We start from the raw sequence: 217,146 nt of genomic DNA, 5'->3' as shown, positions 1-217,146 counted from the left end.
GGCTCGCCGCCCCGCGTGTCCCGGTGTCCGCCCCCCGCACCCCCCCCCCGGCGGCCCGCCCCCGGGGGGGGGGAGGCGGCCGTCCGGTCGTTCACCGGCAGGGTCTCAGCCCGCCGCGCGGCGGTACTTGCGCACCGACAGCCAGGAGAACAGCGCCATGATGACCAGCGACCAGCCGATCGACACCAGCACGGCGTGCTGCATCGGCCAGGCGTCGGGCGTCGGGCCGAGCTGGTTGCCGAACAGGCTGCGGCAGGCCTGCACGGTGGCGGAGAACGGGTTCCAGTAGGCGATCGGCTGCAGCCAGCCCGGCATCGAGCTGACCGGCACGAACGCGTTGGAGATGAAGGTCAGCGGGAACAGCCAGATCAGACCGGCCGAGGTGGCCGCCTCGGGGCTGCGCACCGACAGGCCGATCAGCGCGCCGATCCAGGAGAACGCGTAGCCGAGCAGCAGCAGCAGGCCGAACGCGGCGAGCGCCTTCAGGAAGCCGTCGTGGATCCGCCAGCCGACCAGCAGCGCGACCAGGGCGAGCACCACCACGGTGAACGCGGTCTGCACCAGATCGGCGAGGGTGCGGCCGGTGAGCACCGCGGCGCGGGACATCGGCAGCGAGCGGAACCGGTCGACCAGGCCCTTGGTCATGTCCTCCGCGATGCCGGCCGAGGCGCCGGCCACCGCGAAGGTGACGGTCTGGGCGAAGATGCCGGCCATCAGGTACTCGATGTACACCTCGTGGCTGGGCGTGGCGCCGGGGATGGCGATCGCGCCGCCCATCACGTACGAGAACAGCAGCACGAACATCACCGGCTGCATAAGCCCGAAAACCACAATTTCGGGAATTCTGGTCATTCGACGCAAATTCCTCTTCGCGACCACCCAGGAGTCGTGCAGGGTGGCGGCGACGCCCCGGCGGGGGGCGACGGGGACGGGGCCGATCGCCGCGTCCGGCAGTGCGGTGGTCATCTCAGGCGTCCTTCCCGTGGCCGCGACGGCCCTTCTTCGCCGGCTGCTCACCCTCGCCCGCGGCTCCGTCGCCCTCGGCGGACTCGGTGACATGGCCGGTGAGGGAGAGGAAGACGTCGTCGAGGGTGGGGCGGCGCAGGCCGATGTCGTCGATCTCGATGGAACGGGCGTCCAGTTCGCGGATGGCGTCGGCGAGGACCTTGGCGCCGCCGCTGACCGGGACGGTGATCCGGCGGGTGTTCTTCTCCACCGCCGGGTCGCCCTTGGCGAACGGGGTGAGTGCGGCGACCGCCTCGGGGACCAGCTCGGGCCGGTGCACGACGACCTCGATGCGCTCGCCGCCGATCTGGGCCTTCAGCTGATCGGCGGTGCCGCGGGCGATCACCTTGCCGTGGTCGACCACCGCGATGTCGTGGGCGAGGCGGTCGGCCTCCTCCAGGTACTGGGTGGTCAGCAGCAGGGTGGTGCCCTGCTCGACCAGGGTCTCGATGACCTCCCACAGCGCAAGCCGGTTGCGCGGATCGAGGCCGGTGGTGGGCTCGTCGAGGAACATCACCGGCGGGCGGACCACCAGCGCGGCGGCCAGGTCGAGGCGGCGGCGCATGCCGCCGGAGTAGGTCTTGGCGGTGCGGTCCATCGCATCCGCGAGGTTGAACCACTCCAGCAGCTCCACGGCCCGCTTCTTCGCGTCGCGGGCGCTCATCTGGTAGAGCTCGCCGACCATCTGAAGGTTCTCGCGGCCGGTGAGGTACTCGTCCACGGCGGCGTACTGGCCGGACAGGCCGATCAGACTGCGCACCCGGTTGGGGTGCTTGAGGACGTCGACGCCGGCCACGGTGGCCCGGCCGGAGTCGGGTTGGAGCAGCGTGGTCAGCACGCGCACGGTGGTGGTCTTGCCGGCGCCGTTGGGGCCGAGCAGTCCGAGCACGGTGCCTTCGGGGACGTCCAGGCTCACGCCGTCGAGGGCGTGTACGTCACCGAAGGTCTTGACCAGGTTCTCGGCTTCGATGGCTGACGCCATGGTCCTGCCTCATCTCCCTGAGGTCGGAGGTCCTGAGATCGGGGGGTGCGGAGTCGGTGGACGAGTCCGTTTTGGGCGCAGATCACCCACTCTGTTACCTGAGCCCGCCGACGGCAAGCTCGCGATACATCGCAAGATGCTGCCACTCGCGATATATCGCGTCAACTCGCGCAGGTGAGCCAGGCCTCAGTGCCGGGTCTCAGTGCCGGGTCTCAGTGCGAGACCACGTAGCCGTCCTCGCGCAGCTCCCCGATCACCGCCGCGCAGTGCTCCGGGCCCTTGGTCTCCAGGTGCAGGTCCACCTCGACCTCGGTCAGGCCCAGCTGCGGGTCGATCCGCACGTGCGCGACGTCCAGCACGTTGGCGTCCACCCGGGTCAGCACGCCCAGCAGGTCCGCCAGCGCGCCCGGCTTGTCGGTCAGCCGGACCCGTAGCGACAGGTAGCGGCCGGCCGCGGCCAGGCCGTGCCGCAGCACCCGCTGCATCAGTTGCGGGTCGATGTTGCCGCCGGACAGCACCCCCACCACCGGGCCCTCGAACCGGCCCGGCTCGGCCAGCAGCGCGGCGATCGGTGCCGCCCCGGCGGGCTCGACCACCAGCTTGAGCCGCTCCAGGCCGACCAGCAGGGCCCGGGACAGCTCGTCCTCGGAGACCGTCCGCATCCCGTCCGCAAGGGAGTTGATCACCTCGAACGGGATGTCGCCCGGGCGGCCGACCATGATCCCGTCGGCCATGGTGGCGAACCGCTCCAGCGAGACCGGGCGGCCCGCGGCCAGCGACAGCGGGTACGCCGCCGCGGTGGCCGCCTGCACGCCGATCACCCGGACGTCCGGGCGCAGCGCCTTGATCGCGATCGCCACGCCGGCCAGCAGCCCGCCGCCGCCGGTGCCGACCAGCACGGTGCGCACCTCGGGGCACTGTTCCAGGATCTCCAGGCCGACGGTGGCCTGGCCGGTGATCACGTCCCAGTGGTCGAAGGGGTGGATGAAGACCGCGCCGGTGGCGTCGGCGTACTCGCGCGCCGCCTGCAGCGCCTGGTCGACGTTGGCGCCGTGCAGTCGCACCTCGGCGCCGTACTCGCGGGTGGCGGCGACCTTCGGCAGCGGCGCGGCGAGCGGCATGAAGACGGTGGAGCGCACGCCGAGCAGCGCGGCGGCCAGCGCCACGCCCTGCGCGTGGTTGCCGGCGCTGGCGGCGACCACCCCGGCGGCCCGTTCCACCGGCAGCAGGCCGGCGATCCGCAGGTACGCGCCGCGCAGCTTGAACGAGCCGGTGCGCTGAAGGTTCTCGCACTTCAGGTGGACGGGGGTGCCGGCCACCCCGGACAGGTGGCGGCTGCTCTGCATCGGGGTGACCCGGGCCACCCCGGCAAGCATTTTCTGTGCGCCACGGACGTCGTCCAGCGTGATCGGCCAGTTCTGCATGAAGATCAGCGTAGGACGGGACGGTTCCGGTGCCCGCCCGGCGCGCGTACGCTGCTGGGCACGAGTCGCCCGCACCCCCGTGAGTCGCGATGAGCCCTCCACTGCCCGACGTCCCCGACTCCGACTGTCAACTCCCCTACCAGGTCGCGGTGTTCGCCCGACGGATCAGTGCCGCCGGGGAGCTCGACCGGGCCGCGTTCCTGCTGCTGGACCAGCTCGCCGCCGGCGGGCCGGCCAATGTGAAGACGCTGGCGGCCGCGCTGGGTGTGGACTCCTCCACGGTGACCCGGCAGGCCGCGCCGCTGCTGCGCGAACGCCTGCTGGCCCGGGTGCCGTACCCGGCCGACCGGCGGGCGGTGCGGCTCGCCCTGACCCCGCTCGGAGCCGGACGTCTGGCGCAGGTGCGCGAGCAGCGGCAGCGGCTGATCGCCGAGCTGACGGCCGGCTGGACGCCGGACGAGCGGACGGTGTTCTGCGCGCTGCTGGAGCGCTTCAACGCCGGCCTGCGCAATCGGCGTTGACACCCGCACGCTTCGCCGACGGCCCGTGCGACCGGCGTTGAGCACCGCACGCTTCAACGACGGTCCGCGCAAGCGGCGTTGATCACCGAGCGGTTCAACGGCTCCCGCGCAAGCGCCGTTGATCCCGGGCCGGCTCAACGGCGGTCCGCACGGCCGCCGTTGAACCGACCGGGAACGCGTCAGCCGAGCGCCTGCTCCAGGTCGGCCAGCAGGTCGGCGGCGGACTCGATGCCGACCGAGATGCGCACCAGGTCGGCGGGCACCTCCAGCGGGGAGCCGGCCGCGGAGGCGTGGGTCATCCGGCCGGGGTGCTCGATCAGCGACTCGACGCCGCCCAGCGACTCGCCGAGGGTGAACAGCTGCGCGCGGTTGCACACCTCGACGGCGGCCTGCTCGCCACCGGCGACCCGGAACGAGACCATGCCGCCGAACGCCTTCATCTGCTTGGCGGCGATGTCGTGGCCCGGGTGGGTGGGCAGGCCCGGGTACAGCACCTGCGTCACCTTCGGGTGCGCGGAGAGCAGTTCGGCGATCCGGGCGGCGTTGTCGGAGTGCCGGTCCATCCGGACGCCGAGGGTCTTGATGCCGCGCAGCACCAGCCAGGCGTCGAACGGCCCGGCGACGGCGCCCATCGCGTTCTGGTGGTAGGCGACCTCCTCGGCGAGGCCGGCGTCGGCGACCACCAGGGCGCCGCCGACCACGTCGGAGTGGCCGCCCATGTACTTGGTGGTGGAGTGCACGACGACGTCCGCGCCGAGCGACAGCGGCTGCTGCAGGTAGGGGCTGGCGAAGGTGTTGTCGACGATCAGCAGGGCGCCGGCGGCGTGCGCGATCTCGGCGACAGCGGTCAGGTCGGTGATGCCGAGCAGCGGGTTGGAGGGGGTCTCCACCCACACCGCGCGGGTGTTGGGGCGGATCGCCTCGCGCACCTTCTCGGGGTGGTGGGTGTCGGCGACGGAGAAATCGACGCCCCAGCGGGTCAGCACCTTGGCGAACAGCCGGAAGGTGCCGCCGTAGGCGTCGTTGGGGATGACGATGTGGTCGCCGGGCTTGAGGACGGTCCGCAGCAGGGTGTCCTCGGCGGCCAGGCCGGAGGCGAAGGCAAGGCCGCGGGAGCCGCCCTCGATCGCGGCCAGGCACTCCTCCAGGGCGGTGCGGGTGGGGTTCGCGGAGCGGCTGTACTCGTAGCCCTCGCGCAGTCCGCCGACGCCGTCCTGCTTGTAAGTGGACACCTGGTAGATCGGCGTCACGACTGCCCCGGTCCGGGGGTCCGCTTCCTGGCCCGCGTGGATGGCGAGGGTTTCGAAGCCGTGGGAAAGCTGGTGCTCGGTCATGCGGTCGAGCCTAGTGCGGCGGACGGATCACCGGAGGGGGTTGGGCCGCTCCGCCGTGGCGGCGCGTCAGGTGGCCGCGGGCTCGCCGCAATCGCGTCGCGAAAGGTCAGGTCGTACCGCTACGATCTGCCAGCCGCACACATGATCGACACTTGGGGGCGCGGAATGTCCACCGAGCGCACCGGCATGCGCACATCCACCCGGGCCCTGCTGGCAGTCGCACTGCTCGCCGGGTTCTACCTGCTGGCGGCGGCCATCGTGGCCGTCCTGGTCTGGCTGAACGTCGAACTGGTCGTCAACACGGGCTTCCACGCCGCCATGGTGAAGCTCTGGCTGCTCAGCATCGCCATCGCCTACCCGGTGCTGCGGGTGGTGTTCCTGACCCGCCGCAAGCGCGACGACAGCCACGAGGGCCTGCCGCTGACCCGCGAGGAGCAGCCCGAGCTGTGGGCCCGGGTGGACCGGATCGCCGAGGCCACCGGCGTGCGCGGCCCGGCCGAGATCCGCCTGGTGCCGCAGGTCAACGCCGGTGTGTACGAGGAGACCAAGCTGCTCGGCCTGATACCGGGCCGCCGCCACCTGGTGATCGGCGCCCCGCTGCTGATCGGCCTGACCGAGGCCGAGCTGGACTCGGTGCTCGCCCACGAGTTCGGCCACTACGCCAACAACGACGTCCGCCTGGCGGCCGTCACGGTGGCCGGCCGCACCGCCATCGGCCACACCGTCGCCACCCTGCACCACCACGCCGACCAGCACGTCGCCGAGCGGGCCGCCGAGATCGCCGAGGACAACGCCAAGCGCGAGGCCCGCGGCCGCCGGGCCAGCGGCAAGGACGCCGGCAACGGCGGCGCCGAGCGCTACCTCGCCATGCTGTTCACCCAGTACGCCAAGCTGTACTTCCGGGTCTCCGAGTCGATCAGCCGCAGCCAGGAGTACGCCGCCGACCGGCACGCCGCCCGGATCGCCGGCCGCGACGCCACCGCCTCCGCGCTGAGCCGCATCCCCGTGCTGGACGCCGCGCAGAGCTTCTACCTGAACAGCTACGCCACCATGGGCGTCGGCGCCGGAATGCTCCCGCTGCCCGGCCAGTTCTTCGGCGGCCTGGGCCGCCTGCTGGCCGACCCCGAGCGCCGCGAGGAGCTCGCCGAGATGGGCATGGAGCTCCCCGACGAGCAGGCCGACCCGTACGACTCGCACCCGCCGATCAAGCAGCGGGTCGCCGCCGTCCAGGCCCTGCCGGACACCCCGGGGCTGCCCGGCCTCGGCGAGGACCGGCCCGCGCTCGACCTGCTGCGCGACCCGCAGCAGCGGCTGACCGAGCTGGAGACGCTGGCGCTGATCCCGGAGGCCCTGGCGATGCGCCGCCTGGACTGGCCCGAGCTGGTGCACGAGGCGATGTACGCGTACGCCCGCGAGAACGCCCAGCCGGTGCTGCGCGCCCTCACCGACAGCGGCCTGCCCGGCACCGCCGAGGCGATGCTGGACGCGCTGGACGCCGGGCGCGCGGCGGAGCTCGCCGGGCGGCTGCCGCAGAGCGAGGAGTCCGCGCAGGCCACCGGCCGGGCCGCCCGCGAGTTCCACCGGCCGCTGCTGCGCAACGCGCTGCGGTCGCTGACCGTGCTCGCCCTGGCCTCGCAGAAGGCGGCCCGCTGGGAGCTGTCCTGGAGCCGCCCGGCCGCCCTGGTACTGCCCGGCGACGCCGAGGACCGGCTGCCCGGGGCGCTGGACGCCGCGGTCGCCGACGTGCCCGACACCGCCCCGCTGCGCGCCCTGCTGGCCGAGCTGACCGACCGGTCCTGACGCCCCCGCCCCCTGGAGTTGAACCGCCCGATGGCCGTCCTGATCGTCCTCCTTCCGCTGCTCCTGATCGCCGGCATCAAGCTGGCCACCTGGCTGATGCAGCGCCGCGTCGCCACCCTGAACGCCCGCACCGAGGCCGCCCAGGCCACCATCGCCCGCTACGAGGAGGCGAACCGTCCGACCATCTACCCGGCCGACCACGGCCTGGTTCCCAAGGCCGAGCTGATCGAGGACCCGGGCCTGACCGGCCCGGACCTGGACGCCGCGCTGGCCGCGCTCCGGGGCGGCGTCTGGCGCCCGGCCGCCGACCTGCTCGCCGCCGCGGCGGGCGACCACGACCGGCGCCGGGGCCTGATGCGCCGCTTCGCGGAGCCGGCCGCCGAGGACGACGCCTGGCTGCTGGCCTGGCGCGCCGAGCAGCCGGACAACGCGGACGCCGCGATCCTCGCCCAGGACGCGCTGATCGTCCTGGCCTGGAACGTGCGCACCAGCCGGCGCGCCCACCAGGTCACCGCGGAGCGCTGGGCCGCCTTCCGCAAGGTGCTGGCCGACGCCGAGGCGGCCGCCGCCGAGGCCGTCCGGCTCGCCGACCCGGCCGACCCGCTGCCGTTCGTCGCGCAGATCCCGCTGGCGATGGGCCAGAGCTGGGACAACGAGCGCTTCCGGGCCCTGTGGCAGGAGATCGTCTCCCGCGACCCGCACAACTTCTCCGCCCACACCGGCGCCCTGCAGTACTGGTGCGCCAAGTGGAAGGGCAGCCACGAGCAGATGCACGCTTTCGTGGACGCCGCGATCGCCACCGCCCCGAAGGGCAGCCTGCTGTCCGCGCTCAAGCTGGAGGCGTACTTCGAGCACTTCGAGGGCAACGAGGAGCCGTACGCCGCCCCCGAGGTGCAGGCCGCGGTGGCCGCGGTGATCGCCGACCTGGAACTGGCCGACCCCGACGACCGCCACCGCAGCTACGCGCACGGCTGGCTGGTCTGGGTGCTGGCCCAGGCCGGCCGCCCCGCCGACGCGATGCCGCACCTGCGGGCGCTCGGCCCGATCGTCCCCGAGCCGTGGACGTACTGGGCGAACCCGATCGACCGGTTCGTCTCCCGGCGCATCGACATCGTGCTGGCGGCCACCGCGAACTGACCGCCGTGCCTGGCGCGATCCACGCCGGGTACCGAGGATGGGAGACGTCAGCCGTGCCCCCGTCGCCGAGCCCGGCGGCGGGGGCACGGGGCGTTGTCGGCCGGAGGTGAGCAGTGATGGCCGGGTTGGTGCGGATGAATCTGGACTCCCCCGAGGAGGTCCGCCCGTTCGAAGGCGGCAAGGGACAGGTGGCGCTGGTGAATCTGAAGGCCGGCGGGGTCGGCCGGGGCGTGTTCGAGCCGGGCTGGCAGTGGTCGAAGCACGTGAAACCGATCGCCGGCACCGACAGCTGCCAGGCCTCGCACGCCGGTTACGTCATCTCGGGCCGGATGCGGATCGAGATGGACGACGGCCAGGCCGAGGAGTTCGGCGCGGGCGATGTGATGATCTGCCCGCCCGGCCACGACGCCTGGGTGCTGGGCGACGTGCCCTGCGTGGTCCTCGACTGGCAGGGTTTCACCGACTATGCGAAGCGCACCTGAGGGTCGTTCAGCCGGCCCGCCGCACCTCGTGCATGAAGCAGCCGAACTCGACGGCCCGCACGTGCACCACGGCGATCTCCGGGTCGGCCAGCAACTCGGCGGCCAGCTTGGGTAGTTCGTCCGGCTCGCCGACCCGGCCTTCGAGGATCCGCCCGTCCGGGGAGTAGGCCCGCAGCACCCGCTGCCCGCCGTGGAAGCCGTCCGGCCAGCCGCCCGCGAAGCCCTCGCACGGGTCGGCGTGCACGAACACCGGCCCGGTCTCCAGGTACGCGCCCGGGTCGCAGCCCGTCTCCTCGGCCCAGCGGCGCAGCGGCGCGTACGACAGCAGCACGATCCGGTCGCCGGGGCGGGCCCGGGTGAGGCAGCACCGCAGCGGCGAGCCGCCGTCCTCGGTGACGGTGACGGGGTGACAGCGCCCGCTGTCGTCGAGCCGGCGCAGTTCGGCGAGCGTCTGCGCGGGGACGGCCCGCACATCGATGGTGTTCATGGGCCCAGCCTGCGCCCACCGGACGCCCCGGTCCGGCGGGTTCCGGACGTCGCGTTTCGCGCCAGGGCGGGACGGCGACGGCCCGCCGCAGCCAGAGCTGCGACGGGCCGTCGGACCGGCGGGAGTTGACTGGTGGTCAGCCCTTGATGGCGTCCGCGAAGTCCTTGATGTCCTGGAACGACAGGCCGGCCTCGTTCAGGTTCTTGGCCTTGTCGTGGTCGATGCCGGCGGCGGCCAGCTCGGCGTACTGGGCGTCGGTCAGCGGGGTGGCCGGGCCGTCCGAGGTGGAGCCGCTGTCCTTGTCGCCGTCGGCGGTGGCCATGGCCATGAAGACGTCCTGAAGCTTGGCCAGGTCGAGTTCGGTGGCGCCGGTGGGGGCGGCGACGGCCGGCGCGTCGGCGTTGAAGCCGAGCCGCAGCGGGAAGTGCGCCGACGCGTCGGGCTTGTCGGCGAACTGCATCAGGTCGAAGGTGACGGCCTGCGCCTTGCCGTTCTTGATCATCACGTCGGCGGTGATCTTGCGGTCCGGGATGTCCTCGAAGTCACTGCTCGGCAGCGACGGGAGGGCGGACGAACCTTCGGCGAGCTTCTCGAACGCCTTCATCAGGCCCTCGACCACCGGACGCGCCTGGGCGGAGACCTGGATGACGTCGGCGTCGCCGGACTTGCCCTTCTCCTCCACGCTGATGTTCTTGGAGATCACGGCCTTCGCCGTCTTGATGAAGCGCTTCCGCTCCGCCGGGTCCATGCCGGGCATCGCGTCGAACGGCGAGCCCGCCTCGGCACCCGTGCCGGCGCCGGTGCCCTTCGTCTTCTTGATCTCCTCCTGCATCTTCTTCAGGTCCAGGGAGACCCACTTGCCGTCCACCACGTCCTTGATCGGACCGGCTCCGGCGGGCAGCGCGGCGACGAACTCGTCGACCTGCTTGGTGTCCTCGCCGCCGAGCTCGGCGATGCCGCGGACGTCCGCCTTCAGGTACATCCGCTCGCCGATCTGGCGGATGTCCGCGTAGGTCTTGCCGGACTTCTTGGTGCTCAGCGAGTAGGCGAGCGCCACACCGTTGAGGTCGTACGAGTCGTTCACGGTGTCGGAACCGCTGAACTTGAACGCCTCGGTGTCCTTGAGCGGCTTGTCGGCGCTGATCGACACGTTCAGCACCAGGTCGGACAGCAGGTCCGCGTTCTTCTGCTCGATCGGGTCGTCAACTGCCTTGCCGAAGGCGACGAACTGCTCCGGGGTGGCGTCGAAGGAGAGCTGGAAGCTCATCGACTTGGCGTCGCCGAGCTTGTTGAACGCCCCGGAGAGCTTCTCACCGGCGGTCAGCTGCTTGGCGGCGCCGCAGGCGGTGACGCCGCCGGCGATCAGGACGGCTCCGGTGGTGACGGCTATACCGGCGCGGACGGACCGGCGAATGGCGGTGTTGATGGCTGAACTCCTGTGCCTGAAGGCGGAACTCGGGCCCGATCGGCCCTGCCGCGGAGGCAAGCTCAACACATCGACATGCCCCCCCGCATGCGAATATTTTTACCATTCGTTTAGGACACGCTCACGGCACCCCCATGTCGCCGTGAGACAGCGCCCCGCCCGACCGGGCGTCAGAGTGCGCTGCCGGCCTTCCAGTCCGCCCAGGACATGTTCCAGCCGTTCAGCCCGTTCGACGGATTCACCGTGCGGTCACCGGAGTTGACCACCTCGACCACGTCGCCCACCATCGAGCTCGCGAAGAACCGGGCGCCGCTGGTGTTCGGGTTGTTGCCGCCCTGCACGTCCTGCAACGCGATGCAGCCGTGGCTGGTGTTGGCGTTGCCGAACTGGGACGCCGCCGACCAGTAGTTGCCGTGGATGAAGGTGCCGGAGGTGGTGAGCCGCTGCGCGTGCGGCACGTCCGGGATGTCGTACTCGCTGCCGAGGCCGACGGTGGCGGAGTTCATCCGGGTCTGCTGGAAGCGCTCGGAGATCACCATCCTGCCGCCCCAGGTGCGGTGGTCGGGCGAGCCGCCGATCACCGGGTAGGTGGCGGTGACCTTGCCGTCCGTGGTGACGGTGAGGGTGCCGGCCTTCAGGTCGGCGACCGAGAGCTGGCTGCGGCCGACCGTGAAGGTGACGTTCTTGGACTGGGTGCCGTAGACGCCCTTGGCGCCGGCCACGTCCTTCAGCCGCAGCTTCAGGGTGACGGTGGTGCCCTTGGCCCAGTACTCCCGGGGGCGGAACTCCAGCCGGGTCGAGTCGTACCAGTGGCCGACGATCTCCACCGGCGGGTCGGAGACCACGGTGATCGCCTCCTGGACGGCCTTGCGGTCGGTGATCGCCTTGTTGAAGTTGATCGACACCGGCATGCCGACGCCGACCGTGGAGCCGTCCTCGGGGGTGAAGTAGCCGACGAAGGTGTTGGCCGGGGAGGCGGTGGAGAAACTCGCGTTGGCGTCCGCGGGGCGCTTGTCCTTGTCCTCGGCGGCAGCGGCGACGGTGTACGTGCTGCCACTGGCGAGCGTCGCGGTGGAGGTCCAGCTGGCGCCGTCGGCGGCCAGCTGCCCGGCTATCTGCTTGCCCGTGCCGTCGGTGACGGTGACCGAGGTGAGCGTGCCGCCCTGCACGGTGACGGTGACCGGCGCGGTGAACGGAGCGGCGGTCGCGCCGTCGGCCGGGGTGATGGTGATCTGCGCGACCGAGGCCTTCGGGCTGACCGACGGGCTCTCGCCACCCGCGCTCGCAGCGCCGGCCGGAGTGGAGGACTTGCCGCCGCCGCCCTGGCACGCGGCCAGCAGCAGCACGGGGGCGCCGAGCAGCCCGGCGAGCACGCCGCGCCGGCTCCAGCTGCCGCCGAGCGGCCCGTCCTGCTTCTCGGCTGCGGTCACGTCCACGCTCCTCGGTCCCGGATCACTCAAGATCACTCAAAAATGTGCAGATCATTCGAGAGTACTCAAGTGCCCCGAAGAACGGACAAAAAGGCCCGGTCCGGGGCTGTCCGGACCGGGCCTGAGCGCGAGAGCGCCGGGACTCACTGCACCTCGTACTCGTCCCAGCCCTCGTCGTCCGGGTCGTAGTCGGTGGTGGCGGACTCCCAGGTGGCGGAGGCGAGCTCCACGCCGGGAACGTCGCCGAGCAGCGCCACCGGGTCGACGAAGTGGGCGAGCGAACCCGTCGGGTCCACCTCGATCGCCTCGACAGCCTGGGCGCGCTCCTCGTCGTCCAGGTACTCGTCGTCGGCGACCTGGGTCAGGGCGGCGGCCTTCAGGGCCCGCTCGTCGGTGATCTCGGCGATCAGCTCGATGCTGAGGCGAACGTAGCGGGGAGCGTCCTGCTCGGGCAGGTCAGTGCTGGTCATGACACCGAGCGTAGGGGGTCGCACGGCCCATTCGGAAACGGCCCTCGTGGCCCCGGACGCGGCGAGGGCCGGCCCGGGCAACCGCCCAGGACCGGCCCTGCCGCCTCCGCGCGCACTCCCCCACCCGGGAGTGCGCGGAAGCCGCGCCGTACGGCGCGTGACTCGCCACGGGAGCCGTCACACCCTGCACCTGCCAGGGGCGGGACGACGGCGGTCCCGCGGACCGGGCCCGGCGGCCGGGTCAGGCCGACCGTCGGAACCCCTGGTGGTGACCGCGGAGGCCGGAGAGCCGCTCCCGCCCCCCGCCGTCACCGTTTTCCCGGCTTTTTCTTGCCGTGTCCACCACCATGCCCGAGCCGTGTTAACCGGATGATGCGCGCTTGTGACGTCCACGTACCGGGCGGGGCAGGGCCCCTGAGGGAGTGTCAGTGGCCGGCCCGGGCGGTGAGGAAGGCCAGCAGGTCCTGGCGGGTGACGATGCCCTGCGGCTTGCCTTCCACCAGCACCACCACCGCGTCGGCCTTCTCCAGCACCGTCATCAGGTTGGTCACCGACTCGCCGGAGCCGACCACCGGCAGCGGCTTGGACATCGCGTTGTCCAGCGTGTCGGTCAGCTCGATCCGCCCGTTGAACAGGCCGTCCAGCAGCTCGCGCTCGACCACCGAACCGATCACCTCGCCGGCCATGACATCCGGGTGCCCGGCCCCCGGCGAGACCACCGGCATCTGCGAGACACCGAAGTCGCGCAGCACCCGCACCGCCTCGGCAACCGTCTCGCCCGGGTGCATGTGCACGAACTGCGGGATGCCCTCGTGCTCCAGCGCGTCCTTGCGGGCCAGCACCTCGCCGATGTGCGCCTCGTCGGTGGCGGTCGGCAGGAAGCCGTAGTCGGCCATCCAGTCGTCGTTGAAGATCTTCGACAGGTAACCGCGGCCGCCGTCCGGCAGCAGCACCACCACGACGTCGTCCGGCCCCAGCTCGCGGGCCACCTCCAGCGCGGCCACCACGGCCATGCCGCAGGAACCGCCGACCAGCAGGCCCTCCTCCTTGGCCAGGCGGCGGGTCATCTGGAACGAGTCCTTGTCCGAGACCGCGACGATCCGGTCCGCGACCTCGCGGTCGTAGGCGGTCGGCCAGAAGTCCTCGCCAACACCCTCCACCAGGTACGGGCGGCCGGTGCCGCCCGAGTACACCGAACCCTCCGGGTCCGCGCCGACCACCTGGACCTTCCCGCCGGACGCCTCCTTCAGGTACCGGCCGGTGCCGGAGATGGTGCCGCCGGTGCCCACGCCCGCCACGAAGTGGGTGATCCTGCCGTCCGTCTGCTCCCACAGCTCCGGGCCGGTGGAGTAGTAGTGCGACGCCGGGTTCTCCGGGTTCGAGTACTGGTCCGGCTTCCAGGCGTTCGGGGTCTCACGGACCAGCCGGTCCGAGACGTTGTAGTACGAGTCCGGGTGCTCCGGCGCGACCGCGGTCGGGCAGACCACGACCTCGGCGCCGTACGCCCGCAGCGTGTTGATCTTGTCCGTGGACACCTTGTCCGGGCACACGAAAATGCACTTGTAGCCCTTCTGCTGGGCCACGATCGCCAGCCCCACGCCGGTGTTTCCGCTGGTGGGCTCGACGATGGTGCCACCCGGCTTGAGTGCGCCGGAGGCTTCGGCCGCCTCGATCATCCGCATCGCGATCCGGTCCTTCACCGAACCACCGGGATTGAAGTACTCGACCTTCGCCAGCACGGTGGCGCTGATGCCCTCGGTGACCTTGTTGAGCTTCACCAACGGGGTGTCGCCGACCAGCTCGATGATCGAATTGTGGTACCGCACGGGGGTCCTCCCGGTAAATGGCAGCCCTGATTGCCGAAACCCCCAGCCTAGGGCCCGACTTCCCCCCACCGCGCCCAACCACCCCATGTCCCACCGGACTCCCACCCCACCAGGGCCTCCGCCACCCATCGCCTCCGGCAGGAACTTCACCGCGCTCCAAGTCGCACCGCACCCACCCCGGGCCCTCGGCCGGCGCCTGGCGACGCCCGCCCCACCAGGAACCCTGACCCGCCCCACCCATCCCAGCCCCGAGGTCGCGGCGGTGGGCCTTGAAGCACCGCGCGCCTGTCCCCTCACCGCCCACCCACCGCCCCCGGCGGAGCATCACCGCACTCAACGTCGCACCGCCTGCCCACCCCGGGCCCTCAGCCGCCGGGCGACGCCCGCCCCCGGCGACGGCCCCACCGCTCACCAACCCACCCGCCCCCCACCAGAAACCCTGACCCGCCCCACACCCGCGCCACCCCCGGCGGCTCCCCTCCCCCGGGCCAGGCCGAGACCTTCGCCGCACTCGAAACCGCCCCCACCCCGGGCCCGGGGGGTCGCGCCGGCGGGCGTGCGCGCCGTGCGCCTGCGGCGCCCTCGGCCGGGGCTCCGGGTGGGTGGTTGGTCGGGGTGGGCGGGTACAGGGGTGGGGTGGGCGGGTACGAGTGTGGGTGAAAGGGAGAGGGGGTGGCCGGATGGCCGGCTCGCAGGCGTCGAGGGTGCGGGTGGCACGGCGGATCGCCACCGCGGCAGCGTATGGCGGTGGTGGGCTGGGGCTGCTCGGGGTGGGGCTGGCGGGGGTGCTGCTGACCGAGAGCCGGCTGGCGATCCGGGCGATCGGGATCCTGGGCGGCGATCCGCCGCGCGCGGACGGCCTGCACGGCGAGGCGTTCGCCGATCCGGTGGATCCGCGTCCGCCGTTGGTGATGGCGTTCCTGGGCGATTCGACGGCCGCGGGCCTGGGTGTGCAGCGCGCGCAGGAGACGCCGGGCGCGCTGCTCTCCTCGGGGCTGGCGTCCGTCGCCGAGCGCCGGGTGCGGCTGGTGAACGTGGCGAAGTCGGGGGCCCGCTCGGGCGATCTCGCGGGGCAGGTGGAGCGGGCGCTGCCGCACAGCCCGGACATCGCGGTGCTGATGATCGGCGCCAATGACGTGACCAGGCACGCCCCGGCCGCCCGCAGTGTGCGGGAGCTGGGCGAGGCCGTGGGCCGGCTGGTCACGGCGGGCTGCGAGGTGGTGGTGGGCACCTGCCCGGATCTGGGCACCATCAAGCCGGTGCGGCCGCCGCTGCGCTGGGTGGCGCGCCGGTTGAGTCGGCAGCTCGCGGCGGCGCAGACCATCGCGGTGGTGGAGGCCGGCGGCCGGACGGTCTCGCTGGGGTCGCTGCTGGGCCCGGAGTTCGCGACCCGTCCGGAGCTGTTCGCCGCGGACCGCTACCACCCGTCCGCGCAGGGGTACGCGACGGCGTCGATGGCGTTGCTGCCCTCGGTGTGCGCGGCGCTCGACCTGTGGCCGCAGGACACGCCGTCGGCGGTGGGCGGTCCGCTGGAGCCGCAGGCGGTGCTGCCGGTGGCGGTGGCGGCCGCGGCGGCGGCGGGGCGGTCGGGCACGGAGGTGACGGCGGCGGGTCCGTCGAACGGCACCTGGCGGTGGGCGACGCTCAAGCAGCGATTCCGGCTGGCACTCCCCGGCGGCGACCCGAGCGACCCGGACGAGCCGGGCGACCCGGCGGACCAGGGGGACCAGGGGCCGGAGGCGGTCGCGGACGGCGGGCCGCTGCGGGCGATCGCGTCGGCCAACTCACATCCGGAGGCGGATGACGCCGGAGCTACCAAGCGGTAACTTTCCCCGGGAGATCCACCGGATCGCATCCCGAGGTCACTCAGCGAGGAGCCCGCCATGCCCGAAGCCGTCATCGTCAGCGCCGCCCGTTCGCCGATCGGCCGGGCCTTCAAGGGTTCGCTGAAGGACGTCCGCCCGGACGACCTGACCGCGCAGATCATCGGTGCCGCGCTGGCCAAGGTCCCGCAGCTGGACCCGCGCCAGATCGACGACCTGATGCTGGGCTGCGGCCTGCCGGGCGGCGAGCAGGGCCACAACCTGGCCCGGATCGTGGCCGTGCAGATGGGCATGGACTACCTGCCGGGCGCCACCATCACCCGCTACTGCTCGTCCTCGCTGCAGACCACGCGGATGGCGCTGCACGCGATCAAGGCCGGCGAGGGCGACATCTTCATCTCCGCCGGCGTGGAGACCGTCTCGCGGTCGATCAACGGCACCTCGGACGGCATGCCGGGCACCACGAACCCGCTGTTCGACGAGGCGCAGGCGCGCACCAAGCACCGCGCGGAGACCGGCGGCGGGGAGTGGCACGACCCGCGCGAGGACGGCCTGCTGCCGGACGCGTACATCGCGATGGGCCAGACCGCGGAGAACCTGGCCGCGCTGAAGGGCATCACCCGGGCCGAGCAGGACGAGTTCGGCGTCCGTTCGCAGAACCTGGCCGAGGCCGCGATCAAGGCGGGCTTCTGGCAGCGCGAGATCACCCCGGTGACGCTCCCGGACGGCACCGTGGTGAGCGCGGACGACGGCCCGCGCGCGGGCGTGACGCTGGAGGGCGTGTCCGGTCTGAAGCCGGTGTTCCGCCCGGACGGCACCGTGACGGCCGGTAACTGCTGCCCGCTGAACGACGGTGCGGCCGCGCTGGTGATCATGTCGGACACCAAGGCGCGCGAGCTGGGCATCACCCCGCTGGCCCGGGTGGTCTCCACCGGCGTCTCGGCGCTGTCGCCGGAGATCATGGGCTACGGCCCGGTGGAGGCGTCCAAGCAGGCGCTGAAGCGGGCCGGTCTGTCGATCGGCGACATCGACCTGGTGGAGATCAACGAGGCGTTCGCCGCGCAGGTCATCCCGTCCTACCGGGACCTGGGCATCGACCTGGACCGGCTGAACGTCAACGGCGGCGCGATCGCGGTGGGCCACCCGTTCGGCATGACCGGCGCGCGGATCACCACCACGCTGATCAACTCCCTCCAGTGGCACGACAAGCAGTTCGGCCTGGAGACCATGTGCGTGGGTGGCGGCCAGGGCATGGCGATGGTCATCGAGCGGCTGAGCTGACCGCCGCGGTGACGCCGTGACGGATGTCTCACCCGTCCGGAGTCACCGTAGGTAATTGAGGGCCGGATCACACCTCAGGTGCGATCCGGCCCGATTTTTTGCCTTCCGGGACCGAAATTGCGACGCACCGGATTGGATCAACTCCGCTGCGTGGAACGGTATTACCCAACAATTTAAGGACAAGTCGGAAAGTCACTGGCAAATCGGACATCAGCCTCTGCAGTAACGGGCGCGAATACGGCAGTGTGGAGCCGTAACCCCGTTCCGCTCCTCGTTGGGAGTACGTTCCGTGAGCGTCGTCTACACCTCCCTGCTGCTGGCTCTGATCGCCCTGACCGCCGCCGTCCTGCTCCACCTCCGCGCGTTGGGGCGGAAGTTGGACGCCGCGCAGCCCACCGCGCAGCCTGCCCCGCAGCTCGACGAGGCGCTGATACGCCGCGCCGTCACCGAGGCGCTCGCCGCCGACCGGGAGCGGGAGATCACCGAGGCCCGCGCGTTCTGGGCCGAGCAGGAGGCGCGCGCTGCCGAGGACGCGCCGCTGTTCGAGACCCCGTTCACGGCTGCCGGCGAGGACTGGCCGATCTTCTTCCCGCGCCCGACCGGACCGCAGGAGGCCGCCGACAACCAGGGGGTGATGGACCCGGAGTTCGGCGAGGCGCTGCGCCACGCGCTGGAGGACCTGGCCAAGGACGGCGCCGCGGACGGCGGTTCGGCGGACGGCGGCATCCGGGGCGGCGGTTTCCCGGCCCCGGCCGACAACAGCGACGTGAAGGCCCGCCGCGAGGCCGACCTGCTGGCCACCGGCCTGGAGTCCGGGCTGCTGGACGCCGAGAGCGAGCCCGCCGCCGCGCCCGACCCGCGCCGGCACCCCTCGCACCCGGACTTCGTGCCCAGCCCCACCCCGTCCCGGGAGTGGACCGACGACCGGCTCACCGCGCTCGCCGACGAGAAGATCGCCCTCACCGACGTGCGCCCGGGCCCGCTCGGCACGCTGGACGTGTACGCGTTCGCCGACGGCACCACGCTGTGCGTGGCCCCCGGCGACCGGGAGGCGGCGTACCGGCTGATCGACGCCGTCCGGGCCGGGGAGGACGTCCGGCTGTTGGGCGGCTCCCGGTTCTCCGGCTCGTACTCGCTGACCTTCGCCACCGACGGCGACACCGTCTACGTACTCGCCGACCGGGTGGTCGCCTCCATCTGAACCGGGCGACCAGGGGCGTCGATCCGCGCGGCAAGGGGTTGCCCGGGCGGAGCGGCGCCCCTTCGGCGTTTTCCGACCGCCCGTCAGACGGTCAGCCGGTCGGTGTCCTCGACCTCGGCGAGCGCGGCGGCCAGCGCCTCGGGGTGTTCGGCGGCCGCGGCGGCCAGGTCGTGGCCGGTGACGGCGAGTTGGTCGCCGACCGCGAACGCCCCGCAGTCGGGGACGGGCAGCGGCGGCAGGCCCTCCAGCGTGCGGGCGGCGTCGGCCAGCCTGCCGGCCAGGGCGAGCACCGCGGCGGCCCGCGAGGGGTGGCCGGGGACGGCGCCCAGCAGGCGGCTCTGCGGCATCGCCCGGAAGCGGTCGGCCAGCCGCTCCACGGCGGCGGTCAACTGGGCGGGGGTGACGGGGTGGTGCTCGGACATGGCCCCGAGGGTAGCCAAGCCGGGGCCGGACGGAACGCGGCGGGCCCCGGAGGAATCCTCCGGGGCCCGCCGCGTCGTCAGCCGTGCGATCAGTCGTCGCCGCGCAGGATGGCGATCAGGCGCAGCATCTCCAGGTAGATCCACACCAGCGACAGCGTCAGGCCGAAGGCGGCCCGCCAGGCCTCCCGCTCGGGGGCGCCGTACCGGACGCCCTCCTCGACCTCGTGGAAGTCGAGGGTCAGGAAGAACGCGCCGAGCGCGATGCCGACCAGGCCGACCACGATGCCGAGCGGGCCGGAACGGAAGCCGAAGTCGGCGCCGAGCATGGTGGCGATGACGTTGACGAACATCAGGATCACGAAGCCGATCGCGATCGAGATGCCGATCCGGGTGTACCGGGGGGTGACCCGGATCTTGCCGCTCTTGTAGGCGATCAGGGTGGCCGCGAACACCGCGGCGGTGCCCAGCACGGCCTGGATGGCGATGCCCTGCAGCAGGGTGTTGAGGGCCTTGCTGATCGCGCCGAGGAAGAAGCCCTCCAGGCCGGCGTAGGTCAGGATCAGCGCCGGGTTGACGCTCTGCTTGAAGCTGATCACCAGGCCGATGATCGCCGCGGCGAACGCGGCGACGCCGGCCAGCGCGTAGTTCTCGACCGGAACCACGAACCAGGCCACCGCGCCGGCGGCGACCAGCATGAGCAGCGTCATCGCGGTGCGGGCGACCACGTCGTCCAGCGTCATCCGGCCGGTCTCGGCCGGACCCGCGGCGGGGGCGCCGTACATCTCGGCGAGCTGCTGGTCGGTCAGCGACTGACCGCCGGGCTGCGCGTAGACGTTGTTGGCGTACGGGTTGCCGTACGCCTGGTGCCCGGTCGGCTGCGTGCCGAACCCCGCGTACTGGTTGTCGCGGGTGAAGGACCCCTCCCGCGAGAAGACCGGGTTTCTGCTTCTCATCACATTCCCTCCGGGGTGGCACAGCACCACCCATACAGAGCATAAGGGTAATGGTTTGGCAAAGTATTCCGCGTCAGCCGTGAGGAGGATCCCGTGTCGGCTGCGCGGGGGGCCCTTGAGAGGGCAGGGTGGGGGACGCAACTGACACGCGATCAGAAAGGCGGCCCCCGGATGGCCGAGGAACTGTACGCCACCCTGAAGACCAACAAGGGCGACATCGTGATCCGGCTGCTGCCGAACCACGCCCCCAAGACGGTGAAGAACTTCGTCGAGTTGGCCACGGGCGAGCGCCAGTGGATCGACCCGAAGACCGGGCAGCCCAGCAACGCGCCGCTGTACGACGGCACGATCTTCCACCGGGTCATCGAAGGCTTCATGATCCAGGGCGGTGACCCGCTGGGCAACGGCACCGGCGGCCCGGGCTACAAGTTCGCCGACGAGTTCCACCCGGACCTGGCGTTCACCAAGCCGTACCTGCTGGCGATGGCCAACGCGGGCCCGGGCACCAACGGTTCGCAGTTCTTCGTCACGGTCGGCCCGACCACCTGGCTGACCGGCAAGCACACCATCTTCGGCGAGGTCGCGGACGAGGCGAGCCAGAAGGTGGTGGACGCGATCGCCACCACCGAGACCAACCCGCGCAACGACCGCCCGGTGCAGGACGTGGTGATCGAGAAGGTCGTGATCGAGACCCGCTGACCCGGGCCGCCACGACAGACACCGCGCCGCCCGCCCCCGGTTGTTCCGGGGACGGGCGGCGCGGTGTTTCGCCGACCGGACGTCAGTCGGTCTTGATGCTGGCGAGGATGTCCATCCGGGAGGCCCGGCGGGCCGGCCAGAGGGCGGCGACGATACCGACCACCGCGGCCAGGCCGAGGAAGATCACCACGCTGCCGTAGGGGACCGCGGTGGTCAGCCCGTTCAGGTCGGCGGCGAGCACCCGGACGGCAGCCCAGGCCAGGAAGCAGCCGAGCCCCACGCCGATCAGGCCACCGAAGAGCGAGATCACCACCGACTCGACGCGGACCATCCGCTTGATGCCGCGCCGGTCCAGGCCGATCGCCCGCAGCATGCCGATCTCACGCTTGCGCTCGAACACCGACATGGCCAGCGTGTTGATCACACCGAGGACCGCGACCAGCACCGCCATGCCGAGCAGGCCGTACATGATGTTCAGCATCGTCGTGATGATCCGGCTGAACTCCTCGACCTTGTCCTTCTCGGTGAGCACCTCGATCACCGGGTTGCTGCCGGTGGCCTCCTTGACGGACTGCTTGAGCCCGGCGGTCGCGCCGTCCTTGCCCTTGACCAGGATCTCGGTGATGAAGGAGTCGGAGTCGTACTGATCGATCAGCGCGTTGGACGCGATGACGGTCGACAGGGCGTCGTTGCGCTCGAACACGCCGCCGACGGTGAGGTCCAGCGTCTTGCCCTCGGTCACCTCGACCTTGACGGTGGAGCCCGGGGTGAGGTTGTGCTTCCCGGCGAAGTCGTCGTTGACCAGGAGCTGGCCCTGCTTCAGCGCACCGGTCGAGCCGGACGTCAGGTGCACCGTCACCAACTGGTCGAAGGCGGCGGCGTCGAAGCCCTCGATCGCCTTGCTGTCCCCGTCGACCGTCCACATCACGTTGCCGACCGGGCTGGCCGCGGCCACCCCGTTCGCCTTGGCGACCAGCGGCGCCAGGTCGTGCGACAGCGAGTGGCGGTTGGCCATCGAGATCGTGTAGTCGGCCTTCATCGAGCCGCTGACCAGCCGGGTGACCGTGCTGGTGACCGAGTTGCCGATCACCGTGATCGCCGTGACCAGGGTCAGGCCGATGGTCAGCGCGGCCGCGGTGCTGGCGGTGCGGCGCGGGTTGCGGACGGCGTTGCGCCGGGCCAGCTTGCCGGGGGTGCCGAACACCTTGCCCAGCAGCGGGCCGACCAGGGCGACCACCGGCCGCGACAGCAGCGGCAGCAGGACGAACACGCCGATCAGGGTGAGCGGGGCGCCGAGCTCCAGATAGACCCGGCCGCCGCTGCCCTTGGAGAACGCGCCGAGCAGGATCAGGGCGATGCCGCCGCCGGCCACCAGCGTGCCGATCGAGTTGCGGATCACCATGCCGCGCTGGGTGCTGGGCATGTCACCGCTGCTCATCGCCGCCACCGGGGGGATCCGGGAGGCGCGGATCGCGGGGATCAGCGCGGACAGCACCGTCACCACGATGCCGGTCACCAGGGTGCCGATCACGGTGGCCGGGGCGATCACCAGCGAACCGGTGGGCATGCCCTCGTTCATGCCGGCCAGCAGGGACTGCATGCCGGCGCCGATGCCGATGCCGAGCAGCAGACCGGCCACGGAGGCGATCACACCGATCAGCAGCGCCTCGACCAGCACCGAGTTGGTGACCTGACGGCGGCTGGCGCCGACCGCGCGCAGCAGCGCCAGTTCCTTCAGGCGCTGCGCGATCAGCATGGTGAAGGTGTTGACGATGATGAAGATGCCGACGAACAGCGAGATGCCGGCGAACACCAGCAGCATGCTCTTCATGCCGGTGACCGACTGCTCCACCTGCTTGGCCTGCTCGTCCTTGAGCTGCTGGCCGGTGTCCAGGACGAAGATGTCGCCGGGCAGCTTGGCCTTGGCCGCGTCCAGCAGCGCGCTCTCCGCGACGCCGGACTTGGCGGTCAGCGCGATCGAGCTGTAGTGGCCGGGCTCCAGCAGTCGCTGCTGGGCGGTGGCGGTGTCCATCAGCACGAGCGAGCCGCCGGAGGTGACCTGCGGGTCGTCGGAGGTGAACACGCCGGTGAGCGTGGTGTCCTCGGCGGCGCCGTTGCCGGCCACCCGGACCTTGTCGCCGACCTTGTAGCCGGCCTTGTCGGCGGCCTGCTTGTTCAGCGCGATCTCGCCGGCCGCCTTCGGGCCGCGGCCCTCCGCCATCGGGTAGCGCGGGTCCTGGCCGGAGGCGTCCGGGGAGAAGTTGGAGCCCTGGGCGCTCCACGCCTCGCCGATCAGGTTGCCCTTCTTGTCGGCGACGGCGGTGAAGCCGCTGACCATGCCGCGGGCCCGCTCGACGCCCGGCAGGGCGGCGAGGTCCTTCACGGTGGCGTCGGTCAGCGCGTCGTGCTTCTTCTGCTCGGACTCCTTGGGGCCCTGGCTGGTGCTGCGGGCCCACCTGTCGGAGACCAGCACCGAGACGTCGGAGTAGCTCTTGGAGTAGCTGTTGCGGACGGCCTGGCCCATGGTGTCCGAGAACACCAGGGTGCCGGCCACGAAGGCGGTGCCCAGCATGACGGCGAGTGCCGTCATCAGCAGTCGGCCCTTGTGGGCCAGCACATTGCGCAGTGCGGTGCGATACATGGGGTCAGTCCTGGGGTGGTGTGGTCGGTCGGCTGCTGAGAGGCCGTCAGCTGGTGCGGCCCTTGGCGTCGAAACGACGCATCCGGTCGAGGACCGAGTCGGCGGTGGGGTTGGTCAGCTCGTCGACGATCCGGCCGTCGGCGAGGAACACCACGCGGTCCGCGTAGGAGGCGGCCACCGGGTCGTGCGTCACCATCACCACGGTCTGGCCGAGTTCGCGCACCGAGTTGCGCAGGAAGGAGAGGATCTCGGCGCCGGAGCGGGAGTCCAGGTTGCCGGTGGGCTCGTCGGCGAAGATGATCTCCGGCTTGGAGGCCAGCGCGCGGGCACACGCGACGCGCTGCTGCTGGCCGCCGGACAGCTGGGCCGGGCGGTGCGAGAGGCGGCCGGACAGGCCGACCGTCTCCACCACGCGGTCCAGCCAGGCCTTGTCGACCTTGCGGCCGGCGATGTCCATCGGCAGCGTGATGTTCTCCAGCGCGGTCAGCGTCGGCAGCAGGTTGAACGCCTGGAAGACGAAGCCGATCTTGTCGCGGCGCAGCTTGGTCAGCTGCTTGTCCTTCAGCCCGACCAGTTCGGTGTCGCCGATGGTCGCCGAACCGGAGCTGACGGTGTCCAGCCCGGCCATGCAGTGCATCAGGGTGGACTTGCCGGAGCCGGACGGGCCCATGATCGCGGTGAATTCGCCCTGGCCGAAGGAGACCGAGACGTTGTCGAGCGCGACGACGCGGGTGTCGCCTTCGCCGTAGACCTTGTTGAGACCGGTGGCGCGGGCCGCCGCCAGACCGGTGTGGGCTGCGTACGCGGTCGAGGTGCTCACGAAGGGGACTCCTGTCGGGGAGGTGCTGGCTCGTCACTGGCTGGCGGCCGGGACGTGCCTGCGACCGCTATCCCATCCTCTCCTCGATGATCATGGAATTCGTCGCTCCGCCGAACGGTTGCCGCCCCGCCCCGAGATGTACGACCACCGCCGCGCTCTCCTCCTTCGGTATGACCCGCACCCCGAGGAAGAGGTGGTGGCCGAGAACCGCCGGACGGTGGCCGAAATGACAGACGCTTCGTCAGATCGCATGGAAGCATGACAACTTCCGTCCCAAGAAATATGCGAAACCCTCGCCCGGCCGACTAGGCTCAGTAACCGAGTTCACGCGCTCCCAGGCCCAGATGGTGGAACGCAGACACGGGCAGCTTAAAACTGCCTGGCCGGAAGGTCGTGCCGGTTCGAGTCCGGCTCTGGGCACCAGCATGCCCACCTGTCGTGACCTGCGGTAATGGCCCGGTCACGGCCGATGCGCCGACCCGCCCTTGCGGATGTAGTGGGTCAGGGTGTCGTGGTTGCCCAGCCAGCGCAGGGTCAGGGGGCAGCGGGCGGCGGGGTACCAGTGCGCGGCGAGTTCGGCGAAGAAGGCGTCGTCGGCGCAGAGGCCGCCGGGGCGGTCGCCGAGGTAGAGCAGGTGGTCGCCGCGGTAGGCGCGCAGGGCGTCGGCGGCCATCGGGTCGCGGTGCGGGGGCCAGATCAGGGCGAGGGCCCGGTCGGGGTGGGCGGCGGCGTCCTCGGCGGCCTGCCCGGGGCGGACGTCGGTCCAGCGGAAACGGTCGGTCCAGCCGTTGAGTTCGGTGCGGGCCTCGGCGTCGGTGGCCAGCACGTCGAGGCCGCGGGCGCGCAGCCGCGCGGCCCAGTAGCCGCTGCCGGCGCCGACTTCCAGCAGGCCGCGGCCGGCCAGCCGGTCGGCGGTCCAGTCGAGGGCGGTGCGGGTGACGGGCGCCCAGCTGTAGATCCGGGACAGTTCCTGTCGGCGTGGCAGCGGCGGTCCGGCGTCCGCCGGGAGGTGGTCGAACACCTCGACGACGGTGCCGTGCGGGCCCTCGCGGCGCAGTGCCGGGTACCAGAGCAGCGGCACCATCTGCGGGTTGTGGACGGCGAATTCGACGTCCGGTGCGGGCAGCAGCTCGGCGAGCTGGCGGAACGGCCGACCCCAGCCGGGGTGGTGGAGCTCGCCGCGCTCGGCCCAGAGCCGGATCAGGCGCTCGGCGGTCTGCGCGACCAGGCTCGCCGCCGGGTCGTCGGCTGCTGCCCGCACGGTGGGATCAGAGCCCCATGTGGTCGGTGACCGTGAGCGCCATGTGGTCGGGCGTGACCAGCGCCATGTGGTCGGTGACCGAGAGCGCCATGTGGTCGGGCGTCACGATCTCGCCGGCGGCCCGGTCGGCGGGGCGCTCGGCGGCGGTGGCGGTGGCGGCGGTGCCCACGACGGCCGCGGCGGCCAGCGCGGTGGTGGCGGCGGCGATCAGGGCGGTTTGACGAAGGGTCAGTTCCATTGCGGCTCCCCCAGGTTGAGCGTCGGTGATGATCGACATGCTAGGCGGCCGGATTCGCGTGATCAATCCACTTCCCGAGAGGGTATGAACACTTCGTTCAACGAATCCCGTTGACGCCGCATCGTTCACCAGAGCATGCTGACCACATGACCGACACCCCGCAGCAACAGCCCGCCGACCCGTTCTCCCCGCCGGACCCGGAGGCCGCCCGGGCGCAGCGCGTCTACGCCTCGCTGTTCCGGATCGCCGAGCGCCACGCCGCCACCGACGAGCAGCGCCGCCGCCAGACCAACCCGGCGATGCCCGCCCCGCACGAGGCGGTCCGGCTGGTGGCCTTCCTGCTCAGCGGCGCCGCCCTCGCCGAGGAGGGCGAGCCCGAGGTGGACCGCGCCGACCTGACCGCCGCACTGACCCTGCTCCCCCTGGTCCGCGCCGAACTCGACGAACTGGAAGCCGGGTTGCTCACCATGGCCCGCGGCCGCGGCATGACCTGGCAGGAGATCGCCTTCGGCCTCGGCCTCGGCACCCCCCAGGCCGCCCGCCAGCGCCACGAGCGCCTGAGCGACCGCACCGCCCCCGCCGACCAGGACTGACGGCGGGGGCGGCGCGGCCCGACGATCACCCGGTGTAGGTGATGTCCCAGTGCTCGCCCTTCTTGCCGTGCTTCTCCAGGACGTATTCGGCGGAGCCGGCCGTCCACTTCGGGTCCTTGGCCTCGCCCCGGGTGCCGGCCCGGTGGAAGTGGTCGGTGACGAAGGCGCCGACGCAGGAGTTGGGCCGGACGTCGATCTTGTAGCCGTTGCCGTGGGTCCGGGTGCCCGTCGTCCTGTGCGGGTGGACCTCGGCGGCGCCGGTGATCATCACCTCGCAGTGGCTGCGCTTCTTGAGGTCGATGGCGAGGTCGAGCGTTGCCGCGAGGATGCCGTCGAAGCTGGTGCAGCCGTTTCCGTTCTTGTCCGAGCAGCCCTTGCTGGAGGACCACTCCACATCGGCGGCACGCAGTCGCGCGGTGGCCTCGGCGTGCGTGAGCCGCGCCTGCGAGGCGTGGGCGGTGTCCGCGCCGGTGATCAGGCCGACGAGGGCCGCCAGGGCGAGGGCCGCCTCGGCGGCACGGGTCCCGGCGGTGACACCGAGGGTACGGACGTTGATGCGACGCATTGTCACTCCTTCGTGTTCGCCCCTGTGTTCGGGCATGGCGTGGCAGGCCCGGCATGGAGGGGAGGGGATCGCCGGGAGTGCCTCACCGGCTGCACCACAGCTTTGCGCGACCGGACGCCCGACTTCTACGCTGTGCGGTCCGTCGGCCCATACCGGAATATCCACGCCCTATACATGGGCCGCGACCTGGGATTATGCGCAGGCCGAGGCGAAGGGGTAGCACACGAATGCCGCACAGCCGACCCGGCGAACCCGCCGAGGAACCCGGTCCGTCGAGCACGCCGGCCCGCCCCGAGCTGGCTCGCCTGCTGCGCCAGTGGCGGAGGGACGCCGGCGACTGGTCGCAGTCCACCGCGGCCAGGAAGGCCGGGCTCGCCCAGGGGACGCTGTCCCGCTACGAGACCGGTGCCCAGTTGGCCCCGGACCGGGTGGTCCGGCTCCTGGCCCGGCACTACCGGCGACCGGAGAGCGATCTCGTCCACGCGCTCGCCCTGTGCACCCGCGCCGAGCAGGAGGGGCGCGGCCCGGTCGGCGCCGAACCCGCGACGGCGGTCGCCGGTGGCGAGGCCGATGCGAGCGCGCAGCCGAATGCGGCGCCCGGCCCGGAGACCGGCCGGGCGCCCGCGGGATCCCGACGGCGGCTCCGGGCCCTGGCCGGTGTCCTGGCCGCCGCGTTGATCGGCGGCGGCCTCACCCTCGCCCTCCGGGACGGGCCTCCGACCGCCGGCCGCCCGGGCCCGTCCGCCGCGCTGCCACCCGCCCCGGAGGCCTCCGCGCCGTCCGCCGGGGCGATCGCCTCCTGCGCCGGCGAGAGCTGCGTCCATGTCGAGCCGACGACCACGGTGTGCCAGAACGACGCCGTCACCACCGACCGGGGCCGCGAGTTCGGTGTGCTCGTCGAGCTCCGTTACAGCGCCGGCTGCCGCGCCGTCTGGGCCAGGATGGACGGCGGTTCCCCCGGCGACCGCATCCAGGTCTTCGGCACCGAGGGGGACCCGCCCGAGCAGGAGGAGTACCGGCAGCAGAGCGGGCACACCGCGCACACCAAGATGGTGCGGGCCGGCACGTCCGGCGGCGCCCGGGCCTGCGCGATGATCGACGCCCGCGGCACCTTCTGCGCCACCCCGCTCCCCGAGCCCGACCGCGCCGGGTCCGTCCGAACAGTCGGCTGACGGGACGCCAGGACCGACGGCGGCCCGGGAAAGCCCGAAGGCCCCCACCCGGCGGGGGTGGGGGCCTTCGTCAACTGAGTGCTGTACTCCGCCCGGCAGCAAGGCCGGCTGAGCACCACGGAGGACGTGGTCCGGCGGCGTTGCCGGGCGGAGGGCCTCCGACTCGTAACCCGAAGTGGCGGGTCTGGTCGCTTACTTGCTCGCGGCAAGCTCCTTCTTCGGCTCGGCCGCGGCGGCGGGCTTCGGCGGGGCGGAGGCCTCCTGGAAGGCGTCGAACGGCTTCTCCATCTCGGAGAGACCGACCGTCTCGCGCTTGAGGAACATCGCCAGCGTCCAGTCGGTGAAGACCCGGATCTTGCGGTTCATGGTGGGGACCATCGCGCCGTGGTAGAGGCGGTGGAAGTACCAGGCGAGGCGGCCCTTGAGCTTGACCTTGCCGAACAGGATCGCCACACCCTTGTGCAGGCCGAGGCCGGCCACCGCACCGAGGTTCTTGTGCTTGTACTCGGCCTGCGGGAAGCCGCGCATGCCGGCCACCACGTTGTCGCCGAGGACGGCGGCCTGACGGACGGCGTGCTGCGCGTTCGGCGGGCACCAGGCGCCCTCACCGGCGGCCAGGTCGGGGACCTGGGCGTTGTCGCCGGCCGCCCACACGTAGTCGAAGCCCTGGACCTGCAGGGTCGGCGCGGTGTCGACGTGGCCACGCGGGCCGAGCGGCAGACCGAAGCGGTTGACGACCGGGTTCGGCTTCACGCCGGCGGTCCACACGATGGTGGAGGCGTCGAACTCCATGCCGTTCTTCAGCACCACGTGCTGGTCGACGCAGGAGTCCATCGAGGTCTCGATGTAGACCTCGATGTTGCGCTCCTCCAGGCGGCCCTTGGTCCACAGACCCAGGTCGGGGCCCATCTCGGGGAGGATGCGGTTGGCCGCCTCCACCACGATGAAGCGCATGTCGTCGCGGCTGACGGTCTTGTAGATCTTGGCGGCGTCGCGCGCCATGTCCTCGATCTCGGCGACCGTCTCGATGCCGGCGAAGCCGCCACCGATGACGACGAAGGTCAGCGCCTTGCGGCGGACGTCCTCGTCGGTGGTGGACTCGGCCTTGTCCAGCTGCGCCATGACGTGGTTGCGGAGGCTGATCGCCTCTTCCACCGTCTTCATGCCGATGCCGTGCTCCGCCAGGCCCGGGATCGGGAAGGTGCGGGAGACCGAGCCGGTCGCCACGACCAGGTACTCGAAGGGCAGTTCGTAGGCGTCGCCGGCCGCGGGCTGGATGGTGGCGACCTTGCGGGCGTGGTCCACCTCGGTCACGTGACCGGTGAGCACCTCCGCCTTCTTCAGGGCGCTGCGCAGGGGCGCGACGAGGTTGCGGGGGGCGACGTTGCCGCCGGCCGCCTCCGGGAGGAAGGGCAGGTACGTCATGTACGACCGCGGGTCGACGACCGTGACGGTCGCTTCGCCGTAGCGCATCTTCTTGAGGATGCGCATCGCGGCATACAGGCCGACGTAACCACCGCCGACAATGAGGATGCGAGGACGCTCCGTGGTGCTCATGTCCGAAAGTATCCACCCCCGCCTGACGGACCATTCGTGAGGCCCATCACAAGCTCCTGGACACTGGGTGCTACACTGCGCGCCCGCATTTCCGGCCCGGGGCGGCCCCGCCGCCTCCACCGCCCGCCCACCATGATCGCCGTGGCACTCGGTGCCGCGCTGAGCAGCAACGATCCTTGCGGCGTACGGGTTCCCGAGTGCGCTTTCGATTTCTTCGGCGCGAGCGGCGGGTTGCCTGCGATCCCACGAACCACCCGCCCCGGACGCCTTCGGTCCCACATATCGGACGGACCGGACACCGCGCTGGGCCGAAAGACCCGATCGCCATGTGAAGAAATTCACGAAGCTTCTTGCCGAGACGTGCCAGGAGGCCCTCCCAGGGCCTCCCGGCGCGCCCGGATCAAGCGATCGACCAGGCGATCCCGTCGAGGATGTCGTGCTCGGAGACCAGCAGTTCGGCGGCCCCGGTGCGCTCCATGATCTCCAGCAGGACCAGCGCGCCGGCCGCGATCACATCGACCCGGCCGGGGTGCATCACCGGGACGGCGGCCCGCTCGGCATGCGAGGAGTGCAGCAGCCACTCGGCGGTCTCCCGCACCTGCTGGACGGTCAGCACCGCGTGGTGGATCAGCTCGGAGTCGTAGCCGGGCAGTTCCAGCGCGATCCCGGCGACCGTGGTGACGGTGCCGGCCAAGCCGACCAGGGTGGCGCCGTCCTTCAGCGGGACGCTCGCCTCGACGGTGTCCAGCGCGGCCCGGATGTCGGCCCGGGCGGCGGCGATCTGCGCCTCGGTGGGCTGCCCGCCCGCGAAGTGGCGCTCCGTCATCCGCACGCAGCCGATGTCCATCGAGTGCGCGGCCCGCACGTCCTGCTCGCCGAGCACGAACTCGGTGGAGCCGCCGCCCAGGTCGAACACCAGGTAGGGCGGGCGGTGCGGGCCTCCGAGCAGCTCGCGGGTGGCGCCGGTGAAGGAGAGCCGGGCCTCCTCGTCGCCGCTGACCACGCTCGGGGTGATACCGAGGATCTCCCGGACACCGGCGGTGAACTCGGCGGCGTTCTCGGCGTCCCGGGAGGCCGAGGTGGCGACCATCCGGATCCGCTCCGGGCCGACCCCGTGCGCGGCGATGATCTCCGCGTACTCGCGGCAGGCCGCGAAGGTGCGGTCCAGCGCCTCGGGGTGCAGCCGGCCGGTCCGGTCGACGCCCTGGCCGAGCCGGACGATCAGCATCCGCCGGTCCAGATCGACGATCTCCCCGGTCTCCGGATCCAGGTCGGCGATCAGCAGGCGGATCGAGTTCGTGCCGCAGTCGATCGCGGCGACCCGGACGGTGCTCACGACTCGCCGCCCTCCTCCGCCTTGCGCGCCGCGCGCTCGGCCCGCTCGGCGGTCAGCGCCTCCTTGGCGGCGATCACCGCGGCGTGGTCCTCGGCCTTGGCCTTGTTGCGGGCGACCCGCTCACCGGCGGCCTCGACCTCGGCGGGGCTGACGCACGGGCCCTTGGCCCACCACTCCTCCAGCATGCCGATCGCCTCGTCGCCCAGCGGGTTGACGCCCTCGCCGGCCGCCAGCGAGTGGCCGACCAGCACGTGCAGGCACTTCACCCGGTCGGGCATGCCGCCGGCGCTGGGGAAGCCCTCCAGCACCTCGATGGCGTCCCGGCGGGCGATGTAGTCCTCGTGCGCGGCCTGGTAGGCGGCGGCGAGCTCGGGGTCCTCGGCGAGCCGGGCGGTCTGCTCCTTCATCACGCCGTCCGCCTCCAGGGTGCCGATCAGCGAGGCGGCCTTGGGGCAGGTCAGGTAGTAGAGCGTCGGGAACGGCGTGCCGTCGGGCAGCCGGGGCGCGGTCTCCACCACGTCCGGGTTGCCGCACGGGCAGCGGTGGGCGACGGCGCGCAGCCCGCGCGGCACCCGGCCGAGCTGGGCGGCGATGGCGGCGACGTCGTGGTCGGAGACGGGAGGGTTCTGGTTGCTCATCAGGAGTCTGTTCGTCAGGTGGAGGACGGGGTGTCAGGGTGCTGCGGGTGGTGCGGCGAGTGCGGTGTCGGCGGCGTCCACCGAGTCCCAGAAGGTGGAGTACCACGGGCGGGCGGCCTTGGGCCGGCCGGCGCTGTCCGAGGCGGACTGCTTCTCGCCCGGCGCGGGCGGCGGGGCGACCGAGACGAACGGGGTCTCGCCCGGCAGCGCGTAGTGCAGCCGCTCCCGGGCCTGGGCCTTGACGAACTCCGGGTCCTGCCAGCGGGCCTTGGCCCGGCGCAGCTCGTCGACCTGCTGGCGGGCGTGGTCGGCCTTGGCCCGCTGATCGGCGATCTCGCCGCGCTGCGCGATGTACTGCCGGGTCGGGTACGCGAGTATCGCCACCAGCGAGCACAGGACGAGGACCAGCACGGTGGCCCGGCTGGTGAAGCGCGGGCGCGCCGCCAGTCCGGGAATTCTCCACTTGGCCATCTGGTCGCCCCTCCTGCGCATGCCGGTGCCCCGGCCCCACCCTACGCGGTGGAAGCCGGGGCACCGGTCACAACAGGCTCGGCAAGCAGCCCTTGCTGTGCTCACTTGTCCGCAGAGCGGCTGTGCTTACTTGTCCGCGGAGCGGCTGTGCTCACTTGTCCGCAGAGCGGAAGCGCGGGAAGGCGCCACGGCCCGCGTACTCCGCCGCGTCGTCGAGGATCTCCTCGATGCGCAGCAGCTGGTTGTACTTGGCGACGCGCTCGGAGCGGGCCGGGGCGCCGGTCTTGATCTGGCCGCAGTTGGTGGCGACGGCGAGGTCGGCGATGGTGACGTCCTCGGTCTCGCCGGAGCGGTGCGACATCATGCAGCGGTAGCCGTTGCGCTGGGCCAGTTCGACGGCGTCCAGGGTCTCGGTGAGCGAGCCGATCTGGTTGACCTTCACCAGCAGCGCGTTGGCGGTGCCGGTCTCGATGCCCTTGCGCAGGCGCTCCGGGTTGGTGACGAACAGGTCGTCGCCGACCAGCTGGACCTTGTCGCCCAGCTTGTCGGTGATGGCCTTCCAGCCGTCCCAGTCGGACTCGTCCAGCGGGTCCTCGATGGAGACCAGCGGGTAGGCGGCGACCAGCTCGGCGTAGTACTCGATCAGCTCGGTGGCCGACAGGGCCTTGCCCTCGAACTGGTAGGCGCCGTCCTTGTAGAACTCGGAGGCGGCGACGTCCAGGGCGAGCGCGACGTCCTTGCCCGGGGTGTAGCCGGCCTTCTTGATGGCCTCGGTGATGAGGTCGAGGGCCTCGCGGTTGGAGTCCAGGTTCGGGGCGAAGCCGCCCTCGTCGCCCAGGCCGGTGGACAGCCCGCGCTCCTTCAGCACGCCCTTGAGGGTGTGGTAGACCTCGACGCCCCAGCGGACGGCCTCGGAGAAGGACTCCGCGCCGATCGGGGCGATCATGAACTCCTGGATGTCCACGTTGGAGTCCGCGTGCGAGCCACCGTTGAGGATGTTCATCATCGGGACGGGCAGCACGTGGGCGTTCGGGCCGCCCAGGTAGCGGAACAGCGGCAGGTCACTGGCCTCGGAGGCGGCGTGCGCGACGGCGAGCGAGACGCCGAGGATGGCGTTGGCGCCGAGCGAGGACTTGTCCGGGGTGGCGTCCAGGTCGAGCATGGCCTGGTCGATCAGGCGCTGCTCGGTGGCGTCGTAGCCGACCAGCTCCGGGCCGATCTGCTCGATGACGGCGAGGACGGCCTTCTCGACGCCCTTGCCGAAGTAGCGGTTCTTGTCGCCGTCGCGGAGCTCCAGCGCCTCGAAGGCGCCGGTGGAGGCACCCGACGGGACAGCCGCACGACCGGTGCTGCCGTCGTCGAGACCGACCTCGACCTCGACCGTGGGGTTGCCGCGGGAGTCGAGGATCTCACGGGCTACGACGACATCAATGGACGGCACGAGGCATCTCCTAGCGGAAGCGGATGTGTGGTCGTTACGCCCAGAGCCTAGCCGCAGACATGCCTGCGGCCACGCGCGGCCGGGCGTCGTCTCACCGTGTGGCCCGGCTACTCACTGGTAGTTCACCTGTTTGCCCGTCGGCGGTGCGCCCCGGGCGGCGCGAACTGCTGTGCGCACGCCCGGAGCGGACGGATCGTCAGGCGAACCGGGGGACCGTTCGACCGCCGGGCCGGAGTCGGCCGACCCGCGCCGTCACAGCGCCAGCACCTGCCCGGGCATGATCACATCGGGGTCGGCGCCGATCACCGCGCGGTTCGCCGTGAACAGCTGCTCCCAGCCGCCGGAGACGTTCCGTGCGGCGGCGATCCCGGAGAGCGTGTCGCCCTCCTGCACGGTGTACTTCCCGGCGCCGGTCTGCGCCGGCGCGGCGGCCGGGGCACCCTGCTTCGGAGCCTTGGACTGCTGCTGCGTCTTCGACTGCTTCTGCTTGGGCGCGGACGAGCGCGGCTGCGAACGAGAGGCGGTGTCCTCGGAGCTGTCGCCGCCCCGGGACAGGCCGGCCTTGATCGAGCAGGACGGCCAGGCGCCGGGCCCCTGGGAGGCGAGCACCCGCTCGGCCACCGCGATCTGCTCGGTGCGGGTGGCCTGGTCGGCGCGGGGGGCGTACTCGGCGCCGCCGTAGGCGCGCCAGGTGGAGGAGGAGAACTGCAGGCCGCCGTAGTACCCGTTTCCGGTGTTGATGCTCCAGTCCCCGCCGCTCTCGCACTGGGCCACCTGGTCCCAGGTGTCGGCGGGTGCGGCTGCCGCTCCGGTGGCGGACAGCAGGGGCAGGGCCAGGCCCACGGAGGCGATGCCTGCGGCGGCGACGACCTTCTCGGCCTTGGTGCTACGGCGGTGACGTCCAGTACCGGCGAACAGCATGGGACTTCCTCTCCGCACGCCTACGAGGTGAGCTGTCGGGTTCGGACCGGGAGGCTGGCCCGGCCGCCTGGGACTCCGGACGCGGTTGCGTCCGTTCCCCGGCGGCTTCACCCCAAGCCGTTGGGACTACGGCGTTCACACCTGGTTCCCCCGCTCCTGTCCGATTCCTGGTCGGTGTCCCGAGAGCGCGGCGGACAGGACTCGGCGTGCCGCGTTCGGGGCCCGCAGCTGCGGGCAAATCGGAGAGTAAGCAGAGCTGACGAGCAATCACAAGCTCATATCACCGGTATCACGTCGAAATTACGGACCTTCACTTCTCGTGCACAAACCGTCCATATATGTCCGATTCGCCCGGGGTGGGGGCGCATCACGCGCCCCCGCCGGGTCCACGGAGGGTCACGTGCGGGGGCTGGGCGGCGGCGGTCGAAACCGGGTCAGCGGGGCGTGAAGGAGACCGGGAGTTCACGCAGCCCGCGCATGATCAGCCCACCCCGCCAACGGAGTTCGGCCGGATCGGCGGCCAGCTGGAGATCCGGCAGCCGGGTCAGCAGTGTGCCGATCGCGCGCTGCCCTTCGAGCCGGGCCAGCGGCGCGCCGATGCAGTAGTGGATGCCGTGACCGAAACCGAGGTGCGGATTGTCCGAGCGGGCCAGATCCAGGGTGTTCTCCTCGGAGAACCGGGCCGGGTCGCGGTCCGCCGCCGCCAGCACCACCAGCACCGGGTCGCCCACCGGGATGTCCACCCCGCCGATGCTCAGCGGCCGGGTGGCGAACCGCCAGGTCGCCAGCTCCACCGGCCCGTCGTAGCGCAGGAGTTCCTCGATGCCGGTCTCCAGCAGGCCCGACTCGCCGCGCGCCAGCGACTCCTGGAGCAGGGTGCGCTGAACAGGGTTGCGAAGTAGGGCAAATGCCCCATTACCGATCAGATTGATGGTGGTTTCGAAGCCGGCGAACAGCAGGATGAAGGCCATCGCCGCGGCCTCGTTCTCGGTCAGGTGCTCGCCGTGGTCGCCGGCCCGGATCAGGCCGGAGATCAGGTCGTCGCCGAGGTCGGCGCGCTTGCGGTGGATCAGGTCGGCGAGGTACCCGCGGATCTGCTTGACCGCGCGGCCCACTCCCCCGCGCTTTCCCCCCGTGTGCCGGATCATCATGCCCGCCCAGTCGCGCAGGTCGTCCTGGTCCTCGGGCGGGACGCCCAGCAGGTCGCAGATCGCGTAGATCGGCAGCGGGAAGGCGAATTCGTGGATCAGGTCGGCCTCGCCGCGCTCCGCGAAGGAGTCGATCAGGCGGTCGGTGAGCTGCTGCACCCGCGGTTCGAACGCGGCGACCCGGCGCGGCGTGAACGCCTTCGACACCAGGCGGCGCAGCCGGGTGTGGTCCGGCGGGTCGATGTTCAGCAGGTGGGTCATCAGGTCGGCCTGCCGCTCGCCCGGGATGCCCACCCGGCCGGTGCGGTGCGCCTGTTCGCTGTGGTGCGCCGGGTTCTTGGAGAGCCGGGAGTCGGCCAGCGCCTGCCTGGCGTCCGCGTACCGGGTGACCAGCCAGGCCTCCACCCCGCTCGGCAGTGTGGTGCGGTGCACCGGGGCGTGCTCCCGCAGCCAGGCGTACGCCGGATACGGGTCGGCCGCGAACTCCCAGGTGAAGAGTTGCGGGTGGGCGGCGTGGGGCTGATCTGGCATGTCTTGACCGTATCTGGAACCGCCGTCGCGTGAGTCTGGTCACCTGGCGGGTAATTGCTGTTGCGGAGAGTCGGGGCGAGCCTACGATCCTCCGCAAGAACCCCAGTGGGCGGCGTGCGGACCGCCCGCGGTTCGCTCTGAAAGGGGAGCAGGCCATGCGAGTAGCCGGTGCAGTGGTGGTCATCGCGGTGCTCGACGGAGGCGAGGGGGCCGACCTGGCCCGCCGGTTCTCCGCCGCCGGCGCCGCCGGCCTGCTCATCGCCGATCTTCGCCCCAACGTCGCCGAGGACCTGGCCGCCGAACTCGACCGTCCCGGCTGCCCGGTGGTCGGTGTGTCCGGTGACGTCCACCACCCGGCGGACATCGCCGCGCTGGTCGAAACCGCCGCCAAGCACCTCGGACCGATCGACCTGTTCGCGGTCGCCGGCCCGGACGGCGAGCGGATCGTCCAGCTCGCCGAGCTGCCGGGCCACCTCGACCCGCTGGCCGAGCTGCTGGCCCTGGTCGGCGAGGCGATCGGCGAGGTCGTGCCGGCCCAGCGCCGCCGCCCGGTCACGGACGTCCCGCTGGCGAGCTAGGGTCTGACGGCCGGTCAGTCGCCCTCGGACAGTCCTTCGGCGGCGCGTACCGCCCGGCGGTAGCGCCGGGCCGCCGCCCGCAGTGCGGCGTCCACGTCCACGCCCTGGTCGTAGGCGCGCTGCGCGACCGCCAGCAGCAGCTCCCCCGCCGACTCGGCGGTGAGTTCGGCGGGCAGTTCGTACGGCGCGTCCGGCACTGCGGTGAACTGCGCCCGGCGCACCCGGGAGACCAGCTTCGCCGCGTACGCCAGCGCGGGCAGGCCCGCGGGGACGCCGTCCAGCACCGATTCGCGCTGCTTCTCCGCGGCCTTCAGCTGCTCCCAGTTGGCCTCCGTCTCGGCGGAGTCCCGGACGCTGACGTCGCCGAACACGTGCGGGTGGCGGTACATCAGCTTCTCGACGATGTCGCCCGCCACGTCGTCGATGGAGAACGGGTCCTCGGCGTCCTCCTCGGCGATCCGGGAGTGGAAGAACACCTGCAGCAGCACGTCCCCGAGTTCCTCGCGGAGGGTCGGCCGGTCGTCCTCCTCGATCGCCTCGACCAGCTCGTACGCCTCCTCGACCAGGTACTTCACCAGGCTCCGGTGGGTCTGCTCGGCGTCCCACGGGCAGCCGCCGGGCGAGCGCAGCCGGTCCATCACCGAGACCAGGTCCAGCAGCCGGGCGCCCGGCAGGTCGTACGAGCCCGGCAGCACCTCGATCTCCGGGTGCTCGCCGGCCTCCTCCACCGCGATCCGGGCCAGCGCGTCAGTCAGCCCCGGATCGCCGTCCGGGCTCTCCAGCCACACTGCGGGGGCCAGGGCGAGCAGCTGCCGGGCCAGCGCCGGGGCGGAGCCCCGTTCGATCAGCCGGGGCTCGACGCCGGCGGCGCGCAGCGCGGGCAGCTGCGGGTGGTCGGCGACGCCGGCCAGCACCACGGGCGCCGAACGGAGGGCCTCCCAGGCCGGCCAGCCGAGCAGGCCCGGGGCGACACGGTGGGTGGTGGTGAGCAGGATCAGCTTCGGAGTGTCCACGGCACCGAACCTACAACGACGGCGCGCGGGGCGGACCAGCCCTTTTCCCGCGACGGGAACGCTCACGCCGCGGGTTGCAGCATCAGCTGGCGGGTGACGGACAGCAGGTCGGCGGGCGTCAGCTCGGCCAGCAGCGAGCCGGCGTGCTCGATCAGCGCGGCAGCCGCGTCGGTGAGCGCGGCGTCGTCCAGCGGGCGGCCCGGCAGCGGGAGGCTGTCGGCCAGTAGGGTCTGCGCGACGGTGTACAGGTTGGCGCTGGCCGCCTCGCGGATCGTCAGCGACAGGTGCGTGGAGGGCGCGCCGTCCTCGGCGCGGGCGCGGTGCGCGAACCCGCGCGGCACGTACAGCACTTCACCCGGCTGCAGGACGGTCTCCAGCAGCACCTCGCCCGGGTCGCCGTCCTCCCGGTCGGGCACCCAGTTGCCGTCGGCGGGACCGCCGTGCACCCACCAGCGCTTGGCCCCCGAGATCTGCACCACCAGCACGTCCGCGTCGTCGCGGTGCACCGGGCGGCCCTGGGAGCCGGGCGGCGTGAGGAACCAGAACGCCTCGACCTGCCGGCCGATCTCGGCGGCCAGGCCGCGGGCCAGCTCGCGCACCCCGTCGTGCCACTGGTCCACGTAGCGCAGCAGCAGCGTCGCCTGCTCGTCCCGGATCAGCGCCCGCACGGCCGCGCCGTCGGCGTACCCCCCGACCACCTCGCCGAGCACCACCCGCGGCGGGCAGAACCGCTCGACGGGCAGATGGGCGTCGCGCTGCACCAGGCCCAGGTACGGCACCTTCAGCAGGCCGTGGTCGAGCAACCGGTCGAGTTCGGCGGCGGGCAGCACGTCCACCGGCGGGCGCTCGGGGCGCAGCACGGCCGGGGTGGTGCGCCACAGCTCGGTGCGGAACTGCTCCTCGTCCGCGACGAAGCGGCTCAGCCAGGTCTCGGTCATGGTCAGGTCTCCTCTGGTGCGGTCTGCTCGGGCGGTCTGCTGGACGGTCTGCTTGGGCGGTGGTTCGGGGCGGTGGGTTCAGGCGGTGGGGCGGCTGCTGTACGCGGCGCGGCGGGCGGCGGACACCAGCTCGGCGGGGTTGGCGGTGGCGAGCCGGGTACGCAGGTGGTCGAGCAACTGCGAGCCGGCCTCCAGCAGGTCGTCCTCGTCGCGGGGGCGGGCAGGCAGTTCGAGGCCCTCGGTGAGCAGGGCGCGCAGCTGGGTGCGCAGGTGCACGCTGCAGGCCTCGCGCAGAGCGATGGTGAGGTGCAGGGACGGCCCGTCCTCGGTGGCGCGGGCGGTGTGGGCGTAGCCGTTGGGCACGTACAGCACCTCGCCCGGGTGGATCACGGTGTCCAGCAGGCACGGGCCCGGGTTGTCCTCGCGGACCGGCTGCCAGTTCGGGTCGGTCGGCCCGCCGTACACCTGCCAGTGCTTGTTGCCGCTGAGCTGGATGACCAGGATGTCGCCCTCGTCGCGGTGCACCGGCCCGTGCCGACCGGGCTGCGAGTAGAACATGAACGCCTCGGTGAGCCGGCCCAGGCTCTCGGACAGGCCGGTGGTCAGCGCCCGCACCCCCGGGTGCCAGTGGTTGAGGTAGCGCAGCTGGAGCGTGGCATTGCGGTCCCGGATCAGCGCCCGCACCCGCTCCGGGTCGAGACACCCCTCCAACGTCTTGCCGGCGATCACCCGCGGCGGGCAGTACTCCTCCTGCGGCACGGTGCCCTCGACGGTGAACAGCCCCGCGTACGGGTCGCGCAGCGTGCCCTCGTCGATCAGGTCGAACAGGCTCTCCACGGTGAGCACTTCGGTGGGCGGGTCGGCGGGACGGAGCACCACCGGCCCCTGGCGCCAGTGCCTGCGCAGAAAGGTCTCGGTGTCGTCGACGCAGCGGTCCAGCCAGTCCATGGCGGTGTTCCTCTCCGATTTCCGGGCGGATCAAGGGGATTGAGAATTGGGGCGGGGTGGACGCGGGGCGCCGGCGGCGGCGATGCCGCCGGCGACCCCGGGCGTGGATCGGTGGATCAGATGACGTCCGGGTAGCACTCGCCGCAGCCGTCGGTGGTCGCGTGGCCAGCGCTCACGGACGGGGCCGTGGCGGCCTGGGCGGAGACGGCCGGCGCGAACACCGCGCCACCCACAGCGGCGGCGACGGCCACCGACAGCGCGGCCTGACGGGCCAGCGCGGCGAACTTCGACGCGGACTCGGTGTTCTGAACACCCATGACAGGACTCCTTCTTGGTTGGTGAGAGAGGACGAGCGGGAGGTGGATCAGATGACGTCCGGGTAGCACTCGCCACAGCCGTCGGTCGTCGCGTGACCCGCGCTCACCGACGGCGCGGTCGCGGCCTGGGCCGAGACGGCCGGCGCGAACACCGCGCCACCCACAGCGGCGGCCACGGCCACCGACAACGCCGCCTGACGGGCCAGCGCGGCGAACTTCGACGCGGACTCGGTGCTCTGAACACCCATGACAGGACTCCTTCTTGGTTGGTGAGAGAGGACGAGCGGGAGGTGGATCAGATGACGTCGGGGTAGCACTCGCCACAGCCGTCGGTCGTCGCGTGACCCGCGCTCACCGACGGCGCGGTCGCGGCCTGAGCGGAGACGGCCGGCGCGAACACGGCGCCACCCACAGCGGCGGCGACGGCCACCGACAGCGCGGCCTGACGGGCCAGCGCAGCGAACTTCGACACGGACTCGGTGTTCTGAACACCCATGACAGGACTCCTTCGAGAGGGGGATGAATCGGGAGGTTTCGGGCAGCGCGGGGCATGGTCGTCCCGGGGTGCGGCCCGAGAGTGGGATCAGGTGGTCGGGATCCGTAGGGCCAGGGGTTCGGCGCCGGGGCGGCACTGGAGGTCGCAGCCGCAGCCGGGGGGCAGCAGCAGCCAGTGGCCGGGGAGGAGCCGGACGCCCTGGTGGGTTCCGGTGCCGGCGGGGTGGACCCGGCTTCCGCCGTGGTGCTGGAAGAGCAGCAGGCTGCTGTCCTCCGGGGCGGCGAGCCGCCGGACGGGCCAGCTCGGGGCGGGTTCGACGGGGCGGCCGAGGTGGTGACGCAGGGTGTCGGCCCAGCGGGCCGCGCCGCGGGTCGGGGAAGCGTCCGGCGGGGTGCCGCCGGGAGCTTCGCTCTCGGTCCACAGGAGTGCCGGGCCGGTGCCGAGGCGGCGGTTCAGGAAGGCGACGACCTCGCGTTCCGGGTCGGTCGGACGGTCTTCGTCCTGTCCCCACTGCATGTCGTCACCTCCGTTTCCGCTGTCCGGCGGGGCCCGGTGTGCCCCGCTGACATCAATGGTGCGGCGTGGCGGCATTGACGGACAGTCACGGCTTGGCGGTCCCGGGCGGCCGGTAACGGGGCCACGTGACACCCGGGGGCAGTTGTCGGGTCAGTCGTCGAGCAGCCCGGCCCGGGCGGCGGCGACGCCGGCCTGGAAGCGGCTTTCGGCGCCCAACTCGTCCATGATGTCGGCGATGTGGCGGCGCGCGGTGCGCAGTGACATGCCGAGGCGGCGGGCGATGGCCTCGTCCTTGAGGCCGGCGGCGAGCATCCGGACGATGGTGCGGTCGAGTTCCTGGGAGACCTGTTCGAGGCCGTCCTCGGCGGCGGCGGCGAACGGGCGGGCGAGCGACCAGGCCTGTTCGAAGATGCCGCAGAGGTAGGCGAGAAGGGCTTCCTGGCGGACCACCAGTGCGCCCCAGGTGCCGTCGCTGAGGGGCAGGAAGGCGAGTTCGCGGTCGAAGACGATGAGCCGCCCGAACAGCTCGTGCGCGGTGCGGTATTCGGCGCCGAGGGCGGTGGCGGCCTCCACGTAGGCCTGGCTGGGGCCGTTGAAGCGGGCGGTGTGGTGGTAGAGGGTGCGCATCCGGACGCCGCGGCCGAGCAGGGCGCGGTCGCGGCGCAGGGCCTCCTCCATCGCGGCGGGGACGCGGGAGCCGCCGCCGGGCTGGCTGGTGAGCACCTCGCTGCGGCAGTCGGCGGAGGCCCGGTCGAGGGCGGCGCGGACGTCCTGGAGGTCGGCGATCACCTCGATCTCGCCGGCGCCGCCGGTCTCCCTGACCTGCCGGTGGTAGGCCAGGAAGCCGGCCACCTGGGCCTGGCGATGGGCGAGTTCGGCGCGGCTGCGCTGGATCTCTGCCTCGACGGGGGCGGCGAGTGCGGCGATCGCGGTCTGCGGGGGCAGGGCCCGGCAGCGCCCGGGGTCGGCCGGGTCGGGCTGGAGCAGTTGCCAGGCCGTCAGGCGGTCCAGGGCGGTGGCGGCGGCGGCCGGGTCGAGCCCTTGGCGGGCGAGGTGCCCGGCCAGCGCGTCGGGGTCGAGGCGGCCGTGTTCCAGTACCCAGGAGTAGGCCGCCGCGTCGGCCGGATCGGGCGCGAACTCGGCTCCGGTGAACGGAGCTTGGGCCGATAGGTCCATTTTCGTCCCCCGGTCATCTTGCTGCCAGAGCAGTTGGTGAGGTGGCCGCGCGATGGTTCGGGCACCCGGCGCTCGCCATGCTAGTTCCCAGGCGCCGGACCCCGGTTCGGGGCCCGGACACCAAGATCCCCCGTCTCTTCCCGTCCTCAGGAGGACTCTGCCATGAAGCGGTTCGCTCGCACCGTCGCGTTCGCCGGTCTGCTGCTCGCGCTGGCCGGCGCGGCCCCGGCCGTGGTCGCGGCGACGCAGTCCGGGCCGACGGCGGCGGTGCGGGCCGGCGGCGCCGAACTGGACGGCGACACCTCCTGGGGCGGAAGCTGCGAACTGCCGCTGTGCCAGCCCGAGTTGTACTGAGCGGGAGCGGAGGCGACCCGGATCAGAGCGGGCGGACGTTCATCGGCAGCCAGTCGTCGGTGGTGTCGGTGAGTCCGATCCGGGCGGTGTCCCACGTCCCGTAGCGCGGGTTGACCTGGATGTGCAGCGCGGTGCCCGCGTCCACCAGGGCCTTGCGGATCGCGGCGTCGCCGGCGGCGCTGGTCGGGTCCTGTCCGCCGGCCAGCTTGGTGAGGCCCACTTGCTGGCGGTAGAAGTCGTCGATCCCCTCGGCCGGGACACCCCGCTTGACCCGCAGCAGCTCGGCCAGCTTGGCGTCACCGCCCGCGGAGCGGCTGTCCGCGGACCGGGCGGCGCCGATCTCGGCGGCGTCGACCTTCAGCCGGCGGTCCGCCAGGGCCCGGCCGATGACCTTGTCGAAAATCAGGTCGTTGACGGCGTGCCGGGCCAGCCCGGACTGTTCGTTCGCCGCCGGGGCGCCTGCCTGCACGGTGCCGCCCGCGCGAACCGCCGACATCCGCGCCTGCACCTGCGCGATGGTGATCCGCTCGTCGCCGACCACGGCGGCGGCCCCTTGGTGCGCCGGTGCCCCGCCGCAGGCGGAGAGCGCGGCGGCGGCGACCGTCACGCCCAGGGCGGCGCGAAGTCGGCGGACGGAGCTGGTGCGGGTCACTGGGGCCTCCTGGTCGATGGAGCGCGTTCCGGTGGTGCTTCGCGTACGTGGCTGGGACGAACAATAGGGAGCCCCGACCCCGGGTGCCAGACCCCGCGCGCACGGTCCCCCGTCCGAGATCGTCCGCTTCCCCCGCGCGTGGACGAACGTTCGCCCAGGATCTGCCGCGATTCGTCCTACTCGCCTGGAGGGAAAGGGACATGACGACACGACGGAACCTGCTGCGGGCGGCCGCCGCGAGGGCGGGAATCGGCGCGGCGACCGTGGCGGGCACCGGGACCTGCCGAACGGCAACTACCGGATCGCGAAGCCGCTGTTGGTGCCGACCGGCGTACGGATCCAGGGCAGCGGCTCCTCCTGGTACTCGGGCGGCGGCAACGGCACCACCGGCCCCGGGTTCGGCGCAGGGCGCAGGCCGCAGGGCGCAGGTCGCAGTTCGGCAACGAGGAACGGGATTGACGGCGGGCGGGGTGTCGGGGGCCTGGCAGGCTTGGGATTCTTGACTAGCTGTCATGTCAGGCCGAGTCATGGGGGAAGCATGATGTGGGGACCGGGCACGGTACTGGGCGGGCGCTACACGCTGGGCGAGCGGCTGGGCAGTGGCGGCATGGGCGAGGTCTGGCGGGCCGAGGACGGGGTGCTGGGCCGGGCGGTCGCGATCAAGGTGATGCATCCGGGGCTGGGTGACGAGCAGGACTTCATCGAGCGGTTCCGGCGCGAGGCCCGGATCCTGGCGACGGTGCGGCATCCGGGCGTCGTCCAGGTGATCGACTACTGCGAGCCGGCCGAGACCGCGGACGTCCGGGCGACGTACATCGTGATGGAGCTGATCGAGGGCCGCCCGCTGCACCTGGTGCTGGCGCAGGACGGCCCGATGGTGCCGGCCCGGGCGCTGGGGCTGGTCGCGGAGGCACTGGACGCCTTGCACGCCGCACACGCGCGGGACATCGTGCACCGGGACCTGAAGCCGTCGAACCTGATGGTGCGGGACGACGGCGGCGTGGTGGTCACGGACTTCGGGATCGCCCGGGCGTTGGCGGGCACCAGGCTGACGACCACCCACTCGGTACTGGGCACGGCGCTGTACGCGGCGCCGGAGCAGGCCGGCGGCCAAGCCGTCACGCCCCGCTCCGACCTGTACTCGATCGGTGTGGTCTGCTTCGAACTGCTCACGGGACAACCGCCGTTCACGGGTGAAACGGTGCTGGAGGTGGTGGTCAAGCACCTCCAGCAGCCGCCGCCGGGACTGGCCGAGGCGTTCCCGGCGCCGGTGCGGGAGTTCGTCGCGCGGGCGCTCGCCAAGGACCCGGCGGACCGCTTCCCGGACGCGGCGGCGATGGCCGCGGCAGCGCGCGCGGCGGCCGAACTCCCCGCCTCGGCAAGGGCGGTGGCGGCGGACACGCTGCTGGCCACGGTGCCGGACACTCCGCCGCCGAGCACCGTCCCGGCCACCCCTCCGGCGGACACCGGCGGGCGGACCGAGGAGACCCCGCGCCCGGAAAGCCGGCGGCGCCGACTGCTGCTGCCGATCGTCGTACCGGTGGTGATCTCGCTGGGCACGGGCGGCGTGTTCCTGGTCCAGGCCGCGCCGTGGAAGTCCGACACCTCGCAGACGGGTTCCGGCCCGATCTCGGGACCCGGCGACGGATCGCCCCTCCCGGTGGCGTCGGCGTCGAGCAGCTCGCCCGGGTCCGCCTCACCGTCCGCTTCCGACTCCGCCTCGGCCCCGGCCTCCGACTCGCCCTCCCCCGGCCCGCAGCAGCCCTCGCCCGAGCAGCCGGGCACCACCGGCACGCACCCGTCCCAGGGTGGCGGTGGCGGAGGCGGCACCAGTGGCGGCAGCGGCGGTGGCAGTGGCGGCAGCAACGGCGGTGGCAGCAACGGTGGTGGCAATCAGCAGCCCGGCGGCACCACCACCCCGCCGAACACGCCACCCGCCGGCGGCGGCACCGGCGGCACGACCTCCGGGCCCCCGGCAGGCTGCGGGGGCGCCGGCTGGGGATACCTGACCTCGGTGGGCAGCGGGCAGCGCCTCGGCCTGGCGACGAACACTCTGGCGGGCGGCACGGCGGCGGTGATGGACCGCAACACCTCGTTCGGCTGGTACCGCTCCGGCCCGGACCCGGGCGGCTGGTACGCGCTGTACCCCTGCAACATGAGCAAACCGATCCTGGTCCAGAACGACACCGGGACACCGGTCACCCTGCGCTCGGGATTCAACGTCCTGACCAGTTGGTCGGTGGTCCAGGCGCCCACGCAGGGCGCGTACTACCTCAAGGACTACATGGCCAGCCTCTGCCTGACCGACAACGGCTCCGGCAACGCGGCCACCATGGAGAAGTGCACCCCGGGCAACACCGCCCAGCAGTGGCGCATCCCCCCGGCGGGCTGACAGCCCCCGCCACGGCGACGGCGGATCGTCGTGGATCGACTGTCAGACCTGTCCGGCAGGCTCCGGGCATGGAGATGACCGTGCAGCTGACCATCGACTGCTCCGATCCGCAGAGGATGGTGGCCTTCTGGGCCCCGGCCTTGGGCTATGTGCCCGAGCCCGCGCCCGACGGGTACGCCACCTGGCGCGCCTATTGGGAGGCGATAGGGGTGCCTGCGGAGGAGTTGCCGGCCGGGGCCGGCGACATTCCGGAGTCGGTCGTCGATCCGACGGGTCGTGGACCGCGCGTGTGGTTCCAGCAGGTTCCGGAGCCGAAGACCGCCAAGAACCGGTGGCACTTCGACCTCACGGTCGGCGGCGGTCGTGACGTCCCGCTGGACGTCCGCGCGCAGCGGGTCAGGGCCGCGGTGGAGCAACTGGTCGAGGCCGGCGCCACCGTGCTGAAGATCAAGGACGAGCCGAGCATGGGGCTGTACGCCGCGGCCATGCAGGACCCCGAGGGCAACGAGTTCGACGTCGTCTGACGGCTGTGAGATCCCCCGACCCGGGACCGCCGCTCGGTCAGGTCGCGTACGGGTTGGTGGTGGTGCGGTGGCTGCCGAGCTGCTCCAGGTGGCTGCGCAGGCGGCGGACGTCCGGATGGTGGGGGCCGTGGCGGCGCTCGGTCTCCAGCAGGAGTTCCAGCAGGCTCTGCCAGGCGGCCTCGACGTGGCCGGTGGCGGCGAGCAGGAGACCGATGCGTTCGCGCAGGTCGGTGGCGTGGGCGGAGCCGGGCGGGAGGGCCGCGAGGACGGCCTGGTATTCGGCGAGGGCCTCGCGGGTGAGGCCCAGTTGTTCCAGGCAGCGGGCCGCGTGGCGGCGGTGGTCGAGGGCGGCCGGGTCGTGCGGGCCGCGTTCGGCGGCCGTGGTGGCGGCCAGTAGGCGCAGTTCGGGCAGCGCTTCGCCCCACTGCCGTTCGGCGAGCAGGGTGCGGGCCCGGATCGCGCGCACCGTGTGCACCAGCGGCGCGGCCTCGCCCTGCTCGGCGACGGCCCGGGGCAGCAGGCGGGCGGACAGGTCGAGCACCTCGGCGTGCCGGCCGGCCGCGACCAGGTCGGAGAGCCGGGCGCAGGCCCCGGCCAGGGTCTCCTGCTCGGGCCTGACGGGGGCGGGGGCATGGACGGGCGGCGCGAACACGGGCGGCGGTGCCGGTGTGTCGGCGGCGCCGGTCGGCTCCGGGTGGTGCGGGTAGCGGTACGGGTCCGCCGGGTCGGGGACGGCGGGCAGCCGGGTGCGCGGACGGCCGGCCGGGGCGGGCAGAAGCGGCAGCAACAGGGCGTGCACCTCGGCCGCGTCGGCGGGCCGCCGGTCGGGTTGCTTGGCGAGCAGCCGCAGCACCAACTCCTCCAGCATGGGCGGCACTTCGGCCCGCAGCGCGCGCAGCGGCTGGGGCGGGTCGTCGACCTGGCGGCGCAGCACGCCGAGCGCGGTGGGCGCGGGGAACGGCGGGCCGCCGGCCAGCATCTCGTGCAGCATGCAGCCGAGCGCGTACAGGTCGCTGCGCCGGTCGGTGTCGGTCGCCATGGCCTGCTCGGGGGCCATGTACGCGGGGCTGCCGATCGGGCTGCCGGTGAGGGTGAGGCGGGTGGCGGTGGGGTCGATGGCGGCGGCGATGCCGAGGTCGAGCAGGATCACCCGCCCGTCCGGACGGACCATCACATTGCTCGGCTTCAGGTCGCGGTGGACCACCCCCGCCCCGTGCACGGCGGCCAGCGCGGCGCACAACTGCCCGGCGACCGCGACGGCCCGATCGACGCCGAGCGGGCCCTCCTCGGCGATCAGGTCGGCCAGGCTCAGGCCGGGAACCCGCTGCATCACCAGGTAGAGCTCGTCCCCGTCGGCTCCCGCGTCGTACACGGTGACCAGACCGGGGTGGTCGAGGGAGGCGCCTATTCGGCACTCGCGCAGGAACCGCTGCCGCAGCAGGTCGCCCTGACTGTCACCGCGACCGGCCGGGTACGGCACCGCGTCGGTGCGCAGCAGCTTCACCGCGACCGGCCGCCCCAGCTGCTGGTCCCGGGCGGCCCAGACCTGTCCCATCCCGCCGTGCCCGATCTTCTCGTCGAGCGCGTACCGTCCGCCGACGGTGCGGCTCACGGCTTCCCGTCCCCGGCCTGACGGCGCAGCAGCTCACCGAGCTCGCGCAGCTCGGCGGCGCCGGTCACACCACCCGGTGCGGCGGCGGGCGGCGGGGTGGTGACGGCGGGCGGTGCGACCGGGGGCGGGTACGGGGCGCCGGTGGGGTACGTGGTGGCCGAGGCCGGGTACCCGGGGTACGCCGGGTACGGGTACGGCGGCGGGGCGGCAACGGCGTCCGGCCAGAACCGGCGCTGGTTCATCAGCAGGAAGTGCACCGGCGTGCCGATCCACAGCGGGAGCAGCACCAGCACACCCACCAGGGTGTTGATCTTCCCGCCCGACGGGGTCAGCCCGGCGGCCACGTAGAGCCCCAGCTGCATCAGCCCGATGACGATCGCGCCGACGATGTCGGCCCGGCGCCGCCGCCCGACCGCCAGCACCAGCGAGGGCACCATGCCGAGGATCCCGAGGGTCAGCACCGGCACCGCGGCGCACAGCAGCGTCACCCAGATCCGGTACGGGCCGGACACGGCGCGGGCGGGCATGGAAGCTCCTCGGCGACGGGAATGTGCTGCGCACACGCTACCCCCACCCCCCGCGCCTTGGTCCGACGGTGCGTCAAGCCGGTCCGGAACTCCCGGCGGCGAGGGCGTCGGTGAGGGCCCGGGTCAGGGTGCGGGCCTCGGTGGTGGCGCGGGTCAGGGCTGCCTCGTACTCGGCGAGCCGGCGGAACGCGGCACCCAGGGCCCGCTGTTGCTCGACGGGGACGCGCGGCACCTCGACCCGGCGGATGTCCAGGCGGCTGGTGGTGGACGCGTAGCTGCTGGCCCGCCGGCCGGCGCCGGTGGCGCGCAGTTGGCCGGCCAGGAAGTCGGGGTCGAGCAGGGCCGGGTCGGGTCGCAGCAGGTGCAGCCGGGCCCCGAGGGCGGCGTCCGCGTACGGACTGCCGGGGTGCACCGCCTGTGCGCCCTCGCCGCCCAACGCGGGTACCAGGACGTCTCCGTGGCGGATCGTCAGCGCGTCGGGGGCGTCGGTGGCGGCGCTCGGCGGGGCGGCGGACTGGAGGTCCTGGTCGGTGAGCAGCGGGGTGCGGCCGCCGGGGCGGGCGGGGGCGCCCTGCCCGGAGGAGTGCACCTCCAGTGCGCCGGAGCGGGCGAGTTCGCCGATGCTGACCTGCGGGGGTGCGGCCGCGCCGGTGGCGGCGAGGGTGGGCAGGGCGGCGTCCAGGTCGGCCAGCCGGGCGAGTTCGGCGGCCAGGTGCTCGCGCAGGGCGGTGAGTGCGTCGGGGGCGGCCTCGGCGGGCAGTGCGGGCAGGTGGCGGGCCGGGGTGAGGTCGGTCTCCTCGTCCAGCAGGTCGAGCGCGGGCACCGCCCGGGAGCGGCCGGGCCGGTCGGCGGGCAGCGGGCCACCGGTGCGGGCGGCCGTGTCGAACGCCTGCCAGGCCGTCAGGACGTCCTGCTGGAGCGCGGCACGGTCGATCCGTTCGCGGCCGCCGTCGGTGGCGGCGTCCAGCAGCAGCAGGTGCCGGAAGTCGTCGCCGGGCTCCGGGCCGCGCAGTACCCACACATGCAGCGGCACCCCGTACGGCGGGGCGACGCCGGCGGGCAGTGCGATCACGGCGCGCAGCGTGCCCGAGCGGACCAGTTCGGCCCGTACCCGGCGGCCGGCCCGGCGGGACGCGACGGTCGGCGGCAGCAGCAGGACGGCCGTCCCGCCGGGGCGGGTGTGCGCCAGGCAGTGCAGCACCCACGCCAGTTCGGACTCGCCGCGCGGCGGCACCACCCCGCCGGGCCAGCGGCTGTCGTACTGCAACTGGTCGTGGCCCCAGTCGCGTTCGTTGTACGGCGGCCGGCACAGCACCGCGTCGGCGGCCAGGCCCGGGAAGGCGTCGGCGCGCAGCGCGTCCCCGGCCCGGACGTCCACCGGCAGCGGGCCGGGCCGGTCGGCGGGGGCGGCCAGCGCGAGGCGCAGCAGCGCGACGCCGGCCAGGCCCGGGTCGGCGTCCTGCCCGCGGCGGGCGGCGGGCGCGGCGGCCAGCAGCACCCCGCCGGTGCCGCACGCCGGGTCCAACACGGTCCGGTCGCCGCCCGGCGTTCCGGCGAGCGCGGCCAGCAGGGCGGCGGTCTGGGCCGGAATCGGCGGCTGGAGGCGGGGGTTGGCCTCGGTGTACCTGGTCAGCAGTTGCTCGTACGCGGCGGCCGGGGCGCTCTCCGCGGTCAGTCGGGCCAGCAGTCGGGCCAGGTCCAGGTGGGTGGCGCCGGCGATCAGCGGCAGGTCGAGCGTCGTCGTCGCGTCCGGCCCGAGCAGGGCGCCGACGGTGCGGCGCAGTGCCTTGGGCAGCGCGGTGGCCAGCCGGGTGTCCGGCTGCTCGGCGAGTTCGGCCCACGCGGACGGAGCGCGATGCAGCAGGAGCAGCAGCGAACCGGCCGTCACCAGCGGGGCGACGGCCGGGCCGGACGGGTCACGGAGCAACTCCAGCTGCTGCCAGACCCGTTCCAGCAGCGGCAGTTCGGCGAGCTTCCCCTGCGCGCGCAGCCACTGTTCGACCTGGTCCAGCCGGAACGTCGGACTGGTCTCGGTGCCGCCGGCGGGCCGCGGAAAGTCGGTGTGGCGACGGCGCCAGTTGGACACGGCGGCCCTGCCGACCCCGGCGAGCCGGGCGATCTCGGCGGCCGTGACCTCGGGACTTTCCGACATGCGCGGGCTCCTCAGCAGCGGGGTGTGGCCACACAGCATAGCCAGGCGGTCCTCCCCGCGTGTTCACACGTGAACAGAGAGGTTTCGTGGACTGGCATTGACACTGTTCACACCCGAGGCTTTACTGGAGTCATCGCCGGAACCCCGGCCCACCGCAGAATCCCTGGGGGAGAGCCCGTCATGTCTGTCCGCATCAGCACCCGCCGCACCGCCGCCGTCCTCCTCGGCGCCTGCCTGCTCGCCGCCGCGACGGCCTGCGGCCCCGACAAGAGCTCCGTCTCCACCAGCCCCAAGGCCGCCGACTCCGCCCCCGCCGCAAGCGCCTCCGGCGGCAGCGGCGACCAGGGCAAGGCGGCCGGCTCCTCCACCGCCAAGCTCGGCGACACCATCGGGCTGAAGGGCACGGAGAAGTCCAACACCGCGGACGTCACGCTGGTGAAGGTCGTCGACAACGCGGAGGGCGCGGACGAGTTCACCAAGCCCGCCGACGGCAAGCGCTTCGTCTCGGTCCAGTTCCGGATCAAGGCCACCGGCAGCGCGGCCTACGCCGACGCCCCGGCCAACAGCGCGAAGGTCCTCGACGACAAGGGCCAGGGCTACAGCTCCTCCCTCGACGAGACGAAGGCCGGCCCCGAGTTCCCCGTCCCCGCGAACATCGCCCCCGGCGAGAGCGCCCTCGGCTTCATCACCTTCGAGGTCCCGTCGGACGCCAAGCTCGACAAGATCCAGTTCGCCATGGACAGCGGCTTCGCCCAGCAGACGGGCCAGTGGAAGCTGTAAAGGTACGCAGGCGTCGCGAAACGCGGGTGGGTGCGAGCACAGGGGCGCGGGGAGAGCTGCGCGAACGCAGGTGGGCGCGAAGACAGGGGCGCGGGGAACTGCGCGACAAGCGCACACCACGTCCGCAAGGTCGCGATCAAGTGCAAGTCACTGCCCTGCATCGCGATCTTGCGGTCGGGTCCTTCCGCTGCGCGCAGTTCCCCGCGCCCCTGGTTGCGCTCTACCGCTTCAGGTCGTCGAACATGGTGCTCAGGAACTCCGTGGACCAGGACAACAGCTCCCGCCCCACCAGCGGCTTGCCGCCAATGCGTCCGCCCGAGCTGGGCCGGGGCACCAGCAGTTGCTGGGCGGCGGACTTGATCTGGGTACGGGGGTAGAGCCGGTTCAGCCGGAGTTGCTGGGACTCCCGCAGATCGACCGGGCCGAAGCGGACGAAGTTGCCCTGCAGGGTGATGTCCCCGATGCCGCAGCGCCGCGCGAACAGTCGCAGGCCGGCCACCAGCAGGAGGTTCTCGACCGGCTCGGGGAGCTTGCCGTAGCGGTCGGTCAGTTCCTCGCGGACCTGCGCGATGTCCGCCTCCGAGTTGACGGCGGCGATCGACCGGTACGCCTGGAGTCGCAGCCGCTCGCCGGGGGCGTAGTCGTGCGGGACGTGCGCGTCGACCGGCAGCTCGATCTTGACTTCGAGCGGCTCCTCCTCCGGCTCGGCGCCCCCGGCCTCCAGGGACTGGCGGAAGTCGGCGACGGCCTCGCCGACCATCCGCATGTAGAGGTCGAAGCCGACGCCCGCGATGTGGCCGGACTGTTCGCCGCCGAGCAGGTTGCCCGCACCGCGGATCTCCAGGTCCTTCATGGCGACGTACATGCCGGCGCCCATCTCGGTGTGCTGGGCGATGGTGGCGAGGCGCTCGTGCGCGGTCTCGGTGAGCGGCTTCTCCGGCGGGTACAGCATGTACGCGTAGCCGCGTTCGCGTCCTCGGCCCACTCGTCCCCGGAGCTGGTGGAGCTGCGAGAGCCCGAAGGTGTCGCCGCGTTCGACGATCAGGGTGTTGGCGTTGGAGATGTCGATGCCGGATTCGACGATGGTGGTGGAGACCAGGACGTCGAACTCCTTCTCCCAGAAGTCGACGACGACCTTTTCGAGCTGCGTCTCCCCCATCTGCCCGTGCGCGGTGGCGACCCGCGCCTCGGGCACCAGGTCCTTCAGTCGCGCCGCCGCCTTGTCGATCGACTCGACCCGGTTGTGGATGTAGAACACCTGGCCCTCGCGCAGCAGTTCGCGCCGGATGGCGGCGGAGATCTGCTTCTCGTCGTAGGGGCCGACGAAGGTGAGGACGGGGTGGCGCTCCTCCGGCGGGGTGGTGATGGTGGACATCTCGCGGATGCCGGTGACCGCCATCTCCAGGGTGCGCGGGATCGGGGTGGCGGACATGGTGAGCACGTCCACGTTGGCCCGCAGCTTCTTCAGCTGTTCCTTGTGCTCGACGCCGAAGCGCTGTTCCTCGTCCACGATGACCAGGCCGAGGTCCTTGAAGCGGGTCTCCGAGGAGAACAGCCGGTGCGTGCCGATGACGACGTCCACCGAGCCCTCGAACAGGCCCTCCAGCACGGTCTTCGCCTCGGTGTCGGTCTGGAAGCGGGACAGCGCCTTCACGTTGACCGGGAAGTTCGCGTACCGCTCGGCGAAGGTCGAGAAGTGCTGCTGCACCAGCAGCGTGGTCGGCACCAGGACCGCTACCTGCTTGCCGTCCTGCACAGCCTTGAAGGCCGCCCGGACGGCGATCTCGGTCTTGCCGTAGCCGACGTCGCCGCAGATCAACCGGTCCATCGGGACGGACTTCTCCATGTCCGTCTTGACCTCGGCGATGGTGGTCAGCTGGTCGGGGGTCTCGGCGTACGGGAAGGCGTCCTCCAGCTCCCGCTGCCAGGGGGTGTCCTGGCCGAAGGCGTGGCCGGGGGCGGCCATCCGGGCCGAGTACAGCTTGATCAGGTCGGCGGCGATCTCCTTGACGGCCTTCTTGGCGCGCTGCTTGGTCTTGGCCCAGTCGGCGCCGCCGAGGCGGTGCAGGGTCGGGGCCTCGCCGCCGACGTACTTGGTGACCTGGTCGAGCTGGTCGGTGGGCACGAACAGCCGGTCGCCGGGGTGGCCGCGCTTGGCGGGCGCGTACTCCAGCACCAGGTACTCGCGGGTGGCGCCCTGCACGGTGCGCTGCACCATCTCCACGTACCGGCCGACGCCGTGCTGCTCGTGCACCACGTAGTCGCCGGCGGCCAGCGCCAGCGGGTCGATGGCGTTGCGGCGGCGGGACGGCATCCGGCGCATGTCCTTGGTGGAGGACTTCTGGCCGGACAGGTCGGTCTCGGTGACGACGGTGAGCTTGAGGGTCTCGTCGACGAAGCCGTGCTCGATCGAGCCGCAGGAGACGTACACGACGTCCCGGGTCGGGGCCTCGCCGAGGTCGGCGACCAACCGGGCCGGGATGCCCTCGTTGCCGAGCACCTCCGCCAGCCGGGCGGCCGGGCCGTGGCCCTCCGTCACCAGCACCACGCGCCAGTCGGCGGCCAGCCGCTCCCGGGCGTCGGTGATCGCCCGCGCGGTGTCGCCCCGGTACGCCTCCACGGCGTGCATCCCGAGCATCAACGTGTCGGCGTCACCGTGCCAATCAGCGGCTCCGCCGCGGGCGAGGATCTCCGACACCGTGGAGTCACTGGTCGCGAACGGGCTGACCGACCACCAGGGCAGCCCGATCCCGGCGGCGTGCTCGCGCACGTCGGCCAGCGACCGGAGCGACGCGGCGGAGACGTCGATCGCCTCCAGGTCGATCGGCCGGTCGGCGCCCGCGGCGGCGGCCACCCAGGACGCGGCCAGGAACTCCTGACTGGTGGCGACCAGGTCCGCGGCCCGGGTGCGGACCCGCTCGGGGTCGCAGACCACCGCGATCGAGCCGGCCGGCAGCACGTCGAGCAGCAGCTCCATGTCGTCGACCAGCACGGGGGCCAGCGACTCCATGCCCTCGACCGCGACGCCCTGCGCGATCTTGTCCAGGATCTCGCCCAACTCGGGGTGCCGGGCGGCCAGTTCGGCGGCCTTGGCGCGCACCTCGTCGGTCAGCAGCAGCTCGCGGCAGGGCGGCGCCCACAGGCCGTGCTCGGCGATCTCCAGCGACCGCTGGTCGGCGATCTTGAAGTAGCGGACCTCCTCGACGTCGTCGCCCCAGAACTCCACCCGCAGGGGGTGCTCCTCGGTCGGCGGGAAGACGTCCAGGATGCCGCCGCGGACGGCGAACTCGCCGCGCTTCTCGACCAGTTCGACCCGGGCGTAGGCGGCGGCCGCGAGCTTGCGGACGACCTCCTCCAGGTCGTGCTGCTCACCGCGCTGCAGGGCCACCGGCTCCAGTTCGGCCAGGCCCTTCACCTGCGGCTGGAGCACGCTGCGCACCGGGGCGACCACCACCTGCACCGGCCCGGCGGCCGGGTCGTCGGCACGCGGGTGGACGATCCGGCGCAGCACGGCGAGGCGGCGGCCGACGGTGTCCGAGCGCGGGGAGAGCCGCTCGTGCGGCAGGGTCTCCCAGGCCGGGAACTCGGCGACCGCGTCGGGCGGCAGCAGCGAACGCAGCGAAGCGGCGAGGTCCTCGGCCTCCCGGCCGGTGGCGGTGACCGCCAGCACCGGGCGGCCGCTCTCACCGGCCCGGGCGGCCAGCGAGCGGGCCAGCGCCGCGATCGCGAACGGCCGGGCGGCGGGCGGGCCGACCAGGTCGAGGTGCTGCCTGTGCCCCGTGGCCGCCGCCTCGATCGCCTCGGCGAGGGCGGCGTCCCGTACGACGACATCGAGCAGTCCGGACAGGCTCATACGTCAAGTTCTCCACGACGGGGACTTGGCCCGGCAACAGACGGCCGCCGGGCAGCGCGACAGTCCCGGAACGCGGTGCGCCCGGGGGGTGTCCAGCCTACGCCGCGCGGGGGCCCCGCACGTGGCGTGGCGTCCCCGGCCGGCGGCGGCGGGCGACTTACCGGTATTCGTACGGGCTCGTCCAGAGATCATGCAGCCGACACACTCCTGTCACTGTCTGTCCATGGTGGACGCGCAGGATGGTGTGCAGCGCAGGCCGCATCCAACCGTGGGGGATGGCTGCGGAAGCGCGATCGCACCCCGATGGGGGTCGGGAGTGCGAAGGCCGGGCGGCCCTGGGTGGGGGCGCCCGCGCCACTCACGCCGGGACTCGCGGCGCCTGCCTGGGGCTGGCGCCGCGAGATCTCGGCGTCGGCGCCTTCCCTGCCTCCACCAGCCTTGTGCGGTGGCCGAGTTCGGCCACCCGCCCGTCACCGGCCAGTTCCCGCGAAGCCGCCCGCGCGGCGGTCGGGGCTCCGTACCCTCTTGTGAAGAAGGTGTGGGGACACCGGGGGATTTCCAGGGGGTTGGGTTCGCCATGCGCGTTGTCATCGCAGGTCAGGGCTACGTCGGTCTCCCGCTCGCGGTTCGCGCCGCCGAGGTGGGCCATCAGGTGGTCGGGTACGACGTGGACGAGCGCCGGATCAAGCGGCTCGCGGTCGGCGAGTCGTACGTCGAGGACATCCCCGGCGACCGGCTGCGCCCGCTGCTGGACTCCGGCCGCTATCTGCCGTCCGCCGATCCGGCCGACGTGGCGGGGTTCGACGTCGCGGTGATCACCGTCCCGACGCCGCTGCGCGACGGCGTCCCCGACCTCTCCTACATCGAGGCGTCCGCGAAACTGCTGGGCCGGCACCTGAAGCGCGGTGCGACGGTCGTACTGGAGTCCACCACCTACCCGGGCACCACCGAGGAGCTGCTCGCACCCTTGCTGGAGGCGGGCAGCGGGCTGCGGGCGGGCGCGGACTTCCACCTCGGCTACAGCCCCGAGCGGATCGACCCGGGCAACCCGGTGTGGAGGCTGGAGAACACTCCGAAGGTGGTCTCCGGCACCACGCCGGACGGGCTGGCGGCCGTCGCGGGCTTCTACGGGCAGCTGGTGGAACGGACGGTGCCGGTCTCCTCCTGCAAGGAGGCCGAGCTGACCAAGCTGCTGGAGAACACCTTCCGGCACGTCAACATCGCGCTGGTCAACGAGCTGGCGATGTTCGCGCACGACCTCGGCATCGACGTCTGGGAGGCCATCGACGCGGCCTCCACCAAACCGTTCGGCTTCCTCCGCTTCACGCCCGGCCCGGGCGTCGGCGGGCACTGCCTGCCGATCGACCCCTCGTACCTGTCCTGGCGGGTGGAGCGGGCGCTCGGCCAGTCGTTCCGGTTCGTCGAGCTCGCCAACGACGTCAACAGCCACATGCCGGACTACGTGGTCCGCCGCCTCGCCGACGCGCTCAACCGGCGCCGCCGCAGCGTCAACGGCTCCCGGGTGCTGCTGCTCGGCCTGGCCTACAAGAAGAACACCGGCGACGCCCGCGAGACCCCGGCGGCCCGGATCGTCGAACTCCTCACCCGCCAGGGCGCCGAAGTCCGCGCCGCCGACCCGCACGTCGTCGCGGGCGTCCACGTCGCCGAACCCCAACTGCCGGGCCGACCCACCCCCGACCACGACGCGGGCCCGCTCGCCACCGTCCACCGCGTCGAGGCCACCGCGGCCGAGCTCGCCGCCGCCGACGCGGTCGTCCTCCTCGCCGACCACGACGAGTTCGACTTCGACGCCGTCACCACCCACGCCCAGTACGTCCTGGACTGCCGCCACCGCCTGACGGGGGCGTCGGTCGAGGTGCTGTGAGCGTCGCCGGGCCGAGTCACTTACGGGCGGCGGGCCGGCGCACCAGCACGGCCACCACGGCCACCGCCACGACCGACAGTCCGCCGGCCGCCGCCCACCACTGCCAGTCGGCGCTGTCCTCGGCCTTGGCAGGGGGCGCTGCGGACGGCACCCCGGAAGCGGACGCCGACGCGGACGCCGACGGTCGTGGCGGCGGCTGGGTGGGGGCGGCCTGGTCGTCGTTGGTGAAGCTGAAGCGCCCCTGGAGCGGCGCCCCGTCGGCCGCGACGGCCCGCCAGGTCACCTGGATGAGGCCCCTCGGCAGGCGGCCGACCTTCTGCTGCACCGTGCGGTCGGTCGCGGTCGGCGCGCCGTCGGTGAAGGGCGTCCCGTCGGTGCCGACGACGGCGATCGTGGTGTAGCCGGCCTGCACCGGGCTGTCGAAGGTCAGCGTGATCGAGGTCGGCGATTCGGTCACCACGGAGTCCGCGGCCGGGTTGGAGTCGAGCAGCTGCGCGTGCGCCGCCGCCCGGGGCGCGGAGACCAGGACGGACAGCGTGGCCAGCAGCAGTGCCGTGAGGAGCGGCACCACCGCCGGGCGGGAGGGGACTCGGGGCTTCACGTGTCAGTCGTCGTCGCCGGCCTCCGGGAAGTTCCCGGCACTTCGTGGGAACTTCCCGCCCACCCGGTCCGACCACTGCGGTAACTGCGGCACGCAAGCACGCCCGCACCCGAGTCGAAAGCCGATGCTCCCCCATGCCGATCACCACCGCCCCGGCCCGTTCCCCCCGTCTGCGCCGCCTCGTCGCCGCCACGGCGGTCGGGGCGATATCCCTCACCGCCCTCGTCGCCTGTGGCAGCAGCGACTCGTCCTCCTCGGCCAAGAGTCCGGCGGCCAGCACCTCGCCCAGCGCCACCGCGAAGGCCGATTCGGCACCGGTCACCGTCAAGGACCCGTGGGTGAAGGCGTCCGACACCGAGATGACCGGCGTGTTCGCCACCCTGGTCAACACCACCGGCGCCAAGGTCACCGTCGTGTCCGGCACCTCGACCGTCTCGGCGAAGACCGAACTGCACGAGGTCGCGGACGTGGACGGCAAGCCCACCATGCGCCCGAAGGCAGGCGGCTTCGTCATCGAGGCGAACGCCAGCCACGAGCTCAAGCCGGGCGCCGACCACGTGATGCTGATGGGCCTGTCCAAGCCCGTGAAGCCGGGCGACGAGGTCACCGTGACGCTGACCCTCGACGACGGCCGGACGCTGAAGTTCACCGCCGTCGCCAAGGCGTTCGCGGGCGGCAAGGAGGACTACAACTCCGGCATGACGAAGGGCTGAGCTCCCGATGGACACCAGCCCCACCGAACCCGCTGCACCCGCCACCGCTGCGGTCGGCCGCCGCCGGCTGCTGACCGGCGGCGCGCTCGCCCTCGGCGGGGCGCTGGCCGGCGGCGGTATCGGTGCCGCCGTGGCCCACAGCCCGCACCGCTCCGGGGAGGACCGGCCGCAGCCGCCCGCGTACGGCACCCAGAAGGTCCCCTTCCACGGGCCGCACCAGGCGGGCATCGACACCCCCGCCCAGGCCCACGGCGTGTTCCTCGGGTTCGACCTGGACGCCGGATCGGACCGCGCCGCCCTGGGCCGCATGATGCGGCTGCTCACCGACGACGCCGTACGGCTCACCCAGGGCGAACCGGCCCTGGCCGACACCGAGGCCCAACTCGCCGCACTACCGGCCCGGTTGACGGTCACCTTCGGGTTCGGCCCGGGCTTCTTCAAGGCCGCCGGGCTGGACGACCGGCGGCCCGCCTCGCTCGAACAGCTGCCGGTGTTCTCCATCGACCGGCTCCAGGACCACTGGTGCGGCGGCGACCTGCTGATCCAGATCTGCGCCGACGACCCGCTCACCGTGGCGCACGCCCAGCGGATGCTCGTCAAGGACGCCCGCACCTTCGCCCGGCTTCGCTGGGCGCAGCGCGGGTTCCGCCGGGGCCGTGGCGTCCAGGACGACGGCGTCACCCAGCGCAACCTGATGGGTCAGATCGACGGCACCGTCAACCCGGCGCCCGGCAGCGACATCTTCACCCAGGCGGTGTGGACCGGCGACGGCCCGGACTGGCTGCGCGGCGGCACCACCATGGTGCTGCGGCGGATCCGGATGGAACTGGAGACCTGGGACGCCGCCGACACCAAGGCCAAGGAGTTCTCGATCGGCCGGACCCTCGACACCGGTGCCCCGCTCACCGGCACCGCCGAGCTGGACCCGCCCGACTTCGACGCCAAGGACAAGTTCGGCTTCCCGGTCATCTCCGAGTTCGCCCACGCCCGGCGCGCCCACGTGAGCGACCCCCGGCAGCGCATCTTCCGCCGCCCGTTCAACTACGACGACGCCCCGGCCGCCGATGGCACCCCTGACACCGGCCTGCTGTTCGCGTCCTTCCAGCGGGACATCGCCGGACAGTTCCTGCCCATCCAGCGCGCCCTCGCCACGTCCGACCTGCTCAACCAGTGGACCACCCCGATCGGGTCCGCCGTCTTCGCCATTCCCCCGGGCTGCGCACCCGGCGGCTGGATCGGCGAGACCCTGCTGGGCTGACTGCCGCGCCACCGCACTACCGCGCGAAACACCTCCGCCCCGTCCGACAGCTGCCTGCTGCCGGACGTGGCGGAGGTGTTTCGGGGCTCCGGCGCTCAGCCCCTGCGCTGGATGCGGTCGCGGCCCGGGCGGGTGTCGTGGTTCAGGCCGTCGTCCACGATGACGATCTTGGGCACGATCTTGGTCTCCGCCTCCGGAGCGGTCGCGGCCACGGCCTGAGCGGCGGGCACGGCGGGCGCGGCCTGAGCGGGCGCGGCCGCAGCGGTCGCGGCGGGCGGGGTCGTGGGCTTGGGCGGCAGCGGGTCCTTGGCGAAGCTGGCGGGCTTGACGGGCGGCGCCGGGGGCTCGGCCACGGTCGGGGTGTAGGGCTTGCGGGGGTCGGCGGCCGCGGGCTTGGCGGCCGGCTCGCCCTTGACGGGGCCCAGGACGACGGCTGCGGGCTTGGCCGCCGGCTCGCCCTTGACGGGGGCCAGCACGGCGGTCGGCCGGTCGGCCGCGGACTGGGCGGCGACCGGCTTCTCGACGACCGGCTTGGCGGCGGCGGCCGTGGCGACGGGGCCCTTGGCGAGGTCGGCCTTCTTCGCGGGAGCGATCGGCGCCCCGTCCTCGGGGTCCTCGATCGCGCCGACGGCGGCGCCGGTGAGGGAGGCCAGGGTGCCCTTGATGTGGTCGAGGTGGGTCTGGACCTTGTCGAGGCGCTTGGTGAAGTCGGCCTGCTCGCGCTCGCTGGCGAGCTTGATCCGGGCGGCCTTCTCCTTGGCGGCGGCGATCTCCGCGTCGGCCTTGACCTGGGCCTGGGTGTCGAGGCGGCGGGCCTCGGCGAGCATCGCCTCGCGGTGCTGCTCGGCCTCCTTGACCTTGGCCTCGGCGGCGGCGGTGATCTTGGCGACGGCGGCGTCCGCGTCGGCCTCGGCGGTGGCGAACTCCTCGTCGGCCTTGCGGCGGCGCTCGGCGAGGGTGACCTCGGACTGCTCGGAGGCGCCGGCGGCGGAGACCCGGATCCGGGCGGCGTGGCCGGTCGCGGCGTGGATGACGGCGCGGGCCTCGGCGTCGGCCTGGGCGCGGATCCGCTCGGCCTCGGCGCGGCTGCGCTCGTCGGTGCTGCGGGCGAAACGGTCGGTGTCCTCGCGCTGCTTGGCGGCGTACTCCTTGGCGGACTTGGCGGCGGCCTCGCCGGCCTCGTGCGCGGCGTCGCGGGCGTCCTCGCCGGAGCGCTTGGCCTTGCTGTGGATCGCTTCGGCCTCGTTCTGCGCGATCTTCAGCAGGGCGGCGGCCTGCTCGCTGAGTTCGCCGAAGTCGGGGTCGGGGGCGTCCTCGGCGGCGTGCTGGATGTCGGCGAGGCGCTTCTCCATCTCGCGCAGTCCGGAGCCGAGCACGCTGAGACGTTCCCAGGCCTCGTCCCGTTCGCGGCTGAGCGCGGTGACGGCCGCGTCGACCTGGTCGGGCGCGTAACCGCGCCGGGAGACGGTGAAGCCGTACTGGGACACGGCGTCGCTCATTCGGCTGTTCTCCTCGTGCTCGCGGGCTGCGCAGCCCCGCCGGGTGCGCGGTTCGGTGGGCGGAAGTGTCCGTCCCATTGACCTATTTTGCGCAGATACGAACGCAAACCAAACAGGCCGCTGCCGCGCGGCCGGGGGAACCGGCCGCGCGGGAGGGGCTACAGCAGTCCGTCCCAGAGCTGTTCCACCAGGACGGCCCACCAGCTCTCGGGCGTGTGCACGGCGGCCGGATCGGCCGCCAGCAGCTGGGCCTGGAAGTCGGTGGTCCAGCGGCCGGCCTGCTCGGGCGTCAGGCCGTGACGCAGGTGCCACATCCGGGCCAGCACGGTCAGGCAGCGGACGAACTCGGGGACACCGGTGTTGACGAACCGCGGCGGCTCGGCCGGGTTCTCGATGTCCACCGCGACCACCGCGGCGGTGCCGTACTGGACGCACAACTGGCGGCCGTAGTCGTTGCCGAGCACCAGGTAGCCGCCGAAGTCCGGGCCGGGCGGCAGTCCGCGCTCGGCGGCCAGCTCGGCCAGCGTCGGGATCGGTCGGCCCTCCTGGGCCTGCGCCCAGAAGAACGGCGGGAACTCGCGCGGCAGACCGACCCACATCAGGGTCTGGGCGACCGCGTCCGGCACGCCCTGCCGGGCCACCGCGCGCTGCTCGAAGCGGAACACGCCCGGACCGAACAGCTGGCCGAGCTCGGCGGCCAGCTGCTGCGGAACCATCGGCGGCAGCGGCGGCACCGAGCCGGGCGGCGGCAGCGGCACCCGCTGGGTGCGGGGGCGCGGCGGCGCGGACACCAGCTGGTGCAGCTGCTCGACGTGCTCGCTCAGCACCGCCATGCCGGCCTGCCGGGCGGCGGTGTCCCGGCCGTACGGGGCGGTGTGGCTGATCCGCGCGTTCGGCCAGGACGCCTTCACCATCCGGGCGCAGTAGCCGCCGGGCAGGTCGCACAGCTCCAGGTCGGTGTGCACCTCCAGCACCTGGTCGGCGGGCACGCCGATCCGGCGCAGCTCCTGCAGCGCCTTCCACTCCGGGTGCGGGGTGCCGAGTTCGGACATCATCACCAGGCTCCGCTCGGAGCCGTCCGGCGCCCGGTAGTTGACCACCGCGGTGGTGCCGGGACCGGTGGTCGGCACACCGGGCGGCGGCACCGGGGCGGCCGGGACGGGGCCGGGGCCGGCGGCCGGGAAGCCCGGGCCCGGCTGCGGCGGGGGCACGGGGGCACCCGGGAACGGCTGTGGCGGCACCCCCTGCGGCGGGCCGGGGAACGGCGGCGGGGCCTGGAACGGGGCACCCTGCTGCGGCCCGGGCACGGGCGGGAACGGCGGCGTCGCCGGGCCGCCCGTCGGCGGCAGCTCGATCGCCGGGGCCAGCTGGGTCGCCTGGTACGCGACGGCGGCGGCCTCGGGCGCCGCGGCGGCCGGCGGCACGGCGGGCGCACCGGCGTCGCCGCGCAGCTCGGCGGGCGCGGGCGGCGGCGGGGCACCCGGGCCGGTACGGCCGCCGGGGCCCTGCGCGGGGCCGCCGGTCGGTGGCAGCAGGTCGTTCGGCGGGGGCGGCGGCGGGACGGTCGGGCCGGTGCGGCCGAGGCCGACGGGCGCGGGGCCGGCGGTCGGCGGCAGCAGGTCGTTCGGCGGGGGCGGCGGCGGAGCCGTCGGGCCGGTGCGGCCGAGCGGCACCCCCTGGGCGGGCGTACCGGGCGCACCCGGCGCACCGGGCAGGCCCATCAGCCCGGGCGGGCCGTCGGTGGCCAGCATGGTCGGGGCGTAGTCGATCGACGGTGCGGGCGGAACGGGCGTACCGGGCACGGGAGTTGAGGGCCCCCCGAGCGGGAACGGCGGCGTCGCGCCGACCGGCGCGGGCACACCCGGCACCGGCGTCCCGTGAACGGGCGTCCCGGGCACCGGAGTCGGCGGACCGCCGACCGGGAACGGCGGGGCCGAGGCGAGCACGGTCGCGGCCTCCGAGCCCGGCGGGGGCGGGACGGGCGGGCCGGGGAGGGGCGCCCCGGACGCGTCGAAGTAGCTGGGGCCCTCCTCGCCCGGCACACCGGGCACACCTGGCACGGGCGGCACCGGCGGCGCGGCAGCCGCCACCGGCGCGGGCGGCACCGGCGCGGCAGGCGGCGTCACCCCAGGCACCGGCGTCGCGGGCGGCGTCACCCCAGGCACGGGCGCGGCAGGCGGCGTCACGCCAGGCACCGACGCGGCCGGCGCGGCCAGCTGCGCGGCCTCCGCGGCCACCGCCGCGGCACCGGCGTCCTGCAGCCACTGCGGGGGGCTGAGCAGGAAGGAGGTGGCCTCGACCGCCCCGCGCACCGGCTTGGCGGCGCCGGCCGGGTTCGGCTCGGCGGGGGTCCCGTACAGCTCCTCGTACTGCCGGACCACCTCGTTGACCGGCAGCGGCGGCCAGAGCACGCTGGCGCCGCTGTCGCGGGCGATCACCAGCCGCGGCGAGGTGCCGGTCCCGCCACCGTGCTCGCTGCCGTCCACCGCCCAGCAGACGTAGCCGAGGTCGAACTCCCGGACCCGCACCTCGCGTTGGAGCGAGCGCGGCACGCCGGCGTTGATCCAGTCCTCGGCGGTCTCCTGCGCCTGCGCGTACGTGGTCACCACGTCTCGTCCCACCCCTGTCGTTCGGTCAGTTCACCGGGACGGCGCGCGCGAAGCCGCCGTCCACCATGAGTTCGGCGACGGTCTCCAGCTCCGGGGGGCTGCCCGCGAGCCGCAGCAGGAAGGCGTCGAAGCTGTCGCCGCAGGGCAGCAGCAGCCGGGCCAGCCGCTGCTCCGGCGGCTCGTCCGCGCCCTGGTCGCGGGCGTCGTCGTAGGGCAGGAACCAGACCGAACCGGTCTGCTCGCCACGGACCTTGAGGGCGAGCAGACCGCCCTGCTGGTAGGCGATGGCCAGATAGTCCTTGGTCAGGTGGTCGCGCAGGCACTTGTTGGCGTACACCAGGTCCTGGGTGCCGTACTCCTCGGTGAGGGTGAGGAACGGCTGGTCGACCAGCAGGCCGAGGTCGACGTCCAGCGCGGCTGCGGCCGGGGCGCGGCCGCCGGCCAGCTTCAGGAAGTCGCGGTAGACGGGCGGCAGCGGGTGGCCCAGGCGCTGCTCGGCGCGCTGCACCAGGTCCTCGGTGACGGCCAGCGGGTCGCCGCCGTCCTTCGCCAGCGGGAGGTGCACGGGGCGGCGCTCCTGGAGCGGGCGGGTGCCGCGCCGGGCGTGGTCGGCGGTGGAGACCGCCAAGCCGCCGTGGTGCCGCAGCAGGGCCTTCACCTCGACCGGGATCAGCTCCATCCGCCGCCAGCCCGCCGGGGCACGGCCGGCCACGTGGTGCCAGGTCCAGCCGTGCGGGGTGGCGACGGCGGTCTCCAGGTCGGCCCACAGTTCGTGGCCCTGGGTGTAGAGCGCGGCGTTCGCCGACACGTAGTCGGTGAGCCGCAGTTCGTCCACGCCGAAGCCCTCCGGCGGGTCGGCGACCTCGGCGGCGGCGACCGCGTACGGCGAGAAGTCCGGGTACCCGTGCTCGTCGATGCGAACGCCCTGGGGGTGCCGCTCGGCCCGGACCGGGTCCGGGAACTGCACCACCTGGCCCGCGTACGCCGCGTTGGGCACGGCAGCGGTGCCGGGCCGACCTGTCGTCATCTGGGGTCCCCCACAGCAGAAGCCGAAATCCTCGGGGACCAGCGTAGGGCAACGACCGGCCGCGTTCAGGGTCACGGGGGTACCCGACCGGGTATCGCCCGGCCGGGTACCGACACCGCGTCAGCTCCGGCGCACCGCCGCCGCCAGGGTCTCCGCCACCCGCACCTGCTGGCCCTCGGTGAGCTGCGGGAACAACGGCAGCGTGAGCAATTGCCCGGCGGCCCGCTCGGTGACCGGGAACGCGCCTTCCGCATGGCCCAGTTCACGGAACGCCGGCTGGAGGTGCACCGGCACCGGGTAGTGCACGCCCACCCCGACACCCGCCTGCTGCAACTCCGCGAGCACCCGGTCCCGGTCCCGCTCCACCCGGACCGCGTACAGGTGCCACACATGCTCGTTGCCGGGCAGCGTCCGGGGCAGCGTGACCCCCTCCAACCCGCCCAACAGCTTGTCGTACCGCTCGGCCGCCGCCCGCCGGGCCTCGTTCCACGCCGGGAGCCTTCGCAGCTTGGCGCGCAGCACCACCGCCTGCAGGGTGTCCATCCGCGAGTTGAACCCGAACCGCTCGTGCACGTACTTGCGCGCCGACCCGTGATCCCCGATCAGCCGCACCGCCTCGGCGAGCTCCGCGTCGTCCGTCACCACCGCGCCCGCGTCCCCGTACGCGCCCAGGTTCTTCCCCGGATAGAAACTGGTCGCCGAGATCCGCCCCCAACTCCCCGACACCCGCCCGTGCCGCGCCGCCCCCTGCGACTGCGCCCCGTCCTCCACCACCGGCAGCCCGCCCGCCGCCTCCAACACCGCTTCCATCGGCGCGAGTTGACCGTTCAGATGCACGGGCATCACCGCAACGGCATCCCCGACCCGCTCGGCCACCTGTTCCACGTCGATCAGCAGGCACTCCTCGTCCACATCCACCAACACCGGCCTGAGCCCGGCCCGCACCACGGCCTCCGCCGTCGCCACAAACGTGTTCGCCGGCAGCACCACCCCACCGCCGGGCTCCAACTCCAGCGCCCGCAACGCAAGTTCGAGCGCATCGGTCCCATTCGCCGTTCCCACGGCGTGCCCGACCCCGCAGAACGCCGCGAACTCCCGCTCGAACGCGGCAACCTCGGGGCCCTTGATGTACGCCCCACTCGCCAGCACCGCCTCGAAGCCCGCCCGGACCTCATCGGCAATCTCGGCGTGCGCAGCGTGCAGATCGACCAGCGGAATATCAGTCACAGAGGATCACCAACCAGGGGAACTGCGCAGACGTGCACCCAGGGGCGCGGGGAACTGCGCGAAGCGGAAGGAACTCGTCGGAAAGATCGCGTCAGAGTGAATGACCTGCACGTGCGGGCGCAACGCGCACTCAGAGCGCTCCCTTCAACGCCGCCACCACCCGCTCCTGCTGCTCCCCGCTCAGCGAGTGGTAGAGCGGCAGAATCAACGTCCTCGAAGTCAGCAACTCCGTCACCGGCAGCGGCACCCTCGCAGACCCCTTGTACGGCGCCTCCAGATGCGCGGCCATGATTCCGCGCCGCGCCGAAACGCCCTCCGCCGCCAACGCAGCGAGCACGTCACTCCGCTCCGGCGCACCCTCCGGCAGCAGCAGCCACAGCGACTGGAAGTTCGACGTCCCGTGCGCCGGATCGCCCACCAGCCGCCCGCCGAGCTCCTCCCCCAGCAACTCCCGGTACCGCCCAGCGAGTTCGCGCCGCCGCGCGACCATCGCCGGAAGCTTCCCGAGCTGCACCAGCCCGATCGCCGCCTGGACGTCCGTCATCCGGTGGTTGAACCCGATCTCGTCGTACGTCTCGAGAACGGCCGCCCCACCCGCCCCGGCGTGCCGGTCGGCGGCCGAGACACTCATGCCGTGCTCCCGCAACCGCCGCAGCCTGGCGGCGAGTTCACCGTCCCGGCAGGTGACCATGCCGCCCTCGCCGGTAGTGAGCAGCTTGCGCGGGTGGAAGGAGAACGCGGCGAGGTCCGCACCCGCGCCGGCGGGGCGCCCCCGGTAGACGGAGCCGGCGGCGCACGCGGCGTCCTCGACGACAGCGATGCCTCGCGGCCGGACCAACTCCTCGATCGCGTCCAGGTCCACGGGGACGCCCCCCTGATCGACGGCGATCACCGCCCGGGTCCGGTCGGTGAGCAGCGGCGCGACGGTCTCGGGCGTGAGGTTGCCGGTGGCCGGATCGACGTCCGCGAAGACGGGAGTCGCGCCGACGTAGGTGACGGCGTTGGCGGTGGCGATGAACGAGAACGACGGCACGACGACCTCGTCACCGGGACCGACGCCCGCCCCCACCAGCGCCAGGTGCAGCGCGGTGGTGCACGAGGAGACCGCGACGGCGTGCGGCACCCCCACGGCCTGGGCGAACGCCCGCTCGAACTCGGCGACGCGCGGGCCTTGGGCGACCCACCCGGAGCGGACGGCTGCCGCCGCGGCCTGAGCTTCTTCCTCGCCGAGCCACGGGATCATGACGGGGATGGTGGACATCGGGTTCTCCTCCGCTGGGTCGCACCCACGTGCAAGTCGTTGTCCCTGAGGCGATCTCCGGGGGTTCCCTCCGGTTCGCGCGGTTCTCCCCCGGACCCGGCGGGCCGGGAGGTGTCCGCACGCGCCCCCGGTTTCGCGCCGTCCGCTAAACCTGCTCCCGCCACCAGGCGACGAGCCTGCGCAGCCCGTCCGCCAGCCCCAGCTCGGGCTTCCACCCGAGGTCGCGTTCGGCGGCCGTGATGTCGGCGAGGCGCCGGACCACGCCGCCGGCGGTGTCACGCGCGGGCCCGTGTTCGACGTCGAGGTCCGACTCCATGGCTTCCAGCAGCGCGTCGGCGAGGCCGCGCAGCGACACCTCGGTGCCGGAGGCGATGTTGTAGACCCGGTCGGTGACGGGGGCGGTGGCGGCGAGCAGGTTGGCCCGGGCGATGTCCTCGGTGTAGACGAAGTCCATGGTCTGGGCGCCGTCGCCGAAGATCAGTGGTGGCTGTCCGGCGGTGATGCGTTCCATCCAGCGGATGAACACCTCGGTGTAGCGGCCGTGCACGTCCATCCGGGGGCCGTAAACGTTGAAGTACCGCAGGGCGACGTAGTCCAGGCCGTACATGGCGTGGAAGCTGCGCAGCAGGCCCTCGTTGAAGACCTTCGCGGCCCCGTACAGGGTGTCGTTGTGGTAGGGGTGCTGGCTCTCCGGCGTCGGGAACACGTCCGCCAGCCCGTACACGGAGGCGGTCGAGGAGGCGATCACCTTCCCCACTCCGGTCTCCGCCGCGGCCTCCACCACGTCGAAGGTGCCGTCGACCATGACTTCCAGGGCGAGCCGGGGTTCGGCGGCGCACTGGGTGATGCGGATCGCGGCGAGGTGGAACAGCGCGTCGGTGCCGGGGGCGAGGAGTTCGCGCAGCAGCGCGCGGTCGCGGATGTCGCCGTCCACCACGGTCAGTTGGCCGGGGGCGGCGAGTTCGCGGGCGCGGGCCAGGTTCTCGGTGCGGCCGCGGACGAAGTTGTCGAGCACGACGACCTCGCGGGCGCCGGCCTCGATCAGTTGGTCGACGACGGTGGAGCCGATGGTTCCGGCGCCGCCGGTGACCACACAGCGGGAGCCTTCCAACACGACGGCGGCGTTCATCGGACGGTGGCCCTCTCCAACAAGGACGGCTGACGGGTGGTCTCCACGGGCACGGTCGCGCCGCCGAGTTCGAGGCTGCGGGAGGCGGCGTGCAACAGGCGCAGCACCCGAAGGCCGGCCCGGCCGTCGGTGAGCGGGGCGCGGCCTTCGCCGATCGCGGCGGCGAATTCGGCCATCACGTTGCGCAGGGCTTCCTGTTCGACCAGGGCGGGGGCGACCATGTCGCCGACCCGGTAGGAGATCAGGGCGCGGTGCCGGATGGCGTCGGTGAGTTCGTCGGGCGGGGTGAGGTCGACGCCGCGGTCGTGGATCGCGAGCCGGGCCTGCGGGTTGAGGTCGTCCCAGACCAGGGTGCGGCGGGAGCCGCCGATCAGGGTGGTGCGGACCTTGGTCGGGGAGAGCCAGTTGACGTGGCAGTGGGCGAGCGCGCCGTTGGACAGGCGCAGCGTCAGGTAGGCGACGCAGGCGCGGCCGGCGCCGATCGGGTCGGCGGCCTGGGCGCTGACGCCGACGGGTTCGACGCCGGGCGGCAGGACGAAGTCGAGGATGGACAGGTCGTGCGGGGCGAGGTCCCACAGCACGTCCACGTCGGGCTGGACGAGTCCGAGGTTGATCCGGACCGAGTCGAAGAACTGGATGTCGCCGATCTCGCCGCCGTGCACCAGCTCGCGGATGCGGCGCACCACGGGGGTGTAGCAGAAGGTGTGGTCGCACATCAGGACCAGGCCGCGCTCCTCGGCGAGGGCGACCAGGTCGGCGGCTTCCTCGGCGGTGGTGGTGATCGGCTTCTCGACCAGGACGTGTTTGCCGGCCTCCAGGGCGGCCCGGGCCAGGCGGTGGTGGGCGGCGGCGGGGGTGGCGATGGCGACGGCCTGCACCCGCTCGTCGGCGAGCACCTGGTCGTAGGAGGTGGTGGCGGTGACGGTGGAGTACTCGCCGAGGACCTTGCGGGAGCGCTGTTCGTCCAGGTCGCACAGCCAGTGCAGGTGCAGTGCGGCGGTCTGTTGGGCGTTGCGGACCAGGTTCGGACCCCAGTAGCCGGCGCCGACGACGGCCAGTCCGATGCGCCGGTCGGGTTCTCGTTCGGTACTGCCCGGTGTGGGCACGTGTTCCCCAGGCGCCTCGTGCGCCACGACGTTCGACCCCATCGCAAGACCCCCCTTGCCGCCGCGTCGCTCGAACGGTACCGGCCCGGCCGGGCCGGTCGAGGCACAATCGGAAAACCCGGTGAACGCCACCGGGGGCGCGCGGTACGGGAGTTGGTCCCTCCGTACACCTCTGTGCGCCCCCGTGTCGCACCCCGGCGCGGCGGAAGTCGGATCCGTTTGGCAGGCTGGACACATCGGGGTGAGGATTCACCGTCCGTCAGCAGACCCCCGGCAGCGGAGAACTGCCGGTGCGCCGTACAACGTCGAGGAGCAGTCATGGACCAGTCGGGCCCGCCGCCCGTGTTGCGGCACCAGCGCGACAGCCTGCTGCCCGCGGTGGCGGCGGCGCTGATGCTGCGCGGCGGCGAGGTGCACACGCTGGCCGGGGAGAAGTCCGATCTGTCGCCGATGCTGCACCCGCTGGTCGGCGAGTTCCTGGCGGCGCTGCCGGTCGACAAGCGCGAGCGCTTCCTCGGCCGCTGCCCGGAGCCGGCGCTGCTGTCGCAGTTCCTGGGGCAGGTCGACGCGTCCCGCTCGAAGCGGGCCTCGCGCAAGCCGATGACGGTGCAGGAGGCCCGCAAGGCGCTGAAGGGCGCCCGGATGACCACGGTGCGGATCCGCGAGGAGGGCGATCCGGCGCACGGCACGCACGCGCCGCCGTGCCGTTCCTGCGCTCCGCTGCTGGATCATCTGAACGTGGCCAGCGTCGCGGTCGGGCCGCCCGGCCGCCGCTGACCCTCCATTCCCCGTCCCCGAACCACCGGAGCACGTCCTGAACGCCAGCACCGTCCGTACCCAGCCCCGCTTCCCGGCCGACGTGGCCGCCGCCCTCAAGCAGGCTGGCTGGCACCCGGGCCGGTGGGAGATCCGCCAGGCCGAACAGTGGGCCGATGCGATGGTCGCGTACGGCGGTCCGCTGGATCCGCAGCACTCGGTGTTCCCCGCCGCGATCGAGGCCTGGGCCGAGTTCGGCGGCCTGGCCTTCGACGTCCCCGGCCCCGGGCGGACGATGGCCCGCACTCCGTTCCTGCTCGACCCGCGCTGCGGCCTGCACGCCCCGCGCACCCTCACCGACCTCGGCCGCGCCCTGGACACCCGGCTCGCCCCGCTCGGCGAAGAACTGCACGGGCAGGCGCTGCTGGCCATCGACGAGCAGGGCCGGGTCTACAGCCTCGACCACACCGGCGAGTGGTTCCTCGGCCACAGCGTCGACCAGGCGCTGGCCACCCTGGTCCTCGGCCTGACCCCGCACCGGCTGCGCACGGCCACCGGGAGCTGACGCGTCAGGCCAGCGGTTCGACGGCCAGCCGCAGCCGGGACGGCAGCACCGCCTCGACCCGGAAGCCGCCGTTCTCCGGCCCGGCGTGGAACATCCCGCCCAGCGCCATCACCCGCTCGCGCATCCCGACCAGGCCGTTGCCGCCGCTCGGCAGCGCCACCGGCATGGCCGCACCGCCGGGGCAGTCGTTGACCACCGACACCCGCACCCCGTTCGGCACGTACGCCAGCAGCACCGTCACCCGCGCCCCGCCGGCGTGCTTGTGGGCGTTCGTCAGGCCCTCCTGCACCACCCGGAACGCGGTCTGCTCGGCCTCCGCGACGTACGCCAGGTGCTCGCCGCTGACGGTCAGCGAGACGGCCATGCCGGCCGCCCGGGACTGCTCCACCAGCTCCGCCAGCTCCCCGAGGCCGCCGACCGGCGCCTCCACCTGGTCCTGCGGCTCGGTCATCCGCAGCACGCCGAGGATCTCCCGCAGTTCGTCCAGCGCCTGCCGGCCGACCTCGCCGATCAGTGCCGCCGACTGCTGGGCCTTCGCCGGGTCCTTGGGGATGATCCGCTCCACCGCCGCCGCGTGCACCACCATCAGGCTGACCCGGTGCGCGACCACGTCGTGCATCTCCCGGGCGATCCGGGTGCGTTCCTCGGCGCGGGCCCGCCAGGCCCGCTCCCTGGCCTGTTCGGCGAGCAGCGTCAGCTCGGTGGCCAGGCCCTCCGCCCGGTCCTTCAGCGACTCCACCAGGCGGCGCCGCGCCCCGATGTACAGGCCGGTCACCACCGGGGCGGTCGCCGTACCGACCGCGACGGCCGCGGCCACCAGCACCAGCGCCCAGCTGGGCGGCACCACATCCCGGGGCGGCGGCGGCTGGCTCGGCGCGAACATCGCGAGCATCGCCATGCCGAAGGTCTCCAGCATCGCGACGCCCGACAGCACGATCACCCGGGCCCGCCGGGTCGGCCACTCCCAGGTCGCCGTCAGCGTGTACAGCGACACCACCAGCAGCGTCACGCCGAACAGGCCCGGCACGAACACCAGCGCCACCACCACCGGCAGCGCGGGCCACCTGCGCCGCACCAGCAGCGAACCGCCGGCCAGCGCTCCCAGGACCACCCCGACCACCACGACCGGCGTGTCCAGCTGCATCCGGCCCCGCAGCAAGGAGAACGCCCCGACGGCGCACTCCAGCCCGGCCGCCAGCGCCAGAGCCACGTCCAGCGCCGCACTGCGCCTTCGCGTCCACCACCACACGCCGTCCCCCGCCGGCTGTTCACTCATAACGGACACCTTACGCAGTGCCCTCCGCCCGCCCCGGCACCCGTCCCTCCCCAGGTGTCCGCCATCCGGCCACCTCTCCGATCTGGCACCGGGTGCCACCTATGCTGTTGCCCGTCGGACAGCGCGGTCCGCACCCGTCACCCGCACTGCGGTGATGGCAGAGCCGTTGCCGAACACCCCCACCACCACAGGGAGCCAGCCGTGACCGCTCCGATCCCCACGCCCACCGAGCACGCGGACAACGCCGCGCTGCGGGCGGACATCCGCCGCCTCGGCGACCTCCTCGGCGAGACCCTCGTGCGTCAGGAGGGCCCGGAACTGCTGGGCCTGGTCGAGCAGGTGCGCCTGCTGAGCCGTACCGACGGCGAGGCGACGGCCCAGTTGCTGGCGTCGATCGATCTGGAGACCGCCGCGAAGCTGGTACGCGCCTTCTCCACCTACTTCCATCTCGCGAACGTCACCGAACAGGTGCACCGCGGACGGGAGTTCGCCTCCCGCCGGGCCCGCGAGGGCTCGGTGCTGGCGCAGACCGCCGACCAGCTGAAGGAGGCGGACCCGAAGCACCTGGCCGACACGCTGGCCCACCTCGCGGTGCGTCCGGTGTTCACCGCGCACCCGACCGAGGCGGCCCGCCGCAGCGTGCTGAACAAGCTGCGCCGGGTCGGTGAGCTGCTGGAGCGGATCCACCGCGAGCAGGCGGCGACCGGCCAGGCCGACTCCGCCCGGCAGACCTCCGCGCGGAGGCAGGCCGACCGCCGCCTCGCCGAGGTGATCGACCTGCTGTGGCAGACCGACGAGTTGCGGATCGCCCGCCCGGAGCCGACCGACGAGGCCCGCAACGCCGTCTACTACCTGGACGAGCTGTACCGCGAGGCGGTGCCCGCGGTGCTGGAGGAGCTGCACGAGGAACTCGCCCGGGTCGGCCTGACCCTGCCGGAGGGGGTGCGCCCGCTGACCTTCGGCACCTGGATCGGCGGCGACCGCGACGGCAACCCGAACGTCACCCCGCAGGTCACCTGGGACGTGCTCAACCTCCAGCACGAGTACGGCATCAAGGACGCGCTGGCGGCGATCGACGACCTGCGCGCCTCGCTGTCCACCTCGGTGCGCCTGGCGGGCGCCTCCGAGGAGCTGCTGACCTCGCTGGACGCCGACCTGACGCACCTTCCGGAGCTGAGCCCGCGCTACAAGCGGATGAACGCCGAGGAGCCGTACCGGCTGAAGGCCACCTGCATCCGGATCAAGCTCGACAACACCCGCGACCGGCTGGCCGCGGGCACCCCGCACGTCCCCGGCCGCGACTACGTCGGCACCCGGGACCTGATCGCCGACCTGAAGCTGATCCAGGACTCGCTGCGCGCCCACCGCGGCGGCCTGATCGCCGACGGCCGGCTCGCCCGGGCGATCCGCACCATCGAGGCGTTCGGCCTCCAGCTCGCCACCATGGACGTCCGCGAGCACGCCGAGGCGCACCACCACGCGCTGGGCCAGCTGTTCGACCGGCTCGGCGAGGAGGCATGGCGCTACACCGACATGCCGCGCGAGTACCGCCAGCGCCTGCTGTCGAAGGAGATGCGCTCGCGCCGCCCGCTGGCCCCGACCCCGGCCCCGCTGGACCCGGCGGGCGCCAAGACGCTCGGCGTGTTCAGGACCATCCGGCAGGGCTTCGAGCGGTTCGGCGACGAGATCGTCGAGTCGTACATCATCTCGATGTGCCAGGGCGCCGACGACGTCTTCGCGGCCGTGGTGCTGGCCCGCGAGGCGGGGCTGATCGACCTGCACGCGGGCATCGCCAAGATCGGCATCGTGCCGCTGCTGGAGACCACCGACGAACTCCAGCAGGCCGACCGGATCCTGGAGGACATGCTCGCCGACCCCTCGTACCGGCTGCTGGTGTCGCTGCGCGGCGACATCCAGGAGGTCATGCTCGGCTACTCGGACTCCTCGAAGTTCGGCGGCATCACCACCTCGCAGTGGGAGATCCACCGCGCCCAGCGCCGACTGCGCGACGTGGCGCACCGGTACGGGATCCGGCTGCGGCTGTTCCACGGCCGCGGCGGCACCGTGGGCCGCGGCGGCGGCCCCTCGCACGAGGCGATCCTCGCCCAGCCCTGGGGCACCCTGGAGGGCGAGATCAAGGTCACCGAGCAGGGCGAGGTGATCTCCGACAAGTACCTGCTGCCGTCGCTGGCCCGGGAGAACCTGGAGCTGACCCTCTCCGCCACGCTGGCCGCGTCCGCGCTGCACACCGCCCCGCGTCAGGCCCCGGAGGAGCTGGCCCGCTGGGACGCCGCGATGGACCGGGTCTCGGAGGCCGCGCACACCTCCTACCGGGCGCTGGTGGAGCAGGAGGACCTGCCGAAGTACTTCTTCGCCTCCACCCCGGTCGACCAGCTGGCCTCACTGCACCTGGGCTCCCGCCCGTCCCGCCGCCCCGACAGCGGCGCCGGCCTGGACGGCCTGCGGGCCATCCCGTGGGTGTTCGGCTGGACGCAGTCCCGGCAGATCGTCCCGGGCTGGTACGGCGTCGGCTCCGGCCTGGCGGCGGCCCGCGCGGCCGGCCTGTCGGACGTGCTCGACGAGATGTACGGGAACTGGCACTTCTTCCGCAACTTCCTGTCCAACGTCGCCATGACGCTGGCCAAGACCGACCTGCGGATCGCCCGCCACTACGTCGAGCAGCTGGTGCCCGCCGAACTGCGGCACGTCTTCGACCAGATCACCGCCGAGCACGAACTGACGCTGCGCGAGGTGCTGCGGCTGACCGGCGAGTCCGAGCTGCTGGAGCACAACGAGGTCCTGAAGCAGACCTTCACCGTCCGCGACGCCTACCTCGACCCGATCTCCTACCTCCAGGTGGCGCTGCTGCGCCGCCAGCGCGAGGAGGTCGCGCTCGGCCGCCCCGAGGACCCGCTGCGGGCCCGCGCCCTGCTGCTGACCGTCAACGGCATCGCGGCCGGCCTGCGCAACACCGGCTGACCGGACGCGACGAGGTCCGCTCCCCGGGGAGCGGACCTCGTTCGTCTGCCTAGGCCTTCTTGCGCTTGCGCAGCCAGGTCGCCGCACCGCCGGCCACCACCACCAGGCCGCCGCCGACGGCGTACACGCCGGCCGAGCCGACGGAGCCGGTGGGCGGGGCGAGCTTGGCCGCGGCCGGCTCGGGGGTGACGGTGCTGACGGGTTCGGCGGCCAGCGCGGGCGTGCCGGCCCATCCTCCGGCGGCCAGGCACAGCACGGTGCCACCGACGACCTTGCCCACACGCTTCGAGCGGATCACGCTCCATACCCCCAGTGACGGCACTTCAATCCTTGCACCGGGTCCGACGGTATCCGATTCCTGGCGTGTTCTGACCACCAGTCAGCTTCCACGAGGCAAGCGTTGCATGAATGTTGTGTACGGAGGGTGGTCGGCGCCGGTCAGGAGTTGTAGTTCTGCTGTGCGCGTTCCAGGCCGTCGGCGAGCAGTGCCTCGACGGCGTCCGCGGAGCGGTCGACGAACCAGTCGAGGTCCTTGCGCTCGGTGGACGAGAAGTCCTTGAGCACGAAGTCGGCGACCTCCATCCGGCCGGGCGGGCGGCCGATGCCGCAGCGCACCCGGTGGTAGTCGGGGCCGAGCGACTTGGTGATCGACTTCAGGCCGTTGTGGCCGTTGTCGCCGCCGCCGAGCTTGATCCGCAGGCCCGCGTAGTCGAGGTCGAGTTCGTCGTGGACGGCGATGATCGCCGAGGCGGGCACCTTGTAGAAGTCGCGCAGCGCGGTGACCGGACCGCCCGAGAGGTTCATGAAGCTCATCGGCTTGGCGAGGATCGCCCGCTTGCCCGACAGGCGCCCTTCGGCGACCTGGGCGCGGCTCTTGTGGGCCTTGAACCTGGCGCCCATCCGCTGGGCCAGCAGGTCGACCACCATGAAGCCGATGTTGTGCCGGTTGCGGGCGTAGCCCTCGCCGGGGTTGCCGAGGCCCACCACCAGCCAGGGGCCGTCGTACTCGCTCATGCCGCTCCTCACGCGGGTGTCGTTGCGTCGTCCATCATCCCGGACATGCCGCTGCCCCGGCCGCCCCCGCGGAAGCGGGACGGCCGGGGCAGCGGTGGAAAAGATCGCGAGGATCAGGCCTCGACAGCGGCCTCTTCGCCCTCGGCGGCCTCGGCGGCCTCGGCCTCTTCTTCCTCGGTGGCCTCGGGGGCCTGGGCGCCGATGACCTGCAGGACGACGGCGTCGGCCTCGACGGCCAGCGCGACGCCGGCCGGCAGGGCGATGTCGCCGGCGGTGATGGAGGCGCCGGCCTCCAGGCCCTCGATCGAGACGGTGACGGACTCGGGCAGGTGGGTGGCCTCGGCCTCGATCGGGAGGGCGTTCAGCACGTGCTCGATCAGGTTGCCGCCGGGGGCCAGCTCGCCCTCGGTGTGGACCGGGATCTCGACGGTGACCTTCTCGCCGCGCTTGACCAGCAGCAGGTCGACGTGCTCGATGGAGCGCTTGATGGCCTCGCGCTGCACGGCCTTCGGCAGCACGTACTCGTCCTTGCCGTCGATCGGGACGACCAGCAGGGCGTTCGGGGTCTTCAGGGCCATCATCAGGTCGTGGCCGGGCAGGTTCAGGTGAACCGGGGCGTGGCCGTGGCCGTAGACGACACCGGGGACGAAGCCGGCGCGGCGGGCGCGACGGGCGGCACCCTTGCCGAACTCGGTGCGGGACTCAGCGGCGATGCGGATCTCGGACACGACTGCACTCCTCGGAAATGCGAAGGGGTGCAGGAACGACAGAACCGCCGGGCCACACCCTCAGTTGCGTTTGGGGGGACACTCGGCGGTTCGATCAAAGCGCATCGTTCTCGCGCGTCGATCACGGAGCACCGAAATGGGCATCCCTCGCCGAGCAGTCTCCCCAGACTAACCGGGGGGTGGCGCGGACGTGAAATCGGCCCCCGGTTCCAGACGGAACCGGGGGCCGAATCAAGGGTCCGACGGGGGGTCAGCTCCCGTGAGGGATCAGTGCACGCCCTCGAACAGGCTGGTGACCGAGCCGTCCTCGAACACCTCGCGCACGGCGGCGGCGATCGACGGGGCGATCGACAGCGTGGTGATCTTGTCCAGCTGGAGCTGGGCCGGGGTCGGCAGGGTGTTGGTGAACACGAACTCGCTGACCCGGGAGTTCTTCAGCCGGTCCGCGGCGGGGCCGGAGAGCACGCCGTGGGTGGCGGCCACGATGACGTCGGCGGCGCCGGCGTCGAACAGCGCGTCAGCGGCGGCGCAGATGGTGCCGGCGGTGTCGATCATGTCGTCGACCAGGACGCAGGTGCGGCCCCTGACGTCACCGACCACCTCGGCGGAGAGGATGGTGTTGGCCTGCGTCATGTCGCGGCGCTTGTGGATGATCGCCAGCGGGGCGTCCAGGCGGTCGCACCACTGGTCGGCGACCTTCACCCGGCCGGCGTCCGGCGAGACGATGGTCAGCTTGGACCGGTCGGCGACCCGGTCACCGACGTAGTCGGCGAGCATCGGCAGCGCGAACAGGTGGTCGACCGGGCCGTCGAAGAAGCCCTGGATCTGCGCGGTGTGCAGGTCCACGGCCATCAGGCGGTCGGCACCGGCCTGGCGCAGCAGGTCGGCGATCAGGCGGGCCGAGATGGGCTCGCGGCCGAGGTGCTTCTTGTCCTGCCGGGCGTAGCCGTAGAACGGGAGGATCGCGGTGATGCTGCGGGCCGACGCGCGCTTCAGCGCGTCGATCATGATCAGCTGCTCCATGATCCACTGGTTGATCGGAGCCGTGTGGCTCTGGATCACGAAGCAGTCGGCGCCGCGCGCGGAGTCCAGGAATCGGACGTAGATCTCGCCGTTGGCGAAGTCCAGGGCCTTGGTCGGGACGAGTTCGGTGCCCAGTACGCGGGCGACCTCCTCGGCAAGTTCCGGGTGGGCTCGACCGGAGAAGAGTTTGAGCTTCTTCTCGCCGGAGGTCGTGATCCCGCTCACTGCACCGTCTCCTCGTGTTATTGCCACTCAGGGTGAGTACGCCGAGGCACGGCCCAGCAGGCCCGATGGCGCACGTATGTACTTCAGGTTACGCGCCCCGGACCGCGGCCGACGGCCGGGGACCTGTCCTCAGGATTCCCCGGCCGCCGCGTCCGGCTACTCCGCGGAGGATGCCGCGGCGGCCGCGCGGGCGGACGCCGAACCGGGCCGCTTCCGCTCAACCCAGCCCGCGATGTTGCGCTGCTGGGCCCGCGCGACGCCCAGCGAACCGGCCGGAACGTCGTTGGTGATCACGGATCCGGCGGCGGTGTACGCGCCGTCACCGACCGTGACCGGGGCGATGAACATGTTGTCGGAACCCGTGCGGCAGTGGGCCCCGATGACCGTGCGGTGCTTGTTCACGCCGTCGTAGTTCACTGTGACCGACGCCGCACCCACATTGGTGCCCTCACCGATCGAGGCGTCCCCGATGTACGACAGGTGCGGCACCTTCGCGCCCTCGCCCAGCTCGGAGTTCTTGATCTCCACGTAGGTGCCGGCCTTCGCCTTCCGGGCCAGCTTGGTGCCCGGCCGCAGGTACGCGTACGGGCCGACCGAGGCCTCCGGGCCGATCTCGGCGCGCTCCGCCGTGGTGTTGCTCACACGGGCGCCCGCACCGACCGAGGTGTCGGTCAGCGTGGTGTGCGGGCCGACCTCGCAGCCCTCGCCCAGGTGGGTCGCGCCGAGCAGCTGGGTGCCGGGATGCACCAGGGCGTCCGGCTCGTAGGTGACCTGGACGTCCAGCCAGGTGGAGGCCGGGTCGACCACCGTCACGCCGGCCCGCATCGCCCGCTCCAGCAGCCGGTCGTTGAGCAGGCGGCGGGCCTCGGCCAGCTGCACCCGGTCGTTGATGCCGACGATCTCCCGGTGGTCGGCGGCCACCACCGCGCCCACCCGGTGGCCCCCGCGGCGCAGGATCTCCAAGGTGTCGGTCAGGTACTCCTCGCCCTGCGAGTTGTCGGTGCCGACCAGCGACAGCGCGTGCGCCAGCAGCTTGGCGTCGAACGCGAACACCCCGGAGTTGATCTCGTTGACCGCCAGCTGCTCGGGGCTCGCGTCCTTGTGCTCGACGATCGCGGCGACGGCGCCGTCCGCCTCGCGCAGGATCCGCCCGTAGCCGGTGGCGTCGGGGACCAGGGCGGTCAGCACGGTGACGCCGTTGCCCTGCTCGGCGTGCGCGGCGGCCAGCGCGGACAGCGTGCCGCCGGTCAGCAGCGGGGCGTCGCCGGTGGTGACCAGCACGGTGCCGTCCAGCTCCACGCCGTCGGCGGTCAGCGCCCGCAGGGCGGTGCGCACCGCGTGGCCGGTGCCGAGCTGCTCGGTCTGCACGACGGGGCGGGCCGCCGGGTAGTGCTCGGCCAGGTGCGCCTGCACCAGCTCGCGCAGGTGGCCGACCACCACCAGCAGCTGACTGGGCGTCAACTCCTGGGCGGCGGACACGGCGTGGCCCACCAGGGAACGGCCGCAGATCTCGTGCAGCACCTTCGGCAGGGCCTTGGACTTCATCCGCGTACCGCCCCCGGCGGCGAGCACGATCACGGCAGCGGGCTGGTTGGCACTCACGCGGGAAGACTCCTCGGTCGATGCGGGGTGAGGGTGCACCGAGAATACCGAGACGAGACGGACGGAAAACGACCGAAACAGTCGCAAAGGGCTCCGCCGCTAGGATTCGAACCCAGACAAAGGCCTCCAAAGGGCCCTGTGCTGCCATTACACCACGGCGGAAAAGCGCGGTTACCGCGCCCCGCACAGCCTACGGGTTGACGGCCCGTAGCTCCACCACCTTCCGCCAAGCACACGAACGACGCACCCGCCACGGACCGGCGTCCGGCACGAATCCCGCCGACGAACACCGCGACACGCCCGCGCGCGAGCCTTCCGCTTACCGCCGTCCGATACCTACGATGCCGTAGGTTACGGAAACGTAGGTATCCGCTGGCACCACCCTCCTCCCCGGGACGCGCCATGACCATCCAGGCCGGGCAGGCGCCGCCGAGCGCCGCCGAGGACCTTCTCCCCCGCATGTCCGCCACCAGGGGCGGCGAGAAACAGGGCCCCCTGGAACGAGCCACCCTCGCCCTGTTCATCGCCGTGCCGTTCCTGGCCCTGCTGGCCGCCGTCCCGGTCGCCTGGGGCTGGGGGCTGTCCTGGCTGGACGCCGGCATCGCCGTCGCCATGTACTTCCTCACCTGCCACGGCATCACCGTCGGCTACCACCGCTACTTCACCCACAGCGCGTTCAAGGCCAAGCGGCCGCTGCGCATCGGCCTCGCCGTGCTCGGCTCGTTCGCCGTCGAGGGCCCGCTGGTGCGCTGGGTCGCCGACCACCGCAGACACCACCGCTTCTCCGACAAGGAGGGCGACCCGCACTCCCCGTGGCGCTACGGCGAGAGCGTGCCCGCCCTGCTGAAGGGCCTGTGGTGGGCGCACATGGGCTGGATGTTCGACGAGGAGCAGACCCCGCAGCTCAAGTACGCGCCCGACCTGGTCCGCGACCCGGCCATGCGGCGCATCTCCCGGCTGTTCTGGCTGTGGACGACGCTCTCGCTGGCGCTGCCCGCGGTGATCGGCGGCCTGGCCACCTGGAGCTGGCAGGGCGCGCTGTCCGCCTTCTTCTGGGGCTCGCTGGTCCGGGTCGCACTGCTGCACCACGTCACCTGGTCGATCAACTCGATCTGCCACGCGGTCGGTTCACGCCCCTTCAGGTCCCGCGACAAGTCCGGCAACGTGTGGTGGCTGGCCGTGCTGTCCTGCGGCGAGTCCTGGCACAACCTGCACCACGCCGACCCGACCTCGGCCCGGCACGGCGTGCTCCGCGGCCAGGTCGACTCCTCGGCGCGGGTCATCCGCTGGTTCGAGAAGGCGGGCTGGGCCGCCGACGTCCGCTGGCCGGGTGCGGAGCGGATCGCCGCCCGCCGCGCCGCATGAGGCAGCGCCTGCAGCATGATGGAGGGGTGAACGGGACCAACGGAGACAGCGCCGGCCATCAGCAGCCTTCGCGGCGCGGCGGGGCCCGCGGCGCCGCCGCGAAGACAGGCGGCCGGGTGCGGATGACCGGCAAGCAGCGCCGCGAGCAGCTGCTGGAGATCGGCCGGACGGTCTTCGCCGAGCGCGGCTACGACGGCACCTCGGTGGAGGAGATCGCCGAACGCGCCGGGGTCTCCAAGCCGGTCGTCTACGAGCACTTCGGCGGCAAGGAGGGCCTGTACGCGGTGGTCGTCGACCGCGAGATGCAGCTCCTGCTGGACATGGTCACCGGCGCGCTCACCGGCGGACACTCCCGGGAGCTGCTCGAACAGGCCGCGTTCGCGTTGATGGACTACATCGACACCTCCACCGACGGCTTCAAGATCCTGGTCCGGGACTCGCCGGTGGCCCAGTCCACCGGCTCGTTCGCCTCGCTGATCAGCGACATCGCCACCCAGGTCGAGGACATCCTCGGCCTGGAGTTCAAGTCCCGGGGTTTCGACGCCAGGCTGGCACCGATGTACTCGCAGATGCTGGTCGGCATGGTGGCGCTGACCGGCCAGTGGTGGCTGGAAGTGCGCAAGCCCGCCAAGGCGGAGGTCGCCGCCCACCTGGTCAACCTGGCCTGGCACGGCCTGGAGGGCCTGGAACGGCACCCCAAGCTGGTAGGGGACCGCAAGAACTGACCGGCCCGGCCCCGCCACCGGGGCCACCGGGCCGACCCGCACGACAGGAGAACCCGTTGGCGGTCTTCCTGCTGGCCCTCGGCGCGGCCTGCTGCCTCGGACTCGGCTTCGTCCTGCAGCAGCACGCCGCCCAGCGCGCCCCCAGCGGCGACCTGCTGCGCTGGCGGCTGCTGCTCGACCTGATGAGGATGCCCGACTGGCTGCTCGGCATCGGCTTCATGATCGCCGGCCAGGTGCTGTCCGCGCTGGCGCTCAGCCAGGGCGAGGTCACCCTGGTCGAGCCGCTGCTGGCCACCAACCTGGTCTGGGCGATGCTGCTGGCCCGCCGGATCACCGGCACCCGGCTGGGCCGCTCCGGGTGGATCGGCGTGGCGCTGATCGCACTCGGCGTCACTGCGTTCATCGCCGCCGGCCAGCCCCAGGGCGGCGGCCCCGGCGTCGGGCCGCTGCGGCAGTGGCTGGTCATCGGCACCGTCTCCGGCCTCGCCGTGCTGCTGGTCTCGGTGGCCCGCCACCTCCCGCTGTTCGAGGAGGCCACCCTGCTCGCACTGGCCGCCGGCCTGCTCTACGGCCTCCAGGACGCGCTCACCCGGGCCACCTTCGACCTGATCGACCGGCACGGCGTCACCGCCGCGTTCGCCTCCTGGCAGCCGTACAGCGTGGTCTGCATCGGCGTGGTCGGCCTGCTGCTGGTGCAGTCCGCGTTCGAGGCCGCACCGCTGCGGATGTCCCTGCCCGCGCTCACCGCCGCCCAGCCGCTGGCCGGCATCGCCTGCGCGGTCGGCTTCCTCGGCGACCGGGTCCGGATCACTCCCGCCGCGCTGGCCTGGCAGAGCGCCGGGATGGCCGCGATCGTGGTCGGCGTGGTGGTGCTGGGCCGCCACCCGGCGCTGCCCAGCGCGAAGCGATGATCAGTCAATTCACCTGCGCGGCCGACTGGTTCTTCACGGCCACCGCGAACACCCGGCGGAACGGGAACACCGTGCCGTGGTCGGTCGCCGGGTAGGCCTCGCGCAGCAGCGACCCGTACTCCGCCAGGAACTCCTGCCGCTCGGCCGGGTCGGGCAGCCGCTCCAGCACCGGGCGCAGCGTGGTGCCCTTGACCCACTCCAGCACCGGGTCCGGCCCCTGGAGCACCGTCAGGTACGTGGTTTCCCAGACGTCGGCCGTGCAGCCCGCGGCCAGCAGCGCCTCCAGGTAGCGCGCCGGGGCGTGGCAGGACGCGTCCGGGCGGACGGTGCCCAGCCGCTCGCGCCAGCGGGCGCTGCCGCGCAGCTCGGCGAGCAGGGTGTGGCTGGGGGCGGCGAAGTTGCCGGGCAGCTGGAAGGCGATCACCCCGCCAGGGCGCAGCGCGGCCGCCCAGCGGGGCAGCAGGGTGAGGTGGTCGGCGGTCGGGGTGTCCATCCAGTGCAGGGCGGCGTTGGACGCGATCAGGTCGGGCCGCTCGGGCGCCGGGTCGTACGCGGTGACGTCCTGCAGCCGGTACTCGGCACTGGGCTCGCCGGTGGTGCGGGCGGCCTCCAGCAGGGCGGGCGAGGTGTCCAGGCCGAGCAGGCGGGCCCCGGGCCAGCGGCGGCGCAGCACGGCGGTGGAGTTGCCGGGGCCGCAGCCGAGGTCCAGCACGGTGGGGCGGGGCGGGAGTTCGGGGACCCGGGCGAGCAGTTCGCCCAGCGGCCGGATGCGTTCCTCCGCGTAGCGCAGGTACTGGTGGGCGTCCCAGTCGGCGGGCACGGCGAACCTCCAGAAGTATCTCGACGTCAAGATATCTTTCGAGCGCCGAGCGTTCCTTTGTTATCTCTTGATGTCAAGAGACTTCACATCGACACATCCGCCGATACACTGATCCTCATGGAGGACGAGGTCGACCGCCTGGTCGCAGCATGGCGCCGAGAGCGCCCCGACCTCGACGTGGAACCCCTTGAGGTCCTCAGTCGGGTGAGCCGACTCGCCCGCCACCTGGACCGCGCCCGCCGCACCGCCTTCGCCGAGCACGGCCTCGAACCCTGGGAATTCGACGTCCTCACCGCGCTGCGCCGGGCCGGCGACCCCTACCAGCTCTCCCCCGGCCAGCTCCTCACCCAGACCCTGGTCACCTCCGGCACCATGACCAACCGGATCGACCGCCTCACCACCAAGGGCCTGGTCGTCCGCCTCCCCGACCCCGACGACCGCCGCGGCGTCCTGGTCCGCCTCACCGACGCCGGCCGCGACAAGGCCGACCAGGCCCTGGCCGGCCTCCTCACCCACGAACGCGAGATCCTGGCCCGGCTGGCACCCACCCAGCGCGCCGAACTCGCCTCCCTGCTGCGCCAGTTGGTCATCCCCTTCGACCGCGCAGGTTAGGGCTCCTCAGGAGGCCCCGCAGGGGCCCGGGGAACGGCGGGGCCGAGTCTGCGGTTGATCAACAGGGCGCTGAGCGTGCATACGTTTTTGGTCTCCCGGTACCTCAAGACACCCGAAGCAGCACGACCGCATCGCAGGGTTCGACCATCCGCAGTCCCGGCCTCGCCGTTCCCCGAGCCCCCAAAAACTAAAACCCGTCCGGGTACAGGGCCGAAAGCGCCGGAGGCTTGTCCGGGGCACTCTTGTAGCCGGGGAGCAGCGCCGCCAGGCAGTCGCGGACCACAGGGTCCTCGTTGCCCGTCGCGGCCCCGTACAACGCCGTGAGACCCCCGGCCAGATCCTCGACGCCAGTCGCATTCGCCGCCGTCGCGAAGATCCGCGGGTGCGCGGTGGGAAGCCGCTCCTCGGTGTCCGAGAACAGTGCCTCGTTGAGCTTCTCCCCCGCCCGCAGCCCGGTGTAGCGGATCTCGACCTCGTCCGCGTCCAGCTGGACCTGTTCCGCGAAGTTGTGGACCAGATCCACAATCCGCACCGGCTCGCCCATGTCGAGCACGAAGACCTCGCCGCCTTCGGCCATCCGTCCGGCTTCCAGCACCAGGCCGACGGCCTCCTCGATGGTCATGAAGAACCGGGTGACGTCGGGGTGGGTGACCGTCACGGGCCCGCCGCTGCGCAGTTGTTCCTCCAGGACGGACAGCAGCGAGCCCCGCGAGCCGAGCACGTTGCCGAAGCGGACGGCGGCGAACACGCCGGTGCCGAGGTTGCGGGCGTCCCGCGCGTTGGCCTGGACGATCAGCTCGGCGAGGCGCTTGCTCGCGCCGAGGACGGACGTCGGGTCGGCGGCCTTGTCGGTGGAGATCAGGACGAAACGTTCGACGCCGGTGGCGAGCGCGGCCTCGACCAGGTGGTCGGTGCCGAGCACATTGGACTTGACGGCCTCGCTGGGGTGGCGCTCCAGCAGCGGCAGGTGTTTGTGCGCGGCGGCGTGGAAGACCACCTCGGGGCGCAGGTCGCGGAAGATCTGCTGGATCCGCGGGCGGTCCCGGATGTCGGCGATCACCAGGGATTCGTCGGTGAGCAGCGCCTCGCCCCAGATGTCGAGCTGGAGCCGGTGCAGGTTGGATTCGTCGTGGTCGAGCATGTAGAGCGCGGCCGGGCCGAACGCCTGGACCTGGCGGCAGAGTTCGCTGCCGATGGAGCCGCCCGCGCCGGTCACCAGGACCCGGCGGCCCTCGATGACGGTGCGCACGTCGGGCGAGACCACGTGCACCTCGTGGCGGCCGATCAGCCGGTTGACGTCCAGGGTGCGCAGGTCGGAGCCGACCACGGCGCGGCGCAGCGCGGACAGGAAGGACGGCAGGTAGCGGACGGCCGCGCCGGCCGCGGCCGCGGCGGTGGCGAGTTCGCGGACGCGCTGGTGCGGCAGGCCGGGGATGGCGAGGACGACCACCTGGGCGCGATGGGCGAGGGCGTGGCGGGTGAGGTCGGCGAGCGGGCCGAGGACGGGGCGGCCGCAGACGTGCCGGCCGGCCTTGGCGGGGTCGTCGTCCAGTACCCCGACGGGGGTGAGGCCGAACTCCGGGGTCCGGTCCAGGTCGCGGACCAGTGCCGTGCCGGCCGCGCCGGCCCCGACGACCAGGGTGCGCAGGCCGGCCGCGCCGAAGCGCTGCTCGGGACTGCGGGTGCGGGTGCGGGCTGCGTGCGGGCGTGCGGAAGCGCGGTGCGGCAACATCTGACCTCCGGTCTCGCTGATCACGGAGTGGAACCTGCTCGGAAGGCGGGGCTCGTTCAGCCCGCGCCGGGGCCTGCGGTCGAGGCGACGGTCGGCGGTGGGACGGGGGCTGGCGCGGCGGGCGGCGAGGGCGGCTCGGAGGGGGCGATCCCGGCGCGGCGGGCGACGGCGACCGCCGCGAGCGTGGAGTGCACCCCCAGCTTGCCCAGGACGTTCTGCATGTGGGTGCGGACGGTGTGCGGGGACAGGAACAGCCGCTCGGCCACCGCCTGTCTGCCCAGGCCCGCCACCATGCAGCGCAGCACCTCCTCCTCGCGGGGGGTGAGCGCGGCGACCAGGCGTTCGCTCTCGGAGCGGTCCCGCCGGGCGGAGGTGAGTTCGCGGACCACCCCGGTCAGCAGGGCGGGCGGCAGGTGGGTCTCCTCGCGCAGCACGCCGCGGATCACCGCCATCAGCGCGCCCAGCGAGCTTTCTCGCGCCACCCAGCCGTTGGCCCCGGCCTGCAGGGCGCGGACGGCCCGCTGCGGGTCGTCGGTGACGGCCAGCATCACGGCCCGCAGCGCCGGGTGGGCCCGGCAGGCCCGGCCGACCAGGGCGATCCCGTCGCCCGGCGGCCGCGCCCCGTCGGCGGGCGGCCGCGCGGCGGCCGGTGGGCGCGTCAACTGCCCGGCAACGGGCCGGTGTTGGGGCGCTCCCGGGAGGTGGCGGGGCTGCGGCACGGAGCCGCGCTGCGGTGGTGGCGCGACGGCGCCGAGGTCGGCGTCGACCAGCAACACGTCGTACGGGCGGCGTTCGACCGCTGCCCGTTCCAGCGCGCGTTCGGCCGCGGCGGCACTGCCGGCCGCCCCGACGTCCACGTCGGGCTCGGCGGCGAGTGCCGTGGCGAGTGCCTCGGCGAAAATGCGGTGGCCGTCGACCACCAGGACGCGAATCCGCCCCATCGTCCTGCCCCCCTGCTCCTGGCCCGACCCCCACCGGTGCCTGAATCAGCGTACGGGCGGCCACCCGTACGGCGTGGGGATTTGGTGAAGTTCCGGTACGCAGGGACTTCGGGGGTCGGAGTCGGGCCGGGAGCGGGGCTGGTCAGGCGCGGTGGGCCAGGGTGAACTCCCAGGCGTCGGCGACGATCCGGTCGAGTTCGGAGTGCTTCGGCGTCCAGCCGAGGGCCTCCCGGGCCCGGTCCGCGGCGGCCACCAGCACCGCCGGGTCGCCCGGACGGCGGTCGGCGAACTGCACCGGGATCTCCCGGCCGGTGACCCGCTTGACCGACTCGATCACCTCGCGCACCGAGAAGCCGGTGCCGTTGCCGAGGTTGCAGATCAGGTGCTCGCCGGACTTGGCGGCGTCCAGCGCCAGCAGGTGCGCCTCGGCCAGGTCGGCGATGTGGATGTAGTCGCGGATGCAGGTGCCGTCCGGGGTCGGGTAGTCCTCGCCGAACACCGCGATGTGCGGGCGCTGCCCGAGCGCGGCCTGGAACACCAGCGGGATCAGGTGCGACTCCGGCTCGTGCCGCTCGCCGTAACGGCCGTACGCCCCGGCCACGTTGAAGTACCGCAGGCTGACGGCGGCGAGGCCGTGGGCGATCGCCTCGGAGGTGATCAGGTGGTCCACGGCGAGCTTGGTGGCGCCGTAGGCGTTGGTCGGCGAGGTGCGCGCGGTCTCCTTGATCGGCACCTCCTCCGGCTCGCCGTACACCGCCGCGGTGGAGGAGAACACCAGCTTGCCGACGCCGGCCTTGCGCATCGCCGACACCAGCTCCAGCGAGCCGGCCACGTTGTTGCGCCAGTACTTCTCCGGGTCCGCCACCGACTCGCCGACCTGCGAGGACGCGGCGAAGTGCAGCACCCCGTCGAAGGACGGGTCGAGCACCTCGGCGGCGTCCTGGATCCGGCCGCGGACGAACTCCGCACCGTCCGGCACGGCCTCCGCGAAACCGGTCGACAGGTCGTCCAGCACCGTCACCCGGTGCCCCGCCTCCAGCAGGTGCGCCCCCACCACGCTGCCCACGTAGCCGGCTCCGCCCGTGACCAGGTACTTGCTCATGCCCTCGACCTCCGCAACACTCGGTGTTCCTCGCTCGGAGCATATGGCACTTGACCAAACGGCCGGTCCGACCGCCCAGTGGGGGTCGCGCCCGCTGAGCCCCCAGCAGCGCCTCGAACGCGTCGTCACCGGCGTAGCCGACCGGCTCCGGTGCCCCGGACTGGTCCCGGCTCGCCGCCGAGCTCGGCCACCGCGACCACGCGCACCCGACCCGCGAGTTCACCCGCACCGCCGGCGTCCCGCCCTCCGCCTTCGCGCGCCGCGCTGAACACCCTTGGGTTTCAAGTCAGTTGATCCAGCATCCCGGTGCGGGCGGCCAGCGCGGCGGCCTCCAGCCGGGAGCGGGCGCCGAGCTTGGTCAGCACCCGCTGGACGTGCGTGCGCGCCGTGGACGGGGCGATCCGCATCGCGGCGGCGATCGCCGCGGTGTCCTCGCCGTCGGCGATCCTGGCCAGCACCTGCACCTCGCGGCGGGTCAGCAGGCGCAGCAGCCGCACCGCCTCGTCGTCGGGTTCGACGACCGGCCACAGCAGGTGCTCGAACGCGGCGCGCAGCACCTCGACGGCGACGGCCGCCTCCCCCGCCCGCACCCGGGCGATCGCCCGGTCCACCACGTCGATCCGCTCGTCGCTGCGCACATAGCCCGCCGCACCGGCGGCGAACGCGGCGGCGACCCGGCCGGGCGCGCTCAGCGGCCCCAGCACCACCACGGCGATCTCCGGACGGTCGCGGCGCAGCCGGCGCAGCGCGTCGAACGGGTCGTCGGGGCCGGCGGCCGTGCCCAATAAGCAGACCTCGGGGCGCCGCCCGACGACCAGGTCCAGCACCGCACCGCACGGCGAGCCCACCCCGAGCACCCGGTGGCCGCGCTGTTGCAGGGCGGTGCCCAGGGCTTCGGCCATCAGTCGGTGATCGTCCGCCACCACGAGCCGCACGCTCATGCCGCCCCCTCCCCGGTTCGGCAAGACAGACGCACCATCACAGCGCATTCGTGCGCGGGCCGCCAGGGGACGTACCGGGCAGGGCCCGTGGTTTGGCGAAGACTTGAGGGAGCGCGGAAACGCGCAAACGCCAAAGGCCCCGCCGAACGGCGGGGCCTTTGTCTGCTGAGCCCCCATGCGGAATCGAACCGCAGACCTTCTCCTTACCATGGAGACGCTCTACCGACTGAGCTATAGGGGCTTGTTGCTCCGGGTTCCTCGCGGTTCCCCTTGCGACGAGGAAGACATTACATGGTCGGCGGACCGGTTGGGAAATCCGCTTCGACCAGGTGGGCGGGCTAAACTGCCCGAGAAGACCCGATCTGCCGTGCAATGTCGCCCAGCAGCCGCGAACTCCCGTTCGGCGAAAGCGCGTGATCCTGTGTCAGCCCCCGGCCGCAGTCGTCCTTCCCCCGACCGTTCCGCCTGGTGGGCGCTGGCGTTGCGGCCGGCCCGGCCGCCGGTGCCGTGGCGGCCGATGGTGCGGGCGGCGCTCGGGATGGCGGTGCCGCTGCTGGCGGGCCTGCTGTTCGGCCGGCTGGATCTCGGGGTCTTCGCGGGGCTGGGCGCGATGCACGCCACCATGAACGACCGGGTGGAGCCGCTGCGGCTGCGCGCCCCGCGGATCGCGCTGGCGCTGACCGCCTCCACCACCGGCATGCTGATCGGCGCGGCGCTCCAGCACCACGGCGCGAGCGGGCTGCCGGTCGGCCTCGCCCTGACCCTGATCGGCTTCGCCGGCGGCGCCCTGTCCGCGACCGGCCCGCGCGGCTCGGCGGCCGGGATGCTGCTGCTGGTGTCGGCCTCCCTCGGCGGCGGCATGGCGCTGCCGCACCCGTGGTGGGCGGCGCCCGCGATGATGCCGTGCGGCGCGGCGCTGGTGCTGCTACTGGGCGTGCGCTACCGCACCGACGTACGGACCGACCCGCGCACCGTCGCGCTGGCGGACGTCTACCGGGCGCTCGGCGGCCTGCTGGCCGCGCTCGGCACCCCGGACGGGGCGGCGGCCCGCCGGGTGCTGACCGGGCGCCTCAACCAGATGCAGGACCTGCTGCCACCGTCCCGCCCGGGCCGCCAGGAGTCGGAGCGGCTGCGCCGGCTGCGCCGCTCGTACGAGGCCGCGCTGGGCGCCACCGAGGCCGCCGCCGGGCTGCTCTGGGCGTGGCGGCCGGTGCCGCCGGAGCTGGCCCGGTTCCCGGCGGCGCTGGCCCGGCAGATCACCGGCGGCCCCGAGCCCGCGTACCCCGACTGGCTGCCGGACACCCCGTCCAGGACGGCGTTCGACACCGCGCTGCGGGCCGCTGCCGACACCGTCGCGGGCCGCTGGGCCCCGCTGGACACCGCTGCCCCGCCGCCGCCCGACCCGTGGCGGCTGCGCGCCCGCCTGCTCTCGCGCGGCTCGGTGCGGTACGGCCTGCGGGTCGCGCTGTGCGTGGCGGTCGCCGAGGCGGCCGTCAACGCGCTGACGCTGAGCCGCAGTTACTGGGTGCCGCTGACGGTGGCGTTCGTCCTGAAGCCGGATCTGGGCTCGGTGTTCCAGCGGGCCGTCAGCCGGGTGCTGGGCACCGTGCTCGGCATCGCGGCGACGGCGGCGTTGCTGGCGCTGACCACCGACGAGTGGGCGCTGGGCGTCGCGGTGTCGCTGTGCGTGGCGCTGCTGCCGTACTCGACGGCCGCGCACTACGGGCTGAACACCGCCGTGATGACGCCGGTGGCGCTGATCCTGGTGCAGCTCGGCGGGGAGAGCGGCGCCGCCGAGTTCTGGCCGCGGGTGCTGGACACCACGCTCGCCAGCGCGATCGTGCTGGTCTTCGGCTACCTGTTGTGGCCCGAACGCACCCCGCACCGGATCGAGCCCGGCATCGTCACGGCCGCCGCCACCGTCCGCGAATACCTGGCCGCCGTGGCCCGGGGCGAGCCCGTCGCCGAGGTGTGGCTGCGCCGCACCGTCTACCGGGCCCTGGCCGACGCCCGTCGGCAGGTCGACCTGGGCCTGGCCGAACCCCCGCCCGCCGGACGCCTCGCCGAACAGTGGCTGCCCGCCACCGCCGCGCTGGAGCGGCTGTCCGGCGCGGTCGCCGCGTACGCCGCCCAACTCCGGTACGGCGGACGGGAACCCGAGCCGGAGGTGATCGAGCGGGTGCTGCACTCGCTCGACCGCCTCACCGACGCCGCCCGCGCCCACCACCCGCCGTCCGGCCGCGCCGCCCGCCCGACCGGGCCGCACGACCCGACGCGCAGCGCGCTGGCCCGCGCCGCGGACGAACTGGACCAGCTGCTGGTCGGCTGACGGCCCGCACGAGCTTCGGCGGATCAGACCTGCTCGGCCAGCTCCAGCCAGCCCATCTCCAGCTCCTCCTTCTCCTCGCGGACCTTGCGCAGCTGCGCGTCCAGCTCGGCGACCTTGGAGAAGTCGGCGGCGTGCTCGGCCAGTTGGGCGTGCAGCTTGGACTCCTGCTGGTCCAGCTTGGCGATCTGCCGCTCCAGCTTCTGCATCTCCTTCTTCGCCGCCCGCAGGTCGCCCGCCGACAGGCCGGAGCTCTCCGCGCCGACGGCCGGGACCTGCGCGGCCGCGGCCGCGGCGGCGGCCTCCGCCATCGCGGTGCGGCGCTCCAGGTACTCGTCCACGCCGTTCGGCAGCATCCGCATCCGGCGGTCGCCGAGCAGCGCGTACGAGGTGTCGGTGGTCCGCTCGATGAAGAACCGGTCGTGGCTGATCACGATCATCGAGCCGGGCCAGCCGTCGAGCAGGTCCTCCAGCTGGTTGAGGGTCTCGATGTCCAGGTCGTTGGTCGGCTCGTCCAGGAACAGCACGTTCGGCTCGTCCATCAGCAGCCGCAGCAGCTGGAGCCGGCGGCGCTCACCACCGGACAGGTCGCCGACCGGCGTCCACTGCTTGTCCTTGCCGAAACCGAACTGCTCGCACAGCTGCCCGGCGCTCATCTCCCGGCCCTTGCCGAGATCCACCCGGCCACGGACCTGCTCGACCGCCTGCAGCACCCGGGTCTCCGGGTCCAGCTCGGCCACCTCCTGCGAGAGGTACGCCAGGCGGACGGTCTTGCCGACCTTGATCACGCCACCGGCCGGCTGCACGTCCCCGTCGGTCGCGTACGCGGCCTGCATCGCCCGCAGCAGCGAGGTCTTGCCGGCGCCGTTCACACCCAGCAGACCGATCCGGTCGCCCGGGCCGAGCTGCCAGGTCAGCCGCTCCAGCAGCAGCTTCTCGCCCGCCTTGACGGTCACGTCCTCCAGATCGAAGACCGTCCGGCCCAGGCGCGCGTTGGCGAACTTCATCAGCTCGGACTTGTCGCGGGGTTCCGGCACGTCCGCGATCAGCGCGTTCGCCGCCTCGATCCGGTAGCGCGGCTTGGACGTCCGGGCCGGGGCGCCGCGACGCAGCCACGCCAGCTCCTTGCGGGCCAGGTTCTGCCGCTTCTGCTCCTCCGTCGCCTCGATCCGGGAGCGCTCGGCACGGGCGAACACATAATCCGAGTAGCCGCCCTCGTACTCGCGGACCTCACCGCGCTGAACGTCCCACATCCGGGTGCAGACCTGGTCCAGGAACCACCGGTCGTGGGTGACGCAGACCAGCGCGGAACGGCGGTTCTGCAAGTGCTTCGCCAGCCAGGCGATGCCCTCGACGTCCAGGTGGTTGGTCGGCTCGTCCAGCACGATCAGGTCCGGCTCGCCGAGCAGCAGCTTCGCCAGCGCGATGCGCCTGCGCTCACCACCCGACAGCGGCCCGATCACGGTGTCCAGGCCGTTCGCGAACCCCGGCAGGTCCAGCCCACCGAACAGCCCCTGGATGATGTCCCGGATCCGGGCATCGCCCAGCCACTCGTGGTCGGCCCGGTCCGCGATCACCTCGTGCCGGATCGTCGCCTTCGGGTCCAGCGAGTCGTGCTGCGTCAGCACCGCCATCTGCAGACCGCCCGAGTGGGTGATCCGCCCGCCGTCCGGCTCCTCCAGCTTCGCCAGCATCCGGATCAGCGTCGTCTTGCCGTCCCCGTTCCGGCCCACCACCCCGATCCGGTCGCCCTCACTGACGCCAAGACTCACCCCGTCCAGCAGGGCCCTGGTGCCGTACACCTTGGTGACGGACTCGATGGTGGCGAGGTTGACGGCCACGAAGCTGCACTCCTGTGAGGAAGGGGGGTGGAACGAACCCCAGCCTAGTGCGCAGCGGGAGCGAAATCGGGGGCGCGGGGGGAGCTGCGAACGCAGGTGGGCGCGAAACAGGGGCGCGGGGAACTGCGCGAAGCGGAAGGCCCCAACCGCAAGATCGCGACGCGGGCCAATGACTTGCACTTGATCGCGACTTTGCGGTGGGGGCCTTGCGCTTGTCGCGCAGTTCCCCACACCCCTCAACTACCTGGCCCCGTCCAGCAAGTCCCGCTGCTCGCCCGTCAGTTCCAGGTCCAGCGCCCCCAGGCTCTCCTCCAGCTGCGCCACCGAGGACGCCCCCACCAGCGGAATCACCGGCAGCTCGCCGCCCAGCAGCCAGGCCAGCACCACCTGGTTGCGGGTCGCCCCGCTCTCGCGGGCCACCGCGTCGAGCGCCGCGAGGCGGGCCGGCGTTCCCGCGTGGTCGAAGGACGGGCCGAGCGGCTTGTCCTCGCGGACGTAGCCGCCGCCGAGCAGCGGGGAGTACGCGACCAGGGTGAGTTCGGGGCTCTCCTTGAGGTAACTGATCAGGTCGCCCTGGACGGCGGCCTGGTCGCCGTCCTGGCTGAGCAGGCCGGGCCAGTCGCCGCGCCGGCGCAGGTAGGTGTGGCCGTACTGGAGCACCTCGTACCCGGGCAGCCCGGCCCGCGCAGCGAGGTTGCGGGCCCGCTCGACCCGCCAGGACCAGTGGTTGGAGACGCCGAGCAGCCCGACCGTCCCCTCGTTCACCAGCTCCCCGAAGGCGTGCACGGTCTCGGCGAGCGGCACCCGGGTGTCCTCGACGTGCGCGTACAGCAGGTCGAGCTTCTCCACCCCGAGACGCTTCCTACTGGCCTCGGCGGACGCCCGGATCACCTCGGCGGACAGCCCCTCGCCGTTCTCGACGAACCCGGTGCCGGGGGCCTTCGGACGGGCTCCGAGCTTGGTCGCGATCACCACCTCGTCGGTGATGCCGCGGCTGGCCCGCCACCGGCCCAGCACCTCTTCGCTGATGCCGCCCTGGCTGCCGTCCTGCCAGTACGCGTAGTTGTTCGAGGTGTCGATGAACGTGCCGCCCGCCTCGACGTACCGGTCCAGCAGGGCGAAGGAGGTGGCCTCGTCGGTGAGCGTGCCGAACAGCATCGCGCCGAGGCTGAGCACACTGACCTCACGACGGGTGTGCGGGTCGGATCCGATGGTGCGCTTGCGCATCCGGGTTCCCCTCGTCTCCGCAGCCCGCCCGGTGCGGGCCGCGACGACGAGTCTCGAACCCGGAGCGCGCTCCAGGTCAAGCAGACGCCCGAACCACCTGCGCGCCCGGCACCGGGCCGTAGCGGGCGCACGAGGCTCAGCACGCGCCGGTGGTCGCCCGGCCCGCTCCCGCTGCGCGGTACCGTGCGAAGAGCACAACATCGAGCCGGAGAGCGGGAGGTGTGCGATGACGGCAGTGGAGGACCGGCCGCAGATGTTGGTCGAGGAATTCGAACGCATCGCCCTGGCAGCTGAACGCGAGGATGTGCGGATGGAATTCATCCACGGGCGGATCGGGGTCAAGGCAGTGCCCGACGGCGACCACGACGAGATCATCCGCTGGGTGATGAAGCAGTGCATGCAGCAGCGCCCCGATCTGTGGCTCTACCCCGAGCGCGGACTGCGGGTGGAGACCTACCGCAAGGGCAATGCCAGGCCGGACGGCGTGCTCGCCCCGGAGGGCAGCTTCGCCGGCCAGGGCGAGTGGGCCGACGCCGACCAGGTCGTCATGGTGGTCGAGGTGACCTCGTACGACACCGACACCGACACCGACCGCCGTGACCGGGACCAGAAGCCGCGGGCCTACGCGGAGACCGGCATCCCGGTCTATCTCCTCATCGACCGGGACGGCTGCGAGGTCCTGGTCCACAGCGAGCCCGAGGACGGCCAGTACGTGAGCCTGGTGCGGCGGCCCTTCGGCAAGGCCGCGATACTGCCCGATCCGGTCGGGATCAGGCTGGACACCGAGCCGTTCAAGGCCTGGGTGCGCTGACCACCTGCGCACCCGGCACCGGCCCGTGGGTGGCGTGGGCGGTGCGGCAGGTGCCGGAGGCGCGCAGGGCGGTGGCGATGTGGGCGGCGGCGTCGGCGTCCTTGGCGAGGAAGGCGCAGGTGGGGCCGGAGCCGGAGACCAGGGCGGCCAGGGCGCCGGCCTCGGTGCCGGCGTGCAGGGTGTCGGCGAGCGAGGGGCGCAGCGAGATCGCGGCGGCCTGCAGGTCGTTGCTGAGGGCGGCGGCCAGCGCGACGGGGTCGCCGTCGGCGAGGGCGGCGAGCAGCGCGGGGTCGGCGTCGGGGGTGGGGACGTCCTCGATGCCGGCGCCGGTGCCGGACTCCTCGCGGATCCGGTCGCACTCGCGGAACACCGCCGGGGTGGAGAGTCCGCCGTCGGCGACCGCGAACACCCAGTGGAAGGTGCCGGAGACCGGCAGCGCCTCCAGGATCTCGCCGCGGCCGCGGCCCAGGGCGACGCCGCCGAGCAGCGCGAACGGGACGTCGGAGCCCAGCTCGGCGGCGAGCTCCAGCAAGGTCTCCAGCGGGGTGTCCAGGCCCCACAGCGCGTCGCAGGCGACCAGCGCGGCCGCACCGTCGGCGCTGCCACCGGCCATGCCGCCGGCCACCGGAATGGCCTTGGCGATGTGCAGGTGGACGCCGGGGTCGGCGAGGCCGTGGTGCGCGGCGAGCAGGCGCGCGGCGCGGGCGGCCAGGTTGGTGCCGTCCAGCGGGACGGCGTCCGCGCCGGGGCCGGTGCAGCTCAGGGTGACGCCGTCGCCGGGGGTGGCGGTGACCTCGTCGCCGAGGGCGACCGCGAAGAACACGTTGGCCAGGTCGTGGTAGCCGTCGGGCCGGACGCCGCCGACGCCGAGCTGGACGTTGACCTTGGCGGGTACGCGGACGGTGACCATCACTGCTCCGGAGTCTTCGGCTTGTGCTCGGCGATCGCCGCGAACTGCTCCACCGTCAGCATCTCGCCGCGCAGCGTGTGGTCGATGCCCGCTCCCCGCAGCGCCTCCTCGGCGGCGGCGGGCGAGCCGGCCCACCCGGCCAGCGCGGCCCGCAGGGTCTTGCGGCGCTGTGCGAACGCGGCGTCCACCACGGCGAACACCTCGCGGCGGGAGGCGGTGGTGGACGGCGGGTCGCGGCGGATCAGCGAGACCAGGCCGGAGTCGACGTTCGGCGCGGGCCAGAACACGTTCCGCCCGATCGCGCCGGCCCGCTTCACGTCCGCGTACCAGTTGGCCTTCACGGACGGCACGCCGTACACCTTGTTGCCGGGCTTGGCGGCGAGCCGGTCGGCGACCTCGCTCTGCACCATCACCAGCGTGCGCTCGATGCTGGGGAAGGTCTCCAGCATGTGCAGCAGCACCGGCACGGCCACGTTGTACGGCAGGTTCGCCACCAGCGCGGTCGGCTCGGGGCCGGGCAGCTCGGTGACGTCCATCGCGTCGCTCAGCACCAGGTCGAAGTTGTCGGCCTTGCCCGGCATCCGGCCCTTGACGGTGTCCGGCAGGTGCCGCGCCAGCAGCGGGTCGATCTCCACCGCCGTCACATGCCGCGCCACCTCCAGCAGCGCCAGCGTCAACGACCCGAGCCCCGGCCCGACCTCGACCACCGCGTCCTGCTCCGTCACCTCCGCCGCCCGCACGATCCGCCGCACGGTGTTCCCGTCGATCACGAAGTTCTGCCCGCGCTGCTTGGTCGGCTTCACGCCGAACGCCTCGGCCAGCGCACGAATGTCGGCAGCCCCCAGCAGGTGGCCGTCAGAGGTGGGTTCGGTGGTGCTCACCCGCCAAGGATACGGCTCAACGTAGGACGAGCCGCTTGAGATCGATCTCGACGGGGAACGGCAGGTCGGTGCGCAGCAGTCCTTCGTGCACAGCGACCGGGAGGTAGACGCCCTGCTCCTGGTCGAGCCGGAACTCGTGGACCACAGGGATGTCGTCCACGCCCCGTTCGATGCGCCAGTAGGACGAAACGCCGGCCTCGGCGTACAGACCGGGCTTGGTGAACCGGTCGGCCGCCTTCGAACCGGGAGAGACCACCTCGACCGCCAGAACCACCGAGTGCACCGGGATGCACGCCAGCTCCGAGATCTCCAGGCCTGTCTCGTCGAACACCATGACGTCGGGCAGGACGACGTTGTGCTCGTCAAGCAGGACGGCCTGCTCCACGATCGCGTCGAAGGGCTCACTGATCACTGTGAGCAGTTGATGGAGCAGACGGTTCAGCACCCGGTTGTGCCACCACACTGCTTGTCCTCGGACCACGATCGCCCCATCCACCAGTTCCCACTTGAACGGCAGATCGAGCTCATTGGCCTGATCAAACGTCCAGCCGTTCGCCGGCGGATACACCCAGTCAATCGGTTCGGCGCTCATCACGGCCTCCTCACTGCCTCCATGCTAACGAGCGCGGGCGCATCAGAATGCGGTCAGTAACCGAACGCCCGTGCCGTGTTGGCCGCGATCGCCGTCGCCAACTCGTCCTCCGCCAAAGCCAGATGGGCCGCCATCGCGCGCAGCGTGACCGGGATCAGGTAGGGGGCGTTGGGGCGGCCGCGGTACGGGTGGGGGGTGAGGAAGGGGGCGTCGGTCTCGATCAGGATGCGGTCGAGGGGGGTGGCGGTGAGGGCCTCGCGCAGGGGGTGGTTGGCCTTGTAGGTGACGGGGCCGGCGAAGGACAGGTACCAGCCGTGTTCGGCGCAGGTCTTGGCCATGGTGGCGTCGCCGGAGTAGCAGTGGAAGACCGTCCGCTCGGGGGCGCCTTCTTCGAGCAGGACGGCGATGACGTCCTCGTGGGCGTCGCGGTCGTGGATGACGAGTGCCTTGCCGTGGCGCTTGGCGATCTCGATGTGGCGGCGGAAGGACTCCTTCTGCAGGTCGACGCCCTCGGGGCCGGTGCGGAAGTAGTCGAGGCCGGTCTCGCCGACGGCGAGCACGTGCGGGAGCGCGGCGAGGCGGTCGATCTCGGCGAGGGCCTCGTCCAGGGCGGCCTGGCCGCCGGCCTTGCGCTGCTGGCCGGACCAGCCGTCGGGGTCGCCGAGGAAGATCCGGGGGGCCTCGTTGGGGTGCAGCGCGACGGCGGCGTGCACCTGCTCGTACTCGGCGGCGAGATCCGCGGCCCACTGCGAGCCGGCCACGTCGCAGCCGACCTGCACGACGGTGGTGACGCCGACGGACGCGGCGCGGGCCAGACCCTCGGCTGGGGTGCCGGACTGCATGTCGAGGTGGGTGTGCGAGTCGGCGACGGGGACGGCGAGCGGCTCGGGGAGCGGCGGCGGGGTGCTGCGGTCGTCGTTCTTCTTGGTGGCCATCAGGAGGCGGTCTTCTCTTCCGGGCGGCGGAATCCGTCAAGGGGTCGAGCGGCACGGCGGTGGCCCCCGACGAATCCTAGTCACCGACTGATGCCGCGGCCCCGGGCCGCGGGGGCGGTCCGGGGCCGTGGGAGGAGGGTCAGGCGGTGCGGTGACGCCGGAAGAGCCGGTTCCACCAGTGCAGGACCCGCGGCTTGCGGGGCTGCTGCGGGCCCTCGGGTTCGGCGGTGGGGGCGTAGCCGGGGGCGGCGGCCATGGCGGACAGTCCGGCCACTCGGCCGGCCCGCATGATCCGGACCCGTTCGCCGCCGCAGCCGGGGCAGACCAGTTCACGCAGCGGGGACGGCACCTTGACGCCGTTCGCCTTGTACTCGACCACGGTGTGCCCGTCGCGGCCGGTGTGGTGCTCGATGTCGTACGCCTGCTCCCAGCCGTAGCCGCAGTTGAGGCAGACGAAGGAGTAGGCCTCGCGGACCGTCTCCACGGGGATGCGCGGCCGGGTGGTCAGCCCGAGGCCGCTGGGTGCTCCGCCGTCCAGGGGGCTGTCGATCGTGTCGCTCATGCGCCACCTCGCTTCGCTCGGAGCCCGTCGCCCGACCTGGCGGGCCCGGCGCGGGTCTTTCCATCCCAGGGAATGCCCGGGAGGGTCCGTCCGATGCCCGGCTTGCCAAGTCTTGGTTCCGAATTGGCCCTCCGCTGGGGTGCTCATTCCAACGTACGCGCGAATCCGGCCATGGGCACCAGCCGGTCAGCCGGAGTGCTTGGCGGCCACCACGGCGTCGAAGACGACGGACTTGCGCAGGCCGAGTTCGGTGGCGACCGCGGCGATCGCCTCCTTGCGGCGCTCGCCGGCCTCCTCGCGGACGGCGACCCGGCGGGCCAGTTCGGCGGGGCCGACCTCCTCGGGGGCGGCGGGCGGGGCGCCGGCCACCACCACGGTGATCTCGCCCTTGACGCCCTCGGCGGCCCAGGCGGCGAGTTCGGCGAGCGGGCCGCGCTTGACCTCCTCGTAGGTCTTGGTGAGTTCGCGGCAGACCGCGGCGGGCCGCTCGGCGCCGAACGTCTCGGCCATCGCGGCGAGGGTCTCGGCGATCCGGTGCGGGGCCTCGAAGAACACCATGGTGCGCGGCTCGGCGGCGATCTGGGCGAGCTGCCGGGAGCGGTCGCCGGCCTTGCGGGGCAGGAAGCCCTCGAAGGTGAACCGGTCCACCGGCAGCGCGGACAGCGCCAGCGCGGTGAGCACGGCGGACGGGCCGGGCACCGCGGTCACCTTGATCCCGGCGGCGACGGCCGCGTCCACCAGCCGGTAGCCGGGGTCGGAGACCGAAGGCATGCCGGCGTCGGTGACCAGCAGGACCCGGGCGCCTTCCTGGAGAGCGCCGACCAGTTCGGGGGTGCGGGCGACCTCGTTGCCCTCGAAATAGGACACCACCCGGCCGGTCGGCGTCACGCCGAGCGCCTGGGTCAGCCGGCGCAGCCGCCGGGTGTCCTCGGCCGCGATCACGTTCGCCTCGGCGAGTTCGGCGCGCAGTCGGGGCGGCGCGTCCTCGACGTCGCCGATGGGGGTACCTGCCAGTACGAGAACACCAGTCACGGCACCATCCTCCCCTACCGGAGGGGGTCCTCACCGGGACGGACGCGGTGCGGTGCGGCGCGGGCCGCACGGGGACCCCTTGTGACTTCAGCCTTTGCCCCTACGATGTGGCCCGTGAGCGGCGACATGGACAGTGGTATGGACCACCCCGAATGGGGCGGCGTGACCGTGCTGGAATCGGCCGATCCGGCCGCCGTTCCGGGGCCGCGCCCCGAACCCGAACCGGCCTCCCGGTGGGCCCGGGCGCTGTCCGGCGTGGGCTACCGCGCGCCGCGGCGCACACCGGTGGACGAACAACTGGTGCCGCCGATGCCGGACGGCCCGGGCGTCACCCCCGAGCTCGTCCCGCCGTCCCCGCTGCTCACCCGGCTCGGCCTGCGGCTGCCGGACGCGCTCTGGGCGTGGCTGTGCCGCTGGTCGGGCTGGCTCGGCCCGATCGCGGTGGCCGTCTTCGCCGGCGTGCTGCGCTTCGTCAACCTCGGCGGGCCGCACGCGCTGATCTTCGACGAGACGTACTACGCCAAGGACGCGTACTCGCTCTGGCAGGTCGGCTACGAGACCAACTGGTCCGAGGACGCCAACAGCCTGATCACCGGCCCGAACCCGACCGTCCCGTTCCGCACCGACCCGGCGTACATCGTGCACCCGCCGGTCGGAAAGTGGATCATCGGTCTGGGCGAGCAGATCTACGGCATGAACCCGTTCGGCTGGCGGTTCATGATGGCCGTGCTCGGCACCCTGTCGGTGCTGATGCTGGCCCGGATCGGGCGGCGGCTGTTCCGCTCCACCCTGCTGGGCTGCGTGGCCGGGCTGCTGATGTCGGTCGACGGCCTGCACTTCGTGCTCAGCCGCTCCGCGATCCTCGACCTGATCGTGATGTTCTGGTTCCTGGCCGCGTTCGGCCTGCTGCTGATCGACCGGGACAAGAGCCGCGCCCTGGTCGCCGCCCGCCTCGAACAGGGCCTCGGCGGCGAGTGGTGGCACCTCGGCCTGCGGCCCTACCGCCTGGCGGCGGGCGTCTGCCTCGGCCTGATGATGGGCACCAAGTGGAGCGGCGGCCCGGCGATCCTCGCGTTCGTGCTGCTCACCGCGTTCTGGGACTCCTCGGCGCGCCGGCTGGCGGGCGGCATTCGCAAGGCGGCCGGCCGGCCGATCGGCGAGGGCGGACGGCTGCTGCGGTACGGCTGGGACTTCGTCTGGTCGGGCCTGACCATCGGCCTCACCGCGCTGGCCACCTACGTGGTCACCTGGACCGGCTGGATCATGTCCTCGACGGAGCCCGGCAAGGGCGGCTACTTCCGCGACTGGGCGGTGCAGAACCCGGGCGGCTTCGGCCCGGACTGGCTCCGCAGCCTGTGGCACTACCACTACACAATGTGGGAGTTCCACACCAACCTGCACAGCCCGCACACCTATCAGTCCAACCCGTGGAGCTGGCTGGTGCTGGGCCGCCCGGTGTCGTTCTTCTACGAGTCCCCGAAGAACGGCCAGGCCGGCTGCACCACCTCCGACTGCGCCCGCGAGGTGCTGGCGATCGGCACGCCGCTGCTGTGGTGGGCGGGCATCGCCGCGCTGCTGTACTGCCTGTACCGCTGGCTGTGGCGCCGCGACTGGCGGGCGGCCGCGCTGCTGAGCGGCGTGGCGGCCGGCTACCTGCCCTGGTTCATGTACCAGGAGCGCACGATCTTCCTGTTCTACGCGGTGTGCTTCGTGCCGTTCCTGGTGCTGGCGGTGACGATGATGATCGGCGCGATGCTGGGCCCCGTGAACGCCTCGCCGGACCGCCGGCTGGCGGGGGCCACCGGTGCGGGGTTGCTGATCACGGCGATCATGTGGAACTTCCTGTACTTCTATCCGATCTACACCGGCCAGACGATCCCGATGTCGGACTGGAACAACCGGATGTGGCTCAGCACCTGGATCTGAGCCACACCGGAAGGCGTGTACCGGATCTGTCACAAACCAGCGGCGTGTCGTGAGTGCACGGATGGTGTCTGCCTAAGGTGGCGTGGCCGCTGAATTCCGACGGCCATGACACATCCCGGGGGGCTCCACGTGAACAACGGCGCGAAGATCGGCATCGCCTCGGCCGCCACGGTGCTGCTGCTCGCCGGTGGCTACGGGGCGTACGCCCTGGTCTCCGGCGACTCGGACGGCAAGGACACCGCCAAGAAGGCCCGCACCGTGGTCGCCGAACCTCCCAGCCCCGAGCTCGCCGCGTCCGGTGCCAAGGCGTTCCTGGACGCCTGGGCCAAGGGCGACCTGTTCGGCGCCGCCAAGCTCACCGACGACCCGGACAAGGCGCAGGCAGCGCTGCAGGCCTTCAAGGACAACGTGAAGCCCAGCGCCGTCCACCTCACCGTCGGCGGCCCCACCACCGCGCCCAGCCCGTCCGCCTCCAAGTCCGCCGCGGCCTCGGCATCCGCGTCGGCGTCGGCGTCCTCGACGGCGGAGCCCGGGCCGACCGGGGTGCTGGAGAGCTTCAAGGTCTCGCTGGAGTTCGCCGACACCGGCACCCCGTGGAACTACGACGGCGTGCTCGGAGTGGTGAAGATGAGCGACGGCACCGCCGCCGTGCACTGGGCGCCCACCGTGATCCACCCGAAGCTGGACGCCAACGAGACCATCGGCATCAAGCCGGTGTTCGCCGCGCCCGCCGCCGTCACCGACCGCAAGGGCAAGCCGCTGGCCGGCTACGCCTCGCTCACCGGCCTGCTCAACCAGCTGAAGGCCGCCGCCCCGCAGGGCGGCAACCCCGAGGACGCCGGCACCGCCGTGGTGGTCTCTCCGGCGTCCGGCAACGGCGCCGCGGAGAAGCTCTTCACGCTGAAGGAGCCCAAGCCCGTCCCCAACCTGAAGCTGACCCTGGACGCTGACCTCCAGGCGGCCGCCGAATCCGCGGTCTCCGCCCAGGGCAAGCCGGGCTCGCTGGTGGCGATCGAGCCCAGCAGCGGCGGCATCCTGGCCTACGCGTTCTCCCCCACGAACGGTCAGAACCGGGCGTTCTCCGGGGCGACCGCGCCCGGCTCCACCCTGAAGGTGCTGACCGCCGCCGCGCTGCTGGAGGCCGGTGTCACGCCCAGCACCTCGATGCCCTGCCCGGAGACCACCATGGTCACCGGCAAGTCCATCGGCAACGACTTCAAGGGCGCGCACCCGGAGTACACGCTCACCGACGCGTTCATCAACTCCTGCAACACCTCGTTCATCGAGAAGGGCAAGGACACCCTCAAGGCGAACAGCCTGCCCTCGCTCGCCAAGGACGTGTTCGGGATCGGACTGGTCTGGAAGACCGGCCTGTCGAACTTCGACACCGACATCCCGACGGAGACCAACATGGCGGGCGCGGCCAGCGAGTTCATCGGCCAGGGCCGGGTGCGCGCCAACCCGCTGGGGATGGCGTCGATCGCCGCGACCGTGCAGTCCGGGGTGTTCCGGCAGCCGATCCTGGTTCCCGGCATGGAGCAGGTGAAGGCATCCCGCACGCTCTCCCCGCAGGTGCTCTCCAGCCTGCAGTCGCTGATGGTGCAGACGGTGAAGTCCGGTACCGCCGCGGCCGTGAAGCCGGCCCTGCCGAGCGGTTCCGGGGCGAAGACCGGCACCGCCGAGGTCGACAACACCTCCGACGCGAACTCCTGGTTCACCGCCTACTCCGGCAACCTGGCGGTCGCCGCCGAGTTCCAGGGCGCCGGGCACGGCTCGGCGGCGGCCGGACCGGCCGCGTCCAAGGTGCTGGCGGTGGGCAACCGCGGCTGACGCCTCACCCACGCGACGCGAAGGGGCCCCGGGATCCGGGGCCCCTTCGGGCTACTGTGCGAAGCGGCGCAGCAGGTTCTCCGTGACCTGGCGGGTGAACGCGCCCGCCTTCCCGTCGATGCCGTGGATCGCGCTGCCGCCGGCGGGGCCGGTCGCCTCCAGCGACTCCACCCACCGCATGGTGCCGGTGGCGAACACCAGCGCGCCGCCGCCCGCCGTGTACAGCGCGGTGTCGGCGAACGAGTGCCGGCCGTCGCACACCACCGGGGAGTGCGAGAGCACCTCGATGCCCTGCGGGGTCGGGAAGGACGGGTTGACCCGGTCGTACTCGACGCCCACCAGGTGCGGGAAGCTGTCGCCGGCCTTCGCGCCGGTGCCCGCGAACAGCCAGTGGCCCGGCTCGGTGACCACGTACGGGGCGTCCACCGGGTAGCCGTCGTAGATCACGCCGAGCAGCGAGGACTCGGGGTCGGCGCCGGGCGGGGAGCGGAAGTCGGTGGTCGCCGGGTGCCCGGCCTGGTACCCGGGGTCGTCCTTCCAGGCGCCCTTCCAGCAGACCACCGTGCGGTCCGGCCCGGTCGGTGACGGCTCGTACCGCACCCGCCGGAAGCAGCAGTTGGCGCCCAGGATCGCCAGGTGGGACCCGGCGTCACGGGCCGCGGTGAAGTGCGCGCGCTGCTCGGGCGACCAGTACTCGTCGTGGCCGGGCGAGAGCACCGCCTTGGCGCCGCACAGCAGGTTCGGGTCGGCGGCGACATCGATGCCGGTGGTGTACGACAGCGGGATGCCGAGCTTCTCGGCCAGCGCGACCAGCGGGGCCTCGTAGACCAGGAACAGGCCCGCGCCGTCGTCGTACTGGTACGGCCGGTCGAAGCTGACCTGGAGCGAGCGGGTGGGCAGGCCGCCGGACGGGCCGTTGTACAGGTTGTAGCCGCCCCACTCGTTGTAGGCCTGCCAGGTGGAGACCGCGTTGACCAGCACGGTGGTGCCCGCGGTGCCGCGCGAGCGCACCGTGAGCGGCACGTACCGCTGCCCGGCGCCGCCGTCCGCGTCCAGCCGCAGCAGGTAGCAGCCCTCCGGCCAGCCGGTGGTGTCGACAGCGGTGGTGCGCGGCCAGGCGGTGATCACCGTGCGGGTGGGCTGTTCGACGGAGAACGGCTGCTGCTTGCTGCCGGGCAGCCGCTCCGACTTCCACACCTGCCGGGCGCGCGCCCCGCCGTACCAGCCCATCCGGTAGGCGGTGACGGTGAAGCCGGGCGCGGTGGTGGAGACGTGCAGGCCGACCTGCTCGCCGGGCAGCACGCTGACCCGGTCCGCCCAGCCCTCGATCGCGGCGGCCGGGCCGGCGTTGGTGATCGCCCAGTCGGCGTTGCCCGGTTTGGCGTTCTCCGCCGCGGTGGCGGACGGCGCGGGGCTCGGCGCGGCGGCCCCGCCGCTGCCCCCGGTGGCGGTGCGGCCCGGGCCGCAGGCGGTGAGCGCGGCGGCCGCGCCGGCGGCCAGGCCCAGGAAGCGGCGTCGTCCGGTGGCGCCCAAGATCACTCCCGTGTTCGTACGGTGTCCCGGGACACCATAGGCACTGCGGCGGGCTGCCGCTGTGTCGCCCGGCGCCGGGGCACCGGAACCAGTCGTCCGGATGCCACCGCCAGCCGGGGCCACAGCACCAGGACGGCGGGCAGCGCCAGATAGCCGAACCGGCCGGCCGGGGCCAGCGCGAACGCCACCGTCAGGCCCGCCGCCAGCAGGTCGCAGGCGGCGACCGCGGTGGCCGGCGGGTGGGCGGGCAGCCACAGCGCGACGGCCAGCGCGCCGGTACACAGCAGGGTCAGCGACAAGGTGTGGCCGAGCGGGCCGAGACCGGCCAGCACCTTGCCCGGCAGCGGGCTGCCGGCCGGCGTGTGGATCGCCGTCAGACCGAGCGGGAAGCGCACCACCTGCTCGTACAGTTCGCGCGGGTGCAGCACCGCGAACGGGCCGATCACCGCACCGCCGACGGCCAGTACCGGCCAGACGGCCCGCAGCGCCGACCGCAGGCCGTGGCGGTGGTGCAGCAGCAGCAGCGCGATCGGCAGGGCCGGCCAGGCCGTCCACTTCAGCGTGCAGGCCAGGGCCAGCACCAGGCCGGTGCGCAGCGGGTGGCCGCGTTCGGCGAGCGCCATGGTCAGGCAGCACACGCCGATCAGCGGCAGGTCGACGCCGCCGACGGTCAGCGCGGGCGCGATCAGCGGCGAGGCCGTGAGCACCGTCAGCGGCAGCACCGGTGCCCGCGCCGGGCCGGGGCGCAGCAGCCGCCACCCGGCCAGCAGGCAGGCCAGGAACGCCGCCGCGAACCACAGCCGGGCGTCACCCAGCACCCGGGCCGCCGGTCCGGCCTCGCCGAGCACCAGCCGGGGCAGGCCGAACAGCGACATCGCGGGCAGGTACGGGTTGTAGTCGACGACGTGCACCGGATGGGGCAGGTACGGGCTGCCGGTGTGCAGCAGCAGCGCCGCCGACCGTTCCACCACCGTCACCTCGGACTGGTGGTGCCCGGTCAGCGCCAGTGCCCCGAGCGGCAGCAGCACCGCGCTCAGCGCCGCCACCGGCACGGCCGCCCGCGCCGCGAGGCCGTGCGGCAGGGTCAGCGTCAGCACCGCGGCGAGCAGGTACCCGGGCGCCGCGTACCGCCCCCAGGTGACTTGGTTGGCCAGGTGCGACACCAGTGGGAACGCCCCCGCCCAGGCCGCGGCGGCCAGCCACCCGCCGGCCTGCACCACGGGGTGCCCGAACGGTCGCAGGGCGCGGCGGACCTGCGTCCGGGTGGTCACCATGGCTCGAAGGCTAGGCGGGATGTGTACGCCCTGTCGCGAGCATCGGCCCGGTTTTGCCCATTTCCGTCCGTATTTCGACGCCGCGTGGCCTACGGAGCGTCAGCTCCGGTCGGCGGGTTCCCCGGTGCGGGCCGCGGCCAGCCGGGAGTGCTTGGCGCTGTAGGTGAAGTAGAGGACTCCGGCGAGGGCCAGCGCGATCGCGAAGGCGATGAAGGTGTCGCGGTGCAGCTTGGTGATCAGGTAGACGCAGAAGCCGGCGCTGAGCACGGGGGTGATCGGGTAGAGCGGAACCTTGAAGCCGCGCGGGAGGTCGGGGCGGGTGCGGCGCAGCACGATGATGCCGACGGACACCGCGCAGAACGCCACAAGGGTGCCCATCGAGGTCATGTCGGCAAGCAGTTTGAGCGGGAAGACGGCGGCCAGCAGGGCGACGGCGGCGCCGACCATGACGGTGTTCCACACGGGGGTGCCGGTGCGCGGGGAGACCTTGGTGAAGCGGCGCGGCAGCAGGCCGTCGCGGCCCATCGCGAACAGGATCCGGGTCTGGCCGTAGATCACCACCAAGGTGATGGAGAAGATCGAGACGATCGCGCCGCCGGCGAACACCAGGGCGGGCCAGGACTGGCCGGTGACGTCCTGCAGGATCTGCGCGAGGCCGGCCTCCTGGCCGCCGAACTGCTGCCAGGGCTGGGCGCCGATCGCGGTGACGGCGACCGCGATGTACAGCAGGGTGACCACGCCGAGCGAGATCAGGATGGCCAGCGGCAGGGTGCGGCGCGGCTCGCGGACCTCCTCGCCGGCGGTGGAAACGGCGTCCAGGCCGATGAAGGAGAAGAAGATGGTGGAGGCGGCGGTCTGTACGCCGTCCCAGCCGTTGGGGGCGAACGGGGTGAAGTTGCCGGCGTGGAAGCCGGTCAGGCCGACGGCGACGAACAGCACCAGGATGGCCAGCTTGATGGTCACCATCACGGCGTTGACCTTGGTGGATTCGCCGACGCCGCGGATCAGCAGCACGGTGACCAGGGCGACCAGCACCACGGCGGGCAGGTTGACGACGCCGTTCTCGCCGGGCGGGGCGGTGAGCGCCGCGGGCAGGTGCAGGCCGAACGCCAGGTCGGCGAACTGGTTGAGGTACTGGCCCCAGGTGACGGCGATCGCGGACGCGGAGACGCCGTACTCCATCAGCAGGCAGACGCCGACGCCGTACGCGACCAGTTCGCCCATGGTGGCGTACGCGTACGAGTAGGAGGACCCGGCCACCGGGATGGCGGAGGCGAGTTCGGCGTAGCAGAGCGCGGTGAGGCCGGCCGTGACGGCGGCGATCACGAAGGACATCACCACGGCCGGCCCGGCTTCCGGGACGGAGGTGGTGAGGACGAAGAAGATGCCGGTGCCGACGGTGGCGCCGATGCCGATCGCGGAGAGCTGCCACAGGCCGATGGATCGGCGCAGATGTCCGGCTCCGGTTCCGCCCGCTTCGGCGATCAGGGTGTCCACGGGCTTGCGCCGCAGCAGGCGGGTGGTGCTCATCGGTGTCCTTCTGGTGGGAATCAGGCAGGAACGATATCAAATACGACTTTCCGCATAGTTATGAGGCCTTTGCGGTGGGCACGGCCATCCGCCACAGGTGGCGGGCGGTCACCGGTTCAGGACGGCTTGCATGACGGCCTTGGCGATGGGCGCGGCCAGCTTTCCGCCGGTGACGTCGGTGGCCTGGCTGTCGGCGACCACCACGGCGACCGCGACCGGCGGGGTGGCGGTCGAGCCGGCCGGGCGGGCCCAGGCGATGAACCAGGCGTACGGGGTGCCGGTGTTGTCGACGCCGTGCTCGGCGGTACCGGTCTTGCCGCCGACCTCGGCGCCGGGGATCTGCGCGTTGGTGCCGGTGCCGTTGTTCACCACGTTCACCATCAGCCGGCGCAGCTCGGCGGCGACGCCGGGCCCGAGGGCCTGCCGGTACAGGGTGGGGCGCATCAGCTGGACCTGGGTGCCGTCGGCCTTGGTGAGCCTTTCCACAAGCTGTGGATGCATCACCTGCCCGTCGGCGGCGGCCCCGGCGGCGACCATGGCCATCACCAGCGGCGTGGCGGCGGTGTTGTACTGGCCGATCGAGGACAGCGCGAGCTGCGAGCTGTTCATGGAGGTGTCGAAGTTGGAGCGGGCGGCGCGCACCGGGGTGTCGAGCTTCGCGTCGTCGAAGCCGAAGTTCTTCGCCATCGCGACCATCCGGTCGAGGCCGGTCTGCACGCCGAGCCAGCCCATCACGCTGTTGCAGGACATCGTCATCGCCTCGTCCAGCGACAGCCCTGCCTGGTCGCAGGCGCTGGTGTCGTTGTTGAGCGTCGTGGTGGTGCCGGGCAGCACGTACGGGTAGGGCGCGCCGGTGGGGGCCTGGATGTCCGTCACCGTGCCATTGGCGAGGGCGGCCGCGGCGGTGACCACCTTGAAGGTGGAGCCGGGCGGGTAGATCTGGCGCAGCGCCCGGTTGAGCATCGGCTGGGCGGGGTCGGCCTGGAGCTTCTCCCAGGTGGCCTGGTCGGCGGTGCCGGCGCCGGCGATCGCGCCGGGGTCGTAGCTGGGGGTGGAGGCCAGCGCGAGGATCCGGCCGGTGGCGGGTTCGATCGCGGCGACGGCGCCCTGCTGGTTGCCGAGCCCCTGCATGGCGGCGCGCTGCGCGGCCGGGTCGATGGTGGTGACCACGTCGCCGCCGGGCTGCTGGTGGCGGGTGATGGCGTCCCAGACCGCCCAGCCGGCCAGCCGGGGGTCGGTGCCGGTGAGCAGGTCGTCGTAGACGCCCTCCAGCTGGGTGTTGCCGTAGATCTGCGAGGAGTAGCCGGTGACGGCGGCGTACAGCGGGCCGTCGGTGTAGGTGCGCTTGTACGCCAGGCGGCCGCCGGTGGCGACCGAGCCGGTGACGGGCTGGCCGGCGATCAGGTTGCCGCGCGGCTGCGCGTACCGCTGGATGGTGGCGCGCTGGTTGGCGCTGTTGTCGTCCAGTTCCTGCTTCTGGAAGACCTGGACCCGGGTGGCCTGGACGGCCAGCGCGATGATCAGCAGCATGCAGAAGGTGGCGGCCCGGCGACCGGTGGTGGAGATGCCGGGCAGGCCCTGCGGTCCGCCGTTGGTGCCCTCGGGGCGGGTGAACCTCACGCCGCCTCCCAGGGCGCGGGCCGCCGGGCGACGTCGCTCATCCGCACCAGCAACGCCACGATGATCCAGTTGGTGACCACCGAGGAACCGCCCTGCGCGATGAACGGCAGCGTCATGCCGGTCAGCGGGATCAGGTCGAGGACGCCGCCGGCCACCACGAACACCTGGATCGCGACCAGCGCGGCCAGGCCGATGGCGAGCAGCCGCCCGAACGGGTCGCGCAGCGCGATGCCGGTGCGAAAGCCCCGGGAGACCAGCAGCGCGTACAGCAGGAACACCGCGAGCAGGCCGGTCAGGCCGAGTTCCTCGCCGATGGTGGCGAGGATGAAGTCGGACTTGGTGGCGAAGCCGATCAGCGCGGAATGGCCGAGACCGAGACCGGTGCCGAGCTCGCCGCCCCAGGCGAACGCGAACAGCGACTGGGCGATCTGGTTGGCGCCCTGCCCGGCCTCGATCGAGGCCAGCGGATGCAGCCAGTCGGAGACCCGGCTGTGCACGTGCGGCGACAGCCAGCCCACCCCGACCGCGGCGACGGCCGACAGCAGCAGGCCGATGACGATCCAGCCGGTGCGGGCGGTGGCCACGTACAGCATCACCACGAACAGGCCGAAGAACAGCAGCGAGGTACCGAGGTCGGTCTCCAGGACCAGCACGCCGACGAACGCCGCCCAGATCAGCAGCACCGGCCCGAGCACCCGGCCGAGCGGCAACCGGAACCACAGCACCCGGCGGCCGGTCAGGGCGAGCGCGTCGCGGTGCCGTGCCAGGTACGCGGCGAAGAAGATCGCCAGCAGGATCTTGGCGAACTCGCCGGGCTGGAAGGACAGCGGGCCCAGCGTGATCCAGATCCGCGAGCCGTACACCGGCGGGAAGAACACCGGCAGCACCAGCAGGACGAGGGCCACGAACGCGCCGAGGTACGCGTAGCGCTGGAGCCGGCGGTGGTCGCGCAGCAGGAGCAGCACCGTGATGAACAGGCCCACGCCGAGGGTGGACCACAGCAGTTGGGTGGGGGCGGCCTCGTGGTGCGGGGTGTTGCGGTCCAGCCGGTAGATGACGACCAGTCCGATGCCGTTCAGCAGGACCGCGATCGGCAGCAACAGCGGGTCCGCCCACTTCGCCCGCCAGCGCACCGCGCCGTGCGCGAGCAGGGCCAGCACACCGAGGGCCGCGCCGTACTGGGCGGCGTCCGGCGGCGCCTTGCCGTCGATGTTGACGCCCACCTCGACGTAGCCGAACACCGCCAACCCCACCGCGGCCACCACCAGCAGCAGTTCGGTCCACCGCCGGGGGCGCCGCGCGCCGGCCGCGTAGTCAGTGGCCACCAGCCGTCCTCGCCAGCTCGATGGGGGGAGGGACGGCGGGGTGCGAGCGACCCCGCCGGTACCGCTCGAGGGAGGGTCAGAGCGTGGACGCGGGGTTCGCCGCCCGGGCGATCTCCCGCAGGTGCTCCTCCTCCTGGTGGCTCAGCGAGGTCTGGAGCAGCTCGCCGCCGAACTGCGCGACCGCCGGGATCACCTTGTCCTGGGTGGCGGTGCGCACCAGCGCGAACACCGCGGCGCTGCCCGGGGACAGCTTCTGCCCGACCTGCCGCATGAAGTTGTCGTCCACGCCGGTGTCGGTGGTGGCACCGACGGCCGCGCCGGTCGCGCCGCCGATCGCCGCGCCGATCACCGGCATCAGGAACAGCAGGCCGATCACGCCGCCCCACAGGGCGCCGGAGGCCGCGCCCAGGCCGGTGTTGGAGACCGCCTGGTGGAGCTTGATCTTCCCGTCCGGGTGGCGCTCGACCACCACGATGTCCTCCAGGTCGATCAGCCGCTGCTTCTGCAGGCCGATCAGCTCGTCCCGGACCTTCTGTGCGGTGGTGACATCGGGGTAGGCGATCGCGAACAGGTTGCTCACAGCGGGGTTCCTTCCGGCAAGGCATCGGGCACGTCCCCAGCACCCTAGCCACCATCCGCCGCATTTAATCCCATCTACTGCGGTGTGTCCGGTTCCCTGCCGCTCACTCGCCCCGGCGCTCCGCCACGGCCACCGCCGCCCACCAGGCGGCCGCCGCCAGCGCCGCCGCACCCACGAGCGTCCACCACGGCACGGACAGCGCGTGGTGCCGCGAACCCAGCACCAGCGCCCGCACCACCACGTTGGCCGGCGAACCCGGCACCAGCAGCGCCAGCACCATCGCGGCCAGCCCCAGCGGCACCGCGTACTGCGCGCCCGCCACCACCGGACGGTTGCACACCGCGCCCACCGCCGCGCCCGTCAGCACGCACACCACGGTGGCCAGCACGCCGGCCGCCACCGCCACCCCGGAGCCGCCGCTGCCCACCAGCAGCACCGCCGCCAGACCCGCCCCGCCCAGCGCCAGACCGGCCAGCGCCGCCGCCAGCAGCCCCGACAGGTGCACCCGCCGCCAACCCGCCGCCGCCACCAGGCAGGCCCGGGACTGCGCGGGCTCCGCCGTCACCGCCGAGCGCACCAGCCAGCCCGTCACCGGCACCAGCAGGCCCGCCGAGAACGCCGCCGCCGACAGCGCCTCGTCGCCGCTCGACACACCCAGGCCCATCAGCAGCAGGTACAGCAGCCCGGGCGGCAGCCAGCGCTGCGAGCGCAGCAGCAGCTCCAAGTGGTAGCGCGTCAGCATCCGCACCGTCATGACGCCTCCTGCCCGACGGACCTGATGTGCACCGGCGGGTGGGCCACCAGGAGGCGGCGCAGCAGCGCGTCGGAGTGCGCGGCCGGGACGTCCAGCCGGGTGGCGCCGTCGGCCAGCGGTTTGCGTTCGGGCCGGCCCGGGAGCCACTCGGGCAGCGTCTCGGCCTCGACCACGACCGCCGTACGCGGCCCGTCCTCCTCGACGCCGGGCAGCGGGACTTCGTGCAGCGTGCCGTCACTGACCCGGTGACCTTCGGTGGTCAGGCCTGCCAGCCGGGTCGGATCGTGGTCGACGAACACCACCAGGCCGCCGGCCGCGGCCCGTTCGGCGACCGCGCTGTCGAGTTCGCCGCGGGCGTTCTGGTCGAGCCCGGTCCACGCCTCGTCCAGCAACAGCAACTCGGCCTCGGCGAGCATCGCCTGAGCCACCGCGACCTTCTGGCACGTCCCCTTGGAGAGCCGGCCGATCGGGGTACCCGCGTACCCGGCGATGCCGAACCGCTCCAGCCAGTGGTCGGCGCGCCGTCGCGCCTCCCCGTCGGACAGCCCGCGGATCCGGCCCAGGTGGCACAGGTAGCCGCGGGCGTCGAACGGCAGCGCGGGCGGGAACCGCTCCGGGACGTACGCCCGGCCGGCGGGCACCTCGACCGTTCCCCGCTCGGCGCGCTCGATCCCGGCGAGCAGCTTCAGCAGCGTCGACTTGCCGCTGCCGTTGGCGCCCTCGATCCGCACCAGGGAGCCCGGACGGAGCGTCAGCCCGACCTCCCGCAGAACCCACGGCCCCCCGCGTCCGTAGCGCTTTCCGACGCCCGCCAGACGCACCGTCATGTGCTCTCCCCGCCTGCTGTGCCGACCAGTTCAGCGTACGTCGCGCTCACCACCCGCATTGGGTGATTGGAACTGACGGTCCCTAGGATGCGGCGGTGATCACCCTTACCAAGAAACGACGGACGGCCCGCGGAGCCGCCCTGCTCGGGGCGCTGACGATAGTCGCCGGCACCGTGCTCGGCACCCTGCCCGCGCACGCCGACGAGCCCGGGGCCCCGCCCGCCGCGACCGAAGCGCCCAAGGTCGACCTCGTCCTGGACGGGTCGGGGTCGATGCGGACCGCCGACATCCAGGGCAAGAGCCGGATCGCGGTCGCCCAGCAGTCCATCAACGAGGTCATCGACGCACTGCCCGACGAGACCGAGTTCGGCCTGCGCACCCTCGGCGCGACCTACCCCGGCAGCGACCAGAAGGAAGGCTGCAAGGACACCAAGCAGCTCTTCCCCGTCGGCAAGACCAACAAGGTCGAGGCCAAGACCGCCGTCGCCACCGTCCGCCCGACGGGCTGGACCCCGATCGGCGTGGCGCTGCGCGCCGCCGCCCAGGACCTCGGTACCGGCCCGACCACCCGCCGGATCGTGCTGATCACCGACGGCGAGGACACCTGCGCCCCGCCCGACCCGTGCGACGTGGCCCGCGAACTCGCCAGCCAGGGCATCCACCTGGTGGTCGACACCCTCGGACTGGCGCACGACGACAAGACCCGCCAGCAACTGCTGTGCATCGCCAACGCGACCGGCGGCACCTTCACCGACGTCCGCACCCAGGAACAGCTGACCCAGCGCGTCAAGCAGATCGTCACCCGCGCCCAGGACACCCACACCATCACCCCCGCGAAGGTGACCGGCGCCGAACAGTGCCCCAACGCGCCGATCCTGGCGCCCGGCGTGTACAGCGACCGGGAGAAGTTCTCCGAGCACCGGGTGTACCGGGTGCCGGTGAAGGCCGGCCAGGAACTGCGCGCCTCGGTCAGCGTCACCCCGGACCGGGCCGTCGCCCGTGACTACGGGGTCCTGTTGCAGGCCACCGACAGCAGCGGCCAGGAACTGGTCCGCGGCAGCGACGCCGGCTCCGGCCGCACCGACGTGGCGTCCACCGGCGTCCGCTGGTCCGCGCCCGGCACCGACTCGGCCTCCCCGTCGGCGAGTTCCGGCACCAAGGCGAGCACCGACCGCACCGTCTGCCTGATCGTCAGCAACTCCTTCGCCGGCCAGGCCGCCACACAGGCCGCCGACCCCGGACTGCCGCTGGAACTGACCGTCGACGTCGCCGCCGCCTCCCCCGCGCCCGACGGCGCCGCGATGGGCCTCGGCCGCGGCTGGATCCTGCTCGGTGTGCTCACCCTGGCCGGCCTGCTCGCCGGTCTGATCTTCGGCTGGCTGGCACGCTGGCGGATCGCCGTCTGGCGGGAGAACTGACGATGCGCAAGCTCTTCACCCTCGCGGCCCCGGCCGCCGCGCTCACCGGCCTGCTCCTGCTCGCCCCCTCCGCGAGTGCGGCTTCGCCGTCGCCCTCGCCGTCCGCGAGCGGCGGCACCAAGCCGGTACTCAACTCGGTCGGCACCAGCTTCCTCACCGCCACCACGCTGGCCGCCGGCCAGGACGCGGACGTGCCGGTCTCCACCGGCGACTACCTGTACTGGGCGTTCCCGGCCGCCGAAGGCCAGACCGCCACCGTCCAGGTCAAGGTCACCCTCCCGGACGCCGCCGACCGGCACGGCGCACAGACCTGGACCGTCGAACTCTTCGACGGCCTGCGCCGCCGCCAGGCCTGCACCGCAGGACCGCAGAACGGCAGCGCCGAACAGAGCGCCACCACCATCGCCCTGAGCTGCACCCTGCGGCAGATCCGCTCCTGGGCCGAGCCCTGGTCCGGCGACCCGCTGCCCGGCACCTACTACATCCGGCTCTCCACCAGCGACATCCCGCAGCAGGACCTCGGCCTCGCCTCCCAGGTCCACGTGCACGTCGCCACCACGGGCGGCCTCAACGACGCCCAGCCCGAAGGCGGGTCGCTGAAGGCCCCGCTCGTCCCGCCGGTCAACGCCGGCTCCACCGCGAGCGGGCCGGCGGCGACGCCCGCCCCCAGCGCGAGTGCCGCGTACGCGGCGGCCCCCACCGCGGAAGAGACCCACTGGTACTCGGACCTCTTCTCCGGCTGGAACACCCGCTGGTGGTGGACCGCCGCAGGCGGCATCCTCGCCGCCCTCGCCGGCGTCCTCGGCTACACCCTCACCCGCCACCCGCGCGGACACCGGCCGCACCACCATCACCACCAGCCGCACATGCCGGAATAGAGCTGCACAACCCTGGGAGAGCACCACCAGGGGCGTGGGGAACTGCGAGGGTGCGCAACCAGGGAGAGCACCACCAGGGGCGCGGGGAACTGCGCGAGGCGGAAGGCACCCGACCGCAAGATCGCGACGCAGGACAATGACCTGCACTTGATCGCGACCTTGCGGACGTGGTGAGCGCTTGTCGCGCAGTTCTCCCCCAGCCCTAGCGGGCCGGGAGGTACCCCCACGCGCCCCTGTTTTCGCGCCCATCCGCTCTCGTGCTACCCCTGAGCTCCGCGAGAATCCGCATCGCCGACATCCCCAGATCCGCCGGAACGGCCGTCCCGGGTGCGAAGTGGCGCTTGAGGACGTCCTCGGTGTAACGCCGGCACTTCTGGTGCCAGTTGAGGACTGCGGCCATCCAGTCCTCCAGCTCGTGGACGTACCCGTCGAGTGCCTCCGAAGCCTCCCCCTCGATGCCGAAGTCCTGCTTCAGCAGCGGCAGTTCGCCCTCCACCACGTGCTGGAACTGGCTCAGCCGGGAGCCCATCAGGTCGGCGACGATGTCCACCGCCACGGGGTACTCGCAGGAGAAGAAGTTCTCCACCACCCGGACCAGGTTGTGGAACTCCCCCTCGTACTCGATCTCCTTCTGGTACGAGTGCAGGTCGTTGACCAGGCAGGCGTAGTCCGCCGCCGAGTTCTCGATCGCCCGCATGGTGCCGCTCAGGTACACCTCCTCGGGGATCACCTCCCCGCGCCCGAGCCGGGACAGGCTCATCGTCAGGTCGGAGCCGAATGTCGCACGCCGCATCTCGATGTAGTCGACGGGGTCCGGGATGCGGTTCTGCGCGCCGTTGGCCAGCTCCCACAGCCAGCTGTCGATCATGTCGCCGACGGCCTTGCGGAACTTGGCCCGGGCGGAGGTGGAGAAGGGCACGATGGTGCGCTGCCAGAGGTCGGCGAGGCCGGCCTCCAGTGCGTTGCGCGGCGGGAAGGGGAGGCTTCCGTCGAGCGTCATCAGCGCGTACAGCCGCTCGTTGGTGAGCTTCGCGCCGGCGAGGTCGCGGGGGGCGCCGAAGACCGGGGGGTAGTAGTCGTCGGCGTAGGTGCCCCAGGTGAGCCAGGCGGAGCTGAGGTCGAGCTCGGCGGGGGTGCCGTCGGGGTCGATGCCGGCGGCGCACAGCGGGAAGTCGTAGTCGCGGAGCTTCTGTTCGGTCCAGATGTCGGAGGCGGGGACGCCGGGCTCGGGGTCGAGCAGGCCGAACTCGCGGGCCCAGTGGACGACGTTCTCGCGGGAGGCGTCCAGGTGCGGGTTGAGCGAGACGGCGTACGGCATCGGGAAGTCGGGCATCCGCGAGGGCCCGACCTTGCGGTGCGGGGTGTGGGCGAAGCTGCGCAGGCCGCGGATGCCCGCCGCGAGGCGGATGTTGGCGGCGGAGGTGCCGAGTCCCCTGGGGCCGAGGGCGGGGGCTGCCGCGCCTCCGCCGTTCATGTAGCGGCTGGAGCGCATGTGCCATACGTGGCCGCCGGACTGCCAGTCCTGCATGCCCTTGACGTACGCCAGGACGCGGGCGATCTCCTCCGGGCCGAGTGCGTACTCGGCGAACAGGCCCGGGAGTTCGGTGAGCGCGGTGTTCTCGAACTGCTGGAGGCGGGAGGTGAGCAGGTCGTTGACCGCGTTCGCGGCCTCCTGCGTGGAGCAGCCGAGGAAGGTCTCCAGCACCAGGACGCCGTTGGAGAGTTCGCCTTCCTCGCCGATCTCGCGCTCGTAGGAGAACAAGTCGTTGCGCAGGTGCACGCCGTCGGAGAAGGCGTCCCGCAGGACCCGCAGCGGACGGGAGTACGCGACCGCCTCGGGCACCTCGGCCTGCGCGGCGTACTCGACCAGGCCGGCCGACCAGGGGGCGCCGCCGACCTTGCGGCGCATCTCGATGTACTCGACGGGGTTGGAGACCCGGCCCTCGTTGATGTTGGAGAGCTCCCAGAGGGACTCGTTCAGCAGGTTCCGGGTGGATTCGGCGAACCGGGCCCGCCAGTCGGCCGACATGTGCGGGACGGTGCGCTGCCACAGGTCCGCCAGGCCCGCCTCGACCGGGTTGGTGGCCTCGGGGAAACCGTCGGCGAGGTCCATCGGCATGAAGGCGGGCAGCCGGTCCAGGTAGGCCTTGCCGCCCTCGCGGTCGAGGGTGCGCTTGAAGATCTCCAGGAAGTGGTCGTCGAAGAAGAAGACCCAGGTGTACCAGTCGGTGACGAGGTCGAGTGCCTCGCTGTCGCAGTCGGGGTGGGTGTAGGAGCAGAGCAGCGCGTAGTCGTGCGAGTCGAGATCGTGCTCCTCCCAGATGCCCGATCCCTCCAGCATGCCGAAGTCGCGCGCCCACTCCTTGGTGTGCACCCGCGCCTTCTCGTAGTGCGGGTTGATGCGCGCCGGGTACGGCACGTAGAAGTCCGGCAGTTCGAACGGCTGAGCCACTGGGTCCCGCCCCTTTTTCGACGACAGAGATCGGCGCGATGCCTAACGAGCCCTCCGACCCTCGGTCACCGGTACCCAACTCTGCCGCCCGGACGCCACAATCCACTCGTTCGAGTGAACTCCCGGATGATCTCCTGGCCTTGGGCGCTGTCAGACCCCTCCGACAGACTGTCACCGCCCGTGCCCCCGCACCCCGGAGGAGCTCCGCATGGCGTTCACCGACGAGACCTGGCGTCTGATGCGCGGCGACGGCCTGGTCGGCGAGATCCGCATCACCGACGCCGACTTCCCCTGGCTGTACGGAGACTTCCTGCCCGGCCCCGGCTGGCCCGCGGCCGAACCCGACTTCGCCGAGAACCGCCGGCTGAACCAGGCCGAGGAGTGGGAGGCCTGGGACCAGCACTACACCGAGCTGGAGAAGAGGTACACCCTGCACGCCCCGGAGGGCCCGGTCGCCGAGTTCCTGCTGCACATCAAGCCACCGCACGCGTGGTTCCGCTTCAGCGAGGAGCCGTTCGAGGACGACTGACGCCCCGTCCCGTCAGGCCTGTGGCTGGAAGACCCGGGCCTGAGCCGGGTCGCTGCTCCAGTCGACCTGCCAGCCGCGGCTCGCGGCCAGGGCGGCCAGCCCGCCGAGGCCGATGCCCCGGTAGTAGCGCCGCCGGATGCTCGTGCTGGGCACCAGATCCTTGCCCTTGTACTTGTAGCGGTACTTCGCGTTGTGCCCCAGGCGCGACCGCACCCTGGCCAGCCCCTGCTCGATGCCCCGGTCGAGTGCCCGCGCGGCCCAGGCCTCCCACTCCTCGCGGGTGCCGCGCCGCTCCAGGCGGTAACGGCTCGGCGTGAGCACGAACTTGGACGCGCCGGGCTCGGCCGTTCCGTCGAGCGCCACCGAGCCGTCCAGGAAGTCCCAGGTGATCCGGAACGGCAGCCAGAACCACTGCAGGCCGAACTGGAGCCGCAGCCCGAACGCGGAGCGCCGCGGCAGCGGGCCGGTGCGGGTGCCGGGCGGGGCCGGGGGGTGCCAGGTGCTCATCCGAATGCCTCCAGGATCTCCGCGTCGAGGCTGCGGGCCCGGGCGGTGCACGCGCCGAGCCGCAGTTCGATCTTCGAATACCGGGCGCAGGCTACCTTCCGCCGCCGAGGGGGCCGGCCGGCGGGGCGTCAGGGCAGCGCGAGCGTGAGCGGCCGCGCGGGGCTGCCGGGGTCGAGGCGGTAGCTCCAGTCGGCGGGCACCAGCAGGCACTGGGCGGCGCGCAGGCGCAGCGTGCTGCGGCCGGCGGCGGAGCCGGGGGGTGGGCTCAGCTGGATCTCCGCGGCGCCGCGCCGTTGCACCAGCAGCACCGCGACGTGGCCGCGCCGCCACGGCCCGGCGGGACGGTCGGCGACGGCCCGTACGGGGCGGGCCAACTCCCGTTCCAGTGCGGCGGCCAGCGCGTCGGCGGAGCCGTCCGGAGAGGGCTCCTGTTCGCTCCACATCAGCGCCGGGGCGGAGCGGGCGGTGCCGCCCCGCAGGAAGGCCGCCAACTCGGCCACCTGGCCGTCCTGTTCCGGGGACGGCCGGTCCTCCTCCTCGTACCACTGCACGACTGCCACCCTTCCGGAGCGGGCACCGAGCCGTCTCGGGGACCGTCGAGCCATCCTGGGGCGCCGTCAAACCTGGCGGACAGTCACGAGATCGCGCGACACCGGCCCGGTGCGACGGCCGCCCGGCGAGGTGCGGCCTTTCGCCCGGTTCGATCTGTTTCGTCCCCTGGTCACTTTGCTGCCAGCGCAGTTGATGAGGTGGGCACCCGGTGGTCCCGGGCCTACCCGCCGGACATGCTGGATGCAGGCCGATCAACACCGGGCGCCACGCCCGACAGGCCCGTTCCCCACACCGCAACCGCCCTCGGAGGCCCCCCATGAAGCGCGCCCTCGCCCTCGCCGCCGTCACCGTCGCGGCCCTGTTCGCCGCCGTTTCCCCGGCCTCCGCCGACACCGCCCCGGCCGCCCCCACCACGCTGCAGCAGCAGCTGCCGACCGAGCTGCCCACCACCCCGCTGGGCGGGGACACCTCGTGGGGCGGCGCCTGCGAGACCCCCAACTGCCAGCCCTGGAACTGACCCCCGCTGCCACCTCGACCTCCGGGAGTTCCCACCATGCACACCTCCACCGTCCAGCAGCCCGCTGCCGCCATCGAGTTCAGTCGCCGCGAGCTCCAGGTCCTGCACCTGGTCGGCGAGGGCGCCAGCTACGCGACGATCGCCCGCCGGCTGGGGCTCAGCCCGCACACCGTGGACACCTACCTGCGCCGGATCCGCGCCAAGTCCGGTGTCAGCTCGCAGGTGCAGCTCGCCCTGCTGGCCTCCCGGCTGCCCGCACTGGCGGCCGCCTGAGGAGGCAAGGGGGGTGCAGCTGGGTGCACCCCGGCCGGGCAGGTGGCTGCAATGGCACGGGCCGCCCCACCCGGGATCGTCATGGGTGACAGGACGATCCCGACCGAGAGGCGAACTCCCATGCGCAACACCCGGACCGGCTGGTTCGGCCCCGCCGCGCTCTTCCTCGCGGTGGCCTTTCCGGCCGCCGGCCTGCTGGGCGCCGTCCAGCCGCTCACCGGACTGCCCGACGAAGTCCTCCAACTGACCCAGTTCGGCCCGGCGTTGGGCGTGGCCGCGGTCGCCCTGATGCGGCCGTCGCAGGTGTGGGGCCTGCTGACGGCCGGCGGGGCGCGCGGCCCGCGCGGGCCGCTGCTGCTCAGCGCCCTGGCGATCACCGCGCTGGCGGTGGCCGGCGCGCTGCTGCTGCACGGCAGCGTCCCGGTGCGCGACCCGGGTTCGCTGGCCGCCCCGTTCGGGGTGATCGTGGTGGCCCAACTGGTCGGCGCGTGCGGCGAGGAGATCGGCTGGCGCTGCCTGCTGCAGCCACTGCTGCGCACCCGTTTCGGGCCGCTCGGCTCGTCCGCCGCGGTCGGCCTGCTCTGGGGCTGCTGGCATGTGCAGGTGTTCGCGCAGGCCCCGGCGTACGCGGCCGGGTTCCTGGCGGCGACGGTCGCCATGTCGATGCTGCTCGGCCTGGCCTGGGAGCGGATCGGCGCCCACCGGCTGCTGCTCGCCGGCGGCTTCCACACCCTGGTGAACCTGGGCATGCTGCTGTTCCTGGACGAGGAGTCCGGCGCGGTGGAGCCGATGCTGCTGTTCGGCGCGGCGGGCGTGCTGGTCGCGCTGCCCTGGGTCCTGGCCGACCGCCGCCCGGCCCGTACGGATAGGCTCGCGACGACATGACGGACCGACAGATGCGCATCCCGGGACCACTGGTCGCTCTCGGCCGGTGCCAACGACTGTCCCTGGACGCCCTGGTGACGTCCCTGCGCTCGCTCGCGGTGCTCGGCGCGCTGATGCTGCTGCCGGTCGGCCTGGGTCTGCTGCTGCTGCCGTCCGCGGCCGGCCTGCTGCGCCGCGGCAGCGACCGCAAACGCGACCGCACCGCCCGCTGGACGGGCACCGTGATCGACCCGCCCGAACCGCTGCCCGCCGCCCCGACCGTCACCGGCCGGGCGGTGGCGGTGCTCGGCTCCCACGCGTTCTGGCGCGACCTCGCCTGGTGCTGCTTCGGCCCGTGGACCACCGGCCTGCTGGTCGCCGTCCCGCCGACGCTGGTCGGTTTCGGCCTGTTCGGCGCGCTGGTGCAGCCGTTCATCTGGCAGTACCTCGGCCCGGACAACTGGTACGCCTTCGTCCCGGTGGAGTCCACCGCCACCGCGCTCACCGCCGCCGCGCTCGGCCTGGCCTTCGTCGCGGCGGGCCTGTGGCTGGCCGTCCGGGTGCTGGTCCGCTACGGCGAGTGGACCGGCCGCCTGCTGGGCGACCCGTACGCGACCCGGCTGGAGCGCCGGATCGGTCAGCTGACGGACAGCCGCGCCGACGCCCTCGACACCCAGGCCGCCGAACTGCGCCGGATCGAACGCGACCTGCACGACGGCGCGCAGGCCCGGCTGGTCGCCCTCGGCCTGACCCTCGACCAGGCCGACCGGCTGGTCGACAGCGACCCGGCCGCCGCCCGCCGGCTGCTCGGCGAGGTCCGGGCCAGCTCCGAGCGGGCCCTGCAGGAACTGCGCGACCTCGTGCACGGCATCCTCCCGCCGGTGCTCGCCGACCGCGGCCTGCCCGACGCCGTCCGCTCGCTCGCCCTGGACGCCTTCCTGGACGTCGAGGTGGACGCCGACCTGCCCGGCCGGCTGCCCGCCGCCGTCGAGGGCGCCGCCTACTTCGCGATCGCCGAACTGCTCGCCAACGCGGGCAAGCACTCCGGCGGCAGCACCGTACGGATCCGGCTGCGCTGCGCCGACGGCCTGCTGCGGGCCACCGTCACCGACGACGGCCGCGGCGGCGCCGACCCGTCCGGCGGCAGCGGCCTGGCCGGGGTACGCCGCCGACTGGCCGCCTTCGACGGCACCCTCGCCCTGGTCAGCCCGCCGGGCGGACCGACCACCGCGACCCTGGAGCTCCCGTGCGCGTCGTCCTCGCCGAAGACCTCTTCCTCCTCCGTGACGGCCTGAGCCGCACCCTCACCGAACACGGCTTCGAGGTCGTCGCCGCCGTCGACAACGGCCCCGAACTGCTGCGCGCCCTGCGCGAGCTGCGCCCCGACGTGGCCGTCGTCGACATCCGCCTGCCGCCCACCCACACCGACGAGGGCCTGCAGGCCGCGCTCACCGTCCGCCGCGAACGCCCCGGCCTGCCGGTGCTGGTGCTGTCCCAGTACGTGGAGCAGCTGTACGCGCAGGAGCTGCTCGCCGACGGGCAGGGCGCGGTCGGCTACCTGCTCAAGGACCGGGTCACCCACACCGCGCAGTTCATCGACGCCGTCCGCACCGTCGCCTCCGGCGGCACCGTGATGGACCCGCAGGTGATCGCCCGTCTGATGGCCCGCTCCACCGCCCGCGGCACCACCGCCGACCTGTCGCCCCGCGAACTCGACGTGCTGCGCCTGATGGCCGAGGGACGCTCCAACGCCGCCGTGATGGCCGAACTGCACATCGGCGAGAGCGCGGTGGCCAAGCACACCGCCGCGATCTTCGGCAAGCTCCGGATCGACAACACTCCGGACGCCAACCGCCGGGTGCTGGCCGTACTCGCCTACCTGAAGCGCTGATGCCCCGGCGCCGGGCGGTCGGGCTCGTAGAGTCCTGAGGGTCCGCCGCCCGCCGAGCCCGGAGTTCCCCCCTTGCTCGCCGAACCGTCACCCGCGCCGCCACTGCCGCCCACCGCCGGTGCGGGCCGAGGCGGCCGGGCCCGGGAGGCGTTCTTCGACAACGCCAAGCTGCTGGCCCTGGTCCTGGTGGTCTGCGGGCACTTCTGGGAGCCGCTGGCCCGGCAGCCCGGGCACCGGGCGGTGCACGCGGCGTACCTGCTGGTGTACGCCTTCCACATGCCGGTGTTCGTGTTCGTCTCCGGCTGGTTCTCCCGCTCCTTCACCGCCCGGCCTGGCCAGGTCGACCGGCTGATCGGCGGCGTGCTGGCGCCCTACCTGCTGTGGACCACGCTGCTCGGCGGATTCACGGTGTGGCTGGACGGCCGGCCGTTCCGCCTGGACCTGCTCACCCCCGCCTGGGTCACCTGGTTCCTGCTGTCGCTGTTCCTGTGGCGGCTGAGCGCACCGCTGTGGCGGCAGTTGCGCGCGCCGGTCACCGTCGCCGTCGCGATCGCGCTGCTCGCCGGGGCCCTCCCGCTCACCCCGCAGCTGTCGATCGGCCGGACCCTCCAGTTCCTGCCGTTCTTCGTCGCCGGCCTCACCCTCGACCGCGACCGGGTCCTCGCCCTGCGCGGCCACCGCGCCCTGCGGATCGCGGCCGTCCCGTTGTTCGCGCTCGCCGCCGTCGCCGCGTACTGGGCGGTGCCGCGCCTGGACGCCGCTTGGCTGTACCGCAGCACGAGCGCCGCCGGCCTGCACTCCGGGTACCTGCACTGGGCGGCCCTCTCGCTGGCCCTGGGCATCGCCGGGGCGGTGCTCGGCACGGCCTTCCTCGCCCTCATGCCCGCCCGGCACGCCTGGTTCACGACGCTCGGCGCGGCGGGCCCGTCCGCCTTCCTGGTCCACCCCTTCCTCCAGCTCATCCTGGTCCACCGGGGCGCCTACGACGGGGCCTTCCTCGCCTCCCCGGCGGGCCAACTCGCCCTCACCGCCGGGGCCGCCGCGCTCACCCTGCTGCTCTCCACTCCCCCGGTGACCCGCCTGCTGCGGCCGCTGCTCGCCCCGCGGCTCGGCCTGCTGCTGCGCCGGTAGCCGTTCGCCCCCGGAAGCCGGTCCGCCGCCCGCCGGTGATCGCTAAGCTGCCGGGGCGGTGGTGGAACGATCACGGAGGAACGGCTTGCTGGGCGAGTGGATCAGGGTGCCGGTCGGCGACGACTCCGCCCGGTGGACCACCCGGGGCGAATGCCGGCGGGTCCTGCTGGTGGCGCACAACGTCACCTCGGCGACCCGGCTGCTCGACGTGGTCGGCCTGTTCCGCGACGATCTGCGCATCCAACTGCTGGCCACCTGCCCGGGCAGCTCCCCGTTCCGCTCCGGCCTGCCCGAACTCCTCCACGCCCTGGGCATCCCGGTCGTCCCCTGGGAGCAGGCCCTCGACCTCGCTCCCGAGTTGGCGATCTCGGCCAGCTTCGGCGGTCAACTCCACGAGCTCAAAAGCCAGTTGATCGTCCTTTCGCACGGCGTTGGCTACAATAAGAAGCTGGCAACACCGGACACCGGACACCGGACACCGGACACCGGGGAGTCGGGGGCCGGGGCGCCGGTGTTCGGGCTGTCGCGCGAGTGGCTGCTCCACGACGGGGTTCCGGTCGCCGATGCGCTGGTGCTGTCCCACCCCGACCAGCTCGACCGTCTCGCGGCGGCCTGCCCGGAGGCGGCCCACACGGCGGTTCTCGGCGGTGACCCGTGCTTCGACCGCATCCTCGCGGCCCGCCCCCGCCGCGACGCGTTCCGCCGGGCCTTCGGCGTCCGGCCGAACCAGCGCCTGATCGTCCTCAACTCGACCTGGAACCCGACCTCCCTGTTCGGCGACGGCGGCGCGGAGGACGTCCTGCCGCTGCTGCTCTCCCGGCTGCCCGAGCTGCCGCTGGACGAGTACCGGGTCGCCGTGGTGCTGCACCCCAACGTGTGGCACGGCCACGGTCCCGGCCAGGTCCGGCTCTGGCTCGACGGCGCCCGCCGGGCGGGGGCGACCCTGATCGACCCAGTAGCGGACTGGCGGCAGGCACTGATCGCCGCGGACGCCGTGATCGGCGACTTCGGCTCGGTGAGCTACTACGCGGCGGCGCTGGGCACCCCGGTGGTGCTGGCAGCCGCCGGTACGTCCGTCCTCGACGACGGCTCACAGGTCGCCGAGTTCGTCCGGGAGGCCCCGAAGCTCGATCCGCACGCGCCGCTCGCCCCGCAGCTGGCGGACCTGCTCGCCCGGGGTGCGGTGCCCGCCGGACCGGCCGAGCTGACCAGCTCCCGCCCGGGCGAGTCCGCCGGGCTGCTGCGCGCCCTGTTCCACCGTCTCCTCGACCTCCCCGAGCCGCCCGCACCCGCCCTGCTCGACCTGCTGCCCCTGCCCGCCCATCAGCCGCCCGTGGTGACGGCGCCCGTCCGGGTCCTGGCTCACCCCCGCGCGGACGGCACGGTCGGGATACGCCGCTTCGCCGGCCCCCGCTACGAGCCGGAGGGCCCCGGCACTGCCCAGCTGGTCGTGCACGAGGACACCCTGGACCCGGGCACCCTGGCCCTCGCCGACGTCATCCTCCGCCACGGTTCCCCCGACGACCCACGCCTCGACCCGCCGCTCGCCTGGGCCGAACGCACCCTGCGCCGTCACCGCGCCTGCACCCTGGCCGTCCAGATCACCGGCCCGACCACCTGCACGGCCCGCCACCGCTCCGGCGCGGCCGTGGAGTTGACCACCACCCCCGACGGCCTCGACCCGGCCACCGCCGCCTCCGCCCTGCTCGCCCTGGGCCCGACCGCACCGTCGCTGACCGTCCGCACCGGCGGGGCGGCTCACCGGGTGACGGTCACTCAGCTCCATTGACGCGCAGCGGCCCCGACTCACCGGGCGACGGTCACTCGCCCTCGTCCCCGCACAGCGAGCGCAGCACCGCCAGCGGCATCAGGTGGAACACCGCGCCGCCGCGCTCCAGCAGTACCCCGGCCTCGTCCAGCAGCGGCAGCGCCTGCGGCCCGTGCCCCTGGTCGATGAGCGTCTGGGCCAGGTCGGTGAGCGCGCGGGCGAGGTTGTACCCCTCCCCCGTGCCGCGGAAGAACGCCACCGCCTGCTCGATCGACGCCCGGGCCTCCTCGAACCGGCCCAGTCCGCGCAGCGCCCGGCCGCGGTGCCGGCCGAGCAGGGCGCGGGCCCGGGGCAGGTCGGCCTGTCCGCTGTCACCGTCCCCGATGCCGTCGAGCAGTCCGACGGCCCGGTCGAAGCACTCCAGTGCCTCGGCCCAGCGCCACTGGCGGAGCCTCAGCAGCCCGAGCGTCTCCACGGCGGTGGCCTGCCCGCGCAGGTGACCGTCCGCCCGTTCGACGTCTGCGGCCAGTACCAGCTGCTGCTCGGCCTCGCCGAACTCCTGCAACTCGGTGAGCGCCAGCGCGAGTTGGACGTGCATCCGGGCCGCCGTCGAAGCTCCGACAGCGGACGCGGCCCGCGCACCGGCGCGCAGCGCGGGCAGCAGCTCGTCGTGCCGCCCGGCCTTCAGCTGGACCGCCCACAGCGCCTCGACCAGCTGGCAGACCACCTCGGGCGCGGCGAACTCCTCGGCGGCGCACACGGCTTCCACCAGGTTGGGCAGCTCCGCCCCGAGTGCCGCCAGCGCCGCGGCCTCGTCGGGGTAGCCGTCCGGGCCGAGCTCCGCGTACAGCGGGCCGAGGTGCCAGCGCTGCGGGAGCGCCGCGTGGTCGGCCCGGACGGCGAGGCGCAGGTAGTGCTCGACGGTGCGCCGCACGGCAGCGGTGCAGGCCGCGAGGCCGTCCTCCCGCACCGCCGCCGCCTCGGCGTGCCGGCGGACGGCCGGGCGGTAGCGGTGGCGGCCGTCGAGCGCGGTCTCCAGCAGTCCGGCGGCGGCCAGTTCGTCCAGTGCCTCGACGGCCTCCGCCTCGGTCAGTCCGGTGGCGGCCGCGGCGGCGCCGGGGCCGATCGCGGGCCACTGGCGCAGCGCGCAACTGCGGTACACCAGAGCGCTGTTCGGCGTGAGGCGGGCGTACCGGTCGGCCGTCGCGGCCTCCACGGGGTCGGCGAAGACCTGCCCGGCGAGGGCCCGGGGCGCGGCCTCGCCCAGTACGGGGGCGGCGGCGCGCAGCGCGAACGGCGATCCGGCGCAGCGTTCCAGCACCCCGGGCAGGGTGGCCTTGGCGGCGCTGACGGCGTGTTTGCCGGCCAGGTCGGTGAGCAGCCGGCGGGCGTCCTTGTCGGCGAGCGGGCCGACGGGGATGTTCAGCGCGTCCAGCCCGGCCAGCGGGCGGCGCGCGGTGATGAGGGTGACCACGCCGGGTGCGGCGGTGAGCAGCGGCCGCACCTGGGCGGCCGAGTGCGCGTGGTCGAGGACGACCAGCAGCCGTCGCCCGGCCAGCAGTTGACCGAAGCGTTCGGCCCGGTCCTCGACGGTGGCGGGCAGCTGGTCGGCGGGTACGCCGAGCCGTTGCAGGAAGCGGCGCAGCACGGTCGCCGGGTCGGCGGCGCCCTGCGGTCCGGCGGCGCGCAGGTCGGCGTACAGCTGCCCGTCGGGGAACCGGTGGGTCTCCCGCCCTCCCCAGTGGATCGCCACCGCGCTGGTGCCGATGCCGTCCGGGCCGTGCAGCAGCACCTGCCGGGGCCGGCCGTCGGGCTTGCGGCCGGCTTCCTTGTCGAGTGCGGCGAGCGGCCCCTTGCGGTCGGTGAAGTACCGGGTGGAGACCGGCAGCAGCCGCGGCGCCGCATCGGCTGCCGTGCCCTCCCGGTCGGCCAGACCGGTCAGCCAGGCGGCCAGCGCCCGGGCGTGCGCGGGGTCCTTGCGCGCCCCCTCGACCAGCAGCCGGGCGAGCTCCTCGCGTTCCTCGGCCCCGGCGGGCGCCGTGAGCTGACGTCCGGTCACCCGCTGGGCCAGGTTGCCGATCGACTCCCACGCCCACTTCCCGGCCTCCCCGGCCATCGCCGACCCGACCGCGGCCAGCACCCCCGTGACCGCCGAGACCGACAGCGGATCGATCATGCCCACCCCTCAGAACCGTGCGCGAAGACCGCGACCTCCGCCCACTCCACCCGACGCGCCCAACGGTAGCCTGCACACCACCCTCCGTCAGCATGCCTTCCCGGCCCGCCCGGTCACTCCCCCCAGTCGTGGCGGGGCAGCCGGTCACCCAGGTCGGTGAAGAACCGTTGCGGCGTCCAGAGCTCGTGGTTGCCGATCACGAACAGCCGCCGCTTGGCCCGACTGACCGCCACGTTCAGCAGGTTGGGCCGCTTCGCCGCCCACTCGCGGGCGCCGGGTGAGCGCGGGTCGGTGCCGAGCACGAGGATGACCACGTTCGCCTCCTTGCCCTGGGTGGTGTGGACGGTGCCGACCCGGTCCCCCTTCATGAGCGGCCGGGCCGTCCGCCGGGCCCCGTCGACGACGGCCCGGAACGGGCTGATGACGTACGCCTCCTGGTCCAGGTCGATCCCGTGTTCCTGGAGTTTTTCGAGCATCTTCCGCAGCGCCAGCCCCTCGTCCGGGATCCAGTGCCCCTCGGAACGCGCGGAGCCGACGTGCACCCAGGAACTGCGCGGGCCGTAGGCATACGGCTCGGGGTAGTGGGTGCCGTTGACCATCAGGCCGTCGTAGGCGATCACGTTGCTGACCGTGAACATCGGGTTCTCGCACCGGCGGTGCACCCGCAGCGGGGCGCCGACCCAGACCTGCTGCGACCCGTCGGGGAGTTCGGCCGGCCGCGTGGTGCCGTACCGGGTGGCCCGGTCGGCCACCTGCTGGACGGAGGTCCAGCCCGGCAGCCACTCCTCGGCCACGCCGTACTGCCCGCGCAGCGCCTGCTGCGCGGTGAACGGGACGGTCACCACGGGCTCCAGCTGGAGCGGATCGCCGACCACGACGGCCCGGCGGGCCCGCCACAGGCCGCCGACCGCCATCTGCGGGCTCGCCTGGCCCGCCTCGTCGATGAACAGCCAGCCGAGCGCCTCGGGGCCGAGACCGGTGAACACCCGGTCCAGCGACGCGAAGGTGGTGGACAGCACCGGCACCACCAGGAACAGGCTCTGCCAGGCCGCCAGCCGGGCCTCCTCGGGGACGGATCCCGGGGCGGCCCCGCGCACCACGTCCATCGCGGCGCGCAGGTTCTCCAGCATGGTCCGGGCCGTGCACCTCAGGAAGGCCTTGTGCAGGCCGAGGGCGGCCAGGAAGACCTCGGTGCGGGCCGCGGAGATCTCCTCGTCGGCCCAGGGCGAGGACAGTTCGCGGGCCTCCTCGTCGTCCACCGCCGGGTCGGGAACGTGCCCGCCCCAGCGCTTGCGCCCCGACTCGGCCGCCTCCCGCATCGCGTCGGCGTCCGCCCGGGCCTGCTGCAGACCGGCCGTCAGCCGCCCGTACGCGTCCTCGGCCCGCGCCGCCGCGTCGGCGGCCTGCCGATGCCGGGAATGCGCCGCGTCGGCCTGTTCCAGCGCCAGCCGCTCGCGTGCGGCGTGCTGCTGGTCGAGGACGTTCCACTCGCGCGCGGCCCGGCCCATGGTGACCAGGGCGTCCACCAGTCCCGGGCGCCGCACGTGGTGGGCCTGCCGCAGCTCGGACACCCCGTCCAGGTGCCCCTGGGCCTCCCGCGCCGCGCTCTCCGCCGCACCCGCCTCCTGCCGGCTGCGGTCACGCAGCCCGGCGGCGGCACCGGTCTCCCGCTCCGCCCGGGCGACCCGGTCCAGGGCGTCGGGCGCCCCGCAGAGCGCCGTGGCGCAGGCCGCCCGCTCGGCGACCAGGCGCTCCACCTCGGACAGCGCCCGGACGAACCGTTCCTTGGCGTCCTTCCACACCCCCTGCTGCGACTCGCTCCGGTACCCGGACAGCAGGTGCGACAGGCCCTGCCCGGTGTCCTGCCAGCCCGTGCCCTTGACCGGCGGCAGGTCGGGGGCCTGCGGCAGCGTCGGGTCGTCGGGCAGGTACTTGCCGTGCCAGAGCCGGTTGACGAAGGCGATCCGGTTGGACTTGTTGCCGAGGTGCGCGGCGACCGTCCCCCAGGCCGGGGTGCCCTTGAGCAGGCGGGTGCCCTGTTCGGCGAAGTAGTCCGCGTCCTCGCGCCACTGCGGGGCCAGCGCGGCCCGCGCCGGGATCTCCTTGGAGATGTTCTCCACGGCGCCGTTGTTGGCCGAGGCGACCACCATCTCGAATCCGGTCAGCTCGGGCCGCAGCGGCACCACCTTGCGGGTGTACTCGCCGCTCTTCCACACCAGCGGCGTGCCCAGGAACGCCTCGGACGGCAGGCGCAGCGCGGCCAGCGCCCGGGCCCGCTCGACCACCCGGTCGGCGATCGCGTCGCGCAGCATGGTGGTCTTGCCGGTGCCGGGCGGGCCGTTCACCGAGAACACGCCCCCGGCGGACGTCAGTTCGGCCCTGATCGTGTTGACCGCGAACTGCTGACTCAGCGCCAGCGGATACTTGGCCGCAGCCGGCCAGCGCCCCGCGGGCGACCGCTCGGGCCCGACCTGACGCAGCGCGACCTCGGGGTGTTCCCGCAGGTCGATCCTGGCGGCGGTGTTCCGCTCCGCCGCCGGGGTCAGGTACTCGGCCAGCGCGCGGCCCGGGCGACGGGTACCGAGGGCCTTCGCGACGCGCGCCAGGTCGGCGGCGATGAAGCTGTTCAGGAAGTCCTGCTGGTCCGCGTCCTGCGCACGGTCCTTGCGCACCTGCACGCTGCGGATCCGCAGACCGGCCGGGGCGAGGCCGCGTTCGACCCGCCAGGCCTGCGCGAGGTCCCCGACGAAGCCGAGCAGGTCCGCCGCGTCCACCACCAGGCGGTCGGCGTCCTCCTGCGGCTCCTCGGCAACCTCCTGCGGCTCCGCCGGCTCCTCGGCGTCCCCGGGCCGGCGCCCCAGCCGGGCGGCGCGGCCCAGCCACTCGGCCTCGTCCTCGGGGAAGCCGTCCAGCCAGCCCGGACGGTTCACGTCCCGGGTCAGCGCCCGGCCGACCGCCCACCCGCAGGTCGAGATGACCGCGGAGTCGGGCAGCACCGACCCGAAGTCGTCCACGGTGAGCGCGAACAGCGCGCCCTGACTGTCCAGCCGCCCGTCGTGGCTCTCCGGGTCGCGGCCGAACACCTCCATCAGGGCGTTGCGCACCTGCGCGAGCGGAAACAGCCCGCCGTAGACCACGTGCTGCCAGGTGTGCCCGACCGCCGGCCTGGTCCGCCGCAACCAGTGACCGTCCTGCCACGGGAGCAGCCCGGTGGCGTCCAGCGCGTAGACCTTCTGCTTCTCGTCCGGCGCCGGCACCGCCTGAGCACTGAACAGTTCCACCGCCCGCCAGAACTCCACCACGGCCGCCGCCTGTTCGACCCCGCCCGTCACGTCCGCCTCCCGTTTCGCCGCAACGCAAAAGTCCCGCCCGGGTGACCCGGGCGGGACTTCTGTTGGTGGGGTGTTCACGAGTGCAGCTGACCAGCCGGGCGCGATGGTGGTTGAAGATCGCTTCCCATCATCGGGTTGATCGCTTCCCGAATCGCGGCCGTGTCATCTGGCCGGCGAGCGGCTGCCAGTAGCAGTGCATCGCGGGCATGACTCACATCAGCAGACGAGAGGCTTCGCGCTCCAGAAGCGGAATCAGCAGGTCCACCGCAACCGCCCGCTGCGGTGCGAGCGGACTGGGCAGGTCGAACGGTCGCAGCCGTCCTGCCCTGGCGACGGCGGACAGGGCGGCATCGATCTCTCCGGCCGCATCTTGCGACAAGGCGGCTGCAAGCAGCAGTGCCTCACGGCGCGGGCCGTCGGCCTGCGAGCCGGCGAGGGACCGAATCCGGTCGCTGAAGGCTGCACCGTGGGTGATGGCGGCCAGACCAGCGAGGGCGAACCGTACTGCCTCGTCAGCGCTTTCCCATTCCGCTAGGAGCGAGGGTGCTGCAGCCTCCACGGCGCGGCGAACCGCCGCCTCGTCGTGCGATTTCTCCGCCGTGAGGCCATGGGCGGCAAGTCGGTCTGCGTCGGCGGCGGCGAGACGCTCCGTGAGTGCTACGGCCCTGGACAGGCACGTGATCAGCACAGCCCGGTGCGCGGAGGACACATCCGCACGGAGCGCGACCGCTTCAAGGAGCGGGACGTGGAGAGCACTACCTGCGTCACACGCCCCGTCGGCCATCACGGCGAGGACCAAGTCGATGAGGACGTCGTGGTCGTCCTCGGGCACCGACGGCACGCTCAGCCAGTCATCCACGACGGCGCGACCAACCACGCCGTGCTTGTGCAGTTCGTGGGCGGCCCCACGCACCGCGTCCCCCAGAGGAGGCAGCGCCCGGCCCGTATCCTCGCGCTCCAGCGCGGTTTCTGGCTCGACGACCTCCTGCTCGGGCGGGAACTCAGCGACGATTCGGCACCGCAGCGCCCGTGCGGTGGACGCGTCCAGCTCGCGCACCAGGGCCGTCTGGTTCACCGAGACAGCTGCGGCGCCAGGAAACCTGGTCCCGTAGCCGACCCCATAGCCGCCGAATGCGCGGGCCGCGGTGTTGACTGCCACGCGCTCCCAGCCGAAGTGCCCGCCCGAAGCCAGGCCCTCGTCATCGACCAGGGAGACGACATGCCACCAGCCATCCACCCTCCGCCCCAGGTCCGTAGTGGGGTCCGGATACACCAACTGGGCTTCCTGGACCGCCACTTCCCGGTGGCCACGCCCGCTGAGTGCCACTGCCACGGCCCGCGCGGCACCCTCATCCGGCACCAGGACATCGAAACGGTCCACCCAGATACTCCCCTCCATCCCAGCAACGGACCCCCTGCCACCCGGCGGCCACCACCGGGACTGCAGGAGGCGAGCGTAGGACACAGCTCGGACAGCCGATCCCGGGAGGCGCCCCGCCGCGAGATCTCCCAGCCCTCCCCCAAGGAAGAGAACCCCGTCGATCGTCATTTCGGTCGGCGCATGCACGATCGAGTGGCGTGAGAGCAAAAATGAGGGGGTGTTCACGAGTAGGTCTGATCAGCTGCGTGCCCGGCTGTCGGAGATCAGTTCCCGGCGGTGAGGTGATCGTTTCCCGGATTGAGTCGGAGGACGGTCCCCCGAGGTGTCGTGGGTGGCCCCGAGTGATGTCGTGCTCGGCGTGGAGACTCGCGATCTCGCAGGCATCGACGTCCCGATCTCAGCCCAGAGACGAGGTCCGCTTGACGGCCTTCGATGCGAAAAGGTGCATGTCCGCTGGGGCGAAGGGGCCGTACTTGGTGACACTGAGGTACATGAGAAGCTTTCCGCGTCTGATGTAGAGGGTGTTCCAGTAGGTCTGATCGTGGTGCGATGTGAAGTAGTGCACCTCGTCCCCGAGGTCCCGGAACCCGGCCGGGTCCTGCTCCACTGGATCAGGGACCAGCCGATTGAGCTCGGCGACAAGATCCGGGAGCCGGGAGGTGGCGTCCTCAGCGCTGTCGTCGCGTTCCAGCTCCTCATCGATCATTTCCAGCCCGCCGTTCTGCCCTTTGAAGCCAGTGGCCTGGATCTTGGGATCGTCATCGCAGGGAGCTGGCGTCGAGGAGCTGCCGAAGCCCTGCGGAAGGTCCTGAACGGTAACGAGGGCATGGCAAAGTGCTTCCGCGGGGCTGGATTTGCCTCCTGCCACGGTCGGCGCCGAGGTCTTGTCGGAATCGCTGACGGAGTGAGTGCCGCCACCTACCGAGGAACAGCCCGATCCGAGAAGGATCACAGCTGCTGCCAGGGCTGCCGCCCTGAGCTTGCGCATGCGTCGGTCGTCCATGTGTCCCCCCCAAGGGCCAGCGGTGATTCGGTGGCGGATCCTAACAGTCCGGGACTCGCACCGCAGGGTAAGTCCGCCCACTAACGGCCATTAGGGGGCTGAGTTGTGAGTCGGAGTTGGACCGCTTGAGGCAGGTGCGGTCTGGGTTGTCGACAGTCCCCATCCGAGGCGGGAGGGCGGCCAGCGCCCGCAGTCCTCTTCTGTACTCCGACGACAGCGAATGGCGCGCCAGCAGCGATGATCTGACTGACAGTTGATCATTTTTGGCAATGCCGGGAAGGCCGCCTCGAACCCCTGGCAAGGGGCCCTACTCTGGGGCTTGGTTCTGGCGTCTGGATACCAGAAGCCCGACGGGGAACCGGCGAGGATCGGGGGCTGGCGATGGCGACGCTGTTCGAGCGGCTGGATGAGGAAGAGGCCGCTGTCCGCGGCGAGTTGGACGCGCTGCGGGTGAGGATGGCGGTTGCCGAGAGCGTCTGGCCCGGTTAACGATCACCCGGGAGACGGCGCGGGCTCTGCTGGCGGACGCGCCGGCGGAGGATCCGGCGCCGGCCGGGCAGCAGGACGAGGGGCAGCGGCCCGCCGTCACTCTTGTTCTTCCAGTCGCGTCGGCGGCTCCGCAGGCCCAGCTGCCGGTTCAGCCGGTTCAGGTGCCTCGGGCGGTGCGGACGGCCCCGGGCGGCATCGAGCTGGGCGAGGCGGTCGAGAAGATGCTGGTGCTGCTGGCGTCGGCCGGTCGTGAGATGAAGGTGCGGGACATCGCAGTGGCGATCGGCGAGAGCGTGTCGGACCGGAGGATCGAGACCACGCGTTCGCGGCTGAAGAGCCTGGCAAAACAGGGGAAGGTCCTCGAAGGTCACCCCGGATGGTTCCGCATCGCACCGGCAGTCGGTGCGGTCGCGGGCCCGGCCGGAGGGGCGGCTGCGATGAGGTGACCCACATTCGCCGACCGACAGGTCGGCGTCACAAGCGGGTGCCGTCGAGGGTTCAGCTCGACGGCACCCAGGTTGCGTGAGCGCCCTACAGGAGCGGCTTCCGCGTGTCCGGGGGTAGTTGAGGTCGTCTGCGCTCGGGGGCGGGAGCCGCGAATTCGCCATGCCCGGTCACGAACTGTCGCGCGGCCGGGCGGAATCAAGGCTCAATGCCCCTCATCTCGCTCAACAACAACGCCGTCCGGCCACAGCCCGGTGCGGGTGAAGGCTCCGAGGCGGGCGACCGTCGCGACGTCCGGCCAGGACCGGCCGGCCAGCAGGTCGGCGATCGCCTGCCGATTCACCCCCGACCCGGCAGCGGCCTGACGCAGACTCAGCTTCCGTTCGGCGAGGGAATCGGCAAGGCGGCGGGAGATCTCCCGCACGGCTTCTGCCCCGACATCCGCGCTGGCCAGGCGGGGCCAGGCTTCCGGATCGTCGGTCAGATCCCGCGGGGGGCGCACGCGGGCGCGTCCTCCGACCATGCTCGCACCATCCTGTCCGTTGAAGTGGATCAATCCCCTGACGGCTGCTTGACCAGCCGGTATTCGTGGAGCGTGGCCCTCGATCCAGACACCTCCGCGAAGATCGCCCGCTACCGGCCCCGCGAAGCGCCCGCGGCCTGGGACGAGGTCGCGCCGCTCGTGCGGTCGATCGTCGCCGCGACGGTCACGGCGGTGCCCTACGACGTCGAGCGGCTGCTGCATGCCACGGCCGGCCTGGCGTTGTGGGCGGAGGCGAGCGGGCTGCCGCGCGATCCGGACGCGTGGCTGCGGGGCGAGGTCATCGACGCTTTCGTGCTGTCCCGGGCGGGAGAGGTCGCGCCCACCGCGGTGCAGACCTACCGGACCTGGCTTCGGCGGGTGCGCGACGCGCTGGCCTGGTCGGACCGGGGCGAGCCGGTCCCGCCCCGGCTCCATGCGCCCGCCAACCCCCACGAGCCTTACGACAAGGCCGAGTTGGCGGGCCTGCGGCACTGGGCAAGCCATCTTCCGGGCCAGCAGCGGACGGATGCCCTGGCCCTGATGGCGCTCGGGGCCGGCTGCGGCCTGGCCCCGAAAGAGGTCGCCGCGACCACGGGCCGCGACCTGCGGCAACGGGCCCCGGGCCACCCCTTCGTCCACACCGGCGTCGACCGTCCGGTGGTCGCCCGCGCCGCGTGGGAGGACGTCCTGGCCGAGCTGGCGCTCCTGGCAGGAGGCGCCTACCTGTTCCGGCCCCGCCACACCACCCCCTACGCCAAGAACCTGATCGGCTCCTGGTCCCTGGTCCACCAGCCGCCCACCGGCCTTCCGACACTGTCGGCCGGGCGGCTGCGGGCGAGCTGGATCGTCGAGCTGATGACCGAGCGCATCGACCACGACCTGATCGCCAAAGCCGCCGGGCTCGCCTCGGCCGCGTCCCTAGCCCGCTACCAGCACTTCGTCCCGCCACTCGACGACAACACTGCGGCCCGGCTCCTGCGCGGCCACGCGGCATGACCCTCCCGCCCGCCTGGCGCGACCGCAAGAAGATCAAGCACTGCCGACCCAGACCCACCACAGACGCCCCGGCGGTGATCCCGGACTCCAAGGTCGGCCAGCTCAACCACCTGCTCCACCAATCCGGGGCACTGGAGCTCATCGACACCGAGCTGGAGGGCCGCCCCGGGACCGACGGGCCTGCCGGTGTCCACGGTGCTGGTCACGCTGCTGCTGTCCCTCCACTACCACTCGACCGCCTCCCTCGCCGACGCCTGCCGGATCCTCCTGGACCAACTCACGCCCACCGCCAGGGAATGGCTCGGCGTCCAGGCCACGGACCGGCGCGACGAACACGCCCGGATCGCGTTCACGCGGCGCGTCTACCGGTCCTTCGACCGCCTGACCACCGCACTCGACCCATCCCGGTGCGACCGCCGCCGACGCCTTCCGCCCGCCGAAGCCGCCGTCCACGCCGCCGCCTGGGAGGACGGCGACCCCGAGCACGCACGCCGCCGAGCCGTCCTGCAGGAGGTCAGCGACCGGCTCGTCCTGGTCACCGTCCGCCTCGCCCACCGGCGCGGCGCCTTCAAGGGCTAGCTCGGCAACATCGGCGTCGACACCACCTCCGTCCCCGCCTGGCACCACCCGCCCAGCGACCGCCGCGACCTCGCGTCCGTCGAGACCACCGCCGGCTGGCACTTCAGCGGCGGCAGCGACGAGGGCGTCTTCGGGCACAGCGCGACCCTGCTCGTCGCGGCCAGCCGCCGCCACCCCACCGGCCACCCCCGCCAAGGCCAGCGGGCCGCAAGGCATGCCCAGCTCGCACTCGGGCTGGCCCTGGACGCCCCGGGCCGCCGCATCGGCCCCAACGCCATCCAGGCACTCGACGCCCTCGCCCTGGTCGGCCTGCAGCTGCCCGTCGGGCTCCTGGCCGCCGACCGCGCCTACACCGACCAGAAGGCCGCCCACTTCGCACTGCCGGCCCGCCGACTCGGCTACCAACTCGTCCTCGACTACAAGCAGGACCAGCGTGGCATCCAGGGCAGCCACCACGGCGCCCTGCTCGTCGACGGCGCCCTCGCCTGCCCCGCCATGCCCCAGCCGCTCGCCACCGTGACCACCGGCCTGGACGACAGACACGTACGCGACCTCGACGACCAGCAGACCTCGCGCATCGCCGCCAGAGAACCCTACTTCCTCAAGCTCAAGCAGAGCCCCGACCCGCACGGCGCGATCCGCCTGCAATGCCCCGCAGCCGACCCGTCGCCATCGGTGAGCTGCCCGCGCTTCACACGGCTCCACAGCACCCCGGCCGCCTCCGGGCGAGCGGTGATCGACCTCACCAACGCGCGAGCGACCGCCGCCCACCCCTCGGCGAAGCCCGCCGTCCAGATCGGCCCCGCCGAACGTCTCCGGCCCCGCCCGCGAGCGAGCTGCCGAGGATCTGCCGCCAGCCGACCATCACCCTCCACCCCGGCGACCTCGGCAAACTCGACAAGTTCCGCCAGGATAGGCACTATCTCAGCCCCGCCTGGCACGACGCCTACCGGCCCGTCCGGGCCAACAACGAAGGCCTCAACGGCCGCGCCAAAGGCCACCGCATCGACATCTCCGAGCCGAAGAAGCGCCTCGCCCACGGCCGCACCGCCCAGACCATCCTCGTCGCCCTGATGATCTGCATGATCAACCTGCAGATCCTCGACGACTGGCACCGCACCACCGGCGAACAATCACCGGAGACCGACTACCTGGCCGAGGACGGCGAAGATCTCACCCCGGTTACCGACACACCGAACGGGCGACCCCCACCGAACAGCTGACGAACGGTCTGTCTGCCTCCCGAAGAGCCCGAATCCCCGCCGCCGTTGGCCGCCCTCCCCACGGCGGCACCCGCATGCCTGCTGCACCCCGGACCACCCCCGAACCGCCGCCGCAGACCGTCGGACACCGCGCCCATCGGCCCGCCGAGTTCGCACACCGCCTCGAACAGGCCCACAGAAAGCAGAAATCCCGCCCGGCCACATGGACCAGACGGGATCTCGTCAACCACTCCCGAGCTAACTCAAGAACAGTCGGTTGGTGGAGCTGAGGGGATTCGAACCCCTGACCCCCTCGATGCGAACGAGGTGCGCTACCGGACTGCGCCACAGCCCCAACAAGAAGAAACTCTATCACCCCTGGAGGGGTACTCATGACCATGGTCGCGGGGAGGCCGTGACTGGACGTTCGAAGCCCGGAAAACACGAACGCCCCGGCCACGGGTGGTGGCGGGGCGTCCGGGGGTGCGGGCTACTCGTTGGCGGCGCGGGGGCGGTACTCGGGGGCCGCCTGGTGGCCGGGCTCGCCGTACTGGTCGAACAGCGGAGTGGCGGGGCGGCCGGAGTCCCAGGTGTTCGGGGCGGCGAGGTCGAGGCCGCGGGTGACCCGGGGGGCCACGGGGGCGGTGACGTAGGTGGGCAGGGGGACGGGGACGGGCTCCCAGGAGTCGGGGCCGGCCGCGGCGCGGGCCCGGACGCCGTCCACCCACTCCTCGTGCTCGGTGGCGTCGGCGAGGGCGCTGGCCCGGGCCGCGGGTTCGGTCGGCACGTCGATGGCGTGCGGCGCGGTCGCGGTGTCCGCCGCCCGGGCCCGCTCGCGCTCCCGCAGCCGCTCGGCGGCCTGCGCGGCCCGGGCCCGGTCGAACTTGACCTCGTAGCGCTGCCGTTCGAGCCGCCGCAGGTGCCCGATGTAGAGGGTGAGCAGGATGCCCGGCACCGCGGGCACCCAGAGGAAGGCGACGCCGGTCACCGCGGCGAGGACCGCGCCGAGCGCGAAGGCGAGGAAGAGCAGGGTGACCATCCGCCGGCGCCGGGCCAGCAGTCGGGCCCGCCGCTCGGCGGAGCGCCGCTCGTCCTGCTCGCCGCGGGCCGCCTTCCCGGCCCGGCCCGGGGCCGGCTCGGCCGGCGCCCCGGAAGGGGCGGGCTCGGCGGTCGCGACCGGCTTCCCGGGCTCCGCCGGGGTCGCCTCGGCGCCGTCCCACCCGGAGGGCCGGGTGGGGACGTCCCCGGGGTCGGCAAGGGCCCCGTCCGGTCCCCCGGCGGGGTGCTGCTGGTCGGCGGTCTGTTCGCCGAGGGCTCGGGCCGCGCGCCGCTCCATGGCCGATCGCCCGGCCAGCAGGCGGATCGCGGTACTGAACCGCTCCGTCGGACGCGACTCGTTGAGCTCGTCCTGCCTGCGGAGCCACATCGGCACCAGATAGGCGGCCCAGGCCCCTACGATGACCGCGTAGATAAGGCCGCTGCTGCTCACGTTTCACACGGTACGGGCGCGGGGTAAGGCGCTGCAGCAATTTGGGACGGCGTGTCGTCCGATCAAGCTGATTCTCAGACTATTTTGCCGGTATTTGTGACGGCTCGCCCCGGCCCCGGCGGCCCGCCGATGCCATATCGATATCTATTTCGAACAAGTATTCAATTCTCCTGCGTCGGCCCGCTCCTGAGAGAGTGCCAGCGCCGCAGCAGCCCGTCGGCGGCCTCGTCGGCGGTGAGCGCGTAGACCAGGTGGTCGCGCCAGTCGCCGTCGATGTGCAGATAGCGGGGGCGCATTCCCTCGGCACGGAAGCCGAGTTTCTCCACCACCCGGCGGCTGGGCCGGTTCTCGGGGCGGATGCACACCTCGATGCGGTGCAGTCCCAGGTCACGGAAGCAGTGGTCGACGGCGAGCGCGACGGCGGTGGGTGTGATGCCGCGGCCGGCCACCGCCTCGTCCACCCAGTAGCCGACGTTGGCGGAGCACATCGAGCCCCAGGTGATCCCGCCGACGGTCAACTGGCCGACCAGGCGGCCCCGGTAGAGCACCACGAAGGGCAGCATCCGGCCGGCGGCGGCCTCCGCGCGCAGGTAGCGGACCATCTGCCGGAAGGTGGGCCGGGGCAGCGGGACGCGGCCGGGCGGGGCGGGCGGGACGGTGGCCTCCCAGCGGCGCAGCCACTCCCGGTTGCGCCGGCTGACCTCCTGCCACTCGGCCTGGTCGCGGCGGCGGATGGGCCGCAGCACGATGTCGCCCTCGGCCAGTTCGACCGGCCAGCCCGCGTTCAGAGCGCACCGCCCGGTCGCGGGTGGTCGCCGCCGGCCAGCTGGTCGACGGCGTGCGGCAGCAGCGGGGCGAGCACCGCGAGGCCGTCACGGACGCCGCCGGTGGAGCCGGGCAGGTTGACGATCAGGGTGCGTCCGGCGAGGCCGGCCAGACCGCGGGAGAGCGCCGAGGTGGGCACCTGCTCGCGGCCGTACGCGCGGATCGCCTCGGGGATGCCGGGGATCGGGCGGTCGATCACCCGGGCGGTCATCTCGGGCGTGAGGTCCTGCGGGGAGATGCCGGTGCCGCCGGTGGTGAGCACCACGTCGTACCCGGCGGCGACGGCCTCGCGCAGCACGGCCTCGACGGGGTCGCCGTCGGGGACGACGGTCGGGCCGTCGACCGCGAAGCCCATCCCGCGCAGTCCGGCGACCAGCAGCGGGCCGCCCTTGTCCTGGTACACGCCGGCCGCGGCCCGGTTGGAGACGGTGACGGCGAGCGCCTTCATCGGGCGTCCTCTCGTACCCAGTCGCCGCTCTTGCCGCCGCTCTTGCTGAGCACCCGGACGTCCTCGATGGCGGCGGCCTTGTCGACGGCCTTGACCATGTCGATGACGGTGAGCGCGGCGGTGGCGACGGCGGTGAGCGCCTCCATCTCGACGCCGGTGCGGTCGGCGGTGCGGACGGTGGCAGTGATCTCCACGGCGGTGTCGGTGACCGTCAGCTCGACGGTGGTGCCGGTGAGCGCGATCGGGTGGCAGAGCGGGATCAGGTCGGGCGTCCGCTTGGCGCCCATGATGCCGGCGATCCGGGCGACGGCGAGCGCGTCGCCCTTGGGGACGCCCTCGCCGCGCAGCAGCTCGACCACCCGGGGGGCGACCCGGACGCGGCCGGCCGCCACCGCGACCCGGGTGGTGGTGGCCTTCTCGGAGACGTCGACCATCCGGGCGGCGCCGGTGTGGTCGACGTGCGTGAGGCGGTCGCCGGGGGGTGTGTCGGTCACGAATGGGCTCCAGTAACACGGTGCGAATCTCGCGCTACCGTACCGCCCCGTCCGGGTCAGTCCGTGAGAAGGACCACATCGACGGGGCTGCCGGCCGGCAGTGCGGTGGTGTCCTCGGGCACCGTGATCAGACAGTCGGCCTGGGCCAGCGCCCCGACCAGGTGCGATCCTTCGCCACCGACCGGGCTGACGGTGCCGTCCGCCGGGCGGTACCGTCCGCGCAGGAACTGCCGCCGCCCGGCCGGGGAGCGCAGCGCTGCGGTGGTGGCGGCGCGCACCACGGGGCGGTGCACGTCGGGGGCGCCGAGCATGGTGCGGATGACGGGGCGGACGAACAACTCGAACGAGATGTACGCGCTCACCGGGTTGCCGGGCAGCGCGAGCAGCGGCACGCCCCGCTCGCCGCCGATCCGGCCGTAGCCCTGGGGCTTGCCGGGCTGCATCCGAAGGCGCCGGAAGTCCACGCCGGCGTAGTCGGCGAACACCTCCTTGACCACGTCGTACGCGCCGACCGAGACGCCGCCGCTGGTGACGATCAGGTCGGCCCGGCCGAGCTGGTCCTCCAGTACCGCGCGGAGAGTTGACGCCTCGTCGGGAACGCCGCCGACCCGGTAGGCGACGGCGCCGGCGGCGATCGCGGCGGCGGTCAGGGTGAAGGAGTTGGAGTCGTGGATCCGGCCGGGGCCGGCCTGCTCGCCGGGCTGGACGAGTTCGCTGCCGGTGGAGAGCACCACCACCCGCGGCCGGGGGCGGACCCGGACGGTGGCCCGGCCGATCGCGGCCAGCAGGCCGAGCTGGGTGGGGCCGAGCACGGTGCCGGCCTCCAGCACGGTGTCCCCGGCGGTGACGTCGCTGCCGCGGCGGCGGATGAACGCGCCCTCGGAGACCGGGCGCAGCACCCGCACCTCCGCGCCCTCGTCGCCGCCGCCCATCGCCTCGGCGGCCCGGCCGGTGCCAGTGCCGCCGTCGGTCCACTCGACCGGGGCGACGGCCTCGGCGCCGGGCGGGACGGGGGCGCCGGTCATGATCCGGGCGGCCTGGCCGGGGCCGACCTTGGGCAGGTCTCCGGCCCCGGCGGCGATGTCGCCGACCACGGCGAGCACCGACGGGTACTGCTCGGTGGCCCGTACGGTGTCGGCGGTGCGCAGCGCGTAGCCGTCCATCGAGCTGTTGTCGAAAGGCGGCAGGTCGGCGCCGGCCCGCACGTCCTCGGCGAGCCGGCAGCCCTGGGCGTCGAGCAGCTTCAGTTCGATGGGCGGCAGCGGGGTGGCCGCGAAGAGCACGTCGGCGAGGTGTTCGTCGACGCTCCACAGGCGCGGTGAGGCCGGGGAGCCGGCGCCCTCTCCGCAGGGGTCGTGCTTCCCGGTCATCGCCTCACACTCGCCTTCGTGGTGGGTCAGCCCTGCATCTCGGCGGCGACGAACTGCCGCAGCCAGGTCCGGAATTCGGGGCCGAGGTCGTCGCGCTCGGCGGCCAGCCGGACGATCGCGCGCAGGTAGTCGGCGCGGTCGCCGGTGTCGTAGCGGCGGCCCTTGAACAGCACGCCGTAGACCGGGCCGCCGGTGTTCTCGTCGCGGGTGGCGAGTTCGCGCAGCGCGTCGGTCAGCTGGATCTCGCCGCCGCGGCCGGGCGGGGTCTCGCGCAGCACGTCGAAGACGGCCGGGTCGAGCACGTAGCGGCCGATGACCGCGTAGTTGGACGGGGCGTCGGCGGTGTCGGGCTTCTCGACCAGGTCGGTCACCTGGAAGACGTCCTCGCCGAAGCCGTTGGGCTTGACGGCAGCGCAGCCGTACAGGTGGATCTGCGCGGGGTCGACCTCCATCAGCGCGACCACGGAGCCGCCGAGTTCCTGCTGCACCTCGATCATGCGGGCCAGCAGCGGGTCCCGGGGGTCGATCAGGTCGTCACCGAGCAGGACGGCGAACGGCTGGCCGGCGACGTGCTGTTCGGCGACCGAGACGGCGTGGCCGAGGCCCTTCGGGTCGCCCTGGCGGACGTAGTGCATGTTGGCCAGTTGCACGGACTCCTGGACGCGGCGCAGCCGGTCGTGGTCGCCCTTGCGGGTGAGCAGCTCCTCCAGCTCGTAGGCACGGTCGAAGTGGTCTTCCAGAGCACGCTTGTTGCGACCGGTGACCATCAGTATGTCGGACAGTCCGGCCGAGGCGGCCTCCTCCACGACGTACTGGATGGCCGGCTTGTCGACGACCGGGAGCATCTCCTTCGGCGTGGCCTTGGTGGCGGGGAGGAACCTGGTGCCGAGGCCGGCAGCGGGGACGACTGCCTTGGTGACCGGCGTGCGGGCGTGCTTGTTCGTCATGCGTCGACCTTACTAAGGCAGGAATTCCGGCCTGCTGAGAGGCAGGCGAATCGTTTGTCAGGGCCGGTCACCGGTCGTATGGGGGCCGACGGTGGTCGCGTGCGGGGTGAGGGAGTCCCCGCCGGGGCCGGGAGACACCTTACCGGGCACCGGTGAAACGTCCGGACCGCTCGACGCGGACGGGCCGGACGGAGCGGGCCGCCAGCAGTCGCCGCCGGCCGCCCTGGCCTCGGCGAGCGCACGGTCGGCGGCCCGCAGCAGGACGGCGGCGTGCGCGCCGTCCCGGGGCAGTACGGCCAGACCGATCGCGGCGGTCAGTCCGCTGCGGGCCTCCGGATCGGCCGGCTCGCCGGGGTGGCGGTCCGTCAGGCGGTGTCGGCGCACCGACCAGCAGAGCCGCTCGGCGACCTGGGCGGCGCCCTCCGGGGCGGTGTCGGGCAGTAGCACCAGGAACTCCTCGCCGCCGTATCGGCCCAGCGTGTCGCAGCTGCGGATCTCCACGGCCAGCCGCTGGGCGAGGTCCCGCAGCATGCCGTTGGCGCGTGAGCGGCCGTGCTCGGCGACCAGCGCGTCGAAGCCGACGAGCTCCACCATCAGCACCGACAGCGGACGCGGATCGACGGCGGTGGCCTCGGCCCGGCGGGCCCGTTCGATCTCCTGGTCCAGGGTGAGCTGGAGGTGCCGGTAGTTCCACACCCCGGTCAGCGGGTCGCAGGACGCGGTGCGGCGCAGCTCGTCCCGTTCCGCGGTCAGTTCCGCGATCTTCGCCTGAAGTTCCGCCTCCCGGCCGCCGTGTGCCGCCCCGGCCCCGCGGCGGCGCAGCGCGGCGGCGCCGGCGGCGACCGGGGCGGCCGCGCCGAGCACGGCCAGGGCCTGGAGCAGGAGCGGGGTGGACATGCGGCAGCCTCGACGTGTCAGGCTCGTGTCACTGCGAATGACAGAGCTGAAGGGATACGGATGGTGTCTGCGGATCAGTTGTCCAACGACAAGGCGGCGCTCAGGTCACGGTTGCTCGCCGAACGGCGGGCCCTCACCGCGGAGCAGCGGGCCGCGGCCGCCGAGAGCCTGGCGGCGCACGCGACGGAGCTGGTACCGCCGGGCGGCACCGTCGCCGCGTACGTCTCGGTGGGCGCCGAACCAGGCACCCGCCCGCTGCTCGCCGCCCTGGCCGCCGCCGGGGCACGGGTGCTGCTGCCGGTCCTGATGCCGGACAACGACCTCGACTGGGCCCCGTACGAGAGCGAGGCCCGGCTCGCACCCGCCACCCGCGGCCTGCTCGAACCACTCGCCGCCCGCCTCGGCCCCGACGCCGTCCGCGAAGCCGACGTCGTCCTGCTCCCCGGCCTGGCCGTCGACACCCACGGCATCCGCCTCGGCCGCGGCGGCGGCTCCTACGACCGCGTCCTGGCCCGCCTCGCCCGCACCGGCGCCCACCCCCTCCTGGCCACCCTCCTCTACCCCCACGAACTCCTCCCCGCCCTCCCCGCCGAACCCCATGACCACCCCGTCCACGCCGTGGTCACCCCGACCGGCGTGACCCGCTTCGCGGACTGAGGAGCAGAGAAAGGAGAGCCGGGTACGCACGGCCTGGTCCCGGCGGCTCCGGTGCGTGTACGGTCCGGCGCCAGGCGGCCCGCCAGGTGCGCCACACCCGACACGGCCACCGCCCGCCCCGGAGCAGGCCGCCGGGCCGGGGCTGATCACCGCCCACTCGGCACCGACCAAGGGCGGCCCCCGCAGGCGGGAATCGTGGCGCCCGCCTGGTTTCCGGCGGGGCCCACGGAAACCCCCGGAGGCATCACGCGTCGAAGTCCGCCCGGGGCGCGGCAGGACCGGCCCGCCGCCGCCCCGGGGCCGACACTGCCCTGGCCACGGGCAGCCGCCACTCCCCCACAGGAAGGGGAGCCGAACCAGGGCCGATCGCCATTCACAAGGCACCGGCCGAGGACGGGCTCCCGCCCGCGAAGCCCGGGCCGGCACCCCCGCAGGCGGGAGAGTCGCCGCCCGCAAGGCCCGCCTGTTCTCCGGCGGCCCCCACGGAAACCGCCGGACGCGGCACCCGTGGGAGTCCGCCCGGGGCGCGGCAGGACCAGCCCGCCGCAGGCGTGCCGACACAGCCCTGCCCACGGACGGCCGCCCACAGACAGGGGGCTGGACCAGCACTGATCGCCGTTCATTAGGCGCGGGCCGAGGACGAAGCCCGGGTCGGCACTCCCGCAGGCGGGAGAGTCGCCGCCCGCAAGGCCCGCCTGTTCTCCGGCGGCCCCCACGGAAACCGCCGGAGGCAGCACGCGTGGGAGTCCGGCCGGGTCGTTGGCATGACCGGCCCGCCGCAGGCGTGGCGCTTGGCGGGGCCCCGGGCCGACACCGCCCTGCCCACGGGCAGCCGCCCCACGAACAGGGAAGCCGGACCAACACTGATCGCCGCTCACGAAGCGCCGGCCGAGGCCCCCCGCAGGCGGGAGTCGCCGCCCGCAAGGCCCGGCTGTTCTCCGGCGGGGCCCACGGAAACCGCCGGAGGCGGCGCGCGTCGGAGTCCGCCCGGGGCGCGGCAGGACTGGCCGCCGCGGGCGGGGAACCCCGGCCGACGCGGGGCCGCCCGCGAGGCACTCACTGGAGCTCCCCTCCCCGACGGACCTCCGGAAGACGCCGGAGGCAGGCTCCGTCGGACGTCCGGCCCGCCGCAGGCGGAATGTGCCGGAGGCGGACCCCCCTTGGCGTGGGGGGTCCGCCTCGATGGGGGCAGGGGGCTGTCAGCCGGCGGTGAGGGTGAGGGTGTTCTTGCCGGATTTGGTGACGGCGTCCTTGGTGTAGGACCAGGGAAGGAGTTCGCCCTTGGACCAGAGCGCGGTCTGGTCGTTGTAGTTGGGGTGGAAGGCGTGGCCGGAGGCGCCGCCGACGTTGATCCAGCGGGAGGCGTCGAAGTCGCTGAGGTCGACGACCATGCGCATCGAGGGGATCCAGGTGACGTCGTAGCCGGCGGCGGAGTTCCAGCCGGTGGCGTCGACCGCGGCGCTGCCGCCGGACATCTTGTAGGGGCCCCGGTTGAGCATCTTGTGGACGGCGGTGGAGGCGATCGAGGAGTCGTCCGTGCCGAGCGTGGGCTCCTGCAGGGTCAGCTGGTGGAGTCGGCCCCAGCTCCAGGTGGAGATGTCCTTGCCGAGCCGCGAGGTGAGGTCCTGGCGGGCGTCCTTGAGGGCCTCGGCGAGCAGGTTGTCCAGGCCGTGCTGCTGCTGGTGGTTGGAGTCGATGTAGTCCCACCAGGGCGACTTGGGGTTGGCGAGCTGCTGGCGGACGACCTCCATCCAGCGGTCGCCGCCGTCGGGCTGGGCCAGCGAGGGCTTGCGGGTGCCGCACTCGGTGACGGCCTGTGCGGCGCCGCCGAGCGCGTCGTCGGGGAGCGTGTTGTCACGCTTCTGGCGGACCAGCAGGCAGTCGCCCTCGACGCGCAGGTCGGCCGGGAACTTCTGGCCGAAGGAGAGCGTGAGCATGGCCCGCCAGACGCCGTTGTAGTACGCGGCGGCGGCGGAGTCGGCGTCCTGGTGGAAGTTCCAGTCCTTCAGCAGGTCCTGGGCCTCGCGCACGTACGGGTCGTTGATCTTGACCTTGAGCAGCAGCGGGACGAGTTCCTTGGCGAGCACGGCGGTGTTGTCCATCTGCATGGACTGCATGTCGTTGAGGGAGATCTTGCCGCCGTTCTTCAGCTTGGCCTGGATCTGGTCGTTGATCTCCTTGGCGCGGGTGCCGTACTCCCAGTCCTTGGTGAGCAGCGGCTTGTAGGTGTCGTCCACGACGGCCTGGTTGGCCGTCACGATGTAGCCCTCGGGCGGGTTGTACGCGTAGGGCAGCGACTTGAACGGCAGGTAGTTCGCGTTCCAGGCGTAGGTGGAGTCCCAGCCCGGGGCGGGGTAGCGGCCGTCGCCCTTGCCGCGGACGGGGATCAGGCCGGGGGCCTGGTAGCCGATGTTGCCCTTGGTGTCGGCGTAGATGAGGTTCTGCGCGGGGACGGCGAAGTCCTGCGCGGCGGCGCGGAAGGTGGTGAAGTCGGCGGCCTTGTCGAGCTTGAAGACGGCGTCCATGGTCTTGCCGGGGACGAGCGCGGTCCAGCGCAGCGCGACGCCGTAGCCGGCCGCCCGGTCGGGGGCGGCGTTGCCGGCGGGGGCGGCGGTGCCGACCTTCTGCTCCTCGGAGGACTGGTCGGAGATCATCGGCATGCCGTCCTGCGTGGTGCGGACGGTGATGGTGCGGTCCGCGCCGCCGGCGACCTTGATGGTCTCCTTGCGGACGGTGAACTTCACCTCCTTGCCGTCGAGCAGGTAGGTGTCGGGGCCGGTGACCTTCTCCAGGTACAGGTCGGTGACGTCGGCGCCGAGGTTGGTGAAGCCCCAGGCGATGTCCTTGTTGTGGCCGATGACGACACCGGGCATGCCCGCGAAGGTGTAGCCGGCCGTGTCGTAGGTGCAGGCGGCGGAGGCGCTGCGGCAGTGCAGGCCCATCTGGTACCAGATCGACGGCATGCCGGGGCCGAGGTGCGGGTCGTTGGCCAGCATCGGCTTGCCGGTGGTGGTGTTGGCGCCGGAGACGACCCAGGAGTTGGAGCCGATGCCCTGCCCGTTGGGGCCGAGCAGCTGCGGCATCTCGCCCATCTTGCCGGACAGGTCGCCGAGCAGCTGCTGGGTGGCGGCCCGGGCCTGAGCGGTGTTCACGGGGGCGGCACTGCCGGGCTGGGCGGGCAGGGTGGTGCCCTCGCCGGGGGCGTAGGTGCCGTCCGCGCCGACCTTGCCGGTCTTCACGATGGTGCCGTTGCGGTCGTACGGGTAGTCCGGGTAGAGCTGGGCGATCTGCTCGGTGGTGAAGTTCTGCGTCAGCAGCGAGCGGTCGATCTCCTCCTGCATGTTGCCGGACAGGCTCCAGGCCATCGCCTTCAGCCAGGCCACCGAGTCGACCGGGTCCCACTTCTCGGGCGTGTAGCCGGAGTTGACGGCGCCGAGCAGCGCGTACTCGACCGAGGCGCCGGCCCCGCCGGGGTGCTCGGCGAGCCAGGCGTTGACGCCCTCGGTGTAGGCCGTCAGGTTGCGCTTGGTCTCCTCGGAGAGCGTGGTGTCCCACTCCTTCTGGGCCACCTGACGCCAGCCCATGGTGCGCAGGAAGCTGTCCTTCTCCACCGTGCCGGAGCCGAACATCTCGGAGAGCCGGCCGGCGGTGACGTGCCGTCGGACGTCCATCTCCCAGAACCGGTCCTGCGCCTGGACGTAGCCCTGGGCGCGGAACAGGTCGGCGTCGGTGTCGGCGTACAGCTGCGGGATGCCCTTGTCGTCGCGCACCACGTCCACCGGGGCGGACATGCCGGGTACCGCGACGGTGCCGCTGACCTGCGGGAACGAGGAGCGGACGGTGTCCACTGCCCACCAGCCGCCGCCGGCCAGACCCGCCACCAGCAGCACGGCCAGCAGGATCACGATCAGACGTGCGCGCCGGAACTTCTTCGAGCGGGGCATCCGAGTCCTTGTATGAGGGAGCGTGCGGCCGTGACAGGTCACCACATTAGGGCGAGGGCACCGGCAGCCGTGCACGGGGGACACCGGCAGGGCTGCGACGGCGTGGTTCGGACCCTACCGGGCCGGGCGGAAAGCAGGGAGTAGCGTAAAGATCAAGTAAAATGTTAGACTGAGTAACGATCCGTCAGCCGCCCTTCCTGCCCCGAGGTGCCCCTGCGTGACCGTTGACCACCTGAACGAGCTGCTTCTCGAGTCCGCCGTCATCCTGCTCGTCGCCGTCGGCGCCGTCAGGCTCTCCACCCGGACGGGACTGCCGTCACTGCTGCTGTACCTCGGCATCGGCGTCGCCCTGGGTCAGAACGGCATCGGCATAAGCTTCAACAACGCCGAACTCACCCAGGTCCTGGGCTACGCGGCCCTGGTGGTCATCCTCGCCGAGGGCGGACTCAAAACCAGCTGGAAGGCGATCAAACCGGTCGTACCCGCCGCCGCTGTGCTCGCCACCGTGGGCGTCGCCGTCTCGGTGTTCGTCACCGCCGCCGGCGCACACTGGCTGGTCGGCCTGGAGTGGCGCACCGCGCTGCTGCTCGGCGCGATCGTCTCCTCCACCGACGCCGCCGCCGTCTTCTCGGTGCTGCGGACCGTCCCGCTGCCCAAGCGGCTCACCGGCCTGCTGGAGGCCGAGTCCGGCTTCAACGACGCGCCCGTGGTGATCCTGGTGGTCGCCTTCGCCACCACCGGCGAACTCGCCCCCTGGTACGAGCTGGTCGGCACCATCGCGCTGGAACTGGTGATCGGCGCGGCCGTCGGCCTCGCGGTCGGCAAGCTCGGCGCGTACGCGATGCGCCGGATCGCGCTGCCCTCCTCCGGCCTGTACCCGATCGCGGTGCTCGGGCTGATCGTGTTCGCCTACGCGGGCGGCGCACTGCTGCACGCCTCCGGCTTCCTGGCCGCGTACCTCGCCTCGGTGATCCTCGGGAACTCCAAGCTGCCGCACGGCCCCGCGGTGCGCGGCTTCGCCGACGGGCTCGCCTGGATCGGCCAGATCGGCATGTTCGTGCTGCTCGGCCTGCTGGTCACCCCCGCGACCATGGGCTCGGCGATCATTCCGGGCCTGGTGGCCGGCGCCGTGCTGGTGTTCATCGCCCGGCCGCTGTCGGTGCTGGTCAGCATGACGCCGTTCCGGATCCCCTGGCAGGAGCAGGCCCTGCTCTCCTGGGCCGGACTGCGCGGCGCCGTGCCCATCGTGCTCGCCACCATCCCGCTGGTGTCCGGCGTGTCCGACGCCGAGCAGCTGTTCAACGTGGTGTTCATCCTGGTCGTGGTCTTCACCCTGCTCCAGGGCCCGACGCTGCCGGTGGTCGCCCGCTGGCTGAAGATCGGCGAGGGCGACATCGGCCAGGACCTGGACATCGAGTCCGCCCCGCTGGAGAAGCTGCACGGCCACCTGCTGTCCGTGCCGCTGGCCCCCGGCTCCCTGATGTCCGGCGTCGAGGTCTCCGAGCTGCGCCTGCCCAAGGGCGCCGCCGTCACCCTGGTGGTCCGCGAGGGCTCCAGCTTCGTGCCCGACCGGATGACGGTGCTGCGCGAGGGCGACGAACTGCTGGTGGTCACCACCGACGAGGTCTCGGAGGCCGCCGAACGCCGACTGCGCGCCGTCGACCAGGGCGGAAAGCTGGCCGGCTGGCTGCACAATGCGGAAGCTTCACCTTCCGTTCCCAGAAGGAAAGCGGGCTGAACCGCTAAGCTGAAGGCTGAAACCCCGATTCCCCCGCATCTGCCTGATGCAGAGTCGGCGCGACCGCTCGGCGGCCGGGCCCCGAGGCGCACCGCCCGGGCCCGGTAACAACCCCGGTCGACGCGCGAGAGGACGACTCTCGGCGCCGGTCCGGTCCCTCCGTATGTGCCCGGCCCCGCGCTACCAGGCAGCAGAGAGGACGACCGTGGCGGCCCGCCGACCGGTCGACGACACCACCCCCAACGGCTACGGGGCCCTGCTGCGCACCCCCCGTGCCTGGACCTTCCTGCTCCCCGCCCTGGTCGCCCGACTGCCGTACGCCATGCTCGGCCTCGGCATCGTGCTGCTGGTGCGCGACACCACCGGCTCCTACGGCCTGGCCGGCGCGGTCGCCGCGACCGCCGCCGTCTCGCAGGCCCTGATCGGCCCGCAGACCGGCCGGCTCGCCGACCGGCACGGCCAGGCCGCCGTGCTGGTCCCCGCCGTCCTGGTGCACGCCGCCGCGGTGGGCGCGCTGATCGCGCTCGCCCACAGCGGCGCCCCCGACTGGACGCTGTTCCTCGCCGCCGCCCCGGCCGGTGCCTCCGTGCCGCAGGTCGGCGCCATGGTCCGGGCCCGCTGGGTGAACCGGCTGAACCAGCAGCCCGCGCTGCTGAACACCGCCTTCGCCTTCGAGTCCGTCACCGACGAGTTCACCTTCGTGGTCGGCCCGGTGCTGGCCACCGGCGTCGCCACCGCGGTCAACCCGTCCGCCGGGCTGATCGCCGAGGCCGCCCTCACCGTGCTCGGCGGCCTGGCCTTCGCCGCCCGCCGCGGCACCGCCCCCACCCCCAGCGGCCCCACCGCCCCCGGCCTGCGCCGCGCCTCCGCGCTGGCCTCCCCCGGTGTGCGCCTGCTGGCCGGCGGGTTCCTCGGCCTCGGCACCGTCTTCGGCGCGCTCCAGGTCTCCATCACCGCCTTCGCCGAGGACGCCGGCACCCCCGGCCTCAGCGGCCCCGTCTACGGCCTGTTCGCGGCCGGCTCGATGATCGCCGGCGTGCTCTACGGCGTGATCCCCTGGCGCAGCTCGGCCCGGCAACGGATGCTCGCCTGCTATGCGCTGCTGGTGCTCGGCTGCTCCACCCTCTGGGCGATGCCGAACCTGCTCTCGCTGGCCATCGCCGGCCTGTTCTGCGGCCTGGCCATCGCCCCCAGCCTGATCACCGGCTACACCCTGGTGGAGACCCTGGTCGCGGACGGCGCCAAGACCGAGGCATTCACCTGGCTCACCGGCGCCATCGGCCTCGGCCTGGCGATCGGCTCCACCGCCGCCGGGCAGCTGATCGACCACTCCGGGCCCTCGCTGGGCTTCACCGTCGCGCTGATCGGCTCCGGCCTCGGCCTGGTGGCGCTCGTCACGATGCGCGGCCTGCTGCTCGCCCCGGCCCCCCGCAGCCGTACGGTGGTCCACGGCGCCGCCGTCCGCCAGGAGCCGGCCGGAGCGGGCCACCACGGCTGAGCCGCTGGACTCCACCAGCGGAATGCCGCATCATGGACCGTTGTTAGCACTCGTAGCGTGAGAGTGCCAGGGGGAGTGCAGGAGGAAGCGGAAAGTGCCCACGTACCAGTACCAGTGCACCGAGTGCGGCAACGGCCTCGAGGCGGTGCAGAAGTTCAGCGACGACGCGCTGACCACGTGCCCCGACTGCCAGGGGAAGCTCCGTAAGGTCTTCTCGGCCGTGGGCGTGGTCTTCAAGGGCTCCGGCTTCTACCGCACCGACAGCCGCTCCAGCTCCAGCAGCTCGCTGAGCTCCTCGTCGGCCTCGTCCTCGGCGGGCTCCTCGACCTCTTCGTCCACCGCGTCGTCGTCGACCAGCACCAGCTCCGCCCCGGCCGCGAGCTGATCATCTGACGCAGCGCAGCAGGCCCCGCCCGGTTCGACCGGGCGGGGCCTGTTTGGCGTGTCCGGGCGGTTACGCGGGTTCCTCCGGGCGGTGGGGCGCGGTGGTCACGGGGTGTGCTCCGAACGGCACAGTGGTTCAGCCCTGCGGGTGATGGCGGTTATCCACAGGGCGGGGTTTTCCACAGGGTGGGGAAATCGGCGGGCGGGGGCGGAAGGGCGGGCGCAGGATGGCTGCCGCGGCCCCGGCCGGGGCCGTCGTTCCTGAGGAAGGGCCTGCCGCCATGACCGCTTTCGTGCTTCCCCCGATGCCCGCCGCGCCGGTGCCGCCGCGCCGCGAAGTGCCCGACTTTCCGCCGATCCGGGGCACCGAGCGGGGTCGCCACCGCTTGCGGCAGGTCGTGCGCCGGCGTCCCGGCCTGCTCGCGGTGATCTGTCTGGCGCTGGCCGCCGCATTCACCTCGGGGCCGCTGCGGCCCGCCCCGCCGCCCGGGCAGGGGGCCACCGGATGCCCCCGGGCGTCAACCGAAGGGGTGTGGATTCACCCGTGACCTTTGCGTACTGCCGCCGTTCGACGCGGCATGAAAGGCTTCAAGGAATTCCTGCTCCGCGGCAACGTCGTGGACCTGGCCGTCGCCGTCGTCATCGGTGCGGCCATCACCAACGTCGTCAACACGTTCGTCAAGGGCGTCATCAACCCGCTGATCGGACTGATCGGCACCAAGGACCTGAACAGCTACGCGTCCTGTCTCCGGGGGCCGTGCTCGATGGACGCGAACGGCAACGTGACCTCCGGCATCTTCATCCTCTGGGGCTCGGTGATCAGTGCCGTGATCAGCTTCATCATCATCGCCGCCGTCGTGTACTTCCTGATCATCCTGCCGATGAACCACTTCCTGGAGAAGCGCAGGACGCCGGAGGAGGAGGCGCTGGAGGCCGAGGTGAAGGAGGTCCAGCTGCTCACCGAGATCCGCGACGCGCTGGTCAGCCGCTGAGGGCTGCGCCGCTACTTCTCGCCGTGGTGCGGGGGCCGCTGGTCGAGGTACCAGTCCAGCCCACGGCCGCCCGACGAGTCGCCCCAGCCGCGGTCGGTGTCGTCGCTGGTCTGCTGCTCGAACGGGTCCTTGAAGACCAGTCGCGGCGCGGGCCTGTTCTTGTCCTGCTCAGTCTTGTCCTGCTCGGTCATCCGTCCACTGTAGAACCGCCGGGCGCCCCCGCGGGGGCGCCCGGCGGCCGGGGCTCGGACTCAGGCGGCTTCGAAGCCCGCGTGGTCGGCGATCTTCTTCAGTTCGGCCAGCGCGTGCTTCTCGATCTGCCGGATCCGCTCGCGCGTCAGGCCGTGCTGCTTGCCGACCTCGGTCAGCGTCCGCTCACGGCCGTCCTCCATGCCGTAGCGGCTGCGGATGATGGAGGCGGTGCGGTCGTCGAGGCGGCCGATCAGGTCGTCCAGCTCCTCGCGGCGGAGCATCACCAGCACGGCGTCCTCCGGGGAGACGGCTCCGGTGTCCTCCACCAGGTCTCCGAACTGGGTCTCGCCCTCGTCGTCGACCGCCATGTTCAGGCTGACCGGGTCACGGGCCCAGTCCAGTACGTCCTTGATCCGCTGCTCGGTGGTGTCCAGCTCGGCGGCGATCTCGGCGGGCTCGGCCTCGCGGCCCAGCTCCTTGGACTTCTCGCGCTGCACCCGGCGGATCCGGCCGAGCTCCTCGACCAGGTGGACGGGAAGCCGGATGGTGCGGGACTGGTCGGCGATCGAGCGGGTGATCGCCTGGCGGATCCACCATGTCGCGTAGGTGGAGAACTTGAAGCCCTTGGAGTAGTCGAACTTCTCCACCGCGCGGACCAGGCCGGCGTTGCCCTCCTGGATCAGGTCGAGCAGGGGGAGGCCGCTGCGCGGGTAGCGGCGGGCGACGGCGACCACCAGGCGCAGGTTGGAGCGGATGAAGACGTCCTTGGCGCGCTCGGCGTCGTCGGCTATCGCGCGGAGCTCCTCCGTGCTGGCGCCGTCGAGCTGCTCCTCCTCGTCCAGCAGGTGCTGGGCGAAGACCCCGGCCTCGATGCGCAGGGACAGCTCGACCTCCTCGGCGGCGTCGAGCAGGGGCGTCCTGGCGATTTCGTCGAGGTACATACCGACCAGGTCGCGGTCGGCTTCCAGGTTGGTCGGGCGGGCGGTGCGAGTCCGATCGGCCCTGTCGCGTACGACGGCACGGGTGGCCATGCTTGCTCCCTCACTGACGATGCCGGGGGCGCTCCGTTCCGCCGCCTGGCACAACCGTGTGGGCCAGTTCCAGGCTCACACGTAACGATCCAACGCACAGAAATCGGACAACATTCCCAAGTGGCTCAGCTTTTCGTGAGCCATGCAGTATCCTGCCGATTTTCATGCGACCGATACACGCAGCGTGACGCGGTTTGCACACCCCGCGTCCACTCGCCACCACCGAACCGGCGCGGGGCCTTCGCGACACATCCGCACAACCGATGCCGAATCGCTATCGCGGGACCGCCGGTTCGCCTCCCGCCGCTGGGAAGGTGACTGTCATGCACCAGTCCACCGATGGCTCCCCGGCGGCCGACCGACCCCCGGCCGGACGCCGCCGCTCACCGGTTCAACGCCGGACACTGCTCCGTTGTGCCTGGATCGGGCTGACGGGTCTGCTGCTCTTCACGGTGCTGCTGGTCCTGGTGAAAGCCGGCTGGTCGCCACTGGACCGGCTGGACCGCGGCTGGGTGGCGGCGCTGCACCGGTACGCGCTGCGGCACCCGGTGTGGACGGCGGCCATGCAGACGCTGGCCGACATCGGCGCCCCGTGGACGATGCGCGCCCTGCTCGGCGCGGCCGCGCTGTGGCTGTGGTGCGTGCGCGCCCGGGTGCTGGCCGGCTGGGTGCTCGCGGTGGGCCTGCTGGGCTGGACGGTCAGCGGGGCGGGCCGGGCGCTGATCGGCCGGGCCCGGCCGCACTTCGCCGACCCGGTCGCGGTGGGCTCCGGCGCGGGCTTCCCCTCCGGGCACGCGATCGCCTCGGCGGTGGCCTGCGGGGCGCTACTGGTCCTGCTGTGGCCGCGCGCGGACCGCGCGGTGCGGGCGGTAGCGGGCGCCGGCGCCGCGTTCACCGTGCTGGGCGTCGGCTGGACCAGGCTCGCACTGGGCGTGCACTACCCCAGTGACGTGCTGGCCGGCTGGGCGGCGGCGGCCACGGTGCTGGCCGGGGTGACGCTGGCGGTGGAACTCTGGCTGCCGGGCCGGCTCGGCCGGGACGTCCGCCGACTGCGCTGGCGGCTGCGGCCCCGGGTGCAGCGGGTGCTGGCCCCGCCGCTGCCGGTCGAGGCGGACGGCGACCCGGGCCACTCCTGACGGTCCGTGAGCAACGTCACACTCCGCATCCGGGCCCTCCGGGGGAGGGAACGGGCGTGGGCGGCATTCCGCATGTTTCCGGGCGGAAACGGCGCCCGACGGCCGACCGGCCACAAGCTCCGGACGCGCACCGCGACGGGCTCGGCAGGCCCCCGGGCGGCACCCGACTCCCCATCGGGTGCCGAGTTACGGCAGACTTCTGCGGCTGGGTGCACCCTGCAACCGGCAGTCGGCGGACGGACCAGACCGTTCTCCCGCACTTCTCCTGAATTTTTCCCACGCAACGCCGGACGGGCACCGATCGACGGGGGGTCCGATGACCATGCACACCGCTGACGGCCCGACCGACCCGTACGACCCGTACGCCCAGCAGCGCGGCCCGTATCCGCAGCACGGCGGCCCGTACCCCCCGCAGGGTGGCCAGCACCCCCCGCAGGGTGGCCAGCACCCCCAACAGAACGGCCAGTACCCGCCGCAGGGTGGCCAGTACCCCCCGCAGGGCGGCCCGTACGTTCCGCAGGGTGGCCCGTACGTTCCGCAGGACCCGCCGACCGTGCAGCTCGGCCGGATCCCCGAGCAGTTCGACCAGTACGGCCAGGCCGGTTACCCGCCGCCCCCGCCGCAGGCCCCGACGCCGGTGGCGGTGCCGGTGCCGGCGCCGCGGGCGAGCGAGGAGCAGGACCCGAAGTCCGAGGCCGAGAAGCCCGCCGCGTCCACCGGCCGCAACGGCCTGATCATGGCGCTCGGCTCGCTGGCGTCCCGGGCGCTGGGCTTCGTGCGCAGCGCGGTGATCGTGGCGGCGCTGACCACCGGCCCGGCCGGTGAGGCGTTCAACGTGGCGAACTCGCTGCCGAACATCGTCTACATGATGCTGATCGGCGGTGTGCTGGCCTCGGTGTTCGTGCCGGAGCTTGTGCACGCGATGCAGACCCACAAGGACGGCGGCCAGGCCTACACCGACCGGCTGCTGACCCTGTGCGGGACGATCCTGGTGGTGCTGACGCTGGGTGCCTGGCTGTTCGCCCCGCAGATCGTCGATCTCTACTCCGATTTCGACGGGGTACAACGCGAGCTGGCGATCACCTTCGCCCGCTACTGCCTGCCGCAGATCTTCTTCTACGGCGTGTTCACCCTGCTCGGGCAGGTGCTGAACGCCCGTGACCGGTTCGGCGCCATGATGTGGACCCCGGTGCTGAACAACGTGGTGGCGATCGGTGTGTTCGGCGGCTACCTCGCGATGGGGCACCACGCGTACGCGGCCGAGGACGTGAGCAGCAGTGACGCGTTGCTGCTGGGTGTCGGCTCGACGCTGGGCATCGTGGTGCAGGCCGCCGCGCTGCTGCCCTCGCTGCGCTCGGCCGGTTTCACTTTCCGGCCGCGTTTCGACTGGCGAGGCGCGGGCCTCACCCGGCCGCTGCGCGCGGCGGGCTGGGCGCTGGCCCTGGTGGCGGCCACCCAGCTGTCCTTCGCGGTGATCACCAGCTTGAGCACCGGTGCGGGCAAGGCGGCGCACGACGCGGGCATCCTGGGCGGCCGTGGCTTCTCCGCCTACAACAACGCCTACGCGCTGTTCGTGGTCCCGCAGGGCGTGATCACGGTGTCGCTGGTGACGGCGCTGCTGCCGAGCATGTCGCGGTCCGCGACCGCGGGCGACTACCGGAAGATCGGCGAGGACCTGTCGGCGGTGCTGCGCTCCTCGGCGGCGATGGTGGTGACCGCTGCCGTGCTGTTCTTCGCGCTGGGCTCCCAGATCGCAATGGCCGCGTACGGCTACGGCTCCGGGAAGACCGTGCACGACGACGCCATGGTGGTGGGCCAGCTGCTGATGGCCTTCGCGATCGGCCTGCCCGCGTTCTGCGCCCAGTACGGCCTGGCCCGCGGCTTCTACGCGATGGGCGACGCCCGGACGCCGTTCTGGCTGACCCTGGCGTCCACCGGCACGAATGCCGCGCTGTGCTGGGTGGCGTACGAGACGCTGCCGCTCCAGAACAAGGTGATCGGCATGGCGGTGGCGCACACGGCGGCCGCGATCCTGTCGGTCGCCGTGACCGGCATCGCGCTGGGCCGCCGGCTGGCGAAGGGCGCTCCCCCGGCTGCCGCGCCCGCCCCTGCGAACGCGGAGCCGGACTCGACGATGGTGCTGCGCACCGACGCCTTCGCGCCGGGTGCGAACGCCACCGTGGACCTGGGTGTGCGGCGCGGGCGGCGCGGCAGTGGGCTGGAGGGCTTCCGGCTGGTGACCCTGCACCTGGGCCTGATCGTGGCGTGCCTGCCGGGCGCGTTCGCCGCGCACTGGCTGGCGGGGCAGTTCGGCGAGAGCCTGTTCGGCAGCCTGGTGGGGCTGGCGGCGGGCTCGCTGGCGGTGCTGCTGTCGCTGTTCGTGCTGGCCCGTCCGCTGGGCGTGGGGGCGTCGGTGGCGCCGTTCGCCCGCAAGCTGCGGATCCCGTACCCGACGCCGGCACCGGCCGGCGGGGGCAAGCACCGGCGATAGGCCGGGTCAGGTCGGGATGTCCTCGGCGGCCTCCAGCCAGCCGAGGGCGGCGACGTGGATGCCGGCCTGGAAGCGGCTGCGGGCGTCCATCCGGACCATCAGGTCGGCCATCATCCGGCGCACGGTGCGCAGCGAGACGCCCAGGCGCTGACCGGCGCGTTCGTCGGTGAGGCCTTCGGCGAGCAGGCGCAGCAGTTCGCGTTCCTGGCCGGTGAGGCCGTGCGGGTCGCGCTGGGCGGATTCGCCGAGCGGGTGGGCGTGGTCCCAGACCTGGTCGAACAGGGCGCGCAGGGCGGCGACCACGCCGGGGCTCTGGAGCAGTACGGCGCCCTTGCGGGGGTCCTCGGGGTCGATCGGGACGATGGCGGTGGCGTTGTCGACCACGATCATGCGCAGCGGCAGGGTGGGTGCGGTGCGGACGGCGCCGCCGAGGCCGTGCAGCCAGCGGGCGTACTGGACGGTGGCGGGGTCGTTGCGGACGCTGTCCTGGTAAACGGTTCGCATCCGTACGCCGCGTTCCAGGGTCTCCTGGTCAAGGGTTCGGCTGGCCTCCATGACCTGGGCGGGCTGCGGGCCGCCGGGGGCGAAGGCGAGCACTTCGGCGGTGGCGTCGGAGGCGAGCTGGATCAGCCGGTCGCGGACCTGGTCGAGGCTGGCGAGCATTTCGATGCCGCGTTGTTCGCCGGGCGCGTGCAGGCTGGCGTACTCGGCGATCAGGCCGGCCATCGCGACCCGGCTGCGTTCCATCTCGCGGTGGCGGCGGGCGGCCTCGGCCTCCTGGTGGGCGAGCAGGGCGGCCAGTCCGCGTTCCGGGTTGACGGCGCGCCAGCGGGTTCCGCAGCTGGTGGGGCGGGTGAGGGCGAGGTCGGCGAGGCGGTCGAGGGCGGCGCAGACCTCCGTCTCGGTGCTGTCCAGGTGGGCGGCGAGGCCGCCGGTGTCGAGGTCGGGGTGCAGCAGCATCGCCCGGTAGACGGCCTCGCCGAAGGCGTCGAGCCCGATCGGGCCGCCGGCGGTCAACGCTCGGTCTTCCGGCTGTCCTGTCCGGTGCCGGTGCGCGTCGCTCTGTTCATTTCGGCCTCCAAAGCGCCGGTTCGCGGCGCTGCCCCCGGGTAGCGTCCTGATCTGGCGTCAGGCGATTGCCACCCGAGCCAGGTCTGGAACTGACTTGCGGAGATTCTGGCGGACGGGTGGGTGAACCGTGAAGGGTGCCGGGCAACTGTCATTTTCGTGCCAGGCGGATATGTGTCACCCGTGACGCCCTCCGGCGGGGGCCCGGGTTTGTCACGCTGGGGGGGTGTACGCGATCCGCCTGGAGCTGATCCCGCCGCGGCCCGTCCCGGGCGGGGCGGCGATGGAGGCCGATCCGGTCCGGCTGGCCCTGCTGCGGCTGCCGCTGGACGGGGCCCGGGTGTGCCACGCCCGGGTGCTGACCGGGCCGGACGGGCTGGCGGCAGTGTGTTTCCTGACCGCCGCGTCCTTGCTGGCCGCGGAGCGGGCGCTGCGCGCGGGCGCGGGCGGGCTGGCGGAGGCGGGCGGGCCACTGGCGGGCTGGGCGGTGGTGCGCTGCGAGGCGGATCCGTGGATCGCGCTCGGCATGTTGCAGGCCCGCGCGCGGAGTTGAGGCTTCGAGACCGAGCTGGCCGCTCGGTGTCACGGCACTCTCGTGCCAGCTCCGGGTGCTGACGCGAAGGTGCCGTCCGGGCCACTCTTGGTGATGTCGGCAGGACGGCGGTGCGAGACCGCGGGAGCAGCCCCCGGCGGGGGCCGCGGATCGGACCGGAGACCTGACGGCGGTTCACCACACATGCCCCGGCGGCAGCCCGGGGATCAGCCGAACGCGAGAGGATCGGGCACTCCCATGACGCTGAACATCCGTTTTGTCACGATTGTCGCTCTGGGTGCGATGGTGGTCGGCGGCGTCGCCACCGCCGCCGAACTGGCCGGACCGAGCCGGCCGGGAGCGGTGGTCACGGCGGACGGCACCGTCGCGGACGGTCCGCAGCCGCCGGCCGACGCGGGCTCGCAGGCCGTCGTGGTCGGGCCGACCCCCACCCCGGCGCCGTCCGGCAGCCCGACCTCGACCGAGCCCCCGCACAACGACGGCACCTGGGGCTGGGGCTGACCGGGCCGGCCGGCAGAGCCGGGGAGGCGTCCGGATGACCACCGCACTGGAACGCCCGCTGGTGCAGCGGGCCCTGCCCCACCCGTTCCCGCTCGCCGCGGCAGCGGCGGCGAGCCCGACCCGGGTGCTGCTGGCCGACCGGCACCACCTGTTCCGCTCGGGGCTGGGGGCGCTGCTGGACCGGGAGGAGGACCTCGCGGTGGTCGCCGAGGCGGTCGGCGGCGAGGAGGCCGCGACGGCAGCGTCGGGGGTGCGCCCGGCGGTCGCGGTGCTCGGCGTGGACCCGGAGCAGCCGGACCCGACGGCCGCCGCGCGGCGCCTGCAGCACGCCGCGCCGGGCACCGCGGTGCTGCTGCTGGTGCCGGCCCTGCCGCGGACGGCGCAGGGCCGGCGGGCGCTGGTGGAGGGCGCGGCCGGGGTGCTGCTGAAGGACGTGCAGGCGGCGGCGCTGATCGCGGCGGTGCGCGAACTGGCCCGCGGCGGGCGGGTGTACGACCCGCGGCTGGTACTGGAGGTGGTGCGCACCACCGGGCAGCCGGGGCCGCTCAGCCGCCGGGAGCTGGCGGTGCTGGGCGAGATCGCCGAGGGCAGCACGGTGCAGGAGGCCGCGACGGCGCTGTCGTTGTCGCCGGGGACGGTGCGCAACTACGTGTCGGCGGCGATCGCCAAGACCGGGGCGCGCAACCGGTGCGACGCGATCCGGATCGCCCGCGAGTGCGGCTGGCTGTAGGCCGGCCTCAGCAGAAACCGAAGGACACGCAGACCCGCCGACGACCCGTCAGATTCCCGCTGACGGGTCGCAGGCGTGCGTGCGTGCGGGTGCTTCGGTGCAGGTGTTGCAGTGCGGGCGCTTCGGTGCAGGTGTTGCAGTGCGGGCGCTTCAGTGCAGGTGTTGCAGTGCGGGCGCTTCAGTGCAGGTGTTGCAGTGCGGGTGTTTCAGTGCGGGTGCTTCAGTGCGGGCGGTCCGGTGCGGGTGTTTCAGAAGGTCTCGCCGAGGCTCTGGCCGGCCCGGGCGGCGTCCACCACGTCGGCGAAGCCGTGCGCGGTGCGCGGCACCCCGGCGGGGCGGCTGCCGATCAGGAACTCGCCGACGGAGGATTCGGCGGTCCAGTCGAGGCCGAGGGCCCGGGCGGCGGCGTCGGTGTCGCCGGAGCCGAGGCCGCAGGGGCCCAGGCCCATCGCGGTGGCCACCAGGTAGAGCGTCTGGTAGAGCACGCCGACGTGCTTGAGGGTCAGTGCGTAGGCGATCTGGCTGTACTTCCAGGACAGCCGCCCGAACCGGCTGGTGACGGTGAGCAGCACCTGCGGGTCGACGCTGCACGCGGCGGCGCGCCAGGCGGCGGTCACGAGTTCGCCGAACGCGGCTTCCTCGCGGGGGTGTTGGAACGGGCGGGGGCGCAGCCGGTGGGCGGCCGCGTCGTACCGGTAGACGCCGGGTTCGAGTCCGACGCACTTGACCACCGAGAGGTAGACCTCCAGTTCGCCGGTGGCGCCGCCGGCGGGGTAGGGGCGTTCGACGCCGTCGTAGCCGTGCGGGTCGGCGGGGTCGCCGGGGATGATGCGGCGGACCCGGGCCACCCGGTAGAGCAGTTCGGCGAGTTGGTCGAGGGTCACCGGGGTCTCGGCGTAGGTGCGGACCGAGCGGCGGCCTTCCAGTACTTCGCTGAGCGCGGGGTCGCGGGCGACCACGGTGTCCCAGTCGGGGACGGGCAGGTCGATGCCCTCGCCCTCCTCGCGGGCGCCGGGGGTGGAGACGGCGGGCAGTTGCGGAACGTCCTGGTGGGCGTAGACGCCGCCGGCCGGGTAGTCGTGCCGGCCGGCCCGGCTGCGGGCGTGGAACAGCAGGTCGTGGAAGTCCCAGAGCGGGGCTTCGGCGCCCTGGCCGGCGTCCAGGAAGCCGCCGCCGGCCAGCAGTCCGGCCAGTGCCTCGCCCTCGTCGGCGGACATTCCGGCGAGCAGGGCGGCCTCCTCGGCGGTGCGGGAGGTGCTGAGGGCCGCCACGAAGGCCCCGGCGGAGGCCTGGTGGAGGGTCAGCCGGAACGGGGCCATCGGCGATTCGAGGACGCAGGACTCGCCGTTGCCGTCGGGCAGCCGGCGCAGGTAGGCGAACCGGGAGAGCACCAGCGGACCGGTGGGGCGGGCGAATCCGGGCAGGGCGGCGAAGCGGGCGATCGGCACCGCGGTGGCCAGGGGCGCGCCGAGCGGGTCGGCGACGGTGGTGGTGACCAGGTACGGGAAGCGTTCGAGCAGCTTCAGCAGCCGGACCTGGTCGAGGGCGAGGGTGTCCAGGTCAGCGTCGGTGCGGGTGAGTTCGCCCAGTGCGGCGACGGTGCGCTCGCCGAGCGCGTGGACGCGCTGGTGGCCCCACGGGTGGGCGAGTTCGACGTCGGCGCCCTGGGCGATGACCTCGACCTCGGGGCGCAGTCTGAGCAGGCGGCGGAGCGGGCGGTGGCCCCCGGTGGTGGGGGCGGGTGGCAGGTGTTCGATGACGGTCATGGGTACCTCCCCGGGTGGGCGGGGCAGCCGGGCCCGGCTGCCCCGCGCGTCGGTCAGATGAAGATCGGAATCGGGTTGAGCTCGCTCTCCGGGGTCGGGGTGTCCAGCCAGCCGAGCCGGACGGGGACGTCGTAGAGCCGGCCGGGCGCGTACCTGGCCCAGAAGTGCCGCATGCCGGGGACGATCACCCGGGCGACGGGGAGCCCCACGTCGGGGCGGGTCTGGTCGGCGACCAGGAACTCCATGCCGTGGTCCTCGACGAGCTTCTGGACGAGTGTCAGGTCGTCGGCGAGGTCGGCCCCGGCGAGCGGGAGCCAGCTGGCGGGGGTGGAGCGCGGGGCGTTCGGGTCGGGCCGCAGGTGGGGCTGGTTGGCGAGGGTGGCGGTGGTCCACCAGGCCTTCTGCTCGGGGTCGGCGCCGGCGTAGTTGACCCGGCCGTGCTCGTCGCCGACGACGGGGCCGAGGAACTGGTTCATCTCGGTGAGGGCGCGGGTGAGCGCGATGTGCGGGTCGAGGTGCGCGCCGAACGCGATCAGCAGGTCCTCGTTGATGCCGGAGCCGGGCGCGGCGTCGGTGCGGCGGGAGAACGCGCCGACCACCGGGATGCCGAAGTCGGCGGTCAGGTCGAGCGTCCAGATCTCCCGGTTCAGGCCGCGGTAGACCTCGCGGAGCTGGTCGATGTACGGGTCGCCGAAGGCGTCCATGTCCACGGCGGGGCGCTGCACGCGGTTGTACCACCAGAGCGCCACGGCGTCGCGTTCGACGAGTTCGAAGAAGCCCTGGAGCACGGCGTCCTCGAAGGAGGTGCCGGCGGCGCAGCCGTTGGAGTCGCCGGCGGCGTAGAACCGGCCGCCGTGCCGGTAGCCGTAGTACATGGCCTGGGTCGGCAGCCAGCGGTGGCGCTGCTCGGTCAGCGACCATGCCGGGGACCATTCGATCCGGTCGGCGGTGCGGAACGGCTCGGGGACGACGTTGAACATCGACTGCTTGACGTTCCAGCGGTCGCGTTCGGCGTACTGCTTCGCGGAGTAGAGCAGGGTGCGCTCGGGGTGGATGGCGGCGTCGCCGAGCTCGGCGAAGGTGGCGGTGCGGCGGGCCTCGTCGCCCTGGAAGACGCCGGAGAAGCGTTCCATCGCCTCGCCGAGCGCGGAGGCCCGGGCCTGGACGTCGGTGCGGCCCTTGCCGCAGCTGATCGAGCGCAGGCCGGTGCGCAGTTGTCTGAGGTTGCCGCTCTGCCGGGCCAGGTTCTGCCCGGAGACGTAGACCCGCAGGCCGGTGGGGGTGCGGGCGGCGGGGACCAGGGCGGTGACCACGCCGGTGATCGGGCTGAGCTGGGGGCGGTACTTCTCCAGCATGTCCTCGGGCGCGGCGGAGCGGTGTCCGCCGTCGGCGGTGAACGCCTTGGGGCGGGATTCGAAGGCGACGGGCGCGAGCTGACGGCGGCCCATCATCGTGTCGTCCCCGCAGGCCGTGCATTGCGGGCGGCGGACCAGGGTGTGCTTCTCGCTCTCCAGCAGCACGGTGTCCAGGGTGGTGACGGCGGGCTGCACGGGGCGGGCGCCGGCCAGCCACTTGGCGGTCTCCAGTGCGGCGAGCTGGGTGCCGAGCGCCAGGGTGGCGGGCAGGTGGGCGCCGGCGGTGGAGATCGGTTGGTCCTGGCCGAGGCGGTGCTGGAGGTAGCTGAGCGAGGTGCGGTTGGCGGACAGGCGGTGGGTCAGGCACTCCCAGCAGCCCGACCCTTCCGTCTCGGGCAGGTCGGGGCTGAACACCGGCCCGACCCAGACGATGGAGCCGACCGGGCGGGCCAGCAGCCAGGGCCGGCCGTCGGCGAGGGCGCGCCGGTTTCGTTCGGCGAGGCCGGGGTGCAGGTAGTCGTCGGTGAGGGCGACGGTGAACTCGGCGTCCTGGTCGACCGTCACCCCGGCGGCGGTCAGCGCGGCGAGGAACGGGCCCGTGTCGAGGTCGCCGTACACCTCGACCCGGACGGTCGAGCTGCGCAGGGCGGTCATCGCGGCGTCGCCGTCCTGCCCGGCCATCTCGAAGAAGGCCGCGCCGGGGCGGTCGGTGGCGGGGTCGGCCGCGGTGATCCAGCCGCCGGCCCGGAGCTTGTCGACGCCCGCGCCGACCTTGTCGGCGGGCACGGTGCCGTCGAGGGCGGCGCCGATCTGTTCGGCGGTGCGGGTGCCGTCCAGCAGCGGGGCGAGGGCTTGGGCGAGCTTGCCGTCGACCACCGAGACGCCGCGTTCGGAGACCAGGTAGACGGCCTCGCCGTCGATCACGTACGGGGTGAAGTGGCGTTTGAAGCCGATGAGTTCGGACATGGCGGGTTACTCCTCGAAGCGGCGCGCGGTCAGCGCAGGGTGGCGAGCGGGGCGGCGGAGGCGTCGTGCAGTCGCAGCAGCAGCAGGCCGACGGCGACGGTGCCGTCCAGCGCGCCGAGGTTGACGGCGTCGTGCACGGCCCGGTCGGGGAACCAGGTGCCGTGCAGGCGGTGACGGGTGAGCAGTTCGCGGACCATCAGGGCGGCGGCCTCCCGGCCGTCGTAGAACGGGCCGGGCAGCAGGGCCTCGACCTCTTCCGGCAGGGTGTGGACGAGTCCGGCCTCGGCGGCGGTGAGTGCCTCGGTGGCGGCGGAGAGCAGCGCGCGGCCGGTGAGCGCGGCGAGTTCGGGGCCGGTGACGGGCGGGGCGAGCGCGGCCAGGTCGGCGCCGGCCACGGCGTCGGCGCCGAGCGAGACGGCGGTGTCCAGGCAGGCGAGGCGGCCGGATCCGGTGCCGGTGGCGAAGCGGTGTGCGCGCAGCCGGGCCCGGACGGCCTCGGGGTCGTCGAGCAGCGCGGGGGCCTCGGCGACGGTGCGGGCCAGGGCGACGGCGATCGAGTCGGGTCCGCCGGGGACGAGCTCCAGGAAGTCGAACGCCGGTGCCTGGTCGCCGAACCGGTCGAGCGCGGTGGCGGCCAGGGTGCGGATCGCGGCGTCGGTGTCGGGGTGGCTGCCGCCGGCCCGGCGCAGCCGGAGCAGGTTGAGCAGCAGGCCTGCGGTGCCGAGCGGCAGGTCGCCGTGCGGGACCTTCACCGGGCGGCCGGGCCGGTTGGACGCGGACTCGGCGACCGACAGTGCGCCGGGCACCAGGGCCTGGGCGGCGGTGAGGAAGTCCGTCTCGCCGAGCAGCAGTCCGCCGCGGGCCAGGCCGTGGATGATCGCACCGGGGCCGAAGAACCCGCCCGGGACGGGTGCACCGGAGGCGAGCCGGGAGTCGCCGGCGAACACGAACGCCTTCGGCTCCTGCGGGTCGATCAGCGCGGCGGCGTCGGCGAGCAGGTGGTGCGCGGCCCGGTGGAAGCGCGGTTCGCCGGTGGCGGACCAGAGTTCGGCGAGGAAGAGGCCGATGCCGAGGGTGCCGGAGGTCAGGTCGGGGCCGAGCACCTCGACCTGCCGCAGGCCGGTGCCCGGGTACCAGCCCTGGGCGACCCAGCCGGTGCCGCGCCGGGCGGCGAGGATCCGGTCGCCGACCGCGACGGCCTCGGCGAGCAGCTCGCCGGGGGTGGGCGGTTCGGCCGCCGCCAGCGGCCGGAGCGGCTTCCCGGGCGGCTGCTCGGTGCCGGCCCGGGCGGCGTCGATGCAGCCCGACAGCACCGCGACCTGGGTGTCCAGGTCGAAGCCGTCGAGTTCGGCGACCCGCTGCTGGAGGCGCTGCCAGCCGGTGGAGCGGAAGTGCCCGGGGATCTCCCGGCCGTCGGCGGTGAACACCGAGGAGGAGGTGGTCAGCGAGCGGAAGAACGGAATGTCCAGGGTGCGGAAGGAGTCGAGCTCGGCGAGCACCACCTCCAGCAGGTCGCCGCGGTCCGTGTCCCCGGAGCGGGCGGTGACGGCGCCGCGCAGCGCGCCGGCGATGACGGTCTCCCGGGTGGCGCCGTCGTCCAGTGCGAGCGGGCTGGTGGAGGCTCGCAGGATCTTGTAGCCGTCCCAGGTGTGGCGCCAGATGTAGCGCACCCAGACGCCCCGGAACCCGCTCAACGGCCCTGCTGGGTCGGCGAGTTCGGCGCGCAGCCGGTACAGCGCGGCGTGCATCTCGCGGTAGCCCTCGACCACCTCGTCGGTGTACTCCCACGGGTCGGCCGACCGGCCGTCGTGCACCGGACGGTAGGCGGTGATGGGCAGCGCGGGCACGCCGGGGACGATCTCCAGGCTGCCGACCCGGGACAGGCAGCCGATGTCGAGGGCGTCGGTGCGCCCGGCCGGCGTCCACGGCTGGAAGGCCATCGCGGTGCGCACCACGGTGGTCTCCAGCTCGTCCAGCAGCGCGTGCTGGGCCTCCTTCAGCACCGGGGGGTTCTGGACGCGCGGGTAGAGCAGGCACTCCAGGTCGATCAGGACGGGGTGCTCGCCGTCGGCGAGCAGGTTGTCCGCCCACATGTCGCGGCCTTCGAGCAGCTGCACCAGGCGGATGGTCATGCCGAGGCGGCGGTAGAACCGGGCGAAGCCCGCCGGGTCGGCGCACTCGCGGGACGGGACCAGCTGCTCCCAGCCGTAGTCGCCGGAGCAGTCGGTGCTGAGCGAGGCGCCGTGGCCGTCGTCGCCGCGGTCGGAGCGGACCAGCACGGTGCGCAGCGGCAGGTCCAGGGAGAGTTCCCGGTTGAGGCGTTCGACCAGGCCGAGGAAAGCGGTGGCGTGCCGCATGTCCTTGGGCTTGTAGACCACGCCCGCGCCGGACTCGAAGCGCAGCAGTGCCACCGAGCGGCCCTGGGCGTGCCGGTCGCCCGCGTCGCCGTGCACCGCGTCCAGCGCGCCCGGGTCGGCGCCGTGCCACATCTCCTCGACCAGGCTGGTGCGGTCGGCGGCGAGGCGGGCGAACAGCTCGGTGTACATCTCCTGCCACTGCCGGCAGACGGTGCCGAGCAGGTACGCCAGCGCGGGCAACCGCTCCAGCCGGGCCAGCCAGCCCGCGGTGGAGGCGTCGGGGCCGCCCTCGGCGTCCCAACTGGTGGCGCGGGGGCGGCCAGTGGCGAGCTGGAACTCCTGGCAGAGGGTCAGGTTGGCGACCTCGACCAGGCGGCCGGTCAGGGTGCCGACCACGTCGGCGCGGCCCTTGTCGGTGACGGGGACGCCGAGGATCGTGCCGTCACCGGCGGGCAGCAGCGCGTCGGCGGCGGCCACGAACCCGGCGGCGATCGCGCCCGGGCCGGTGGCGGACCCGGCGCTCTGGGCGCGCAGGAACACGGCCAGCGGGTACGCCCAGGAGGGCAGCTTCGCGGGGTCGGCGAGGCGGACCCGGCGCAGGCCCTCGCCCAGCGGGCGGCCGCTCTCGGCGAGGTGGTCGAGCAGTACCCCGGCCGAGCGCTGGTCGCCGGCGGCGCGGCGCAGCCAGGTCTCCACGGCGGCGGCGCGGCTGCGCCGGTCCTCGGCCGGGTCGGGGACGAACAGGGCCTGTCCGTCGTCGCGGGCGGCGGCGCGTTCCTCGAAGCTCGCGGCGGCGGCGATCACGGCGCGCAGCCGTTCGTCGGCGCCGGGGAGGTCGGGCAGCAGGGCGGTGGCCGGGGCCGCGGGGCCGGGGCCTTTGGCGGTGCGGAGCCAGGTCTGCACGTCGAGCGACATCTCACATCTCCTGGAAGCGGGCGAGTCGGGTGAACAGCGGGTCGGTGCCGAGCAGTTCGCGGTAGGTGCCCTCGGCGGACACCCGTCCCCGGTCCAGCACGCAGATCCGGTCGGCGGTGCGGATGGTGCTCAGTCGGTGGGCGATCACCAGGCGGGTGCGGTCGAGGCCGGCGACGGCGTCGGCGACCCGCTGCTGGGTGGCGTTGTCGAGTGCGGAGGTGGCTTCGTCGAGCAGCAGCACGGCGGGGTCGCGGACCAGTGCGCGGGCCAGCAGCAGGCGTTGCACCTGGCCGCCGGAGAAGCCCTGCGCGTCCTCGCCGACCCGGGTGCCGAGCCCCATCGGCAGGGCGCGCAACTCCTCGGCGATTCCGGCCAGTTCGGCGGCGTGCCAGATCCGGTCCTGGTCGATGTCGGGGTCGGCGCCGGCCAGGTTCTCCAGCAGCGAGCCGCGCAGCATCCGGCCGTGCTGGAGCACCGATCCGACCTGTCGGCGCACCAACCGGGCGTCCAGCGTGGCGAGTTCGCGGCCGTCGTAGCGGACCGCGCCGGACTCGGGCTGCTCGAAGCCGAGCAGCAGCCGGATCAGGGTGGACTTGCCCGCCCCGGACGGCCCGACCACGGCGACGAACTCGCCGGGCTCGGCGTGCAGCGACACCCCGTCGAGCGTGGGCAGGGCGCTGCCCGGGTAGCGGAACGTGACGTTCTCCAGGGCGAGTCGGCCCTTCAGGCGGCCGGGGTCGGCGAGCTGCCCGGAACGGTTGGTCTCCGCGGCGGCCGGCTCGGCGAGGATCGGGCGCAGCCGCTCCAGCACGGGGGCGACGCCGAACGCGCCGGCCGCCGCACTGGTGAGCTGGCCGAGCGCCAGGGCGACCTGCCCGGCCGCCACACCCGCCGCGACCAGGTGCCCGGCCTCCGGGGTCGGGCCGAAGGTCGCCCCCGCCAGCAGCACCGCCAGCAGCAGCGGCTGAAGCGCGGTGGTCAGCGCCCCGGCGGTGGCGTCGGAGCGCATCGCGGCGGCGTCGGCGCGCTTCTGTCCGGCGAACGGGGTCGCCCAGCGGGCGAAGGCCTGGATCTCCCGTCCGGCGGTCTGGATCTTGTCGATGCCCAGCAGCAGCCCGTACAGCACCCCTTGGAGCTGCCCGTGCGCCTCGAACACCTGCGACTCGAACTCCTGGCGGCGACGGCCGAGCAGCAGCAGCACGGCCGTCACCGCCAGCACGGCGAGCAGCAGCAGCCCGCCGAGCCGCCAGTCCACCAGCAGCAGCACCGTCAGACCGGTGACGGCGAACACCGCCCCCAGGACGGCTCCCACCAGGACCTCCGAGAGGGCCTGCCGGGCCTGCGCCACCGCGTTCGCCCGGTGCACCAGATCACCCGTGGTGAAGTCGCGGAAGAACCGCGCGTCCTGGGCCAGCAGCCGGTCCCAGACGGCGGGTTCGAGCGCGTGCTGCACCCGGCTGGTGAGCCGGACGGCCGCGGTGTTGCGGACCAGCGTGAGCAGCCAGGACGCCACCACCGCGGAGCCCAGCAGCACGGCCAGCCAGCGCACCGGGTGCCGTTCGGCCAGCAGCAGGCCGGGCAGCAGCACTCCGGTGGACAGCGGGACGAGCAGGCCGAGCAGCGCCGAGACCAGCCCCGCCACGCTCAGCACCGCGAGGTCCCGGCGGGCACCGGGCACGGCGAGGGCGAAACGCAGCAGGGCTCCCGGGGTCGGGCGACCCGGTGGCAACGGCGGGTACAGCAGCAGCGCCTGGCGGCCAAGGGCTGGTGCGCGATCCGCTCGGGCCGAGGCCCGTGCGGAGCCCGGGTCGAGGCGGCGGTGCCGCCCGGCCCGGGGGATCAGGGCGATCGGCCGGCCGTCCTCGGCGGCGAACGCCACCATCGGTCCGGCCGTGCCGCGTTCGTCCCCGCCGTCCAGCGTCACGGGCCGCCAGCGCACCCCGGCCCGGCGCAGCAGCGCGGTGACCGGATCGGCGGCGGCCCGCACGGCGGCGGGGATCTCCTCGGGAACGGCCACTCCCAGTGCCCGCAGCACCTCCCGCGCCTGGTCCGCGCGGTGGCGCGGCGCGATCGGCGAGGTGTCGCCGCGGCGCGGGAGGGTGTGCGGGCCGGTGGTGGCGGCGGTTCCCAGTTCGGCCAACGCGGCCGCGAGTGCGGTCCGGTTGGCTGCCGCGGTGGCGTCGACCCGGGCCGCCGGGTCGCGCTCGGTGTCCGCCGCGGCGGTCTGTGCGCCGGCCCGGCGGGCGGCGTCGGCGGGTGCGGTGACGGTGCTGCTCATGCCTGACCCTCCGTTCGGGCGGGAGTGCGGGTGGTGGTGGTGCGGCGCGCCGGCTTGCCTGCGCCGCTGCCGGGTTCGGCCGAGGCCGCTCGGCGGGCGCGGCGGGCTCCGGTGGTGGACGCGGCCTGCGGCCGGGCCTTGCGCGGTGGCGCGGCGGCCTCGCCGCTCGGGCTCGGGCCGGCTTTCCGCCCCGGCTTCTCGCCGGGCACGGGCGCCGCACCTTCGGCCGCCCCGGCCTTCCGGCCGGCCTCGCGCAGCAACTCCCGGTACGGGCCGGGCTGTTCGGCGAGCTCGGCGGGCGGGCCCTGCTGGACGATGCGGCCGCCTTGGATGACCACGACGCGATCGGCGGCCTGGATGGTGCTGAGGCGGTGGGCCAGCACCAGGCAGCTGATGCCGCGGCGGCGCAGGTGCTCGTTGACGGCGGCCTCGGTGTGCGCGTCGAGTGCGCTGGTCGCCTCGTCGAGCACGACCAGGGCCGGGTCCAACGCCAACGCCCGTGCGATCTCCAGGCGTTGGCGTTCGCCGCCGGACCAGTTGCGGGCGTCCTCGTCGATCCGGGCGTCCAACCCGCCGCGCCTGCGGACGAGTTCGGCAGCCTCCGCGTCGGCGAGGGCCCGGTGCAGGGCGTCCTCGTCGGCGGCCGGGTCCCAGAGCGTCAGGTTCTCCCGGACGGTGCCCTCGAAGAGCCGCAACTGCTGTTCCACGTAGGCAACTTGGCTGGTGACGATGCCCCGGTGCCAGTCGTCGCGGGGTCGCCCGTCGAGCAGCACCTCGCCCTTCCAGGGGCGCAGGACGCCCGCGGCCAGCCGGGCCAGCGTGGACTTGCCGCTGCCGGAGCCGCCGACCACGGCGACCCATTCGCCGGGGGCGATCCGCAGCGAGATGCCGGAGAGCGCGGGCGGCCGGTTCGGGTCGTAGCCGAACTCCAGGTCGCGCAGCTCCAGTTCGCCGCGCAGCCGGACCGGTTCGGCGGGGCTGTCGAGCACCGGCGCGAGGTACGGATCGACCTCACTGGTCCCGATGTCCTCCAGCAGCGCGTTCTGCGCCCGGGCAACAGTGAATTCGCTTCCGATGCCGACCAGTTGGGAGACCGGCAGGAGGAACCCGTTGAGCAGCAGCAGGAACGCCAGCAGGGTGCCGAAGGTGAGCGAGCTGGCCAGCAGCAGTGCCGTTCCGGCGACCACGGCGACGGCGGCGGCGGCCGAGTTGAGCGCGCCGGGCAGCGAGAGCGGCACCAGGACGGTCTCGGCGACCCGCTGGCCGGTGTGCGCGGCCCGGGCCTGCCAGCCCGCCCAGGACCGGAACAGCGCGTCCTCCGCGCCCTCCGCCTTGACGGTCTCGATCGCCGACACCCCGGCGAACGCCACCCCGTCGCGCTTGTGCCCTTCGGCGTGCAGCCGGTGGATCATGCCGCCGCGCCGCCGGTCGGCGGAGCGCAGCGCGAGCGCGTCCAGTGCGGCCACCGCGACCGGGATCGCGGCGAGCTTCGGCGCCAGCCAGAGCAGCGCGCCCAGGTGCACGGCGGCGGCGGCCAGCGAGGACGCCGCACCCGCGACCCGGTAGGACAGCAGGTTCGCCAGGCCGTCGTTGAGCTGCACCCGGGTGACCAGCCCGCCGAGCTGCCGGCGGTGGAAGAACGCGCCCGGCAGCCGGAGCATCTTCCACAGGAACGCGGCGGAGCTGCGGGCGGCCATCGCCTCCAGCACCCGGTTGACCAGCGCGGACCGCAGCCGGTTGCCGGCCAGTACCAGCCCGGCGACGGACAGCCCGGCCAGGGTGAGCGGCACCGCCCAGCCGGACGCGCCGCCGTTCACCACCGCGGCGAGGTAGCTGCGCAGCAGGAACGCGCCCGCCACGCCCGGCACCGTCATCAGCATGCCGACCAGCACGGCGGCCAGCAGCGGCCCGGCGTAGGGCCGCAGGCGCGCGCCGAGGGCGCGCAGCAGCGGGAAGCGGCGGCCGCCGCGTTCGAAGTCCGGGCCGGGTTCGAAGCCGACGGCGATGCCCGCGAAGGAGTCCCAGAACTCCGCCGGGGTGGCCGAATAGGAGCCCAGCGACGGGTCGTTGAGGTACACCCGGCCGCGCTTGACGCCCTCGAACACCGCGAAGTGCGGTCCGGTCACCAGCACCATCGACGGCACCGGCACCTCCCCGAGACCGGCCAGCCGGTCGTCCCGGCGCACCACCCGGCGCCCCCGGGCCAGCAGCCCGTACCGCCCGGCGGCCCGCGCGACCGCGGCCGCGCTCACCCCGTCCCGGCTGACCCCGCAGGCCCGGGACGCCTCGTTCAGGGTCACCCGCCGCCCGAACGCCCCCAGCACCACGGCCAGGCAGGCGGCGCCGCAGTCCTGTTCCTCCATCTGCGGGACGACGGGCGTGCGGAGGTAGCGGCGGCGCTTGGCCGCCGACTTCCTGGACGGTTCGGCCGGCCCGGGGGCCGCGGCGCCGCCGGTGTCGCGCTGCGCCGTCGTGGGCGGCTCCACGGTGTCGGCCGCGGTGGGCTTCATCGCTTGGCCTCCTTCCCGAGGACGGCCTGGTACGGGTGGCGGCTGCCGAGATCGACCCGGACGTCCAGGGCCAGCGGGCCGGCCAACGGGAGGTCCTGCGGCAGGTGGGCGTACGCCACCCAGACGGGGGCGGAGCCGGTGGGCAGACCGGGGACGGCGACGGGCAGGGTGCCGTCGAGGGTGTCGGCGCGGACGGGGAGCGGGTCGATCCGGTCGAGGACCGCGTCGGCCGTTCCCCCGCCGGGCACCGGCACCAGCACGCGCCGGCCGGGGGCGAGCTTCGCCGCGTCCTTCGGATCGGTGAGCAGCAGCCGGACGGTGGCCGGTGCGTCGGCCCGGTCCAGCGCCAGGACGGGTGTGCCGGGCGCGAGTTGGGCGCCGGGCGCGGCCAGCAGGGCGCTCACCGTGCCGGCGGCGGGGGCCGTCAGTTCGCTCGTCCCGTCCGGGCCGGCGAGCTGCGCCAGCACCTGGCCGGACGTCACCTGCTGGCCGGGGCGGACCCGGAAGGCGAGCAGGCTGCCGGGGTGCTCGGCAAAGACCCGCACCGGCGCGGTGCCGTGCGCGGCGACCGCGTGCACGGTCAGGGTGTTCGGGAGGGTGCCCCACACCGCCCAGCCCGCGCCCGCCCCGACGGCCAGCACCAGCGCGGCACCGGCCAGCCACAGGCGGGCGCCGATCAGCCGCACCGGCTGGTCGAGTCCGGGCTCCAGCACGGCGGCGGCCCGCGCGGCGGCGACGGCGGCGGTCTGCGGCCCCTGCTCCGTACGGGGCTGCGTCACGGCGCTCACGCCGCCACCTCCGCAAGCTCGGTCCGCGGCGGGCAGGCCACCGGCAGCTCGCGCACCCCGCCGAAGGCGAACTGTTCGTGGCGGCGGGCGGTGGCGTCGGTCAGGGTGGTGCTCAACTCCCGTACGGCGTCCGCCTCGGCGAGGCCGCGCAGCACGGCCGCGCCCGCGATCAGCGAGAGCGGGGCGCCGAGGCAGTGGTGCGGGCCGTGGCCGAACGCGAGGTGCTGGCGCTCGGGCCGGTCCGGGTCGAAGCGGTTGGGGTCGGCGTAGCGTCGCGGGTCCCGGTTGGCGGCGGCGTACAGCAGCATGGCGACGCTGCCGGCCGGGAGGACGGTGTTGCCGAGCACGACCTCGCGGGTGAGGGCCCGCGCGCTGGCCCGCACCGGGCTGCCGAGGCGCTGGGCCTCGTCGAACACGGCGGCGGCGAGCGCGGGTTCCGCGCGGACGCGCGCGGCCAGGCCGGGCGTGCGGATCAACTCCCAGGCGGCGAGGGCGAGTCCGGAGGTGAGTGTCTCCAGTCCGTTGGCGAGCAGCATCACCACGAAGGCGAGCAGTTCCTCGCTGTCCAGCCGGCCCTCGCCGCGCGCGACGGTCAGCCGGCTGATCAGGTCCTCGCCGGGGTCGGCGGCCCGGGACGCGCACAACTCCTCGACGTAGGACCGGAATTCGGCGAACTCGACCTCCCCGTCAGGGTCCTGCGAGCCCCCGCCGGTGTCCTGCGAGCCCCCGGCCGTGGGCGGGGCGGCAAGCAGGGAGCGGGCGACCAGCGCGGCCCAGCCGGTGATCCGGTCGTGCTCGGAGTCGGGGACGTCGAGGATGGCGCAGGAGACGGCGACCGGCAGCGGGACGGCCAGGTCGGCGACGAGCTCGAAGGAGCCGGAGGCGATCAGCGGGGCGAGCAGCCGGGCAGCGGTGGTCTCGATCCGCTCGCGCATCTGCTCCAGCCGGCGGTGGCTGAACGCGGCGGTGGCGAGCCGCTTGAGCCGGGTGTGGTCGGCGCCGTCGCGCATCGGCAGCATCCGGTTGACCACCTTGAGCAGGGCGGTGTTGCCCGCCCGGGGCAGTCCGACCGCGGTCGGGTCCACGTGGCTGCCGGGGTTCATCAGGACGGTGAGGATCTCCTGGTGCCCGGAGACCACGTACAGCGGGCCGAGGTCCAGGACGGGCGCCTCGGTCAGCAGCCGGCGGTACAACGCGGGTGGGTCCTGCTGAGCGGCGGGCTGCTGGATGAACCGCGTCAGCTCGTGCCGGAGGCTGTCCATGGCCCGGCTCTCCTTCAATCTGGCGGTGGGACTGGGTGGTTGGGGCCGGGTGGGGTGCGGGGGTGGGCCGCCGGAGAGCGGACCACCCCCGCACAGGACCCGAATTACTCGGCGGCGACCTCGGCGGCGGAGTTGGAGATCGAGCCGAAGCTCGACACCGGGCAGGCGGCGCAGAACAGGGAGGAGACGGAGACGCCACCGTTGACGGTGTCCAGCTCCTCGACCTCGATGTCGAACTGCTCGTCCTTGTTGATCTGGTTCTCGGCCATGGGAATCTCCCTCGGTTTCGCGGCGCCGGCCCGCTTCTCGGGTCGGTCACCTCGGTCTGTTCTTTTCTCGCCTTTTCGCTTTCCCGGTTTCGCTTTCCCCGGCTCCGCTCTCGGCGATGTCTCAACTATGACCGAGTTCCGAAAACCCGTGCAGTAGGAGATGTCAGATTCCCGGGAGCGTAAATGTCACTACCCGAGATGACATTTTGCACATACTCCGACCTGCGATGATGCGCTACTTGCAGATCCTCGCACGCACCCGTCACGCTGCATTCATGACACCTCTTTCCGAGAATTATCCGGCCGTGGAGGTCGTGGATCTGCGGCGCAGTTACGGCGACTACGAGGCGGTGCGCGGCATCTCCTTCTCCATCGCCCGCGGTGAGCTGTTCGCTCTGCTCGGCACCAACGGCGCGGGCAAGACCACCACGCTGGAGGTGCTGGAGGGCTACCACCCGCCGACCTCCGGCCGGGTCCGGGTGTTCGGCCTGGATCCGTTCACGGCGGGCACCCGGGTGCGCCGGCGCACCGGCACGATGCTCCAGGAGGGCGGATTCTTCAAGGAGTTGACGGTGCGGGAGACCATCGACTGCTGGCGCACCTTCACCAGCCGGGCCCGGCCCACCGCCGAGGTGCTGGCCCGGGTGGCGCTGGAGCCGAAGGCCGGCACCCGGGTCGGCCAGCTGTCCGGCGGCGAGCGCCGCCGGCTGGACCTGGCGCTGGCGGTGCTGAACGACCCCGAGCTGCTGTTCCTGGACGAGCCGACCACCGGCATGGACCCGGAGGCGCGCCGGGCCACCTGGCGGCTGGTCGAGGAACTGCGGGCGGGCGGCACCACGGTGGTGCTGACCACCCACTACCTGGAGGAGGCCCAGCAGCTGGCCGACCGGGTGGCCATCATGGACGGCGGCGTGATCGCCGCCGCGGGCACCGTCGACGAGGTGCTGTCCGGCCGCGGCGACCTGATCACCCTGCCGTTGCCGCCCGGCCGCACGCTTGCCGCCCTCCCCGAACTCCTCGGCACCGCCCCGTCGTTGGCGGACGGCCGGGCCGCGTACCGGGTCCCGCGCTCGGCGCCCGCGCTGGCCGCGCTGCACGCCTGGTCGGCCGCGCAGGGCATCGAGCTCGACGGCCTGGAGGTCCGCTCCAGCTCCCTGGAGGACGTCTTCCTCGACCTGGCCGCCGCCCACCACCACACCTCCACCGCCTCCCACTCCGCCACCGCCACCGCCACCGCCACCGCCACCGCCACCGCCACCGCCGCCGAGGGAGCGTCCCGATGAGCTGGTTCACGTACGCCAAGGGCCAGTTCGGCCTGTCCTGGAAGGTGTTCTGGCGCAACCGGCGGTCCACCTTCATCGGGTTCCTGCTGCCGGTGCTGCTCAACCTGGTGGTGGCCGCGCCGCTGCGGGAGAAGCAGATCGGCGGGGTGAACGCCGCCGGGTACGTGGCGGTCGGGCTGCTCGGGCTGGCCCTGGTGACCTCGTTCGTCAACCTGCTGGGCAGTGTGGTGGCGCGCCGCGAGGAGTTGGTGCTCAAGCGGCTGCGCGGCACCGAGTGCCCGCCGAGCGCGGTCTTCGCCGGGCAGTTGGGCGCGGGCGCGGTGGTGGTGCTGATCCAGGCGCTGGTGCTGGGCGGCGTCGCGGTGGGCTGGTTCGGCGCGCCGCCGCCGGCCGACCCCGGGCTGCTGCTGCTCACCCTGCTCGTCGGCCACCTGCTGTTCTCGGTCCTGGCGGTGGCCCTCTCCGGGCTCACCCCGACCACCGAGACCGCACCTCTGGTCGCCACCCCCGTCCTGGTGCTGTGCATGTTCGGGGCGGGCGTGTTCACCCCGGTCTCCGCCCTGCCCGACTGGCTGCACGGCCCGGCGAGCGCCCTCCCGCTCTCGCCGGTGATCCGCGGACTGCGCACCGCCTGGTTCGGCCGCGAGTTCGGCACGGAGAGCTGGACCGGCGGCCCCCTGCCCGAACTGGACCTGCTGCACGGCTGGACGTCCGCCGCCCCGTCCCTGCTCCTGGTCGCCGCCTGGCTGGCCGCCGCCTTCGCCCTCTCCCGCCGCCTGCTCCGCTGGGAACCCCGCCGCGGCTGACACGCCACCTGACCGGAACGCCCGACCGAAACGCCCGACCGGCCCGTCCCCGCCGTGAACCACCCGCCACCGCACGGGAGTTCAGGGCGCGGCGGGCCGTCGTCATGCCTGGCCCTCCGGCCTCGACACCTTCCTCCCGGACCTCCACCACCGTTTCCGGGCGCCCGCCCCGAGGAGCGCGCGCCGCGCGAGGAACGTGATGGTGCGTCAACCCGGCCCGACGTACGCTTCGTTGGTCAATCACCGTCTGCCGGCGCAGGGATGGCCTTCGCCGCAGTCGAGACCGGAGGCGCCGCGTTGACCCCCAGCACCACCCCGACCGCGAAGGTCGACTTCTACTTCGACCCGGCCTGCCCCTTCGCCTGGATCACCTCGCGCTGGATCCTGGAGGTCCAGCAACTCCGCGAGCTGGACCTCAGGTTCCGCGTGATGAGTCTGTACGTGCTGAACGAGGGCCGTGAACTCCCGGACTGGTACCGCGAGTTGGTGGACAACTCGCTCGCCCTCACCCGGATCTGCACCGCCGCCGCGGCGCAGCACGGCGAGGAGGTGCTGGCGCCGCTGTACACGGCCCTGGGCACCCGCATCCACAACGGCGGGAACAAGGACTTCCCCGCTGTCGCCGCCGAGGCCCTCGCCGAGGTCGGCCTGCCCGCGGAGCTGCTCGGCGCCGCCGGGACCGACCAGTGGGACGAGGCGCTGCGCAAGAGCCACCACGAGGGCATGGACCCGGTCGGCGAGGACGTCGGCACCCCGACCATCCACATCGACGGGGTGGCCTTCTTCGGGCCGGTGCTGAACTCGATCCCGCGCGGCGAGCAGGCCGCCGCCCTGTTCGACGCCGCCCGGACCTTGGCCGGCTTCCCGGACTTCTTCGAGCTGAAGCGCACCCGCACCGGATCGCTCAACTTCGACTGACCGGCGTAGCCCCCGCACCCACGAGCAGAAGGAGACCGCCCGATGACCGTCACCATGACCGCCGGAGAGTTCCTGGCCCTGCACGACCGCACCGAGCCCGCAGACCCGCTGGTCCTTCCCAACGTCTGGGACGCGGTCAGCGCACGGGCGTTCGCGGACGCCGGTTTCACCGCGCTGGCGACGTCCAGCTCGGCCGTCGCCGCCGCGCTCGGCTACCGGGACGGCGAGGACACCCCCGCCGACGAGATGTTCGCCGCGCTGAAGCGGATCACCCGCTCGGTCGGCGTCCCGGTGACCGCCGACATCGAGGCCGGCTACGGTCTCTCCCCCGCCGAGATCGTCGAGCGCCTGCTGGAGGCCGGGGTGATCGGCTGCAACCTGGAGGACTCCACCGCCGCCACCGGGCAGCTCAAGGACCCGGCGCAGCATGCCGGTTGGCTCGCCGAGGTGCGCTCCGCCGCCGGCGACCGTCTGGTGCTGAACGCCCGGGTGGACACCTTCCTGTTCGGCGACCACGCGGTCGAGTCCGCCGTCGAGCGCGCCGCCCTCTACCTCGACGCGGGTGCGGACGTGATCTACCCGATCCTCGCCCCCGAGTCCGCCATCCCCGATCTGGCCGCCGGCATCGGGGCCCCGCTGAACGCGCTCTGCCATCTCGACACCACCACTCCGGCCCAGCTCGGCGCGCTCGGCGCCGCCCGGGTCACTTACGGCGGCTCGCTCCAGAAGCACTCGGCCGCCGATATCACCGCCCTGGCCCAGCGCCTCGCCCCGCAGTGACCTCGCGGTGAACCCGCAGTGACCAGGCAGGCCGCAGGCCCTCCGCCCGGATCGGGGCGGCGGGCCTGCGCCGCTTCAGTCCTGGTCGCCGCCCGGAGCGGGCAGCGCGTGGCGTGAGCGGTGGTGGCCGGGCGCATCGGCCGCGGTGTGGAAGCCGACGAGGTGCACCTGATCCATCACCACGGTCGCCCTGCCGCTGATCTCCGCCAGCTGGTCGAGGAAGCGTTCGATCCCGGCCGGGCTGTCGATGACGGTGACGACGATCGGTACGGCGTCGGTCAGGCTCAGGATCCGCGTGCTGTGGATGCGCCCGTCGGGGCCGATGCCTTCGATCGCCCGGGTGGCGTGGGCGTATGCGATTCCGGCCTGTTTGGCGCGCCGAATGATCTCGTGGCTGAGCGGGGTGTGCCGCCAGAGGGTTCCGTCGGGGAAGGAGATGGTGAGGCGGGTGGCCGGCGAGGTGGTCCAGGCGTTCGGGCGACCGGCGTCCTCGGCGGTCGGTTCCAGCGGTCGCACAGCCCCTCCCTGCCAGCTGTCACCCTTCCGGATGCCGGAACGGTGTGTGCCATGCTTCGCCGCCCCGCCCGGGAGGACAAGTGCGCCATCAGAGCTGCACCATCGGGCAGCTCGAAAGTGCAGGCCTCAAGGTGCACCTACTCGAGGGGCGCGTCCCTGGCGGAGGATCGCCGAGTGCCTATCGAGATCGAACGGAAATTCCTGGTCACTTCCCTCCCCGACCCGGCGGCGACGGCCGACCCCGTGCCGGTCCGGCAGGGCTATCTGGCGCGCGGGAGCGGCGTCTGCGAGGTTCGGGTGCGGCAGCAGGGAGAGGAGTTCAGTGTCACCGTCAAGCAGGGCAGCGGACTTGAGCGGATCGAGTACGAATCCCCGCTGACGGCAGCCCAGTTCGCGGAGCTCTGGCCGGCCACCGACGGCGCCCGGGTGGCCAAGCGGCGAAGCCTGGTCACCCTCCCGGAGGGCGTCGCCCAGCTCGACGTGTACGAGGGTCACTTGGCGGGCCTGATGACGGTCGAGGTCGAGTTCGAGGACACCGGGGCGGCGGCGGAGTTCGTGCCGCCGGCCTGGTTCGGGCGCGAGGTCACCGGCGAGCGCGCGTACGCCAACCAGAACCTCTGCGACGCGGATCCCCGCACCGGCGGGGGCGCTCCGGTGCCCGGCACCGAACGAACGCTGGTGCTGCTCAAGCCGGACACGCTGGCCCGCGGACTGGCGGGCCGGATCATCGCCCGCTTCGAGGACGCCGGCCTGCGGATCGTCGGGGCGAAGATGCGGTGGATGGACGCGGATCTCTGCCGTCGCCACTACTTCGACCTGGCGGAGCGGCACGGGGATCAGGTCTACGCGATGACGGCCAGGTTCATGCAGCAGGGGCCGGTGATCGCGCTGGCGCTCGAGGGCTTCGACGTGGTGGCGACCATGCGGAAAATGCTGGGCCACGCGTTTCCGAGCGAGGCGGCCCCGGGCACCATCCGGGGCGACTTCTCGCACCACAGCCCGGCCGCGACGCTCGCCACCGGCAAGGGCGTCGCCAACCTCGTCCACGCCTCGGCCAACCGGGCCGAGGCCGAGCAGGAGATCGAACTCTGGTTCAGCAAGCCGGAGTTGTTCGACTATCCGACAGCAGCCGGGGCCTTCAGCGGCTGAGCCGGATGGGTTGCCAGGAGTCGCGTGTGGATTCTGTGCCACACTTGCGCGGATTAACGGATAGTGTAACGATCGTCACAGGGTGGGTGTTTGACGAGGACACGCCGGGGGATGTGGCAGTGGTGGGTGTGACAGGACGGTTCTTCCGGTCCACCTGCCCGCGCCACTGTCGCAGTGATCCTCGCCGTTCGCCGTGAGCCCCTGCCAGTCGGCGCGTGTGCGCACCTCGGTGACGCATGCTCCCGGCCACCGCACGCCAGCCCGACCGGCAGCGCGCGGGCAAGTCGCCCTGCTGAACCACCGGCCAACAGTCAGTCGGCGTCCATCAAGTGCACCTCACCGGAAAGCGCTTGGTCACCCCCAGGACGATGAGGGACACGTGTCTTACCCAACACCACAGAACGTCCAGCCCGGGCTGAACACGACAGGCCAGAGCGCCCCCCGCGCCGGCGGCCTGTCGGTCCTCTGGCTCGCGCACGACGACATCTCCTACTACGGGCTGCCCACCCTGCTGGGCCAGGTCCCGGCGATCGGCCGGGCCAAGGTGCTGCGCAGGGCGGACGAGGCACAACACCTTTCGGAGAACGAGCAGTTCGACGTGTGCGTCCTGCCGTTGAACTCCCGGGTGGACTGCCTCGGGCCGGTCCTGCCGCACCTCCGCAGCCGAACCAAGCTCCTGATCACCCTCCCCAACGAGCAGCGCGCACGCCTGATCCAGGCCACCGCACAACCGGCGGACGGCTACCTCCTCGGCTTCGACCTCACGGTGGCCGACCTGCAGAACACCTTCGAGAAGCTGCTCAGGGGCGAGATGCCGCTGCCCGCTTCGATGGCCCGGGAACTGATCGCCCAACGCGGCCGGACCGGAAACCTCCGCAGCCCCGGCCGGCTGACCGAACGCGAACGCGCGGTCCTCACCCTGCTGGCGCAGGGGCAGGGGAACCAGCAGATCGCCAGTTCGCTCGGGATCTCGATCCACGGCGCGAAGCGCCATGTCTCCAACCTGCTGGTGAAGTTCGACTGCAGCAACCGGACCGAGATGGCCCTGGCCGCCGTCGACCTCGGCATCGTCTCGGCAACCTGATCCCGCCGCGAGCTCGCCCGTCCCGCGCTGAGTTCCGCCCGTCCCGCCTGGTGGCCGCTGCCGATCGTCCACGCGTGCGACTACCAGGTGGGACGAGCCGAGACTCCGCCGTCGACCACCAGGTTGTGCCCGCTGATCCACTCGGCGAGCGGTGAGGCGAGGAAGACGCAGGCGTTGGCCACGTCGCTCGCCCGGCCGAGCCGCCCCAGCGGTACGGCCCGCTGCCAACGTTCCACGCCCTCGGGCCAGTTCTCGGCGAGGCCGTCCCGGTCGATCAGCCCGGGCGAGACGCTGTTCACGCGCACTCCCGCCGCGCCGTACTCCAGTGCGGCCGCCCGGGCGTGCATGATGATCGCCGCCTTGGACGAGGCGTAGTGCGCGTGCCGAAGCGCCGGCTGGGTGCCCTCGATGGACGCGATGTGGGTGACCGACCCCCCGCCCTGTCCGCGCATGACGGCGGCAGCCGCCTGGGTGCAGGAGAAGACGCTGCTCAGATTGGTGTCCACCACGGCCCGCCAGTCGGCGAGTTCCATCCCGGCCAGATCCTGGGTGGGTTGCAGCCCCGCGTTGTTGACCAGGGCGTCCAGTCGGCCGAAGCGCTCGACCGCGGCCTGCACCAGGCGCCGGCACTCGCCCTCCTGGCCCAGGTCGGCACCGACGGCGAACGCCGCGCCGCCCTCGTCCTCGATCGCCCGCACGACGGCTTCGGCGGCGCCCGCCGCCGTGCGGTAGTGCACCACGACCTTCGCCCCCGCGAGGGCGAACTGCCGGGCGATGGCCCGGCCGATCCCGCCCCCGGCGCCGGTCACCAGGGCGACCTGACCGCTCAGGTCGGGAAGCCGAAGGGAATCTGCCACGGGCTCAGCCTTCCGGTCCGTCGTTGACGAGGTCCTCTGATCCGCCGACGAGGAGGTCCGGCGAGGCATCCGCGGGATGACGCAGCGGCTGGCCCGGGCGGCAGAGCGCCCGGATCCGGTCGGCCAGCCGCGGATACCGGGCGCAGAGCTCGTCGGCCTCCCCGCCCTCGTAGTCGGTGGCGACGAACCCGGGCGCCATCGTGCAGCCGAACAGCGACCAGTCGCCGCCCGGGGCCACCGATCCGCCCATCCAGGTGCCGCCCGGGACGATCAGCTGGACCTGCTGGCCGTTCAGCACGTCCGGCCCGAGCACCACGACGTCACCGCTGCCGTCCGGGTGCAGGAGGACCATCTCGACCGGCGCGCCCAGGTAGTGGTGCCAGACCTCGTCGCCGGGGAGGCGGTGCATGGCGGAGAACGTGCCGTCCTCCGCCGAGAGCAGCACCATGATCGCCGATCCGGCCGCCCGCCCGTCCTGCTGCGGAGCGCCGGACCAGGTGCGGCGGAAGAGGCCGCCCTCCAGCGGCATGGGGTTCAGTCGGAAGTGCTCGGCGAGCTCCGCGGCCGTGGGTTTCTGACTGTCGCTCATGCATCCGTTCCATGGCCGGGCCCGGCCCCCGGGCGGGGCGGGATGGATCAGGTCATTCGAAGCTCGGGCGGCAGGTGGTCCCAGAGATTGAGGTGGAGCAGGCGCCACCGCCCGTTCTTCCAATCCAGCGCCACGATACCGCTGTTGTAGATCTGAAAGCACGTCAGATCGGTCTGCGCGATCACCCGCAGCACGGTCTTGATCAGCCCGCCGTGGGTGACGGCCAGGACCGGGCCGTCGATCTGTTCGCTCAGCTCCGCGAGTTCGGCCAGCGCCTCCCCGGCCTGCTTCTGGAACCGGAGGTAGCGCTCGGAGAGCCGGTACCCGGCGGGCACCGGCTCGAACGGAGCCGGTGCCCGCGGCAGCTCGTCCACCACGTGGAACGGGGCCTCCGCCAGGGTGGGTTGGATCTCCACCGGAAGGTCCAGTGCCCGGGAGAGGTGGCCGGCCGTCTCCTGCGCGCGCTTCAGCGGGCTGGTGCGGAGGGCGGCGACCTCCAGCCGGCCCTTGTGGTCGAGGGCCGGGTGGTCGGCGAGCCAGGCGGCGAGCAGCTGTGCCTGCCGGTGCCCGGTGTCGCTGAGCGGGGTGTCCAGGTCGTCGCTCGGATCGAGCTGCCAGGTCGACTGCCCGTGCCGGGCCAGGTAGATCTTCATATCGCCTCTCCGTCCGCTCGGTCTGCTCGCCATCCGCCCGCCGTCCGCCCGCTGTCGTCGGCTCAGCGGTTGCCCATGCCCAGGGCCTTGGCCGAGCGCTGGTACTTGATGTCCGCGGTCACCCGGGTGTCGAACCGCTTGCAGAGGTTCTCGGACAGGGTCTTGATCAGCTCGACCACCCGCGGGTCCTTGGCCACCTCGGGGTCGATCCGCGGGTAGATCGCCAGCTCGACCTCGCTGACCGGCTTGACCTCGCGCTCGGCCTCCGGAAGGCGGAGGTTGCTGACGAACGCCCGGTCGATGCTGCACCGGAGCGCGTCGCGCTTGTCGAGCCAGACGAAGAACGTGTAGCGGTAGTCGTCCAGCTTCAGGGCCGGGAACAGCTCCTGGGGCGGGATGCCGTAGTTCTCCTCCAGGTGCCGGCCGGGGTGCTCGATGTCGGTGCGGGCGAGCAGCCGCTTGACGACGGCCACGGCCTCGGGCGAGTCGGGGGCGGCCTGGATGGTGCGCTTCTCCTCGCCGTCGAAGACGTAGCGGTGGTCCTTGCGGACGTGGTTCTCGTCCTGTGCGGCCTTGAAGGCGCAGAAGGCGTGGGTGATCTTGTTGCAGGAAGTCCGCAGCAGCGCACCGGTGTTCAGGATGCGGAAGTCCTCGGTGTCGTAGTAGATCGCCGTGTTGAGCGGCGGGGTGACCCGCGCGTTCTCCTTCTCGGCGATCTGGGCGCCCGGCACCAGGTCGCCGATGGTCGCGGCCATGTCGTCCAGCCAGGCGTAGTAGTCCTCGTTGGAGACGGCGTCCATCTCGATCTTCAGGGCGAGCTGGTTGAACACCACGAAGTCGCCCTTCTTGGTGTAGACGGCCTCGTTCTCCGGCATCTTGGGCGTGGTGGTCACGGTGTCACTTCCTTCGCTCGTCCCCCCGGTCTCCCGGGGAGGTGTCATGGTGGGTGGGAAGCCGGTGCCTTCGGATGTGCCTTCAGAGGTGCTTTCTGAGGTGCCTTCGGATCAGGGGAGCGGCAGGCCGGTGTCCACACCGTCGAGGGCCTTGCTGCAGAGGCAGTTCCGCTCGGCGGGGAGCTCGGTCACCAGGTCGAGGATGACGGTGCGCAGGCGTTCGATGTTCTCCGAGAAGACCTTGAGGACCTCCTCGTGGGTGACCCCTTCACCGACCTCCACGCCCGCGTCGAGGTCGGTGACCATCGCGATGGACGTGTAGCAGAGGCCGAGTTCGCGGGCGAGGGCCGCCTCGGGGTAGCCGGTCATGCCGACCACCGACCAGCCCTGGGCCGCGTGCCAGCGCGATTCGGCGCGGGTCGAGAACCGGGGCCCCTGAATGACGACCAGGGTCCCGCCGTCCTGCGGCTCCCAGCCGGCCCGGCCGGCGACGGCCACGGCCTGCCGCCGGCCGTCGGGGCAGTACGGGTCGGCGAGCGGGATGTGGACGACGTTGGGGCGCAGGCCGTCGGCCCGCGGCTCGCCGTCGTAGAAGGTCTGCTCGCGCCCGTACGTGCGGTCCACCAGTTGGTCGGGCACCACCAGGGTCCCGGGTCCGAACTCGGGGCGCAGTCCGCCGGTGGCGCAGGGGGCGATCACCTGGCGCACGCCCACCGACCGGAGCGCCCAGAGGTTGGCGCGGTAGTTGATCCGGTGCGGGGGGAGCGAGTGGCCGCGCCCGTGGCGCGGCAGGAAGGCCACCCGCCGGCCGGCCACCTCCCCGAGCAGCAGCTTGTCGCTCGGCGCGCCGTACGGGGTGTCGACCGCCACCTCGGTGATGCCGTCGAGGAGGGAGTAGAAGCCCGATCCGCCGATGACGCCTATCTCGGCGCCGTCAATTTCACTCATCAAATGCCCCATGGAGTCGTCTGGAACTGCTGTGTCCAAGTCATGCGGGAATTCTGGCGGCGCCCTCCGTTTCTTCGGCCTCCGGCGCCCCGGGCTTTTCCGGGACGGTCAGCGGAAGACCCCGCCGAACGATTCTTCCGAGCCATGCTCCCGCCGCCTGCGAGGTGACCAGGGAGAGCAGGACGAGCGCGGTGAAGAGGTTCTCGTTGATCACCCCGGCGGCGAAGGAGGTCGAGGCGAGGACAATCCCCGGGCCGCCCCGCGCATTCATGGCGATCGCGATGTTGGCCGCCGAGGAGTTGTCCTGCCCGGCGAGCCTCGCACCCAGCCAGACGCTGATCGACTTGACGACGCAGGCGAAGGCGAGGAACCAACAGAAGAACACCACGTCGAGGTGGCGGGCGAGATCGAGCCGGAGCCCCACGACCGCGAAATACACCGGGACGAAGAACGCCAGCGTCATTTCCTTGAGCGCCGCCCCGGGCTCCTCGCCCCCCGCCGACGCCGGGGTCGTGCCCTTCCGGGACGGGACGGCGGCGCAGAGCCCGGCCATCAGCGCCCCGAACACGGGGTCGATCCCCAGGCCGATGGCGGCGACGCACATCACGAAGACCAGGATCATGCGGAAAGCCGCGGGGGCGCGGCCCTCGATCATATTGAAACGCGTGGCGGCCAGCTTTTCGAACCATATTCGACCGCGCCAGGCAAACAGTAGCATAAAGACCAGTGGGGCGAGCGTGAAATATGCGATGGATTCCCCGATGGTGTCGATTCCGAGGGCCTTCGGCAGGCCGTAGGAATCTCCCGTCCGGGCCTGCGCCAGGCCGAGCGTGACGGCCAGGACCACGTAGAGAAGAATGTCTTCCACCACCGCCACGGCGAGAACGATGCGGGCGAACGCGGTGTCGATGACGCCCAGATCCATCATGATTCTGGAAATCACCGGAATGCTCGTGATGGCCACGGCCATTCCGAAGATCAGGGCCAGTGTGGCGGACGAGCCGTGCGGGCCGGCCAGGCCGTTCAGATCGACCGCCATGGCGACCAGCAGCCCGAACAGAAAGGGCAGGACCAGGCCGGACACCGCCACCGAGAGCACCGTCCGGCGCTCGGTCCTGGCCCGTCGCCCCCGCATCTCCGTGCCCGTCAGATAGACCAGGAGGAGCAGCCCGAGGTGGTACAGCGCGCCAAGGACGGCGGGCGTCGGGCCGCCGGACGGGAAGAGCCACTTCTGCGCCCCGGGAGCCAGCTGTCCCAGGACGGTCGGCCCCAGGCACAGGCCGCCCAGGATCTCTCCGATCACCGGCGGCTGCCGGATCGCGTGGAAGAGGTACCCGCCGATGTGTGCCGCGCCCAGCAGGGCGACCAGGGCGATCAGGATGTGCGCGACGTCCACGGTTCTCGGCGACACGGCTACTCCCCCGAGGTGGCGCGGCCGGCCGGCTGCCTGCTCGCCCGCACGGCCTGTTCGACGAGTTCGGCGGCCGCCAGCCCGTCCTCGAAGGTCGCCAGGTCGGCCCGGGCACCGGGGGTGCCGGCGAGGCGCGGGTAGGGGCTCATCGTGGTGGGGGCGTAGGTCTGCTGGGCGGTGCGTGAGCCGCCGCGGAAGGTGAGGACGGCCGAGCCGTCGCTGGGGTCGGCCACCAGGCGGGCGCTGCCGAGGCTGCCCAGGGCGAAGAGTTCGAGCCGGCGGTGACCGGCGCTGATCCGGGACACCGCCACCCGGGCGCGGGTGGCGGACGCCCGCAGCCAGCACTGGGCGAGGTCGTCGACGTCGGTGGGCACCGGACCATGGGTACCGATGCGCTGCGCGTGGAGCTGCTCGGTCCAGCCCCATTCGACCGCCCAGTCAACGGCCCCGGTGGTGAAACGCAGCAGGTCGAACGCGTGGGTCCCGAGCTCGGCCAGCGCGCCGCCGCCGGCCAGTTCCTGGCGCTGGCGCCACGGGGAGGCGGTCGCCGGGGTGGCCTGCGAGTCGTCGTGGAAGTCGATCTCCAGGGTGAGCAGTTCGCCCAGCCGACGGTCCGTCAGCGCGTCGCGAAGGTCCCGGACGGCGGCGTTCTCCCGCCACTGGAAGGAGACGAAGGCGTCGCCGCCGGTGGCCGCGGCGCGCTCGGCGAGCTTGCGGGCCCGCTCGGCGCTCGGCGCGAGCGGCACCTCGCACAGCACGCTCAGGCCGCGCTCCAGGGCCACCTCGATCAGCTCGTCGTGGGTGTCCGTGGGCGCGGCGACCACGACGAGTCCCGACTCGCGGGTCGCGAGCAGGCCGAGCGCGTCGTCGGTCACCGCGGCGGCGGGGGCCAGCGCGGTGGCGAGCCGCCGCGCCGACTCCTGGTCACCGGCGCAGGCGACCGCGGTCAGGTGGAGGTCGGGGGCGCCGACGAGCCACCGCGCGTGCGTGGCACCCCGTCGGGTCCCGAGCAGAGCCACGTCCATGGAAGTTCGACCTTTCGTCAGCGGAGGGGTCTCGGTCACGGTCAGGCGTTCGAGATGGCGGGCCACACCGTCGTCGCTGTTGGCGGCGGTCACCTGGCCGACGGCGGCCAGCACATCCGGGTGGGCGTTGGCGACCGCGACGGCGGTGCCCGCCCAGGCGAGCATGGGCAGGTCGTTGGGCATGTCGCCGAAGGCGACGGTCTCCCAGTGCTCGACGCCGAGCCGGCGCACCAGCCGGGTCAGGGCCGTCGCCTTGTCCACCCCCGCCCGGGTGACCTCGCAGAACGCCGAGGTGGAGACCGTCACCTCGAAGTCGCCCGGCAGCAGCTCGCGCACCGTCCGGTAGTAGTCGTGGGCGGTTCCGGGTGCCTGGACGATGAGCTTGCCGAAGCCCCGGTCGTCCAGGACCTGCTCCAGCCGGGCGCCGCGCACCGCCTCCCCGCAGAGGGCGGGGTCCAGGTCGAATCCGTCCTCCAGGACCAGTTCGAGCCGGCGTTCGGCGCCGAACGCGGCCTCGGGCAGCGCCCGGCGGATCTCGGTCAGCGCCTGCGCCGCCGCCGCCCGGGACAGCGGGCGGTAGTCCACCACCTCGTCGCGGGCGAAGTCGTAGGAGATCGAGCCGTTGCCGCAGACCGCGATGGAGCGGTGTCCCAGCGCCTCGGCGATGGGGCGGACGTCCCGCACCGGGCGGCCGGTCGCGACGACGAAGAGGTGTCCCTCCTCGGTGGCCGCCCGCACGGCGGCGTGGGTCCGGGGGGTGATCCGGCCGGCGGGGTCGAGGAGGGTGCCGTCCAGGTCGCTGACGATCACCAGGCGGTTCATCGGTTCATCACTTCCAATGCGGCGGTGTCGGTCGGTACGGTCGGCCCGCGCCCCACCGTGGTCGCCGCCAGCGTGGCGACGAGCATGGCGAGGCCGGGGATGAGAAGCACGGCCCACAGGGCGACCTGCTGCTGCGTCAGTCCGGCCAGCGAGGAGCCGGCCGCGTTCCCGGTGAGCACCGCCGTCACCATCCAGGCGAAGGCCTCGGTGGCGGTGCCCCGCGGAGCCACCTCGCCGATGATGGAGAACCCGCAGGTCAGGATCGGGGCGAGGAACAGTCCGGCGCAGAAGACCAGGACGGTGGTGGGCAGCGGGGACGCCTGCGCCACCAGGGGCAGGTAGCAGACCGCCGAGGCGGCCAGCAGCAGCATTAGCCGGCGCGGCACCGACAGCGGCCAGCTCCGGGCGCCGTACACCAGGCCCCCGATCAGGGCACCCAGCGCGTTCGCGCCGAGCAGGACACCGGAGAGGCCGGACCGGCCGACATGTTCCTGGTAGGCGACCGTCGCGATGTTGAGCGCCCCGAGTCCGATCCCGACGCAGCCCAGGGTGAGCAGCAGCCGCCGCAGCACCGAGGAGCGCAGCGGCCCCGCCCAGTCGGGACGGCGGGGCTCCGCACGCCAGCGGTGCACCGGTGCGGGCAGCACGTAGCCCGCCGTGCCGGCCAGCATCGCCAGCGCGGTCACCGGCAGCACTGCCGCGGACGAGAGCACGGCCGAGATCAGCACCACCAGGAGCGGCCCGCTGACGAACACCACCTCCTGGAGCGAGGCGTCCAGCGCGAAGGCCGCCGAGATCGCCCGGGGGTCGGCCAGCAGGCTCGGCCACAGCGTGCGCAGACAGGGCTCCAACGGCGGTGAGAGCAGGCCGGCCGCGCAGACGGCGGCGGCCGCCGCCACCGCGCTCCGGCCGTCCGACGCCATCAGCCAGAGCAGGCCCGCGGCGGAGCCGATCGCGCTGGGCACCAGGACCAGCGGCTGGCCGAACCGGTCCACCGCGCGCCCGAGCACTGGTCCGCCGACGGCCATGGAGAGGCCGTACAGCGCCGTGATCAAACCGACCGTGCCGAAGTCGAAGTGGCGCGAGCGCAGGAAGATGGCGATGCCGAGCGGGGCCATGCCGTTGGGCAGGCGGCCGAGCAGGTTGGTGGCGAAGAGGTACTTGGCGTGCGGGCTGCCCAGGCAGTCCCGGTAGGCGTGCGTCATTGACCGGCTCTCGTCTCAGTTCGCCGTGGCCGTGCCCGGCCGGAGGTCCAGGTCGATCCCGCCGAACCGTTCCCCGGGCGCCAGCCGGACGGTGGCCGTTGCGTGCAGGCGCCGGGCGGCCGTGCCCTCGGCCAGCCGGACCCAGAGCCAGCCGGCCTCGTAGTCCAGTGACACGACGTCACTGGCCGGGGCCCGGTGCCGCACCGCGCTGTACGGGGACAGCCGCCGGACGGCCTCCGCCGGGAGTCCGCGGACCTCCACGTCGAGCGGGGTGCTGTCCTCCGAGAGGACCAGCACCACCGGCGCGACGAACTCCGCGGGTGACGGCTGGTCGGTTCCGGGCCGCACCCGCGGCCCGCCGACCCGCACCCGCAGCCGGCCGCGCCCCGGCTCCCATTCGACCTCGACCGCCTCGGACACCGAGCCGTTCACCACACCACCCCATAGATCTGGTACCAACGATGCGCCAGGTCCGCACACTCCGGGGCTCCCAGGTGATGGAAGCCCCGCTGGTGCGGTCTTGCGGCCAACTCCCGCACGCACAGGTAGAGTTCGGCGCTCACCAGGTCGTGCAGCGGCCCGGGGAGTTCCCCGCCGTCGTGCGAACCGCACAGCCCGGAGAGCAGGTGCAGCGACCCCTGTGCCGTCCGGCAGAGGGTCAGCCCCTCGTAGGTCTCGGTGATCGCGAGACCCGGCAGCGGTCCGGGCGGCACGGTGCACCACTGCGGCTCCGGCGTGAGGACCACGCTGTCGTCCTTCAGCCCGTTCAGGGCGGTCTCGTCGCGCAGCAGCTCACCGGTCAGGTCGACCACCACGTCCGCCCACTGCAGGGCCTCGTGGTAGCCGAGGGTGCGGTGGCCGGCGATGGCGGCCGCGCAGGCCCGGATCGGGTCGGGGTCGTGCACCCCCACCAGGGCGCCCAGGCTGTGCAGCGTCGCGGCCGCGGACGGCGCCGCTCCCTCGTACCCGACCAGGACCACCCGGGACTTCGCCACCGTCCGGGCCAGCCGGCGGCGCAGCACCGACTCCAGGCCGTGTGCCATCGACACCCCGGCGGGCCGGCTCACCAGCGCCCCGAGCGGACTGCCGGCGGTGCGGTAGACGGGGAGCTCCGGGCGGCGCCCGGCCGCCCAGCGGTGGCGGCCGTCGCCGGGTGACGCGCCCTCGACCACGCCGCGCAGTCCTTCACCGGGAAGGCCGCTCTCGCGTCCCGTCACCGCCTGGCCGACCGGGCCCTGGACGATCACGGGGTCGGCGGTGCGGCGGGCCGCGCGGCCGGCGTACTCGACCGCCGCGCGGCCGATGTCCGAGGTCCGCTCGGGCACCAGCAGCGCGACGTCCTTGCCGATCGCGCTGCGCACCGAGGAGTCCGCCGCCTCGGCGGTGGTGACCACCGCGGCCAGGTCGAGTTCCGGTGCCAGGGCCCGCAGGTGGCCGAGGAAGGAGGCGCTCCCTGCGTTCAGGTCCGCCGCGACCACCAGGCGGGCCGGGCGGGCCGGATAGGCCCGGATCACGTCGGTCAGCAGCGGCATCCGGGGTCTGACGGCCACACCCTGGGCGCTCGCGCCCGCCCGCGAGGTGCCGGTGTCGTCCCCGACCACCAGCACCCGGCCGGCGGGGCCCGAGCCGCGCTCCAGGTGGAACGCCGTGTCGGAGATCAGGGTTCGCGTCAACACCGGCTCCTCGTAGGCGTGATCACACGTACTGCAGTCGGTCCAGGCCTGCCACCTGCGGCTCGCCCAGCCGGGCGGGGCGGATCTCGGCCTCGCCGTAGACCAGGTCGGCCGGCTGGTCCTGCACCAGGTAGCCGACGCAGCGGGCCACCGACTCGGTGGTCATCTTCTGCGGCGTGTCGTCGGCCGCCCGGTTGGCGATCGCACCGGGGCTGAGCAGCGTGGTCCGCACCCCGTTCGGCCGCTCCTCCAGCAGCAGGGTCTCCACCAGGGCCTTGAGCGCGCCCTTGGTCGCTGCGTAGGCGAACCCGCCCTCGAAGTAGCGGGTGCCGGCGTGCGATCCCATCACCACGTAGCTCCCCGAACTGGCGCGCATCGCCGGGAGGGTGGCCTGCACCAGCCGGAACACCGAGGTGAGGTTCACCGCGACGGACTCGTCCCAGTCCTCGGCGGAGAGTTCCCCGACGGTGGCGATCCGGCGGGCCACGGCGTTCGCGACGCAGACGTCCAGCCGTCCGTGCCGTTCGAGCACCTCGGCCACCGCCCGCTCCAGCGCGGCCGGATCCGCCAGGTCGCAGATCACCTCGGACAGCCAGTCCTGGCCCGCCGGGGTCCGGTTGAGGGCCACCACCCGGTAGCCGCGGCCGTGCAGTTCCGCGGCGATCGCCAGTCCGGTGCCCCGGTTGGCGCCGGTGACCAGGGCGACCCGGTCACTGGCGGGCTGCTCAGGCGAGTTCATCCAGCAGCCTCCGCCACGCGGTGGTGATCTCCTCGGCGGACGCACCGCGGCGGAAGAGGTCCTTGTCGAGGGAGGCGCCGTCGGCGTGCCGCAGCCGCATGCAGTCCGGCGAGATCTCCGAGATGAGGACGGGCTGTCCCCCGTCCAGGCCGAAGATCACGCAGAAGTCCCACACCTGCACCGAGTCGAGCCACTCGATCAGCGAGGTGTTCACCGCCAGCGCCAGCCGGCGGAACTCGTCCACCGGCAGGTCCAGCGCCCGCAGGTAGTCCTCCCCGATCGGCTGGTCCTCCGGGTCCACCCGGTAGTCGAACTTCACCACCGGCCTCGGCAGCGGCTCGAACTCCTCGAACAGTCCGGGGTACTTCACCAGGGTGGAGCCGACCGCGCGGTTCTTGACGATCACCTCGAAGGGCGGGGCCGGGTGGTACTCGGCCAGGTAGCTGGTCGGCCCCAGCCGGCGCACGAAGGCGGTGCGGATGCCGGCCTTCTCCAGGCGGGCGGCCGCCCGCTCGTAGAAGTCCAGCCGCAACGGCCCGGTCTCCTCGACCAGTTCGTCGCGGCTGTAGGTGAAGCTCCGCAGGCTGGGGATCATCTCCACCATGCACAGGCCGTCGGGCAGAAGCCAGAGCCGCTTGCTGCGCCCCTGAATGTCGGGCTCGCGCTGTTCGCGAACCGCCTGAAGTTCCTTGTCACTCGGCAGGGCGGAGGGTTGCATCGGACCCCTTGTCCTCGGTCGTGGGTGTGGGTGCGCGCGGCGGGCGTCCGGTCAGGCCGGACGCGTGTGCCGGTGGTGCGCGAGCAGGACGAGCAGCAGTGTCTTGGCGTCGGCGGCCGGCTCCTGGAGCAGCCGGTCGACCGCCTCGGTCAGGGGGAGTTCGAGGACCTCGATGTCCTCGCCCTCGGCCGCGACGCCGCCTCCCGGGCCGGGCCGGTCGTCGGCGCGGTACTCGCCGGTGAACAGGTGCAGCCGTTCGGTGCTCAGCTGGGGAGCCGGGTACACGGTGGCCAGTCGGGCGAGGTCACCGGCCCGGTAGCCGGTCTCCTCCTCCGCCTCCCGGCGGACCGCCTCGGCCGGGTCGGCGCCGTCGGTGAGCCCGCCCGGCAGCTCGATCAGCCGTCCGTCGCCCGACGGTGCTTGTGCGCCGTGGACCAGCACCGGAAGGCGGAGCTGCCGGGTGAGCAGGACCGTCCCGCGGTCCGGGTCGCACAGCAGCACCGCGGCCCGGTCGCCGCGGCCCACGCTCAGCCGGTGGAGCCGACGGGTCTCCCCGTCGGCTCCCCGCACGTCGAGCGTGTACCGGCGCACGGCCAGCCACTCGTCGAGCACCGTCTCCACCTTTCGGACGGCGGCGGTGCCCGACGCGGTCACGCTCCCGTGACCTTCCGGATCAGGCATCGGCGCGGGTGCGCTCGATCGTGGCCTTCAGCCGGTCCAGCTTCTCCGTGAGCTCCGGCACCGAGAACATGACGTTGCCGTTCTGGGTGTCCGTGGAGGGATAGGCGGTGTTGTAGACGTTGGAGAAGGTCCGCTCCCGGGGCCCGCGCAGCACCAGGGTGCAGACCATCGCTTCCAGCGGCAGGGCGACCCGGTGGATGCGGTGGTACTCCAGGTGGTAGGCGTTGCCCTGCAGTTCCACCGCCTCGTCGGTCCTGGTGAGCGGGGTGTCGCCGATGAACTCGTAGAAGTTTCCGACGGAGGCGGTACCGAGCTTCTCCGGGCTGTACCGGTACTGACGGAAGCTCAGGGCGTCCGCCGAGTCCTGCTTGCTGAAGTTCTGCGACACCAGCCGACCGGTCAGGATGGTCGACCAGAAGCTGAACCGGTGGTCGTGGATCAGCTCGTCGTGGAGCTCCTTCTCGCTGTAGGGCGGGCTCCACAGGTGAAGGGTCAGCCGGTAGCCGCCGTTGTCGGTGTCCACCAGGACGATCTTGTCGAAGTGGTTGACGTGCCGGTAGGAACGGCCGGCGATCAGGGCCAGCGCGGCCGGGTCGCTCAGGTAGTCCTTGAGCAGAGCGGTGATCCGCTCCGGTCGGCCGAGCTCCCGGACCAGGGCCAGGTTGTAGCTGAGACGGCTCTCGTCGTCGGCCGGGTGAAGGCCGCTCACGAGAGCATCGAGATCCGCCGATCGAATATCACCGAGATCGACCTCGATCGGTATTTCGCCAGTCAATTCCGAACCCCCCTGCAATGAATTGGCCGGACGAATCCACGACTTTCGGGAACGGATTCTCCGACGCATCGACAGCCGGCCTCGCGCCGACTTGGATCACCGTCCTATCTAGCCAGCCACGCCGGACGCGCGACAAGTATTCGAAGGTGGTGGCCGCCCGGGCGGCCGGTCGGGGCGGACACTCGGACAGGTCGGCGGTGCGCCCGCCGGAGCCGGTCGATCGGACCGGCCGATGGTGCACCTACGGGCGCGCGCGGCCGTGCTCCATGATTGGCAGGGCCGCATTCGGGCGGCTTCTCCGAATTCCACTGCGACCCCGCCGACCGAGGGAAATATCTCCGCCATGGCCTCCATCGAGGAAATCGACGACAAAATCCGCACACTTCTGCTGGAGCGGATCACGGACGTGTCCGACCATCCGCGCCCGGGGGTGGTTTTCAAGGACATCACGCCGCTCCTGGCGGACCCCGATGCCTTCGGCCCGCTCGTCGACGTTCTCGCCCGGTTCTGCGTGGCGGTGGGCGCCGACAAGGTGGCCGGCCTGGAGGCCCGCGGGTTCATCCTGGCCGCCCCGGTGGCGCTGCGGGCGGGCCTCGGCTTCGTCCCGATCCGCAAGGCGGGCAAGCTCCCCGGCCCCACCCTGGCCCAGGGCTACGAGCTGGAGTACGGGGCGGCCGAGGTGGAGATCCAGCGCTCCGCCTTCGCCCCCGGCGAGCGCGTCGTCGTGGTCGACGACGTGCTCGCCACCGGGGGAACCCTCGACGCCTCGCTCGGCCTGCTCCGGCGGGCCGGCGCGGAGGTGGCCGGCGTCGCCGTCCTCCTCGAACTCGGCTTCCTGGCAGGCCGTTCCCGCCTGACGCCCGCACTCGGCGAGGCGCCGCTGGAGGCGGTGCTCACGGTCTGAAAGGACCCCGAACGGACCCTAGAGGCGGTCCAGGAAGGACAGGTCGAACGGCGCCGGGAGCCCGACGATCACGTGCTCGGCCCCGGCGGCCAGGAACTCCTCGATCCGGTCGGTCTCGGACACGTCCACGAACACCGAGCGCTCGATCGTGGACGGGTCCCGGCCGATCCGCTCGCACCACTCGTCCAGCAGCTTGTTCTTCCGGCGGTAGTCGTCCGCCGGGCCGAACGCGTTCCACAGGTCCGCGTGTTCGGCGACCAGCCGCAGGGTCACCTTCTCGCCTCCGCCGCCGATCAGCGTGCGCAGGCCAGGTGCGGACGGGTTGAGCCTGGGGAGCCGCGACCGGATCCGGACCAGCGCCTCCTCGAACTCGCGCAGCCGGACGGCGGGGCTCCCGAAGGAGTAGCCGTACTCGACGTACTCGCGCTCGCACCAGCCCGCGCCGAGACCGAGGACCAGCCGGCCGCCGCTCAGCAGGTTGACCGTCCGCGCCATGTCGGCGAGCAGGTCCGGGTTGCGGTAGGAGACGCAGCTCACCAGCGCGCCGAACGCGGCCCGCGAGGTGTCGACGGCCATCGCGGCGAGCAGCGACCAGCACTCGAAGTTCGGGCCGTTCGGATCGCCCGGGGACACCGGGAGGAAGTGGTCGGGAACCCAGATCGAGTCGACTCCGGCGCGGTCGAGCTCCCGCCAGGCGTCGCGCAGCGGGTCGAGTTCGGTCCGTTCGGGCTGAAGTTGCACACCCAGCTTGAAGTCCCGCATCGGGAAAGCTCCTTGAGAGTGGTGGACCCGGTCGGTCACCGGGCGAGGTGACGGGCCAGCCGCAGCGCGAGGGCGGCCATGGTGAGCAGCGGATTCCAGGATCCGCGGGTCGGGAACAGCGCTCCGCCGGTGACGTAGAGGTTGTCGAGGACGTGCAGCCGGCCGTGCAGGTCGGTGACGGAGTCCTCCGGCGACTCCCCCATCCAGAGCGTCCCGGACTCCAGGAAGGCGAACGGCATGCGCCGGCCGGCGGCGGGGGGTTCGGACTCCCACTGCCCGCGTTCGGGCGACCAGAACTCCATCGCCGAACCCCGCGCCACGAGTCTCAGCACCTCGTCGGTCGTCCGGTCCAGGGCGTCCCAGGCCCGGCGGTCCGATTCGTCCAGGTGGAAGGCGCCCACGGTGGCACCGTCCTGGTCGAGGAAGACCCGGCTCGGGGAGTCGGCCGCCCGCACGCCGCCCAGTTCGGTCACGCCGTTGACCAGGAAGACCACGTGGTCGGGATCGGTCAGCCGTTCCGGGGTGCCCTCGCCGAAGACGTCGGGAAGCAGACGGTAGACGGTCTCCACGTCCCTGCCCGGGTCCACGGTCGCGCTCGCGCTCAGGTGCAGCACGAACGCGCGGTCATCGGTGGCGCCGTCCAGGTAGAGCGCGGCGAGTTCGGGCCGGTCCGTGGCGAGGTCCTCGAACGCCGCGCGCGGTACCCGGCAGTTGAAGAAGCTCGCGGCGTTCCCGGCCAGGTTCGCGCCCGCCAGCCGGGTGGACGAGGCGGGCAGCGAGCGCAGCACCAGCTCGGTGTTCTCGACGGTGCCCGTCGCGAGCACGATCCGGGCGCCGCCGACCGGAAGCTCGCCCCGCGTGGTGCGGACGGCGGTCACCCGGCCGTCCTCGCAGGTCAGCCCGACGGCCTTGCACTTCGGCAGGATGGCGACCGAGCCACGGTGGCCGGCCGCCGCCGCGAGCAGCACCGGGACGGCGCTGAACTTCCTGGTCGCCCCGGGTGCGGTGGTGGCCGCCATGCCGAGCGGCGCGTCGAGCAGGCCCGGGTCCTCGGGGAGCGCGAGGTCCGAGTCCGGCCCGGTCCCCTGGTGGATCCGCTGCCGGAGCTGCGAGTTCAGGTTTCCGAACTCCCGGCCCAGCTCCGAGGCCCGGCGGACGCCGACGATCTCCTTCGCCTCGGCCCACTCGCCGTCCAGCTCGTCGACCACGGCCTTCGGCCACCCGGCCAGTTGCTGCGCCGTCGGCTGCGGGCTGGCCCCGCTCCAGAACAGCGTCCGCCCGCCGAGATACGGCACCTGGAAGATCAGTTCGAGATCCCCCTCGGAGCGCCAGGGCTTGGCCACCGCGCGGTCCATCAGCGGCTGGAGGACCGAGCCGAGGTTCTGCACATGATCGGGCAGCAGGTACGGGCCCTGCTCCAGGAGCAGCACCCGGGTGCCGGGAGCCAGCTGGAGCAACTTCTTCAACGTCACCGCCGCGGTGGCCCCGCCACCGACGATGATGACGTCGAAGTCGCCTGCGGCGGCCTCCTCGAAGCTCGCGAGGAGCAGCTCTTCGAGTCCTTGGGCCGGATCCGCATGACTGTGGGGCGCTACCATCGCGATTCCTCTCCTGACCGCCGAATCGTGACCAGGAACCTAGGGCAGCCTGCATTGACGAACCAGATGAACTTCCGTCCGGTCCGTCGAGGCCGCCGATCGGGCACCGCCCCACGCGGCCTCCGCTACCGTGAGCCGAAAGCCAGCAAAGGAGCGATGTGGCAACGTACTTGACGGATAGTCAACTTTTCTCCGGCGAACCGGAGGAGGAGATCACCGACCTGTCGGCCCGCGACGCCGGACTGGACGAGGCACCCCCGGAGCTCACCGACCTCCCCGGCCTGCGCCGGCTCGACCTCTCCGGCAACCGGCTGAGCGACCTGCCCCAGAGCCTGTCCGCCCTCCGCCGACTGACCGAACTCCGGCTCGACCGCAACGCCTTCCGCCAACTGCCGCAGCCCGTCGGCGAACTCACCGGCCTCGAACTACTGACGCTGTACAAGAACGAACTCACCGCCCTGCCCGCCTGGATCGCGAACCTCCGCGGCCTGCGCCACCTGAACCTCGGCGACAACCGGCTCACCCACGTCCCCGAGGAGATCGGCGCGCTGAGCAGCCTCCACACCCTCGACCTGGGGCACAACGCGCTGACCGACCTGCCCGAGTCGATCGGGCGACTCGCCGGTCTCGACCGCTACCTCTACGCCAGCAACAACCGACTCACCAGCGCGCCGGCCGCACTCTGCGAGCTCACCCGGCTGCGCTACCTGAACCTCACCGACAACCTCCTCCAGAGCCTCCCGGACCGCTTCGGAGACCTGGCCTCACTCCAGGAACTGCGCCTCTACAACAACCGCCTCACCACCCTGCCCGCCTCGATCGGCCAGCTGTCCCGGCTGCGCGAGGCGCACCTGATGGGCAACCGGCTGACCACCCTGCCCGACTCCCTCGCCGGCCTGACGGACCTCCGCGAACTGCGGCTGACCGACAACCACCTGCTCGGCCTCCCCGAGCAGATCGGCCGCCTGGAGCGGCTGCGGATCCTCGACCTGCGCAACAACCGCGTCCGCGAACTGCCCGCCTCCGTCGGCGAGTTGACCGCCCTCACCCACCTCGACCTGCGCAACAACGCGCTGACCCGGCTCCCGGAGTCCCTCGCCCACCTCCCGCACCTCGAAAAGCTCGACCTGCGGTGGAACCTCATCGACCCCCTACCGGCCTGGATCCCCGACCTCGAACAGCGCGGGTGCGTCGTCCTCCTCTGAGCCTCGGCCTCCGTCCCGCCCGTGTCCGGCACCTCGCCGCTTCTCACGGCACGGTCGGGGAGTTCTCCGCCGCCCAGGGCGCTACGGAGCTCTGCAGTGCCGCCCGCGCCGCGCGCATCGCGTCCCGGACGCGTGCGGCGCCCGCGAGGGTGGCCGATGCGCCGCCTCCGACGGCTGGGCGGCGGGGGGTGCCGAGGCCTGCGCAGGGGCGGCAGATGCCGGGTTCGGGGACGGGATCGTGGCACTTGATGCACTCGGGGAGGCGGGCCGCTGCCGGGCGGGCGGGGGGTTGGTCCGGTGGCATCTTGCGCTCAAGTCGGTCGCGGAGGATGGCGGTTGGGGAGTGCATCGGGACGGGGAGTCCGGGCACCAGGGCGCGGGCGAGGTCGGCATGGGTGGCGCCGCGTTCCAGCCACTGGGCGACCAGCGGGGCGAGCGTGCGGGCCTCGGCTTCACCGAGGCGCAGGCGCGGCTCGGGGCGGATCGCCCGGTACAGCGCGGCGACCGCCGCGCGGGTCTGTTCGTCCGGCACCGCCGGAGCCTCCCCGGGTGGCTCGACTGCCGCTTCGGCAACTGCCGCTTCGACGGCTGTCACTTCGGCAACTGCCGCTTCGACGGCTGTCGCTTCGGCGGGGAGGGTGGGTTCTTGGTACCGGTTCTTTATAAGGGCGTCAGAACCGCCGGAGTTCGCCGCACCGGGTACCGGACGGGTGGTACTCGGCTGCGGCACGGGCTGCGGGGTGTCGTAGACGTGGTTCTCGGAGACGATCGTGCCGTCGGGCATCCGGATCTTCTCGACCCGGTAGAAGCCGGCGGCGGTCAGCTCCCTCAGGGCCTTACGGATCGCGCCGCGCCCCTGCGGACTGGTGTCGGCCATGAGCCGGCTGTCCTCGCGCCAGCCGTCGGGGCGGGAGAGAAGGTCAACGAGCAGACCCTTGGCGGTGTAGGACAGCATCCGGAACTGCAACATGTCGTTGGGCAGCACGGTGAAATTGCGCGCGTGGGCGCTACGATGGACTCGCATCGGGAGGTTTCGCTCCTGTTGCCATACCCCGGGGTGTTGGTAGCACCGCCGGGGTCACTTGTGTGTTGGTTCGAGCACGGAACGTAGCACAGCGCGCGACGGGAGATCGACGTGATCGCCCACCGATCACCCTCCCGCCTGAAACAGTCGCATTCCGCTCGACAAGCGACCCCGATCGACCGTATTCGCGGGCAAGTTGGACCGATCCGCGCACAAGCCCCGAAAACGCCACAGGCCCCCCGCCCCGAACGGGCGGAGGGCCTGCGACCTGTGGTTCTGCTGTGCTCGTCGAAAGTATTCGCTGTCCTCATGGGCCATTGCCGGGTTGTCTCAAGAGTCAGGCGAAGTATTTCCCGAGCATGTCCGTGGTCCACTGGGCTTGGTGAACGTCGCCGCGCGGGCCGAAGTCGACGAACCAGGGCTTCACGTCGAGGATCGGGGTGCCGTCGACTGCATCGAGGTCTTCGACGTGGAGGTCCAGGCCGTCGACCTTGAGGAGGCGGCAGCGGGAGACGCCGAGCCAGTTGAGGCGGCGCATGTTGCGGTGGCCGAAGATGCCGACCTCGGGCCAGTCGGGGTTGTCGCGGGGGCGGCGGGCGCCGAGGTTGAGATCGGTGGGGTCGGTGAGGTGGAAGCGGAAGACAACCTCCAGGTGAGAGAAGTCTTCGAGGCCCTTGGTGGCGTCGGCAGTGAAGCGGGTGCCGTCGAGCCGGATGATCGCCCGGGTGCCGCCCCAGAAGTCGTCGGTGGGCTCGGTCCGGCCGCCCACTACGTGGCCCAGCGCCTCGACTTCGAAGACTTCGCGGTCAGTCATGGTCGGTTCCCCTCCTGCGGGTTGGTATGTGGCGATCCATCGGTTCAGCTGGTCGCTTCGAGGTAGGCGGCCGCCCTGCTGTCGACACGGTCGATGCTGCGGATGCCACGGTGCCGGAACGGCGACAGGGTGGCCCGCATGTGCATTGCGGTCTGACGGGTGCGGCCCGAGCGGACGGGCTCCATCGCGTCGAGGGCCGCCGACCAGACCGTGCAGCCCGCTTCGATGTTCTTCAGCCGGACGTGGACTGCCCCGAGGTATCCGAGGGTGACGGCGTGCGTCCGGGCGAACGAGCTGGCCTTGCGGGTCTCCACGCTGTGCTCGAACTCCTTCACCGCACCCCGGAGGTCACCTATGTCGCGCAGGGCGGAGGCGGTCTCGTGCGCGAGGCTGGCCTCGCCGAAGAAGAAGACGCGGGCCGGCTCGTCGTCCCCCGGGCCTGCGGCGGCAAGGTCTCGCTGGGCCTGGAGCAGGGCGCCACTCGCCGCCGTGTGCTGGCCGGTGGCCGCCAGGCCGCGGGCGTGGATCACTCCGAGCAGGGCGCGTTCACGCGGGCAGGCGAGCGCGTACCGGTCGCCGCTGATCGACGCGGTGGCGATGTCGAGTGCTTGCTTGGGGTGTCCTAGGTCGAGCGCCTGATGGGCCATCGCTCGCAGGACGTGGCCGGCCATCGCCGGGTCGTCCGCCTCGGCGGCGAGCCGGACCGCTAGGCCGAAGTAGGTCTGGGCCGCCGCGTGGTCGGTGCTGTCGAAGGCCATCCACCCTGCTACGTAGGCGAGTTCGGCAGCTGCGGAGAACATCTGGCGGCGAGTCCGGTCGGAGGCGAAGGTCCCGCGCAGGAAGCGTGCGACGTCGCTGGTCAGGTACTGGACCACCGCAGCGCGGGCATGGCCCCCGCCCCGCCGCTGGTCGACCTGGGAGAACAGGCTGGTCATGTCCCGTACCGCTTCGACGTCGGCCTCGCCCACCCGCCGACTGCTGGCGCCACCGCGCGTTGCTCCGGTGCGCGCCGTCGCGCTCCACCACTTCTCTCCCGGAAGGGCGAGCGCGCCAAGGGAGTAGGCCATCAGCTGCAGGGCGGTGCTGCGATCCACTTCCACGTCGTCCACGTCGATTCGTCGGAGATCGGCCAGGACGCTCAGCGTATCCAAGCGCCAGTCACGGAGATCGACAGCTGCCTCAGCCAGGCCGAGATCTGCGAGGGTGACCGTGCGTCCGATCCGGTCGGACAGAACCGCCGCGAGGTAGTGCGGCATGTCGCCCGACGGCACGACGCTGTAGCGCACCCAGTGGCTGATCAGCGACTTCCCGGGACGTGCCGGATCCCCGTTGCGACCTGCGACGATGCCCAGCTCCAGAGCCAGGCGGTCGTACGTCATACGAGACTCTTTGATGATCTTCTGCAGGTTCTCGTTGACTCGAACTGGCTTTGCCATCACGACCCCTGACTGCCCGTTAAACCGGTTAAACCGCTGGGGGTGGCTAACACCTTACTCCCGGTCGCCGATCGCGGTTGTCTAGATCGGGCGGGCAGCACCGCCCGAGCATCGACTCTTCCGGCCAGTGATGCGGTTCGGGATTCAACACCTGCGGTGGCGAAGGGAGCGGGCATGGACGTGGGAAAGCAGGAGCTCCGGGAGCAGGAGTGGAAGTTCCCTGCGACGCCGGACTCGGTCAGGCTCGCCCGACGCGATGTTGACCGAGCTGTCCAGGGGTGGGGCTGGGAGCCGGACAGCTCTGGCGTGGACGACCTCGTGGTGATCGTGTCCGAGCTGGTCACCAATGCAGTGCTGCACGCATCGGTACCCCGCAGAGACGTACTGGTGCGGCTGCGGCAGATCGAGGACCGCTGTCGAGTCGAGGTCGTGGACGGTCGGCCGGACCTACTGCCGACGACGGTCCTCCAGCCTTCCAAGGAGAGCGGCCGAGGCCTGCTGCTGGTGCGGAAGTTGTCGGCGGACATGGGCGTGAAGAGAGCCGGAGGAGACAAGATCGTGTGGGCCGAGGTGCATCACCAGGGGCGGCTGGAGGCGGCGGCGTGACGTCAAAGTGGTCAGTGGCGGTCAAGCGTGTTCTGCTCGCGAACCGCGGCTTCGCCAGTCGAACGAAGACACGGCGGTCCCGCTGGCATCGTTCAGCGCCGAACTGCGACCTCGCTGGAAGAGCTCTCCGATCGGTCCCGGCAGGACGCCCCTCGCCGAGCCGAACCAGGCGAGCGGGGCGTACTGGTGCGAGGCGATCGCTCTGACGCCCGGGCCCAGCACCGGCGCGGAGCCCCGCCTGCCGGGCCGACTGCGGCCAGCCGTGACCGTCTGACCGGCACGTGATCTCCCGGGCCGCGCCGATGGAGCACCGGCCTGGAGTAGGGGCGCTCCGGCGCTCCCGTACAGAAGCGCCGCGCTCGCTGCGGCCGACGAGTAGGAGTTGCGATGACCGCCACGGCGGAAACGACCGGCCAGTCCTCTCCCGAACAGCTGCGCACGGCCATGGTCGAGGCGCTTCGGGCCGACAGCACGATCCGTACGTGCCGGGTCGCGAACGCCCTGCTGGCCGTGCCCCGGCACGTGTTCGCCCCCGAGGTGCCGATCGCGGAGGCGTACGAGCCCGAGCGGGCGCTGGTGACCAAGCGGGACGAGCACGGGCTCGCGGTCAGCTCGGTGTCGGCCGCGCGGATCCAGGCGCAGATGCTGGAGCAGGCGGACGTGCGGCCGGGCATGCGGGTGCTGGAGATCGGCTCGGGCGGCTACAACGCGGCGCTGATCGCCGAACTCGTCGGCCCCGGCGGTGAGGTAGTGACCGTCGACATCGACCCGTTCGTCACCGACCGCGCGGAGAAGTTCCTCGCCGAGGCCGGGTGCGAGCGGGTGAAGGTGGTCCTGGCGGACGGTTCCGAGCCGGTGGCGGGCGGCCCGTTCGACCGGATCATCGTCACGGTCGGGGCGTGGGACCTGCCGCCGGCGTGGACCGGCCAGCTCACCGAGGGCGGCGTGATCACCGTGCCGCTGCGGATGCATGGGCTGACCCGCTCGATCGCCTTCCGCCGGGAGGGCGAGCGGCTGGTGAGCGTGTCCGCCGAGGTCTGCGGCTTCGTCAAGATGCAGGGCGCGGACGCGCACGACGAGTTCCTGGTGCTGCCGCGCGGCACCAAGGAGGTCGGCCTGCGGTTCGACGAGCTGGCCCGGCCCGACACCTCCGGCTTGGCCGGAGCTCTGGGGCAGCCGCGGGTGGAGCTGCCCTCCGGGGTGACGGTCGGCAACCAAGAACCCTTCGACTCGCTCTACCTGTGGCTGGCGTCCTCGCTGCCCGGGTTCGGGCTGATGTCCGTCGATCCGAAGCTGGACACCGGGACGGTCGCCCCGGCGAACCGGATGGCATGCCCGGTGATCGTGGACGGCGGCAGCCTCGCCCACCTCTCGCTCAAGAAGGTGGGCGAGGACCCGGCGACGTACGAGTTCGGCGCGCACGGCTTCGGCCCCGACGGCGAACGCCTGGCCGCCCTGATCACCGAGCAGGTGCGGACCTGGGACCGCGACCACCGCACCGGCGACGGCCCGGTCTTCACCGCCTACCCGGCCGGCACGCCCGACGACCGGCTCCCGGACGGGCTGGTCATCGACAAGGCCCACGTCCGGCTCACGATCTCCTGGCCGTAACCCTTCGTCCAGGTCCTGCACCACCGACTCCAAGGAGGAACCACCATGACCCAGTCCTTCGCCGGCACCGTCGCCGTGGGCGACTTCGACCTCGACGTGACCATCGTCGAGGGCGCCGACCCGGTGGCCGCGCTGCTGCGCGACACCGACGACAACTGCGGCAGCACCTGCGGCGGCAGCGCCTGCGCCTCGGGAAGCGGCAACGTCTGACCGCACCCCTCTCCCCGTGTGACCTGGGCCCGGCGTGCGGCCGTCAAGCCGCCGCACGCCGGGCCCCGGCACTCCCGGAACCTCCCGAAATCTCCAGAATCGAGGTGAATCCCCGTGTACGAAGCCGTAGGACCGGCCCTGCTGCGCGCCGCTGCCCGTCCGGCCGGGTCCGGGCCGTCCTGGTGGCCCGACCTGGCCGACACCAGCCCCCACGCCACGGCGAACTGGCGGGCCTGGCTCCAGCACATCTGGTCGGACGCCGCGTTCGCGGCGGCGGTCGAGGTCGCCGCCGGTCCGCAGCTGGCCGCCCGGGTGCGCGAGGCGGTCTTCGACTTCGACCACATCCCCCGGCAGCGGCTTCGCCGCCTGACGGCCTCGGTGATGCAGTACGCGCTGCGCCAGCAGCGGGCCACGCCCTTCGGGCTGTTCGCCGGGGTGGCCGCGGTGCCCTTCGGCCCGCGTGCTGTCGCGCCCCGCTGGGGTGCGGGCCGGGCGGTGGCGCGCCCCGACGCGCGCTGGCTAGCCTCCGTGGTGCGGGAGTTGGAGGAAGCCGTCGGCGACCTGCTGCCGGTGACGGCCAACCAGCTGCGGGTGCGGCGCGGAGGCCGCGTCGTGCTGCCGGTGGTCCGCAACCCGCAGGACGGGGAACCGGCGGAGGTGTCCGTCCGCGCCACCGACCCGGTGCTGGCCGTGCTGGAGGCGGCCGACAGCGCGGTGTCGGTGACGCTCGGCGAACTCGCCGACCGGTTCCCGGCCGCCCCGGCGGACAAGGTGCGCGCGATGCTCGGCGAACTGGTGCGGCAAGGCTTCCTGATCAGCGCGCTGCGGCTGCCGACGACCGTGACCAACCCGCTCGACCACCTGCTGGCCGTCACGCACACCACCGGCCTCGACCAGATCCCTGCCACCGTCGCGCCCCTGAACGAGCTCCGAACCGTCCGGGAGCAGTTGGCCCGACACAACGATCTGAACAACCCCGCCGAACAGCGGACGCTGCGCACGCGGCTGGCCCGGCAACAGGCCGGGCGTTCGGGCGAGGTGCCGTCGCTGATGGTGGATCTGCGGTTGGACGCGGGGCCGGTGGTGCTGCCGCAGCGGGTCGCGTCGCTGGTGGCCGGCGCGGCGGAGGTGCTGACCCGGCTGTCGCCGTTCCCGGAAGGCCACCCGGCGTGGGTGGACTACCACGGCAGGTTCCTGGAGCGGTTCGGGCCGGGCGCGGTGGTGCCGGTAGTGGAGCTGGTGAACCCCGACACCGGGCTGGGCTTCCCCGCCCGCTACCGGGACTCGCTGCTGCCGGATGTGCCGCCGAAGTTCAAGCGGCGTGACGGCCACCTGCTGGCGCTGGCGCAGAAGGCCGCCGTCGAGGGCCTGACGGAGATCGACCTCGATGGCCCGCTGCTGGAACGCCTCTCCCCAGGCCCGCTGCCCGAGGACGTGGTGCAGCCGCACGCCGAGCTGACGGTGCGGCTGTCGGCAGACGGGGCCGTGGCGTTCACCCCGGTGGTGCAGGCGGTGCCGCGCGCGGCGGGCACGACCGCGGGCCGGTTCCTGTACCTGCTGGAGCCTGAGTGCCGCCGCGAGCTGGAGGCGGCGATCGCCGCCGCGCCGCCGCTGCGGGCGGACGCGCTGGTGGTGCAGGTGTCGGCGCCTCCGCTGTACGCCCGTACGGAGAACGTGGCCCGGGCTCCGGCGCTGCTGCCCGTGCTGGCGCTGGGCGAGTACCCGCAGATTGGCGCGGTGCTTCGGCTGGAGGACTTGGGGGTGTGCGCGGACGGGCGGCGGATGTGGCTGGTGCGGATCGCCGACCGCCGCCCGGTGGAGGTGCGGGTGCTCAACGCGGTGAACTTCCGCTCGCACACCGACCCGCTGGTGCGGTTCCTGTGCGAGATCACCAGCGCCCACACCCCGTGGCTGACCACGTTCAACTGGGGTGCTGCCGGGAGGCTGCCCTACCTGCCGCGGGTGCGCTACGGGGAGGTGGTGCTGTCGGCGGCGCGCTGGCACCTGCCCGCCGCCGACCTGCCCGGCAGGGACGCGCAGTGGGAGGACTGGCGGGTGGCGGCGGTCGAGTGGATCGCCCGCTACAACGTGCCGGCGGCGGTGTACCTGTCACAGCAGGACCTGCGGCTGCCGCTGGACCTGCGGCTGCCGGAGCACCTGGTGCTGTTGCGCGAGCACCTGCTGCGGGAGTCGACCGCGATCCTGATCGAGGCCCCGGGGCCGGGCGAGAACTCGTGGTGCGGCGAGAGGGCGCACGAGGTCACCGTGCAGTTGCACTCCACCCGTGCCCCGCTGCCCGCCGCCCCTCCCCGCCCCGGGCGGCCGGCCACCGTCCGCGTCGGCCACCTGCCCGGCGCGTCCACGTGGCTGTCGGCCCGCCTGTACGGCAACCCTCGCCGCGTCGACGAACTCCTCAGCTGGACACCGGAGTTGGCTGGTCGCTGGATGAAAGCGCCGCAGTGGTGGTTCATGCGGCACACCGACCCCGAGCCGCACGTGCGCCTGCGCATCCCCGTCTCCGACACCGCCGCGTGGCCACTGGCCGCCGAGCGCATCGGCCAGTGGGCCCAGCAGCTGCGGGAGGAGGGCCTGCTGACACGGATGGAGATCGACACGTACCTGCCGGAGACCGGCCGGTACGGGCGCGGGGCCGCGATGCGGGCGGCGGAGCAGTTCTTCGCCGCGGACTCCCGGGCAGTGCTGGCCCAACTCGCCTACCATCGCGCCACCTCGACCGACCCGGCCGCCGTGACGTCGGCGAGCATGCTCGACCTCGCCACCGCGCTGCTCGGCGAGCAGGCAGGCCACGCCTGGCTGCTGGAGCGGGTGCCCCGGTACAGCGAGATCGCGCTGCCGCGCACCGCGCCGCGGCTGGCCGCCGAACTCGCAGACCGGCCAGACCGGTTGGCGCTCACCGATGAGGGCCGCGCCCTCGCCTCGGCCTGGTACTCGCGGGCTGAGGAACTGGCTCGCTACCGCGAGGCGCTCAACCGGGACGGCGAGCTGGAGCCCGCAGACGTCCTCGGCTCGCTGCTGCACCTGCACCACGCCCGAGTCGTCGGCTTCGACCCGACCAGCGAACGCATCTGCCACCGCCTGGCCCGCGCCGCCGCCCTCACCCGCACCGCCCAGGCCCATACCGCCCACGCCCGAGAAGGACAGCCGGCATGACCGCCGAACTGATCGAACCGCCCACCGAGGTCTCCGCCCAGTGGGGCCAGTCCCTGGCCAAGGGCGGCCTCGCCACCGCGCTGTTCCACATCGAGCGAGCCGCCGTCGGCAGGGGGAGCTGGGACACCGCGCACGGTTGGATCACCGCCTGTGTGCGCCAGCCCGTTAACTCCTTCGCCGGTGCCGGCTTGTTCTATGGCGCTCCCGCCCTCGCCCACGTCCTGCACCTGGCCGCGATCCACGGACCGCGCGCCTACCACCAGCCACGCATGGAACTGAACTGCGCGGTGGAGGACATCGTCCAGCAGCGTCTGGCCGCCGCCCACCACCGCATCGATGCCGGGCAACGCCCCGACTTCCACGAGTTCGACCTCCTGGGCGGCCTCACCGGCCTCGGCGCGCACCTGCGGGCCCGCCGCTCACCGAAGCTGCTGCGCGAAGTGCTGGCCTACCTGGTGCGGTTGACCGAGCCGGTGCACGGGCGCCCCGGCTGGTGGACGCACCAAGCGCCCAGCGGCGAGCAGGACGACCGCTACCCGGGCGGCCACGGCAACTTCGGCATCGCGCACGGCATCCCCGGCCCGCTCGCACTGCTCTCCCTCACTCACCTTGACGGCACCCAAGTGCCGGGCCAGCTGGAGGCGATCGAGCGCATCACCGACTGGCTGGACGCCTGGCAACAGAACGGCGCCGCCCGTGCCTGGTGGCCCGAGGCGCTCACCGCCGCCGAGGCCGACCAGGGCCACACCCGCCAGTCCAAGCCGCTGCGCCCGTCCTGGTGCTACGGCACCCCCGGCATCGCCACCGCCCTGCACCACGCCGCCCATGCCGCCGGCGACACCGACCGCGCCCGCACCGCCGAAGCCGCCTTCCTCGACGCCCTCGAAGACCCCAACCAGGCCCACAGCCTCACCGACGACTCCGTCTGCCACGGCACCATCGGCGTCCGCCTGGCCGCCCGGCGCTTCGCCGAGCGCACCGACCACGCCACCGCACTGCGCATCCTCGCCGCCGCCGGCAACCTGCCCAACCCCGACGCCGAGGCAACCGGCCAAGGACTCCTCGAAGGCCCCGCCGGCATCGCTCTCGCCCGCTGTTCCCTGGCCGCCGACAGCCCCGCCACCGACTGGGACGCCCTGCTGCTGCTTGTCTGACCCGAAGAAGGAGAACCCTGGTGCTCGCCGCCGGCCACCACGCCTGGACGCAGGTCCACCTGCACCTGGCCACCGACACCCCCGAGGAGCACGCCGCCCGCCTCCTCGGCCCCGCCCTGATGTCCCTGGAGGACCAGGGACTTCTGGACGCCTGGCACTACCTGCGCAAGGGAGACCGTTGGCGGCTGCGCTACCGGGAGACGATCTCCGGCGCTCTGGAGGCCACCGGTGCCACCGCGTTCGCGGTCAACGAGGTCCTGGACATGTGCCGCACCGCGGGCATGATCGACGGCTGGACCCCGGTGATCTACGAGCCGGAGACCTACGCCTTCGGCGGCAGTGCCGCACTGCCCGCCGCCCACCACCTCTTCCACCAGGACAGCCGCCACGCCCTCACCTACCTGGGTGCCGTCCACAGCAGTGAACTAGCCGACCGGAGAGCAGAGTTGTGGCTCCTGCTCGGCACGGCCGCGATGCGCGGCGCCGGACTCGACTGGTACGAGATCGGCGACACCTGGGCGCAGGTCGCCGAGAACCGGCCTCGGCTGTCCTCCCCGAATCGTCGCCTGGTCCACGCCGCCCGCACCCTGCTCCAGGCCGACACCGCCCCCGGCTCCGCGCTCCTGGAAGGCCGACTCGCCCACGCCGCACCCTGGTTCGCCGAGTTCACCGTCTACGGCCGCACCCTGCGGGCCTTCTCCGACCAGGGACAGCTGTACCGGGGACAGCGCGCCGTCCTCGCCCACCAACAGCTGTTCACCGCCAACCGCCTCGGCCTGCCCCACCAGAGGCAGGCCGCCCTCGCCTCGGCCGCCGCCGGCGCCGTCCTGGACCTGGTCGACGCGAAGGAGGCGGCGCTGCGATGACCGCCCAGCCCACCGGCCCGCTCGGCGACGCCCTCGCCCGCCTCCCCCTCGTCCCCCGCAGACACGCCCTCGCCGCCCCGCTCGACGACCGGGTCCGCAAGCTCACCGACCTCGCCCGGCAGGCCGCCGACACCGAGAATCCGGCCACCGCCACCAGCGTCCACAACCTCGCCGCGCTGCTCGCCTCCGACCGCGACCTGCCCGGCCAGGCCCGCGTGCTGTGCCTCGACCACGCCGACCTCTACCTCGCCCACCGGCCGCTGGCCGCCGACCACGCCCGCCTGGCCCTCGAACCCCTCGTCAACCTCGCCCACCTCGAACTCCGCGCGGGCAACGGCAGCGCCGCACTCGCCGTCCTCGACGAACTGGTGCGCGCGGTCGCCGAGAACGACGACGCCACCCTCGGCGGCCTGACCGCCCCGCTCGCCGGCCTGACCGCGAACAGCACCGACCGCAGCGCCGTCCACGAGTGGCTGGACGGCATCCGGGTCTTCGACGGTGCCCGCGCCCTGGTGCGCGCCGGGCGCTGGGCCGAGGCCCACCTCCACCTCAAGCAGTCCACCGACTCCGGCACCCGCCTGTTCGAGGCCCGCCAGGTCGCCGCCGTCGCCATGGCCCTCGAAGGCCGCACCGCCCTCGCCCGGGCCCTGGTCCGCGACACCCCCACCGAAGAGCCGTGGGAGCACGCCGTCGCCGCCGCGCTGACCGTCGCGTGCACGCTGCTCGACGGCACCCCGGCCACCGAGCAGGCCGAGGCCCTGCTCCTCGCCCACGCCGCCGTCGCCCCGCGTGAGGGCAGCGCGGTGTTCGATACCCGGCTCGCCCTGACCGTCGCCGACCTCGCCACCGCCGCCGGGCGACTTCCGGACGCCACCCGCATCTACACCACCGCCGTCGGCCGGACGCTCGCCGAGCCCGAGGGCTACAGCGCCCGCGACCTCGAACGCCACCGCCTCGCCGACGGCCTCCCCGCCGAACAGCGCCGCCAACTGGCAGCCATCGCCGCCGACTCCGGCGTCGGCGGCCCGGCCACCCTGACGACCGACCACGACGACCGGATCACCGCCGCCCTCGCCCTAGCCACCGCCGTCATCACCAACGCCACCGCCAAGTCCCTCTTCCCGTCACGGCCGTGAGCCTGCCGCCCGGCCGACAACACAGGCACGCCCGCCGCCGGTAAGCACGGCGTACTGTACTGGGACGCCACAGGCCCCCCGCCCCGAACGGGCGGAGGGCCTGCGACCTGTGGTTCTGCTGTGCCCCAGACAGGAATCGAACCTGCGACACCGGCTTTAGGAGAGCCGTGCTCTATCCCCTGAGCTACTGAGGCGCGGTCGGCGGGACACCCGACGACCGCTCACAGCCTAGCGGATCGGCCCCGCCCGGTGGCCGGTGCCGGAGGGGCGGGCCGGGTGCGGTGTGTGGCCTTACGGTGGATTTGTTCCTTCTTGTGACAGATCCGACCTCTCCGAAAGGCACCGGTCCCGTGACTTCCTCTGCTCAGAATCCGTTCGGCGGCCTCGGCCGGATCCTGGTGATCATTCCGACCTACAACGAGGCGGAGAACGTCGAACGGATCGTCTCCCGGGTCCGGACCGCCGTGCCGGAGGCCCATGTGCTGATCGCCGACGACAACAGCCCGGACGGGACCGGCAAGCTGGCCGACGCCCTGGCCACGGACGACGAACAGGTGAAGGTGCTGCACCGGAAGGGCAAGGAAGGCCTCGGCGCGGCCTACCTGGCCGGGTTCCGGTGGGGGATCGAGAACGGGTACGACGTGCTGGTGGAGATGGACGCGGACGGCTCGCACCAGCCGGAGGAGCTGCCGCGGCTGCTCACCGCGCTGCACAGCGCGGACCTGGTGCTGGGCTCGCGCTGGGTGCCGGGCGGCGCGGTGGTGAACTGGCCGAAGGCGCGGCTGCTGCTGTCCAAGGGCGGCTCGACGTACTCGCGGCTGATGCTGAACGTACCGATCCGCGACGTCACCGGCGGCTACCGGGCGTTCCGGAAGGAGACCCTGCTGGGCCTCGGAATGGACCAGGTCGCCTCGCAGGGCTACTGCTTCCAGGTCGATCTGGCCTGGCGGGCCGTCAAGGCCGGGTTCAAGGTCACCGAAGTCCCGATCACCTTCGTGGAGCGCGAGCACGGCGCCTCGAAGATGAGCCGCAGCATCGTGGCGGAGGCCCTCTGGCGGGTCACCGCCTGGGGCGTCTCCGACCGGGTGGCCCGGCTCACCCGGAAGCGCTGAGCGTTCCGACCCCTGAGGATGGGTGTTCCCGGCCCGCGAGGTCGGGCGTTCCCGGCCTGACGGAGGTTACGGCCTGACGGAGGTTACGGCCCGACGGAGGGTTACGGCCCGACGGAGGTTACGGCGTGACGGAGGTTTCGGCGTGACAGAGCCACCACGTCCATCGAAGCGGCGCCGCGGCCGGTGGACGTCCGCCAAGGCCCGGGCAGCGCGGCTGGCCGCCTCGGCGAAGGGCGCTCGCGAGCGGATTCCGCTGCTCGGCCGGACGGCCGGTGAGCTGCTCCGGGTCAACCTGCTGGACAACGCGACCCGGCTGGCGGCCCAGGCGTTCCTGTCCGGCCTGCCCGCGCTGCTGGTGGTGGCGGTGTTCGCGCCGGCCGCCGTCAAGCGTGGCCTCACCAGTTCGCTGCGCACCCAGCTCGGTCTGAAGGGTGCGGCCCAGCAGCAGGTCGAGCAGCTGATGAACACTCACCCGGACGGCGCCGCCCAGGCGTTCGGGGCGGTCGGCGCGCTGGTCACGCTGGCCTCCGCGACAGCGATGAGCCGGGCGCTCCAGCGGGTCTGCGAGCGGGCCTGGGAGCTGCCGCACCGCAGCACCCGGTTGGCGCTGTGGCGCTGGGTGGTGTGGCTGCTGGGCTGGCTGGTGTTCCTGGTGTTCCAGGTGCCGTTGCGCGAGGGGTTCGGCGCGGGCCTGTGGCTGGGCCTGCCGCTGACCTTCCTGGTCTCCACCTGCGTGTGGTGGTGGACTCAGCACCTGCTGCTCGGCGCCCGCATCCGCTGGGCCCCGCTGCTGCCGGGGGCGGTGCTGTGCGGCCTGGCGCAGGTCGTCCTCGGGGTCGCCTCGCAGGTGTACCTGCCGCACGCGATGTCGGCGTCGATCGCCAGGTTCGGCCCGTACGGCGTGGTGTTCACCGTGCTGTCCTGGCTGATCGTCCTGTTCACGGCGATCACCCTGGCCCTGGTGCTGGGCAGGGTGATCGCCGAGGAACCGTCGGTGGCCGCGCGGCTCAGCCGAGGCGCAGCAGCCGGGCGCTGATGGACGGCGGGGCCAGGTCCTTCTGGAGGGTGACCGGGATCTCGATCCGGTCGGCGCCGTCGCCCGCCGACAGCGTGCCGACCTGGGTGCCGGCCGGCAGGGTGTGGGCGATCTTGCCGATCGGGGTGAGCGTCAGGTGCGCGGTGATGCCGGACCAGCCCGCCACCGTCAGGTCCTTGGCGGCGACCACCGGGACCTTGCCGCCGATGCCGTCCTCGACGTACCCGACCACGTCGCCCTGCTTGGCCAGGGTCTGCCCGGTCAGCACGGACTGCGCGGCCACGTTGATCTTCTGGCTGACCGGCTGGGCCGCGGTCACGAGGTCGTACCCGGTGCTCACCGGCTGGCCCAGGGTGACGCCGACCAGGGTCCGCTTGACGCCGCCGACCTCCTTGACCGCCGCCCACATGAAGCAGGACTGCGCGGGGGAGGACGAACCGGTCTTGCCGCCGATCATGCCGTTCTTCCCGAGCAGCTTGTTGGTGTTGTAGATCCGCTGGCCGTTGAACTTGGTGTCGGGCTCCGCGATGACCTGCCGGAACACCTCGTCCTTGATCACCACCTCGGCCAGCTTCAGCTGGTCCTTGGCGGTCGACTTGGTGTCGTTGTTGTACCCGGCCGGGTCGGCGTACGTGGTGTTGGTCATGCCGAGCTGCTTGGCGGTGTCGTTCATCTTCTTGACGAACGCCTCCTCGCTGCCGGAGTCCCAACGCGCCAGCAGTCGGGCCACGTTGTTCGCGGACGGCAGCATCAGCATCTCCAGCGCCTCGTACTGGCTGAGCTGCTGGCCCTCCGTCAGGGTCACCCTCGACTCGTCGAGGCTCGTCGACTCCGACGCGGCCTGCTTGTCCACCGTGAGCATCGGGCCGGTCTGGCCCTTCTTCAGCGGGTGCGCCTGCAGGATCAGGTACGCGTTCATCACCTTGGTGACGGACGCGATCGGCACCGCCTTCTCCTCGCCGGACGCGCCGAGACCACCCACCCCGATCACCTCGGCCGCGGCCTGCCCCGTGGTCGGCCACGGGATGTTCAACTGCTCGCCCTGGAAGGTGAACGAGTCCGCCATCCCGAGCTTCGCCTTCGGCGTGGGCAGCGGACGCAGCAACTGCGCGGCCGACAGCACACCGAGCACCACGGCCAGGAAGATGCCCCAGATCAGCACCCGCTTCATCGCCCGCCGCAACGGGCTCACCGGGCGGGCGCTCAGTGACTTCAGCACCTCCAGCGCCTCGACGGTGCTCTCCGGGCCGGCCGGCACGGGGGCGGCGGGCGCCGCGACGGGCGCGACGGGCGCCGGCGCGGCGACGGCCGCAGGAGCGGGAGCGGGAGCGGCCTTCGGCACGGCGGCGGGCTTCGGCGCGACGGGTGCGGGCTTCGGGGCCGGGGCCGGCTTGGGGGCGGCCTCGTCCTTGGGCAGCCGCAGCATGACGGTCTGCTCGGGGCGGTCCTTGTCCACCCGCAGGTTCATGGTCGGCTCGGGCTTGGCCGGAGCGTCTTCCTCCGGCTCCTCGACCTTCCCGATGCGCAGCGTCATCGTGAGCTCGGGCCCGACCGGAGCGGACTCCTCCTCGGCCGCCTCCGGCTCCTCGACCTTCTCCATGCGCAGCGTCATGGTGGGCTCGGGCGCGACCGGAGCGGACTCCTCCTCAGCCTCCTCGGCCTCCTCGGATTCCGACTCCCCCTCCGGATCCTCCGCCTCCGGCTCCTCGACCTTCTCCATGCGCAGCGTCATGGTGGGCTCGGGCGCGACCGGAGTTGACTCCTCCTCAGCCTCCTCGGATTCCGGCTCCCCCTCCGGTTCGTCCGCCTCGTCCGACTCCTCGACCTTCTCGACGCGCAAGGCCATCGTGAGCTCGGGCCCGACCGGAGTTGACTCCTCCTCGGCCTCCTCCGGCTTCTCCGCCTTCGGCATGGTGGGCCCGGGCGCGACCGGAACGGACTCCTCCTCAGCCTCCTCGGATTCCGGCTCCTCCTCCGGTTCGCCCTTCCCCTCCGGTTCGCCCTTCCCCTCCGCTTCCTTCGCCGGAGCCTCGACGGTGAGCGCGGCACCGGCTTCGGGCAGGTCGAGGTCGGACCCGGACCCGGACTCGGCAGAGGTCTCACGGGCGCGGAGGTGCACAGTGGAGCCGCCCTCGCGAGGAGCTCGCTCCTCGGCCTCGGCCGGCCGCGTCCTGTCGTCGCGCGGCTCGCTCTGCGGGGACTCGCCCACGTAACCCACTCCTCCTCGTCCGCCCCGGCGGTTGCCGGTCCGATCACACAAGCTGGTTTTTTTCGGGCGGGTTCTCGACCCGCCCGGGTACCTGTACAGTCTCCGGCACCGTGGCCGCGATGGCCTGCCGCACCCCGCCCCACCGGCGGTTTTTCCTGCCGGTGCAGGCCCCTTCCGGATCAGACGCGGGGGCGTCGGACGGTGGTTCCAGCCTGCCCGAGCAAGGTCACGATTCGGAGGCGTACTCGACAAGGCTGTGTGAGAGGCGTCACCCTGTCATTCATCCACGCGGGGAGGCTTGGATGGGCAGGAGCCGCAGAACTATTCCCGAGGAGCTGTTGCTGCTCGCACTGGACCCGGCCACGGGTACCACCGCGCAGCCGCAGACCCTCGACCTCGGACTTGCCGGGGCGCAGCTTGTCGAGCTGTCCTTGGCCGGAAGGATAGTCCCGGACGGGGACCGGATCGCCGTGGTGGTGCCACGGCCGACCGGTGACCCGACGTTGGACCACGCGCTGGAGCTGTTGCGCAGGCGTGGCAGTCCGGTGCGTGCCGCGCACTGGATCGGCGGACCGCGCCTGGGCCTGAGGCAGACGTACCTGGCGCACCTGGAGCGGTGCGGCATGGTGACGGCGGTGCCGGGTCAGGTGTGCGGTGTGCTGCCGACGACCCGTTACCAGGCGTCGGACGACTGCACCAACGCGGCGATCAAGCAGCGGCTGGACACCGCGATCCGCACCGGCGTGCCGCCGGACCCGCGGACGGCGGCGCTGGCGGCGCTGGCGCACGCGGTGGGTCTGGGCAAGCACCTGTACCCGGGCAACGAGGGGCGGTCCTCGCGCTCCCGGCTGCGGGATCTGATCAGGTACGACCCGCTGGGCGGGATGGTGGCCCATGCGGTGATGGACGTGCAGAACGGTCTGCCGGCCCAGCAGGGCAGGTCGGCGCCCGCGGGTTCGCGGGGTCCGGCCGGTCGGCCCGCCGCCGCGGGGCGGGGTGTGGCCAGCCGGGTGGGCGCGCGATGAGCGGCGTACGCCGTTAGCGTTCGAGGCGGTTCAAGGGCGGTCGGCCCGGTGCGATGCACCGGGCCGGTGCGCTGGAGAACGAGCTGGTCGTCTCGGACCTTCAGGTCTCGCGGCACCACGCCGAGTTCCACGCGACGCCCGACGGCCGGTTCGAGATCCGTGACCTCGGCTCGC

190 protein-coding genes, 5 tRNA genes, 2 pseudogenes and 1 riboswitch are annotated in these 217,146 nt (G+C 72.8%); of the genes and pseudogenes, 74 read left to right on the top strand and 123 right to left on the bottom strand.

The genetic code is table 11. From position 1 onward, the window contains the following. Nucleotides 1-105: 105 nt before the first annotated feature. The 3 genes from ACFV18_RS06275 to ilvA all read right to left on the bottom strand — a co-directional run bounded on the left by ACFV18_RS06275 (nucleotide 106) and on the right by ilvA (nucleotide 3,411). Nucleotides 106-966, bottom strand: coding sequence for an ABC transporter permease (locus tag ACFV18_RS06275; protein ID WP_380479832.1), 861 nt, complete (start codon nucleotides 964-966; stop codon nucleotides 106-108). Nucleotide 967: 1 nt separating this feature from the next. Then, nucleotides 968-1,987: an ATP-binding cassette domain-containing protein gene (locus ACFV18_RS06270; protein WP_380479830.1), complete on the bottom strand. Its 1,020-nt coding sequence runs from the start codon at nucleotides 1,985-1,987 to the stop codon at nucleotides 968-970. A gap of 212 nt (nucleotides 1,988-2,199) precedes the next feature. Next, nucleotides 2,200-3,411 carry a threonine ammonia-lyase gene (gene ilvA, locus ACFV18_RS06265; RefSeq protein WP_380479828.1) on the bottom strand — a complete coding sequence of 404 codons (1,212 nt, stop codon included), beginning with the start codon at nucleotides 3,409-3,411 and terminating at the stop codon, nucleotides 2,200-2,202. 89 nt (nucleotides 3,412-3,500) lie between these two features. Here ilvA and ACFV18_RS06260 point away from each other — a divergent pair, with 89 nt between their 5' ends. Then, nucleotides 3,501-3,932, top strand: coding sequence for a MarR family winged helix-turn-helix transcriptional regulator (locus ACFV18_RS06260; RefSeq protein WP_380479827.1), 432 nt, complete (start codon nucleotides 3,501-3,503; stop codon nucleotides 3,930-3,932). A 179-nt stretch (nucleotides 3,933-4,111) separates the two neighbouring features. On the opposite strand, the gene ACFV18_RS06255 is transcribed toward ACFV18_RS06260, so the two are convergent. After that, nucleotides 4,112-5,266 carry a cystathionine gamma-synthase gene (locus ACFV18_RS06255; protein ID WP_380479825.1) on the bottom strand — a complete coding sequence of 385 codons (1,155 nt, stop codon included), beginning with the start codon at nucleotides 5,264-5,266 and terminating at the stop codon, nucleotides 4,112-4,114. A gap of 165 nt (nucleotides 5,267-5,431) precedes the next feature. Between ACFV18_RS06255 and ACFV18_RS06250 the strand changes: the two genes are divergently transcribed. The 3 genes from ACFV18_RS06250 to ACFV18_RS06240 all read left to right on the top strand — a co-directional run bounded on the left by ACFV18_RS06250 (nucleotide 5,432) and on the right by ACFV18_RS06240 (nucleotide 8,685). Beyond that, on the top strand, nucleotides 5,432-7,066 hold the full coding sequence (locus ACFV18_RS06250) for a M48 family metalloprotease (RefSeq protein WP_380479823.1): 1,635 nt from the start codon (nucleotides 5,432-5,434) through the stop codon (nucleotides 7,064-7,066). A 30-nt stretch (nucleotides 7,067-7,096) separates the two neighbouring features. Continuing rightward, the gene (locus tag ACFV18_RS06245; protein ID WP_380479821.1) at nucleotides 7,097-8,203 is read left to right on the top strand and encodes a hypothetical protein; all 1,107 of its coding nucleotides are present in this window, start codon (nucleotides 7,097-7,099) and stop codon (nucleotides 8,201-8,203) included. Nucleotides 8,204-8,319: 116 nt separating this feature from the next. After that, nucleotides 8,320-8,685 (top strand): cupin domain-containing protein, encoded by a 366-nt coding sequence (locus tag ACFV18_RS06240; RefSeq protein WP_380479820.1) that lies wholly within the window; start codon nucleotides 8,320-8,322, stop codon nucleotides 8,683-8,685. Nucleotides 8,686-8,692: 7 nt separating this feature from the next. Here ACFV18_RS06240 and ACFV18_RS06235 read toward each other — a convergent pair whose 3' ends face one another. The 5 genes from ACFV18_RS06235 to ACFV18_RS06215 form a co-directional block, all read right to left on the bottom strand. After that, nucleotides 8,693-9,172: a DUF1203 domain-containing protein gene (locus tag ACFV18_RS06235; RefSeq protein WP_380479818.1), complete on the bottom strand. Its 480-nt coding sequence runs from the start codon at nucleotides 9,170-9,172 to the stop codon at nucleotides 8,693-8,695. 136 nt (nucleotides 9,173-9,308) lie between these two features. Next, nucleotides 9,309-10,658 carry a hypothetical protein gene (locus tag ACFV18_RS06230; RefSeq protein WP_380479816.1) on the bottom strand — a complete coding sequence of 450 codons (1,350 nt, stop codon included), beginning with the start codon at nucleotides 10,656-10,658 and terminating at the stop codon, nucleotides 9,309-9,311. Between the two features lie 110 nt (nucleotides 10,659-10,768). Continuing rightward, nucleotides 10,769-12,034, bottom strand: a complete 1,266-nt coding sequence (locus tag ACFV18_RS06225; RefSeq protein WP_380479814.1) for an Ig-like domain-containing protein — start codon at nucleotides 12,032-12,034, stop codon at nucleotides 10,769-10,771. A gap of 137 nt (nucleotides 12,035-12,171) precedes the next feature. Then, nucleotides 12,172-12,498 (bottom strand): hypothetical protein, encoded by a 327-nt coding sequence (locus tag ACFV18_RS06220; protein ID WP_380479812.1) that lies wholly within the window; start codon nucleotides 12,496-12,498, stop codon nucleotides 12,172-12,174. 425 nt (nucleotides 12,499-12,923) lie between these two features. After that, on the bottom strand, nucleotides 12,924-14,324 hold the full coding sequence (locus ACFV18_RS06215) for a cystathionine beta-synthase (protein ID WP_380479810.1): 1,401 nt from the start codon (nucleotides 14,322-14,324) through the stop codon (nucleotides 12,924-12,926). Nucleotides 14,325-15,004: 680 nt separating this feature from the next. Here ACFV18_RS06215 and ACFV18_RS06210 point away from each other — a divergent pair. The 3 genes from ACFV18_RS06210 to ACFV18_RS06200 all read left to right on the top strand — a co-directional run bounded on the left by ACFV18_RS06210 (nucleotide 15,005) and on the right by ACFV18_RS06200 (nucleotide 18,629). Beyond that, nucleotides 15,005-16,150 (top strand): SGNH/GDSL hydrolase family protein, encoded by a 1,146-nt coding sequence (locus ACFV18_RS06210; protein WP_380479808.1) that lies wholly within the window; start codon nucleotides 15,005-15,007, stop codon nucleotides 16,148-16,150. 57 nt (nucleotides 16,151-16,207) lie between these two features. After that, nucleotides 16,208-17,428 (top strand): acetyl-CoA C-acetyltransferase, encoded by a 1,221-nt coding sequence (locus ACFV18_RS06205; RefSeq protein ID WP_380479806.1) that lies wholly within the window; start codon nucleotides 16,208-16,210, stop codon nucleotides 17,426-17,428. A gap of 289 nt (nucleotides 17,429-17,717) precedes the next feature. Continuing rightward, the gene (locus ACFV18_RS06200; protein ID WP_380479804.1) at nucleotides 17,718-18,629 is read left to right on the top strand and encodes a hypothetical protein; all 912 of its coding nucleotides are present in this window, start codon (nucleotides 17,718-17,720) and stop codon (nucleotides 18,627-18,629) included. Between the two features lie 83 nt (nucleotides 18,630-18,712). On the opposite strand, the gene ACFV18_RS06195 is transcribed toward ACFV18_RS06200, so the two are convergent. Further along, complete coding sequence (locus ACFV18_RS06195) at nucleotides 18,713-19,051, bottom strand: hypothetical protein (RefSeq protein WP_380479802.1); 339 nt, start codon at nucleotides 19,049-19,051, stop codon at nucleotides 18,713-18,715. Nucleotides 19,052-19,140: 89 nt separating this feature from the next. Next, nucleotides 19,141-20,004 carry a Bax inhibitor-1/YccA family protein gene (locus ACFV18_RS06190; RefSeq protein ID WP_380479800.1) on the bottom strand — a complete coding sequence of 288 codons (864 nt, stop codon included), beginning with the start codon at nucleotides 20,002-20,004 and terminating at the stop codon, nucleotides 19,141-19,143. 171 nt (nucleotides 20,005-20,175) lie between these two features. On the opposite strand from ACFV18_RS06190, the gene ACFV18_RS06185 reads away from it, so the two are divergent. Further along, complete coding sequence (locus ACFV18_RS06185) at nucleotides 20,176-20,703, top strand: peptidylprolyl isomerase (protein ID WP_380479798.1); 528 nt, start codon at nucleotides 20,176-20,178, stop codon at nucleotides 20,701-20,703. Between the two features lie 82 nt (nucleotides 20,704-20,785). Here the strand turns inward: ACFV18_RS06185 and ACFV18_RS06180 are convergent, their stop codons facing one another. Both ACFV18_RS06180 and ACFV18_RS06175 read right to left on the bottom strand, forming a co-directional pair. Continuing rightward, complete coding sequence (locus tag ACFV18_RS06180) at nucleotides 20,786-23,344, bottom strand: ABC transporter permease (RefSeq protein WP_380479796.1); 2,559 nt, start codon at nucleotides 23,342-23,344, stop codon at nucleotides 20,786-20,788. Between the two features lie 46 nt (nucleotides 23,345-23,390). Beyond that, nucleotides 23,391-24,164 (bottom strand): ABC transporter ATP-binding protein, encoded by a 774-nt coding sequence (locus ACFV18_RS06175; RefSeq protein WP_380479794.1) that lies wholly within the window; start codon nucleotides 24,162-24,164, stop codon nucleotides 23,391-23,393. Between the two features lie 338 nt (nucleotides 24,165-24,502). Between ACFV18_RS06175 and ACFV18_RS06170 the strand changes: the two genes are divergently transcribed. Continuing rightward, a tRNA-Leu gene (locus tag ACFV18_RS06170) sits at nucleotides 24,503-24,587 on the top strand. Between the two features lie 37 nt (nucleotides 24,588-24,624). Here ACFV18_RS06170 and ACFV18_RS06165 read toward each other — a convergent pair. Continuing rightward, the gene (locus ACFV18_RS06165; protein ID WP_380479792.1) at nucleotides 24,625-25,425 is read right to left on the bottom strand and encodes a hypothetical protein; all 801 of its coding nucleotides are present in this window, start codon (nucleotides 25,423-25,425) and stop codon (nucleotides 24,625-24,627) included. Between the two features lie 7 nt (nucleotides 25,426-25,432). After that, nucleotides 25,433-25,663, bottom strand: a complete 231-nt coding sequence (locus tag ACFV18_RS06160) for a hypothetical protein (protein ID WP_380479790.1) — start codon at nucleotides 25,661-25,663, stop codon at nucleotides 25,433-25,435. 146 nt (nucleotides 25,664-25,809) lie between these two features. Here ACFV18_RS06160 and ACFV18_RS06155 point away from each other — a divergent pair, with 146 nt between their 5' ends. Beyond that, nucleotides 25,810-26,256, top strand: a complete 447-nt coding sequence (locus ACFV18_RS06155) for a DNA-binding protein (RefSeq protein ID WP_380479789.1) — start codon at nucleotides 25,810-25,812, stop codon at nucleotides 26,254-26,256. A 25-nt stretch (nucleotides 26,257-26,281) separates the two neighbouring features. Here ACFV18_RS06155 and ACFV18_RS06150 read toward each other — a convergent pair whose 3' ends face one another. Next, nucleotides 26,282-26,821 (bottom strand): hypothetical protein, encoded by a 540-nt coding sequence (locus ACFV18_RS06150; RefSeq protein ID WP_380479787.1) that lies wholly within the window; start codon nucleotides 26,819-26,821, stop codon nucleotides 26,282-26,284. A gap of 227 nt (nucleotides 26,822-27,048) precedes the next feature. Between ACFV18_RS06150 and ACFV18_RS06145 the strand changes: the two genes are divergently transcribed. Further along, nucleotides 27,049-27,993, top strand: a complete 945-nt coding sequence (locus ACFV18_RS06145; RefSeq protein WP_380479785.1) for a DUF2690 domain-containing protein — start codon at nucleotides 27,049-27,051, stop codon at nucleotides 27,991-27,993. A 192-nt stretch (nucleotides 27,994-28,185) separates the two neighbouring features. On the opposite strand, the gene ACFV18_RS06140 is transcribed toward ACFV18_RS06145, so the two are convergent. From ACFV18_RS06140 to ACFV18_RS06110, 7 genes and pseudogenes are all read right to left on the bottom strand, one after another. Beyond that, entirely contained in the window at nucleotides 28,186-29,550 is a 1,365-nt protein-coding gene (locus ACFV18_RS06140; RefSeq protein ID WP_380479783.1) for an NAD(P)/FAD-dependent oxidoreductase, read from the bottom strand. A gap of 400 nt (nucleotides 29,551-29,950) precedes the next feature. After that, nucleotides 29,951-30,886 (bottom strand): exopolyphosphatase, encoded by a 936-nt coding sequence (locus tag ACFV18_RS06135; protein WP_380479781.1) that lies wholly within the window; start codon nucleotides 30,884-30,886, stop codon nucleotides 29,951-29,953. 131 nt (nucleotides 30,887-31,017) lie between these two features. Further along, nucleotides 31,018-31,561: pseudogene (locus ACFV18_RS06130) on the bottom strand (DUF501 domain-containing protein); the annotation flags it as partial. Beyond that, nucleotides 31,558-31,995, bottom strand: coding sequence for a septum formation initiator family protein (locus ACFV18_RS06125; RefSeq protein ID WP_380479779.1), 438 nt, complete (start codon nucleotides 31,993-31,995; stop codon nucleotides 31,558-31,560). The pseudogene ACFV18_RS06130 and the gene ACFV18_RS06125, both read right to left, overlap by 4 nt. Before the next feature lie 151 nt (nucleotides 31,996-32,146). After that, entirely contained in the window at nucleotides 32,147-33,436 is a 1,290-nt protein-coding gene (gene eno / locus ACFV18_RS06120; protein WP_380479778.1) for a phosphopyruvate hydratase, read from the bottom strand. A 252-nt stretch (nucleotides 33,437-33,688) separates the two neighbouring features. Beyond that, the gene (locus ACFV18_RS06115; RefSeq protein ID WP_380479776.1) at nucleotides 33,689-34,357 is read right to left on the bottom strand and encodes a transglycosylase family protein; all 669 of its coding nucleotides are present in this window, start codon (nucleotides 34,355-34,357) and stop codon (nucleotides 33,689-33,691) included. A 3-nt stretch (nucleotides 34,358-34,360) separates the two neighbouring features. Then, a riboswitch (cyclic di-AMP (ydaO/yuaA leader) is annotated at nucleotides 34,361-34,574 on the bottom strand. 217 nt (nucleotides 34,575-34,791) lie between these two features. Continuing rightward, complete coding sequence (locus ACFV18_RS06110) at nucleotides 34,792-36,036, bottom strand: cytochrome P450 (protein WP_380479774.1); 1,245 nt, start codon at nucleotides 36,034-36,036, stop codon at nucleotides 34,792-34,794. Nucleotides 36,037-36,191: 155 nt separating this feature from the next. Here ACFV18_RS06110 and ACFV18_RS06105 point away from each other — a divergent pair, with 155 nt between their 5' ends. Further along, complete coding sequence (locus tag ACFV18_RS06105) at nucleotides 36,192-36,614, top strand: SDR family NAD(P)-dependent oxidoreductase (protein WP_380479772.1); 423 nt, start codon at nucleotides 36,192-36,194, stop codon at nucleotides 36,612-36,614. Between the two features lie 14 nt (nucleotides 36,615-36,628). Here the strand turns inward: ACFV18_RS06105 and ACFV18_RS06100 are convergent, their stop codons facing one another. The 8 genes from ACFV18_RS06100 to ACFV18_RS06065 all read right to left on the bottom strand — a co-directional run bounded on the left by ACFV18_RS06100 (nucleotide 36,629) and on the right by ACFV18_RS06065 (nucleotide 42,018). Further along, complete coding sequence (locus ACFV18_RS06100) at nucleotides 36,629-37,627, bottom strand: MazG family protein (protein WP_380479770.1); 999 nt, start codon at nucleotides 37,625-37,627, stop codon at nucleotides 36,629-36,631. Between the two features lie 62 nt (nucleotides 37,628-37,689). Continuing rightward, entirely contained in the window at nucleotides 37,690-38,565 is an 876-nt protein-coding gene (locus tag ACFV18_RS06095; protein WP_380479768.1) for a JmjC domain-containing protein, read from the bottom strand. 78 nt (nucleotides 38,566-38,643) lie between these two features. Beyond that, nucleotides 38,644-39,513 (bottom strand): JmjC domain-containing protein, encoded by an 870-nt coding sequence (locus ACFV18_RS06090; protein WP_380479766.1) that lies wholly within the window; start codon nucleotides 39,511-39,513, stop codon nucleotides 38,644-38,646. A gap of 116 nt (nucleotides 39,514-39,629) precedes the next feature. Further along, nucleotides 39,630-39,830: a hypothetical protein gene (locus tag ACFV18_RS06085; RefSeq protein ID WP_380479764.1), complete on the bottom strand. Its 201-nt coding sequence runs from the start codon at nucleotides 39,828-39,830 to the stop codon at nucleotides 39,630-39,632. A gap of 47 nt (nucleotides 39,831-39,877) precedes the next feature. Further along, nucleotides 39,878-40,078, bottom strand: a complete 201-nt coding sequence (locus ACFV18_RS06080; RefSeq protein WP_380479762.1) for a hypothetical protein — start codon at nucleotides 40,076-40,078, stop codon at nucleotides 39,878-39,880. Nucleotides 40,079-40,125: 47 nt separating this feature from the next. Further along, complete coding sequence (locus tag ACFV18_RS06075; protein WP_380479760.1) at nucleotides 40,126-40,326, bottom strand: hypothetical protein; 201 nt, start codon at nucleotides 40,324-40,326, stop codon at nucleotides 40,126-40,128. An 87-nt stretch (nucleotides 40,327-40,413) separates the two neighbouring features. After that, complete coding sequence (locus ACFV18_RS06070; protein ID WP_380479758.1) at nucleotides 40,414-40,842, bottom strand: hypothetical protein; 429 nt, start codon at nucleotides 40,840-40,842, stop codon at nucleotides 40,414-40,416. Between the two features lie 150 nt (nucleotides 40,843-40,992). Next, nucleotides 40,993-42,018 carry a LuxR C-terminal-related transcriptional regulator gene (locus tag ACFV18_RS06065; RefSeq protein ID WP_380479756.1) on the bottom strand — a complete coding sequence of 342 codons (1,026 nt, stop codon included), beginning with the start codon at nucleotides 42,016-42,018 and terminating at the stop codon, nucleotides 40,993-40,995. A 162-nt stretch (nucleotides 42,019-42,180) separates the two neighbouring features. On the opposite strand from ACFV18_RS06065, the gene ACFV18_RS06060 reads away from it, so the two are divergent. Then, nucleotides 42,181-42,372: a hypothetical protein gene (locus tag ACFV18_RS06060; RefSeq protein WP_380479754.1), complete on the top strand. Its 192-nt coding sequence runs from the start codon at nucleotides 42,181-42,183 to the stop codon at nucleotides 42,370-42,372. Nucleotides 42,373-42,394: 22 nt separating this feature from the next. Here the strand turns inward: ACFV18_RS06060 and ACFV18_RS06055 are convergent, their stop codons facing one another. Beyond that, entirely contained in the window at nucleotides 42,395-43,024 is a 630-nt protein-coding gene (locus ACFV18_RS06055; RefSeq protein ID WP_380479752.1) for a hypothetical protein, read from the bottom strand. Nucleotides 43,025-43,562: 538 nt separating this feature from the next. Between ACFV18_RS06055 and ACFV18_RS06050 the strand changes: the two genes are divergently transcribed. Further along, nucleotides 43,563-45,416, top strand: a complete 1,854-nt coding sequence (locus ACFV18_RS06050) for a serine/threonine protein kinase (protein ID WP_380479750.1) — start codon at nucleotides 43,563-43,565, stop codon at nucleotides 45,414-45,416. A 68-nt stretch (nucleotides 45,417-45,484) separates the two neighbouring features. Continuing rightward, complete coding sequence (locus ACFV18_RS06045; protein WP_380479748.1) at nucleotides 45,485-45,940, top strand: VOC family protein; 456 nt, start codon at nucleotides 45,485-45,487, stop codon at nucleotides 45,938-45,940. A gap of 37 nt (nucleotides 45,941-45,977) precedes the next feature. Here the strand turns inward: ACFV18_RS06045 and ACFV18_RS06040 are convergent, their stop codons facing one another. The 3 genes from ACFV18_RS06040 to ACFV18_RS06030 form a co-directional block, all read right to left on the bottom strand. Further along, entirely contained in the window at nucleotides 45,978-47,552 is a 1,575-nt protein-coding gene (locus ACFV18_RS06040) for a protein kinase (protein ID WP_380479746.1), read from the bottom strand. Beyond that, nucleotides 47,549-48,079 carry a hypothetical protein gene (locus ACFV18_RS06035; RefSeq protein ID WP_380479744.1) on the bottom strand — a complete coding sequence of 177 codons (531 nt, stop codon included), beginning with the start codon at nucleotides 48,077-48,079 and terminating at the stop codon, nucleotides 47,549-47,551. The genes ACFV18_RS06040 and ACFV18_RS06035 overlap by 4 nt, the downstream gene beginning before the upstream one ends. 73 nt (nucleotides 48,080-48,152) lie before the next feature. Beyond that, nucleotides 48,153-50,231: an N-6 DNA methylase gene (locus tag ACFV18_RS06030; RefSeq protein WP_380479742.1), complete on the bottom strand. Its 2,079-nt coding sequence runs from the start codon at nucleotides 50,229-50,231 to the stop codon at nucleotides 48,153-48,155. Between the two features lie 180 nt (nucleotides 50,232-50,411). Between ACFV18_RS06030 and ACFV18_RS06025 the strand changes: the two genes are divergently transcribed. After that, on the top strand, nucleotides 50,412-51,011 hold the full coding sequence (locus tag ACFV18_RS06025; protein WP_380479740.1) for a DUF4352 domain-containing protein: 600 nt from the start codon (nucleotides 50,412-50,414) through the stop codon (nucleotides 51,009-51,011). Between the two features lie 220 nt (nucleotides 51,012-51,231). On the opposite strand, the gene mfd is transcribed toward ACFV18_RS06025, so the two are convergent. Beyond that, a complete protein-coding gene (gene mfd / locus ACFV18_RS06020) occupies nucleotides 51,232-54,864 on the bottom strand; it encodes a transcription-repair coupling factor (protein WP_380479738.1) in 3,633 nt (1,210 codons plus the stop codon). Between the two features lie 577 nt (nucleotides 54,865-55,441). On the opposite strand from mfd, the gene ACFV18_RS06015 reads away from it, so the two are divergent. Beyond that, on the top strand, nucleotides 55,442-56,749 hold the full coding sequence (locus ACFV18_RS06015) for a nucleotide sugar dehydrogenase (protein WP_380479736.1): 1,308 nt from the start codon (nucleotides 55,442-55,444) through the stop codon (nucleotides 56,747-56,749). 16 nt (nucleotides 56,750-56,765) lie between these two features. On the opposite strand, the gene ACFV18_RS06010 is transcribed toward ACFV18_RS06015, so the two are convergent. Continuing rightward, nucleotides 56,766-57,350, bottom strand: a complete 585-nt coding sequence (locus ACFV18_RS06010) for a copper resistance protein CopC (protein ID WP_380479734.1) — start codon at nucleotides 57,348-57,350, stop codon at nucleotides 56,766-56,768. A 134-nt stretch (nucleotides 57,351-57,484) separates the two neighbouring features. Between ACFV18_RS06010 and ACFV18_RS06005 the strand changes: the two genes are divergently transcribed. After that, nucleotides 57,485-58,063, top strand: coding sequence for a copper chaperone PCu(A)C (locus ACFV18_RS06005; protein WP_380479732.1), 579 nt, complete (start codon nucleotides 57,485-57,487; stop codon nucleotides 58,061-58,063). 7 nt (nucleotides 58,064-58,070) lie between these two features. Next, the gene (locus tag ACFV18_RS06000; RefSeq protein WP_380479730.1) at nucleotides 58,071-59,321 is read left to right on the top strand and encodes a Dyp-type peroxidase; all 1,251 of its coding nucleotides are present in this window, start codon (nucleotides 58,071-58,073) and stop codon (nucleotides 59,319-59,321) included. A gap of 95 nt (nucleotides 59,322-59,416) precedes the next feature. Here the strand turns inward: ACFV18_RS06000 and ACFV18_RS05995 are convergent, their stop codons facing one another. The 7 genes from ACFV18_RS05995 to ACFV18_RS05965 form a co-directional block, all read right to left on the bottom strand. Beyond that, on the bottom strand, nucleotides 59,417-60,820 hold the full coding sequence (locus tag ACFV18_RS05995; protein WP_380479728.1) for a hypothetical protein: 1,404 nt from the start codon (nucleotides 60,818-60,820) through the stop codon (nucleotides 59,417-59,419). A 158-nt stretch (nucleotides 60,821-60,978) separates the two neighbouring features. Next, nucleotides 60,979-63,426 carry an SUKH-4 family immunity protein gene (locus ACFV18_RS05990; RefSeq protein ID WP_380479726.1) on the bottom strand — a complete coding sequence of 816 codons (2,448 nt, stop codon included), beginning with the start codon at nucleotides 63,424-63,426 and terminating at the stop codon, nucleotides 60,979-60,981. Nucleotides 63,427-63,454: 28 nt separating this feature from the next. Then, nucleotides 63,455-64,456, bottom strand: a complete 1,002-nt coding sequence (locus tag ACFV18_RS05985; protein ID WP_380479724.1) for an SMI1/KNR4 family protein — start codon at nucleotides 64,454-64,456, stop codon at nucleotides 63,455-63,457. A 120-nt stretch (nucleotides 64,457-64,576) separates the two neighbouring features. Further along, nucleotides 64,577-65,683: a DegT/DnrJ/EryC1/StrS family aminotransferase gene (locus ACFV18_RS05980; RefSeq protein ID WP_380479722.1), complete on the bottom strand. Its 1,107-nt coding sequence runs from the start codon at nucleotides 65,681-65,683 to the stop codon at nucleotides 64,577-64,579. Nucleotides 65,684-65,813: 130 nt separating this feature from the next. Continuing rightward, nucleotides 65,814-66,944, bottom strand: a complete 1,131-nt coding sequence (locus tag ACFV18_RS05975) for a DegT/DnrJ/EryC1/StrS family aminotransferase (protein WP_380479720.1) — start codon at nucleotides 66,942-66,944, stop codon at nucleotides 65,814-65,816. Between the two features lie 145 nt (nucleotides 66,945-67,089). Beyond that, a complete protein-coding gene (locus ACFV18_RS05970; protein WP_380479718.1) occupies nucleotides 67,090-68,073 on the bottom strand; it encodes an NAD-dependent epimerase/dehydratase family protein in 984 nt (327 codons plus the stop codon). After that, nucleotides 68,070-69,221, bottom strand: a complete 1,152-nt coding sequence (locus ACFV18_RS05965) for a Gfo/Idh/MocA family protein (RefSeq protein ID WP_380479716.1) — start codon at nucleotides 69,219-69,221, stop codon at nucleotides 68,070-68,072. Before ACFV18_RS05965 ends, ACFV18_RS05970 begins: the two co-directional genes overlap by 4 nt. Before the next feature lie 276 nt (nucleotides 69,222-69,497). Between ACFV18_RS05965 and ACFV18_RS05960 the strand changes: the two genes are divergently transcribed. Then, nucleotides 69,498-69,956 (top strand): YwqJ-related putative deaminase, encoded by a 459-nt coding sequence (locus ACFV18_RS05960; protein ID WP_380479714.1) that lies wholly within the window; start codon nucleotides 69,498-69,500, stop codon nucleotides 69,954-69,956. Nucleotides 69,957-70,038: 82 nt separating this feature from the next. Next, entirely contained in the window at nucleotides 70,039-70,500 is a 462-nt protein-coding gene (locus ACFV18_RS05955) for an SUKH-3 domain-containing protein (protein ID WP_380479712.1), read from the top strand. A 4-nt stretch (nucleotides 70,501-70,504) separates the two neighbouring features. Here ACFV18_RS05955 and ACFV18_RS05950 read toward each other — a convergent pair whose 3' ends face one another. Then, nucleotides 70,505-71,776, bottom strand: coding sequence for a sensor histidine kinase (locus tag ACFV18_RS05950; protein WP_380479710.1), 1,272 nt, complete (start codon nucleotides 71,774-71,776; stop codon nucleotides 70,505-70,507). A gap of 201 nt (nucleotides 71,777-71,977) precedes the next feature. Here ACFV18_RS05950 and ppc point away from each other — a divergent pair, with 201 nt between their 5' ends. Continuing rightward, a complete protein-coding gene (gene ppc / locus ACFV18_RS05945) occupies nucleotides 71,978-74,755 on the top strand; it encodes a phosphoenolpyruvate carboxylase (protein ID WP_380479708.1) in 2,778 nt (925 codons plus the stop codon). Between the two features lie 49 nt (nucleotides 74,756-74,804). Here the strand turns inward: ppc and ACFV18_RS05940 are convergent, their stop codons facing one another. The 6 genes from ACFV18_RS05940 to ACFV18_RS05915 all read right to left on the bottom strand — a co-directional run bounded on the left by ACFV18_RS05940 (nucleotide 74,805) and on the right by ACFV18_RS05915 (nucleotide 79,509). Further along, nucleotides 74,805-75,053, bottom strand: a complete 249-nt coding sequence (locus tag ACFV18_RS05940) for a hypothetical protein (protein ID WP_380479706.1) — start codon at nucleotides 75,051-75,053, stop codon at nucleotides 74,805-74,807. A gap of 140 nt (nucleotides 75,054-75,193) precedes the next feature. Beyond that, entirely contained in the window at nucleotides 75,194-75,769 is a 576-nt protein-coding gene (gene pth, locus ACFV18_RS05935) for an aminoacyl-tRNA hydrolase (protein ID WP_380479704.1), read from the bottom strand. A 113-nt stretch (nucleotides 75,770-75,882) separates the two neighbouring features. Then, nucleotides 75,883-76,497 (bottom strand): 50S ribosomal protein L25/general stress protein Ctc, encoded by a 615-nt coding sequence (locus ACFV18_RS05930; RefSeq protein ID WP_380479702.1) that lies wholly within the window; start codon nucleotides 76,495-76,497, stop codon nucleotides 75,883-75,885. Between the two features lie 267 nt (nucleotides 76,498-76,764). Next, nucleotides 76,765-77,745 carry a ribose-phosphate diphosphokinase gene (locus ACFV18_RS05925; RefSeq protein ID WP_363480300.1) on the bottom strand — a complete coding sequence of 327 codons (981 nt, stop codon included), beginning with the start codon at nucleotides 77,743-77,745 and terminating at the stop codon, nucleotides 76,765-76,767. Between the two features lie 156 nt (nucleotides 77,746-77,901). Further along, a complete protein-coding gene (gene glmU, locus ACFV18_RS05920; protein WP_380479700.1) occupies nucleotides 77,902-79,347 on the bottom strand; it encodes a bifunctional UDP-N-acetylglucosamine diphosphorylase/glucosamine-1-phosphate N-acetyltransferase GlmU in 1,446 nt (481 codons plus the stop codon). 91 nt (nucleotides 79,348-79,438) lie between these two features. Further along, nucleotides 79,439-79,509 (bottom strand) — tRNA-Gln (locus ACFV18_RS05915). 240 nt (nucleotides 79,510-79,749) lie between these two features. On the opposite strand from ACFV18_RS05915, the gene ACFV18_RS05910 reads away from it, so the two are divergent. From ACFV18_RS05910 to ACFV18_RS05900, 3 genes are all read left to right on the top strand, one after another. After that, nucleotides 79,750-80,712 (top strand): acyl-CoA desaturase, encoded by a 963-nt coding sequence (locus tag ACFV18_RS05910; protein ID WP_380479698.1) that lies wholly within the window; start codon nucleotides 79,750-79,752, stop codon nucleotides 80,710-80,712. Nucleotides 80,713-80,834: 122 nt separating this feature from the next. After that, on the top strand, nucleotides 80,835-81,437 hold the full coding sequence (locus tag ACFV18_RS05905) for a TetR family transcriptional regulator (protein ID WP_380479879.1): 603 nt from the start codon (nucleotides 80,835-80,837) through the stop codon (nucleotides 81,435-81,437). A gap of 56 nt (nucleotides 81,438-81,493) precedes the next feature. Continuing rightward, nucleotides 81,494-82,348 carry a DMT family transporter gene (locus tag ACFV18_RS05900; RefSeq protein ID WP_380479696.1) on the top strand — a complete coding sequence of 285 codons (855 nt, stop codon included), beginning with the start codon at nucleotides 81,494-81,496 and terminating at the stop codon, nucleotides 82,346-82,348. Between the two features lie 4 nt (nucleotides 82,349-82,352). On the opposite strand, the gene ACFV18_RS05895 is transcribed toward ACFV18_RS05900, so the two are convergent. After that, a complete protein-coding gene (locus ACFV18_RS05895) occupies nucleotides 82,353-83,168 on the bottom strand; it encodes a methyltransferase domain-containing protein (protein WP_380479694.1) in 816 nt (271 codons plus the stop codon). 117 nt (nucleotides 83,169-83,285) lie between these two features. Here ACFV18_RS05895 and ACFV18_RS05890 point away from each other — a divergent pair, with 117 nt between their 5' ends. Then, nucleotides 83,286-83,780 carry a MarR family winged helix-turn-helix transcriptional regulator gene (locus tag ACFV18_RS05890; protein WP_380479693.1) on the top strand — a complete coding sequence of 165 codons (495 nt, stop codon included), beginning with the start codon at nucleotides 83,286-83,288 and terminating at the stop codon, nucleotides 83,778-83,780. Between the two features lie 187 nt (nucleotides 83,781-83,967). Here the strand turns inward: ACFV18_RS05890 and ACFV18_RS05885 are convergent, their stop codons facing one another. From ACFV18_RS05885 to ACFV18_RS05865, 5 genes are all read right to left on the bottom strand, one after another. Beyond that, the gene (locus ACFV18_RS05885; protein ID WP_380479692.1) at nucleotides 83,968-85,536 is read right to left on the bottom strand and encodes a polysaccharide biosynthesis protein; all 1,569 of its coding nucleotides are present in this window, start codon (nucleotides 85,534-85,536) and stop codon (nucleotides 83,968-83,970) included. A 32-nt stretch (nucleotides 85,537-85,568) separates the two neighbouring features. Further along, entirely contained in the window at nucleotides 85,569-86,453 is an 885-nt protein-coding gene (locus ACFV18_RS05880) for a LuxR C-terminal-related transcriptional regulator (RefSeq protein ID WP_380479691.1), read from the bottom strand. 142 nt (nucleotides 86,454-86,595) lie between these two features. After that, entirely contained in the window at nucleotides 86,596-87,555 is a 960-nt protein-coding gene (galE, locus tag ACFV18_RS05875) for a UDP-glucose 4-epimerase GalE (RefSeq protein WP_380479689.1), read from the bottom strand. Nucleotides 87,556-87,836: 281 nt separating this feature from the next. Next, complete coding sequence (locus ACFV18_RS05870) at nucleotides 87,837-88,496, bottom strand: LuxR C-terminal-related transcriptional regulator (protein ID WP_380479687.1); 660 nt, start codon at nucleotides 88,494-88,496, stop codon at nucleotides 87,837-87,839. Between the two features lie 168 nt (nucleotides 88,497-88,664). Continuing rightward, nucleotides 88,665-88,737: transfer RNA gene (locus ACFV18_RS05865), tRNA-Thr, on the bottom strand. A gap of 180 nt (nucleotides 88,738-88,917) precedes the next feature. Between ACFV18_RS05865 and ACFV18_RS05860 the strand changes: the two genes are divergently transcribed. Next, complete coding sequence (locus tag ACFV18_RS05860) at nucleotides 88,918-90,825, top strand: FUSC family protein (protein ID WP_380479685.1); 1,908 nt, start codon at nucleotides 88,918-88,920, stop codon at nucleotides 90,823-90,825. Nucleotides 90,826-90,848: 23 nt separating this feature from the next. On the opposite strand, the gene ACFV18_RS05855 is transcribed toward ACFV18_RS05860, so the two are convergent. After that, on the bottom strand, nucleotides 90,849-92,663 hold the full coding sequence (locus ACFV18_RS05855) for an ABC-F family ATP-binding cassette domain-containing protein (RefSeq protein WP_380479683.1): 1,815 nt from the start codon (nucleotides 92,661-92,663) through the stop codon (nucleotides 90,849-90,851). A 240-nt stretch (nucleotides 92,664-92,903) separates the two neighbouring features. Further along, nucleotides 92,904-93,890: an aldo/keto reductase gene (locus ACFV18_RS05850; protein WP_380479681.1), complete on the bottom strand. Its 987-nt coding sequence runs from the start codon at nucleotides 93,888-93,890 to the stop codon at nucleotides 92,904-92,906. A 226-nt stretch (nucleotides 93,891-94,116) separates the two neighbouring features. Here ACFV18_RS05850 and ACFV18_RS05845 point away from each other — a divergent pair, with 226 nt between their 5' ends. Continuing rightward, complete coding sequence (locus tag ACFV18_RS05845) at nucleotides 94,117-94,701, top strand: Uma2 family endonuclease (RefSeq protein WP_380479679.1); 585 nt, start codon at nucleotides 94,117-94,119, stop codon at nucleotides 94,699-94,701. Here ACFV18_RS05845 and ACFV18_RS05840 read toward each other — a convergent pair. The 6 genes from ACFV18_RS05840 to rsmI form a co-directional block, all read right to left on the bottom strand. Further along, nucleotides 94,682-95,611, bottom strand: a complete 930-nt coding sequence (locus tag ACFV18_RS05840) for a 4-(cytidine 5'-diphospho)-2-C-methyl-D-erythritol kinase (RefSeq protein WP_380479677.1) — start codon at nucleotides 95,609-95,611, stop codon at nucleotides 94,682-94,684. The two genes, ACFV18_RS05845 and ACFV18_RS05840, sit on opposite strands and share 20 nt — an antisense overlap. Next, nucleotides 95,611-96,492 (bottom strand): 16S rRNA (adenine(1518)-N(6)/adenine(1519)-N(6))-dimethyltransferase RsmA, encoded by an 882-nt coding sequence (gene rsmA, locus ACFV18_RS05835; protein WP_380479676.1) that lies wholly within the window; start codon nucleotides 96,490-96,492, stop codon nucleotides 95,611-95,613. Before rsmA ends, ACFV18_RS05840 begins: the two co-directional genes overlap by 1 nt. A 16-nt stretch (nucleotides 96,493-96,508) precedes the next feature. Continuing rightward, complete coding sequence (locus ACFV18_RS05830) at nucleotides 96,509-97,084, bottom strand: Uma2 family endonuclease (RefSeq protein ID WP_380479674.1); 576 nt, start codon at nucleotides 97,082-97,084, stop codon at nucleotides 96,509-96,511. Nucleotides 97,085-97,137: 53 nt separating this feature from the next. Next, nucleotides 97,138-98,019, bottom strand: coding sequence for a TatD family hydrolase (locus tag ACFV18_RS05825; RefSeq protein ID WP_380479672.1), 882 nt, complete (start codon nucleotides 98,017-98,019; stop codon nucleotides 97,138-97,140). Between the two features lie 139 nt (nucleotides 98,020-98,158). Beyond that, complete coding sequence (locus ACFV18_RS05820; protein WP_380479670.1) at nucleotides 98,159-98,581, bottom strand: hypothetical protein; 423 nt, start codon at nucleotides 98,579-98,581, stop codon at nucleotides 98,159-98,161. Nucleotides 98,582-98,767: 186 nt separating this feature from the next. Further along, nucleotides 98,768-99,613: a 16S rRNA (cytidine(1402)-2'-O)-methyltransferase gene (gene rsmI / locus ACFV18_RS05815; protein ID WP_380479668.1), complete on the bottom strand. Its 846-nt coding sequence runs from the start codon at nucleotides 99,611-99,613 to the stop codon at nucleotides 98,768-98,770. Nucleotides 99,614-99,751: 138 nt separating this feature from the next. On the opposite strand from rsmI, the gene ACFV18_RS05810 reads away from it, so the two are divergent. Both ACFV18_RS05810 and ACFV18_RS05805 read left to right on the top strand, forming a co-directional pair. Next, on the top strand, nucleotides 99,752-101,539 hold the full coding sequence (locus ACFV18_RS05810; RefSeq protein ID WP_380479878.1) for a dolichyl-phosphate-mannose--protein mannosyltransferase: 1,788 nt from the start codon (nucleotides 99,752-99,754) through the stop codon (nucleotides 101,537-101,539). 129 nt (nucleotides 101,540-101,668) lie between these two features. Beyond that, nucleotides 101,669-103,369 (top strand): penicillin-binding transpeptidase domain-containing protein, encoded by a 1,701-nt coding sequence (locus ACFV18_RS05805; protein WP_380479666.1) that lies wholly within the window; start codon nucleotides 101,669-101,671, stop codon nucleotides 103,367-103,369. 51 nt (nucleotides 103,370-103,420) lie between these two features. On the opposite strand, the gene ACFV18_RS05800 is transcribed toward ACFV18_RS05805, so the two are convergent. From ACFV18_RS05800 to ACFV18_RS05765, 8 genes are all read right to left on the bottom strand, one after another. Then, nucleotides 103,421-104,908 (bottom strand): N,N-dimethylformamidase beta subunit family domain-containing protein, encoded by a 1,488-nt coding sequence (locus ACFV18_RS05800; protein WP_380479664.1) that lies wholly within the window; start codon nucleotides 104,906-104,908, stop codon nucleotides 103,421-103,423. Next, a complete protein-coding gene (locus ACFV18_RS05795; RefSeq protein ID WP_380479663.1) occupies nucleotides 104,905-106,176 on the bottom strand; it encodes a hypothetical protein in 1,272 nt (423 codons plus the stop codon). Before ACFV18_RS05795 ends, ACFV18_RS05800 begins: the two co-directional genes overlap by 4 nt. 99 nt (nucleotides 106,177-106,275) lie before the next feature. Further along, on the bottom strand, nucleotides 106,276-107,706 hold the full coding sequence (locus ACFV18_RS05790; protein ID WP_380479661.1) for an amino acid permease: 1,431 nt from the start codon (nucleotides 107,704-107,706) through the stop codon (nucleotides 106,276-106,278). 108 nt (nucleotides 107,707-107,814) lie between these two features. Further along, nucleotides 107,815-109,236 (bottom strand): penicillin-binding transpeptidase domain-containing protein, encoded by a 1,422-nt coding sequence (locus tag ACFV18_RS05785; RefSeq protein WP_380479876.1) that lies wholly within the window; start codon nucleotides 109,234-109,236, stop codon nucleotides 107,815-107,817. A gap of 86 nt (nucleotides 109,237-109,322) precedes the next feature. After that, nucleotides 109,323-110,651: an FtsW/RodA/SpoVE family cell cycle protein gene (locus tag ACFV18_RS05780; protein WP_380479659.1), complete on the bottom strand. Its 1,329-nt coding sequence runs from the start codon at nucleotides 110,649-110,651 to the stop codon at nucleotides 109,323-109,325. A 76-nt stretch (nucleotides 110,652-110,727) separates the two neighbouring features. Beyond that, the gene (locus tag ACFV18_RS05775) at nucleotides 110,728-111,231 is read right to left on the bottom strand and encodes a DUF1269 domain-containing protein (protein ID WP_380479657.1); all 504 of its coding nucleotides are present in this window, start codon (nucleotides 111,229-111,231) and stop codon (nucleotides 110,728-110,730) included. Nucleotides 111,232-111,334: 103 nt separating this feature from the next. Continuing rightward, nucleotides 111,335-111,985 carry an ABC transporter gene (locus ACFV18_RS05770; protein ID WP_380479655.1) on the bottom strand — a complete coding sequence of 217 codons (651 nt, stop codon included), beginning with the start codon at nucleotides 111,983-111,985 and terminating at the stop codon, nucleotides 111,335-111,337. Then, entirely contained in the window at nucleotides 111,982-112,812 is an 831-nt protein-coding gene (locus ACFV18_RS05765; protein WP_380479653.1) for an ATP-binding cassette domain-containing protein, read from the bottom strand. Before ACFV18_RS05765 ends, ACFV18_RS05770 begins: the two co-directional genes overlap by 4 nt. Nucleotides 112,813-112,907: 95 nt before the next feature. Between ACFV18_RS05765 and ACFV18_RS05760 the strand changes: the two genes are divergently transcribed. Further along, a complete protein-coding gene (locus ACFV18_RS05760) occupies nucleotides 112,908-114,230 on the top strand; it encodes a VWA domain-containing protein (protein ID WP_380479651.1) in 1,323 nt (440 codons plus the stop codon). 2 nt (nucleotides 114,231-114,232) lie between these two features. Further along, nucleotides 114,233-115,108, top strand: a complete 876-nt coding sequence (locus ACFV18_RS05755; protein WP_380479649.1) for a peptidase — start codon at nucleotides 114,233-114,235, stop codon at nucleotides 115,106-115,108. A gap of 202 nt (nucleotides 115,109-115,310) precedes the next feature. Here the strand turns inward: ACFV18_RS05755 and ACFV18_RS05750 are convergent, their stop codons facing one another. Further along, nucleotides 115,311-117,560: a germacradienol/geosmin synthase gene (locus ACFV18_RS05750; RefSeq protein WP_380479647.1), complete on the bottom strand. Its 2,250-nt coding sequence runs from the start codon at nucleotides 117,558-117,560 to the stop codon at nucleotides 115,311-115,313. Between the two features lie 208 nt (nucleotides 117,561-117,768). On the opposite strand from ACFV18_RS05750, the gene ACFV18_RS05745 reads away from it, so the two are divergent. Continuing rightward, entirely contained in the window at nucleotides 117,769-118,089 is a 321-nt protein-coding gene (locus ACFV18_RS05745; RefSeq protein ID WP_380479645.1) for a hypothetical protein, read from the top strand. 12 nt (nucleotides 118,090-118,101) lie between these two features. On the opposite strand, the gene ACFV18_RS05740 is transcribed toward ACFV18_RS05745, so the two are convergent. Both ACFV18_RS05740 and ACFV18_RS05735 read right to left on the bottom strand, forming a co-directional pair. Next, nucleotides 118,102-118,596: a hypothetical protein gene (locus tag ACFV18_RS05740; RefSeq protein WP_380479643.1), complete on the bottom strand. Its 495-nt coding sequence runs from the start codon at nucleotides 118,594-118,596 to the stop codon at nucleotides 118,102-118,104. 128 nt (nucleotides 118,597-118,724) lie between these two features. After that, on the bottom strand, nucleotides 118,725-119,147 hold the full coding sequence (locus tag ACFV18_RS05735) for a hypothetical protein (RefSeq protein WP_380479642.1): 423 nt from the start codon (nucleotides 119,145-119,147) through the stop codon (nucleotides 118,725-118,727). 317 nt (nucleotides 119,148-119,464) lie between these two features. On the opposite strand from ACFV18_RS05735, the gene ACFV18_RS05730 reads away from it, so the two are divergent. The 7 genes from ACFV18_RS05730 (at nucleotide 119,465) to ACFV18_RS05700 (ending at nucleotide 125,613) form a co-directional block, all read left to right on the top strand. Continuing rightward, nucleotides 119,465-119,665, top strand: coding sequence for a hypothetical protein (locus ACFV18_RS05730; protein ID WP_380479640.1), 201 nt, complete (start codon nucleotides 119,465-119,467; stop codon nucleotides 119,663-119,665). A 36-nt stretch (nucleotides 119,666-119,701) separates the two neighbouring features. Then, complete coding sequence (locus ACFV18_RS05725) at nucleotides 119,702-119,938, top strand: response regulator transcription factor (RefSeq protein ID WP_380479639.1); 237 nt, start codon at nucleotides 119,702-119,704, stop codon at nucleotides 119,936-119,938. A 120-nt stretch (nucleotides 119,939-120,058) separates the two neighbouring features. Beyond that, nucleotides 120,059-120,823, top strand: coding sequence for a CPBP family intramembrane glutamic endopeptidase (locus tag ACFV18_RS05720; RefSeq protein ID WP_380479637.1), 765 nt, complete (start codon nucleotides 120,059-120,061; stop codon nucleotides 120,821-120,823). Then, nucleotides 120,820-122,097, top strand: a complete 1,278-nt coding sequence (locus ACFV18_RS05715) for a sensor histidine kinase (protein ID WP_380479635.1) — start codon at nucleotides 120,820-120,822, stop codon at nucleotides 122,095-122,097. The genes ACFV18_RS05720 and ACFV18_RS05715 overlap by 4 nt, the downstream gene beginning before the upstream one ends. Beyond that, on the top strand, nucleotides 122,049-122,693 hold the full coding sequence (locus ACFV18_RS05710; RefSeq protein WP_380479633.1) for a response regulator: 645 nt from the start codon (nucleotides 122,049-122,051) through the stop codon (nucleotides 122,691-122,693). Before ACFV18_RS05715 ends, ACFV18_RS05710 begins: the two co-directional genes overlap by 49 nt. 72 nt (nucleotides 122,694-122,765) lie before the next feature. Next, a complete protein-coding gene (locus tag ACFV18_RS05705) occupies nucleotides 122,766-123,824 on the top strand; it encodes an acyltransferase family protein (RefSeq protein WP_380479631.1) in 1,059 nt (352 codons plus the stop codon). 85 nt (nucleotides 123,825-123,909) lie between these two features. Then, nucleotides 123,910-125,613: a hypothetical protein gene (locus ACFV18_RS05700; protein ID WP_380479629.1), complete on the top strand. Its 1,704-nt coding sequence runs from the start codon at nucleotides 123,910-123,912 to the stop codon at nucleotides 125,611-125,613. A 31-nt stretch (nucleotides 125,614-125,644) separates the two neighbouring features. Here the strand turns inward: ACFV18_RS05700 and ACFV18_RS05695 are convergent, their stop codons facing one another. The 4 genes from ACFV18_RS05695 to ACFV18_RS05680 form a co-directional block, all read right to left on the bottom strand. Continuing rightward, a complete protein-coding gene (locus ACFV18_RS05695) occupies nucleotides 125,645-127,768 on the bottom strand; it encodes a tetratricopeptide repeat protein (protein ID WP_380479627.1) in 2,124 nt (707 codons plus the stop codon). A gap of 113 nt (nucleotides 127,769-127,881) precedes the next feature. After that, a complete protein-coding gene (locus ACFV18_RS05690; protein WP_380479626.1) occupies nucleotides 127,882-131,100 on the bottom strand; it encodes a DEAD/DEAH box helicase in 3,219 nt (1,072 codons plus the stop codon). A gap of 211 nt (nucleotides 131,101-131,311) precedes the next feature. Then, nucleotides 131,312-132,481 carry a hypothetical protein gene (locus ACFV18_RS05685; protein ID WP_380479624.1) on the bottom strand — a complete coding sequence of 390 codons (1,170 nt, stop codon included), beginning with the start codon at nucleotides 132,479-132,481 and terminating at the stop codon, nucleotides 131,312-131,314. A gap of 397 nt (nucleotides 132,482-132,878) precedes the next feature. Then, nucleotides 132,879-133,469: a hypothetical protein gene (locus tag ACFV18_RS05680; protein WP_380479623.1), complete on the bottom strand. Its 591-nt coding sequence runs from the start codon at nucleotides 133,467-133,469 to the stop codon at nucleotides 132,879-132,881. A gap of 677 nt (nucleotides 133,470-134,146) precedes the next feature. Here ACFV18_RS05680 and ACFV18_RS05675 point away from each other — a divergent pair. Next, complete coding sequence (locus ACFV18_RS05675; RefSeq protein ID WP_380479621.1) at nucleotides 134,147-134,419, top strand: hypothetical protein; 273 nt, start codon at nucleotides 134,147-134,149, stop codon at nucleotides 134,417-134,419. Between the two features lie 203 nt (nucleotides 134,420-134,622). Here the strand turns inward: ACFV18_RS05675 and ACFV18_RS05670 are convergent, their stop codons facing one another. Further along, nucleotides 134,623-134,973, bottom strand: a complete 351-nt coding sequence (locus tag ACFV18_RS05670; RefSeq protein ID WP_380479619.1) for a helix-turn-helix domain-containing protein — start codon at nucleotides 134,971-134,973, stop codon at nucleotides 134,623-134,625. Nucleotides 134,974-135,012: 39 nt separating this feature from the next. Between ACFV18_RS05670 and ACFV18_RS05665 the strand changes: the two genes are divergently transcribed. The 3 genes from ACFV18_RS05665 to ACFV18_RS05655 all read left to right on the top strand — a co-directional run bounded on the left by ACFV18_RS05665 (nucleotide 135,013) and on the right by ACFV18_RS05655 (nucleotide 137,738). Next, on the top strand, nucleotides 135,013-135,936 hold the full coding sequence (locus ACFV18_RS05665; RefSeq protein ID WP_380479617.1) for a hypothetical protein: 924 nt from the start codon (nucleotides 135,013-135,015) through the stop codon (nucleotides 135,934-135,936). 186 nt (nucleotides 135,937-136,122) lie between these two features. Continuing rightward, nucleotides 136,123-136,515 carry a hypothetical protein gene (locus tag ACFV18_RS05660; protein ID WP_380479615.1) on the top strand — a complete coding sequence of 131 codons (393 nt, stop codon included), beginning with the start codon at nucleotides 136,123-136,125 and terminating at the stop codon, nucleotides 136,513-136,515. Nucleotides 136,516-137,162: 647 nt separating this feature from the next. Continuing rightward, nucleotides 137,163-137,738, top strand: coding sequence for a hypothetical protein (locus ACFV18_RS05655; RefSeq protein WP_380479613.1), 576 nt, complete (start codon nucleotides 137,163-137,165; stop codon nucleotides 137,736-137,738). A gap of 257 nt (nucleotides 137,739-137,995) precedes the next feature. Here the strand turns inward: ACFV18_RS05655 and ACFV18_RS05650 are convergent. From ACFV18_RS05650 to ACFV18_RS05615, 8 genes are all read right to left on the bottom strand, one after another. Continuing rightward, nucleotides 137,996-138,072 (bottom strand) — tRNA-Ala (locus ACFV18_RS05650). Between the two features lie 135 nt (nucleotides 138,073-138,207). Continuing rightward, nucleotides 138,208-139,206 (bottom strand): gephyrin-like molybdotransferase receptor GlpR, encoded by a 999-nt coding sequence (gene glpR / locus ACFV18_RS05645; protein WP_380479611.1) that lies wholly within the window; start codon nucleotides 139,204-139,206, stop codon nucleotides 138,208-138,210. A gap of 161 nt (nucleotides 139,207-139,367) precedes the next feature. After that, the gene (locus ACFV18_RS05640; protein ID WP_380479874.1) at nucleotides 139,368-139,994 is read right to left on the bottom strand and encodes a GNAT family N-acetyltransferase; all 627 of its coding nucleotides are present in this window, start codon (nucleotides 139,992-139,994) and stop codon (nucleotides 139,368-139,370) included. Further along, entirely contained in the window at nucleotides 139,991-140,479 is a 489-nt protein-coding gene (locus tag ACFV18_RS05635) for a molybdenum cofactor biosynthesis protein B (protein WP_380479609.1), read from the bottom strand. Before ACFV18_RS05635 ends, ACFV18_RS05640 begins: the two co-directional genes overlap by 4 nt. Next, a complete protein-coding gene (gene moaC, locus ACFV18_RS05630; RefSeq protein WP_380479872.1) occupies nucleotides 140,476-140,913 on the bottom strand; it encodes a cyclic pyranopterin monophosphate synthase MoaC in 438 nt (145 codons plus the stop codon). The genes ACFV18_RS05635 and moaC overlap by 4 nt, the downstream gene beginning before the upstream one ends. Nucleotides 140,914-141,029: 116 nt before the next feature. Next, the gene (gene glp, locus ACFV18_RS05625; RefSeq protein ID WP_380479607.1) at nucleotides 141,030-142,343 is read right to left on the bottom strand and encodes a gephyrin-like molybdotransferase Glp; all 1,314 of its coding nucleotides are present in this window, start codon (nucleotides 142,341-142,343) and stop codon (nucleotides 141,030-141,032) included. Nucleotides 142,344-142,369: 26 nt separating this feature from the next. Further along, entirely contained in the window at nucleotides 142,370-143,290 is a 921-nt protein-coding gene (gene galU, locus ACFV18_RS05620; RefSeq protein ID WP_380479606.1) for a UTP--glucose-1-phosphate uridylyltransferase GalU, read from the bottom strand. A 57-nt stretch (nucleotides 143,291-143,347) separates the two neighbouring features. Further along, on the bottom strand, nucleotides 143,348-144,187 hold the full coding sequence (locus tag ACFV18_RS05615) for a GGDEF domain-containing protein (protein WP_380479604.1): 840 nt from the start codon (nucleotides 144,185-144,187) through the stop codon (nucleotides 143,348-143,350). A gap of 60 nt (nucleotides 144,188-144,247) precedes the next feature. Here ACFV18_RS05615 and ACFV18_RS05610 point away from each other — a divergent pair, with 60 nt between their 5' ends. Continuing rightward, entirely contained in the window at nucleotides 144,248-144,844 is a 597-nt protein-coding gene (locus ACFV18_RS05610; RefSeq protein WP_380479602.1) for a 5-formyltetrahydrofolate cyclo-ligase, read from the top strand. Nucleotides 144,845-146,043: 1,199 nt separating this feature from the next. Here the strand turns inward: ACFV18_RS05610 and ACFV18_RS05605 are convergent. Beyond that, the gene (locus ACFV18_RS05605; protein ID WP_380479601.1) at nucleotides 146,044-148,788 is read right to left on the bottom strand and encodes a penicillin acylase family protein; all 2,745 of its coding nucleotides are present in this window, start codon (nucleotides 148,786-148,788) and stop codon (nucleotides 146,044-146,046) included. Nucleotides 148,789-149,005: 217 nt separating this feature from the next. Between ACFV18_RS05605 and ACFV18_RS05600 the strand changes: the two genes are divergently transcribed. From ACFV18_RS05600 to mscL, 5 genes are all read left to right on the top strand, one after another. Continuing rightward, nucleotides 149,006-150,526 carry a potassium/proton antiporter gene (locus ACFV18_RS05600; RefSeq protein WP_380479599.1) on the top strand — a complete coding sequence of 507 codons (1,521 nt, stop codon included), beginning with the start codon at nucleotides 149,006-149,008 and terminating at the stop codon, nucleotides 150,524-150,526. A 205-nt stretch (nucleotides 150,527-150,731) separates the two neighbouring features. Further along, nucleotides 150,732-152,024: an MFS transporter gene (locus tag ACFV18_RS05595; protein WP_380479597.1), complete on the top strand. Its 1,293-nt coding sequence runs from the start codon at nucleotides 150,732-150,734 to the stop codon at nucleotides 152,022-152,024. Nucleotides 152,025-152,118: 94 nt separating this feature from the next. Continuing rightward, nucleotides 152,119-152,409, top strand: a complete 291-nt coding sequence (locus ACFV18_RS05590) for an FmdB family zinc ribbon protein (protein ID WP_380479595.1) — start codon at nucleotides 152,119-152,121, stop codon at nucleotides 152,407-152,409. 280 nt (nucleotides 152,410-152,689) lie between these two features. After that, complete coding sequence (locus tag ACFV18_RS05585; protein WP_380479593.1) at nucleotides 152,690-152,956, top strand: hypothetical protein; 267 nt, start codon at nucleotides 152,690-152,692, stop codon at nucleotides 152,954-152,956. Between the two features lie 30 nt (nucleotides 152,957-152,986). Continuing rightward, nucleotides 152,987-153,400: a large conductance mechanosensitive channel protein MscL gene (gene mscL / locus ACFV18_RS05580; protein ID WP_380479591.1), complete on the top strand. Its 414-nt coding sequence runs from the start codon at nucleotides 152,987-152,989 to the stop codon at nucleotides 153,398-153,400. 11 nt (nucleotides 153,401-153,411) lie between these two features. Here mscL and ACFV18_RS05575 read toward each other — a convergent pair whose 3' ends face one another. Both ACFV18_RS05575 and ACFV18_RS05570 read right to left on the bottom strand, forming a co-directional pair. After that, nucleotides 153,412-153,591, bottom strand: a complete 180-nt coding sequence (locus ACFV18_RS05575; protein ID WP_380479589.1) for a hypothetical protein — start codon at nucleotides 153,589-153,591, stop codon at nucleotides 153,412-153,414. 60 nt (nucleotides 153,592-153,651) lie between these two features. Next, nucleotides 153,652-154,623: a sigma-70 family RNA polymerase sigma factor gene (locus tag ACFV18_RS05570; protein ID WP_380479588.1), complete on the bottom strand. Its 972-nt coding sequence runs from the start codon at nucleotides 154,621-154,623 to the stop codon at nucleotides 153,652-153,654. A 323-nt stretch (nucleotides 154,624-154,946) separates the two neighbouring features. On the opposite strand from ACFV18_RS05570, the gene ACFV18_RS05565 reads away from it, so the two are divergent. Together ACFV18_RS05565 and murJ are read left to right on the top strand one after the other, a co-directional pair. Then, nucleotides 154,947-155,759, top strand: a complete 813-nt coding sequence (locus ACFV18_RS05565; RefSeq protein WP_380479586.1) for a phosphatase PAP2 family protein — start codon at nucleotides 154,947-154,949, stop codon at nucleotides 155,757-155,759. 316 nt (nucleotides 155,760-156,075) lie between these two features. After that, nucleotides 156,076-158,250, top strand: coding sequence for a murein biosynthesis integral membrane protein MurJ (gene murJ, locus ACFV18_RS05560; RefSeq protein ID WP_380479584.1), 2,175 nt, complete (start codon nucleotides 156,076-156,078; stop codon nucleotides 158,248-158,250). Nucleotides 158,251-158,256: 6 nt separating this feature from the next. Here the strand turns inward: murJ and ACFV18_RS05555 are convergent, their stop codons facing one another. Beyond that, nucleotides 158,257-159,267: a LuxR C-terminal-related transcriptional regulator gene (locus ACFV18_RS05555; RefSeq protein WP_380479582.1), complete on the bottom strand. Its 1,011-nt coding sequence runs from the start codon at nucleotides 159,265-159,267 to the stop codon at nucleotides 158,257-158,259. A gap of 277 nt (nucleotides 159,268-159,544) precedes the next feature. On the opposite strand from ACFV18_RS05555, the gene ACFV18_RS05550 reads away from it, so the two are divergent. The 3 genes from ACFV18_RS05550 (at nucleotide 159,545) to ACFV18_RS05540 (ending at nucleotide 161,102) form a co-directional block, all read left to right on the top strand. After that, nucleotides 159,545-159,871 carry a hypothetical protein gene (locus ACFV18_RS05550; RefSeq protein WP_380479580.1) on the top strand — a complete coding sequence of 109 codons (327 nt, stop codon included), beginning with the start codon at nucleotides 159,545-159,547 and terminating at the stop codon, nucleotides 159,869-159,871. Between the two features lie 237 nt (nucleotides 159,872-160,108). Further along, nucleotides 160,109-160,372, top strand: a complete 264-nt coding sequence (locus ACFV18_RS05545) for a hypothetical protein (protein ID WP_380479578.1) — start codon at nucleotides 160,109-160,111, stop codon at nucleotides 160,370-160,372. Between the two features lie 34 nt (nucleotides 160,373-160,406). Next, nucleotides 160,407-161,102, top strand: coding sequence for a LuxR C-terminal-related transcriptional regulator (locus tag ACFV18_RS05540; protein WP_380479576.1), 696 nt, complete (start codon nucleotides 160,407-160,409; stop codon nucleotides 161,100-161,102). Between the two features lie 248 nt (nucleotides 161,103-161,350). Here ACFV18_RS05540 and ACFV18_RS05535 read toward each other — a convergent pair whose 3' ends face one another. The 8 genes from ACFV18_RS05535 to ACFV18_RS05500 form a co-directional block, all read right to left on the bottom strand. Next, on the bottom strand, nucleotides 161,351-162,868 hold the full coding sequence (locus ACFV18_RS05535) for a SagB family peptide dehydrogenase (RefSeq protein WP_380479574.1): 1,518 nt from the start codon (nucleotides 162,866-162,868) through the stop codon (nucleotides 161,351-161,353). Nucleotides 162,869-162,921: 53 nt separating this feature from the next. Continuing rightward, nucleotides 162,922-165,189: a TOMM precursor leader peptide-binding protein gene (locus tag ACFV18_RS05530; protein ID WP_380479572.1), complete on the bottom strand. Its 2,268-nt coding sequence runs from the start codon at nucleotides 165,187-165,189 to the stop codon at nucleotides 162,922-162,924. Between the two features lie 29 nt (nucleotides 165,190-165,218). Then, nucleotides 165,219-168,461, bottom strand: a complete 3,243-nt coding sequence (locus ACFV18_RS05525) for a type 2 lanthipeptide synthetase LanM (protein WP_380479571.1) — start codon at nucleotides 168,459-168,461, stop codon at nucleotides 165,219-165,221. A 1-nt stretch (nucleotide 168,462) separates the two neighbouring features. Continuing rightward, nucleotides 168,463-170,739, bottom strand: coding sequence for an ATP-binding cassette domain-containing protein (locus tag ACFV18_RS05520; protein WP_380479569.1), 2,277 nt, complete (start codon nucleotides 170,737-170,739; stop codon nucleotides 168,463-168,465). Beyond that, a complete protein-coding gene (locus ACFV18_RS05515) occupies nucleotides 170,736-173,249 on the bottom strand; it encodes an ATP-binding cassette domain-containing protein (RefSeq protein WP_380479568.1) in 2,514 nt (837 codons plus the stop codon). The genes ACFV18_RS05520 and ACFV18_RS05515 overlap by 4 nt, the downstream gene beginning before the upstream one ends. Then, complete coding sequence (locus tag ACFV18_RS05510; protein WP_380479566.1) at nucleotides 173,246-174,037, bottom strand: biotin/lipoyl-containing protein; 792 nt, start codon at nucleotides 174,035-174,037, stop codon at nucleotides 173,246-173,248. Before ACFV18_RS05510 ends, ACFV18_RS05515 begins: the two co-directional genes overlap by 4 nt. Continuing rightward, nucleotides 174,034-175,299 carry a cytochrome P450 gene (locus ACFV18_RS05505; protein ID WP_380479564.1) on the bottom strand — a complete coding sequence of 422 codons (1,266 nt, stop codon included), beginning with the start codon at nucleotides 175,297-175,299 and terminating at the stop codon, nucleotides 174,034-174,036. Before ACFV18_RS05505 ends, ACFV18_RS05510 begins: the two co-directional genes overlap by 4 nt. A gap of 104 nt (nucleotides 175,300-175,403) precedes the next feature. Then, nucleotides 175,404-175,568, bottom strand: coding sequence for a hypothetical protein (locus ACFV18_RS05500; RefSeq protein WP_380479562.1), 165 nt, complete (start codon nucleotides 175,566-175,568; stop codon nucleotides 175,404-175,406). Nucleotides 175,569-175,843: 275 nt separating this feature from the next. Here ACFV18_RS05500 and ACFV18_RS05495 point away from each other — a divergent pair, with 275 nt between their 5' ends. From ACFV18_RS05495 to ACFV18_RS05480, 4 genes are all read left to right on the top strand, one after another. Then, a complete protein-coding gene (locus ACFV18_RS05495; protein ID WP_380479560.1) occupies nucleotides 175,844-176,851 on the top strand; it encodes an ABC transporter ATP-binding protein in 1,008 nt (335 codons plus the stop codon). Continuing rightward, a complete protein-coding gene (locus ACFV18_RS05490; RefSeq protein ID WP_380479558.1) occupies nucleotides 176,848-177,657 on the top strand; it encodes an ABC transporter permease in 810 nt (269 codons plus the stop codon). The genes ACFV18_RS05495 and ACFV18_RS05490 overlap by 4 nt, the downstream gene beginning before the upstream one ends. 261 nt (nucleotides 177,658-177,918) lie before the next feature. After that, nucleotides 177,919-178,575 carry a DsbA family protein gene (locus ACFV18_RS05485; protein ID WP_380479556.1) on the top strand — a complete coding sequence of 219 codons (657 nt, stop codon included), beginning with the start codon at nucleotides 177,919-177,921 and terminating at the stop codon, nucleotides 178,573-178,575. 42 nt (nucleotides 178,576-178,617) lie between these two features. Further along, a complete protein-coding gene (locus ACFV18_RS05480; protein ID WP_380479555.1) occupies nucleotides 178,618-179,355 on the top strand; it encodes an isocitrate lyase/phosphoenolpyruvate mutase family protein in 738 nt (245 codons plus the stop codon). A gap of 75 nt (nucleotides 179,356-179,430) precedes the next feature. Here ACFV18_RS05480 and ACFV18_RS05475 read toward each other — a convergent pair whose 3' ends face one another. Then, nucleotides 179,431-179,871 carry a DUF190 domain-containing protein gene (locus tag ACFV18_RS05475; protein ID WP_380479554.1) on the bottom strand — a complete coding sequence of 147 codons (441 nt, stop codon included), beginning with the start codon at nucleotides 179,869-179,871 and terminating at the stop codon, nucleotides 179,431-179,433. A gap of 654 nt (nucleotides 179,872-180,525) precedes the next feature. Between ACFV18_RS05475 and ACFV18_RS05470 the strand changes: the two genes are divergently transcribed. Together ACFV18_RS05470 and ACFV18_RS05465 are read left to right on the top strand one after the other, a co-directional pair. After that, nucleotides 180,526-181,020 (top strand): nucleoside-diphosphate kinase, encoded by a 495-nt coding sequence (locus ACFV18_RS05470; RefSeq protein WP_380479870.1) that lies wholly within the window; start codon nucleotides 180,526-180,528, stop codon nucleotides 181,018-181,020. A 379-nt stretch (nucleotides 181,021-181,399) separates the two neighbouring features. Then, nucleotides 181,400-182,104 carry a response regulator transcription factor gene (locus ACFV18_RS05465; protein ID WP_380479553.1) on the top strand — a complete coding sequence of 235 codons (705 nt, stop codon included), beginning with the start codon at nucleotides 181,400-181,402 and terminating at the stop codon, nucleotides 182,102-182,104. An 80-nt stretch (nucleotides 182,105-182,184) separates the two neighbouring features. Here ACFV18_RS05465 and ACFV18_RS05460 read toward each other — a convergent pair whose 3' ends face one another. The 14 genes from ACFV18_RS05460 to ACFV18_RS05395 all read right to left on the bottom strand — a co-directional run bounded on the left by ACFV18_RS05460 (nucleotide 182,185) and on the right by ACFV18_RS05395 (nucleotide 195,027). Further along, nucleotides 182,185-182,961, bottom strand: coding sequence for an SDR family NAD(P)-dependent oxidoreductase (locus ACFV18_RS05460; protein WP_380479551.1), 777 nt, complete (start codon nucleotides 182,959-182,961; stop codon nucleotides 182,185-182,187). Between the two features lie 4 nt (nucleotides 182,962-182,965). Further along, complete coding sequence (locus ACFV18_RS05455) at nucleotides 182,966-183,550, bottom strand: cupin domain-containing protein (RefSeq protein WP_380479549.1); 585 nt, start codon at nucleotides 183,548-183,550, stop codon at nucleotides 182,966-182,968. A gap of 47 nt (nucleotides 183,551-183,597) precedes the next feature. Next, nucleotides 183,598-184,203, bottom strand: a complete 606-nt coding sequence (locus ACFV18_RS05450) for a histidine phosphatase family protein (RefSeq protein ID WP_380479547.1) — start codon at nucleotides 184,201-184,203, stop codon at nucleotides 183,598-183,600. 62 nt (nucleotides 184,204-184,265) lie between these two features. Next, entirely contained in the window at nucleotides 184,266-185,096 is an 831-nt protein-coding gene (locus tag ACFV18_RS05445; protein ID WP_380479545.1) for a hypothetical protein, read from the bottom strand. A gap of 111 nt (nucleotides 185,097-185,207) precedes the next feature. Further along, nucleotides 185,208-186,044: an S-methyl-5'-thioadenosine phosphorylase gene (locus ACFV18_RS05440; RefSeq protein WP_380479543.1), complete on the bottom strand. Its 837-nt coding sequence runs from the start codon at nucleotides 186,042-186,044 to the stop codon at nucleotides 185,208-185,210. Between the two features lie 40 nt (nucleotides 186,045-186,084). Continuing rightward, nucleotides 186,085-187,440: a cation:proton antiporter gene (locus tag ACFV18_RS05435; RefSeq protein WP_380479541.1), complete on the bottom strand. Its 1,356-nt coding sequence runs from the start codon at nucleotides 187,438-187,440 to the stop codon at nucleotides 186,085-186,087. 17 nt (nucleotides 187,441-187,457) lie between these two features. Next, on the bottom strand, nucleotides 187,458-189,302 hold the full coding sequence (locus ACFV18_RS05430; protein WP_380479539.1) for a Cof-type HAD-IIB family hydrolase: 1,845 nt from the start codon (nucleotides 189,300-189,302) through the stop codon (nucleotides 187,458-187,460). Then, nucleotides 189,299-190,507: an MFS transporter gene (locus ACFV18_RS05425; RefSeq protein WP_380479537.1), complete on the bottom strand. Its 1,209-nt coding sequence runs from the start codon at nucleotides 190,505-190,507 to the stop codon at nucleotides 189,299-189,301. Before ACFV18_RS05425 ends, ACFV18_RS05430 begins: the two co-directional genes overlap by 4 nt. 15 nt (nucleotides 190,508-190,522) lie before the next feature. Further along, on the bottom strand, nucleotides 190,523-190,939 hold the full coding sequence (locus ACFV18_RS05420; protein WP_380479535.1) for a hypothetical protein: 417 nt from the start codon (nucleotides 190,937-190,939) through the stop codon (nucleotides 190,523-190,525). Next, nucleotides 190,936-192,180 carry a hypothetical protein gene (locus ACFV18_RS05415; protein WP_380479533.1) on the bottom strand — a complete coding sequence of 415 codons (1,245 nt, stop codon included), beginning with the start codon at nucleotides 192,178-192,180 and terminating at the stop codon, nucleotides 190,936-190,938. The genes ACFV18_RS05420 and ACFV18_RS05415 overlap by 4 nt, the downstream gene beginning before the upstream one ends. A gap of 22 nt (nucleotides 192,181-192,202) precedes the next feature. Continuing rightward, nucleotides 192,203-192,919, bottom strand: a complete 717-nt coding sequence (locus tag ACFV18_RS05410) for an SDR family oxidoreductase (protein WP_380479531.1) — start codon at nucleotides 192,917-192,919, stop codon at nucleotides 192,203-192,205. Then, on the bottom strand, nucleotides 192,906-193,637 hold the full coding sequence (locus ACFV18_RS05405) for a phosphoribosylaminoimidazolesuccinocarboxamide synthase (protein ID WP_380479529.1): 732 nt from the start codon (nucleotides 193,635-193,637) through the stop codon (nucleotides 192,906-192,908). Before ACFV18_RS05405 ends, ACFV18_RS05410 begins: the two co-directional genes overlap by 14 nt. A gap of 51 nt (nucleotides 193,638-193,688) precedes the next feature. Continuing rightward, nucleotides 193,689-194,291: an NUDIX domain-containing protein gene (locus ACFV18_RS05400; RefSeq protein ID WP_380479527.1), complete on the bottom strand. Its 603-nt coding sequence runs from the start codon at nucleotides 194,289-194,291 to the stop codon at nucleotides 193,689-193,691. A gap of 19 nt (nucleotides 194,292-194,310) precedes the next feature. Beyond that, a complete protein-coding gene (locus ACFV18_RS05395) occupies nucleotides 194,311-195,027 on the bottom strand; it encodes a hypothetical protein (RefSeq protein WP_380479525.1) in 717 nt (238 codons plus the stop codon). Between the two features lie 409 nt (nucleotides 195,028-195,436). Here ACFV18_RS05395 and ACFV18_RS05390 point away from each other — a divergent pair, with 409 nt between their 5' ends. Next, nucleotides 195,437-195,997 (top strand): adenine phosphoribosyltransferase, encoded by a 561-nt coding sequence (locus tag ACFV18_RS05390; protein ID WP_380479523.1) that lies wholly within the window; start codon nucleotides 195,437-195,439, stop codon nucleotides 195,995-195,997. 18 nt (nucleotides 195,998-196,015) lie between these two features. On the opposite strand, the gene ACFV18_RS05385 is transcribed toward ACFV18_RS05390, so the two are convergent. Further along, complete coding sequence (locus tag ACFV18_RS05385) at nucleotides 196,016-196,759, bottom strand: LLM class F420-dependent oxidoreductase (RefSeq protein ID WP_380479521.1); 744 nt, start codon at nucleotides 196,757-196,759, stop codon at nucleotides 196,016-196,018. A gap of 35 nt (nucleotides 196,760-196,794) precedes the next feature. Beyond that, nucleotides 196,795-198,357: a GMC oxidoreductase gene (locus ACFV18_RS05380; protein ID WP_380479520.1), complete on the bottom strand. Its 1,563-nt coding sequence runs from the start codon at nucleotides 198,355-198,357 to the stop codon at nucleotides 196,795-196,797. A 170-nt stretch (nucleotides 198,358-198,527) separates the two neighbouring features. Between ACFV18_RS05380 and ACFV18_RS05375 the strand changes: the two genes are divergently transcribed. Next, nucleotides 198,528-199,562, top strand: coding sequence for a leucine-rich repeat domain-containing protein (locus tag ACFV18_RS05375; protein WP_380479518.1), 1,035 nt, complete (start codon nucleotides 198,528-198,530; stop codon nucleotides 199,560-199,562). 43 nt (nucleotides 199,563-199,605) lie between these two features. Here ACFV18_RS05375 and ACFV18_RS05370 read toward each other — a convergent pair whose 3' ends face one another. The 3 genes from ACFV18_RS05370 to ACFV18_RS05360 all read right to left on the bottom strand — a co-directional run bounded on the left by ACFV18_RS05370 (nucleotide 199,606) and on the right by ACFV18_RS05360 (nucleotide 202,836). Further along, nucleotides 199,606-200,586 carry a hypothetical protein gene (locus ACFV18_RS05370; RefSeq protein ID WP_380479516.1) on the bottom strand — a complete coding sequence of 327 codons (981 nt, stop codon included), beginning with the start codon at nucleotides 200,584-200,586 and terminating at the stop codon, nucleotides 199,606-199,608. Between the two features lie 337 nt (nucleotides 200,587-200,923). Further along, complete coding sequence (locus ACFV18_RS05365; RefSeq protein WP_380479514.1) at nucleotides 200,924-201,400, bottom strand: TrmO family methyltransferase; 477 nt, start codon at nucleotides 201,398-201,400, stop codon at nucleotides 200,924-200,926. A gap of 44 nt (nucleotides 201,401-201,444) precedes the next feature. Next, entirely contained in the window at nucleotides 201,445-202,836 is a 1,392-nt protein-coding gene (locus tag ACFV18_RS05360) for a Tat pathway signal protein (protein ID WP_380479868.1), read from the bottom strand. Nucleotides 202,837-203,010: 174 nt separating this feature from the next. On the opposite strand from ACFV18_RS05360, the gene ACFV18_RS05355 reads away from it, so the two are divergent. From ACFV18_RS05355 to ACFV18_RS05325, 7 genes are all read left to right on the top strand, one after another. Further along, a complete protein-coding gene (locus tag ACFV18_RS05355) occupies nucleotides 203,011-203,442 on the top strand; it encodes an ATP-binding protein (RefSeq protein WP_380479512.1) in 432 nt (143 codons plus the stop codon). 387 nt (nucleotides 203,443-203,829) lie between these two features. After that, nucleotides 203,830-205,053: a methyltransferase, FxLD system gene (fxlM, locus tag ACFV18_RS05350; RefSeq protein WP_380479511.1), complete on the top strand. Its 1,224-nt coding sequence runs from the start codon at nucleotides 203,830-203,832 to the stop codon at nucleotides 205,051-205,053. Between the two features lie 45 nt (nucleotides 205,054-205,098). Next, nucleotides 205,099-205,263: an FxLD family lanthipeptide gene (locus ACFV18_RS05345; protein ID WP_380479510.1), complete on the top strand. Its 165-nt coding sequence runs from the start codon at nucleotides 205,099-205,101 to the stop codon at nucleotides 205,261-205,263. 114 nt (nucleotides 205,264-205,377) lie between these two features. Next, complete coding sequence (locus ACFV18_RS05340; protein ID WP_380479508.1) at nucleotides 205,378-208,434, top strand: lantibiotic dehydratase; 3,057 nt, start codon at nucleotides 205,378-205,380, stop codon at nucleotides 208,432-208,434. After that, a complete protein-coding gene (locus ACFV18_RS05335; protein ID WP_380479506.1) occupies nucleotides 208,431-209,588 on the top strand; it encodes a lanthionine synthetase C family protein in 1,158 nt (385 codons plus the stop codon). Before ACFV18_RS05340 ends, ACFV18_RS05335 begins: the two co-directional genes overlap by 4 nt. Before the next feature lie 20 nt (nucleotides 209,589-209,608). Then, the gene (locus ACFV18_RS05330) at nucleotides 209,609-210,454 is read left to right on the top strand and encodes a thiopeptide-type bacteriocin biosynthesis protein (RefSeq protein WP_380479504.1); all 846 of its coding nucleotides are present in this window, start codon (nucleotides 209,609-209,611) and stop codon (nucleotides 210,452-210,454) included. Beyond that, nucleotides 210,451-211,590, top strand: coding sequence for a hypothetical protein (locus ACFV18_RS05325; RefSeq protein ID WP_380479503.1), 1,140 nt, complete (start codon nucleotides 210,451-210,453; stop codon nucleotides 211,588-211,590). Before ACFV18_RS05330 ends, ACFV18_RS05325 begins: the two co-directional genes overlap by 4 nt. Before the next feature lie 121 nt (nucleotides 211,591-211,711). Here the strand turns inward: ACFV18_RS05325 and ACFV18_RS05320 are convergent. Beyond that, nucleotides 211,712-211,784: transfer RNA gene (locus ACFV18_RS05320), tRNA-Arg, on the bottom strand. A gap of 156 nt (nucleotides 211,785-211,940) precedes the next feature. Here ACFV18_RS05320 and ACFV18_RS05315 point away from each other — a divergent pair. Then, nucleotides 211,941-212,702, top strand: coding sequence for a polyprenol monophosphomannose synthase (locus ACFV18_RS05315; RefSeq protein ID WP_380479501.1), 762 nt, complete (start codon nucleotides 211,941-211,943; stop codon nucleotides 212,700-212,702). A gap of 142 nt (nucleotides 212,703-212,844) precedes the next feature. Next, a complete protein-coding gene (locus ACFV18_RS05310) occupies nucleotides 212,845-213,738 on the top strand; it encodes a YhjD/YihY/BrkB family envelope integrity protein (protein WP_380479500.1) in 894 nt (297 codons plus the stop codon). On the opposite strand, the gene ACFV18_RS05305 is transcribed toward ACFV18_RS05310, so the two are convergent. Beyond that, on the bottom strand, nucleotides 213,710-215,947 hold the full coding sequence (locus tag ACFV18_RS05305) for a serine hydrolase (protein ID WP_380479498.1): 2,238 nt from the start codon (nucleotides 215,945-215,947) through the stop codon (nucleotides 213,710-213,712). The two genes, ACFV18_RS05310 and ACFV18_RS05305, sit on opposite strands and share 29 nt — an antisense overlap. A 302-nt stretch (nucleotides 215,948-216,249) precedes the next feature. On the opposite strand from ACFV18_RS05305, the gene ACFV18_RS05300 reads away from it, so the two are divergent. Continuing rightward, on the top strand, nucleotides 216,250-216,972 hold the full coding sequence (locus ACFV18_RS05300) for a GPP34 family phosphoprotein (protein ID WP_380479496.1): 723 nt from the start codon (nucleotides 216,250-216,252) through the stop codon (nucleotides 216,970-216,972). Nucleotides 216,973-217,031: 59 nt separating this feature from the next. Continuing rightward, nucleotides 217,032-217,146, top strand: a pseudogene (locus tag ACFV18_RS05295) (FHA domain-containing protein); the annotation flags it as partial.

This window comes from Kitasatospora sp. NPDC059673 (assembly GCF_042734215.1).
In the GTDB taxonomy this organism is placed as follows: domain Bacteria; phylum Actinomycetota; class Actinomycetes; order Streptomycetales; family Streptomycetaceae; genus Kitasatospora.
Note: the sequence above shows the minus strand (reverse complement) of the source record. Positions and strands in the feature narration are given on the sequence as shown.

Bases quoted from the DNA above. Each gene is read 5' to 3' on its own strand.
- ACFV18_RS06075 (WP_380479760.1), bottom strand. From the start codon at position 40,326: ATGGGTGTTCAGAACACCGAGTCCGTGTCGAAGTTCGCTGCGCTGGCC.
- pth (WP_380479704.1), bottom strand. From the start codon at position 75,769: ATGAGCGAGTACGACGGCCCCTGGCTGGTGGTGGGCCTCGGCAACCCC.
- ACFV18_RS06145 (WP_380479785.1), top strand. From the start codon at position 27,049: ATGCCGCACAGCCGACCCGGCGAACCCGCCGAGGAACCCGGTCCGTCG.
- ACFV18_RS05755 (WP_380479649.1), top strand. From the start codon at position 114,233: ATGCGCAAGCTCTTCACCCTCGCGGCCCCGGCCGCCGCGCTCACCGGC.
- fxlM (WP_380479511.1), top strand. From the start codon at position 203,830: ATGACCGCCACGGCGGAAACGACCGGCCAGTCCTCTCCCGAACAGCTG.
- ACFV18_RS06255 (WP_380479825.1), bottom strand. From the start codon at position 5,266: ATGACCGAGCACCAGCTTTCCCACGGCTTCGAAACCCTCGCCATCCAC.
- ACFV18_RS06060 (WP_380479754.1), top strand. From the start codon at position 42,181: ATGAAGCGGTTCGCTCGCACCGTCGCGTTCGCCGGTCTGCTGCTCGCG.
- murJ (WP_380479584.1), top strand. From the start codon at position 156,076: ATGACCATGCACACCGCTGACGGCCCGACCGACCCGTACGACCCGTAC.
- ACFV18_RS05565 (WP_380479586.1), top strand. From the start codon at position 154,947: ATGCACCAGTCCACCGATGGCTCCCCGGCGGCCGACCGACCCCCGGCC.
- ACFV18_RS05485 (WP_380479556.1), top strand. From the start codon at position 177,919: ATGGCCTTCGCCGCAGTCGAGACCGGAGGCGCCGCGTTGACCCCCAGC.
- ACFV18_RS05575 (WP_380479589.1), bottom strand. From the start codon at position 153,591: ATGACCGAGCAGGACAAGACTGAGCAGGACAAGAACAGGCCCGCGCCG.
- ACFV18_RS05410 (WP_380479531.1), bottom strand. From the start codon at position 192,919: ATGAACTCGCCTGAGCAGCCCGCCAGTGACCGGGTCGCCCTGGTCACC.
- ACFV18_RS06030 (WP_380479742.1), bottom strand. From the start codon at position 50,231: ATGTCGGAAAGTCCCGAGGTCACGGCCGCCGAGATCGCCCGGCTCGCC.
- ACFV18_RS06000 (WP_380479730.1), top strand. From the start codon at position 58,071: ATGGACACCAGCCCCACCGAACCCGCTGCACCCGCCACCGCTGCGGTC.
- ACFV18_RS06090 (WP_380479766.1), bottom strand. From the start codon at position 39,513: ATGGACTGGCTGGACCGCTGCGTCGACGACACCGAGACCTTTCTGCGC.
- ACFV18_RS05730 (WP_380479640.1), top strand. From the start codon at position 119,465: ATGAAGCGCGCCCTCGCCCTCGCCGCCGTCACCGTCGCGGCCCTGTTC.
- ACFV18_RS05300 (WP_380479496.1), top strand. From the start codon at position 216,250: ATGGGCAGGAGCCGCAGAACTATTCCCGAGGAGCTGTTGCTGCTCGCA.
- ACFV18_RS05890 (WP_380479693.1), top strand. From the start codon at position 83,286: ATGGAGGACGAGGTCGACCGCCTGGTCGCAGCATGGCGCCGAGAGCGC.
- ACFV18_RS05655 (WP_380479613.1), top strand. From the start codon at position 137,163: ATGCCCCGCAGCCGACCCGTCGCCATCGGTGAGCTGCCCGCGCTTCAC.
- ACFV18_RS05770 (WP_380479655.1), bottom strand. From the start codon at position 111,985: ATGACGGTGCGGATGCTGACGCGCTACCACTTGGAGCTGCTGCTGCGC.
- ACFV18_RS06220 (WP_380479812.1), bottom strand. From the start codon at position 12,498: ATGACCAGCACTGACCTGCCCGAGCAGGACGCTCCCCGCTACGTTCGC.
- ACFV18_RS06085 (WP_380479764.1), bottom strand. From the start codon at position 39,830: ATGGGTGTTCAGAACACCGAGTCCGCGTCGAAGTTCGCCGCGCTGGCC.
- ACFV18_RS05870 (WP_380479687.1), bottom strand. From the start codon at position 88,496: ATGAGCGTGCGGCTCGTGGTGGCGGACGATCACCGACTGATGGCCGAA.
- ACFV18_RS05635 (WP_380479609.1), bottom strand. From the start codon at position 140,479: ATGAAGGCGCTCGCCGTCACCGTCTCCAACCGGGCCGCGGCCGGCGTG.
- ACFV18_RS05785 (WP_380479876.1), bottom strand. From the start codon at position 109,236: ATGCTGCTGATCATCGCGCTGGCCGTCCAGGCCACCCGGGTCCAGGTC.
- galU (WP_380479606.1), bottom strand. From the start codon at position 143,290: ATGACGAACAAGCACGCCCGCACGCCGGTCACCAAGGCAGTCGTCCCC.
- ACFV18_RS06065 (WP_380479756.1), bottom strand. From the start codon at position 42,018: ATGGACCTATCGGCCCAAGCTCCGTTCACCGGAGCCGAGTTCGCGCCC.
- ACFV18_RS05740 (WP_380479643.1), bottom strand. From the start codon at position 118,596: ATGAGCACCTGGCACCCCCCGGCCCCGCCCGGCACCCGCACCGGCCCG.
- ACFV18_RS05605 (WP_380479601.1), bottom strand. From the start codon at position 148,788: ATGCCCCGCTCGAAGAAGTTCCGGCGCGCACGTCTGATCGTGATCCTG.
- ACFV18_RS05440 (WP_380479543.1), bottom strand. From the start codon at position 186,044: ATGAGTGAAATTGACGGCGCCGAGATAGGCGTCATCGGCGGATCGGGC.
- ACFV18_RS06095 (WP_380479768.1), bottom strand. From the start codon at position 38,565: ATGACCGAGACCTGGCTGAGCCGCTTCGTCGCGGACGAGGAGCAGTTC.
- ACFV18_RS05365 (WP_380479514.1), bottom strand. From the start codon at position 201,400: ATGACTGACCGCGAAGTCTTCGAAGTCGAGGCGCTGGGCCACGTAGTG.
- moaC (WP_380479872.1), bottom strand. From the start codon at position 140,913: ATGGTCGACGTCTCCGAGAAGGCCACCACCACCCGGGTCGCGGTGGCG.
- ACFV18_RS05325 (WP_380479503.1), top strand. From the start codon at position 210,451: ATGACCGCCCAGCCCACCGGCCCGCTCGGCGACGCCCTCGCCCGCCTC.
- ACFV18_RS05720 (WP_380479637.1), top strand. From the start codon at position 120,059: ATGCGCAACACCCGGACCGGCTGGTTCGGCCCCGCCGCGCTCTTCCTC.
- ACFV18_RS06245 (WP_380479821.1), top strand. From the start codon at position 7,097: ATGGCCGTCCTGATCGTCCTCCTTCCGCTGCTCCTGATCGCCGGCATC.
- ACFV18_RS06235 (WP_380479818.1), bottom strand. From the start codon at position 9,172: ATGAACACCATCGATGTGCGGGCCGTCCCCGCGCAGACGCTCGCCGAA.
- ACFV18_RS06050 (WP_380479750.1), top strand. From the start codon at position 43,563: ATGATGTGGGGACCGGGCACGGTACTGGGCGGGCGCTACACGCTGGGC.
- mfd (WP_380479738.1), bottom strand. From the start codon at position 54,864: ATGAGCCTGTCCGGACTGCTCGATGTCGTCGTACGGGACGCCGCCCTC.
- ACFV18_RS05480 (WP_380479555.1), top strand. From the start codon at position 178,618: ATGACCGTCACCATGACCGCCGGAGAGTTCCTGGCCCTGCACGACCGC.
- ACFV18_RS05345 (WP_380479510.1), top strand. From the start codon at position 205,099: ATGACCCAGTCCTTCGCCGGCACCGTCGCCGTGGGCGACTTCGACCTC.
- ACFV18_RS05425 (WP_380479537.1), bottom strand. From the start codon at position 190,507: ATGACGCACGCCTACCGGGACTGCCTGGGCAGCCCGCACGCCAAGTAC.
- ACFV18_RS06185 (WP_380479798.1), top strand. From the start codon at position 20,176: ATGGCCGAGGAACTGTACGCCACCCTGAAGACCAACAAGGGCGACATC.
- ACFV18_RS05950 (WP_380479710.1), bottom strand. From the start codon at position 71,776: ATGAGTGAACAGCCGGCGGGGGACGGCGTGTGGTGGTGGACGCGAAGG.
- ACFV18_RS06035 (WP_380479744.1), bottom strand. From the start codon at position 48,079: ATGCCCGCCCGCGCCGTGTCCGGCCCGTACCGGATCTGGGTGACGCTG.
- ACFV18_RS05910 (WP_380479698.1), top strand. From the start codon at position 79,750: ATGACCATCCAGGCCGGGCAGGCGCCGCCGAGCGCCGCCGAGGACCTT.
- ilvA (WP_380479828.1), bottom strand. From the start codon at position 3,411: ATGCAGAACTGGCCGATCACGCTGGACGACGTCCGTGGCGCACAGAAA.
- ACFV18_RS05790 (WP_380479661.1), bottom strand. From the start codon at position 107,706: ATGAGCACCACCCGCCTGCTGCGGCGCAAGCCCGTGGACACCCTGATC.
- ACFV18_RS05570 (WP_380479588.1), bottom strand. From the start codon at position 154,623: ATGGCCACCCGTGCCGTCGTACGCGACAGGGCCGATCGGACTCGCACC.
- ACFV18_RS05505 (WP_380479564.1), bottom strand. From the start codon at position 175,299: ATGGACAGCCTCCGGCACGAGCTGACGCGGTTCATCCAGCAGCCCGCC.
- ACFV18_RS06180 (WP_380479796.1), bottom strand. From the start codon at position 23,344: ATGTATCGCACCGCACTGCGCAATGTGCTGGCCCACAAGGGCCGACTG.
- ACFV18_RS05810 (WP_380479878.1), top strand. From the start codon at position 99,752: ATGGACCACCCCGAATGGGGCGGCGTGACCGTGCTGGAATCGGCCGAT.
- ACFV18_RS06115 (WP_380479776.1), bottom strand. From the start codon at position 34,357: ATGCTGTTCGCCGGTACTGGACGTCACCGCCGTAGCACCAAGGCCGAG.
- ACFV18_RS06260 (WP_380479827.1), top strand. From the start codon at position 3,501: ATGAGCCCTCCACTGCCCGACGTCCCCGACTCCGACTGTCAACTCCCC.
- ACFV18_RS05985 (WP_380479724.1), bottom strand. From the start codon at position 64,456: ATGACGACAGGTCGGCCCGGCACCGCTGCCGTGCCCAACGCGGCGTAC.
- ACFV18_RS05540 (WP_380479576.1), top strand. From the start codon at position 160,407: ATGACCACCGCACTGGAACGCCCGCTGGTGCAGCGGGCCCTGCCCCAC.
- ACFV18_RS06275 (WP_380479832.1), bottom strand. From the start codon at position 966: ATGACCACCGCACTGCCGGACGCGGCGATCGGCCCCGTCCCCGTCGCC.
- ACFV18_RS06270 (WP_380479830.1), bottom strand. From the start codon at position 1,987: ATGGCGTCAGCCATCGAAGCCGAGAACCTGGTCAAGACCTTCGGTGAC.
- ACFV18_RS05535 (WP_380479574.1), bottom strand. From the start codon at position 162,868: ATGACCGTCATCGAACACCTGCCACCCGCCCCCACCACCGGGGGCCAC.
- ACFV18_RS05695 (WP_380479627.1), bottom strand. From the start codon at position 127,768: ATGATCGATCCGCTGTCGGTCTCGGCGGTCACGGGGGTGCTGGCCGCG.
- ACFV18_RS05765 (WP_380479653.1), bottom strand. From the start codon at position 112,812: ATGACGGTGCGTCTGGCGGGCGTCGGAAAGCGCTACGGACGCGGGGGG.
- ACFV18_RS06250 (WP_380479823.1), top strand. From the start codon at position 5,432: ATGTCCACCGAGCGCACCGGCATGCGCACATCCACCCGGGCCCTGCTG.
- ACFV18_RS05495 (WP_380479560.1), top strand. From the start codon at position 175,844: ATGACACCTCTTTCCGAGAATTATCCGGCCGTGGAGGTCGTGGATCTG.
- ACFV18_RS05820 (WP_380479670.1), bottom strand. From the start codon at position 98,581: ATGAGCGACACGATCGACAGCCCCCTGGACGGCGGAGCACCCAGCGGC.
- ACFV18_RS05390 (WP_380479523.1), top strand. From the start codon at position 195,437: ATGGCCTCCATCGAGGAAATCGACGACAAAATCCGCACACTTCTGCTG.
- ACFV18_RS05615 (WP_380479604.1), bottom strand. From the start codon at position 144,187: ATGTCCACCCCGCTCCTGCTCCAGGCCCTGGCCGTGCTCGGCGCGGCC.
- ACFV18_RS05745 (WP_380479645.1), top strand. From the start codon at position 117,769: ATGGCGTTCACCGACGAGACCTGGCGTCTGATGCGCGGCGACGGCCTG.
- ACFV18_RS06160 (WP_380479790.1), bottom strand. From the start codon at position 25,663: ATGGAACTGACCCTTCGTCAAACCGCCCTGATCGCCGCCGCCACCACC.
- ACFV18_RS05905 (WP_380479879.1), top strand. From the start codon at position 80,835: ATGACCGGCAAGCAGCGCCGCGAGCAGCTGCTGGAGATCGGCCGGACG.
- ACFV18_RS05880 (WP_380479691.1), bottom strand. From the start codon at position 86,453: ATGGGGCGGATTCGCGTCCTGGTGGTCGACGGCCACCGCATTTTCGCC.
- ACFV18_RS06125 (WP_380479779.1), bottom strand. From the start codon at position 31,995: ATGGCCAAGTGGAGAATTCCCGGACTGGCGGCGCGCCCGCGCTTCACC.
- ACFV18_RS06210 (WP_380479808.1), top strand. From the start codon at position 15,005: ATGGCCGGCTCGCAGGCGTCGAGGGTGCGGGTGGCACGGCGGATCGCC.
- glp (WP_380479607.1), bottom strand. From the start codon at position 142,343: ATGACCGGGAAGCACGACCCCTGCGGAGAGGGCGCCGGCTCCCCGGCC.
- ACFV18_RS05360 (WP_380479868.1), bottom strand. From the start codon at position 202,836: ATGGCAAAGCCAGTTCGAGTCAACGAGAACCTGCAGAAGATCATCAAA.
- ACFV18_RS05995 (WP_380479728.1), bottom strand. From the start codon at position 60,820: ATGAGCGACGCCGTGTCCCAGTACGGCTTCACCGTCTCCCGGCGCGGT.
- ACFV18_RS06015 (WP_380479736.1), top strand. From the start codon at position 55,442: ATGCGCGTTGTCATCGCAGGTCAGGGCTACGTCGGTCTCCCGCTCGCG.
- ACFV18_RS05610 (WP_380479602.1), top strand. From the start codon at position 144,248: ATGGTGTCTGCGGATCAGTTGTCCAACGACAAGGCGGCGCTCAGGTCA.
- ACFV18_RS05715 (WP_380479635.1), top strand. From the start codon at position 120,820: ATGACGGACCGACAGATGCGCATCCCGGGACCACTGGTCGCTCTCGGC.
- ACFV18_RS05795 (WP_380479663.1), bottom strand. From the start codon at position 106,176: ATGGTGACCACCCGGACGCAGGTCCGCCGCGCCCTGCGACCGTTCGGG.
- ACFV18_RS05380 (WP_380479520.1), bottom strand. From the start codon at position 198,357: ATGGTAGCGCCCCACAGTCATGCGGATCCGGCCCAAGGACTCGAAGAG.
- ACFV18_RS05850 (WP_380479681.1), bottom strand. From the start codon at position 93,890: ATGCGCAAGCGCACCATCGGATCCGACCCGCACACCCGTCGTGAGGTC.
- ACFV18_RS05845 (WP_380479679.1), top strand. From the start codon at position 94,117: ATGACGGCAGTGGAGGACCGGCCGCAGATGTTGGTCGAGGAATTCGAA.
- ACFV18_RS06080 (WP_380479762.1), bottom strand. From the start codon at position 40,078: ATGGGTGTTCAGAGCACCGAGTCCGCGTCGAAGTTCGCCGCGCTGGCC.
- ACFV18_RS05385 (WP_380479521.1), bottom strand. From the start codon at position 196,759: ATGCGGGACTTCAAGCTGGGTGTGCAACTTCAGCCCGAACGGACCGAA.
- ACFV18_RS05530 (WP_380479572.1), bottom strand. From the start codon at position 165,189: ATGTCCGAACTCATCGGCTTCAAACGCCACTTCACCCCGTACGTGATC.
- ACFV18_RS05965 (WP_380479716.1), bottom strand. From the start codon at position 69,221: ATGGGGTCGAACGTCGTGGCGCACGAGGCGCCTGGGGAACACGTGCCC.
- ACFV18_RS06105 (WP_380479772.1), top strand. From the start codon at position 36,192: ATGCGAGTAGCCGGTGCAGTGGTGGTCATCGCGGTGCTCGACGGAGGC.
- ACFV18_RS05335 (WP_380479506.1), top strand. From the start codon at position 208,431: ATGACCGCCGAACTGATCGAACCGCCCACCGAGGTCTCCGCCCAGTGG.
- ACFV18_RS06110 (WP_380479774.1), bottom strand. From the start codon at position 36,036: ATGCCAGATCAGCCCCACGCCGCCCACCCGCAACTCTTCACCTGGGAG.
- ACFV18_RS05840 (WP_380479677.1), bottom strand. From the start codon at position 95,611: ATGGTCACCGTCCGCGTACCCGCCAAGGTCAACGTCCAGCTCGGCGTC.
- ACFV18_RS06240 (WP_380479820.1), top strand. From the start codon at position 8,320: ATGGCCGGGTTGGTGCGGATGAATCTGGACTCCCCCGAGGAGGTCCGC.
- ACFV18_RS05515 (WP_380479568.1), bottom strand. From the start codon at position 173,249: ATGAAGCCCACCGCGGCCGACACCGTGGAGCCGCCCACGACGGCGCAG.
- ACFV18_RS06190 (WP_380479800.1), bottom strand. From the start codon at position 20,004: ATGAGAAGCAGAAACCCGGTCTTCTCGCGGGAGGGGTCCTTCACCCGC.
- ACFV18_RS05725 (WP_380479639.1), top strand. From the start codon at position 119,702: ATGCACACCTCCACCGTCCAGCAGCCCGCTGCCGCCATCGAGTTCAGT.
- ACFV18_RS05545 (WP_380479578.1), top strand. From the start codon at position 160,109: ATGACGCTGAACATCCGTTTTGTCACGATTGTCGCTCTGGGTGCGATG.
- ACFV18_RS05975 (WP_380479720.1), bottom strand. From the start codon at position 66,944: ATGTCCACCATCCCCGTCATGATCCCGTGGCTCGGCGAGGAAGAAGCT.
- ACFV18_RS05405 (WP_380479529.1), bottom strand. From the start codon at position 193,637: ATGCAACCCTCCGCCCTGCCGAGTGACAAGGAACTTCAGGCGGTTCGC.
- ACFV18_RS05490 (WP_380479558.1), top strand. From the start codon at position 176,848: ATGAGCTGGTTCACGTACGCCAAGGGCCAGTTCGGCCTGTCCTGGAAG.
- ACFV18_RS05520 (WP_380479569.1), bottom strand. From the start codon at position 170,739: ATGAGCAGCACCGTCACCGCACCCGCCGACGCCGCCCGCCGGGCCGGC.
- ACFV18_RS05430 (WP_380479539.1), bottom strand. From the start codon at position 189,302: ATGAACCGCCTGGTGATCGTCAGCGACCTGGACGGCACCCTCCTCGAC.
- ACFV18_RS05450 (WP_380479547.1), bottom strand. From the start codon at position 184,203: ATGAAGATCTACCTGGCCCGGCACGGGCAGTCGACCTGGCAGCTCGAT.
- mscL (WP_380479591.1), top strand. From the start codon at position 152,987: ATGAAAGGCTTCAAGGAATTCCTGCTCCGCGGCAACGTCGTGGACCTG.
- ACFV18_RS05960 (WP_380479714.1), top strand. From the start codon at position 69,498: ATGGACCAGTCGGGCCCGCCGCCCGTGTTGCGGCACCAGCGCGACAGC.
- ACFV18_RS06195 (WP_380479802.1), bottom strand. From the start codon at position 19,051: ATGTCCGAGCACCACCCCGTCACCCCCGCCCAGTTGACCGCCGCCGTG.
- ACFV18_RS06140 (WP_380479783.1), bottom strand. From the start codon at position 29,550: ATGAGCACCACGGAGCGTCCTCGCATCCTCATTGTCGGCGGTGGTTAC.
- ACFV18_RS05455 (WP_380479549.1), bottom strand. From the start codon at position 183,550: ATGAGCGACAGTCAGAAACCCACGGCCGCGGAGCTCGCCGAGCACTTC.
- ACFV18_RS05370 (WP_380479516.1), bottom strand. From the start codon at position 200,586: ATGCGAGTCCATCGTAGCGCCCACGCGCGCAATTTCACCGTGCTGCCC.
- ACFV18_RS06070 (WP_380479758.1), bottom strand. From the start codon at position 40,842: ATGCAGTGGGGACAGGACGAAGACCGTCCGACCGACCCGGAACGCGAG.
- ACFV18_RS05970 (WP_380479718.1), bottom strand. From the start codon at position 68,073: ATGAACGCCGCCGTCGTGTTGGAAGGCTCCCGCTGTGTGGTCACCGGC.
- ACFV18_RS05525 (WP_380479571.1), bottom strand. From the start codon at position 168,461: ATGTCGCTCGACGTGCAGACCTGGCTCCGCACCGCCAAAGGCCCCGGC.
- ACFV18_RS06005 (WP_380479732.1), top strand. From the start codon at position 57,485: ATGCCGATCACCACCGCCCCGGCCCGTTCCCCCCGTCTGCGCCGCCTC.
- ACFV18_RS05500 (WP_380479562.1), bottom strand. From the start codon at position 175,568: ATGGCCGAGAACCAGATCAACAAGGACGAGCAGTTCGACATCGAGGTC.
- ACFV18_RS06045 (WP_380479748.1), top strand. From the start codon at position 45,485: ATGGAGATGACCGTGCAGCTGACCATCGACTGCTCCGATCCGCAGAGG.
- ACFV18_RS05825 (WP_380479672.1), bottom strand. From the start codon at position 98,019: ATGGCCACCAAGAAGAACGACGACCGCAGCACCCCGCCGCCGCTCCCC.
- ACFV18_RS06025 (WP_380479740.1), top strand. From the start codon at position 50,412: ATGTCTGTCCGCATCAGCACCCGCCGCACCGCCGCCGTCCTCCTCGGC.
- ACFV18_RS05355 (WP_380479512.1), top strand. From the start codon at position 203,011: ATGGACGTGGGAAAGCAGGAGCTCCGGGAGCAGGAGTGGAAGTTCCCT.
- ACFV18_RS05680 (WP_380479623.1), bottom strand. From the start codon at position 133,469: ATGCGCAAGCTCAGGGCGGCAGCCCTGGCAGCAGCTGTGATCCTTCTC.
- galE (WP_380479689.1), bottom strand. From the start codon at position 87,555: ATGAGCAAGTACCTGGTCACGGGCGGAGCCGGCTACGTGGGCAGCGTG.
- ACFV18_RS05585 (WP_380479593.1), top strand. From the start codon at position 152,690: ATGACCGCTTTCGTGCTTCCCCCGATGCCCGCCGCGCCGGTGCCGCCG.
- ACFV18_RS05830 (WP_380479674.1), bottom strand. From the start codon at position 97,084: ATGAGCGCCGAACCGATTGACTGGGTGTATCCGCCGGCGAACGGCTGG.
- ACFV18_RS06155 (WP_380479789.1), top strand. From the start codon at position 25,810: ATGACCGACACCCCGCAGCAACAGCCCGCCGACCCGTTCTCCCCGCCG.
- ACFV18_RS06150 (WP_380479787.1), bottom strand. From the start codon at position 26,821: ATGCGTCGCATCAACGTCCGTACCCTCGGTGTCACCGCCGGGACCCGT.
- ACFV18_RS06205 (WP_380479806.1), top strand. From the start codon at position 16,208: ATGCCCGAAGCCGTCATCGTCAGCGCCGCCCGTTCGCCGATCGGCCGG.